Below are 227,405 nucleotides of genomic sequence, written 5' to 3' on the forward strand. Positions count from 1 at the left end.
GCCGAGAAGAATCAGGACATTGAAGTCGAGAACGACGAGACACATTGGGTTGGGCATAACCGCACGAAGAGGGTTGATTTCACTGAGCGCGTCACTATCGGCGAGGATCGTACTCGCGCGGTCAGGCGCAACGACACGCTGCTGGTTGGCGGAGCCAAGCACGACAGTGTGAGTTCGATCTATCTGGTCGAAGCAGGTAAACAGTTGCGCTTCGTCTGTGGCGCCAGCGTGCTTGAACTCAATGCCAGTGGGCAAATCAACCTGACCGGTGAGAACTTCAACTTCTTTGCGAGCCAGCATGCCCAGTTCAATACCGGCGGCAACCTCAATCTCAACGTTGGCGGCAGCGCGGGTACCGATCCAAAAGGCGAAGGGGTCAAGACGGCCATCGATGCCGCTGTAACTTCCACATTCTCCGAGCCCCAAGGCAACGCCTCATGACTTACCGTACCCAGGAACTGCAGTTCCAGCTGCCGCACGTTGGCGTTCAGGACGCCACGATCAATATCCTCAAGTTCGCTGAGCTGGGCACCTCGTTGGTCATCAGTCGCAGCCCGTTGGCGGAGGGCGAAACTCTGCAGAGCAGCTTCGAGGCACAGCTTGAGCGGATGCAGCAACAGCTCACCAACATGCGCTTTCAGCCGCCGTTAGCAGTGCAGGTCGGGCCGGGTGGTGATGTGCCAGCATTCGAATTGCGCAGCCAGTTCAGCAAGGGCGCTGAAAACGTTTTCCAGTACCAGTTGATCCTGATGGTGCCGGGGGTTCGGCAGATGCTCGCGCTGAGCTACGTCAAACCGCAGCCGTTGGGTGATGCCGAGGCCGCGCATTGGGCGGCGATCAAGCAGACCCTCGTTCTCAACTCTCCCGCTTGAGTTTGCCTGAGCATGTCTGACGCCCTGTGGGCAGCCCGTCAGGGCGATGCGCTGATGCACTCTTCGCTGATGGCCGACATTGTCGGTGGCGTGCTGGAAGTGGCGGCGTATGCAGTCATTGGCATCGCCGTGACGGCAGCGGTCACCAGTGGTATCGGCTTGGTCGCGGGGGCTGCGGTCGCCACCGCTGTGGGCGGCAGTTGCGTGTTTTCGGCGGTCGTGGGTGTGGTCGTCGGGGCCACCATGAACGGCACGGGGCTCGGGGAAAAACTGAGCGGCTTATGTGACTCTATCGCCAACGCATTATGCCCGCCGGTGGTGCAGGCGACGATTCTCACCGGCTCGGGCAACACCTTCATCAACGGCAAGCCTGCTGCCCGTGCTGCGGGAGCCTTGGGCAGTGCCGACGCGTCTGCTACGGGCACGCCCGAGGCAGAGCCCGCGGAGGGCAGTTTTCTGGATATGGCCAAGGGGTTCTTCTCCCAGCTGTGGCAGCCGACGGTCGCGCCGGCTTCGCCGCTGGCGGTGCCTTGCCTGGAGGATCTGGTCACCTGCATGAAACACCCACCGGGGGCGCCGCAGTTTCTGGCCGAGGGTTCCAGCAAGGTCAGTATCAACGGCCAGCCGGCTGTGCGCAGTGGTGATCGCAGCACCTGCGAGGCCACAGTCGTTTCGTCGGGGCTGATCTCGTCCAACGTGCGCATCGGCGGTGGTTCGGTGGTGGTGCGCGATATTCGTAGCGGCAAGACGCCGGGTATCGGGCTGGCCGTCAGCGCGTTGATGGCGCTGCGGGGTGGCAAGGGCAAGTTCTTCAGCCGCCTGCCGTGCATGGCCTTGGGCATGGTGCGCGGATTTGTGGTTGACCAAGTGATCGGTGCGGCCGCCAACGCGGTGATGGGCTCGCCGCACCCGGTGCATGCGGCCACGGGCGCCAAGGTGCTCAATGGCGATGACGATACCGATTTTGTGCTGCCGGGGATCATGCCGCTGACGTGGCGGCGCTTCTATAACAGCGCCGATTTGCGTGTTGGTGGTTTGTTCGGGGCCGGTTGGAGTGTCGAGTTCGAAGTGAGCATCGAGGTGCTCGCACATCCTGATGGCGGCGATGAGCTGGTGTTTACCGACGAGCAGGGGCGGCGCATCGAGATGGGCGTCATTGCGCCCGGTAGCGCGGTGTTCAGCGCGGGTGAGGGGCTAAGTGTCCGTCGGCATGTAAATGGCCAGGTGCTGCTCGAGAGCGTCGATGGGCTTTATCGCTTGTTCGAGCCGTCGCCGCTTGTGCCTTCTTTGTTGCGGTTGAGCCAATTAGGCGACCGCAACGACAACCGTATTTATCTGGTGTATGACGACCTTGGTCGTCTGGTGCGCCTGCACGACGAGTTGCTGGTGCAGCAAGTCGAGTTGCGCTATGACGCGCAGTGGTCGCGACGGGTCGCGCAGATCGAGCGTCTTTACGCTGATCAGTCTGGCGAGGTGCTTAGCCATTATCGTTACGATGCGGCAGGTGATCTAAATGCCGTAACCGGCGCCGATGGGCGCGTATTGCGCCAGTTCGCCTACGACGCTGGCCGGCGCCTGTCAGAACACCAGCTGCCCAGCGGCCTGCGCTGCTTCTACGAGTGGGCGCACTTTGCTGATGATGCTTGGCGGGTGGTGCGGCATTGGACCGATGATGGCGAGCAATACCAGTTCGGCTACGATCTTGATCAAGGCTTGACGCGTATCACCGACGGACTAGGACGGGTCAGCACCCGGCAATGGAATCCCCAGTTTCAGGTTATCCGCTCCACCGACAACCTCGGGCAGACCTGGCACTTCGACTGGAACGACGAGCGCCAGTTGCTCGGCGGCGTCGACCCCAAGGGGGGGCAATGGACGCTGGCCTACGATGAGTCCGGCAATGTCGTAGCGTCCACCGATCCACTTGGCCAAACGCAAAGCACGGTGTGGCTGGAGCACTGGTCGTTGCCCGTGGCCGAGACCGATGCTGCGGGTAATAGCTGGCGCTATCGCTACGATGCTCGCGGCAATCTGGTCGCGCAGACCGATCCGTTGGGTCAAGTCACCCGATACCGTTATGACCGCAGCGGCCAGGTGACCGAGATCATCGACGCCGCAGGCAAGAGCAAGACCTTGCGCTGGAATGACGCGGGGCAGGTCACTCAGTACGTGGATTGCTCCAGCTACCCCACAGAGTTTTCCTACAACAAGCGTGGCGATTTGCAGGCCGTCACGGATGCCCTGGGTGAGCGCTCGCTGTATCACTACGACGCTCAAGGGCGATTGACCCGCAGCGAATTGCCTGACGGGCGCAGTGAACAATTCCTGCGTGATATCAGCGGTCAATTACTGGCCTATACCGACCCGGCCGGCAACACCACCCGCTATCAGCGTGACCATCGTGGCCACGTGCGTCAGCGTCTCGATCCGTTGGGCCGGCAGGTGCAGTTTGCTTACGACGTGTACGGTCGATTGCAAACGCTGACCAATGAAAACGGCGAGAGCTACCGTTTTACCTGGGACGCAGGTGATCGTCTGATTGAACAGCAGGACCTGGACGGCAGCGCGCGGCGCTATGGGTATGACGCGCTCAACAGCGTGATCGCCGTGCAGTACCGCCCCGCCCCCCACGTCACCGGGCTGGCGCTGGTGCGCTCGGGCGAGATCGCGCCGATCATGCATCGCCTGGAGCGTGATGCCATCGGCCAGCTGCGCGCTAAGCTCACCGACGATGGCCGCACGGCCTATAGCTACGACCCGGTGGGGCAATTGACCGAGATCGGCTTCACCGGCTGGGATGGCAGCGAACAGGTGTTGAGCTTTGCCTATGACGCGCTCGGCCAACTGGTGGCAGATACCAGCAGCGCCGGCACTCTGCAGCATCACTACGATGAACTGGGCAACCTGATTCAGACGCAACTGCCGGATGGCCGTTGGCTCAACCGCATGTACTACGGCAGCGGGCACCTGCACCAACTCAATCTCGATGGCCGGGTGATCAGCGACTTCGAGCGTGATCGCCTGCACCGTGAGGTGATGCGCACGCAGGGGCAGCTCAATACCCGCAGCGAATATGATCGGGCAGGGCGGTTGCTCGGTCGCTTGCGCCGGCATACCCGCGAGCCGCTGCAATTGCCGGCTCCGGCGCAGAAACGTTACGACTACGACCCGAGTGACAACCTCGTCGGGCGCTTCGATCAGGCGCCTGGCGAGCGGCGGCAGGATCATCTGCATTACGACGCCACTGGCCGGATCATCGCCCTGCAGGAAGGCCCTCGGCTGGAGACCTACGCCTACGATGCGGCAGCCAACCTGCTCGACGGTCCCGCATCCGGTGCGGGGCTGGTGGTGCATAACAAGCTGCTGACCTATCAGGACAAGCGTTATCGCTATGACGGCTTCGGGCGTTTGATCGAGAAGCGCAAAGGCAGTCAGGTGGTGCAGCGGTTTGCCTATGATGCCGAGCATCGGATCAAGGAGATTCGAACCCGGGATGGGCATCGCGAAACGGTTTTGAGCATGACTTATGATCCGCTGGGGCGGCGGATCGCCAAGGCCGAGCGTGATGGCAATGGTGTTCTGCTGGGCGAAACGCGGTTTGATTGGGATGGCCTGAAGCTGCTGCAAGAGCATCGCCATGGACGCAGTAGTTTGTATGTCTACTCGAGTGAAGGTAGCTATGATCCCTTGGCACGGGTCGATGGGGTTGGCCCTGAGGCGCGGATTCGTTATTACCACAACGACCTGAACGGCTTGCCCGAGCAGTTGACTGAAGACGATGGCCATACCGTTTGGCGGGCTATATACCAAGTCTGGGGCAATACCCTCAAGGAGATCCGCGAGCCGTACTATGTTGAAGAGCAGAATCTACGGTTTCAGGGGCAGTACCTGGATCGTGAAACGGGGCTGCACTACAACACGTTTCGGTTTTATGATCCGGATGTGGGGCGGTTTGTTTCGCCGGATCCGATTGGGTTGGCGGGTGGGATTAATCTGTATCAATATGGACCTAACCCCGTAAGCTGGGTAGATCCTCTTGGTTGGAAGCCTTGTTTTGAAAATGATGCGGCAAAATCACGTGCTGAGAAAATAATTCACAAGTTTGGTGGTAAGCAGGAGGGAGAGAATCGTTACAAGATGCCTAATAGACGCGCTGCGAGAAGTGCTGCATCTGAGATAGCTGGCGACTTAGGCAGTGAGCCCGTGGTTATCCAGAAAAAAGACTTCAGAGGTGGGCCTCGTAGTTGGCAATATAATGAGGATCGCATAGGGGTTCGCAATCGGGACGAATCCGCAGGCTGGCGAGATGATTCCCCGGGGCATCCTCAATTTGGTGCGGGTCCGCATGTGAACGCGTGGAACCTCAAGAATGGAATTTCAGCAAACTTACACTTGGATTACTGATTATGGAAAAAATAATACTCATCTCTGACTGTGAAGATCCTGATCTTATAGCTCCGCCTGGTAAAAGGTCTTGGTATACCGTGGTGCACGACGACATAAAATCATATGAATTAGCAAAGAAAAATCCCTGGGTTGGCTTGGAGTCTATAATTGAGGGGAAAAGATATTTGATGGATGACTGTGTGGTGATTTTTCGCCCTGCTAGAAATGAGACTGTTGTGGGTAAAGGTGCGCGAGAAAAAGGATATTACTTTTTTGAGATCTCTAATCAAGATGCATCTGTAACGTTAAGCTCCAGGAAGGTGTATGTTTGGGGTGAGGTAATTAAAATGGCGGATTTATTCAAGGATTTGTCATTTCAAGCGGCTACTCGAGTATGGGGCGTGAAAAAATATTAACTTGTTAGCAATGGGCTAATGCGTCTCAATAGTTGTAAGTGTGTTGTATAAGCCACACCAAGGACAGCCCCACCCAAATGGACCTCCTAGACAACGTCCCCTCCTGGGACGACGTCGAGCGCAACCTCGACCTCAAGCTCCGCCAGCTCGACCACGGCGTGAAGTCCACCTGGCAGAGCGCTCAGGACGGTTGGATCGGGGTATCCCGCCAAGTCAGCGAGGGCGCCAGCCAGGCCTACGGCTACGTGGGCGGTTACCGCATCGATGCCATACGCCAGGCGATGTCGCGCTCCTATCCGCTGATCGAGTCGGACCTCAGGCGAAAGTGGGCATCGATCAACATCGACCAGATCCTCCCGGTGCTGTTGCAACTGGTGAAGGAAGTCGCTTTGATCCTCGGCGCCAGCGTGGCGGTCGGTACAGCGGCCGGTGGCGCTGCGGGTGCATTCGCCTTCGGCGTGGGCGCGGTACCGGGCGCTGCGGCGGGCGCCGGGATCGGTTTGCAGATCGGCAACCTGATTCTGATGGGCCTCGGGCTCAAGGCCATCGCCGAGTACTTCTACGATGGCCTGCCCGCTTGCCTGTCGACCTTATCGTCAGCCATGTCCACCTCGTGGCACGCTGGTGATGATTTCAAGCCGGCAGGCCTGGACCCTACCGGTGGTTTCGCCGCCCGCTCGCAAGCGCAGATCGACCGCGCGGCCCATCAGTTCGCTCAGGGGCAGGAGCAGTTGGTGATGCTGCTGCTGATGGCGATCGTCACCTACCTCACCCGCGGTCAGGTGAAGGCTGGCGTGGTCGGCAGTGTGGAAAGCATCGCCCAGCGCAGTGCCAAGTTGCATGCCGAGATCTCCAACAAAAAACTCGCCGCGTGGCTGGCGCAGAACGAAGAGCGGCTGCTGGCGCATCCCGAGTTGCAGGAGCACAAGGCCGCAGCCGCGTCCGCTTCGGAAGCCAAGGCCGCCCTTGAAAAGCTCGAACCTGCGAAGCCCAAAGAGCCGGTGGCGACTAAACCACCCGAGCCGAAAAGGGCTGTCGCGCCGCCACTGATGTCGCTTAAGGACGCCGTCGGCGAGCAGGCTGCCAATCGATGGATCGCAGCCGGCCGGAAAGCAGCCGAGTCGGACCCGGTGCGTTCCGCAATGCTCACCGATGATCAGATCGGCGCGCTGCACGGTTATACGCTGAACGAGGGCTACAGCTGGATCAACCCGGCCTTGCGCGGCCAGACCACCCTGACGCCGCAGATGGAGGCCTTCGCCACGCACATCACCGAAGGGCTGCGACAACTTCCGGCCTATACCGCCGGCAACACCTTCAGAGGCACGACTTTACCGGCCGATGTGCTTGATAAAATATACATAGGCGGGACCACTAAAGATGGCGCGTTCATGAGTACCTCAGCCGCAACCGGATTCATGGGCGATGTGCAGATGCAGGTTACCGGGACTTCGGGCCGCGATATCAGCTTCCTTTCGGCGTTTCCCGAAGCTGAAGTGCTGTATCCGCCAGGCGTACAATTCGAAGTATTGAACCGTATTGAGCAAGGTTCCACGACCCACATCGCTATCAAAGAGATCCCATGATTGATTTAAGAAGCTCCACCGAAGCCATCGATCAATACATCGCGCGATATGCCGATCTGCTCCCAGCGCCGTCGCCCCAGTTGCGTCAACGCATGGACTACACCTTGGCGCCCGACGCGCCCAAGCCCGCGAATGTAAAGCCGGCCTGGCTCGCTTCCAAGGTCTGCACTCTCACCAAAGAGCAAGCGCTCGACCGAGCCAAGGGCTGTCTACTGGGGCTGGCGATCGGCGATGCCGTGGGCACGACCCTGGAGTTTCTGCCGCGCGACCGCGAGCACGTCGACGACATGGTCGGTGGTGGGCCGTTCAAGCTTCAGCCGGGGGAGTGGACCGACGACACCAGCATGGCGCTGTGCCTCGCCGATATGTATTTGGCCAAGAACGACTTCGACTATCAGGACTTCGCCGAGCGCCTGTGCCGCTGGTACCAGAAAGGCGAGAACAGTCATAACCAGCGCTGCTTCGACATTGGCAACGCTACTCGCGAAGCGCTTGAGGGTTTTCTGGCAAAAGGCCTAGGCTGGTACGGCAACGATCACCCGTCCACGGCGGGTAACGGTTCGATTATCCGTTTGGCGCCCACTGCGCTCTTCTGGCGGCACTCGCTATCGGCGACCTGGCAGCAAAGCGCAGCCCAAAGCCGCCCAACGCATCGGGCGATGGAGGCCGTGAGCTGTTGCCAACTGTTCGGTGCGCAGTTGAATCTCGCCCTTAACGGAGCGGATAAAGAAGAGGCCTTGGCGCCGAAGGTACGCCCGTTATTCCCGCGTCCTTTGCTGATCAATGCGGGGGAGTACAAACAAAAGACCCGTGAACAGATCCGTTCTTCGGGGTATGTGGTCGACACGCTGGAAGCAGCATTATGGGCGGTATGGAACACTGACAATTTCAGAGACGCTATTTTGCTGGCTGCGAATCTGGGCGACGATGCCGACAGTGTGGCGGCAACGGCCGGGCAGATGGCCGGGGCGCTGTATGGCGTGTCGGGGATACCGCCTGAGTGGGTGCGGGATGTGGCGTGGTCAGAGCATATCCAAAGCCTGGCGCAGCAGTTGTTCGAGCGAGCGCCACAGCACTCGCCATTGGATGACATCGCCTATGGAGGTCGCTGAGTGCACGGTCCAGCTGCGAAGACGATATACTCCGGCCCAGTCACTTTTAAGTCGGAGTACCCCCATGAAGTTTCGCTTCCTCCTCTGGGCCCTTGGCCTGCTGATGGCGCGTGCCAGCCGCAAGAATCCTGCGTTCGAACAGCAGCTGGCTGGTAAGGATCTGACCTTCCAGCTACAAACGGCGGACTCCAGGGTCGCCCGGCATTTCACCGTCAAAAACCAGCGCGTCACCAGCCGCAGCGGCACGGTGGCTGAGCCGGCGTTTGCGATTGTGTTCAAGGATGCCGGGTATGGCTTCGCCACGCTGCAGGCGAAAAACAAGCAACTGGCGTTCATGCAGGGAATTCAGGACAAGCACATCCAGATCACTGGCAACACGGGGTTGGTGATGTGGTTTCAGGGGTTGATGAAGTATTTGATGCCGCGCAAGAAGAAGGTTTAACGCGGGGGATATGAAGGCCTCTTCGCGGGCAAGCCCTGCTCCCACAGTGTAGGGCTCACCCCTGTGGGAGCAAAGCTTGCTCGCGAAGGGGCCATTTGCTTCGCAGCACATGGCCCGCCAGGCAACTCTCAGCTATTGAACTGCGAAGCCAGTTCGCGCAGCAGCGCTTCGGCTTCGATCACCTTGTTGACCACATCCTCGGCTTTTTCGCGGCTCAGGCCAACTCGCTCGAGCAGTTCGTCCGGGATACCGTCGTCAGTATCGCTACCGATGCCGCGGCTACGCAGCAGGCGCACCGAAAGGCATACCAGGTTCGGATACAGCGCGTTCTCGCCATCATAGGACGGGTCCTGCTGGAAGCGCAGGGCCGCAGCCAATTCTTCGGGCAGGTCCCAGAAGCGCATCAGCCAGGCACCGATCTGCTCGCGGCTGATGCCCAGCAGATGTTGCTCGATATAGCTGTGGCTCAGGTGCGGGTTGACCTCCAGGTGCCGGCAGATCAGCGAGAAGTGCGGCGGAAACACATGGGCCAGCAGCAGGTAACCGAAGTTGTGCAGCAGGCCGGCCAGATAGGTGAGGCCGGCTTCCGGGCGCTGGGCGCGAGGAATGGCACGGGTCAGGCCTTCAATCACGGCGGCGGTGTAGATCGACTGCTGCCAGTATGGTGTGGCGTGTTGCGGATGGTCCTTGGGCAGGCTCAGGGTCTTGCCGAGGGCCAGGCCCAGCGCCAGGTTGATCACCAGGTCGAAGCCCAGCACGCGGACGATGGCATCTTCCACCGAGCGGATCTTGCCCGGCGAGGCGTAGTAGGGCGAAGCGGCCCAGCTGACGACCTGTGCGGCCAGCGACGGATCGGTCTCGACCACGCCGGTGATGTCATCGATGGTGGCGTTGGGGTCGACCCGCAGCTTGATGATCTTTTGCGCGGTTTCAGGCAGCGGCGGGATCTCGATGGTCGCTTCGAGGCGCTGCTGGATGCGCCGCGCGGTAAACTTCTGCACGGCCTTGGTGATTTCTGCCGGGTCGTCGTTAGGGCGATCCAGGTTGCGGGCGATGGTCACCACCGGCTCGCCGAAATTACCGGAGCTGGCCTTGACCAGGGTCTTCTTGAAGTCTTCGCTGGAGATTTCCAGCAGCAGGCCGGTCTCGCCCGAACTGATCAGCAGCGACTCGGGCTGCAGCAGACGCTCGTCGTAGAGGCAGGGCGAACTGGTCAGGGTTGGCAGGCCAGGCAGTACGCTCAGGCCATGTTCGTTGAGCATGCGCTTGAGTTTGCTCAGCGGCAGCGCGGTGAGCTTGCGGCCGGTGACTTCCTCGAGACGATTGAGGTCGATCAACTGGTTCTGCGGAACCAGCACCATCAGTGCACCGACGGCATCGGCGAGCAACACAGCCTGCACCTTGCGGGCGCGGTCGAGCCCCACATGGTCATGCACTTCGGTGAACGCGATACCCTGTTTGTCGAGCAAGTTCTGGATCACACGCGGGGCGATCGGTGCGGGAACGTCCAATGCAACTTCAGTCATGTGTGCTGTATCCGAATTCCTACAATGGCGACAGTATATCCAGCTTGCACAATAAGCGGGATTCGTTCTTAAAGCCTAATTTCATCGCGTTTTTTTCAGACGAACGGTCAGCTTTGAGCATCAAACCTGGCCGTATTGCTGGCCGTGGCGCAACCATCGCTCCAACAGCGGTGTGACATGTTCAGGCCAGCGTGCAATCAAGGCTTGCGCAGCATCGCGAACGGCGGGCAGCAGGTCGGCATCGCGCATCAGGTCAGCCACCTTGAACTGTAGCAGCCCGGTCTGGCGCGTACCTAGCATCTCGCCCGGTCCACGGATCTGCAGGTCTTTCTCGGCGATGACGAAACCATCGTTGGTCTCGCGCATGATACCCAGGCGTTCGCGGCCGATCTGCGACAGCGGTGGGTGATAGAGCAATACGCAGTGGCTGGCCGCGCTGCCGCGACCAACGCGGCCGCGCAATTGGTGCAACTGCGCCAGGCCCAGGCGTTCGGGGTTTTCGATGATCATCAGGCTGGCGTTGGGCACGTCGACGCCGACCTCGATCACCGTGGTCGCGACCAGCAATTGCAGGTGGCCTTGCTTGAATTCGGCCATGATCGCGGCCTTTTCGGCGGGCTTCATGCGCCCGTGAATCAGGCCCACGCGTAGCTCGCCGAGGGCGCTGCCGAGTTCTTCGAAGGTGGTTTCGGCGGCCTGGCAGGTGAGTTCTTCGGACTCTTCGATCAGGGTGCACACCCAATACGCCTGACGCCCCTCGGCACAGGCAGCGCGGACCCGTTCGATGACTTCGATGCGCCGCGTGTCGACCACCAGCACGGTGTTCACTGGCGTGCGGCCCGGCGGCAGTTCGTCGAGGATCGAGGTGTCGAGGTCGGCGTAGGCGCTCATGGCCAGCGTGCGCGGGATCGGCGTGGCGGTCATGATCAACTGGTGCGGGCAGAGCTTGGTGCCGATGCCGTCGATACTCACGCCTTTCTCGCGCAGTGCCAGGCGCTGCTGGACGCCGAAGCGGTGTTGCTCGTCGATGACCACCAGGGCCAGGCGATGGAACTGCACCTCGGGCTGGAACAGCGCGTGAGTGCCGACCACCATGGGCGCGCCTGCCGCGATACGCTCCAGCGCGTGCACGCGGTGCTTGCCCTTGAGCTTGCCCGCCAGCCAGGCGACTTCAATGCCGAGGGGCTCGAGCCAGCGCTGGAAGTTGACGAAGTGCTGCTCGGCGAGGATCTCGGTCGGGGCCATCAGGGCCACCTGATAGCCGGCTTCGAGTGCCTGCAGTGCTGCCAGGGCGGCGACTACCGTCTTGCCGGCGCCGACATCGCCCTGGATCAAGCGCAGCATGGGCTCGGGTTGGCTGAGGTCGTAGGCGATCTCTTTGCCGACGCGCTGCTGGGCGCCGGTGGGCGTGAAGCCGAGGTTGGCCAGGTACTGCGCCGGCAGGCGGCTTGCCACCGGCAAGGCTGGCGCGCGCTGAGACTTGAGGCTCTCGCGCAGGCGCTGCTGGGACAGTTGGTGGGTCAGCAGTTCTTCAAACGCCAGGCGGTGCTGGGCCCAGTGATGACCCAGGGCGAGCTCCTCAAGGTCGGCGTCGGGCGGCGGATGATGCAGGTAGCGGATGGCATCGTCCAGCGGCGCCAGTTGATAGTCTCGCGCCAGCTCCTGGGGCAGCCAATCCGGCAGGCTGCGCGGCCCGAGCATGCTTAGCGCCTGCTGCGAAAGCTGACGCAGGCGTGCCTGGGTCAGGCCCTCGGTGGTCGGGTAGATGGGCGTGAGGTTCTGCTCCACCGGGATCTGCTCGTCGCCGGTCAGGGCGCGGTATTCGGGATGGTAGATTTCCAGGCCCGAGGCGCCGGGGCGGGCTTCGCCGTAGCAGCGCAAATGGGTGCCGCGCTTGAGCGCTTCTTTCTGCGCGTTGCTGAAGTGGTAGAAGCGCAGGCTCAGCGAACCGGTACCGTCGCCCAGGCGCACCAGCAGGCTGCGGCGCTTGCCCATGGACACGTCGGCGCCGCTGACCACCCCTTCGATCACCGCATCCTGGCCCGGACGCAGGGCGCCAATGGGCACCACGCGGGTGCGGTCCTGATAGCGCAAGGGCAAGTGAAACAGCACGTCCTGTAGGTTTTCGAGGCCGACCTTGGCGAGCTTTTCAGCCATTGCCTCGCCAACGCCCTTGAGCGCCGTGACCGAGACCTTGGACAGCTCAGTCATGAGCGCTGCTCAAGGGGGCGCGGCTTTTCAAAGAATAGCTATTCAGGACCCGGCTTTTCATGACCCAGCTCTTCATGACGCGACTTTGGCCGTCGGCACCAGCGGCTTGGCCACCGAGCACAGGCGCACCGAGTCCGCGAGGATCTCGATCGCCTTGGGCCGCGGGAAACTGGCGCGCCAGGCAATGGCGACCGTGCGGAAGGCCGCAGGTGGGGTCAGCGGCCGCACTTCGATCACGCCGGGCTGGTAGTGATGGCTATCGACAGCCGACAGCGGCAGCACCGACACGCCCAGACCCGAGGCGACCATGTGGCGGATGGTTTCCAGCGAGCTGGATTCCACGGTGGTGTGGCGCGCGGCATCCGAGCCTTTGGCCAGCGTCGGGCACGCTTCGAGCACCTGGTCGCGGAAGCAATGACCTTCGCCGAGCAGCAGCAGGCTCTTGTCGTTGAGCAGGCCGGCGTCGATGGTTTCCTTGCGCGTCCACGGGTGGTCGCTCGGCATCAGCACGTAGAACGGCTCATCGTAGAGCGGCAGGGTCAGCACGTCGGCTTCGTTGAACGGCAGGGCGATGATGATCGCGTCAAGTTCACCGTTGCGCAGTTTGTCGCGCAGTACATGGGTGAAGTTCTCTTCGATATACAGCGGCATCTGCGGTGCGACACGATGCAGTTGCGGGATCAGGTGCGGGAACAGGTACGGGCCGACGGTATAGATGGCGCCGACCTTGAGCGGTGCGGTGAGCTGGTTCTTGCCGGCCTGGGCCAGTTCGCGGATGCCTTGGGCCTGTTCGAGGACCTTCTGCGCCTGGGCGACGATGCCCTCGCCGACCGGCGTCAGGCGCACCGCGCTCTTGCTGCGCTCGAAGATCAGCACACCGAGTTCATCCTCGAGTTTCTTCACTCCCACCGACAAGGTCGGCTGGCTGACGTGGCAACGCTCGGCCGCGTGACCGAAGTGTTGCTCTTGGGCGAGAGTGACGATGTAGCGCAATTCTGTAAGGGTCATAACGTGCGTCCTGTAATAGCCGCCCCAGCATAGCGGCTGCGATCGATAGACGCACGTTATCAAGATCGCTTCTGTAACACAGAAGCGATTATTTCAGCGTTTATCCAGGGAATAAACGAAAGGCGCGACCACTTCCAGGCTGCCGTTGTTGAGCAGCTCCTTCGGCGGAACCGGCAACGGCTGCGCGCGGCGGATCATGTCGAGCGTGGCGCGATCCAGCGAGGCACTGCCAGATTCACCCGCGATGGCATAGGACAGCACTTTGCCTTCGGCGTCCACAGTGAAGCGCAGCTTGACTACCCCCTGAGTACCACGACGACGAGCATCTTCAGGATATTTCTTGAACTTGGCCAGATGGCGCAGCAGGTCACCCTGCCAGCTTGGCAGCGCGTTGCTGTTGGACGGCATCGGTGGCTCTGACTTTTCCGCCTTGGGCGCAGACTCCTTGGCCGGTGCGGTGTCCACGGTTTTTTCCGCTGGCGGCTGCTCCTTCGGCGGCTCGGGCTTCTTCTCAGGCTTGGGCGGCAGCGGTTTGGGCTTGGGTTTCGGCTTGGGTGGCGGCTTGGGAATAGCGATTTCTGGCTTCGGCGCTTCGGCAACCTTGGGCAGCGGCACCTCTTCCACGGGTTCTGGTGGCGTCGGCGGCGTGATGACCTTGGGTGGCGGCGGCGGCGGCGGTGCCGGCTCGGGCAGCGGCGCGATCTCGACCATCATCGCCTGGGGAGGCAACTCGATGGGCTTGGGCGCGGGCCACTTGAGGGCGATGACGATCGCCAGGGCGTGGATCCCCAGCACGACCGCCAGGCTGCCACCGTAACGCGTCATTCGTTGGCGCGTGGTGATCATTTCTTCGGCGCCGTCTCAAGTCCGACCAGGCCGACCTTCAGATAACCGGCGGCGCGCAGGGAATTCATGACGTCCATCAGCTCACCGTAGTCCACGCCCTTGTCGGCCTGGAAGAAGATGGTGGTGTCTTTCTTGCCCTTGGTCTTGTTGTCCAGGTACTGCCCGAGTTGGGCTGCGTCGACCTTGTCATCGCCCACGTACAGGCTCTTGTCCATCTTCACGCTGAGGAACACGGGCTTCTCGGGTCGGGGCACTGGCTTGGCGGTGGAGGCGGGCAGGTCGACCTTGATGTCTACCGTCGCCAGCGGTGCAGCGATCATGAACACGATCAGCAGCACCAGCATGACGTCGATGAACGGCGTGACGTTGATTTCGTGATTCTCGGCGAGATCGTCGCCGCCTTCGTTCAGATGCAGGCCCACGGATTACCCCACCTTGACCATTTGTGGCTGAGCGGCACGCTCGCCTGGCTGACGGTCGAGGTCGCGGCTGACCAGCAGCAGGACCTGGGCGGAAGCGTCGGAGACCTGTGCCTTGTAGCCGGCGATGGAGCGGGCGAAAACGTTGTAGATGACTACCGCAGGGATGGCCGCGACCAGGCCCAAGGCCGTGGCCAGCAGCGCTTCGGCGATGCCGGGGGCGACCACGGCGAGGTTGGTGGTCTGGGTTCTGGCGATGCCGATGAAGCTGTTCATGATGCCCCACACGGTACCGAACAGGCCGACGAAGGGGGCGGTGGAGCCGATGGTGGCCAGTACGCCGGTGCCCATGCTCATGTTGCGACCGCAGGCCGCGACCAGGCGCTCGAGGCGGAACGACACGCGCTCCTTGATGCCTTCTTTTTCGCGGGTATTGGCCGACAGGTGCATCTCTTCGAGCGCGTCATGTACCAGCAGGTTGGCCAGGGTGCCTTTCTGGGCAGCAGTCTCGGCGGCATCCTTGAGAGTACCGGCGCGCTTGAGCGCGGCGATCTCGCCTTTGAGGCGACGCTTAGCGCCTACCAGCTCGAAGCCCTTGGCGATCCAGATGGTCCAGGTGATGATCGAGGCCATTGCAAGGCCGATCATGACCACCTTCACGACGATGTCGGCGTTCTTGAACATGCCCCACGGGGACAGGTCGTGGGCCATGCCCAGCGAAGTATCTTCAGGGGCTTGTGCGTCATCCGGGGCGACTTGCGAAGCGGCCGGGGCGCTGGCGGTTGGCGCGGCAGAAGTGTCTACCGGTGCCGTGGCGGGCGCGGCGGAAACGGCGGCCGGGGTGGTGACAGGGTGGGTCGGGTCTTCAGCAAAGGCATTGGGTATCAGCGCCAGGCCGAGCAACAAGGCCGCGATACCTCGCCATGCGCGTGGCAGGCTGCGAAGCTTGGTTGGCGATGCTAGAGGTTCGGTACGAGTCATGCTGGCAGGACCTGATGGAAAGAATGTGGGGATGCCCTGCGAGGCCGAAGTCAAGGCCGAGGACAAAACGGACGCGTATTATTGCAATTAATTCTTGTTAGCAAAAGCGAAACAGGTATTTTTTTAATCAGCGCTGGCTGCAAGACGCCCGCCGGCGCTAGTCTGGCGCTTTGAAACGGAGCCTTTGAGATGAGCACGCCCACACTTTTGATCGCCGGTTGCGGTGACGTCGGCAGTCGCCTGGCCCGGCAGATGATCGCTCAGGGCTGGGCCGTGCACGGGCTGCGCCGCTCGCCCGGCAAGCTGCCCGAGGGCGTGTTGCCGATAGCGGCCGATTTGTTCGATGAGCGCTGTCCGGCCGCCTGGCCCACGGGTCCGTTGGACTACCTGGTGTATTGCCTGGCAGCGTCGACCCATGACGAGGCCGGTTATCGGGCGGCCTATGTACAAGGCCTAAAGCACGTACTCGGGTGGTTGCAGCAGCACGGGCAGCGGCCACGACGAGTGTTTTTCGTGTCCAGCAGCAGTGTCTACGGCCAGTTGGCAGGGGAATGGGTCGATGAGGCCTCGGCGGTGGAGCCCAGTGGGTTTTCCGGCAGGATCATGGTCGAGGCCGAGAACACCCTGCTGCACAGCGGCTTGCCGGCGACAGTGGTGCGCTTGACCGGTATCTACGGCCCCGGCCGCGAGCGTTTGCTGACCCAGGTGCGCGAGGGTTACCGCGTGGCCGAGGATCCACCCTTGTATGGCAACCGCATTCACAGTGATGACGCTGCGGGCTTGCTGGCGTTTCTGCTAGGCAGTGACGCGGCGGGCAAGGCCTTGGCCAATGTCTACATAGGTGTGGACGACGCGCCGGCGCCGCTGGCCGAGGTGGTCGCCTGGTTGCGCGAGTATCTGGGCGTGACCGATTGGCAAGCCGAAGCCCAGGTCCGCCGCACTGGCAGCAAGCGCTGCAGCAACGCTCTGGCGCGGCAGTTGGGCTGGGTGCCGCGTTATCCCAGCTACCGCGAAGGCTATGCGGCGATCATCACAGAAGCTCTGTAGCCAAGGGGGCTCGCCCCCTCGCTACAGCGGCAGGACGGTTACTTCTTCTCCAGCAACCAGCGTCGTACACCCGGGTGCAGATCAGGCATTTCGCTGTTCTGGGCCTGGTTGAGCGCCTGCAGGATCTCCAGTTGATCGCCCTTGCGCACGAAAATGAAGGCATTGCCTTGGCCGGCCATTTCCAGCCACATGCTGTCATATTCGCCGCTCATGGCCGCACAATCACCGGCCAGGCACAGTGCGTAGCGATCGATACCGGCCAGCCCGGTGACTTGGCCGAGCGGTGAAAAGGTCGCAATGCCACCCTTGCCCGGACCATCGAGGATTTTCCAGTTACCGCCCATATAGGCCGTATACAGCGCGCGCTCGAAGGTGCTGCCCTGCGCTGCGCCTGCTTCTGCCGGAATCGGCGCCTTGATGAAGTGCTGCTCGCCGCCCGAGTCGCTGGCTGCCTGAGTCAGGTCGGCACCCTTGATAGACAGGGTTTCTTTGTAGTTACCATAAAAGTCGACGTCCCAACCGCCTTCCTTCCTGGGCTGCAACTTGCCTTCGCCCATCTCGAAACCATTGCTGAAGGTGGCCTGGCCGGCTTTGGTATTGAGGCTCCATTCCAGATTAGGGCCGTTGGCCAGCAACGATTGGCGCAGATTAGCGCCTTTGGCTGCCGTATCGATGGCGTTCTGATTGATCCAGATACCGTCCGGATCGACCGGTGGTTTGCTGGCACAGCCGCCCAGCAGGCCGGCGACAAGGATGAAGGCAAGCGCATTGCGCATGGTAGGGGTCCTTCCGAAAAGGGGGAAGAGAAGTGGCGAAGCAGCTGCGCTTCGCCCTGTAGCGCGGTTTATTCGATGACCAGAATAGCGTCCATCTCGACCTGGGCGCCACGCGGCAGTGCTGCAACGCCAATGGCGGCGCGCGCAGGGTAGGGCTGCTCGAAGTAGCGGCCCATGATTTCATTGACCTTGGCGAAGTGGCTCAGGTCGGTGAGGAAGATGTTCAGCTTGACGATGTCCTTGAACGAACCGCCAGCCGCTTCGGCCACGGCCTTGAGGTTTTCGAAGACCTGCACGGTCTGGGCTTCGAAGCCTTCGACCAGCTCCATGGTCTTTGGATCGAGCGGAATCTGCCCGGACATATAGACCGTATTGCCGGCCTTGATGGCCTGGGAATAAGTGCCAATGGCGGCTGGGGCCTTGTCGCTGGTGATCACGGTCTTGGTCATGGATGACTCCTTGAAGGGGCGATGGGGCGCAACTGGCGAGTGTCAGGCACGCATGCGAGTGATGCGAATGACGCCGGCCAGGGCGCGCAGTTTCTTGATGACGCGGGCGAGATGGATGCGATCGTGCACGCTGACCACTAGCTGTACCACGCTGATGCGGCCGTCACGTTCGTCCATGCTGATTTTTTCGATGTTGCCGTCGGCAGCGTTGACGCTGCTGGCCAGAAGGGCGATCAGGCCGCGTTGATGCTCCAGTTCGACGCGCAGCTCGACGTTGAATTCGCCGGTGACATCCTTGGCCCACGACAGCTGAATGCACTTTTCGGGATTGTGGCGAATTTCGCTGATATTGCGGCAGTTCTCCAGGTGCACCACCATGCCTTTGCCGGCCGACAGGTGCCCGACGATCGGGTCGCCCGGGATCGGCGTGCAGCACTTGGCATAGCTGAGTACCAGGCCTTCGGTACCGCGAATGGCCAGCGGTCCTTCCGGATTGGGCAGTTGCTCGCCTTCGGTGGCCAGCAGGCGCCGCGCGACCACGTAGGCCATGCGGTTGCCCAGGCCGATGTCTTCGAGCAGGTCGTCGATGTGCTCGAGGCGGTATTCGCCGAGCATCAATAGCACCCGCTCGTGAGGGATCTTGTCCAGCGAGCTTTCGAAGCCGTTGAGCACCTTGTTGAGCAGCCGCTCGCCCAGCGATACCGATTCGGAGCGGCGTTGCAACTTGAGGGCGTGGCGGATGTGCGTACGCGCCTTGCCGGTGACCACGAAGTTGAGCCAAGCCGGATTGGGGCGGGCCCCTGGGGCGCTGACGATCTCGACCGTGGAACCGCTTTGCAGAGGCTCGGACAGCGGCGCGAGGCGACGATTGATGCGGCAGGCTATGCAGCTGTTACCGACGTCGGTGTGCACTGCGTAGGCGAAGTCGACCGCCGTGGAGCCTTTGGGCAGCTCCATGATGCGGCCTTTGGGCGTGAACACGTAGACCTCGTCCGGGAACAGGTCGATCTTCACGCTTTCGATGAATTCCAGGGAGTTGCCCGCACGTTGCTGCATTTCCAGCACGCCTTTGACCCATTGGCGAGCGCGGGCATGGGTGCCCTTCGGCTGCTCGTCGTCACTGGACTTGTACAGCCAGTGGGCGGCGATGCCGTTGTTGGCCATCTCTTCCATCTCGCGGGTGCGAATCTGGATTTCGATGGGCACGCCGTGCATGCCGAACAGCGTGGTGTGCAGCGACTGGTACCCGTTCGCCTTGGGGATCGCGATGTAATCCTTGAAGCGCCCCGGCAGCGGCTTGTACAGATTGTGCACGGCGCCTAGCACGCGGTAGCAGGTGTCGACCTTGTCGACGACGATGCGGAAGGCGTACACGTCCATGATCTCGGTGAAGGCGCGACGTTTGCCGCGCATCTTCTTGTAGATCCCATAGAGGTGCTTTTGCCGGCCGCTGACGTCGCCTTCGATGCCGTCGACCGCCAGGCAGTGGGCCAGCGATTGCTCGATCTTGGTGACCAGCTCCTTGCGGTTGCCGCGGGCGCGCTTGACCGCCTGGAAGATGCGCTCGGAACGCATCGGGTACATGGCCTTGAAACCCAGGTCCTCGAACTCGATACGCACATTGTGCATACCCAGGCGATTGGCGATGGGGGCGTAGATTTCGAGGGTTTCCTTGGCGATGCGTCGGCGTTTTTCGCCTGACAGCACCTCAAGCGTGCGCATGTTGTGCAAGCGGTCGGCGAGCTTGACCAGGATCACGCGGATGTCCCGCGCCATGGCCATGGCCATTTTCTGGAAATTCTCGGCTTGCGCCTCGGCCTTGGTCTCGAAGTTCATCTGGGTCAGCTTGCTGACCCCGTCGACCAGTTCGGCCACGGTTTCACCGAACTGTGCGCACAGCGCCTCTTTGGCGATACCGGTGTCTTCGATGACGTCGTGAAGCATCGCAGCCATCAGGCTTTGATGATCCATGTGCATGTCGGCGAGGATGTTGGCCACCGCCAGCGGATGCGTGACGTAGGCTTCGCCACTGCGGCGGCGTTGGCCGTCGTGGGCTTGTTCGGCGTAGAAGTACGCTCGGCGGACCAGATTGACCTGGTCCTTGCCGAGGTAGGTCGACAAACGATCGGCGAGGTGGTCTATGCTCGGCAAGAGAAAGTCTCCTGTCGATGATCATCGACCTTCGCCTGGCTACGTCGACAGGGCATGGGCTTAGATAGCCTCGTTGGCCTCGTCTTCGAAAGCAGCGAAGAGCGGCTCTTCGTCGACGATTTCGGCTTCGGCGATAACGGCGTAGTCGATCAGGCCGGCAGCGATTTCACGCAGCGCCATTACGGTAGGCTTGTCGTTTTCCCAGGCCAGCTTTGGCTCTTTGCCGCCGGTAGCCAGCTGACGTGCACGCTTGGTAGACAGCATGACCAGCTCAAAGCGGTTATCCACGTGTTCTAGGCAATCTTCAACGGTTACGCGGGCCATGGTCTTCCTCGTAGCAAATGCGGTATGCGCGCCGAATGGGCGAGCGGACTAGATAGTTTAAAAAATCACCAGCAAATAGGGAAGCTTTTGTTTTTGCTGGGGGCGTGGTCGACTGCGCGGGCCTCTTCGCGAGCAAGCTTTGCTCCTGCAGGTGTACGACGTCACTCTGTGGGAGCGGACTCTGCCCGCGAAGCTTCTCAGGCCAGCAAACTCGCCAGCAACGGGCTGAACCGCTGCTGCTGCGGCGCTTGCTGCAGGCGGTTGGCGCGGAAGATGGCCTTCAGGTCTTCGAGGGCAGCGGCGAAATCGTCGTTGATGACGAGGAAATCATACTCCACGTAGTGGCTCATCTCGCTGACCGCTTCGCGCATGCGCCCTTCGATGATCTCGTCGCTGTCCTGGCCGCGATTGGTCAGGCGCTGGCGCAGCGCCTGCTGCGACGGCGGCAGGATGAAGATCGAGCGCGCCTTGGGCATCAGGCGGCGGACTTGCTCGGCGCCTTGCCAGTCGATCTCGAGGATAAGGTCGTGGCCTTCGTCGAGGGTCTGCTGCAGCGTGCTCTGGGAGGTCCCATAGAGATTGCCGAAGACTTCCGCGTGCTCCAGGAAATCGCCGTGCTCGATCAGAGCGAGGAATTCGGCGCGCTCGACGAAGTGGTAGTTGACCCCGTTCTGTTCGCCCGGACGCATGGCGCGGGTGGTATGCGACACCGACAGGCGAATGCTTGGCTCGGCCGTGTTCGCGTCGAGCAAGGCCTTGACCAGGCTGGTCTTGCCGGCGCCCGAGGGGGCCGAAATAATGTAGAGGGTGCCAGGGGTGTGGTTCATGTCAGGGATAACCTTACTCAATGTTCTGCACTTGTTCGCGCATCTGTTCGATCAGGACCTTCAGGTTCACCGCCGCTTGGGTGCTGCGCGGGTCGAAGGCCTTGGAGCCCAGGGTGTTGGCTTCGCGGTTGAGTTCCTGCATGAGGAAATCCAGGCGCCGACCTGCGGCGCCCCCGGCCTTGAGCACGCGACGCACTTCGGTGACGTGGGTGCTCAGGCGGTCGAGTTCTTCGGCGACGTCGCTCTTTTGCGCGAGCAGGACCATTTCCTGCTCGAGGCGCTGCGGGTCGAGCTCGGCGTGCATGTCGGCGACGCGGTCGAGAATTTTCTGCCGTTGCGTGGCGAGCATCTGCGGCACCAGCTGGCGCATGGTGGCGACTTCGGTGCTCATGGCGTCGAGACGATCGTTGATCAGCCGCGCCAGGTCGCTGCCTTCGCGATCGCGGCCTGCCTTGAGTTCGAGCAGTGCGGCGTCGAACAGTGCCAGCGCCTCGGCGTTCAGGGCCTGCGGATCGGCCGCATCGGCCACCAGCACGCCCGGCCAGGCCAGTACTTCCAGCGGGTTGATGGCGGCGGGCTGGTGAATCAGTGCTGCAACAGTCTGGGCGGCGTTGATCAGCTGCGCTGCACGCTCGCTGTCCACCTGCAGGGGCTTGCCGGTGGTCTCGTCGGCGAAGCGCAGGGTGCATTCGAGCTTGCCGCGGGAGATGGCCTGGCGCAACGCATCGCGCACGCCGCCTTCGAGGTCGCGAAAGGCTTCGGGCAGACGCAGGTGCGGTTCGAGGTAGCGGTGGTTGACCGAGCGTATTTCCCAGCTCAGCGTACCCTGGGCACCGGCCCGTTCGACACGGGCGAAGGCGGTCATGCTGTGCACCATGGGAAGTACCTCGCGCAAGAGTGAAAGCCGAACGGCTGCAAAGGCGCGAGATTGTAGCGCACCCCGAGCCTGCCTCCCAATGTGCTGATACAAATCAGTGCACGCCGCCGAGCGGAAACTGCGCTTCGTAGCGAGGGGACTTGGCCCCGATCAGGTGTACCGGATGCCCATGGGGCAGCGATGTGGCCATCGGGGGGCGAGCCCCCTCGCTGCAGTTGTGTTGAGGGGCAGGCATCTTTAGCGGGCAGGGAAGAGCGCGAGCCCCTATAATGTGCGGCAGTTTTAATCCCAGTACAGGTATCCCAGATGAAACGTCCAAGTGGTCGCGTTGCCGATCAGCTCCGCTCGATCCGCATCACCCGCAACTACACCAAACACGCCGAGGGGTCTGTGCTGGTCGAGTTCGGTGACACCAAGGTCATCTGCACGGTCAGCGTCGAAAACGGCGTGCCGCGCTTCCTCAAGGGCCAGGGTCAAGGTTGGCTGACGGCCGAATACGGCATGCTGCCCCGCGCCACCGGCGAGCGTAATCAGCGTGAGGCCAGTCGCGGCAAGCAAGGCGGCCGCACGCTCGAGATCCAGCGCTTGATCGGTCGCTCGTTGCGCGCGGCACTGGACATGAGCAAGCTGGGTGACGTCACCCTGTACGTCGACTGCGACGTCATCCAGGCCGACGGTGGCACCCGTACCGCGTCGATCACCGGTTCCATGGTGGCGTTGATCGATGCCCTCAAGGTCATCAAGAAGCGCGGCGGCCTCAAGGGCGGCGATCCGCTCAAGCAGATGATCGCTGCTGTGTCGGTCGGCATGTACCAGGGAGAGCCAGTGCTCGACCTCGACTACCTGGAAGACTCGGCCGCCGAGACCGACCTCAACGTGGTCATGACCAACACCGGTGGTTTCATCGAGGTGCAGGGTACCGCTGAAGGTGCGCCGTTCCAGCCAGAAGAGCTGAACGCCATGCTGGATCTGGCACGCAAGGGCATGAACGAAATTTTCGAGCTGCAGAAGGCCGCTTTGGCTGACTGACTGCGGGCGTTGAACGCTCATCTTTGACCTGTGGGCGCAAGACCGCTCCCACAGGGTGAGGTGCAGCATTGGCCCACAAAAAAACCGACGCTTTCAAGGGCGTCGGTTTTTTTATGCGTGCAGTCAATCAGATGGTCAGCGTCCAGTCGTAATCGACGATCAGCGGCGCATGTTGCGAAAAGCGCGGCTGACGCGGATGACGGGCGCTGCGCACGAAGCGGCGCAGGCCGGGGGTGAGGATCTGGTAATCGAAGCGCCAGCCGAGGTTGAGCATCTCGGCCTGCTCGCTGTCTGGCCACCAGCTGTACTGCTCACCTTCGCGGCTGACTTCGCGCAGCGCATCGACATAGCCCATGTTGCCGACCATTTCATCCATCCACGCGCGTTCAGGCGCGAGGAAGCCGGGCGACTGTTGGCTGTCGCGCCAGTTCTTGACGTCCAGCTTCTGCTGCGAAACATACAGCGAGCCGCAATAGATGTATTCGCGGCGTTTACGGCGCTGTTTGTCCAGATAGCGGCCGAAGTCGTCCATCAGCTTGAATTTCTGGTTCAAGTCTTCATCGCCGTTTTGTCCGGACGGGAAGAGCAAGGTCGCAATACTGACCTTATCGAAGTCAGCTTGCAGGTATCGGCCATAACGGTCGGCTGTTTCGAAACCCAGACCGTTGATGATCGCCTTCGGCTGCAGGCGCGAATAAAGTGCAACGCCCCCTTGAGCAGGCACTTCGGCATCGGCTGCGTACAGGAAATAGCCATCCAGCTGATAGGCTGAATCGTCCAGTTCGAAGGCCGAGGCGCGAGTATCCTGCACGCAGATGACATCGGCATTCTGGGCTTGTAGCCAGCTGAGCAAACCGCGCTCGACTGCCGCCTGAATGCCATTCACGTTCACACTGATTATCCGCATAAATGGCCCCATAAATCTCGTGCGTGTATGATACCCGAGCTCAACTTAATTAGCTAAATCCGTAGTGTCCGGGACTTTTAAATGCACGCCTATCAGCGCGACTTCATTCGATTTGCCATTGACCGCGGCGTGCTGCGCTTTGGCCAGTTCACCCTGAAATCAGGGCGTACCAGCCCTTATTTCTTTAACGCGGGGTTGTTCAATAGTGGTTCGGCGTTGGCGAAACTGGGGCGCTTTTATGCCGCAGCCATCGTCGAGAGCGGGATCTCTTTCGACGTGTTGTTCGGCCCGGCCTACAAAGGTATTCCACTGGCGGCGGCCACGGCGGTGGCCCTGGCGGAGCATCACGACATCGATACGCCGTGGTGTTTCAACCGCAAGGAAGCCAAGGATCACGGCGAGGGCGGCAGCCTGGTCGGCGCGCCATTGGCTGGCGATGTGTTGATCATCGACGACGTGATCACCGCCGGCACCGCCATCCGCGAGGTCATGCAGATCATCCAGGGCGCCAATGCCAAGGCTTGCGGCGTGCTGATCGCGCTCAATCGCCAGGAGCGCGGCAACGGCGAGTTGTCTGCTATCCAGGAAGTCGAGCGCGATTTCGCCATCCCGGTCGTAAGCATCGTCTCGCTGAATCAAGTGCTGGAGTTCCTCGCCGACGACCCGCAGCTCAAGCAGCACCTGCCGACCGTCGAGGCTTATCGCGCGCAATACGGTATCTGATCGGTGTTCGTGGCCCGCGCCCTCAGGACCTTGCTGCTGATTGCGCCACTGGCGACCGCCTGTGCCTGGGCCGCGGACAAGCCGACTATCCAGCTGTACCGGTACGTCGACAGCCGCGGCGTCACCGTGCTGGACACCCAAGGGGTGCCCCCGGAGTACGTTGCCAAGGGTTACCAGATTCTCAATCAGCAGGGGCGGGTCATCCAGACCATCCCACCGGCGCCCACTGCCGAAGAGATCAAGCGCCAGGACGCGCTCAAGGCCCAGGCCGACGCTGACGCTCAGCTGTTGCACCTGTTCCCGAGCCTGCAGGAGCTGGATCACGGGCATATGCGCGAACAGAGCGAGCTGGATACGCGCATTGCCGTCGCCAAGAACAGCCTGGACAGCCTGCAGTTGCAGCAGACCAGCCTGCTGACCCAGGCTGCCGCCCAGCAGCGCGCCTCGCAGCCCGTGCAAGCGTCAATTGTCGAGCAGTTGAAGAGTATCGATAGCGAGCGCGCGAGCCTGAACGCACAGATGGTCAAATACCAGCAGCAGAAGATCGACAGCGACAAGCAGTACGCCGTCTACCGCGCCCGACTGGTGCAGTTGCTGGGGGATGGGCAGTAGTTTCTTGCGCCGATCTTCAGGGCCTCTTCGCGAGCAATCTTTGCTCCCACACTGAAGCCGTTGGGAGCAACGCTTGCCCGCGAAGAGGCACTCAAGCCTTTCGCAGGATCAGAGGGTCTGGCGCTTGCGATTGCTGATCATGGTGCCGTTACCGATGTCGGTGAAAATCTCCAGCAACACCGCGTTCGGCACTCGGCCATCAATGATATGCGCGCTGTTGACGCCACCTTGCACCGCATCCAGAGCACATTTGATCTTCGGCAGCATACCGCCGTAGATGGTGCCATCGGCGATCAGGCCGTTGACCTGCTCTGTGGTCAGGCCGGTCAGCACGGTGCCTTCCTTGTCCATCAAGCCGGCGATGTTGGTCAGTAGCATGAGCTTTTCGGCTTTCAGCGCTTCGGCCACCTTGCCCGCTACCAGGTCGGCGTTGATGTTGTACGACTCGCCATCGGCACCGACCCCGATCGGGGCGATGACCGGGATGTAATCACCGCGTGCCAGCATGTTCAGCAGGTCGGTATTGACCCCGACCACTTCGCCGACGTGGCCAATGTCGATGATTTCCGGTTTGGTCATTTCAGGCGACTGGCGGCTGACGGTCAGTTTTTTCGCGCGGATCAGCTCGGCGTCCTTGCCAGTCAGGCCGATGGCTTTGCCGCCATGGCGATTGATCAGGTTGACGATGTCCTTGTTGACCTGGCCGCCCAGGACCATTTCGACCACGTCCATGGTCTGCGCATCGGTCACCCGCATGCCATCGATGAAGTGGCTCTCGATGGACAGGCGCTTGAGCAAGTCGCCGATCTGCGGGCCACCGCCGTGCACCACCACCGGGTTGATGCCGACCGCTTTCATCAGCACGATGTCGCGGGCGAAGCCGGTCTTGAGCTCCTCGCTTTCCATAGCGTTACCGCCGTACTTGATGACCAGCGTCTTGCCGACGAAGCGGCGGATGTAGGGCAGCGCTTCGGACAAAACCTTGGCAACATTGGTGGCGGCATCGCGTTCGAGGGTCATGCGGGGCTCCAGGGGTCAGAAGGGTAGGTTCAAGTCGGGTGCGACATGGTGCAGCTGCATGCGGAAGACGTTCTGGATGCGTTCGAGTTCAGCTTGATCTTCGGCTTCGAAACGCAGTACCAGCACGGGCGTGGTATTGGATGCACGCACCAGCCCCCAACCGCGAGGATAGTCGACCCGAACCCCATCGAGGGTGGTCAGATTGGCTTCGCCCCATTGCGCGTCGCGTTGCAGCGCTTCAATGATGCTGAATTTACCCTCATCGGTCACATCGATGTTGATTTCGGGGGTGGAAATATCGTCCGGGAAGGCGGCGAACAGTTGCTCGGCACTGGATTTTGACTGGCTGAGGATTTCCAGCAGGCGCGCGGCGCTGTACAGGCCGTCGTCGAAGCCGAACCAGCGCTCCTTGAAGAAAATATGCCCGCTCATCTCCCCGGCCAACAGGGCACCGCTGAGTTTCATCTGCTTCTTGATCAGCGAGTGGCCGGTTTTCCACATGACCGGGCGGCCGCCATTTTCCTTGATCAGCGGCGTCAGGCGGCGGGTGCATTTGACGTCGAAGATGATGTCGGCGCCGGGGTTGCGCGCCAGCACGTCCTTGGCGAACAGCATCAGCAGTCGATCAGGATAGATGATGGTGCCGGCATTGGTGACCACGCCGACGCGGTCGCCATCACCGTCGAAGGCCAGGCCGACGTCGGCGCCGGATTCACGCACCTTGGCGATCAGGTCGGCAAGGTTCTCCGGCTTGCCGGGGTCCGGGTGATGGTTGGGGAAGTTGCCATCGACTTCGCAGAACAACGGAATCACTTCGCAGCCCAGCGCCTCGATCAGTTGCGGGGCGATCACCCCAGCCGCGCCGTTGCCACAATCCACCACGACTTTGAGGCGCCGGGCGACGACGATATCCTTGGTGATGGTCTCGAAATAGCGCGGCAGGATGTCGACCTGGCTGACGCTGCCTTGGCCTTTGGGCAGGGCGTTGATGCGGATGCGCGTGTGCAGCGCGGTGATCTGATCGTTGGCCAGGGTGTCGCCGGCGATGACGATCTTGAAGCCGTTGTAGTTGGCCGGGTTGTGACTGCCGGTGAGCATCACCGCCGATTTGCCTTCGAGCACGTTGGCTGCGTAATACAGCGCCGGGGTCGGCACCAGGCCGACATCGGTGACGTGGCAGCCGCTGTCGTGCAGGCCTTGAATCAACTGTTGCACCAGCATCGGCCCGGACAGGCGCCCGTCGCGGCCGACGCAGACGTTGGCTTCGTCGAGCGCGAGGCTCTGGGCGCCGACCGCGCGGCCAATCCAGTAGGCGGTTTCTGCGGTCAGGGTGGTGCCCACCACGCCGCGAATGTCGTAAGCGCGGAAGATGCTCAAGGGCAGAGCCGGCGGCAAGTCGTCGGCGCTGGCGGTGCTTGCTGCACCCGGCTCGGGCTCGGGGTGATCCGGTTCAAGGATATCGATATCGAGAATGTCGCTGTCCTGGAAAGTCGGGTCAAGCCAGGCGGGCGCGGGGGTATCCGGCAATTCGGTCGGCTTCTTGCCCACGGGCGCGGGTTTGTCGCGTAACGAGAAGCGCGCCAGGCTCTGGGCCAGGCCGTTGAGCTCCGACAGGCTGAGGCTGAAGGATTTGACTGCCTTGCCGCCGGAGAGCTCCTGCAGCAATTGCGACAGCTGGTGGGCGTCGGCCTCTACCTGCTTGCGCAAGCGTCGGCAGGTCAGGGTGAGGCCGGCCCACAGGGCGGCGATGGCGATCAGCAGGGCGACCCCCAGCATGCCGACCGAGAGCCATGGCGTCTTGTAGTCGAATGCCGAGCCCGGGGTGAACTCCAGGGACCAGTTGCGCGAGCCGGTTTGCGTCAGATAATGGTTGTTGGAGCTGCTGGTGCCCAGTTCGAAGAGCACCTGCGGCGCCTCTTGGTTGAAGCGCTGCAGCAGGCGGAATGCGCCTATGGACGGCGCGCTGGTCACGGAGAGGGCTTGTTGCAGTGGCTCGATCAGCTTTTGCAGGTCGACCGCGATCAGCAGGGTGCCGAGGACTTGTTGTCCTGGCACGGCGCGAATGGGCGCAACGCTGTAGACGATCCAGCGCTGGCCGATCTTCTGCGCTTCGAGGGGCGGTGGCGGCCCTACTTCCGCCTGGTTGAGCATGTCCAGCCCCGCATAGTTCATCGGCGCGGCGCGGCTGTCGTCTATCTGGCCCTGTTTGCGCCAGTTGATCTGGGCATCGACCAGGTCGCCCCAGCTCATGATCTGCGCCTCGGCCGCGCGCAGGGCAGCTGGGTCCTTGCCCTGCACGGCCTCAATGACCGCGGCGCCCTGAGCATAGGTCGCGGTGCGGGTCGCCAGTTGCGCTGCCGCCTGCTCGAGTTTTTCGGCGCCGATCGTGGCGACGTTGTGGGCGGTCTTGTCGAGGTCGGCTTGCGAGGGCTGGTCGGGATCGCTCACCCACGCCAGTGCGGCGGCTATCAACAGACCAGCAATGGCCAGCACAAAGCCGGGGCGCACCAGGTCGAAGCTGGTCTTCATAGCCTTGGCCTGACTGTCGTCCGGCGCGGCTATCGGTGATTTGGCACTGCGCGTGAAGCCTTTCACATAACGTCTCCGCAAAAATCAACCAAGGTGTGCAGTGCCGCGGTTCGTGCCGTGGCTCAGTGGCTTCCCGAGTGTCCGAAACCGCCGGTACCGCGCTGGCTTTCGTCAAAGGTCTCGACCAGCTCGAAGTACGCTTGTACGACCGGTACCAGTACTAGCTGGGCGATACGCTCGCCGACGACGATGTTGAACGCAGTTTGCCCGCGATTCCAGCACGACACCATCAGCTCGCCTTGGTAGTCGGAGTCGATCAAACCGACCAGGTTGCCCAATACGATGCCATGTTTGTGGCCCAGGCCAGAGCGCGGCAGGATCAGCGCCGCCAGGCCTGGATCACCGATGTACACCGACAGCCCGGTGGGGATGAGCAGCGTCTGACCCGGGGCGAGTACGGTGTCTTGCTGGAGCATGGCGCGCAGATCGAGGCCGGCGGAACCTGGGGTCGCGTGCTGTGGCAGCGGGAATTCGCTGCCGATGCGTGGGTCGAGAATCTTGGCTTGCAGAGCGTGCATGGGGTTAAACCTGATGAATGCGGACGGCGATGAAGGCGACCAGTTGGCGGGCGATCTTGCCCTTGCTGGTCTGGGCGAACAGTGTTTCGTGGAGCTGGCGGTCGATCACGCAGCAGGCGTTTTCTTCGCTGTTGAAGCCGATGCTGGGGTTGGCGACGTCGTTGGCGACGATCAGATCAAGGTTCTTGTCCTTGAGCTTGCGCGCAGCATAGTCGAGCAGGTGTTCGGTTTCGGCGGCGAAGCCGACGCTGAACGGCCGATCGGAGCGAGTGGCGATGGTGGCGAGGATGTCCGGGTTGCGGACCATCTGCAGCAACAGGCCGTCGCCCTTGGTCGGGTCCTTTTTGAGCTTTTGCGGGGCGACCACTTCGGGGCGGTAGTCGGCCACGGCGGCGGAGGCGATGAAAATGTCACAAGGCATGGCCGCTTCGCAGGCGGCAAGCATGTCGCGGGCGCTGACCACATCGATGCGTGACACTCGGTCCGGCGTCGGCAGATGCACCGGACCAGTGATCAGTGTGACCTTGGCGCCGGCCTCAACCGCTGCCTCGGCGAGGGCGAAGCCCATCTTGCCGGAGCTGTGGTTGGTGATGTAACGCACCGGGTCGATGTTCTCTTGGGTCGGCCCGGCGGTGATCACCACGTGCTTGCCGGTCAGCGTCTGGCGCTGGAAGCATTCGGCGGCGCACAGGGCCAGCTCGGTGGGTTCGAGCATGCGCCCGAGACCGACATCGCCGCAGGCCTGGCTGCCCGCTGCGGGGCCGAACACCTTGAAGGTGCGGCTTTGCAGCAGTTGCAGATTGGCCTGGGTGGCCGGGTCGCGCCACATGGCCTGATTCATTGCCGGAGCCAGCGCCACGGTGGCGTCGGTGGCCAGCACCAGGGTGGTCAGCAGGTCGTCGCCCATGCCTTGGGTCAGGCGCGCGATCAGGTCGGCGGTAGCGGGTGCGATGAGGATCAGGTCGGCCCATTTGGCCAGTTCGATATGGCCCATGGCAGCCTCGGCTGCGGGGTCGAGCAGGTCAAGATGCACCGGGTGCCCGGACAGTGCCTGCATCGTCAGGGGGGTAATGAACTCGGCGCCGCCGCGGGTCATGACCACGCGCACTTCAGCGCCGTGCTCAAGGAGACGCCGTACCAGCTCGGCGCTCTTGTAGGCCGCGATACCGCCGCCAACTCCGAGAACGATGCGTTTGCGATACAGCCGCTGCATAGGCCTGCCTTTTTGATCCAAGAATGACGCGACGGCGACGACGCCTCCACAGGCCGGATCGCCGCGCAAAAAAGTTGCGCTAAGATATCACAGCGCCCGCCAGGGAACAGCGGCGCTCGATGACACAGGCACACTCACACAAGGAACGTGACATGAGTATCAAAGACTGGCCCGCGAACGAACGTCCGCGGGAAAAACTCTTGGCTATGGGCTCGGCGGCACTGTCGGATGCCGAATTGCTGGCGATCTTCCTGCGCACGGGCGTCACCGGCAAAAGCGCCGTCGACCTTGCGCGTCATTTGCTGAATCAATTTGGTGGTCTGCGCGCGCTGCTGTCGGCCGATCGCGAGCATTTCAGCGAAGCCTTGGGCCTGGGGCCGGCCAAATTCGCCCAATTGCAGGCGGTGCTGGAAATGGGCCGCCGCCATCTGGCGGAAGACATGGTGCGCGAGTCAGCCCTGGAAGGCCCGAGAGCGGTTCGCGCATACCTCAAGGCAATGTTGCGCCACGAGCCTCATGAGGTGTTCGGCTGTTTGTTCCTGGACAGCAAGCACAAGGTGCTGGTGTTCGAAAAACTCTTCGCCGGCTCCATCAGCAGCGCCAGCGTGTACCCGCGCCAGGTGGTCAAGCGCGCCTTGGCCAACAATGCGGCAGCGGTGATTCTGTGTCACAACCACCCGTCCGGCGTCACTCGCCCCAGCCAGGCCGATCGCGAGCTGACCTACCGCTTGAAGCAGGCGCTGGGGTTGATCGAGGTGGAGGTGCTGGATCACATCATCATCGGTGAAGGCGAGCCGTTGTCGATGGTCGAGTATGGCTGGCTCTGAAGCGGCAACTATCGGCGTTTCGTTCCTGATTGGTTAAGCATCGGGCGGTTAGATTCGCACGTTTGCCGGACCGCTTCTTTCGAGTGGTTCATTGCCCTGGTGCCGAGAAATCATGACGCGATTCGCTCCACTCTTGCTGCTCCTGCTGGGCGGCCTGTTGTTCTTTTCCGGGCTTGGCGGCCATGAACTGCAAGGCTCGACTGAAACCCGGGTAGCGGGGATCGCCATGGCGATGAATCTGGATAACGACTGGGTCGTGCCGCGTCTGTTCGGCGAGCCGTTTCTGGAAAAGCCACCGCTGAGTCTGTGGCTCGATACCGCCGCCATTCGCCTGCTGGGCGCCAGTCCGCTGGCCGTGCGCCTGGCGTCGGCGTTTGCCGGGCTGTTCAGCATCATGTTGTTGTACGGGATGTTGCGGCAATTCGGTCGATCGCGGGCGTTGGCGTTCAGCGCCGCCTTGATGCTCGCGACCATGGCCAGTTACTGGAGCAATGCCCGCGGTGTGGGCGAGGATTCGCTGCTGAGCCTGGGAGTGACCATGGCCCTGCTGGGGTTCTACCAGGGCGATCGAGGCGGACGCCGTGGTGCGTGGGCGCTGTTCACCTTCGGCATCACGGTGGCGACGCTCAGCAAGGGCGTGCTCGGGTTGGCGCTGACGGGGGTGGCGATCTTTGCCTACCTCGTCGTTACGGACCTGCTGGAAAAACGCCTGCAGGTCGGTCGCTGGCTGCGTCCCGGGCTGCTCACGCTGGTGGGCCTGGTGCCTCTACTGATCTGGCTTGCCATGCTGTACCAGCGCGCCGGGCCGCAGGCCGTAGCGGACGTGCTGTGGACCAACAGCGTCGGCCGTTTCGATGGTTCTTTCACCGAAGCGGGTCACTACGAGTCCTTTTGGTATTACATCCTCAAACTGCCCGAAGCATTCCTGCCGTGGAATATCCTGGTGTATCTCGGCTTGTGGCATTTTCGCAAGAGCCTGGCACAAGACCGCTATCGCTTGTTTTTCAGTCTATGGCTGTTGGCGGGGTTCACGATGCTGACGCTGGCCTCGAGCAAGCGCACGGTGTATTTGATGGCGTTGACGCCTGCGGCTGCGGTCATTGCTGCCGAGTATGTCGGGGCCTTGCTCGGCTGGCTCAAGGCCCGGGCTCAGGTGTCGAGCCTTGCGGCGCAAGTGCATGCCCTGCGGCACGGGCTGATCATCGGTGTGCTGGCGCTGGTGGTTGCCGGCTATCTGGCCAATGCGTTCTGGTATGCCCCGAAAGTCGATCAGGACCGCTCCTTCGTCGCGCTGGTCGACCAGACGCGGGCGCTGCAGGCCCAAGGGCGGCACGTCGCGCTGTTCCAGCCCAGCGAGCGTGTGGCGGGCGCCACGACGTTCTACCTGCAAGCGCACTTGCCGATCCTGCAGAGCGAGGCGCAATTGCACGATTACCTCGTTGCCGCACCCGGCAATATGGCCTTGCTGGAGGCCGCCGATTCCCCCGTGGCGCCACTCACCGTAACCGCTCAAGTGGCGGTGAATGGGCGCACGTACTACTTCGTTCGTCAGCGATGACTGCCAGGCCAGCCCGTACAGCGTGCGCGCGGCCTGGCGTGGCGACCGTCAGGGGCCGACGGTCACCTTGGTGAAGTCCTGACGCCCGAACGGGCTCGGGCTGTAGCCCTTGACGTCGGTACGCGTCAGTACGGTCGCGCTCGGGTGCGCCAGTGGCACCCACAAGGCCTGCTGCTGGATCAGCGCCTGTGCCTGGTGATACAGCTTGCTGCGCTTGGCCTGATCGCTGCTGGCCTTGCCATCGTTGATCAGTTTGTCCAGTTCCGGGTTGCAATAGCGCGCAAAGTTGGTCCCGGATTTCACCGCCGCGCAGGAAAACTGCGGGGTCAGGAAGTTGTCCGGATCGCCATTGTCGCCTGACCAGCCCATGAACAGCAGGTCGTGTTCGCCGGCCTTGGCGCGGCCGATCAGTTCACCCCATTCGATCACGCGTATCTCGGCCTTGACGCCGATCTTGGCCAGGTCGGCCTGAAGCATCTGCGCACCCAGGCTCGGGTTGGGGTTGAGCAGGCTGCCGGACGGACGCGTCCAGATGGTGGTGCTGAAGCCATCCTTGAACCCGGCCTTGGCCAGCAGGTCGCGGGCCTTGGCAGGATCGTAGGCGTAGCCCGGCAGGTCCTTGGCGTAACTCCATGTGTTAGGCGGATACGGGCCATTGGCCGGCTGCGCACTGCCTTCGAACACGGCCTTGAGGTAGCTGGCCTTGTCGAAGGCAAGGTTGATGGCCTGGCGCACTTCGGGCTTGTCCAGCGGTGGGTGCTGGCTGTTGATGGCGACGAAAGCGGTCATGAAGGCGTCGGTCTTGATCGCCTTGAGCTTGCTGTCATCGGCCGCCGCGACGACGTCCATCGGCTTGGGCGACAAGGCGATCTGGCATTCGCCGGCCTTGAGTTTCTGCAAGCGCACATTGGCGTCCGGGACAATAGCGAAAATCAACGGATCGACGCTGGGCTTGCCCTGGAAATAATCCGGGTTGGCCTTGTAGCGCACCACGGCGTCCTTCTGGAAGCGCACGAACTCGAACGGCCCGGTGCCGATGGGTTGGCTGTTGAGCTGGTCGGTCTTGCCGGCCTTGAGCAGCTGGTCGGCATACTCGGCCGAGTAGATCGACGCGAAGCCCATGGTCAGGGTGGCAAGGAAGGTCGAGTCCGGATGGTTGAGGGTGAAGCGCATGGTCAGCGGATCCGGCGCGTCGATCTGCTTGATCAGGCTCGGCAGCTGCATGGATTGCGCGTGCGGGAAGCCGCTCTTGTTGACCTTGTGCCACGGATTGGCGGGGTCGAGCATGCGCTGGAAGCTGAACAGCACGTCCTCGGCGCTGAGCGCACGGCTGGGCTTGAACCAGGCGGTGGTGTGAAATTTGACTCCAGGGTGCAGCTTGAAGGTGTAGGTCAGGCCATCGGCGGACACCTGCCAGCTATCCGCCAGGCTGGGGATCACCTTGCCGGCTGTCGCGTCGTAGCCCACCAGGCTGTTCATCAGCACATCGGCTGAAGCATTGGTGGTGGTCAGCGAGTTATACTGGACGACGTCGAAGCCCTCGGGGCTGGCCTCGGTACACACGCTCAACGGCGCGGCCTGGGCCAGAACGGGGGCGCACAGCGAAGCAAACAGCAGTGGCAGCAGCGCAAGACGCATGGATTCATTCCTTTGGCGGTTTGAGGAACCATCTGCTCGGGCAGTCTGGAAACGGCTACCCTAGTGCGCTGCGAGGCAATTGGCTATGCAAATTTGCAGATCGTCGCGACGAGCGGTCTTTGCCGTGCAGGCCCGCCAGCCTGCGCTGGCCGGGTTTTTTCCGGTCCGTGAATTCGGCGCTCGTGCAGATTGCTGTTGTTGCACCCAGGTCTTTCTGGTATAAAGCAGCGCTCTTTTCTAGGGCCCGGTTCGTCTGCCTTCAAGGCGGGGCTGATAAGACCCTGAAGAAACACGGCGCCTGGCGCCATGATTGAGAGATTAAGCGGCCAACCCATGCCGGGTTGGGCATGTGGTTTTAGAGGGCTGAGGCATGTCGAGAGTCTGTCAAGTTACCGGTAAGGGTCCGGTAACTGGGAATAACATTTCCCACGCAAACAACAAAACCCGTCGTCGTTTCCTGCCGAACCTGCAGCATCATCGCTTCTGGGTCGAGTCCGAGAAGCGTTTCGTGCGTCTGCGCGTATCCGCCAAAGGCATGCGTATCATCGACAAGCGCGGCATTGATGTCGTTCTGGTCGAAATCCGCGCTGCTGGCGCCAAGGTCTAAGGAGCAAAATCATGCGTGAATTGATTCGTTTGATCTCTTCTGCCGGTACTGGTCATTTCTACACTACCGACAAGAACAAGCGTACTACTCCGGACAAAATCGAGATCAAGAAATTTGATCCGGTCGTTCGCAAGCACGTGATCTACAAGGAAGGCAAAATCAAGTAATTGATTTTTCCTGACAAAAAAAGGCCCGTATCGCGAGATACGGGCCTTTTTTCGTTGTACGCGAAGCGTTAGCCGAAGCGGATGCTGAGGATTACGTCGTTTTCATCGAGTACCAGGTTGATGCGTTCCCGGCGCATGTCCATTGTGCCGGCGCTGTGGGGGCTGATTTGGCGCACAGGACGTAGGCTCGCGCGCGTGATGGCTTTGAGTACGACCTCGGTGTAGGTCGTCCCAATATACGGAGTGATCATCTCCATGACTTCTTCGTCGGTATACGTCTGTTGGATAGTGGTGCTCATGGTGTGCCTCCTGGCAACTAGTCGAGTGCTTTTGGCTGGACAGCTGGGAAAGGCCCGTCTCGCGAAAGACGGGCTTTGTCATGAAGTGCGGATCAATAGAATTTGATATCCACGATCACTTGCAGGTCGTCGACGATCAGGTTGATGCGCTCCGGACGCAAGTCCTTGGTGGTGATATGGCCTGGGCCGTCGGGGCGCACGATGCGCAAGGTCCGCGCCTCGACGTCCTCGCGCAGCGCGTCGGTATAGGGCAGGCCGATTACATCGCTGATCATCTCGACGATTTCGTTATCGGTGTAATGGGGTTGGATAGTGATGGTCATTAGACGCCTCCTGGCAAATAGTAGTGAGTGTCCGACTGGACACCTCTACAAGCCTGAGCCTCTCCCACCGCCTGCCTGCGTTAGATATTCATTACTTGTGCTCGAACACCACATAGATCTTGCGGCACGCCTCCAGCACCTCCCAGGTGCCACGAAAGCCTGCCGGAATCACGAAGCGGTCGCCGGCTCGCACCGTCTTGGCTTCGCCATCGAGGTCGCGCAGCACCGATACCCCCTGGACGATTTCGCAGTACTCATGCTCGGTGTAGTTGACTGACCACTGACCCACGGCTCCTTCCCAAACGCCCGCGCCGAATTGCCCGCAGGGGCTGTTGTAGTGCTCGAAGACCGTCTGCTCGGGCTGGCCCTTGAGGACTTTTTCCGGTGCTGGGCTATAGCGCTGGGCAGGTGGGGTGTTGACGCTGAAATCCACGATCTGCGCGATGTTCATGGCAAGGGCTCCGTGTCTGATGGGTTGAATTGTTTGATAAAACGCACATGGCCGAGGGTTTGACCGTGAACTGTCAAATATATTGAAAAGGCCGGTGCCGGTGGTTTAGGGTGGCTGACGCTGTGGGAGGGATCAAGGCCTGCAGCCCTTTTCAATCATCCGTACGCCGCACGGTGCTCGGGCTTGATATCCACCCTCGAAGGAGATTCGTAATGACCACCCTGACACGTGCTGATTGGGAGCAAAAGGCCCAGCAGCTGAAAATCGAAGGTCGCGCGTTCATCAACGGCCAATACACCGACGCGGTGTCCAAGGCGACCTTCGAGTGCATCAGCCCGATTGATGGCCGTTTGCTGACCAGCATCGCCAGCACCGATGCAGCGGATGCCGAGCTGGCCGTGGCCAATGCGCGCGCCACCTTCGCTGCCGGCAGCTGGTCGCGCCTGGCGCCGGTCAAGCGCAAGAACATAATGATTCGCTTCGCCGACCTGCTGAAGCAGAACGCCGAAGAGCTGGCCCTGCTCGAGACGTTGGACATGGGCAAGCCGATCAGCGATTCCTTCGGTATCGACATCCCCGGCGCCGCCAATGCGCTGCGCTGGAGTGGCGAGGCGATCGACAAGATTTATGACGAGGTCGCGGCCACCCCTCACGATCAGCTGGGCCTGGTGACCCGTGAGCCGGTGGGTGTAGTGGCGGCGATCGTGCCGTGGAATTTCCCGCTGATGATGGCGTGCTGGAAGCTTGGCCCGGCGCTGTCCACCGGTAACTCGGTGATCCTCAAACCGTCGGAAAAGTCCCCGCTCACGGCCATCCGTATCGCCGCGCTGGCCATCGAGGCGGGCATCCCGGCGGGCGTGCTGAACGTGCTGCCAGGCTACGGCCACACGGTCGGCAAGGCTCTCGCGCTGCACATGGACGTCGATACCGTGGTGTTCACCGGCTCGACCAAGATCGCTCGGCAACTGATGATCTACGCCGGCGAGTCGAACATGAAGCGTGTGTGGCTGGAGGCCGGTGGCAAGAGCCCTAACATCGTCTTTGCCGACGCGCCGGACCTGCAAGCCGCCGCCGAATCGGCTGCCAGTGCCATTGCCTTCAACCAGGGCGAGGTCTGTACCGCAGGTTCGCGCTTGCTGGTGGAGCGCTCGATCAAGGACAAATTCCTGCCATTGGTGATCGAGGCCCTCAAGGGCTGGGTGCCAGGCAATCCGCTGGACCCGGCTACCAATGTCGGCGCGCTGGTTGATACCCAGCAGATGAACACCGTGCTGTCCTATATCGAAGCCGGCCACAGCGATGGTGCCAAGCTGGTCGCGGGCGGCAAGCGCACCTTGCAGGAGTCGGGCGGGACCTACGTCGAGCCGACGATTTTCGACGGGGTGACCAACGCCATGCGCATCGCCCAGGAAGAGATCTTCGGGCCGGTGCTGTCGGTGATCACGTTCGACAGCGACGCTGAAGCCATCGCCATTGCCAACGACACCCAATATGGCCTGGCGGCAGCGGTATGGACGGCCAACATCTCCCGCGCCCACCTGACTGCCAAGGCACTGCGTGCCGGCAGCGTGTGGGTCAATCAGTACGATGGCGGCGATATGACCGCGCCTTTCGGTGGGTTCAAACAGTCGGGTAATGGCCGTGACAAGTCGCTGCACGCGTTCGACAAATACACCGAGCTGAAATCAACCTGGATCAAGTTGTAAGCGTCACGCCCCCCTTGTGGGGGCGGGCTTTTGCTGTGGTGGACACCCCCGCCCCGTCGCGGGCAGAGCCGGCTCTCACGAGTATCACGCTCTGCCTAGGATCAATGACCGCTACAGCATCCGCTCCAGCCCCACCGATTTCGCAAACCACGCATTGAGCCGCCGCCACCAGTCGCCCGGTTCGGTCTTCAGGGTATGCATCTGCTGGTGATCCTCGGTCACCCAGACCATCTGTTCGTTCTGCAACTGGACGTGATAGCTCAGCGCCGGTGACATCCCCTGCAACGCCAGGTTGCGCACGTGCTCGGCCAGTTCGGGGCTGTCGACCATTACGCCGACCTCGGTATTCCACAGGACCGAACGCGGATCGAAGTTGAACGAGCCGATAAACGTCATGCGCCGGTCAAGGATCATCGCCTTGCTGTGCAAGCTCGATTCCGAGCCGCTGCGGTAGCGCACACGGCCATCGTCACCCGGTTGGCGGCGCAGTTCGTACAGGTGCACGCCATGCTCGAGCAGCGCCTTGCGATACGGTGCATAGCCACCATGCACCGCAGGCACGTCGGTGGCCTCCAGGGCATTGGTCAGCAGGCTGACGTCGACCCCGGAGTCGGCCATGCCGGTGAGGAACACCAGCCCCGGCTGGGCAGGCACGAAATACGCGGATATCAGGATCAGCTCGTGCTTGACGCTTTCGAGCTTTGGCAGCAGTTGCGTGGTCAGCAGCAGATGCGGGTCCGGCTCCTGGGACAGCACCTTGCTCGGTGCATCCCACATCACCTGGCTAGGCGCCCAGATCATCTCCTGGCGCCACACGCTCAGCTGCGGCCTGGCCTGGTAGCTCATCAACTGGTCATACAGTATGCGGTTGGCCTCGCGAGATTTGATCAGCGCGGCATCCAGCTGCCTGCGTGCCTGGCTCAGGTCCTTGCGGGTCAGGCGGCCGTACAGCTCGCCGATCGGTCGGCTGAGCGCGCTGTTCCAGTACTGATCGAAGCTGTAGCCCAGTTGTCGGGCCACAGGGCCGGCACCGAGCAGGTCGATGTCGGTGAAATTCAGGTTGGGCTCGGCGTCGAAGTATTCGTCACCCAGATTGCGCCCACCGACGATGGCCATGGCGTCGTCGGCCAGCCACAGCTTGTTGTGCATGCGGCGGTGCTGCTGCGACAGGTTCAGCAGCCGCCCTAGGGCGCGCGTGGTACCGGTCATGCGCCCCAGATGCAGTGGGTTGAACAAGCGGATATGGATGTTCGGGTGGGCGGCGAGCGTGGCGATGAACTCGTCGATGCCGTCGCTGGTGGTGTCGTCCAGCAAGATGCGCACGCGTACGCCACGGTCTGCGGCCTTGAGCAGCTCTTCGATCAGCAGGCGGGTGCTGAGGCCGTCCTGAACGATGTAGTACTGCAGATCGAGGCTGGTCTGTGCATTGCGAATCAGTTCGGCACGGGCCCGAAACGCCTCGCCGCTGTTGGGCAGCAGGCGAAACCCGGACTGGCCTGGATGCGCCTTGGCGTCGGCCAGTACCGAACGCCCGAAGCTGGAGGTCTCAGGGCGCAGCATCTCGCTGTACGTATGCGGGCCCGGGATGCTGCTGCAACCGGCGAGACCGAGCGCCAGGCATGCCAGCAATAGCGCGAACCATGGGGTTTTCAAACGGCGTGATCCTTGACCTTGGGACTGGCGTGCATGTCTGACCGGGGCTCGCCACAAAAGTTGTGCAGCCCTAGCCATCTTTGCGCGCGGATTATGCGGTGCTCCCCTCCAGTTCGGCCAGCAGGCGGGCGGCTTCGGCGCCCACCGTCCTGACCGCTGTTTCGATACGGGCATCGGGGCGCGAGGCGAAATTCATGCGCAGGCAGTTGCGGTACTTGCCGGAGGCCGAAAAGATGCTGCCCACGGCGATCTGCACATTTTGCTCGAGCAGTTCGCGATTGAGCTTGAGCGTGTCGAAATGCTCGGGCAGCTCGATCCACAGCATGAAGCCACCCTGGGGGCGACTGACCCGCGTGCCAGCCGGGAAAGCCTGCATGACCCAATCGATCATGATGTCGCGATTGCGTTGGTACTGGCTGCGCATGCGCCGCAGGTGCGGCTCGTAATGCCCGCCAGCGATGAAGTCGGCGATGGCCAGTTGCGGCTGGGTGGCGGTGCTGCCGGTGCCGATGTATTTCATGTGCAGCACGCGCTCCAGGTAGCGCCCAGGCGCCACCCAGCCGATGCGCAGCCCTGGGGCCAGGGATTTCGAGAACGAGCTGCACAGCAGCACGCGGCCGTCTTCGTCAAAGGACTTGATGGTGCGCGGCCGTGGGTAGCTGAACGCCAGGTCGCCATACACATCGTCTTCGATGATCGCCACATCGAAGCGCTGCGCCAGGGTCAGCAGGGCGCGCTTGCGGGCTTCGGGCATCACGTAGCCGAAAGGGTTGTTGCAGTTGGGTGTCAGCTGTATGGCCTTGATCGGCCACTGCTCCAGGGCCAGCTCCAGCGCTTCGAGGCTGATGCCGGTGATCGGATCAGTGGGGATTTCCAGCGCCTTCATGCCCAGGCCCTTGAGCGTCTGCATGGCGCCGAAGAAGCTGGGCGAGTCGACGGCGACGATGTCACCCGGATCGCAGACCGCGCGGATGCTGCTCGACAGCGCTTCATGGCAACCGGTGGTGATCACCAGGTCGTTGGCGCTGATGCGGCAGCCTGAGTCTACCAGCAGGCGCGCGACCTGATCGCGCAACGCCTGGGTGCCGTAGATGGTGTCGTAATACAGTCCGGGCATGTCCTGGTCGCGGCTCAGCTGTGCGAAAGCGCGCATCAGCGGCTTGAGTGTAGGGCTGGTGATGTCGGGCATGCCCCGGCCTAGCTGCACTACGTCTTTGCGCGGCACGGCACGCATCAGTTCGACCACCTGATCCCACTGCGAGATATCCACCGGACGCTGCATCGGCCGGCCGGTGGCGGGGAGGGCGGGCAGGGCGCGGGTCTGACTGACGAAATAGCCGGATTTGGGCCGGGGCGCCGCCAGACCGCTGTCTTCCAGCACGCGATAAGCCTGCTGCACCGTGCTCAGGCTGACGCCATGCTCGACACTTAGTGCGCGCACGGAAGGCAGGCGATCGCCAGGGCGGTAGAAGCCTTGCTCGATGCGCGCGCCCAGCAATTCGGCGAGGTTGACGTAAAGTGTCATGTCGGCTCCGAGTATTTTGATACAAACCAGTACAGATTTCGCAAAGATCAGCCATTCAGTGAAAATAATCGCCTGTCTGTATGGTTGTAAATAGATATTTCTGAATCTGTAATGAAAACACGTTCGGCGCCATGCTTCTTCCTACGGCAGTATCACCCAGGAGGAATGAAAATGAGCGGCTACAGCGATGTGCGCCTAGTACTCAAGAGCCAGGAATTGCAGACGCAACGGCACGTTGTGCGCGTGAACAGCGGCGCTCGGCCGGAAGGGTTCACTCGCTGGCAGTGGTTCTGGCTCTGCCACCGTACTCGCCAACAGTTGAACGGGCTGACAGCCGAGCAGTTGCACGATATTGGCCTGACGGCCGAGCGGGCGCGGGCCGAGGCGCTGAAGGCGTTCTGGCAGCGTTGAGGGTGCACATCAACTGGCCTCACTGTGTGAGGCCGACTGTTTGTGAAGCAATCATGGAATGAAGCCGAGCCTCAACCCAGCTCTTTGAACCGATGCCACAGCATCCCCAGCGCCAGCAGCGGCGAACGCAGGTACCTGCCGCCTGGGAAGGTCATGTGCGGCACCTTGGCGAACAGGTCGAAACGCGCGCTGGCCTGGCCGCTGATAGCTTCGGCCAGCAAGCGCCCTGCCAGGTGCGTGGCGTTGAGGCCGTGGCCGGCATAGGCCTGGGCATAGAACACATTGGGATGACTGGCCAGCCGACCAATCTGCGGCAAGCGGTTGGCGCCGATGCCGATCATGCCGCCCCATTGATAGTCGATCTTCACATTCGCCAACTGTGGGAACACGTTGAGCATCTTCGGGCGCATGTAGGCGGCGATGTCCTTGGGGTCGCGTCCGGAATAATGGCAGGCGCCGCCGAATAGCAGCCGTCGATCGGCCGAGAGGCGGTAATAGTCCACGGTCACCCGCTGATCGCACACGGCAAAATTCTGCGGCAGCAGTTGCCGCGCCGTCGCGTCGTCCAGCGGCTCGGTGGCAATGATATAGCTGCCGGCGGGCAGCACCTTGCCGCTCAGTTCCGGGTTGAGTCCGTTGAGGTAGGCATTGCAGCCCAGCACCAGGGTCTTGGCAGTGACGCAACCCTGTGCGGTATGCACCTTTACCTGCGGCCCGTAGTCGATGCGCGTCACCATGGAGTTCTCGAACAGCTTCACCCCCAGGCGCTGCGCCACCTGTGCTTCGCCCAGCGCCAGGTTCAAGGGGTGCAGGTGCCCTGAGCCCATGTCGACCATACCGCCGACATACTGGCTGGAGCCCACTACCGTGTGCACCTGGTCAGCCTCCAGGATGCGTACTTCATGGCTATAGCCCAAGCTCTGCAGGGCCACTGCCTCTTCCTTGAGGTGCTCCAGGTCGCGGGATTTGTTGGCCAGGTCGCAGTAGCCCCAGGTCAGGTCGCACGCGATGTCGTATTTGCTGACGCGCTGGCGGACGATCTCCACGGCTTCGAGGCCCATCAGCGTCATGGCGCGCACGCCCTCGCTGCCGATTATCGACGTGAATTGTTCCAGCCCGTGGCCGACGCCGCGGATCAACTGTCCACCATTGCGGCCGCTGGCGCCCCAGCCGATCCGTCGGCCTTCGAGCAGCACCACCGAGAACCCGCGCTCCGCCAGTTCGATCGCCGTGTTGAGCCCGGAAAACCCGCCGCCGACCACGCACACGTCCGCGGCCAGTTGTCCTTGCAACGCGGGATGGTCCGGTTGCACCGCGCTGCTGGCGGCATAATAGGAGGCCGTATGCAGGGGGCGCGGGTCCGTGTGCGGGGCTGGGGCGTTCATGTGCAAGATCCTGGAAGCGTGGTTCAGATAACGATGGTCACCCAATGGGATGGCAGCATAGGCCCGGCGATGATCGGCAAGCAACTCGCGGCCTGAGCGTGCAAAATAGCGCACTCGACACAGCGGCAGGCGCACCATGAGTTGCAATCTCCACAAGATCCGCTTTTTGCGCGAACAGATCCCCAGCTTCGACTGCGTGCCCGGCTGCCATGATTGCTGCGGCCCGGTGACAACGTCCGCCGAGGAAATGGCGCGCCTGCCGCGCAAGACCGCTGCCGAGCAGGACGCCGCGCTGGAGCGCCTCGACTGCGTGCACCTGGGCCCGCAAGGCTGTACCGTGTATGGCGAGCGTCCGCTGATCTGCCGGCTGTTCGGCACCACGCCGAGCTTGCCGTGCCCGCGTGGCCGAGGCCCCGAGGAGCCAATCGATCCGCACGCCGAGGCTTTGATTCATCGGCTGATCGCGAGTACCCGCCAGGTATTGGTTTAAGGCGCCAGGCCCCTTCGCCGACTGATGCCCAAACCCCCACAGTCCAGATTCTGCGTCGGACACCTGTGGGGGACTCTATGGTTTTGGGCAAGATGTACCGGCCCCTTCGCCAGCAAGCTGTGCTCCCACAGAGTTGGCTGAACGATCGTCATGGATCTGTGGGATCCCCCACAGTCCAGATTCTGCGTCGGACACCTTTGGGGGATTCTATGGTTTTGGGCAAGATATACCGGCCCCTTCGCCAGCAAGCTGTGCTCCCACAGAGTTGGCTGAACGATCGTCATGGATCTGTGGGAGCAAGGCTTGCCCGCGAAGGGGCCAGTCGCCACGCCACATATCAATCCGGAATCGGCAGATTCAAGCTCTCTTTCACTTCCTCCATGACGATATAGCTCTTGGATTCACGCACATGAGGCAGCTTGAGCAGGATATCGCCGAGCAACTTGCGGTAGGACGCCATCTCGGAAATCCGCGCCTTGACCAGGTAATCGAAGTCGCCCGACACCAAGTGGCACTCCAGCACGTGGGGTAATTTGAGCACCGCTCGGCGAAATTCTTCAAAAGTGTCCCCGGATTTGTAGTCGAGGCTGATCTCGACGAACACCAATAGGCTACCCTTCAGGTGTTGCGGGTTGAGCCGGGCGTAATAGCCCATGATGATCCCCTCGCGCTCCAGGCGGCGGACCCGCTCGGTGCACGGGGTGGTCGACAGGCCGACCTTCTCCCCTAATTCGGTAAACGACAAGCGCCCATCGGCCTGAAGCAAGCGCAGAATATTACGGTCGATCTTGTCCAGTTCACGCTTGCTCTGATGCTGGGTGCGCATAGGTCGATACCCCTCCGTAAAAGCGGTTTTTGCCGAGAATCCTCGCCAAATATAGCCGCGTATATAGTGAAATGCACTGGCTGTACCTTTTTATACTGCCCACATCTTCGCCTAATACAACTTACGTCAGCGGTTTTCCGCGTTGAGGGATTGAACATGCGAGTTCTGGTGCTTGGCAGCGGTGTGATCGGTACCGTCACTGCCTACTATCTGGCCCGTGAAGGCTTCGACGTGGTGGTGGTGGATCGCCAGCCTGCGGTCGCCATGGAAACCAGTTTCGCCAATGCCGGGCAGGTATCGCCTGGCTACGCCTCACCTTGGGCCGCGCCCGGTGTGCCGCTCAAGGCCATCAAGTGGCTGCTCGAGCGCCACGCGCCGTTGGCCATCAAGGCCACCGCCAGCGTCGATCAATATCTGTGGATGGCGCAGATGCTGCGCAATTGCACCGCCAGCCGCTATGCAGTCAACAAAGAGCGCATGGTGCGGCTGTCCGAGTACAGCCGCGATTGTCTCGATGAGCTGCGCGCCGAAACCGGCATCGCCTATGAAGGTCGGACCCTGGGCACCACCCAACTGTTCCGTACCCAGGCGCAACTGGACAACGCGGCCAAGGACATCGCCGTGCTGGAGCAGTCCGGCGTGCCCTACGAGTTGCTCGATCGCGCCGGCATCGCCCGGGTCGAGCCGGCGCTGGCCGGTGTCACCAACATCCTTGCCGGTGCCCTGCGCTTGCCCAACGACCAGACTGGCGACTGCCAGATGTTCACCACCCGCCTGGCAGAAATGGCCAAGGCCATGGGCGTGGAATTCCGCTTCGGGCAGAACATCGAGCGTCTGGATTTCGCCGGTGACCGGGTCAACGGCGTGTGGATCGACGGCCAGCTGGAAACCGCCGACCGTTACGTGCTGGCGCTGGGCAGCTATTCGCCGCAGTTGCTCAAGCCGCTGGGCATTCGCGCGCCGGTCTACCCGCTCAAGGGCTATTCGCTGACGATACCGGTCACCAACAGCGCCATGGCGCCGACCTCGACCATCCTCGACGAAACCTACAAGGTGGCGATCACCCGTTTCGACAATCGCATCCGCGTCGGCGGCATGGCCGAAATCGCTGGATTCGATCTGTCGCTCAACCCGCGTCGCCGGGAAACGCTGGAGATGATCGTCAACGACCTTTATCCTCAGGGCGGCGATCTCGGCGCGGCCAGTTTCTGGACCGGGCTGCGGCCGACCACGCCGGACGGCACGCCGATCGTCGGCGCGACGCCCATGAAGAACCTGTTCCTCAACACCGGCCATGGCACCCTCGGCTGGACCATGGCCTGTGGTTCCGGACGCCTGCTGGCTGACCTGATCGCGCGTAAAACACCGCAGATCAGCGCCAAAGGCCTCGATATTTCTCGTTACAGCAAACACCAGGAGACTGCAGGACATGTCAATCCAGCGCCAGCTCACCAATGAGCGCATGAGCCAGATCGTCAGCCACAACGGCACGTTGTACCTCGCCGGTCAGGTCGGTGACGACATGAGCGCCGGGATTGAACAGCAGACCCGCGAGACCTTGGCCAACATCGAGCGTCTGCTTGATCTGGCAGGGACCGACAAGACGCGCCTGTTGTCCGTGACGATCTATCTGAAAGACATCGACGCGCACTTCGAAGGCATGAACAGCGTATGGGACAAGTGGCTGCCCAAAGGAGTGGCGCCTGCCCGCGCGACAGTGGAGTCGAAGCTGTGCGAGCCGGAGATTCTGGTGGAGTTGTCGGTGGTAGCGGCACTGCCTTAACGATTTGTATTGCATTTGAGGGCCCCTTCGCGGGCAAGCCTTGCTCCCACAGAGTCAACCGCACCTGTGGGAGCAAGCCTTGCCCGCCAAGGGGCCAGCAAGCACAACCCAACACTTCAAGACTTTCAAGAAGACCGTCCATGCGTCCCGCCCGAGCCCTTATCGATTTGCAGGCCTTGCGCCACAACTACCAACTGGCCCGCGAAATCAGCAATGGCGCCCGTGCGCTGGCGGTGCTCAAGGCCGATGCCTACGGCCATGGTGCCGTACGCTGTGCCCAGGCGCTGGAAGCCGAGGCCGACGGTTTTGCCGTCGCCTGCATCGAGGAAGCACTGGAGCTGCGGGCGGCTGGTATCACTGCACCGATCCTGCTGCTGGAGGGCTTCTTCGAATCCAGCGAGCTGGCGCTTATCGTCGAGCATGATTTCTGGTGCGTGGTGCATTCGCTCTGGCAACTCGAAGCCATCGAACAGACTGCCCTGGCCAAGTCTATCGTCGTTTGGCTCAAGCTCGACTCGGGCATGCATCGGGTCGGCCTGCACCCCAAGGACTACCAGGCCGCTTACCAGCGCCTGCTGGCCAGCGGCAAGGTCTTGCGTGTCGTGCTGATGAGCCACTTCGCCCGTGCCGACGAACTGCACAGCGACGCCAGCACCCAGCAGGTTGCGGTGTTCCAGGCCGCTCGCGAAGGCCTGAACGCCGAGATCAGCCTGCGCAATTCACCGGCCCTGCTCGGCTGGCCACAAGTGCCCAGCGATTGGGTGCGGCCAGGGATCATGCTGTACGGCGCCACGCCCTTCGAGGAGCCACAGAGTCAGGCCGCGCGTCTGCAGCCGGTCATGACCCTGGAGTCGAAAGTGATCTGCGTGCGTGAGTTGCCGGCGGGCGAACCGATCGGCTATGGCGGTGGCTTCGTCACCGATCGGCCCATGCGCATCGGCGTGGTCGCCATGGGCTATGCTGACGGTTATCCGCGCGTGGCGCCGACCGGTACACCGGTGCTGGTGGCCGGGCAGCGCAGCCGTCTGTTGGGCCGAGTGTCGATGGACATGCTGTGCATCGATCTGACTGACGTGGCCGCCGCCGGGCTGGGCAGCCCCGTAGAGTTATGGGGCAAAAACGTACTGGCCAGCGACGTAGCGATGCAGGCCGGGACCATCGCCTATCAGATATTCTGCAATCTGCGCCGGGTGCCATTGGTCTACACCGGCGCATAGCCCGCTAGGCGGGGGCATTCAGACGATTCACCCAAGTCGAACTGTTGTAAATATTGAACGCTGTTGCGATGATGGCGTTTCAATCGACTGTGTCGAATCCTCTGGAGGACTCCCGTATTGGACGTCGGTGAACGACTGCAAGCCATCCGCAAACTCAAGGGGCTGTCTCAGCGTGAGCTCGCCAAACGCGCGGGTGTCACCAACAGCACCATCTCGATGATCGAGAAGAACAGTGTCAGCCCCTCGATCAGTTCGTTGAGGAAGGTGCTCAGCGGTATTCCGATGTCCATGGTCGAGTTCTTTTCCGAAGAGCTGCAACCGGAAAACCCTACTCAGGTGGTCTACAAGGCCAACGAGCTGATCGATATTTCCGATGGCGCGGTGACCATGAAACTGGTCGGTCGCGCCCATCCCAGCCGTGCCATTGCCTTCCTCAACGAAATCTATCCACCGGGCGCCGATACCGGCGACGAGATGCTGACCCACGAAGGCGAGGAGACCGGCATTGTGGTCGAAGGCCGCCTGGAACTGGTGGTGGGCCTGGAGACCTTCGTGCTGGAAGTGGGCGACAGCTATTACTTCGAGAGCAGTCGGCCGCATCGGTTTCGCAATCCCTTCGATACCCCGGCGCGGTTGATCAGCGCGGCGACGCCTGCGAATTTCTGATGTGTTCATGCGAGGCTCTTCGCGGGCAAGCTTTCCTCTCACAGACTTCGGCGATCTGTGTGGGTACAAGGCTTGCCAGCGAAGAGGCCTGTCCTGCCGCCACAATGCATCAGCACCACTGAGTCGCATTCCCTCCAAAGCGGTCCTAAGCTGAGTCAGTCGCTCACGGATCCTTTGCATATGCCAACCATCTGCTCCATCGACCGCGCCGTCGAGGAAGTTCTCGAACGTCTGCCGGCCCACATCCATATGGGCATGCCGCTAGGGCTCGGCAAGGCCAATCGTTTCGCCAACGCCCTCTATGCGCGTATCCAGCAGTTGCCCGACCGCCAGCTGACCATTTATACCGCGCTGGCACTGGGCCGTCCGACCCTGGGCGATGGTCTGCAAAAACGTTTTCTCGAACCCTTCGTCGAGCGCGTCTACGGTGACTACCTGGAGCTCGATTTCCTCCACGCCCTGCGCACCGACACCTTGCCCGCCAACGTCAAGGTCGAACAGTTCTTCATGCAGCCGGGCAGCCTGCTGCACAGCAATGAGGCGCAACAGAACTACGTCAGCAGCAACTACAGCCATGCCGCGCGGGACATCAACGCCAAGGGCCTGAACCTGGTGGCGCAATTGGTAGCTCAGGATCAGGACAACCCCTCCAAATTGAGCCTGAGCTGCAACCCCGACATCACCCTCGACCTGCTGCCCATGATCGCCAAGCGCCGCGCCGCCGGCGAGACCGTGCTGATGCTCGGCCAGATCCACGACCAGTTGCCTTATATGGACGGCGGCGCCGAAGTGCCTAGCGACACCTTCGATCTGCTGATCGACGTGTCGGAGTACACCCGCTTGTTCTCCACGCCCAACATGCCGGTCAGCTGCCAGGATCACTTCATTGGCTTGCACAGCAGCACCCTGGTGCGTGATGGCGGCACCTTGCAGATCGGCATTGGCGCCATGGGCGACGCGTTGACTGCAGCGCTGCTGGCGCGTCAGGCCGATAACAATGGCTATCGGGCGGTGCTGGATGACCTGGACATGCGCCCCTGGCAAAGCCTCATCGACAGCGAAGGCGGCCTGCAGCCGTTCGCCACCGGGCTGTATGGCTGCAGCGAAATGTTTGTGCATGGCTTGCTGGTGCTGGCCGAGGCCGGGGTGATGCGGCGCAAGGTCTATCCCGATGTGCAGCAGCAGACGTTGGCCAATCTCGGCACGCTTGACGAGTCGACGCCAGGCGGCGTAGTGCTGCATGGCGGCTTTTTTCTCGGCCCCCAGAGCTTCTATGAGCGCCTGCGCGAGTTGCCGAAAGACACCTTGTCGACCTTCGACATGACCGCCATCAGCTACATCAACGAGCTGTATGGCGATGAAGCCCTCAAGCGCCTGCAGCGCCGGGATGCGCGCTTCATCAACACGGTGTTCACCGTCACGCTGCTGGGCGCGGCGGTGTCGGACCAACTCGAAAGTGGCCGGGTACTCAGCGGCGTCGGCGGCCAATACAACTTCGTGGTCCAGGGCCACGCGCTGGAAGATGCGCGCTCGGTGCTGGTCCTGCGCAGCTGGCGCGAGTCGGCCGGGGTGGTGAGCTCCAATGTGCAATGGGATTACGGCCATTGCACCATCCCCCGGCACCTGCGCGATATCGTGATCACCGAGTACGGCATCGCCGACCTGCGCGGCCAGACCGATGCGGTGGTGGTCGAGCGGTTGATCAATATTGCCGATTCGCGATTTCAGGCCAGCTTGATTGCCGAGGCGCAGATTGCCGGCAAGCTTCGCCAGGACTTTCAGCTCGATCCGCGTTTTGCCGATAACACCCCGGAGCGTTTGCAGGCCATTCGCGAGCGGCATCCGCGATTGTTCGCCGAGTACCCGTTGGGCTGTGATTTCACCGAGGAGGAACGCGACCTGCTCCGGGCACTGAACTGGCTCAAGAGCAAGTTCCACCTCAGCGAGATTTTCGAGTTGGGCAAGGCGGCGCTGGATGCGCCGGAGCCGTCACGCTTTGCGGCGCATTTGCAGCGCATGCAGCTGAGCGAGCCCCATGGGTTGCGGGAGGATCTGTATCAGCGGTTGTTGTTGGCGGCGTTGCAGGCCACGCAATCTTGAGTGCGCTTGCGGGCATCTTCGCGGGCAAGCCTTGCTCCCACAATGGTGCGGTGTACGCCTGTGGGAGCAAGGCTTGCCCGCGAAGAGGTCGGTCCGGTTAAAGAAAAGTAACCTGTCCACCGGCCAGTGATTTGACCCGCGCCAGCGACTCCACCCGATACCCCTGGGCATCCAGCTCGGCACGCCCTGGCTGGAACGATTTCTCGATCACGATCCCCAGCCCGGCGATATTGGCGCCGGCCTGCTTGATGATCGAGATCAACGCCTGGGACGCCTTACCGTTGGCCAGAAAATCATCAATGATCAGCACCCGATCGCTGCTGTTCAGGTGCCGCGGCGAAATCGCCACGGTGCTGTCGGTCTGCTTGGTGAACGAGTGCACGGTCGCCGTCAGCAAGTTTTCGGTCAGCGTCAGCGATTGATGCTTGCGGGCGAAAATCACCGGCACGCCGAGCTTGAGCCCGGTCATCACCGCCGGGGCGATGCCCGAGGCTTCGATGGTGACGATCTTGCTGATGCCCGAATCGGCGAACAGTCGCGCGAATTCATCGCCGATCTGCTGCATCAACAGCGGGTCGATCTGGTGGTTCAGGAAGGCATCTACCTTCAGTACCTGGTCAGAAAGCACGATGCCTTCTTCGCGAATCTTTTTGTGCAGGGCTTCCACGTTGGCTCCTCTGGGCTCAATCATCTTTTGAGCATGGCGCGGATATCCGCCAATGCCGTATTGCCACGCACGGCCTTGACCTCGGTCGGCGTGTCGTCGTTACCTTCCCAGGCGAGATCGTCCGGGGGCAGTTCATCGAGAAAACGACTCGGCGCGCAGTCGATGATCTCGCCGTATTGCTTGCGCTTGGCGGCGAAGGTGAAGGCCAGCGTCTGCCGCGCGCGGGTGATGCCCACGTAGGCCAGGCGGCGCTCTTCTTCGATGGTATCGGCCTCGATGCTCGAACGGTGAGGGAGGATTTCCTCCTCCATGCCCATGATGAACACGTAGGGGAATTCCAGGCCCTTGGAGGCGTGCAAGGTCATCATCTGCACGCCTTCGGCGCCGTCTTCTTCTTCCTGCTGGCGTTCGAGCATGTCGCGCAGCACCAGCTTGCCGATGGCTTCCTCGATGGTCATGCCGCCGTCTTCGTCTTTCTCGAGGGTGTTCTTCAGGGCCTCGATCAAGAACCACACGTTACCCATGCGGTAGTCCGCGGCCTTGTCGCTGGAGCTGTTGGTGCGGATCCAGTTTTCGTAGTCGATGTCCATGACCATGCTGCGCAGGGCGCCGATCGGATCTTCGCCAGCGCACTGCTCGCGGACCTTGTCCATGTAGCGCTTGAAGCGCGCCAGGCGATCGGTGAAGCGGGCGTCCAGGTGTTCGCCCAGGCCGAGTTCGTCGGTGGCGGCGTACATCGAGGTCTTGCGCTCGGTGGAATAGTTGCCGAGCTTTTCGAGGGTCGTCGAGCCGATTTCCCGGCGCGGTACGTTGATCACCCGCAGGAAGGCGTTGTCGTCGTCAGGGTTCACGATCAGGCGGAAGTACGCCATGAGGTCCTTGACCTCCTGGCGGCCGAAGAAGCTGTTGCCGCCCGACAGGCGATACGGCACCTGGTGGTGCTGCAACTTCAATTCGATGAGCTTGGCCTGGTAGTTGCCGCGATACAGAATGGCGAAATCGCTGTAGGGGCGATCGGTGCGCAGGTGCAGGCTGAGGATTTCGACGGCCACGCGTTCGGCCTCGGCGTCCTCGTTCTTGCAGCGGATCACGCGGATCTCGTCGCCGTGGCCCATCTCGCTCCATAGCTGTTTTTCGAACTCGTGGGGGTTGTTCGAGATCAGCACGTTGGCGCAGCGCAGGATGCGGCTGGTGGAGCGGTAGTTCTGCTCCAGCATTACCACTTTCAGGGACGGGTAGTCGTCCTTGAGCAGCATGAGGTTTTCAGGACGCGCGCCGCGCCAGGCGTAGATCGACTGGTCGTCGTCGCCTACCACGGTGAACTGGTTGCGCGTACCGATCAGCAGCTTCACCAGCAGGTATTGGCTGGCGTTGGTGTCCTGGTATTCGTCCACCAGCAGATAGCGCACCTTGTTCTGCCACTTTTCAAGGATGTCCGGGTGTTCCTGGAAGAGTTTCACCGGCTGCAGGATCAGGTCGTCGAAGTCCACCGCGTTGAACGCCTTGAGCGTGCGCTGGTAGTGGGTGTAGACGATGGCGGCGGTCTGCTCCTTGGGGTTGCGGGCGTTTTCCAGGGCCTCGGGCGGCAGTACCAGGTCGTTCTTCCACGAGCCGATCATGTTCTTGATCTCGTCGACGCCGTCGTCGCCCGAGTATTCCTTTTGCATGATGTCGGTCATCAGCGCCTTGACGTCGGTCTCGTCAAAGATCGAGAAGCCCGGCTTGTAGCCTAGCCGCGTGTGCTCCTTGCGGATGATGTTCAGGCCCAGATTGTGGAAGGTCGAGACGGTCAGGCCGCGGCCTTCGCCACCGCGCAGCAGGGTGCCGACGCGCTCCTTCATCTCGCGCGCGGCCTTGTTGGTAAAGGTCATGGCGACGATGTACTGGGCGCGGATGCCGCAGTTCTGGATCAGGTGCGCGATCTTGCGGGTGATCACGCTGGTCTTGCCGGAACCGGCACCGGCGAGCACCAAAAGAGGGCCGCCGACGTAGTTCACGGCTTCTTGTTGCCGGGGATTGAGTCGGGACATTTCGAATAGACGGATCAGAGAAATAGCCGCGCATTTTAGCAGGGTCTGCGCCGTCTGCCGCGACCGTCTGGAGCTGGCGAGCACTTTTCACCATCTAAATTTGCCGCTTTGGATACTTTCCCGCAGGATGCATCTACAAATGCGGCAAACCTTCAAATGAGTGGACGTAGCTGATACTGTGAATCGTTACGATTCATGTCGTCGGCAGTTACGTGTTGATACTTTCTGGTCTGTGAACGCGTGTTAAGGAGTCTGCTTGTCTACGCCCGTCGAAACCGTGCGCCTGTTGCTCCTGGCTGATCAAGCCGTATGGACGGTAGCTGTGCAGGAGTCCCTCGCACCGTTGGGCGATGGCTATGCGCTGGTTTCGGCAGCGAGCTGGGAGGCGGTCGGCGCCTTGTTCGATGGCGACCCTCACGCGATCCTGCTGACGACCGCACAGTTGCAGCCCGGCCCCGGCCAATGCGTGCTGCCCCAGGTGCTGCTGCTGGAGGCCGAGCCGGATACCGCGCCGTTGGGCGTCAGTGACTGGCTGGTCCGTGGCCAGATGGGCCCCGACACGCTGCGCCGTTGCCTGCGCCATGTGCGCGAGCGCGGCGCGTTGGAAAGCACCTTGCAGCGTCTGGCCGAACAGGACCCTTTGACGGGTATCGCCAACCGCCAGGGTTTCCAGACGCTGCTGGCGGCGCGCCTGGTAATCAACGAGGGCCGTGGCATCGCCCTTGGCCATTTCGACCTCGACAACTTTCGCTCGGCCAACGACGCCCTTGGCCATCAGGCCGGCGATCGGCTGATCCTCCAAGTGGTGGCGCGCCTCAAGGGTGAGCTCGAGCCCGGCGATCAACTGTCCCGCCTGGGCAGCGACGAGTTCGCCCTGCTGATCGATACTCGCCGCGATCCCCAGCGCGCCGAAGTCTTGGCCGAGCGGATTGTCGAGGCCATGTCCGAACCCTACTGGATCGATGGCGAGAGCCTGCTGATCGGCTGCAGCCTGGGCATCGCCCACGCCCGCGCCAAGGCGGGCGCCGACCCGTTGATGTGGCATGCGCATATCGCCATGCAGCAGGCGAAGAACATCCAGGGCTGCACCTTTCATGTCTTCAACGAACGCATCAATCGCCACGCCCGTAGCCTCGCCGACCTCGAAAGCGAACTGCGCCGCGCCCTGCGCCGTGACGAGCTGGAGCTGCACTACCAACCTCGGCTGAACCTGCACAGCGGCGAAATCGTCGGCGTCGAGGCCCTGGTGCGCTGGCGGCACACCGAGCGCGGGCTACTGCCGCCCAGTGAATTCGTGCCGCTGGCCGAGCAGAGCGGTTTGATCGTGCCTTTGGGCTACTGGGTCATCTCCCGCGCCCTGCGCGATATGCAGGACCTGCGCGAGCGCGGCATGGCGCCGCTGCACATGGCGGTCAACCTGTCGTTCCGCCAGTTTCAGGACAGCCAGTTGCTCGTCACCCTCGGGCGCTTGATCAGCGAGCGCGGCATCGATGCCAGCTGGCTGGAATTCGAACTGACCGAAACCGCTGTGATGCGCCGCAACGATCAGGTCAAGCAGACCATGGATGCCCTGGGCAAGCTGGGCGTGCGCTTTTCGCTGGACGATTTCGGCACCGGATTCTCTTCATTCGTGCATCTCAACAGCCTGCCGATCGCCTTGTTGAAGATCGACAAGAGCTTCGTCGCTGGCATGGAGACGCGCGAAGAGAACCGCCAACTGGTGCACGCCATGATCCATCTGGCCCACAACCTCAACCTGCAAGTGGTGGCCGAAGGTGTCGAAACCGCAGAGCAGCTCACGCTGCTGCGCGGTTTCGGCTGCGATCAGGTGCAGGGTTACCTGATCAGTAAGGCGCTGCCTCTGGACGCTTTTGCCGAGTTTCTGCAACGGGGCTCGGCGCAGCAGTGGGCGCTGGGGCAAGGTTGACCGTGGTCCGCTTGATCAGTCGGCGCATTTTCCATTCAAAAACGCTGGTGAGAATGATCGCCGAACAGCCCAGGCCCATCGCCAGCCCCCACCAGATGCCTTCAGGCCCCCACCCGGCATGGAACGCCAGCAGCCAGGCGGCGGGCGCACCGATTACCCAGTAGCAGAACAACCCCACCACGAAGGTCGTGCGTGCATCCTTGAGGCCCCGGATCGCGCCCATGGCGATGGTCTGCACGCCATCGAACAGTTCGAACCACGCGGCCACCGCCAGCAGGCTCAAGGCGACCTGGACCACCGGCTGGAAGGCCGGATCCTGCTCGTTGAGCATCAGCCCGATGACCGCATTCGGTGCCAGCCAGAACAATACCGAAAACCCCAGCATCGCCAGCCCGCCGACGCCGATGCCCAAGCGCCCGGCCAGGCGCGCGTTGGCCAGTTGGTCGGCACCATAATGGCGGCCGATCCGCAGCGTGACCGCGTAGGACATGCCGGCCGGCACCATGAACGCCACCGAGACGATCTGCAGGGCGATCTGATGTGCCGCCAGCGGCACGCTGCCGAGCAACCCCATGCACAGCGCGGCGAAGGCGAACACGCCGACTTCCACTGCATAGGTGCCGCCGATCGGCAGGCCCAGGCGCCACAGCTCGCGGATCGCGGCCACGGACGGGCGCAGTAGCCCCTGCCGGATCGGATAGCTGGCGTAGGCCCGGTGCCGGCCGATGTGCAGGGCCAGCAGAATGGCCATGCCGGTGCTGACGATGGCGGTCACCAGGCCGATACCAGTCAGGCCCAGCTTGGGCAAGCCGAACATCCCTTCGATCAGGGCGTGCTTGAGCCCGTAGTTGACCACCGTACCCCCTATGCTGATGATCATTACCGGTCCGGGCCGGCCGACGGCGCTGGTGAACCCGCGCAACGCCATAAAGCTCAGGTTGCCGGGCATGGCCAGCGGTAGCAGCAGTAGAAACTGACCGGCGAAGGCCACGTTGACGGGCGATTGGCCCAGCAGCAACAGGACCGGGCCGAGGTTCCACAGCAACACCGCGCCCAGCACCGCCAGCAGCCAGGCCAGCCACAAGCCGGCCTGAGTGAGTTTCGCCGCGCCCAGATGATCACCGGCGCCATGGCGCATGGACACCAGCGTCCCGACCGCCGCCATCACGCCGATACAGAAAATCGACACGAACGAATAGCTCGCCGCGCCCAGGCCGCCGCCGGCCAACGCCTCGGGGCTCAAGCGCGCCATCATCAGGGTGTCGGTCAGCAGCATCAGCATGTGCGCCAACTGCGAGGCGATCAGCGGCCCTGCCAGACGCAGCAAGGCTTTGAGTTCGACGCGAAGGGGCGAGGTCATGGCGGGTCACGATAGAGGCAGGGGCAAGGCTGCCTATTGTCGCGCTTGCTAGGCCGCGACACAAAAGGATAAAAAAGATATGTGGCATGAGTAATACTCATGTCTCGGTGTTCCGCGGTTTTGCGCGTCGCCTATTTCGGGAGGTCCTTCATGAACCGTCGTCTGCCGCCTCTCTATGCCTTGCGGGCTTTCGAAGCCGCCGCTCGCCACAGCTCCTTCACCCGTGCGGCGGATGAGTTATCGATCACCCAAAGCGCGGTCAGCCGGCATATTCGCACCCTTGAAAGCCACTTCGGCTGTCGTCTGTTCGTGCGCAGTGGCCGCGCCTTGCAGCTCAGCGAGTCGGCGCGGCTGCTGTTGCCCGGCGTGCGCGAGGGCTTTGCGGCGCTGGAGCGCGCCTGCCACACCCTGCAGGCCGAGGACGATGTGCTGCGCATGAAAGCCCCCTCGACCTTGACCATGCGCTGGCTGTTGGCGCGCCTGAGCCGCTTTCGTCACGTGCAGGCCGGCAACGAGGTGCAACTGACCAGCGCCTGGATGGAAATCGACCATGTCGACTTCAATCAGGAGCCCTTCGATTGCGCGGTGTTGCTGTCCAACGGCAACTTCCCGGCAGAGTGGGAGGCAGCCCACCTGTTTGCCGAGCTGTTGATTCCGGTGGGCTCGCCGGCGTTGATCAATGACGCGCCGTGGGATTCCGAGCGCCTGGCCAGTACCGAGTTGCTGCACCCCACGCCCGACCGCCGTGACTGGCGTAGCTGGCTGCAACGCATGGGCCTGACCGAGCAGGTGTCGATCCGTGGCGGGCAGGCGTTCGACACCCTGGAGTTGGGCATGATCGCCGCCGCGCGGGGCTATGGCGTGGCCATCGGTGATTTGTTGATGGTGGCCGAGGACGTGGCCCAGCAGCGCCTGAGCCTGCCGTGGCCCACGGCGGTGGCCAGTGGCGAAGACTATTATCTGGTCTGGCCGAAGACGCGTCCGGGTGGCGAGCGGCTGCGGCGCTTGAGCGAGTTCCTGCAGGCCGAGGTGGCGGCGATGCGTTTACCCGACGTGGAAATCCTCCGCTGATGGGGGCGCGTCAAATAACCGGGTGATGGACTCAAGTATCTTGCGGTCGCGCCGATGCTTAAAGCACAGAACCTCGCGACGAAAGGTTCGCTTGCGTGTTCAAAAAACAGCTATGCCGCGCGGTAGTCCGATCTGTGATCGAGCTGGCGGCCAGGAGTTTCTATGTCTCAACCTCGTGCCCGAATTGCCACGCAACTCGGGGTCACTCTTGCCGTCATTCTGGTGGTGGTCATCAGCGCCAGTACCCTGTTCGCGTTGCGTTCATTGGACACCGCCAACCTGCACACCCGCGAGGCGCACATGTCCAGCGAGGCGCGGTTGCTTGCCGACCAGTTGCTGACCTTCCATTCGACCTTGCGCGACAGCACCCAGCGCCTCAGCGGCTTGTTCGAGTCGCGCTTCAAGCGCGGCCTGACGCTCGACGCCACGCAGTCGGTAACCGTGGGCAGTGTGCAGACCCCGAGCCTGAGCCTGGGCGACGGCGAGGTGCTCAACAACGATTTCCGCGAGGTTGACGATTTCCGCACGATGACCGCCGGCGTGGCCACGGTGTTCGTGCGCAGCGGCAGCGATTTCATCCGCATCAGCACCTCGCTGACCAAGCAGGACGGCAGCCGCGCCATCGGCACGCTGCTCGACCATGCCCACCCGGCCTACGCGCTGTTGATGGCAGGCCAGAGCTATGTGGGCCGCGCGGTGCTGTTCGACCGCTCCTACATGACCCAGTACACCCCGGTGCGCGACGCCAGCGGCCAGGTGATCGCCGTCTTGTTCGTGGGCTTCGATTACACCGATGCGCAAAAGGCTCAATTCGACAACCTCAAGCAATTCCGCCTCGGCAAGACCGGCTCCCTGGCGCTGCTCGACGAAAAGGGCAAATGGCTGGTGCCACCGGCTGGCGTCAAGGACACCGACAAGGCCGCCACGGCCTTGGCCGAATTGGCCAAACGCCCTGGTGTCGCCGACGTGTGGAGCGACAGCGGTGATGACTTCTACTCCGTGGCCATGCCCTTCAGCGGCGGCCCCTGGAGCGTGATCGCCACCATGCCGGAAGAGGAGCTGCGCGCCGTGACCTGGGACGTGGGCGTGCAGTTGATCATCGGTAGTCTGCTGACCACTTTGATTGCTGTGGCGGCGACCATCTGGCTGCTGCGGCGCAAGCTCAAGCCCCTGAGCGACCTGGTGATCCAGGCCGAGGCCATGGGCGCGGGCGACCTGAGCGTACGCATGACCCTCGCCAGCCACGACGAGATCGGCCAGTTGGCGCGCAGCTTCAACCAGATGGGCGATGCGCTGGGCAATACTGTCACGCACATTCGCGATGCCGCGCAGCAGGTCAGTGGCCGCGCGCAGGTGTTGTCGGGCTTGTCCAGCGGTGCCTATGAAGGGATGGAGCAGCAGTCCGGCGAGATCACCAGCATGGCGGGGGCGGTGGAGGAGTTCAGCGCTACTTCCCTGAATATCGCCGACAACATGGGCAATACCGAGCGTATGGCCCGAGAGAATACCGAGCAGACGCGTATCGGCCGGGCTTCGATGACCGAGGCGTCGTCCTCCTTGGAGCAGATTGCCAAGGCCCTGAGCGGCACGGCGACGGTGATCAACACCTTGGGCCAGCGCTCACAGGAAATCGGCGGCATCGTCGGGGTGATCACGTCGATCGCCGAGCAGACCAACCTGTTGGCGCTCAACGCGGCCATCGAGGCGGCGCGGGCCGGCGAGCAAGGTCGCGGTTTTGCGGTGGTGGCCGACGAGGTGCGCAGCCTGGCTTCGCGCACGCGGCAGGCCACGGACGAGATTTCCAGCATGATCGGCAGCATCCAGCAGGAAACCAGCAACGCCATCCAGACCATGGAGCAGGGCAATCGCTTGATGGAAGAGGGCCTGACGCGCAACGCCAAGGTGGCCGACGCGTTGGCGCACATCGATGAGCAAAGCCGCTCGGCGGGGCATCAGTTCGCGGCGATTTCCACCGCGACCCAGGAGCAGAGCAGTACCGCGACTTTGTTGAGCAGCAATCTGCAGAGCATTGCCATGGCCAACAGCGAGCAGCGCGAGGTGGTGTCGCATCTGGCGGACACGGCGCGGGAGCTGGAAGGGTTGGCGGCAGAGTTGCGCCAAGAGGTGGATCGGTTTCGGGTTGATCGTTGATCTGCGTTCAATCAGTGATGTCCGAGGTTTAGCCGCGAGCCCCTTCGTTGCCGAAGGGGCTTGCGCGTTTGGCGGCGAAGAGGCCGTTTGCATCACCTCAAGGCTTGTAGCTCGACGCCCAGTTCACGTGCACACTGCTCAATCGACCGCTGCTCAGTCTCGGCATACAGCCCCAATTCATCGATCACCTTCGCCCCCAGCGCCCGTTCGAAATCGGCCTGGTTGGACTGCGTCCCATAATCGGCCTGTGCGTGATCTCCCAGATTCGACTGGAAGATCCCGGCCGCACTGACCGGCAGGAAATCCTCATACACCAGCGGTTCGAAGCGCACATGGCCCGCTTCGACCAGGCTCTGCAAATCCCCCTTGTGGGAGCGGGTTTTGCCCGCGAAAGCGCCGGCCTCGCGCCCTTCGTCGGTCACGAAATAACGAAAGAACGCCAACCCCTGCTCGCGCATCTGCATCAGGTCATCGGGAAACTCGCTGAACTGCTCGCCCAGCAGCGCCATGTACTCATGGGCATTGCCCTCGGCCGGGAACCCCGCCAGCGCCTGTCGTGAGGCATTCAGCAACCGGTCATACAGCGCGCGGCCCTTGGCGGTCAGCGCCGCGCCACGTTGCTCGATCTCGCCGAAGCGGGCGGTGTGGCTGCCCATCGCGCCCTCGTGCTGATCGGTGAACGCGACGTGCTCCTGCAACGCCTTGAAACTGGTCTGACGCAGCAGTATCGGGTGGCGGCGCGTCGGCGGGCCTTCGATCACCGCCTTGGGCGCGATACCTTTGCCCGGCATGCCGGCCTGGACTTGATCGATATCCAGAGTGCGTGGTGTCAGGTGATTGATATGCGGACCCTTGAACGCCACCACGTCGGCGATCAGACGGTGTTCGTCGTGCAGTGCCTGGTATTCGGTCGCACTGACCGTGGCTTCACGGTGCCAGCGAAACGTCTCCAGCGCCTGTTCGACGAAAGTTTCGCCATCTGCCGGCGAGAGACCGCCCTCCCGCTCGAACTGCTCGATCAGGCTCAAGGCCAAGGGTGTGAAGATCTGCCGCTGGTCGAGGATCGTCTGGGCACGTTGACGAAGCGCCGGGTTGTCGATCAGTTCCAGGCGCAGCAAAGAGGTAAAAACCCGGAATGGGCTGGTTTGCAGGGCGTGTTCGTGCACCGCCCGAAACGCCGTCGAATGCACCGGCACGCCGGCCGAGGTCAGGTCGTAATAGCCCACCGGCTGCATCCCCAGCACTGCAAACAGGCGGCGGATAGTCGCTAGCTCATAGGCGCTTCCGAGGCGGATGGCCCCGTGGCGCTCCATGTCCAGGCGCTCGATCTCGCCGGTGCGATGCAAGGATGCCGCGACAGCGGGTTGCTCGGCCAGGACCTTGCTATTGACCTCGCCAACCAGCGCCAGCAGATCGCCGTACAACGGCACTTCCTGTTTATACATGTCGGACATGGCGCGCGAGAATCGGCCGCGCAGGGTATCCGGGCTGACGAAGGCAGGGGTAGACATGAGGCGCTCCACTCGAGGCGTGTTCAGACGCTTATGTAACCGATTCGACGGGCTGTCGCGCAAGCGAAATAAACTCCGGCCGTCATTCCATAAAGTCGGGAACCTGCTGGACGCACCGTAGTGATAGATCATTTCGATGGGGTCATTCCGTGGCGGAATAATAAACGGAAGATTGCTCGCTTGTGAGTCGCCGTGCGCCGAGCCGATACTCCCGCTATCTTGGAACCTTCCCGTTAAGCCGATTTGCAGGAGACAGCACATGATTGATGGATTGCTCGAGAGCCTGGGCGTTGCCCACAGTGCCTTCAAGGGCGGCAACCACGCCGTGCATACGCCCATCGACGGTAGCCAGATCGGCGCAGTGACCCTCGAGACCAAAGCCCAGGTGCAGAGCAAGATCGACACCGCCGCCAATGCCTTCCAGCAATGGCGCAACGTGCCGGCCCCACGTCGTGGCGAGCTGGTGCGCCTGTTTGGCGAAGTGCTGCGGGCGCACAAGGCGCAACTGGGCGAACTGGTGTCCATCGAGGCCGGCAAGATCACCCAGGAAGGCCTGGGCGAAGTGCAGGAGATGATCGACATCTGCGACTTCGCTGTCGGTCTGTCGCGCCAGCTCTACGGCTTGACCATCGCCTCCGAGCGCCCTGGCCACCATATGCGTGAAACCTGGCACCCGCTGGGTGTGGTCGGTGTCATCAGTGCGTTCAACTTCCCGGTGGCCGTCTGGTCGTGGAACACCGCGCTGGCGCTGGTGGCCGGCAACACTGTGCTGTGGAAACCGTCGGAAAAAACCCCGCTGACCGCCCTGGCATGCCAGGCGCTGTTCGAAAAAGCCCTCAAGGCCTTTGGCAGTGATGCCCCGGCCGGTCTCTGCCAGCTGATCATCGGCGACCGTGACGCAGGTGAGGCGCTGGTGGACGATCCGCGCGTGCCATTGGTGAGCGCCACCGGCAGTACCCGCATGGGCCGTGAAGTCGGCCCGCGCGTGGCGGCACGTTTCGGGCGCAGCATCCTCGAACTGGGCGGCAACAACGCGATGATCCTCGCGCCGAGTGCCGATCTCGATCTGGCCGTGCGCGGCATTCTGTTCTCGGCCGTGGGCACGGCCGGCCAGCGCTGCACCTCCTTGCGCCGTGTCATCGTGCATGCCTCGATCAAGGATGAAGTACTGGCGCGGGTCAAGGCAGCCTACGGCAAAGTGCGCATCGGTGATCCGCGCGAGAACAATCTGGTCGGGCCGCTGATCGACAAGGCCGCGTACCAGGCCATGCAGGACGCGCTGGCTCAGGCCCGTAATGAGGGCGGCAGCGTGTTCGGAGGCGAGCGACAGTTGCAGGACCAATACCCGAACGGTTACTACGTGACGCCGGCGATTGTCGAGATGCCGGCTCAGAGCGCCGTGGTGCGCCACGAGACGTTTGCGCCGATCCTGTATGTGTTGAGCTATGACGATTTCGATGAGGCGCTGCGCCTGAACAACGAAGTGCCGCAGGGTCTGTCGTCGTGCATTTTCACCACCGACCTGCGCGAAGCCGAGCGTTTCCAGAGCGCTTCGGGCAGTGACTGCGGGATCGCCAACGTCAATATCGGCACCAGCGGCGCAGAAATCGGCGGTGCCTTCGGTGGCGAGAAGGAGACCGGCGGCGGTCGCGAGTCCGGCTCGGATGCCTGGAAGGCCTACATGCGCCGCCAGACCAATACCGTGAACTATTCACGTGAACTGCCGCTGGCGCAGGGTATTGTTTTTGACTGATAGAGCGACTTGAGACAGTAGCGATCTCTGGGCCGCCTTCGCGGGCAAGCCATGCTGCCACAGCCGCAGGACGTTGCATCTGTGTGGCAGCAAGGCTTGCCCGCGAAGGGGCCGGTACTGACAGTACACATCCCCTATTCGAGCCCAGCCATGACAAAACTGCGTCAAGAGTGTCTGTGGGAGCACATCACGCCAGCGGTCTCGGCCGCCGTGGTGCTCAGCGGCGAAACCCGCGCCGACGTGTGCATCATCGGCGCGGGTATCACCGGTTTGTGTGCCGCCCTGCATCTGCTGGAAAACGGCAAATCGGTGGTCCTGGTCGAAGCCCATGAAGTCGGCCATGGTGGTTCCGGGCGCAATGTCGGGCTGGTCAATGCCGGTACCTGGGTCGCGCCTGATGATGTCGATACCGTGCTGGGCCATCAGCATGGCGAGCGCCTGAACCAGGTGTTGGGCGGCGCGCCCGCAGAAGTCTTCGCCCAGATCAAACGCTACGGCATCGACTGCCAGGCGCATAACCAAGGCACCCTGCACATGGCCCACAACAGCAAGGGCGTGGCGGACCTGCAATCGCGGCATGCCCAGTGGTCCCGGCGCGGCGCCAATCTGGAGCTGCTGACCGGCGCCCGCTGCGAAGAGTATTGCGGCACCGACAAGGTCGAGGCGGCGCTGCTCGACCATCGTGCCGGCACCATCAACCCGATGGCCTACAGCCGCGGCCTGGCGGCGGCGGTCGAGCGCCTGGGCGGGCGAATTTTCAGCCGCAGCGCCGTGCAGCAGTTGCAACGCGAAGGCTTCGGCTGGCGAGTCGTCACGCCCGCTGGCCAGGTGGTGGCCGACAAGGTGATCATCTCCACGGGTGCCTATACCGAAGGCGAGTGGACCGACCTCCAACGCAGCTTCTTCCGTGGCTACTACTGCCAAGTCGCCTCGGTGCCGCTCAGTGGCGCCGCGGCCGATACCGTGTTGCCCCATGGCCAAGGCTCGTGGGACACGCGCACCGTGCTCAGCAGCATCCGCCGGGATGACCAGGGGCGCCTGTTGCTGGGCAGCCTGGGCCGGCTCGACAACAAACCGGCGGCCTTCATCCGCAGTTGGGCCGACCGCATCCAGCGCCATTACTTCCCGCAGCTGGGCAAGGTCGAGTGGGAGATGCACTGGACCGGCTGCATCGACTTCACCCCCGATCACCTCATGCGCCTGTTCGAACCCGCCGCCGGGCTGGTGTCGGTGAGTGGCTACAACGGCCGTGGCAACACCACGGGTACCGTGCTGGGCAGGGCATTGGCGCAGTTTCTGCTCAATGACGATCCAGCGGATTTGCCCATGCCGTTTTCGGCCAACAAGCCCGTCCGGGCTGCCAGCCTGCGGACCTTGATGTACGAGACAGGCTTCTCGCTCTATCACGCCGGGCAGTGTTTGCGGGTCGTGTTGTAAGTCGCCCCTTGCGGCGCCGGGTGACGCGCCGCCGTCACCCGCATTCCCTGAATCACGGGTCCATATCGGCGAAAAGTCCGTGGTATGGATATTGCTTCTGCCCCTTCATAACCGTGCCGAGCAGCAGCATTCGCCGACTTATTGGCGTGTTTCCGGCCCTTCTGTTTGACCGTCTTGCAAGCAAGACTCTTCATGGTTTCGAGGTTCGATTGATGGCCAAGGATCGCATTGCTCGGCAGTGTATCTGCTGCACCAGCGCTGAACTCGATCGCTCGCCGGCGGTGTTGATGCCCTTCGTGGCCAAGCGCGTCTTCGGCCACGAGCCGGTGCAAATCACCGAAGAGTGGGGCTTGCGAGACCTTCAGCCAGGTATGGCCTATACCTTGTGTGCCTCGTTGCAATGTCAGGAATGTGGCGTCTTGTTCCTTGATTATCGTTTTTCGGATGCCGAGATGATGAGCCTTTATCAAGGCTATAGGGATGAGCGTTACAACCGCGAGCGGCAACGATTCGAGCCGGGTTATGCCTCCACAGTCGAGCATTACGAAGGTCGCGCCAGCTATATTGCTGATGTCGAGCGTTGGCTCGAGCCGCGTCTGCCTGCCAATCCTGCCGTGCTGGACTGGGGCGGTGACAGCGGCATCAATACGCCGCTGCTGGGCCGCAGCCGCCTGACCCATGTCTATGACATTTCTACGGTGGCGCCGTTGCCTGGGGTCGAGGCTGTGGATCTGGAGACGATCAAGCGCCATCATTACGATCTGATTACCTGCAGTCAGGTGCTGGAGCATGTGCCCTATCCTCTGGACCTTCTCGCCCAGATCGCCGAATCGCTGCACGAAGACACCCTGGTGTACCTCGAGGTCCCCTATGAGGCCTTGATCCGTAACGACCCCGACAGCAAGCAGTTGGCCAGCCTCAAGCGGCACTGGCACGAACATATCAATTTCTATACCGAGCAGTCGCTGCGTGAGCTCGTCAGCCAGGCGGGGCTGCAGGTGCAGGAGTTCATGCACCTGGATGTCAACCTCGGCTGGCGCAACGGCACCTTGCTCGGGCTGCTGGCCAAGCGTGCATGACTGCGTCGCAGCGTTCGCCCGGTGCCTGCGCGCTGAATATGCCCGCCGTTGCCTGAGCCCGTTGCGGCTCCCATCTTGGTTTTCAGGAGTGTCTTTGTGACGCGTTCTTTGTATGGCCCCCGGCCCAATCCCTATTACGTCTATGCGATGGATTACCGACGTAACTCCGCCGGTATCCGAGTGCTTCACGCGCTGTGCGATGCACTGCTCAAGTCGGGATTCGAGGCGTATGTATTTGGCAACGTATTGAATCCAGCGTTGATGACGCCGCGCTTGACCGAAGAGGTCATCACTCGCCATCGCGAATACGGGCTCGAGCCCATCGTGGTGTATCCCGAGGTGGTCGGCAGCAATCCGCTGGCGGGTAATGTCGTGGTCAGGTACCTGCTTAATTGGCCGGGCTTTCTGACCGTTCATGGGGCGACGGGATACGGCCGCGACGACATTCTCTACTCCTACACCAAGGATTTGCTGATGCCGGGTGAACCGGAAGATCAGACCTTGTTCATGCCGCCGTTCGACCTGAGCGTGTTTCGACCGTCCGACGACCCCGGCAAACGTATTGCGGGCAAGATCTGTTACTACCAGGGGAGAGCCAGGCAGGTACCCATCGACCAGGCGCTGTTGGCGCCGGACTCGGTTGAAATCACCACCACGTATCCAGCGTCCTGGGAAGCGATGGCTGACCTGTTCCAGACCTGCGAATACTTCTATTGCACCGAGTCTTCGGCGTTGACCGGCGAAGCGGCGCTGTGCGGTTGCTTGAGTGTGATATTGCCGAACGAGTGGGTGCCCAGCCTCATCGGCCAGAGCGAAACCCAGGGGCTCGGCCTCGCCTGGGGGCTGGCGCCCGAGCAACTGCAGTGGGCTCGCGATACCTTGCCGTTGTTCCGCGAGCGGATGCTGCAGCAGGAGGCCGAGTTCTGGAAGTCGCTGGACGCCTTTATCGAGGTGACTCAGCAGGCCTCGCGGGACTATCAGGCGCGGCCCAGAATCGACGAGGTCAGCCGCTGGCTGGCGCCGCGGGTCCTGAGTGCGCAGCAGCAGGCACAGGTGAACGCCCGTATCGAGCAGTATCCCGTGCCTTCGCTGCAATGGCTGATCATCGACAGCGAAGGCGCGGCCCAGCCGCTGCAGCGCAGTGTCGACAGCATCAACGCTTTGCTCGGCGTGATTGATACCGATATCCGCATTCACCTGTTGAGCATCGAGCCCGGGAGCGTGCTGCCGCAAGCCAACCTGCTGGCGCAGCACCTCGCGGCGGATGCGGGGGTCGAGCAAGTGAATGAGGTGCTGATGGCCTCGTCGGCGCAGTGGTTCATGTTGCTACAGGCAGGCGACGAGCTCACCGTCGGCGGTTTCGTGGCGATGGCGCTGGAGCTGGCGGGCACCGGTGATCGCCGTGCGCTGTACACCGACGAGGTGATGCGCATGGAGGATGGCAGCAAGGGCCTGCTGCTTCGTCCTGACCTGAATCTCGACCTGTTGCTCAGCTGCCCGGCGAGCATGGCGCGCCACTGGCTGTTCCACCGCGAAACGTGGCAGGCAATGGGCGGCTTCGACCAACAGTTCGCCCAGGCTTTCGAGCTCGAATACATTTTGCGCCTGATCGAGACGCGCGGCTTCGAGGGCCTGGGGCATGTCAGCGAGCCGTTGCTGGTCGGCGATGTGCTCAGTCTGCACGATCAACCGCAAGTGCGCGCAGTCATCGAGCGTCACCTGCATACCCGTGGCTTCGAGCGGGCGACGGTGGCCTCCAGCAGGCCGGGTTGCTACGAACTCGATTTCGCGCATAGCGCCACTCCGATGGTCAGCATCGTGATCCTCGTGGACGGGCAGTTGGCCAAGGTGCAGCGCTGTACCGACAGCCTGCTCGAAAATACGCCCTACGCTCACTATGAATTGCTGCTGCTGGATCGCGCCAACCAAGACCCGCAAGTTGCAGGCTGGCTCAGTGGCATCGAGCAGCTCGGCATCGCCCATCTGCGCGTGCTCAGGTACGCAGCCGAGGCTCCCCAGGCGCTGCTCAATCACGCCGCCAGCCAAGCGCGCGGCGAGTTTTTGGTATTCCTCGATTGCACCACCGGTGTGCTGCATAAGGATTGGCTGCAGCAGTTGCTCAATCATGGCCAACGACCCGAGGTCGGCTGCGTGGGGCCGATGCTGATCGGCGGCGACGGCAAGATCAGTCGGGCCGGCCTAGTGCTGGGGCTGGGCGGAGCGGTTGGCGCGCCGGGCCAGGGCATGGCGGCGGATTCGGTCGGCTACATGCAGCGCCTGCAGGTCGACCAGAACTTCTCGGCGCTCAGTGGCCAGTGCCTGATGGTCCGTCAGGAGCACTTCATCGCTGTGGGCGGCTTCGATGAGCAGCTGCATCCCTGGTCCAACGTCGACCTGTGCTTGAAGATCCAGCAAGCCGGGTATCTGAATGTGTGGACGCCGCGGGTCAAGTTGCTGCTCAGCGGCCAAGAAGCCGAGAAGCCCAGCGCGGAGCAGACCGACAGGCTGTATGAACGCTGGCTACCGGTGCTGGCCCGTGATCCGGCCTATAACCGCCATTTTTCGCTGATCGCCGACGCTGCGTTCAAACCGGCTGAAAGTGTGCTGTCGTGGCGTCCTCTGGCGGCCTGGAAGCCCGTGCCAACGGTGCTGGTGCACCCCGTGGAAAAACTGGCGTGCGGCTGGCAACGCATCATCGCGCCGCTGGACGCCATGCGCGCCGCCGGTTCGGTTGAAGGGGTACATGCGCCGCGGGTGCTGTCGGCGGTCGAACTGGAACGCTTCGATCCAGACGTGATCGTGCTTCAGCACCAGCTGACCTTGCAGAGTCTGGTCGACATGCAACGGATGAAGCGGTTTTCCCGAGCATTCAAAGTATACGACCTGGATGCCTATTTGCCCGACCAGCCAGCGTTCGCGCGGCTGCGCCAGCCACCCGAGCAGGTGGTCGAGATGATGGGCCAGGCGTTTGCCTGCATGGATCGGGTGGTGGTATCGAACCCGGTGCTGGCGCAGGTATTCGAGGGCTTCAATCCGGACATCCGCATCCTGCCGACGCGCCTCGACCCGCTGCGCTGGGCCGGCCTGAGCAGTGCCCGGCGCTGTTCGGTCAAGCCACGCATCGGCTGGGTCGGCGGTATCCCCCAGGCGGGTGACCTGCGCGTCATCAGCGAGGCGATCAAGGCGCTGGCCGATGAAGTGGAGTGGGTGGTGCTCGGCTCTTGCCCGGACGACCTGCGGCCGTATATGCACGAAGTACGCAAGGGCGTGCCACTGGCGTCCTATCCCACAGCCTTGGCCTCGTTGAACCTGGATCTCGCGGTGGTACCGCTGGAGGCGAACTTGATCAACCGCTGCAGCAGCCACCAGCGCCTGCTGGAATACGCCATGTGCGGCGTGCCGGTGATCTGCAGCGACCTGGAGCCCTTCCAGGGTGACTTGCCGGTTACCCGCGTGAAGAATGTTCATGAGGACTGGATGCGCTACCTGCGGGCCTATTTGAGCGACCTGGACTCGGTGGCGCTGCTCGGCGATGCGTTCCGCGCCCAGGTGCAGCGCGACTGGATGCTGGACGAGGCGAGCGTCGCAGCCTGGCGGTCGGTGTGGTTGCCTGACTGACGGGCGGCGGCTCATTGCGTCGCCGGCCGATACTGCAGCGCCTCGGCGATATGGCTGCGCTGTATGTGTTCCACCTGTTGCAGATCCGCCAGAGTACGCGCGACTTTCAATAGCCGGTGGGCCGAGCGCAGCGACAAGGTCAAGCGTTCGCAGGCTGTTTCCAGCCATTGCTCGTCGGCCTTGCTCAGCGGGCAGTGTTCGCGCAAGCCGGGCAGGTCGAGAAAGGCGTTCGCGCAGCCTTGTCGCAGATTTTGCCGGTCTCGCGCCTCGGCTACCTGCTGCGCGGCATTGGCGCTGTCGTCTCCTGCGGTCGGTTGATGGGCGAGGGCGGTGGCCTCGCGCGCGACGGTGAGGTGCAGGTCGATACGATCAAGCAGTGGGCCGGAGAGTTTGTTGCGGTAGCGCTGGATCTGGTCGGCGCTGCACTGGCAACGGCCTGTCGATTCGCCCAGATAGCCGCAGGGGCACGGGTTCATCGCTGCCACCAGTTGGAAACGCGCCGGGAAGCGAATCCGGTCGCGAGCGCGGGCGATGACGATTTCGCCGCTTTCCAGCGGTTCGCGCAGCACTTCCAATACTTTTCGATCGAACTCCGGTAGCTCGTCCAGAAACAGCACGCCATGGTGCGCCAGGGTGATTTCGCCGGGCTGCGGACGACTGCCACCGCCCACCAGCGCCGCTCCCGAGGCGGAGTGGTGGGGGTGGCGAAACGGCCGCTGCGGCCAGTGCTTGAGCGGCACATGGCTGGCCACCGACTGAATCGCCGCCACCTCCAATGCCTCGCGCTCATCCAGCGGCGGCAGCAGGCCGGGCAAGCGGCTGGCGAGCAAGGTCTTGCCGGTGCCCGGAGGACCGCTGAACAACAGGTTGTGCGCGCCCGCTGCTGCGATCAGCAGGGCGCGCTTGGCAGCGAATTGCCCCTGCACCTCGCTCAAGTCCGGATAGGGCTTGTTGACCAGCAGCAAACCATTGGCCTGAAACGGCCCGATCGGCGCCTTGCCATTGAAGTGCGCCACGAGGCCCTGCAGGGTATCGGCGGCGAGCACTACCAGACCGCTGGCCAGCGCTGCCTCCTCGGCGTTCTCCCGTGGCACTACCAGCGCTCGCCCGGCATCGCGTGCTGCCAAGGCCGCCGGCAACACACCCTGTACCGGCCGCACGGCGCCCGACAACGCCAGCTCGCCCAGGCACTCGACGTCCCGCAAGGCGGCGATCGGCAATTGCCCGCTTCCAGCCAGAATGCCCAAGGCGATGGCCAGATCGAAGCGGCCGCCATCCTTGGGCAGATCCGCCGGGGCCAGATTCAAGGTGATGCGCCGCGCGGGGAATTCCAGCCCGGAGTTAAGGATGGCGCTGCGTACCCGGTCCTTGCTCTCTTTGACCGAGGCTTCCGGCAGGCCGACCAGCGTCAGTGCGGGCAGGCCGTTGGCAAGGTGCGCTTCAACCGTGACGACCGGCGCGCCGACGCCAACCTGGGCGCGGCTATGGACGATGGCGAGGGACATGGTGTTGCTCCGTGCAGTGCTGGGTGACCGCTTCCTGCGGTGATGGGCAACAGGTTAGTGGGGTTTTTGCGCGAAGGGATGTGAGCTTTGATGCGGGGTGTTTCCATTGCACAGGTGCATCGTTTTGGCGAAATGAGTAAACGCAGAGCCTATGGGTAACATTTCAACTATCTATCTTGTTACCCGCTTGTGCTTGGCCCATACTTTGTCGCCGATATTTAGTGTGTTGATTCCGTATTCGCCGGGCTTCTTAAACCCCGCACTTACGCAAGAACAACACCTGGCTCCCGGCGCAATTACTTCGCAGCGCGCACTATTTTTCGCGAACTACCTCTCGTTTTTAATGGATTCTCAATGCCAAGGATTTATGGTGTTTTATTATCAGTGCTCATACTCCTGTGGCTGCCAACCAGCATGGCAGAGCCTTCGGCGCAATTATCCGAGCCCGTTGGCGGCTGGCGCTACAACGGCCTGCTCGACCGCAGCGAGAATCCGCAAGTCGCCTATCCCACGCCGCCGATCGACCGCGGCATCCAGCGCAACCGCACAATGATCGAGGGCGCGATCAAGGCCGCAGGCACTCAACGCGGTCCGCATACCCTGGCCGTCAACGGCAATCCGCTCAATCTGTACACCGATGAACAAGGCCGTTTTGTCCGCCCCTATGCGTTCGGCGCGGGCTCCAACAGCGTTGAAGTGCGCAGTGCCGAGGGCAGGTCGCTCAAGCGTGTGCAATTCTATGAAGCCAACAACCTGCGCACGCCGGTACGTATCCGCGTGGTATTAGGATGGGATGATCCGAAAGCCGAACTGGATATGCACATCATCACGCCCGACGGCCAGCATGCATTTTTCGCCCACACGGCGTTGACCAACGGCGGCGGCCTGGACCCGGACGGTGTCGATGGCCCCGGGCCAGAGATGTTCACCATGACGGCGCCGCTGCATGGCACTTATCTGGTCTACGTCAACTATTGGGGTAATTACGGCGCCGAAGGTTACAACTTCGACGAAGGCAGTAACCAGAACGAAGTCATTACCGCGAACATCAATCTGGTGCTCAACGAAAATACCGTCGATGAAAAGCGCGAGACATTCATCGTGCCCATGCGGGCCATCGGTGACCTGATGCTGGTCAAGACTTTCAACTATTAAGCATTCCGCACCACGGATGAATTGGGTTTGTGAACATGAGCGATAACACTGTACCGCCGGTAGCCGATGCCCCCGCCAAGGATGCCCCCGCTAGCGCCGCACCCGTTACCCCGTCCTCTCGGCGCTGGCCGATGGTGCTGCTGGGGTTGTGTCTGGTCGCAGGCGTCGCGGGCGGATTGGGCTGGTTCATGCACAAACCCCCGGTGCTGCCGGCAGTTGCCCTGGCCAGTGACAAACTGGGCATGAGCCGCCCGGATGGCCTGCTCGAAACCAACTCCCTGAGCCAGCTGCCCAAGGACGTGCTGGCGGTGCCGTTCCTCAAGGCCACCCTGACCGAGGACTTCGTCTTTTATTACCAGGCCAACGCCGATCGCCTCGGCTTGATCGGCAGCCTGCGGCGGATCATCTATGAACATGATCTCAAGCTGCAGGACAGCCTGATCGAGCAGCTCTTCGATCAGCCCGCCGATGTAGCGCTGTGGCGCGGCGCCGATGGCCGCCTGAAAGACTTCCTGCTGGTCATGGACCGTGGCGGCCTGGCCAAGGTGCTGGAGCCGCTGGCCAAGGTAGCGCTGGACGATTCGCAGCTGACCAAGACGGCCGACGTCAAGGTCGGCAGCGACGACGTGGCGCTGTATCAGTTGACCTACGGCGCCAGCAAGTCGCTGCTGTTCGCCTCTCATGGCGACAAACTGGTGGTGCTGTCGAACCCGGCCAAGCTGTATGAAGCCAAAGATGACACCGCACCAGAGCCCGGCGATGTTTCGACCCAGGCCATCGCCGCACTGCTCAATGGCGACAAACTCTTCCCTGAAGCCTTCGGCCTGCAGCCGCGCGCGCCCGAGGTGAAGCAACGCCTGTCGGTGAACGCCAGTGTTCTTGCCATGGGCTACCAGCGTTTTATCCCCAACTTCGCCGGCGTGCGTTTCGACATGGACGACAAGGGCTGGCACAGCTATCTGGCGATGGACGAACTGGACAACCAGCCGGACTTCGATTTCAAACCGATCTGGCAAGCCATGCCCATGGGCGCCAGCGCCTGCGTGGCCTTGCCCCTGGCGGCCGAGCAGCAAAAACCGCTGTTGGTGAAACTGGGCGCCGATGAAGCCTCTGCGCAAACCCTCACCGAGCATATGGCCGGCGCTGCGGGCCTGTGCTGGTATGCCGATTCGCGGTTATACACGCCGTTGCTGGTGGCCAGCCTGAAAGATCAGGACAGCACCCAGCTCGATGGTGAACTGGGCAAGCTGTTCGGCTCGATGGTCGGTGCCTACGAGGCCAACGTCGATGAGCACGCCTTCCCGGTCGTTGAAACGCAGGAAGGTCAAAGCCACCTGTGGCAGCGTCAGGTCAGCTCGAACTTCGGCCCCTACGCCGCCAAGGATGCCGAGAAACCGGACGCCATCAGCGGCAAGGCCTTCATGAAAGTCAGCCTGGCGCGCCATGGTTCGACGTTGCTGTTTTCCCTCGATGACAAGCTGCTGGACAAGGCGCTCGGCACGCTGAACAAGACCTTCCCGCCGATGACTGACGTGTTGCCCAAAGACCTGTTGATGCCGTTCTACTTCGGCCCGGATGCCATGGCGCAACTGATGCAAAAGGAAACCCTCGACAGCCTGCCGCAGGACATGGAGCCGGTGTTCTACAACGCCGCGCAAACAATGCTGATCCCCAAGCTGCGCACCCTGGGCGGTTATGGCAAATACGCGCTGACCTTGCCCAAAGGCAGCGAGCCGAACGGCCACTGGCAATGGCTGCCGCTGGAATGGAAAGCGCTGTGATCGCGCGTGCACGGGCTGCTGCCCTGAGCCGAGCGACCCTGTTTGCCGCAGGCCTGCTGGCAATGCTGCTCGGCAATGGCGCCCGGGCCAGCGACGCGCCGTCCCTCGATGTGGCGCAGTCCCAGGTATTCCGCGCCTGGTTCGTGCGTATCGCCGAAGAGCAGCTCACCCAAGGCCCGAGCCCGCGCTGGTACCAGCAGGACTGCGCTGGCCTGGTGCGCTTTGCCGCTAACGAGGCGTTGAAGGTTCATGACGACAAGTGGCTGCGCAGCAATGGCTTGTCCAACCGCTATCTGCCGCCCGAGCTACAGCTCACGGACGCCCAGCGCAACCTGGCCCAGCAATGGCAACAGGGCGGTGGCAAGGTGGGCCCGTACGTCAACGCGATCAAGTTGATTCAGTTCAACAGCCATCTGATCGGTCGTGACGTAGCGCAGGCACGGCCCGGCGATTTGATGTTTTTCGATCAGGGCGACGACCAGCACCTGATGATCTGGATGGGCCGCTACATCGCCTATCACACCGGCACCACCACCCCCACTGACAACGGCATGCGATCCGCGAGCCTGCAGCAACTCATGACATGGAAGGACACCCGATGGATACCCGACGCAGCCAACCCCAACTTCATCGGCGTCTATCGACTCAACTTTCTCTCCCAATGATCGGTGCTCGCATGCTGCGTTTCCTCTCTCTGTTAGTGCTGTTGGTGCTGCCGTTTGCGACGGTCAACGCCGACGACAGCGTCGAGCCGAGCGGCTACGCGCCGGTGGCCGGCGAAAGCTTCTTCCTGCTGGCCGACAGCAGTTTCGCCAGCGACGAGCAGGCCATGGTCCGCCTCGAAGCGCCGGGTCGTGACTATCGGCGCTTTCGCATGGAGCCCTACGGTGGCGCCGATATCCGCGTGTATCGCATCGACAAGCCGCTGGACTTTCTCAAGCGCCAGAAGAACCTGCACCGGGTGGTCAGTGACGGCCAGTTCAAGGGCGAAGGCTTGTCCAACACCCTGGCGTACCTGTGGGACAACTGGTACCGCAAATCCCGCCGCGTGATGCAGCGGGCGTTTTCCTACGAGACCCGTAAGCAGGTCACCGAAGAGGTGCCGGAGCTGAAGATGGGCGAGGCGATGGCCGCACCGACGCCTTACGAAGCGCAGCCGCAATTCGCCTTGATCCCGGGTCTGCCGCTGGTGACGCAGTTCCGTTATCCGCTGTGGCAGGCCAAGCCGATCCAGCCGCCCAAGGGGGTCAATCTTGACGGTTCCTCCAGCGAGTTCGTCAGCCCCGCCGCAGGCAACGTGTACATCCCGTTGGGCCAGCTCAAGCCCGGCCTGTATCTGGTCGAAGCGCTGGTCGGCAAGTACCGCGCGACCACCATGGTGTTCGTCTCCAATACCGTGGCGGTGAGCAAGATCGCCGGCGACGAGCTGCTGGTGTGGGCCGCGCGCAAGCACGAAGGCAGCTCGGTGCCCAAGGTCAATGTGCTGTGGACCGATGGCCTGGGCGTGATGAGCAGCGGCGCCACCGATGCCGATGGCCTGGTGCGCTTGCAGCACGCCAGCCCTGAACGTTCGTTCGTGATCGGCGAAGACGAAGAGGGCGGGGTGTTCGTCTCCGAAAACTTCTACTACGACAGCGAAATCTACGACACCAAGCTCTATGCGTTCACCGACCGGCCGCTGTACCGGCCGGGCGACTGGGTGTCGCTGAAGATCGTTGGTCGCGAATTCAAGAACGCCCGCGATTCCGTGGCGCCCGGTGCGGCTGACGTCAACGTGACCGTGCTCGACGCTACTGGCACCGCTTTGCAGACCCTGGCGCTGAAACTCGACGCCAAGGCCGGCACCCAAGGGCGTTTCCAACTGCCGGAAAACGCCGTGGCCGGTGGCTACGAGCTGCGCTTCACCTACAAGGACCAGGCCTACAGCAGCGCCTTCCGAGTGGCGGAATACATCAAGCCGCAGTTCGAGATTTCGCTGAACCTGGCCAAGCAGGACTACCGCACTGGCGAAGCGGTCAAGGGCAGCCTGGTGCTGCTCTACCCGGACGGCAAGCCGGTGGCCAACGCCAAGTTGACTCTGAGCCTGCGCGCCCAGCAGCTGTCGATGGTGGATAACGAGCTGCAGTACCTCGGGCAATTTCCGGTGGAGCTGACCAGCACCGAATTGACCACCGACGCCAAAGGCGTCGCGACCCTCGACCTGCCCGCCGCCGACAAGCCGAGCCGCTACATGCTCACCGTGTTCGCCAGCGATGGCGCGGCGTATCGGGTCAAGACCACCAAGGAAATCCTCATCGACCGGGGTGCCGCGAGCTTCCGTCTAAGCGCGCCGCAGCGGTTCAGCGCCGCCGGAGAAAAGGTCGCGTTCAGCTATGTCAACGAAGGCGGGAGCGAGCAGAGCAAAGCGGTTACTCCGAGCAGCTACAGCTGGGTGCGCCTTGAAGACCAGACTACCGGCGACGGCAAGCTTGGCGCTAAAGACCTAGGCTTCAGCCTGATCTTCGCGCGCCCCGGCACTTACAACCTGACCTTGAAGGATGACCACGGTCGCGTCGTCGGCGCCGCTGGACATTCGGTCACGGGCGATGGCGTCAAGGCGGTGCCGGGCACCGTTGAAATCGTCCTCGACCAGCCCGAGTACAAGGCCGGCGACGAAGCCATGGCGTTGATCACCTTTCCCGAGCCGGTCAGCGATGCGCTGCTGTCGCTGGAGCGTGACAAGGTCGAGGCCACCGCGTTGCTGTCCAAGGGCGCCGACTGGCTGAAGCTGGAAAAACTCAGCGACACCCAGTACCGCGCGCGTATCCCGGTGAAGGACAACTTCGCCCCCAACCTGACCTTCTCGGTGCTCTACACCAAGGGCGGGCAGTACAGCTTTCAGAACGCCGGCATCAAGGTGGTGACGCCGCAGATCGACGTGGCCATTGCCACCGACAAGGACACCTACCTGCCGGGCGACACCGTGTCGGTCGACCTGACCACCCAGTTCGCTGGCAAGCCGATCCCGGCGCACCTGACGGTCAGCGTGGTCGACGAGATGATCTACGCGCTGCAACCGGAAGTCGCGCCGAGCATCGATCAGTTCTTCTATCACCCGCGCCGCAACAACGTGCGCACCAGCGCCAGCCTTTCGTTCATCAGCTACGACGTGGCACTGCCGGGCAGCCCTGGTGCGCCAGGCAAGGCCAACCGCAGCGAACGCGGGGTCAAGGTACTCGAGCGGCCGCGCCGCGAAGACATCGACACCGCCGCCTGGCAGCCAGAGCTGGTGACCGATGCCAACGGCAAGACGCACTTCACCTTTACCATGCCGGACTCGCTTACGCGCTGGCGCATCACCGCGCGGGCCATCGCCGATGACGGTCAGGTCGGGCAAAAGAAGCAGTTCGTGCGCTCCGAAAAACCGCTGTATCTGAAGTGGAGCGGGCCGAACAAATTCCGCAACGGCGACAAGCCGGACCTGGGCGTGTTCGCCTTCAGCCAGGCCGAGAAACCGGCGAGCGCCGAGCTGGTGACCCATTTCGCGGGTGTTGATCAGCGCGTACCCGTGACCCTCAACAACGGCATCAATTACATCCCGCTGCCGCCCTTCGCCCTGGCCAACGGTGACTGGACCGCCGAGCTGGTGCAGGATGGCAAGCCCGCCGACGCCCTGGCCGTGCACCTGACGGCCACCGGTGAAGGCTGGCAGGTCAGCCAGACGCAAAGCCTGGACGCGGTCAGCGGCGATACCCCGCTGACCTTGCCCGCCGACGCCACGGCGATCCGCCTGCGTCTGGACGACAGCCCGCAAGCGCTGTTCCGTTCGGCCCTGGATGATCTGCTGAGCTATCCATATGGCGGCGTCGAGCAGACCGCCAGCCAGTTGTTGCCGCTGAGCATCGCTTACCCGGTGCTGTCGGCTGACCCGCAAGTGCGGGACCGCCTGCGCCTGATCATGCAGAACAGCCGCCTGCGCCTGGTGCAAATGGCCGGGCCTGCGGCGTACTTCACCTGGTGGGGGCAGGAGGGCGAGCCGGATGCCTTCCTCACCGCCTACGCCTATTACGCCGACTGGTACGCCAGCAAGGTCATGGACCTGACCCTGCCGCCGGAGCACTGGCAGCGGGTGCTGGAGGTGTATGCCAAGCAAGCGAAGAACACCCCGCTGCTGCAGCGCGCGCTGATTCTGTCGTTCGCCAAACAGATGCAATTGCCGGTGAATACCCTGCTGAGCGGGCTGATGGGCGACCTGGCGAAAGCGGGTGACGGGGCCGCCGCAAGCCTCACGGACGACGGCGTGGAGAGCCTGGTGATGGGTGCTCCGGACTCGGCACTCGGGTTGGCGGCGGCTCGTACGCTCACGGCCTCGCTGGCCAGACAGGCCAAGGTCGCGCTGCCGGATGTCTTCAATCGCCAACTGCCCGATGCCCAGCAGCGTCTGGCGGTCAGTTCACAACCCTTTGCCGAAGCCCTCAACCTGTCGCTGCAAGCCTTCGATCAGGCTCGCGCCCAGGCCTTGTTGCGGCGCCTGTTGCCGCAGCAATCGACGCTCGAACGCGCGCTGGCGCTGAGCTGGCTGCAACGCAGCATCGAGCAGGCCTCGCCGACCATCGCCCTGGCGCCGGGTGAGGGCTGGAACAAACGCTACGGCGCTGCCGGTGAAATGTACTGGACCTGGCAGGGCGCGACGCCAGTGCCGTCGGTGTTGTCGCTGTCTGGCACTCAGGACCGTCCGTTGCGTGCCGCGCTGAGCTACCAGACCCAACAGGCGCCGGTCGAGCAGATGGGGGTGACCATCACGCGGCGCCTGTCGCGTCTGGTGCCGGGTGACGAAGCCTTCCAGTTCAAGCTCGAAGCCGTCGGCAACAAGCCGGTGTCCAGCGACAGCCTGTATCTGGACGAAGTAATCATCACCAGCAAGGCCGCCAAGCCGCTGCGCTACGGCATGCTCGAAGTGCCGCTGCCGCCGGGCGCCGATGTCGAGCGCACCACCTGGGGCATCAAGCTGATGGGCAAGTCGGGCAGCGAGGCGTCCGAGCTGGAAAAGGCGCGGTTCGAGCCGGGGCAGATGGCCTACGCGATTCCGGTGGATGCCTTGAGCGGCGAACTGCGCTTGCGCCACCTGGTGCGCTTCTCGCAGAAGGGTCAGTTCAACTTGCCGCCGGTGCGTTTCACCCAGGTCTATGCGCCGCAGCATCAGGCCCAGGAACAGAAACCGGCGCTGGGCCAGGTCACGGTCAACTGACATGACCCGGCCTCTGTTCTGGCTATTGCTGTGTCTGCTACCTGCGCTGGCGACGGCGCAGGAGGAGCCCCTGCGCCTGGGCTTCAGGGGCGAACTGCTGACACTCAGCCCAACGCAGCTGATTGCCCGTGAACCCCTGCCGCCCGACTTGCAGGCGCCGCTGGGCAGCCTGTGGAAGATGTTCGTCTACAGCTGGCTGGTGGATACCGATGCCCATGAGCCCCCGTACACCTGTCGCGGCCAAGCCAAGGACGAAGTCTATTGCTGCACTGCCGGCGCCAGCATCGAGCGCGATCAGGCGCTGGTGAAGTCCTGCGGGTTGTACTTCGAACCGGCGCGTCTGGGCATTACCGCGCAGGATTGGCGCGATTACTGGCAGGCGCGGCAGGCGCCCCAGTGGTTGCTCGACCTGGCCTTTTTGCAGCCTTCGACGCGAGTGCCGGTGGCCGAACTGTTGAACGTGCTGGCGGTATTGCCAGCGCAGGCGCAGATGCGTCGCGTGCTGCTGGACGTGGTGCTCAACGCGGCGGACGGCAATGTGGTGGGCGAGCTGGGCGGGCGCTTACGGGTGAAAACCTGGAGCTGGCTGGGTGATCAGGACCCGACCTCGCGCCAGGGCGGCTTTGGCGGGTGGACGGCCGATGGCACGCCCATCTGGGCCGGTGGGCGCGGGACCAGTCAGATGGTGCTGCGCCATTACGCGCAGGCACTGGCTAAAATAGTGCCGGTGGACTGGCCGGCAGACGCCGGGCGTTGCGTCGAGGTCAGGCTGTTTTCCCGTTATCCGATCGCGCAGGTGCTGAGCGGTGATCGCGTGGCACCGAGCGGACCGTTGCAGGGCGACTACCGGGTGGCATTCAGCAACGGCAACCAGTTGGCGATTCACAGCGACGGCGAGCTGTTCTTGCTCAACGACAAGCTGGTGGCGCGCCTTGACCGCGAAGAATACGTCGCCCGCGTGCTACAGCGCGAGGCCCGGCCCGAGCCTGCCGAGGCCGCCAAGGCCTTGGCGATCGCCATTCGCACCTACCTGCTGCAGAACGCAACGCGCAGCGGCGACTGCCTGAGCATCGATGACAGCAGCAACCGACAACGTGTGGCGCCGCGCCCGGCCGCTGCCGATTCGCGGGCGATTGCCGCCTGGACCAGCGACCTGGTGCTGGCCGGCAGCAGCGTCACCTACCACTCCGATCAGCCGGGGCCGGACAAACTCTCCTGGCAGCAGGCCGTCGAGCAGGCCAACGCCGGGCAGCGCTTCGATGCGATCCTGCTGCACGCCTACCCGCGCGCCAGCCTCAGCCGTTGGGACAACCCCATCGCTTCCTGCGAGACCCTGCCTGCGGCTCAGGACTGGCTGCAAAGCCAGCGGCGAGCCTGGCGCCAGCGCCTGGAAAACCAAGTCGGTTACAACGAAGTCAGCACCTTTGCGGTCTGCCGCCTGGCGTTTGGCCGGCCCTACGTCGACCGCGAGCGCCAACGCATCTACGTACGCGGCGTGCTGTCGCTGCAAGACCGTCTCGACCTGACCCATGAATACCTGCACCTGGCCTTTGACGCACATCCCAACGGTCAGGATGAAACCTACATCGAAGGGCTCGCCCGTCATCTTTTGCTGGAATAGGCCATGACACTCCGTTATCCGCAGGTCTTCCTGTTCATCTGCTGCTGTGGCGCCTGGCCGGCGACGTTTGCCGCCGACGCCGCAATCAAGCTCGATACTCCGGTGGGCGGCTGGCATTCCGGTGCGGTCGACGGCGACGGTGAGCACTACCAGCAGACCGTCAACTACCCGGCCTCGTCGGTCAACACCCCGGTGGGGCAGGCCAACACAGCGCGCATCGCCGGGCAGATCAAGGCCACGCCCAAATCAGCCGAGCCGGGGCGCTTGATCGTCAACGGCGTGAGCATGCCGTTGAAGATCGACGAGGCCGGCCGTTTCGATCGGCCATTCTCGTTCCCCAAGGGCAGCAACAGCGTCGAGGTGCGCAGTCCTGACGGCCAGCAACGCCATCGCACGCAGTTCATCAATGCCGGCAGTGGCGCTACCCCGGCGAAGTTGCGCGTGTTGCTGTCATGGGACAGCGACGGCACTGACCTGGACTTGCATGTGGTCACGCCCGACGGCGCGCATATCTGGTACGGCGACCGGGTCGCCGCCAACGGCGCCGCGCTGGATGTCGACGTGACCACCGGCTATGGCCCGGAGATCTTCTCCATGCCAGCGCCGATCAAGGGCCAGTATCTGGTGTACCTGAACTACTTCGGCGGCGGCTATCGCAGCGATGAGGACGGCCAGGAGGATGCCGTGCAGCCACTGACCACGGCCCAGGTGACGGTGATTACCGAGGAGGGCACGCCGAGCGAGAAGATCGAAACCTTCGTAGTGCCCATGCGCGCTGTGGGCGAGCTGACGTTGGTGAAGGCGTTCAGCTATCCCTGAGGACGCGTAATTGCAAGGATTTCGAACATCTCGGCGTGCAACTGATCAACCCCTTGCAGCTCGCCTGAGCGTTAAACATCAAAGCGCCAACCCGGCCCGATCGCCCATATACATCTCCAGCCGCGAGCGCAGCCAGCGTTCGGCCGGGTCGGTGTCCATGACGCTCAGCCAGACCATCGACAGGTCCAGCGGCGGGGTGTCGAAGGGCACCGGCTCGTCGAACAGGTTGCCCCATTTGGCCATGGCCCTGGCGGCGTAATCGGGAAGGCCGGCGAGCAGGTCGGTGCCCGCCAGCAGAGCCGGCAGCGAACTGAACTGCGGCACCGAGAGCACCACGCGGCGTTTGCGCCCGATCTCTTCGAGCCACTCATCGGCGATGCCCGAAGTGTTGGCGGTGTGCGATACCAGCACGTGGGGGCGGGCGCAATACTCATCCAGCGTCAGCGGTTTATCCGAGGCATCCGCGCGCAGCACCCGGGCATGCATGCGCCGCAGCAGCTTGCGCTTGGCGTTGGCGGGCAGGCCGCGGGTCTGGCTGATGCCGACGGTGATATCGCCGCTGGCCAGCAGGTCGGGGATGCGCCAATAGTCGACGTGCTGCACTACCACCACGATGTTTGGCGCTTCTTCGCGCATCGCCCGCAGGAAGGGCGGCAGCAAGCCGAATTCGACGTCGTCCGAGAGGCCGACGCGAAAGGTCATGGAGCTGGTAATGGGGTTGAAGTCATGGCTCAGGCTCAGCGCCACGGACATGGCATCGAGCGCGGGGCCCAGGTGACGGATGATTTCTTCGGCGCGCGAGGTGGGCTCCATGCGGTGGCCGACACGGACGAAGAGCGGGTCGTTGAATAAGGTGCGTAATCGGTTGAGCGCTGCACTGATTGTGGGCTGCCCCAGAAACAGTTTTTCTGCCGCGCGGGTGACGTTGCGCTCCTGCATGAGGGTTTCGAACACCACCATCAGGTTGATATCGGCCTTGCGCAACTCATTGCGGTTCATCGGCAGTGTTCCTGCTCATCCCTTGTCAGAGCGGAGTGTAGGAACAGCGCGGGGTTTGCTGCAATAGCTGTTTCGCCTGTGCGGGCCCCGTCGGGGGCAAGCCATGCTCCCGCAATGGAAAGTGCGCTCCTGTGGGAGCAAGGTTTGCCCGCGAAGAGACCCTCAGCGACGCTGCTGAATCAGGGCTGTTGAGCGAGGCGCGCTTCTAGCTCGGCGACCTTGGCTTCGAGGCTTTCCAGGCGAGCCCGGGTGCGGGCCAGCACGACCATCTGGCTGTCGAACTCTTCGCGGCTGACCAGATCGAGCTTGCTGAAACCACTTTGCAGCAAAACCTTGAATTGACTCTCAAGCTCGGCCTTGGGCTGGGCAGTGTCGCCACTGAACAGTGTCGAGGCGTGATCGCTCAGGGCATCGAGAAGGGCTTTGGGGGCGAGCATGGCGAATATCCTGAGAAGAAGGCCGCCCAGTGTATCACGCAGTGTCTATAGTCAATGAACGGTGCGCGGCGCACGGTTTTGGCGCATGAGGTGCAGGCGTCATGCACCATCAGTGTGCGACTCAAGGGTGGCAGCGCCGAGCACAGCGGGCAGCCGCCGAGCAATCAGCGGAAAACGCCGGGTTTGCAAGACATGGCAAGGTTTCTGCTTAGTCGCAAGTGACCCATGCACTGATGCAGTCGCTGTGACGATGCAGTGCGCAGGCAGAGCGGGAAGTGTTTCGCAAGGAGCAGTTTCTGGTGTCGGTCTGGGGATGCAAGACCGGCGACGCGTTACAAAGCCAGTTACTGCGCTTAGACTTGAGCTGGGTTTGTTTTCCTGGGGCAAGTCCACCAATTCGGGAGAGAGTTTCATGAAGCTAGTCACTGCCATCATCAAGCCATTCAAGCTGGACGACGTCCGCGAATCGCTGTCGGAAATCGGCGTGCAGGGTATCACTGTCACGGAAGTCAAAGGCTTCGGTCGTCAGAAGGGTCACACCGAGCTGTACCGCGGCGCGGAATACGTGGTTGATTTTCTGCCCAAGGTGAAGATCGACGTCGCTATCGACGACAAGGATCTGGACCGGGTAATCGAGGCGATCACCAAGGCGGCCAACACCGGCAAGATCGGGGACGGCAAGATCTTCGTGGTCAATCTGGAACAGGCTATTCGGATCCGTACCGGCGAAACCGATACAGACGCAATCTAAAGCCGCTTCATAATAAAGCCCCAGGAGTAAACAATATGACTCTGCGTCAATTCGCAGGGCTAGGAGCCCTGTTGTCCCTCGTAATGCCAGGCCTGGCCATGGCAGACGAGGTGGCAGCCCCCGTCGCCCCTGTCCTCAACTCCGGCGACACGGCGTGGATGCTCACGTCTACGGCGCTAGTGCTGTTCATGACCATTCCTGGCTTGGCGCTGTTCTACGGCGGCATGGTCCGTACCAAGAACATCCTGTCGGTAATGATGCAGTGCTTCGCCATCACCGGCCTGATCAGCATTCTGTGGATGATCTACGGCTACAGCATGGCCTTCGACACCACGGGCATGGAACAGGGCGTCGTCAATTTCAACTCCTTCGTCGGCAGCATGTCCAAGGCCTTCCTGAGCGGTATCACCCCCGCCAGCCTGACCGGTCCTGCGGCATTGTTCCCTGAGGCGGTGTTCGTCACCTTCCAGATGACCTTCGCGATCATTACTCCGGCGCTTATCGTCGGTGCGTTCGCCGAGCGTATGAAATTCTCCGCCATGCTGGTGTTCATGGGCATTTGGTTCACCCTGGTCTATGCGCCGATCGCGCACATGGTCTGGAGTGGCAACGGTGGTCTGCTGTGGGACTGGGGCGTCCTGGACTTCGCTGGCGGCACCGTAGTGCACATCAACGCTGGTGTGGCTGGCCTCGTGGCTTGCCTGGTACTGGGCAAGCGCAAAGGCTACCCGACTACCCCGATGGCCCCGCACAACCTGGGCTACACCTTGATCGGCGCGGCTATGCTGTGGGTCGGCTGGTTCGGCTTCAACGCCGGTTCCGCCGCTGCGGCCAACGGTACTGCCGGTATGGCGATGCTGGTCACCCAGATCGCTACCGCCGCCGCTGCGCTGGGCTGGATGTTCGCCGAGTGGCTGACCCACGGTAAGCCAAGCGCACTGGGCATTGCCTCGGGCGTGGTCGCTGGCCTGGTTGCCATCACCCCGGCTGCCGGTACCGTTGGCCCGATGGGCTCGCTGGTCATCGGTCTGTCCGCTGGCGTGGTGTGCTTCTTCTGCGCCACCAGCCTCAAGCGCAAACTGGGCTACGACGACTCCCTGGACGCCTTCGGCGTGCACGGCATCGGCGGTATCCTCGGCGCGATCCTCACCGGTGTATTCGCAGCGCCTTCGCTGGGCGGCTTCGGCACCGTGCAAGACATCGGCGCACAAGTCTGGATCCAGTGCAAAGGCGTTGGCTTCACCGTCATCTACACCGCCATCGTCACGTTCATCATCCTCAAGGTGCTGGACGTGGTCATGGGCCTGCGTGTAAGCGAAGAGGAAGAGTCCGTCGGCCTCGACCTGGCGCAACACAACGAGCGTGGTTACAACCTGTAACGTTGCGCTTGAAGAAAATGCCCGGTTCGCCGGGCATTTTTTTGCCTGGCATTTGTCATCTGTAAACGCGGCGCTTAGCGAGGGGGCCGGCTCCTGAAAAGCGTCGGCTGCGGTGCAGAGCAGACGGCTCATCTCGGGAGCTCGCCAGCCCTTGTCGATTGTCTGTTACCCACCCACACAATCAACCGCGCACGACCCCCTTTGTTTTTTCTCGCGGCGCGCTAGAATGCGCCCCGAACGTCTGGAGAAGCGTATGTGGCAGCAAACCACTATCACCTTGCGGGCTCGCCCTCGGGGCTTTCATCTGGTGACCGATGAATTGCTGGCCGCGCTGCCGCAACTGCGGGCCTGTCGGACCGGATTGGTGCATTTTTTGCTGCAACACACGTCGGCGTCCCTGACCGTCAACGAAAATGCCGACCCAGCGGTACGTCGAGATTTCGAACGTTTCTTCAATCGGCTGATCCCACAGGGAACAGCAGGCTTTGAACACAACGACGAAGGCGACGACGACCTGCCGGCGCACTTCAAGGCGAGCTTGTTAGGCTGTCAGCTGACGTTACCGGTAACCGATGGGCGTCTTGCGCTAGGAACCTGGCAAGGTGTCTATCTGGGCGAACACCGCGATCATGGTGGTGCCCGCAGGGTGCTTGCCACGTTGTATGGCGAGGACGTTTGACCGCTGGTAAGCAGCGGATATGAATTTTTCCCGGCAGGGCTCGACAGGCGACCCGGCTGGGCTATAAATAATCTGCTTTCGCAAGTCATGAGGTAGAACAATGAGCGACGATGATCTGGAAAACGACGAACTCGAAGCGGGTGACGAGGACGATACCGAAGAAGGCCTGGAGGCAGTTGCCGAGGACCCGGTTGACGACGGTGGTGACGATGCCCCGGCCCCTGCGGCCAAGGGTGGCAAATCCAAGGCGGCGGTGTCGGTTGATGAGTTGCCGAGTATCGAGGCCAAGAACAAGGAACGCGATGCACTGGCTCGCGCGATGGAAGAATTTCTGTCGCGGGGTGGCAAGGTGCAGGAAGTCGAGCCGAATGTGGTGGCAGATCCACCCAAGAAGCCTGACAACAAGTACGGTAGCCGCCCTATCTGAGTGCTTGCGTCCCCAAAAAAGCCCGCCTTCGCTGCGGGTTTTTTTGTGGGCGACTGTTTGGCGCTATCCCCTGTGAGAGCGGGTTGCGGCTAGAGGTTGCGCAGCGTCTCGGGCAGCTGCGCCAGGCTGTGGATCTCGGCATCCGGGGTGTGCTCGGCTTCCCAAGGCTTGCGCTGCGGGTTGTACCAGATGGCCCGCAGCCCGGCTCGTTGCGCGCCGGCGATGTCGTCGGTCGGGTGGTCGCCTACGTGTACCGCGCGCGAAGCCTCGGCGCCACCCAGGCGCAAGGCTTCCAGAAATGGCGCCGGATCGGGCTTGCCGATGCCCAGGTCCTCGGCGCACAGGGCGAACTTGAAATGCTCCATCAGCCCCAGCCGGCGTACATCGGCATTGCCGTTGGTGACTACGCCCAAGGTGTAATGCTCGCGTAGTTGCTCCAACGTCGGCAGCACGTCAGCGAACAGCTCCACTTGATGGCGCGCCTGCAGGAACACCTCGAAACTCTCGTCACCCAGGCGCTTGGCCTCGGTCTCTGCATATCCGGCATCGCGCAGCGCATGGAAGAGCACCAGGCGGCGCAATGCACTGATACGGTGCTGCAGGCCCGGCTCGGCCGTCACCAGTCGGGTACGAATGGCCAGCAAGGCTTCACGAGGAAACGGGCCCAGGTCTGGTGCATGGGCTGCCAGCCAATCGCGCAGCGTGGCTTCGGCGCTGACGATGATGGGCGCGGTGTCCCACAGGGTGTCATCAAGGTCGAAGGTAATCAGCTCTAGCGTCATGAGTCGGTGCCTTTACTGCGTTTGGCCCTGGGGTGGGCGTTGTCGTAGACCGAGGCCAGGTGCTGGAAGTCCAGGTGGGTGTAGATCTGCGTGGTGGCGATGTCGGCGTGGCCGAGCATCTCCTGTACCGCGCGCAGGTCCTGGGAGGACTCAAGCAGATGGCTGGCGAAGGAGTGTCGCAGCATGTGCGGATGCAGGTTCTGCCCCAGCTCGCGCTCACCGGCGGCCTTGACTCGCAGCTGGATGGCCCGAGGCCCCAGGCGTCGGCCCTGCTGGCTAACGAACACGGCGTCGTCGGCGGGGTTGCTCAGGGCGCGCAGCGGCAGCCATTGCTGCAGTGCTTCACGGGCTTTGCGGCCCACGGGCAGCACGCGGGTCTTGCTGCCCTTGCCGTGGACCTGCACCAGGCCGTCGGCGAGGTCTAGCTGCTCGAGATTGAGGCCGGTCAGCTCCGAGAGGCGCAAGCCCGACGAATAGAACAGTTCGAGGATGGCCTGGTCGCGCTGCGCCAGGAAGTCATCTTCCACTGCGCCTTCCAGCAACTGCAGGGTGCGGTCGGTGTCGAGGGTCTTGGGCAGCCGACGTTCACCTTTGGGGGGCGCCAGGCCGTTGGCTGGATCGTGGTCGCACAGGCCTTCGCGATTGAGATAGCGGTAAAAGCCGCGCACCGCGCTCAGCAACCGGCCGATACTGCGCGCCGATTGGCCGTGCTGGTGCAGCTTGGCCACCAATCGGCGCAAGCGCTGGATATCCAATGCCGCCCAGGTGCCGAGGCCTTCCTGGGTGCAGAACGCGAGGACCTTGTCGAGATCGCGACGGTAGGCATCGAGGGTATGCGGCGACACCTGACGCTCACTGCGTAGATGCGTGCAGTAGGCGTCCAGAGGTGTCTGCATGGTTAGCGGACCGAGCGCAGCGCGCTGGTGAAGCGGGGCAGTACGCGGCTGAGGACTTCGCCGATGTAGCCGAGGAACAAGGTGCCCACCGAGCTCTTGTAGTGCTGCGGATCGCGACTGGCGATGGCCAGCAGGCCCTGGCCGCTGCTCAGATTGACCAGCGCGGTGGAGCCGATCTGCTTGCGTTGCTCTTCGCCGAAGAGGAAATCCAGCTCGTGATCGCGCAAGGTCCCGGCCACACTTTTGCCGTCGGTGAGCAAGCCGCCGATGGCACCCTTTGCTTCGGCGCTGGTGATCGAGCGGCCCACGGGCGTTGGCGCATCGCTGAACAGGATCAGGCTGACGAAGGGCACCTGGAATTCCTGGCGCAGGCTATCTTCGACGGCCATGACCACTTCTTCGAGGCTGCCGGCGTCCAGCAGGGCGAGGATCAGTCGGCGCGTCTTGTCGAACAGCCGATCGTTGTCGCGTGCGACGTCCATCAGTTGTGACAACCGATGGCGCATCTCGATGTTGCGCTCGCGCAGCAGCTTCATCTGCCGCTCCACCAGCGACACGGTATCGCCGCGCTGATGAGGCAGGCGCAACGAGGTCAACAGCTCCTCGTGCTCGACGAAAAAGTCGCCATGCTCGCGCAGGTAGGCGGCAACGTCTTCGGCAGCCAGCACCGGGCCTTCGGGCAGATCACTCATAAGCGCACTTGTCCTTCATACACGCGAACCGCAGGGCCCGTCATGATCACTGGATGGCCTTCGCCGGCCCACTCGATGGACAAGCGTCCGCCGGTGAGGTCGAGGGTAACGGGCGAGTCCATCCAGCCCTGACTGATGGCCGCGACGGCGGCAGCGCAGGCACCGGTCCCGCACGCCTGGGTTTCCCCGGCGCCACGTTCCCACACCCGCAACTGCGCGCGATGACGGTCGATGACCTGAATAAAGCCGACGTTGACCCGCTGTGGGAAGCGCGGGTGATGCTCGATCTTCGGCCCCAATTCGCGAACCGGCGCGCTGTTGACGTCCTCGACGCGCAGCACGGCGTGGGGATTGCCCATCGATACGGCAAAGATCTGCTCGGTCCGGCCTTCGACGTCCAGCGCATAAGTGAGCGCACGGGCATCGGCCTGGAACGGGATGTCCGCCGGCACCAGGCGCGGTGCGCCCATGTCGACGCTGATCTGGCCGTCGTTGCGTACATCGAGTTGGATCACGCCGCCTTTGGTTTCGACGCGGATCAGCTTCTTGGCGGTCAGGCGTTTGTCCAGCACGAAGCGGGCGAAGCAGCGCGCACCGTTGCCGCACTGCTCGACTTCCGAACCATCGGAATTGAAAATCCGGTAGCGGAAGTCGACGTCCGGACTGCTCGGTGCTTCGACGATCAGCAGTTGATCGAAGCCGATGCCGGTATTGCGATCGCCCCATTGCTTGGCGTGCTTGGCTTGGATGTGCGCGTGCTGGCTGACCAGGTCGAGGACCATGAAGTCGTTGCCCAGGCCGTGCATCTTGGTAAAACGCAGCAGCATGGGGTTACTCCGGCAGCAGGCTTTCGCCGGCATACAGCTCGGCTACGGTCTCGCGGCGGCGCACTTCGAAAGCCTGGTCGCCATCGACCAGCACTTCGGCGCAGCGGCCACGGGTGTTGTAGTTGGAGCTCATGACGAAGCCGTAGGCGCCGGCCGAATGCAGGGCCAGCAAATCGCCCTCGGCGATGGCCAGCTGCCGATCCTTGGCCAGGAAGTCGCCGGTTTCGCAGATCGGCCCGACCACATCGTAGGCGCGCGGCGCGATGTCGGTACGGGGAGAGACGGCGGTGACGTTCATCCAGGCCTGGTATAGAGCCGGGCGAATCATGTCGTTCATGGCCGCATCGACGATGGCGAAGTCCTTGAATTCGGTGTGCTTGAGGTATTCGACCTGGGTCAGCAGCACGCCGGCGTTGGCGACGATATAACGGCCGGGTTCGAACACCAGCGCCAGATCGCGGCCGGCGATGCGCTCACGCACGGCCTTGATGTAGTCGCCAACCAGCGGTGGCTCTTCGTCGCGATAGCGCACGCCGACGCCGCCACCGAGGTCGATGTGGCGCAGGTGGATGCCGCAGTCACCCAGACGGTCGATCAAGCCGAGCAGGCGATCAAGGGCGTCGAGGAAGGGTGGCAGGCTGGTCAGTTGCGAACCGATATGGCAGTCGACACCGATGACGTCCAGGTTGGGCAGCTGCGACGCGCGGATGTAAACGTCTTCGGCGTCAGCGATGGCGATGCCGAACTTGTTTTCCTTGAGCCCGGTGGAAATGTACGGGTGGGTGCCGGCGTCGACATCGGGGTTGACGCGCAGGGAGATCGGCGCGCGCTTGCCCAGCTCGGCGGCGACCACTTGCAGGCGCTCCAGCTCGTCGGTGGACTCGATGTTGAAGCAGTGCACACCGACTTCCAGGGCGCGACGCATGTCTTCGCGGGTCTTGCCGACGCCCGAGAAGACGATCTTGTCGGCCTTGCCACCGGCGGCCAGGACGCGCTCGAGCTCGCCACCGGAGACGATGTCGAAGCCCGCGCCCAGGCGGGCCAGGACGTTGAGCACGGCGAGGTTGGAGTTGGCCTTGACCGCGTAGCAGACCAGATGCGGTACGCCGACCAGCGCATCGGCGTAGGCGCGATACTGGCCCTCGATGTGGGCACGGGAGTACACATAGGTGGGCGTGCCGAAGCGCTGCGCAAGGGCAGACAATGCGACGTTTTCCGCGAACAGCTCACCGCCGCGGTAGTTGAAAGCGTCCATGGTGGTCCCTGATCAGTAGTGCTTGTGGGTTTTACTCTGCGACGACTTGGCCTGGTCGGCGGGCGACGCGCTGCCATCGGGCATGTACAGCGGGCCTTTTTGTCCACAGGCACTTACAAGGCAGGCAACCGCGACAAGCGCAGCCAGGGAGGAAATCATGCGCTTCATGGCGACATCCTTTGTATAAGCATTAATTGCGCCCGAGTATACCCAGCCCCTGCCGCCTTGCCTATTCGAGCCGACTGGGTGGTGCAGGGGCAGGGCTGGGCAGATGATGGCGAGGCGGCTGACGCCTTCGCGGGCAAGCCTTGCTCCCACAGTGCACTGCCGCATCTGAGCCGTACACCCGTGGGAGCAAAGCTTGCTCGCGAAGGGGCCGGTCGTGCTTGCCCAGCACCACAGACACAGCCGCAGGTCTTTAATCTTTGCATTCGGTGCGCGCTGCTCGTATCGTGCCGCGCTATAGCGTCATCAGACACTTTTCGAGGTTCTTGCAATGAGTTTGACCGAAGCCCGTTTTCACGACCTGGTCGATGCCACCCAACAAGCGCTGGAAGACATTTTCGAAAGCAGCGACCTGGACCCTGATCTGGAAATCTCGGCCGGCGTGTTGACCGTCAAGTTCGAAGATGGCGGCGGCGCCTTGATCTTCAGCCGGCAGGAGCCCTTGCGTCAGCTGTGGCTGGCGGCGAAGAGCGGCGGCTTCCACTTCGACTACGACGAAGAGGAAAGCAACTGGAAATGCGACAAGAGCGAAGAGCTGCTGGGCGAAATGCTCACTCGCATCGTCCTTGAGCAGGCCGGCGGCAAGCTGGACTTCACCGCGGTCGATGACGAAAGTGAGCGCTGAAACCCCCGTCCGACCACCCAAGCCGCTGTACAGCAATGTCAGCCCGGCGGTGCCGTCGCCATGCATCAGCCTGTGCCGGCTGGACGAGCACCGTGTGTGCCGCGGGTGCCTGCGTCACGTCGAGGACATCCGCGAATGGCGCTCGGCCGACGATGCCCGGCGCCGCGTGATCTGCGAGCAGGCCAGCCAGCGCCGCCTCGCCTCAGAGGCTGGTCAGCGCGCTGTTGAGTGAGCGTTCGAGCTCAGTCTTGTAGCGCAGGTAGGCGTGGGTCGACGGCGCGCTATCGGTGAACACGCCGGAGAGGTCCAGGTCGGTGATGTAGCACCGGTAGCGCTCGCCGCCGGTACGCTGGGCGATGATCTGCTGTGCCACCTTGGTGTACAGCTGCGTGCCGTGTTCCAGCTCGCTGAATTCCATCTGATTGCAATACAGCGTGATCTGATGCTGATCGGCAGAAGTGCGTTCGATGATCGCCTGGATATCGTAGAACGGCCGCTCCACCGCGCCCTGGGGCGCCAACCGCGGTTCAGCGGCGCGCGCCGGCCCGGTCGCGGTGGCCGTGCCGGCAGGCATCAGCCGGTAGTAGCGCAGTTCCAGCGCCGGCGCCGGGAAGCCGTCTTCCATCGGCCGTAGCGCCTCGCGGCGAAACAGGATGGAATGAAAAAAGCGCTGCAGCGGCGCCAACAGGGTGTTTTCGTCGAGAAAGGGCAGGCGCTGGCACCACAGCACGTTGAACTCATCGAGTACGTATAGCTGCGCCTGGCGATCGTACTGGCGGTAGAACACCTGTACGCAGTTGGGCTTGCCCTGGGCGAGCACCAGGGCCAGATCCTGGCCCTCCAGTGCATGCTCATCGACCCGTAGCGGACTGTAACCGCCTTGGGCTTCGCCAAGTTGGGTGATCAGCGCCGGCAGGGTTTCGAGCACCACGTGGCTGACGTTGCCGCGTACCAGCTTGAGCAGGTGATAGTGCTTTTCGACCTTGAACAGGTAACGGTAGCCGCGATCGTACTCAAGCAGTTGCTGGGCGGTATTGAATAGCGCTTCGACCCGCTGGGCGATGGCCGACGCGCGGTTGTGGCAGAAGCAACGCACCCGCAGGCGCGGCGCCGGGCGCTCGGGCACCAGGCTGTTGAGGTAGTCGCGCAAGCAATCAAGCAGCGCGTGGGGGCTGTCGTAGCGGCTGACCTGGACTTCGTTCCAGCTATTGATCATGACTTGATCGAGGGTCAGCACCAGGTTTTCCCGCACCCCTGCGTAACTCAGCGAGTCGGTGCGCTCGGTGGTCATGAGGATGTTCAGGTCGCGATGGTGACCAAGCGGGTCGACCCCGACATTGACCATCAACAGCACTTCGGCCGGCACGCTGGGCAGCAGCAATTGTTCGTCGCTGACGTCGCTGTGCGCCAGATCGATGCTTTGTTGCAGGCTGCCGAGCAGGTTGAACAGCTCGAATTCGGTCAGGTCGCTGGTGCCGGGGTGCAAGGCCATGCGCGTGCTGCTGTCGATCACGCCGTTGCGGTGGCTCCAGGCGAGCAGCTCGATCAGCTCGCGGCTGCGTTTGAGTGGGGAGAAGTGCTCCCACTCCTGAGTGCCCAGATTGCCCGTAAAGATCGCCCATTGGGTCTGACCGGGTTCGCGCTTGTTGGGCGATTGCACCAGGGTGAGGGTGTCTTCGGCCAAGTCCGGGGCGATGCCGGGGTTGATGTGTTCGATCTTGCCGGCGCGGCGCTCGAAGGCGGCGTACAGGCGCCGGCCAAGGATATTCATGTCGCGCCGATCGGTGGGCGTGCCCATCGGCTGGTTGCGAGCGAACTGGGTGAGGAAGCGGTAGCTGTAGTTGAGTTCGTTGATCAGTGCGCGGCGCTCGCTGCCCACCTGGCGGACCTTCCACTGGGTGCGGCTGTCGAGCAGCATCAGCTGACGTTCGTCCCACTGCCATTCGGTGGTGAGTTTCTCCAGCACCTGGCGTTGCCACCCCTGGCTGCGCAAGCGCGCCGGGCCGCTGAGCTTCTTGTTGACCTTGAGGTAGAACGCACGGCGCACCAGTTCCAGGCGCTGGGGTTCGTTGCGGGCCAGCAGGTATTCCTCGATGCGGCGGTAGACCATCACGTAGGGGTCGAATTCGTCGAGGTCGAGCTGGCGGCTGAACACCGCTTGCTTGAAGCGCAGGCTCAGGCACTGCACGTGTGGATGCTCGCTGGCGTAGACCTCGGTCAGCAGCAGCTTGAGCACCGATTTGTAGGGCGAGTCGATGCCTTTGTACAGTTGCCACAGGCCTGCACCGATGAACTCGCCCGGTGGAATGTGCGCCATGTGGCCCAGATCGAGCACTTCGTTCTCGCGGATGAAGCGCTTGGACAGCAGCGTGTGGGTGTACTCGGCGTAGCGAGACTCTTCGTACACGGGCACCAGCCACCACAACGGCGTGCGTCCGGCCATCCAGATGGCGGTGCGGTAGAACTCGTCGAGCAGCAGGTAATGCTGAGTGCTGCCGCAGTTTTCCGAGCTCAGGGCGTCATCGCGTTCGCCTTGGGCAAAGCGTTCGCTGTCGATCAGAAAAAAATGCGCTTCGGCGCCCTGGCTCTCGGCCCAGACCTCCAGCAGCGTGCATTTGCGTGTCAGTTCGTCTTTGCCCTGAGCGCTGAGGCTGGCGTCATGGCAGACCCACATGTCCATGTCGCTGTTTTCGGTTTGCGCCAGAGTACCCAGGCTGCCCATCAGGAACAGCCCGAGAATCGGCCGTGGCAGATTGCCCTGGCGGGTCTTGTAGGAGAACGAGCGGGTCAGGCGCTGGGCTTCGGCCAGCACGTCGTCTTCGGGCTCATAGGTGGAGATGCCGGCGGGTGTGGAGCCGGAGACATAGCCAGGGAGCAACGGGTGATTGACGTGGAAGAACAGCGGCAGCAGCTTGAGCACGGCTTGCTGGCGACCCGAGAAACCTTCGAGCGCGCGTTCCATCCGTCCCTGGTTGATGTCCAGGAAACGTTTGCGCAGCTGGCTGAGGACCTTGCGGTCGATCCCCTGATCCAGATCGGGGCGAATTTCGTCGTTGCGCGTCATTTAACACTCAAAATCACCCCGGCCGGGTGTGATAGCGGGGGGCTCTGAGCGGGTTATCGGCGTGATCGGCAGGATGTTGAGGGTTAAATGGTGGTTTACGCTACGGACCTGTGGGAGCGGGCTCTGGCCGCGAAGGCGTCGGCAGGCGCACCACATCGAGCTATTCGCCGCCGGATGCGCAAGCCCACTTCCACAGGGATTTGTTCAGGGCTGGGGTATCAGGCCGCCTGGGGCAGCTTGAGGATATCGAGCAGCGACTGCGCGTGCTCGGCGGCGAGGATGCCGCGGCTCGTGAGGTAGCCACCGTCCTGGAGGGTGATGAGTTCTTTGTCGTGAAGGCGCTGCGCGGCGGCAATTGCCTGGGGTGCGGCGATGTGGTGGATTTTCAGCCCTTCCTGAGTATTGCCGAGATTGAACAGGGCAAGGATTTCCAGTTCGGCGATCAGTTCGGTGGAGTAGGACATAGACAGAGGCGCTCCAGGACTATTGTTATGGACGCGGCAATGCGGGCCGCGGCAACCCCGACTGGTAGCAGCGGGGTTTTTCAAGTGTAGTCAGGCTCTGGAAGTTCTGCCCGGTTTGCAGTGTCGGAATGTTTCAGTCGCGCTCGGGGGGCAGTTCCGGGAGGGCGCGCAGGGCGGTTTCGTACCACTGCGTATCGAACGGGCGGTCGGCGTCGAGCATGGCGTCGATCTCGTAGGCCAGCACGTGAGCCATCAATTCGACGATGTCGTCATGGGCATAGCCGACCAGCGTGAGCTTGTTGTAGGTGGCCTTGGCCGCTGCCGGCTCGCCGCTCTCCAGCTGGTTCTCGATGGCTTGAGTGAGGGTAGATTCAACGAATTGCTCTTCGTCGTCCTGGTTGATGTCGTTCGCTTCGCTCATGGGCGTAGCCTCCATAAAGGGGATTGGCGAGGGGCGATCCCCCTCGCCGCAAGGGTATCAACGGGCGGCGAGCAACGCCTGGCCACGCACGACGGCCGCCTTGACCTGCGCCGGGGCGGTGCCGCCGATGTGGTCACGGGCGTTGACCGAGCCTTCGAGCGTCAGCACGGCGAATACGTCCTGCTCGATCTGGTCGCTGAAGCGGCGCAGTTCCTCGAGGCTCATTTCCGCCAGGTCCTTGCCGCTCTCGACGCCATATTTCACGGCGTGGCCAACGATTTCGTGGCAATCGCGGAACGGCAGGCCACGGCGCACCAGGTAGTCGGCGAGGTCCGTGGCGGTGGAGAAGCCGCGCAGCGCCGCTTCACGCATGATCGCGTGCTTGGGTTTGATGGCCGGGATCATGTCTGCAAACGCGCGCAGCGAGTCGCGCAGGGTGTCGGCGGCGTCGAACAGTGGTTCCTTGTCTTCCTGGTTGTCCTTGTTGTAGGCCAGGGGCTGGCCTTTCATCAGAGTCAGCAGGCCCATCAACGCGCCGAACACGCGGCCGCTCTTGCCGCGGACCAGCTCGGGGACGTCGGGGTTTTTCTTTTGCGGCATGATCGAGCTGCCGGTGCAGAAGCGGTCCGGCAGGTCGATGAACTGGAACTGGGCGCTGGTCCACAGCACCAACTCCTCGGAAAAGCGCGACAGGTGCATCATCGCCAGGCTGGCGGCGGCGCAGAATTCGATGGCGAAGTCGCGATCCGAGACGCCGTCCAGCGAGTTGCCGCTGACGGCCTCGAAGCCCAGCAGCTTGCAGGTCAGCTCGCGGTCGATCGGGTAGGTGGTGCCGGCCAGCGCGGCGCTGCCCAGAGGCATGCGGTTGGCGCGCTTGCGGCAGTCGACCAGGCGCTCGTAGTCGCGGCTGAGCATCTCGAACCACGCCAGCAGGTGGTGCCCGAACGTTACCGGCTGTGCGGTCTGCAGGTGAGTGAAGCCCGGCATGATGGTCGCGGCCTCACGTTCGGCCTGCTCCAGCAGGCCCTGCTGCAGGCGGGTGATTTCGCTGAGGATCAGGTCGATTTCGTCGCGCAGCCACAGGCGGATGTCGGTGGCGACCTGGTCATTGCGGCTGCGCCCGGTGTGAAGTTTCTTGCCGGTGATGCCGGTGCGGTCGGTCAGGCGCGCTTCGATGTTCATGTGCACGTCTTCGAGGTCGACGCGCCATTCGAAGCGGCCGGCCTTGATTTCCGCCTCGATGGTGTTGAGGCCGTCGATGATGGTATCGCGCTCGGCGTCGGTCAGTACGCCAACGCTGGCAAGCATCGTTGCGTGGGCGATGGAGCCCATGATGTCGTGGTGATACAGACGCTGGTCGAAGTTGACGGAGGCGGTGAAGCGGGCGACGAAGGCGTCGACGGGTTCACTGAAGCGGCCGCCCCAGGACTGATTGGTCTTGTCTGTGCTCATGAAAACGCTCGTTGAAGGCGTGAACGGGAAATTGCCCGCAATAATAACAGGGTTGCCAGGCAGTTCGGCGTCGGCTTATCTGAACGCTTTGCGCATCAGGGGATGATCACGATCAGCCTGTGGGGGGCTGTTGTTGCGCTACTTTATATCTGCAGGGGAGACGGCATTGGCGAAACGATATTTATCGATTGAGCAATATCGTCTCGGCGAGCGTCTACAGTAGGACTGGGGGCGACACAATTCCCGATGACCTGCCGATCCCGCAGCTAACCTTACAACCGTTGTTGGAAATGCGCTGATTCCGGCGTAGCCCCGCGCTTCGAAGGCGGACTGGTCAGCGTCGAAGCCGATTACCAAGGGGGAGAGTTCATATTGAGCATCAGCAATCCCTATGACGAAGCCTCCGTGCGGCACGTTTGCGGCGGCACGCATCAGGCGCTGGAGAACATTGGTGCGCGACTTGCGGCACTTTTTGGGCTCCGGGCGAGTCTGAGCGTGGATCACCGTGACGGTCGATATAACACTTGTCTACGTTACCCATGTGCAAGACTCACGCAGGAATCCAGCGCTCTATGAATGTCCTGATCGTTGACGACGAACCCCTTGCCCGCGAGCGTTTGAGCCGATTGGTCGGCGACCTTGAGGGCTATAGTGTCATGGAGCCGGGCGCCGGAAACGGCGATGAAGCCTTGACCATGATCGACTCACTCAAGCCCGATGTGGTGTTGCTCGATATCCGCATGCCCGGGACCCTCGACGGTCTGCAGGTGGCGGCCCGCCTGTGCGAGCGCGATGCGCCGCCTGCGGTAGTGTTCTGCACCTCCGACGACGAGTTCGCGCTGGATGCGTTTCAAGTCAGCGCCGTGGGCTATCTGGTCAAACCAGTGCGCTCCGAGTTGCTGCTCGAGGCCTTGAAAAAGGCGGAGCGCCCCAACCGGGTACAGTTGGCCGCACTGACCCGTCCGGCGGCAGAGACCGGTAACGGACCGCGTACCCACATCAGTGCTCGCACCCGCAAGGGCATCGAGCTGATTCCATTGGATCAGGTGATCTATTTCATCGCCGATCACAAGTACGTGACCCTGCGCCATGAGGGCGGTGAGGTGTTGCTCGACGAGCCGTTGAAGGCGCTGGAAGACGAGTTCGGTGATCGTTTCGTGCGTATTCACCGCAATGCCTTGGTGGCTCGTGAGCGTATCGAGCGTTTGCAGCGCACGCCTCTGGGGCACTTCCAGTTGTATCTCAAGGGCCTCAATGGTGACGCCTTGATCGTCAGCCGCCGGCATGTGGCGGGTGTGCGCAAGATGATGCAGCACCTGTGAGTTGAAGATTGCCTTCGTGGGCAAGCCTTGCTCCCGCAGAGGTACGACTCAGGGAGTGCGGGCTATGTGGGAGCGAGGCTTGCCCGAAGAGGCCGGAGCTGCCGCACGTGTCCACGAGCCAGCTCACTGAAAATGCTATGATTGCGGTCTTTACCCTGTACGGACCGACTCATGTCTCTTCGCCCCATCCGCATCGCCACCCGCAAGAGCGCTCTCGCGTTGTGGCAGGCCGAATACGTCAAGGCACGCCTGCAAGAGGCTCATCCCGGCATCGAGGTGACTCTGGTGCCGATGGTCAGTCGCGGCGACAAGCTGCTCGACTCGCCGCTGTCGAAAATTGGCGGCAAGGGCCTGTTCGTCAAGGAGCTCGAAAACGCCCTGCTGGACAACGAAGCCGATATTGCCGTGCACTCGATGAAAGACGTGCCGATGGACTTTCCCGAAGGCCTCGGACTTTTTTGCATCTGCGAACGTGAAGATCCACGCGATGCCTTCGTTTCCAACACCTATGCCAGTCTCGAGGCGCTGCCTCTGGGCGCTATCGTCGGCACTTCGAGCCTGCGTCGCCAGGCGCAGCTGCTGGCCCGCCGCCCCGATCTGGTCATCCACTTCTTGCGTGGCAACGTCAATACCCGTCTGGCCAAGCTCGATGCTGGTGAGTACGACGCCATCATTCTTGCCGCCGCCGGCTTGATCCGCCTGGGCTTTGCCTCGCGAATCGCCCATAACCTCAGCGTCGAACACAGCTTGCCAGCGGGCGGGCAGGGCGCAGTGGGCATCGAATGCCGCAGCGCCGACACCGATGTGCATGCTCTGCTGACACCGTTGCATCACGATGATACCGCCGCGCGGGTCATTGCAGAGCGCGCCATGAACAAGCACCTCAATGGTGGCTGCCAGGTGCCGATCGCCTGCTACGCGGTGCTTGAGGGCTACAGCTTGTGGCTGCGCGGCCTGGTCGGCCAGCCCAGCGGCACCCTGACCTTGAGCGCCGATGCGCGTGCGCCGCGTAGCGATGCCGAAGCGTTGGGAATCCAGGTGGCCGAGCAGCTGCTGGCCCAGGGCGCGGCCGAGATTCTGCGCGACGTCTATGGCGAGGCAAGTCCCGAGTGACGGCCTGGCGTCTGCTGCTGACCCGGCCCGCGCAGGAGTCCGCCGCCCTGGCGCGGGCGCTCGAGCAGGATGGTGTTTTCAGTAGCAGTTTGCCGCTGTTGCACATCGAGCCGCTGCCGGTGACCGCTGCGTTGCGCGAGCCGATTGCCCACCTTGATCGCTATGCGCTGGTCATCGTGGTCAGCAAGCCGGCCGCGCGCCTTGGTCTCGAGCTGCTGAATCAGCGGGTACCTGGGGCGCGGCCTTTATGGTTCGCTGTCGGCGCTGGCACCGCGCATGTTCTCAACGAGCAGGGCCTGGAGGTACAGTTTCCTGCCGAGGGTGACGACAGCGAGGCATTGCTGCGCCTCCCTGCGCTGCTGTCGCAACTTGACCAGCCAGCGCCGCGCGTGCTGATCTTGCGCGGCGAAGGTGGCCGCGAGTGGCTCGCCGAGCAACTGCGAGCGCGTGGCGCGACGGTCGACTATCTGCAACTCTATCGTCGCCACCTGCCGACCTACGCCATCCACACCCTGCGCCAGCGTATCGAGGTGGAACGCTTGAACGGCGTGGTGGTCAGCAGTGGGCAGGGTTTTGCTAACCTGCTGCAGTTGGCCGCCGATGATGCGCCCCTATTGCTCGGCTTGCCGTTGTTCGTGCCCAGCGCGCGTGTTGCAGCCATCGCTGCTGCCGCGGGCGCAGCCAACGTGATCAACTGTGCTGGTGCTAGCGCCCTGGCCCTGCGCGAGGCGCTGCGACAGCGCCCGGCGCCGGGGTCGGCTACCACTGACAAGAACGCCTAATACAAAGGATGGATACGTGAGCGAAACAGTCTTGCCCAAAGAAGCACCCGCGCCTGAGGCGCCACTGACTCCACCTGTGGACAAACCCGCACGCAGCGGTACGGCGATTGCGGTGTTGGCGCTGTTGGTTGCCGCCGCAGGCGTCGCGGTGGGTGGCTGGGGCGTCTGGCAAGTGCGTCATCTTGAGGCTGGCCATCAATCGCAATCCGCGCAGATCGAAACTCTGACCGCGCAATCGCAGGTCCTCAAGCAGGGCGAGCAGGCGCTGGATACGCGCTTGTCCCAACTGCCGCCGGCGGCCGAGCTGGAAGAGCGTCGGCGGCTGGTCGCGCAGTTGCAGGGCGATCAGCAGCGCTTGAGTCAGCGTCTTGAAAGCGTGGTCGGGGCCAGTCGCAAAGATTGGCGCCTGGCCGAGGCCGAGCACCTGGTGCGCCTGGCCAGCCTGCGTCTGTCGGCCCTGCAGGATCTCAACAGCGCTCGCGCACTGGTGCTGGGTGCCGATGAGATTCTTCGTGAGCAGGACGACCCTGCCGCTTTCGCGGCCCGTGAGCAGTTGGCCAAGAGCATGGCCGCGCTGACCAGCGTGCAGCAGCCGGACCGCACCGGGTTGTTCCTGCAACTGGCAGCGCTGCGTGAACAGAGCGCGCAGCTGTCAGTGCTCGCGCCTGAATTCCAGGCTGCAGCCCAGGCCCCGGCGCTGGATGACGAGAGCGCTGGTTTCGCCCACTGGCGCCAATGGTGGCGGACGATTTCCGGATTCTTCCGGATTGATTTCAAGCCGGATGACAACATCCGTCCGCTGCTGGCCGGGCAGAGCCTGCAACAAGTGCGCCTGGCTTTGAGCCTGGCGCTGGAGCAGGCGCAATGGGCCGCGCTCAACGGCCAGGGCCCCGTTTATACCCAGGCTCTGGATCAGGCGCGCAGCCTGGTCGCTAGCAGCTTCAATCAGGACAACACCCAAGCCCGCTCGTTGCTGGCGCGGGTCGATGAGCTCAAGGCGCAGCCGGTGACCATTGATGTTCCTGACCTGAGTGCCAGCCTGGCTGCTCTGCAGGCCTATATGGCGCAGCGGCACACCCCTGTGGAAGGCGCCAAGGCGCCAGCTGAGCCGGGGGCTACGCCATGAAGCGACTGTATGTGATCCTGGTGGTGGCCATCGCCCTGGCGATGGTGCTGGGCCTGGGTATCTCCCAGAGCCCGGGTTACATCTTGATCGACTACCCCCATGTGTTCCGTTACGAATCGGGTATCTGGTCGACCTTGGCGGCGCTATTGGCGCTGTGTCTGGTGCTGTTCGTGCTGGGCCTGCTGCTGCGCGCGCTGGCCACTTCGACCGGGCTGGTCAATCCCTGGTCGCGGCGCAATCGTTCGCGGCGCGTGCAAAGCGCTATCGAACAAGGCCAGCTGGACCTTGCCGAGGGTCGCTGGAGCAGTGCCGAAAAGCATCTGCAACGGGCCGCCGAGGCTGAGCCGCAGCCATTGCTGTATTACCTAGGCGCCGCGCGAGCCGCCAATGAACAGGCCCGTCATGCCGAGAGCGATGCATTGCTTGAACGCGCCCTGTTGCGTCAACCGCAGGCCGAGCTGGCTATCGCCCTGAGCCATGCTCAGCTGCAGATCGACCGTGGCGACAGTGACGGTGCCTTGCAGACCCTGCAGGCCATGCACGAGCGCCATCCACGCAATGTGCAAGTGCTGCGTCAGTTGCAGCGCCTGCATCAGCAGCGCGGCGAGTGGCCGGCGTTGATTCGCTTGCTGCCCGAGTTGCGCAAGGACAAGGCTTTGCCCGTGGCCGAACTGGCCGAGCTGGAGCGTCGCGCCTGGGGCGAGAATCTATCCTTGGCAGCCGTGCAACCGGGTGCCAGAGAAGAGGGGCTGGCGGCTTTGCACAGCGCCTGGCAGGAGTTGAGTTCGGGCCAGCGTCAGGAGCCGGCGCTGGTTCTGGCCTATGCCGAGCAGTTGCGTCAGCTCGGTGCGCAGGTCGAGGCGGAGGAAGTCCTGCGTCAGGCCCTCAAGCGTCAGTACGACAGCCATCTGGCACGCCTCTACGGGCTGGTGCGTGGTGCCGATGCAAGCAAGCAGTTGCAGAGCGCCGAAGCATGGCTCAAGCAGCATCCGGATGATTCCAGTCTGTTGCTGACACTGGGCCGACTCTGCCTGCAAAACCGCCTGTGGGGCAAGGCTCGGGATTATCTGGAAGCCAGCCTGCGCCTGCAACGCAACCCCGAAGCCTGCGCCGAGCTTGCCCGGCTGTTGGCACAATTGGGTGATACCCAAGGCAGCAATCAGCTGTTCCAGGAGGGGCTTGGATTGCTGGATGAGCGTTTGCTGGCCGCGCCACTTCCCGAGTTGGCGAGGAGCTGAGCCGGATCTATGGGAGGGCTTTTGGGCCCTTTCGCGGGCAAGCCTTGCTCTCGCGGTGTCCACAGCGCCTGAGTCGTACACCGGTATGAGCAAAGGTTGCCCGCGAAGAGGGCCTGAGCGACAAAGCAAATCTTGCAGCCATGCGTTGTTGCACATTCGCTGAACTTTGAAGCGTTTTCAGAATTGTCTTAACTGCGTCGTCTTGAAAGCCGGACGACCTTTACTCTACCGTGGCAACTTGTCTTTTCCGATATCGGGTTTGCCATGATTCTGGCTCGTTCGCGTTCCATGTTCCTGTTGGCGTTTTTCGCCTCGATGTCGATCATGGGCGCCGCGCTGTATCTTGAATACGAAGTTGGCCTGCAACCCTGTTCGCTGTGCATCGCGCAGCGATTTTTCGTGGTGGTATTCGGTGTGTCCTGCCTGGCGGCTGCGGTACATTTTCCGCGCACCCGGGGCATCCGTGTCTATTCCGCCATCGCCCTGCTCAGCGCTGTACTCGGTGGCTTTGCCGCGACGCGGCAGTTGTGGCTGCAGGACCACGCCGATATATCGGCACTGACCTGCCACCCCGGTCTGTGGCAGATGCTGCAACACGCGCCGCTCCTGCAAACCCTGAAGGTGCTGGCACTGGGCACGCCCGATTGTGGCTCCGTCACCTGGACTCTGCTGGGCTTGAGCCTTCCCGAGTGGAGTCTGCTGGGTTTTAGCGGGCTGGGAGCGTTCGCGGTCATCCAGCTATTGCATCGCTGATGCGTCAGATGGCGGTGTCGGCGCCAGGGCAGTGGATAAAACACTTGTATGAACTTAGTCGCATGCGTACCTTGAAGCCACTGCCGTGCGGGCATAATCTCCCTGCACGCGCCCAAGAAATCAGGCTGTCGAGTGCTGCTTCTTGCGTCGGGCTTTCGGCCCAAGGTCGCATCGAACGGGCAGCACCTCCCAAGGGAAAATCATCATGTTGGAAAGTTGCAAGAATGCTCAGGAACGCTGGGGCGGGGTTCATTTGCTTATCGACCGTTGGTTGAACGAGCGTGAAGAACTGGTCAAGGCGTATCGCGAACTGGAAGCCAAGTCCGATACCCTCGGCGCGGATCATCAGGTACTGCTGACGTTCTGCGAGGCACTCGTCGATTACTGCTCCGCCGGGCATTTCGAGGTTTACGAACAGCTCAATAGCGAAGCCAAGGCCTTCGGTGACGAGCGTGGTCTGGAGTTGGCGGATCAGTATTACCCGCGTATCAACGCGATCACCGAGAAGGCCATGGCCTTCAACGATCACTGCGATAATGGCGACTGGTCCCATGCCGATGAAGTGGCTGCCGAGCTCAAGGCATTGGGTGGTTTGCTGCACGAGCGTTTCGAGCTTGAAGACTTGTTGATCGAGGTGCTGCACACCTCGCACAAGGAAGCCGTTGCAGTGCCGCAGTAAGCGGTCGGCAGGCCGGGAGTCAATCCCTTCCCGCCAGGGGTGTTTCACGTATCAGTCGGCGACGCCCAGCAGTTCTATCTCGAAAGTCAGTGGGGTGTAAGGCGCGATCACATCGCCCGCACCCTGCGCGCCATAGGCCAGCGCCGACGGTATCACCAGCCGCCACTTGGCCCCTACCGGCATCCCCTCCATCCCATCGCGCCACCCTTCGATCACACTGTCGAGTCGGAACCATTGCGGTTGCGAGTTCTCGTCGAACACGCTGCCATCCGGCAGCATCCCTTTATAGGTGACCTGCACGCGCCCGCTGGCTTTGGCGGCGTTGCCATTCCCTGCTTTCAGTTCGGTGATCAGGATGCCATTGGGCAGGGCTCGCACGCCTGGCTTGGCTTTTTCGGCAGTCAGAAAATCATGCTCGGCGCTCAGGGCTTTTTCACTTTGCGGTTGCGCGCTGCTGGCCGCGACCTGAGCGTCGTGCTCGGTGAGAATCTGCTCGATACGTTCCTCGCTCAACGCCAGTGGCTCACCCTTGTAGGCTTGGCGCAACCCCTCGATCAGGGCGTCGAGTTGCAGTCCAGGTACCTCGTCATGCAAGCGCGAGCCGAGGCTGGCGCCGAGGCTGTAACCAAGATCGTGGGGGCTGGTGGTCGGCACTGGCTCGGCGGCGTGGGCCATGGTGGTGAGCAGGCAAAGCGGTAACCAAATCCGGTGTTGCATGGGCACTCTCCACGTTCGAATAATCGTGATTATGCCAGTGCCCGATGTCCCTGCGCAGATGCTCTTTGAAACATTGGCGCAAGCAGCGCCTCTTGCTTATGCAACGTAGCGCCGGATGTGCTGTCAATATGCCCTAGCGGCTGTGGCTTGAGAGGGCTAGTATGGGCCGCATTCACGTCAGCCAGGAGGTAAACCATGTCGGCCAGTAAGAAGCCTGTAAATACTCCGTTGCATTTGCTCCAACAGCTTTCGAGCAGCTTGCTCGAGCATTTGGAAAGTGCCTGCTCCCAGGCATTGGCTGATGCCGAGAAGTTGCTTGCCAAGTTGGAAAAACAACGAGGAAAGGCTCAAGAAAAACTCCACAAATCGCGCACCAAACTGCAAGACGCTGCCACTGCCGGTAAAGCCAAGGCGCAGACCAAGGCCAAGGGCGCTGCTGCCGAGCTCGAGAAACTGCTGGACGCACTGCAGGCTCGTCAGGCAGAGACCCGTCACTACATCGTTCAGCTCAAGCGCGACGCTCAGGATAGCCTGAAGCTCGCTCAAGGCGTGGGCAAGGTCAAGGAGGCTGCCAGCAAAGCGTTAGCCAGCCGTCCTGCTTCCAAGCCGGCGACTACCAAGGCAAGAAAGGCTGCTAAGCCTGCGGCTAAAGCGGCGGCCAAATCGGCTGCAGCCAAGCCTGCTGCAAAACCTGCGGCTGCCAAGGCTGCGGTCAAGGCCCCTGCCAAGACTGCTGCTGCGAAATCGGCTGCCAAACCCGCTGCTGCCAAACCTGTCACCCGGGCTGCTGCGAGCAAGGTCGCTGCCAAGCCTGCCGTCAAAGCTGGCGCTTCGACCGCCAAGCCTGCTGCCAAACCGACCGCGGCCAAAGCTGCCAGTGCAGTCAAGCCGGCCGCTAAAGCCAGGCCTGCAACTGCAGCCAAATCGACTGCTGCAAAACCAGCTGCCGCCGCTAAATCGACCGCTGCTGCGAAACCAGCTTCCGCCGCCAAGTCGACCGCTGCTGCGAAACCAGCTGCCGCCGCCAAGTCGACCGCTGCTGCGAAACCAGCTGCCGCCGCCAAGTCGACCGCTGCTGCGAAACCAGCTGCCGCCGCCAAATCGACCGCTGCTGCGAAACCAGCTGCCGCCGCCAAGTCGACCGCTGCTGCGAAACCAGCTGCCGCCGCTAAATCGACCGCTGCAGCAAAACCAGCCACTGCCGCCAAGCCTGCCACCGCTGCCAAACCAGCACGCACGCCAGCAGTGAAAAAACCAGCCGCTGCGAAGCCAGCTGCCAAAACCGGTACGTCGGCACCCGCTGCAGTCAGCAAGCCGGAATCGGCACCTGCCAGCCCGGCACCGTCCGCTGCATCGACATCCGTCGCCGCACCGGCAACCAGCGCCGCCACACCTTCGAGCGCTTCCTAAGCGTCGGGCACTGCGGCGCGCAGTCGACCCAGCGCGCCGCGGTCGTCCATCTTCGCCGCCGGGCTTTTCGGTTCCGGCAGCAAGGCTTCCAGCCATGACTTCGGTTGAGCGGTTGCAGGCCAGTCTTCGCAGAGTCGTGCCAGCCGCTCAAGCAATATCTTCTCCGCTTGCAATTCCAGCCCCTTCACCGTCTCGCGCAACTGCGCCAGCTGGCTATCGTGCCGTGCGACTTCGCGCCACCGCCGACGCAAGCCCCGTAACGGCTCGACAACGGCAGCGGACCATTCCTGCGCCAGGGTTTCCAGCATCGCCAAGCGCTCAGGGGTGCAGGCCACCGAGCGCCGTTCTAGCCAGGCCCCACAGAGCAGCAGGCACACGTTGGCGCCCAGATCGTCCTGCAAGGCCAGGCAGTCCTCGGTCACGCCGGGGCATTGATAAAGCGAGACCGCAAAGGTCCATAGATCAGCTTGCATAGCAGTGCCCGCGCCAGTTGCCGACGAAGCTGGTAGACTCCGCCGCCATTATGATCCGAATTCAGAACCTCACTTTACAGCGTGGCCCGCAACGTCTGCTAGAAGACGCCGAGCTGACCCTGCACGCCGGCCATAAAGCCGGCCTGATCGGTGCCAACGGCGCCGGCAAATCCACCTTGTTCGCCCTGTTGCGCGGCGAGTTGACGCCCGATGGCGGTAGCTGCGACCTGCCGGCGGACTGGCGGATCGCACACATGCGCCAGGAAATCGAAACCCTGGACCGCATCGCCGTCGACTACGTACTCGACGGCGACCTGTACCTGCGTCAGGTACAGCGCGACCTGCTGGCGGCCGAAAGCGCCCAGGACGGCAGCGCCCTGGCGCGCCTGCACGCCGAGCTCGACAGCGCCGACGGCTACACGGCCGATGCCCGCGCACGCAAGCTGCTGGCCGGCCTTGGCTTTACCAACGAGCAGATGGACCGACGCGTCGGCGACTTCTCCGGTGGCTGGCGCATGCGCCTGAACCTGGCCCAGGCGCTGATGTGCCCGTCCGACCTGCTGCTGCTCGACGAACCCACCAACCACCTGGATCTCGATGCGATTCTGTGGCTCGAAGACTGGCTGAAGAATTATCCGGGCACCTTGCTGCTGATTTCCCACGACCGGGATTTCCTCGATGCCGTGGTCGATCACATCGCCCATATCGAACAGTGCAAGATGACCGTCTACCGTGGCGGCTATTCAGCTTTTGAACGCGCCCGTGCCGAGCGTCTGGCCCAGCAACAACAGGCCTACGACAAGCAGCAGGCGCAGCGCGCGCACATGGAAAAATACATCGCCCGCTTCAAGGCCCAGGCCACCAAGGCGCGGCAGGCCCAGAGCCGCATCAAGGCACTGGAACGGATGGAAGAACTGTCGGCTGCGCATGTCGATTCGCCGTTCGATTTTGTGTTTCGTGAATCGCAGAAAATCTCCAGCCCGCTGCTGGATCTGTCCGAAGGCCGCCTGGGTTATGGCGACAAGACCATCCTCGAGAAGGTCAAGTTGCAGCTCACTCCTGGTGCCCGCATAGGGCTGCTGGGGCCAAATGGCGCCGGCAAGTCGACCCTGATCAAGAACCTCGCCGGCGAACTCGAGCCCCTCAGCGGTCGCCTGGTGCGCGGCGAGAACCTGACGGTGGGTTACTTCGCCCAGCATCAACTGGACTCGCTGGACAGCAAGGCAAGCCCCTTGCTGCACCTGCAGCGCCTGGCTCCCAGCGAGCGCGAGCAGACGCTGCGCGATTTCCTCGGCGGTTTCGACTTCCGCGGCCCGCGCACCGATGAGCCGGTGCTGAATTTCTCCGGTGGCGAAAAGGCTCGTCTGGCCTTGGCGCTGATCGCCTGGGAGCGGCCCAACCTGCTGCTGCTCGACGAACCGACCAACCACCTGGATCTGGAAATGCGCCTGGCTTTGACCATGGCGCTGCAGGAATTCAGCGGCGCGGTGCTGGTGGTTTCTCACGATCGGCACTTGCTCAAGAGCACCACCGACGATTTCCTGTTGGTGGCCGATGGCAAGGTCGAGCCCTTCGATGGCGATCTCGACGATTACGCGCGCTGGCTGGTGGACTACCGCCAACGCAATGCGCCAGCCAGCAGTGCGCTGGTCAATGCCGACAAGACCGACAAGAAGGCTCAGCGCCAGGCTGCCGCCGCGTTGCGCCAGCAATTAGCCCCGCACAAGCGTCAGGCCGACAAGCTGGAGCAAGAGCTCGGTACCGTGCACGAGCAGTTGGCCAAGATCGATGCGCGCTTGGGCGACTCCGACGTCTATGAGCCCGGGCAGAAAGACGAACTGCGGGACCTGCTGGCGCGACAGGCCAAGTTCAAGGTGCGTGAGGGCGAATTGGAAGAAGCCTGGATGGAAGCCCTCGAATTGCTGGAAAGCATGCAGGCGCAGCTGGAAGCACTGTCCTGACAGTCGACACCAGCGCCAGGCTCGATTAACGTCCCCTTGTAGCAAGGGGGCTTGCCCCCGAAATAGTCCACCCCAAACCTGAGGCGCATCATGACACTACACGTCTGGCTGGCTTTCTTCGCGGCATGCTGGGTCATCAGCCTGTCGCCTGGCGCTGGGGCGATCGCCTCGATGTCGAGCGGGCTGCAGCACGGTTTCTGGCGCGGCTACTGGAACACCTTGGGCTTGCAGCTGGGCCTGATTGCCCAGATCGCAATCATCGCCGCGGGCGTCGGCGCTGTGCTGGCCGCCTCGGCCACCGCCTTTACCTTGATCAAATGGTTCGGCGTGCTCTATCTCCTTTACCTGGCCGTCAAGCAATGGCGGGCGTTGCCCCATGACCTGAGCGCCGATGCGTCGGTGAAGGCGGCGGGCAGGCCGCTGACGCTGGTTGGTCGCGGGTTTCTGGTCAACATCAGCAATCCCAAGGCGCTGGTGTTCATGCTGGCGATCCTGCCGCAGTTCATCGATCCCCAGGCGCCGTTATTGGCGCAGTACCTGACCATTGGCGTGACCATGGTGGCGGTGGATTCGGTGGTGATGGCGGGTTACACCGGGTTGGCGTCCAAGGTCCTGCGTTTGCTGCGCACGCCTCGCCAGCAGCAACGCATGAACCGCACCTTCGCAGGGCTGTTCATCGCCGCAGCGACCTTTCTCGCCACCCTGCGCCGAGTGCCCGTCTAGGGCTGCATCTGGGTGTAATGCTCGACCATGAAGTCGACGAACGCGCGGACCTTGCCCGGCAGGTGTCGGGCATGGGGATAAAGCACGTGATAGTGGCGATCGCCCAAGGTGTACTGGGGCAATACCCGGATCAACCGTCCCTCGCGCAGATCGGCCTTGACCGTGGTAAAGGTGAAGGCGGCAATGCCTGCGCCGGCCAGTGCGGCGGCGTATAGCGAGGTAATGGTGTCGGCGCGCAGGCCATTGCCGGGGCGAGTCGGTTGGGGCATGGCGTTATCGCTGTGCAGTTGCCAGTCGCTGCCACCTGAATGAGCGAGCAGGCGGTGTGCCGGCAGCGCAGCACTGTCGAGTGGTGTGCCATGGCTCTGCAGATAGTGCGGCGACGCCACCAATACCATTGGCGAGACGTCCAGCAAGCGTGACACCAGCGAGGTGTCTGCCAATGGACCGCTGATGCGCAAAGCCACATCGAAGCCCTCGGCCACTAGATCGACAAAGCGATCGGCGCACGACAGTTCCAGCTGGATCTGTGGATAACGTTGCTCGAAGGCCGGCAGCCATTGCCCCAGCTCCAGAGTGCCGACCACCAGCGGCAGGCTGACTTTGAGCCGCCCGCTGGGCTGCTGATGGTCGTTGCACAGGGCGGCAGCGGCATCGACTCGCTCGAGGATATCGACGCAAGCCGCGTAATAATCCTGGCCTGCTGCAGTCAGGCTCAGCTGCCGAGTCGTACGATTGACCAGCCGCACACCCAGTTCGGCCTCCAGCTGTTGCAGATGCCTTGAGACGGAAGAGTGGGTGGTATCCAGGCGTTCGGCGGCCGCGGAGAAGCCCTGTGCTTCGACGAGGCTGCAGAATACGCGCATGGCGTGCAGTTGGTTCATGGTGGGCTCAGCGTATCGGCAGGTTGAGGATCTGGGAAGTGGTCAAGATATCGCCAAAGGTGTCTTCCACGCTCGCCAAGGCTGCGCGATGCAGGCTGTCCTTGTCGATAGCCTCGCCGTTGAAGCGGGTGATGGCGCGGGTGGCGGAGGCGTCGGACGCTACTACCACCTTGTAGCCCAGCGGCTCGGCATCGCGCGCGGCGGCGGCGACGCACGCATGGGTCATCAGGCCGGCGACGATCACGGTGTCGATGTTGGCGGCTTTGAGGCGCTTGTCCAGATCGGTGCTGGCGAACACGCTCACTGTATTTTTCTGCAGGACTTGGTCATGGCTGCGCGGTTGCATCTGCGGATGGAATTTGACCGATTCGCCGTCGATGGCGAACACCGGTGCGCCGGCTGGAGCGACGTGCTGGATGTGGTAGACCGGGATTTCACTGCGATCGGCGTACTCGATCAGTTGGCGGGTATTGGCCAAGGCAGCATCGCCATCAGGGATGGGCATGCGCCCGGTGAAGTACTCGTTCTGGAAGTCGATGACCAGCAGGGCGGTCTTGCCGCGGTCCAGATGTTCGAGCGGGGTGGCACCAAACATGGCGCGGAGGGTCGGCTGTTCGTTGGCTAGCGCGCTGCTGGCGGCCACGGCGGACAGGACACAGGCACTGAGGAGTCGGCGGGTGAATCGGAACATGGTGGCAAGCCTCGTATAGATGGGAAGAGGCTTGAATCCTAGGGGGCGGTGGCGTGCTGGAACACAGCGCAAGCGTTACAGGATTTGTGCATGAAGTGCACAGGTAGTGGGCTACTCCGCTTTCTGCGTTTTTGCTTCTAGTTCTTTGCGTGCCACCCGCGCGGCCTTGAACCGGCGGCTTACCCACAGCAGCACACCCAGCAGAATCAGGCCACCGAGGACCCACAACTCGTATTTCTTGACGTTGCCCAATATGCCTTCGAGCAGCGCGCCGAAGTGATAGGCAGCCAGACCGAGGGCGGCCGACCAGATCAGAGCCCCCAGGCCGTTGAGCAGCAGATAGCGCCGCGGCGGATAGCCGGACAGGCCGATAGCGACCGGCATCACGGTTCGCAGCCCATAGACGAAGCGGAACCCCAACACCCACAGGTCGGGGTGGCGGCGGATGTGGTCCAGTGCGCGGTCGCCCATGGTCTGCCAGCGTGGCTTGCGCGCCAGCAACTTGCGGCCATGACGCCTGCCGAGGAAATACCACAGCTGATCACCCGCATAGCTGCCAAGAAAGGCAACCAGCATGACCATCTTGATGTCCATGTATCCACGGAAGGCCAGAAACCCGGCGAGCACCAATACGGTTTCGCCTTCGAAGAAGGTCCCCAGGAACAGTGCGAGGTAGCCGAACTCTTGCAGGAAATGTTGGAGCATTATCTGGATGCTGGCGAAATGAACGCGCAGCCTAACCCTTCAGGACGATTCGTGAAAGTGTCGAAATGTGTCTTGGCGTTAACAAGTCCTACAACCCCTATGGCAAACGTCCTACAAACAGGGGTGACTTGGGGCTGTAACCAGACCGTCATATTGACGGCCTATAACGTTAACGCCGGCCCGCCCGAGCGGGGTTCCCGCTGCCCGAGGCTCTGGCTGGGGGCGTTGCCGGGTATCGATGATCGGGATATCCGCAGCGGGCGCGATGATCAGTCGCGCCCTCACGGCGGCGCAGCAGCACTATCTGGCAGCCGACGGCTGGCACCGCTGCCGGTCGCTAAGGCGAGGGTGTTATCCTTGACCCTCACTGCATTCACACCGCGCAGGCGTAGACAGCCTCTTCATCTTTTCTTCTGTCCGCGCCGCTCAACTGACAAGAGGGCAATAATGATGCCCTTCGGGAATGCCCAATGAACAACGAGACACTCACCGAGACCGCCATGAAAGACGCCCAGCCGATCACCACGGCCGAGGTCCATGAGGTTCCTGTCGAGCACTTAGAGGCTGCAGCGCCCCCTATGGACGTTCCTGTTCCGATTCCTGCGCCGCCGCCGCCCCCGGTCATCGCTATCCCCAGCCTTGACGACAGCAGCCTGTACATCCATCGCGAGCTGTCCCAGCTGCAGTTCAATATTCGGGTTCTCGAGCAGGCACTGGACGAATCCTATCCACTGCTGGAGCGCCTGAAGTTTCTGCTGATCTTCTCCAGCAACCTCGACGAGTTCTTCGAGATCCGCGTGGCGGGGCTCAAGAAGCAGATCACCTTCGCCCGTGAACAGGCCGGTGCCGATGGCCTGCAACCGCATCAGGCGCTGGCGCGCATCAGCGAGCTGGTGCATGGGCATGTCGATCGCCAGTACGCGATCCTCAACGACATCCTGCTGCCTGAGCTCGAAAAGCATCAGGTGCGTTTCATTCGTCGTCGCCACTGGACGGCCAAGCTCAAGGCCTGGGTGCGCCGCTATTTCCGCGACGAGATCGCGCCGATCATCACGCCTATCGGCCTTGACCCGACGCACCCGTTCCCGTTGCTGGTAAACAAGAGCCTGAACTTCATCGTCGAGCTCGAAGGTGTCGACGCCTTCGGCCGCGATTCCGGGCTGGCGATCATTCCGGCACCGCGGCTGTTGCCACGGGTGATCAAGGTGCCGGAAGAGGTCGGCGGCCCGGGCGACAACTTCGTCTTCCTGTCTTCGATGATCCATGCCCACGCCGACGATCTGTTCCAGGGCATGAAGGTCAAGGGCTGCTATCAGTTCCGCCTGACCCGTAACGCCGACCTGGCGGTCGATACCGAGGACGTCGAAGACCTGGCCCGCGCTCTGCGTGGCGAGCTGTTCTCGCGCCGCTATGGCGATGCCGTGCGCCTCGAAGTGGCGGACACCTGCCCCAAGCAGCTCTCGGACTACCTGCTCAAGCAGTTCAGCCTGGCCGAAAGCGAGCTGTATCAGGTCAACGGCCCGGTCAACCTGACGCGGCTGTTCAGCATCACCGGCCTCGACAGCCATCCGGAGCTGCAATACAAACCCTTCACCCCGGCGATTCCGAAGCTGCTGCAAAACAGCGAGAACATCTTCAGCGTGATCAGCAAGCAGGACATCCTGCTGCTGCACCCATTCGAATCCTTCACGCCGGTGGTCGACCTGCTGCGCCAGGCCGCCAAGGACCCGCACGTGCTGGCTGTGCGCCAGACGCTGTACCGCAGCGGTGCCAACTCCGAGATCGTCGACGCCCTGGTCGATGCTGCGCGCAACGGCAAGGAAGTGACTGCGGTGATCGAGCTGCGGGCGCGCTTCGATGAAGAATCCAACCTGCAGATGGCCAGCCGCCTGCAGGCTGCCGGCGCGGTGGTGATCTACGGCGTGGTGGGCTACAAGACCCACGCCAAGATGATGCTCATCTTGCGCCGCGAGGGCAGCGAGATCGTTCGCTACGCGCATATGGGCACCGGCAACTATCACGCCGGCAACGCGCGGTTGTACACCGACTACAGTCTGCTGACTTCGGATGACGCGCTGTGCGAGGACGTCGGCAAGCTGTTCAGCCAGTTGATCGGCATGGGCAAGACCCTGCGCATGAAAAAACTCCTGCACGCGCCCTTCACCTTGAAGAAAGGCATGCTCGACATGATCGCCCGGGAGACGCAGTTCGCTCTGGATGGCAAGCCGGCGCACATCATCGCCAAGTTCAACTCGCTGACCGATCCGAAGATCATCCGCGCGCTGTACAAGGCCAGTCAGTCAGGGGTGAAGATCGATCTGGTCGTGCGCGGCATGTGCTGTCTGCGTCCGGGGATCGCCGGTGTGTCGCACAACATCCATGTGCGCTCGATCATCGGTCGCTTCCTGGAGCACACGCGGGTGTTCTACTTTCTCAATGGTGGCGAAGAGCAGATGTTCCTGTCCAGCGCCGACTGGATGGAGCGCAACCTCGATAAACGTGTCGAGACGTGCTTCCCGGTGGAAGGCCGCAAGTTGATCGTGCGGGTCAAGAAGGAGCTCGAAGCCTACCTGACCGACAACACCCATTCGTGGCTCCTGCAGGCCGACGGCAGCTATCTGCGCAGCACGCCGACCGGCAACCAGAATGCCCGTAGCGCCCAGGACACCTTGCTTGAGCGCTTGAGCAATCCGATCCTGCCGGTCCGCTGAGTCAACTGTGGGAGCAAGGCTTGCCCGCGAAGGCGTCCCCAGCAGCACCCAAGGTTGAGGGTGCTGCCAAGGGCCAAGCTTTGCTCCCGCAGGGGCCTGGCGCTTCAGTGGACGCTGAGGATGATGCCGACTCTGGCCAGCCACTGGGCTTCCTGCTCGAAGTCGGCCTGGGTCAGCTGGTTGTTTTCCAGCCAGCCGTCCGGGAACACCACATCCAGATGATTGCCCGCAGCCTGCAACATGACCTGGGGCATTTCCTGAGTGCCACGAATGTGGTGGAACAGGATAGCGAAGCGCAGCAGCACGCACAGACGGATCAGTTTGTCGCCGTTCTCGCCAAAGTCCGCGAACTTGTCCTTGGGGATGTTGCGCCGGTGCCCGCGTACCAGCAGGGCGAGCATTTGCTGGTCCTCACGAGAGAAGCCTGACAGGTCCGAGTGCTCGATCAGGTAGGCGCCGTGCTTGTGGTAGTGATAGTGGGCGATGTCCAGGCCGATTTCGTGGACCTTGGCGGCCCAGCTCAGCAAATCCCGCCACATCTCGTCGTCCAGGTCCCACGCCGCTGCGACTTGCTCCAGCGCGTGCAGGGCCTTGCGTTCGACGCGTTCGGCCTGATCGAGGTCGACATGGTAGCGGTCCATCAGCGAACTGAGGGTGCGCTCACGCACGTCTTCGTGATGATGACGGCCCAGCAGGTCGTAGAGCACGCCCTCGCGCAAGGCGCCTTCACAGTGGTCCATGCGCTGCAGGCTCAAGGCATCGAAAATCGCTTCGAGGATCGCCAGGCCGGCCGGGAAGATCGACCGGCGATCGGGCTTGATCCCGTCGAAGTCGATTTTCTCGATGTCTCCCAGTTTGAACAGCTTGCGTTTAAGCCACGCCAGCCCCTCGGCATTGACCTCGCCAGAGCCCTGGCCGTTAGCCTTGAGCGCCAGACCGATGGCGCGAACAGTGCCAGAGGAGCCGATGGCTTCGTCCCAGCCGATGCGATGCAGCGCGTTTTCGATGCCCATGATCTCGAGGCGCGCAGCGGTGTAAGCCTGGGCGTAACGGGCCGGGGTGATCTTGCCGTCCTTGAAGTAGCGCTGGGTGTAACTCACGCACCCCATCTGCAGGCTCTCGCGCAGCAGCGGCTCGAAACGCTGGCCAATGATGAATTCGGTACTGCCGCCCCCGATGTCGGCCACCAGGCGCTTGCCCGGAGTATCGGCGAGGGTGTGGGAAACGCCCAGATAGATCAGGCGCGCTTCTTCGCGCCCGGAGATGACTTCGACTGGGTGGCCCAGAATGCCTTCGGCGCGGCGGATGAATTCGCCACGGTTGCGCGCTTCACGCAGGGCGTTGGTGCCGACGATACGCACGGCGCCCAAGGGCAGCCCGTTGATCAGCTGGGCGAACCGCTTGAGGCAATCAAGGCCGCGTTGCATCGATTCTTCGCTGAGCTTGCGCTCGTCGTCGATGCCCGCAGCCAATTGCACCTTTTCGCCGAGGCGCTCGAGGATGCGGATTTCGCCGGAATCCGCCTTGGCCACCACCATGTGAAAGCTGTTGGAGCCCAGGTCGATAGCGGCGATCAAGGACAGGTGCTTGGCTTTACTGTGCGGCATGGTCGGAAGGTCTCGGTCGATAACCCCGTCATCGTGCCACGATCCTACCGTGGCGCCAACGACTGTCCGTACCAAGCCCTTATTGCTGGCCGATAAACGCTGCGAGTTCCGGGGTTTGGGGGTTGGCGAAAAGAATTTTCGGGTCGCCGACTTCGTGGACCTTGCCCTGGTGCATGAACACCAGCTTGTCGCCCACTTCACGTGCGAAGCGCATTTCGTGGGTGACCATGATGAGGGTCATGCCTTCGGTGGCGAGCTTGCGCACCACGGCGAGCACTTCATTGACCAGCTCCGGGTCGAGCGCCGAAGTGATTTCGTCGCACAGCAACACCTTGGGTGACATCGCCAAGGCACGGGCGATGGCGACACGTTGCTGCTGGCCGCCGGACAGGCGATCAGGGAAGGCGTCGAATTTTTCCTCCAGACCCACGCGCTGGAGCATCTCCTTGGCTAGCTCGCGAGCCTTGGCCTTGGGCACCTTCTGCACTACCTGCGGGGCGAGCATGACGTTTTCGCCCACACTCAGGTGCGGGAACAGATTGAACTGCTGGAAGATCATCCCGACCTTCTGGCGCAAGGTGCGTAAATCGGCGCGGGCGGCGTCGAGGTATTCGCCATCGACTTCGATGACCCCGTCGTTGATCGACTCCAGGCCGTTGAGGGTGCGCAGCAAGGTGCTCTTGCCCGAGCCGCTGCGGCCGATGATCGCCACCACCTGGCCCTCTTCGACGCTCAGGTCGATGCCCTTGAGCACGTGGTGGTCGCCGTAGTATTTGTGCAGGGCGGAAATTCTAAGCAGAGGCATGCAGTCTCCTTTCCAGATAGCGCGCGCTGAGGGACAGGGGGTAGCAGATAATGAAATAGCCAACGGCAACCAGCCCGTAGACCAGGAAGGGTTCGAACGTGGCGTTGGCGAGCATGCCGCCCGTCTTGGTCAGTTCGGTGAAGCCGATGATCGAGGTCACCGCAGTGCCTTTGACCACTTGCACCGAGAAACCCACGGTAGGCGCCACCGCGATGCGCAGGGCCTGGGGCAGCACCACGTAGCGCAGTTGTTCATAGCGGGTCATGGCCAGGCTCGCCGAGGCTTCCCATTGGCCGTTGTTGACCGACTCGACACAGCCGCGCCAGATCTCCGCCAGATAGGCGCTGGTGAACAGCGTCAGGGCCAGCGCGGCGGACGCCCAGGGCGATATGTCGATCCCCATCAGGCCGACGCCGAAGAACACCAGGAACAGCTGCATCAGCAGCGGAGTGCCCTGGAACAGATCGATGTAGGTGCGTGCCAGGTTGCGCCCCAGGCGGCTCTTGGAAATGCGTACCACCATCACCAGCAAACCGATGACGCTGCCGCCGATAAAAGCCACCAGCGACAGCGCGAAAGTCCATTGCAGGCCGGTGAGCAGGTTGCGCACGATGTCCCACAGGGTGAAATCCATCAGCTGCTCCTCGCGATGAAGCGCCGACCCACCCAGTTCAGCAGGATGCGGATCAGCAAGGCCATGACCAGATAGATGACGGTGGTCAGCAGATACGTCTCGAAGGCGCGGAAGTTGCGCGACTGGATGAAGTTGGCGGCGAAGCTGAGCTCCTGGGTGGCGATCTGCGAGCAGACGGCCGAGCCGAGCATGACGATGATGATCTGGCTGGTGAGGGCAGGCCAGACCTTGCCCAGCGCCGGCAGCAGGACCACATGGCGAAAGGCTTCGGCGCGGCTCATGGCCAGCGCTGCGGCGGCTTCCAGTTGGCCACGCGGGACGGCCTGGATGCCGGCGCGGATGATCTCGGTGCTGTAGGCGCCCAGGTTGATCACCATGGCCAGCACGGCGGCCTGCCATTCGGTGATGCGGATGCCCAGCGACGGCAGGCCGAAGAAGATGAAAAACAGCTGCACCAGGAACGGCGTATTGCGGATCAGCTCGACGTAAACGCCGAAAATCCCCGAGAACGGCTTGATCTTCCACGCCCGCACCACGCCGCCGAGGATCCCCAGGCCAACCCCGAACAGCGTCCCGATTGCGGTCAGTTCAAGGGTGAACAGCGCGCCACGCAGGAGCTGATCGCTGTGCTGCAAGACCGGGGTGAAGTCGAATTTGTACGCCATGGATGGCCCTCGTCAGGTCGCGGTCGATCAGAGATCTGCAGGAAATGGCTGTTTGAGCCAAGTCTGGGAAATCTTGTCGAGGCTGCCGTCGGCCTTGGCGGCATTGAGGATTTCGTTGACGCGAGCGAGCAGCTCCGGCTCGTTCTTGTTGAGGCCGACGAATGTTGGCGAATCCTTGAGTTTGATTTTCAAAGCAGGAATGCGCTTGGGATTGCGCTCGGTGATCGCCACCATCACCACGTTGCCACTGGCGATCAGATCGGTCTGGCCGGCCAGGTAGGCGGCGATGGTGGAATTGTTGTCTTCGAAGCGCTTGATGATCGGGCCGTCTGCACCTTCAGGTGCGGCCTTGCTCAGCTCGATATCTTCGACGGCGCCGCGGGTGACGCTGATGGTCTTGCCCTTGAGGTCGGCGAGGGTCTTGATCGGCTCGTCGGGCGGCCCGAATACCGCGAGGTAAAACGGCGCATAAGGGCGGGAGAAGTCGATGACCTGCTCGCGCTCGGCGTTCTTGCCCAGGCTGGAAATCACCAGATCGACCTTGCCGGTGGTCAGATACGGAATGCGGTTGGTGCTGTTGACCGGGGTCAGTTCGAGCTTGACGCCCAGCTTGTCGGCGAGCAGTTGTGCGGTGTCGATGTCCAGGCCGCGAGGTTTCATGTCCGGTCCGACCGAACCGAATGGCGGGAAATCCTGGGGCACGGCGACCTTGAGGGTACCGCGCTGGGTGATGTCCTGCAGGCCGTCGGCGTGGGCGGGCGCCTGGGCCAGCATCAGGCTGGCGAACAAGGCGCCGAGGAGGGTGGTGCAGCGCTTGTACAGGCGACTTTCCATGGGCGGAGCTCCGGGTGGCGAATTCAATGGCATCGATAAAACGATCTGGTCTGGCGGTTTGCACAGCTCATGCCAGATCGCTCGCCGGCAGCGTCGGGTCGTGGTTCAAACGGTGCTTGGTCTTACTGGTCTGACCAGTTGAGCTTTGTTGGTGAGCTTTATCGCACCGTTTTCGGGCAGTGAATCCGGGCGCTGAACCCTATCAGGGCATCGCTTGCAGTGTGGCGGTAATAGTTTTAAAAGGGTTTTTTCGCGCTCGCCCACCCCTGCAGAAATGTGATGAATTCGATCAGTCGCGCCGTCCCGGAAGTCGCCCTGCTGGGCATTCGCAGCCTTATTGCCGAGCATGGCTATGGGCCGGGCGACGTGTTGCCCTCGCAACGCGATCTTGCACTGCAATTGGGCGTCAGCCGCGCGTCCCTGCGTGAGGCACTGTCATCGTTGAGCGCCCTGGGCGTGATCAGCGTGCAGCCCGGCAAGGGCGTGTTCGTTCGCGCGCCGCTCGAAACTGCGCCAACGGGCGAGGGGCTGAACTGGCCTTTTGCGGCTCAGGCGGCGCCAGCGGAGATATTCCAGCTGCGTTATGCGCTGGAAGGATTTGCCGCGGGCTTGGCGGCGGTGCTGCTCACTGCCGATGAACTCGATGCCCTGGAAGACAACGTGCGTTCGATGCGTGAACAGTTGCGCAATGGCGATTTCGATGCCGCCGCGCAGCTGGATTTCGATTTTCACCGGCGCATTCTGGTCGCCAGCGGCAATCACGCCATGGCAGGAATCCTCACAGCCAGCGCCGATATCTTCCTGGAAAGCCAGAAACTGCCCTTCATCCGTACCGAGCGCGCCATGGAAACCTGGCATGAACACCGCAAGATTCTTCGCGCCCTGGCCCGCCATTCCTCGGCTTCGGCGCAGAAAACCATGCATGAACATGTACGCAGCGCTGCCCTGCGAACGGGCATCGCGTTCGTCACCCCCTAGGGGCGATTGCTTCACTAATGCAACCCCATAGCAATAAGCAATCGACTGTGGCTTCCTGTAATAGAATGGTCCAGCTATGATAGGCCACGTTTTTAGCTTACGAACTGGAGATTTTCCATGAGCAGCGACCTGATCAAGCATGTATCCGATGCCAGCTTCGAGGCTGATGTAATCAACGCCCAAGGCCCTGTATTGGTTGATTACTGGGCAGAATGGTGCGGCCCTTGCAAAATGATTGCACCCGTACTGGACGAAATCGCCGGCACGTATCAAGGCAAATTGACCGTTGCCAAGCTGAACATCGACGAAAACCCCGAAACCCCCATCAAGCATTCTGTGCGCGGTATCCCGACACTGATGCTGTTCAAGGATGGAGAAGTGGCTGCTACCAAGGTTGGCGCGCTGTCCAAGTCGCAACTGGCTGCATTCCTCGACGCCAACATCTGATCCGATGCTAGCGTTGTGAAGGCCCCGCTTGATGCGGGGTTTTTTGTGGGCGCCGACTAGACGTCCCCAAACTCAAGTGGTACATTCGGCCTCGCATTGGTTTCTCCTCTGCCCCCTGCAAGCCGTCGCCGACGCATTCCTACTCGAACAGTACGCGATCCTGTCGCCTTCTCTGCGGCGCGGCCTCATTAAGCCCAAAGCTTAATTTCTCCCTCCAAACATGATTACGTCATTCCCTTATGAACCTGACTGAACTCAAGCAAAAGCCGATTACCGATCTGCTCGAAATGGCCGAACAGATGGGCATAGAAAATATGGCCCGTTCGCGCAAGCAGGATGTGATTTTCTCCCTGTTGAAAAAACATGCCAAAAGCGGCGAGGAAATCTCCGGTGATGGCGTGCTGGAGATTCTCCAGGACGGCTTCGGCTTCCTCCGTTCGGCTGACGCTTCTTACCTCGCTGGCCCCGATGATATCTATGTCTCGCCCAGCCAGATTCGTCGCTTCAACCTGCGCACCGGTGACACCATCGTTGGCAAGATCCGCCCTCCGAAGGAAGGCGAGCGTTACTTCGCCCTGTTGAAAGTCGACACGATCAACTTTGACCGTCCAGAAAACGCGAAGAACAAGATCCTGTTCGAGAACCTTACGCCGCTGTTCCCGACCATCCGCATGAAGATGGAAGCCGGCAACGGTTCCACCGAAGACCTCACCGGTCGCGTGATCGACCTGTGCGCTCCGATCGGCAAGGGCCAGCGTGGCCTGATCGTCGCTCCGCCAAAAGCGGGCAAGACCATCATGCTGCAGAACATCGCCGCCAACATCACGCGTAACAATCCGGAAGTCCATCTGATCGTGCTGTTGATCGACGAGCGTCCAGAGGAAGTGACCGAGATGCAGCGCACCGTGCGCGGCGAAGTGGTTGCCTCGACCTTCGACGAACCACCGACCCGTCACGTGCAAGTGGCCGAGATGGTCATCGAAAAGGCCAAGCGCCTGGTCGAGCACAAGAAGGACGTGGTCATCCTGCTGGACTCCATCACGCGTCTGGCTCGCGCCTACAACACCGTGATCCCGAGTTCTGGCAAGGTGCTGACGGGTGGTGTCGACGCCCATGCGCTCGAGAAGCCAAAGCGCTTCTTTGGTGCCGCGCGTAACATCGAGGAAGGCGGTTCGCTGACCATCATCGCTACCGCGCTGGTCGAAACCGGTTCGAAGATGGACGAAGTGATCTACGAAGAGTTCAAGGGTACCGGCAACATGGAGCTGCCCCTGGACCGCAAGATCGCCGAGAAGCGCGTCTTCCCGGCCATCAACATCAACCGCTCCGGCACCCGCCGCGAAGAGTTGCTGACCGCCGACGACGAGCTGCAGCGCATGTGGATCCTGCGCAAGCTGCTGCACCCGATGGACGAAGTCGCCGCCATCGAGTTCCTGATCGACAAGCTCAAGCAGACCAAGACCAACGACGAGTTCTTCTTGTCGATGAAGCGCAAGTAACACGTTTGCCGCTTCATGAGAAAACGCCCCGAAAGGGGCGTTTTTTTTTGCGTTCGTACGGGATTGTATCTGGAACCATATTCTCGCTCATGTAAACTTCCGCGCTCGATTCAGGCCTCGCGCGGTGCTGTATGGCGCACACGCCAGTATTCAACGGGTGTGCGGTTGATGCGGAGTTAAGACAGTTGTGTCCCGACCTCTATCGCCGACGAGCCTTTGTAATGGTTTGTATCCGATAGGATAAGGAGCGTCATGCACACGTTTGGTAATCGTCGAGACATAGACGGGATGCGGGCCCTGGCCGTTATCCCAGTGGTGCTGTTCCATTTTGGCTTTAGCGCGTTCAGTGGTGGTTTCGTCGGTGTCGATGTTTTCTTCGTCATTTCAGGCTTCTTGATCACTGGCATCCTGTTTCGAGAAATAAACGCACAGCGCTTCAGTTTCCTGGATTTCTGGGGCCGCCGTGCTCGGCGGATCCTGCCAGCACTGAGCGTGGTACTACTGGTGACGCTAGCCCTGGGCTGGCTGCTGCTGACGCCTAAGGATTACTCCGAACTGGGCAGGGCGACGCGTTACCAGGCGCTGTTCATTTCAAATCTCCTGTACATGCGCCAGGACGGCTACTTCGAGCCAGCATCGGATCTCAAACCCTTGCTGCATACATGGTCGTTGGCCGTCGAAGAGCAGTACTACATCTTCTTTCCATTACTCATGATGGTGCTGATGCGCTATCTGCGGCATTGGCGCTGGGTGTTGTTTGCGGTGTTGCTGGTCTCGTTCGGATTGAATGTCGGGCATATCGATCGCAAGCCCGAGGTCGCGTTCTTCTCACTGCCGGCGCGCGCCTGGGAACTGTTGTGCGGCGCAATGCTGGCCGTCTTGCCGGCATCGAAAAGCGCTGTCAGGCCCTGGATTTACCAGGTGGCTGGGTTGGCTGGGTTGGCGGCTGTCCTGGTGGCGGTATTCACTTTCGATGCGTCGACAAAATTTCCCGGGTGGGCCGCGTTGCTGCCGGTACTCGGTGCGACTGCACTGATCTGGTCCGGGGCGCAGGGCTCGACATGGGTCGGGCAACTGCTGAGTACGCGCGTGATGGTCTGGATCGGCTTGCTCTCCTATTCCCTGTACCTGTGGCACTGGCCGGTCTATGTTTATGCCAACGCCGTCTCTGCCGATGGCATTCAGCCGCTTGAGGCCGCTGCCTGGATAGCATTGGCGTTAGGGCTGGCATGGGTAAGCCTGCGTTTCGTCGAACTGCCCTTTCGCGAAAAGCGCGTGTTGGCCGGCCGCAATGCCCTGCTGGTCGGTGCCTTGGTGGCAATTGTGGTACTGGCGGCGATGGGCGCAGTGGTTCGATCCCAAGAGGGATTTCCCCAGCGGCTCTCTGCCAAGGAAATGGAGTACGCCCAATCCAGGGATTGGAATGCGGGACAGGAAGGCTGCATGGTATTGAGCTTCAACGATACGCATCTGGACAAAGCCTGTCTGGCGGGCAAGGGCCAACAGGGCCCGGCGACGCTGCTGTTCTGGGGCGATAGCCATGCCGCGGCATTGTGGCCGGCGATTCAGGCCACGGCCAAAAGCCAGGGCCGGCAGATATGGCTCTACAGTATGAGCGCCTGTCCGCCGATCTTGAGCTCGGCCCCGCGTGAGCGGTGCACGTCTTTCAACGAGCGAACCATGAAGCGGGTGGTCGAGTTGGGGATCAAGCAAGTCGTATTAGCCTCCAACTGGGGGTATTACATGTACAGCTTCGAGGGCGCCGATAAGAGGATGATGCTTAACCCTCACGACACCAAGCAGCAGGCAGAGCAGCGCCTGGCGGCCGGAGTGACAGCACGTGTCGCGGCGTTGCGCCAGGCAGGCGTGGAGGTCTGGCTATTCAAGCAGGTGCCGCTGCAGCGCAAAGGCGCCGTCGAACGACTGACCAGTCTGGCCAGAATAGGGCGTTCACCCGAAGGGCTGGGCCGTCCGCTTGACGAGCATCTGGCGCGTGATCGCTTCATCAATACGTTGTTCGACTCCCTGAGTGCGGCTGACCCAGGCGTGCGTATCATCGATCCGACATCACTGATGTGCCCTGACAAGATATGTAATATCGAGGCCGACGGGCACCTGCTCTACAAGGACGTAGATCATCTCTCGGACTTCGGGGGGGCTCGAATGAGCCCGCTTTTCGCTCCGTTGGCGCACGGTGTTCAGTAGGATTGAGGACGGCCACGCGCTCACAGTGCTGCAGTTTGGCCCTCAGAACGGGTAGGATGTACACCTATTTTGGGGGTGGCGTCTTTAATGAAATTCAAGGATCTGCGGGATTTCGTGCAGCAACTCGAGCAGCGTGGCGAGTTGAAACGTATTCAGGTACCGATTTCTCCGATACTGGAAATGACCGAGATATGCGACCGGACGCTGCGCGCCAAAGGGCCCGCGTTGCTGTTCGAAAACCCTGTGGGGCATACCATTCCCGTGCTCGGCAACCTGTTCGGCACTCCGGGGCGGGTGGCGTTGGGCATGGGCGCCGAGGACGTCTCGGAGCTGCGTGAAATCGGCAAGCTGCTGGCCTTCCTCAAGGAACCGGAGCCGCCCAAGGGGCTCAAGGATGCCTGGTCGAAGTTGCCGATCTTCAAGAAGATCATCGCCATGGCGCCCAAGGTGGTCAAGGATGCGCCCTGTCAGGAAGTGGTCCTCGAAGGCGACGATGTCGACCTCGGCATGTTGCCCGTGCAGCATTGCTGGCCTGGCGACGTCGCGCCGCTGATCACCTGGGGGCTGACGGTGACGCGCGGGCCCAACAAGGAACGCCAGAACCTGGGCATCTATCGCCAGCAGGTCATTGGCCGTAACAAAGTGATCATGCGCTGGTTGAGCCACCGTGGCGGTGCGCTGGACTATCGCGAGTGGTGTGAAAAACATCCGGGCCGGCCATTCCCGGTGTCGGTCGCGCTGGGCGCCGACCCGGCGACTATCCTCGGTGCCGTAACGCCGGTGCCTGACAGCCTTTCCGAATATGCCTTTGCGGGCCTGTTGCGGGGCAATCGTACCGAGCTGATCAAGTGCCGTGGCAACGATTTGCAAGTGCCTGCCAGTGCCGAGATCGTCCTCGAGGGTGTGATCCATCCGGGTGAAATGGCACCTGAAGGCCCGTACGGCGACCACACCGGTTACTACAACGAAGTCGACAGCTTCCCGGTGTTCACCGTCGAGCGCATCACCCACCGGATCAAGCCGATCTACCACAGCACCTACACGGGCCGGCCGCCGGATGAGCCGGCGATCCTCGGCGTGGCGCTGAACGAAGTGTTCGTACCGATCCTGCAGAAGCAGTTTCCGGAGATCACCGACTTCTACCTGCCACCCGAAGGCTGCTCTTATCGCATGGCCATTGTCACGATGAAGAAGCAGTACCCTGGCCATGCCAAGCGGGTAATGCTGGGTGTCTGGTCGTTTTTGCGACAGTTCATGTACACCAAGTTCGTTATCGTCACCGATGACGACATCAACGCGCGGGACTGGAACGACGTGATCTGGGCTATCACCACGCGCATGGATCCAAAACGCGACACCGTGATGATCGATAACACCCCCATCGACTATCTGGATTTCGCCTCGCCGGTGTCCGGTCTTGGCTCGAAGATGGGCCTGGATGCCACCAATAAATGGCCGGGCGAGACCACGCGTGAATGGGGTCGGGTCATCGTCAAGGATGAAGCGGTCACTCGCCGCGTCGACGAACTCTGGAATCAACTGGGAATAGACTGATGCGCGTGACTTTGCAGCCTTGCGGCGCGGTGCTCGACACCTTGCCCGCCGAGCCAATTCTGGCAGCGGCCCAGCGCCTGGGTTACGAGTGCCCGAACAGCTGCCGCAACGGTAATTGCCACGTTTGTTCGGCGTTGCTGGTTGAGGGGCGGGTGCAGCAAGAGGGAGAAGTGCGTGTACAGGGTGAAATCTACACCTGCGTTGCCGAGCCCCTGGAAGACTGCGTCGTTCTGTGGGATGGCGTTCTTGCCTTGGGTGAGTTACCGGTTCGCAGTTTCGCTTGCCAGCTGAGCGAATGCGTGGCGGTGGGCGGGGATGTCTGGCGGGTGCGTTTGCTGGCGCCAGCCGGCAAGCCGCCGCGCTACCATGCTGGCCAATACCTGATGCTCGAGCGCGACAATGGCGAGCGTTCGGCGTTTTCCTTGGCGTCGGCGCCCCATACCGGGCGTCAGCTGGAACTGCACGTATTGGTGCGCGAAGACAGTGCGCGCAACCTGATCGCCCAGTTGCAACGCAACAACGGCGCGCGTCTGCAATTGCCGTTCGGTGATGCGCATCTGGCCGAATTGCCTGACGCACCGCTGGTATTGATTGCCGCAGGCACCGGGATGGCGCAAATGCACAGCCTGATCGAGCATTGCCGAGCCAAGGGTTTTGCTCATCCGGTGCACCTGTACTGGGGCGTGCGGCGGCCCGAAGACTTCTACGAAATCGAGCACTGGCAGGCATGGCAACAGTTGCCCAACTTGTTCTTGCACAAGGTGGTCAGCGATCTTTGCGGCTGGGAAGGGCGGTGCGGCCTGTTGCATGAAGCCGTGTGTGAGGACATTGCCGATCTTTCCCAGGCTCATGTGTATGCCAGCGGTTCACCGGCGATGATCTACGCCACGCTCGACGCACTGGTGGCGGCGGGGATGGACGCGCATCAGATGCGTGCGGATGCGTTTGCCTACGCGCCGCGGTCCTGAATCATGACAGGGCGCGCTGTGGTACCGGATGTATATGAATTTGTATATTTTTATTTACGAATGCCTGAGAGCACTCCCTGCAATAGTGCAACTTTTGATACCTCGCACTTATTTAGGGCTTTATAACAAATTTTAAAACGGATAGTTATAACCAAGACTAAGGGCTTGTTTTTCTGTGGGTATCTGCCGTACGGTAGTCATCAGTACCCTGTCATCGGTTAGAGTAAGTTGTCCTTTCAACTCACGGGGATATCAGGCGTCTGCTTATGTCCGCTATTGAAACTGCACATTTGAATGCGATCTATCCGCCCAGCCTCGATCTGGGGCCGCAACTGACTGATGAGCAGTTGGCGCACTCTCTCGACTCCACCATGGGGCTGCACAAAGGTGGGCCAGTCTGGCTGTTCGCGTACGGCTCGTTGATCTGGCGCCCCGAGTGCGCGGCCGTCGAGCGTCGGCGCGCGCGGATCCATGGCTATCATCGTGGCCTCTACCTGTGGTCTCACGAACACCGTGGCACCCCAGAGCAGCCCGGCCTGGTTTTTGGCTTGGACCGCGGCGGCTCCTGCAGCGGTTTCGCCTTTCGCCTGCCGGAGGAGCATCTGCGTGATTCGCTGGTTGCCCTGTGGAGGCGCGAGATGCCTTATCCCTCCTATCGCCCGCACTGGCTCAATTGCCGCCTCGACGATGGCAGCAAGGTGCAGGCGTTGGGCTTCGTACTCGAGCGTCATCTGCCCAGCTATGCCGGCAACCTGCCGGATAATCTGCTGACGCAGATACTTGCCAATGCCAGTGGGCGCTTCGGCACTACCCGCGAGTATGTCGAGCAGACCATCAGCGCCTTGCGCACGCACGCCATGCCGGACCGCAATCTGGAGGCGCGTATCAAGCGCTGCCATTGCTCGTCCGCCGCCGAACGGATTCAGGTCACTGGCCTGGACGTACCGCGCCTTTAAGGCATCAAACCTGCCCTATACCTTTCCTGCTGGCTGCCGATAACTCTGGCATCGAGGGGTATAGCGCTCCTTCTCATCGACACCACCGCCCGATTTTGATTTGGGTGTCGGGGTGTTTATGCTGTGTTCATTTTGCGAGGAGCGAAACATTGAAATCGTTGATCCTGATGTTGCTGGCGCTGTCCGCGCCAATGGCCGCCATGGCCAATGAAGAGGCCAAGGAAGGTGCCGGGCCGGTCGTTACCTATTACTCGCTGACCCCGCCACTGGTGGGCAATTATTCGCTGGACGGCGGGCCGAAACTGCACGTCTACAAGGCTGATATCGCCCTGAAAGTGACCGGTGCCGAGGCGCTGGCGGCGGTCAAGCACCACGAGCCGCTGATTCGCAACAAGCTGGTGCAGTTGTTCACTCAGCAGACCGTGGATTCGATGAGCAAGTCCGACTCCAAGGAAGCCCTGCGCCAGGAAGCGTTGAAAGAGACCCAGCAGGTGCTCAACGACGAAGAAGGCAAGCCGATAGTTGAAGACCTGCTGTTCAATAACTTGATCGTCCAGTAGTAACGGTCAACGCAACAAACCGAGGACGGCGGCCCACTGCTCGGGTGTAACCGCCATCACCGACAGGCGGCTGCCTTTTTGCACCAGGGCCAGCTCCGCCAGTGCGCTCTGCAATTTCAGGGTGCCGAGGGCGATGACCTTGGAGAAGGTCTGGACGTGGCCGACATCGATCGCGCTCCACGGGTTTTTCTCAGGGCTGGCTTTAGGGTCGTGATAGTGGCTTGCTGGGTCCAGCGCCGTCGGGTCGGGGTACGCCTCGCTGTCGATGCGGGCGACGCCGGCAATTCCGGGTTCGGGGCAGCTTGAGTGGTAGAAGAAGAACTGATCGCCGGCGGCCATGCTGCGGATGAAGTTGCGCGCCTGGTAGTTGCGTACGCCATCCCAGCGGGCATGGCCCAGGCGCTCAAGATCGGTGATGGAGAGCTCGTCGGGCTCGGATTTCATCAGCCAGTAGGCCATGACAGTTCCTCGAAATGTTCGTCTCAGATCATTATTACAGGATTACAATTTACCGACAGCCGGTATCGCGCCACCATTTGCGCGATGAGGCGGGTTGTCGCAGAATGCGCCAACTTTTGATTCAGACACTGCCGTCCGGCCATTGACTACTACATCCGGCGACAGGATTTTTCATATTCATTTTTTGGGGGTTGTAGATGCGTCGCAAGCCGGATTTGTTGTGGGTGTTGGTTGCGTTGTTGGGTCTGGGTATCGTGACTACCGGTTATGCGCAGAGTTTCTGGGATCGCAAGGCCGATGAGCCGGCGCCTGTGGTTGCACCCTTGCAGCATCGCTGAGTCTACCGGCCTCTTCGCGGGCAAGCCTCGCTCCCACAGTCGTACACCTGTAGGAGCAAGGCTTGCCCGCGAAGGGGCCCTTGAAATCTACCCCTTCTGCGCCAGATACCATCCCTTGTCTGTCAGCGTACCCTGCAACGGCACGTCCCAGCTGGCCTGGGATAGCTTCTCCACTTTCTGACATTCGTGAGCCAGCCCCAACAGCACCGGCTTTTGCCAGGCGCTGCGCCGGCCTCTGTACGCCAGGCTGCGGTCATAGAATCCACCGCCCATGCCCAGGCGTCCGCCGGCTTCATCGAAGCCCACCAGCGGCAGCAGGACCAAGTCCAGCGCCCACACTTTTCGCTGCTTTGCGCGATCGATGTGCGGCTCTGCGATGCCGAAGCGATTAGGGCGCAGTTTTTCCCCCGGCAGCACTCGTTGGAACACCATCCGGGTTCGTGGCCAGTCATTGAGCACCGGCAGATAGGTGTGCTTGCCGCGACGCTGTGCCGCACGCAATAACAGCCGTGGATCGATTTCGGCGTCGTTGGGCAGGTACAAAGATACGTGACGGCTGCGGCGAAACAGTGGGTGCTGGGCAAGTTGGCGGTACAGATCGAGTGCCGCCCGACGTTGCTGCACAGGCGTCAGGGCGCGGCGTGCATCACGCAATTGGCGACGCAGTTGCACACGCGTAAGGGGCGCAGAAGAAGTCATCGGGGTAAGTGTCCTGAGGCGCAAGGGCTGCGGCAGGCGGACCGGGCAACCCCCGCCGGAGCCAACAAGGGCAGGGGTTTGAAGAAAGGTGCTCCCCGACGAACCGCTGTCGGTGTAGCCCTTGAACCCGAAAGTTCAAGGTGGAGATTACAGGAGGCCTTAAGGCTTTCCGTCGAGCGGACATGCACACCGGCCCCACGTGCAACCCCCGTGGTTGTGCGTATCGGCTCAGGGACATGACCGACTGGCAAGCACTCCAGGGAGCGGTTGCCAGTATACCCCAAAGCGAGCGCGGAATCAGCCCTTGGGTGCGTCGGCATCGCTGGCCAACGCCAGATCGACACGGTCGAGCAAGTCGCGAACCTGCTCGCGAGTCGAGCCGTCGGCGGCTGCAGGCGCATCCTGGCGGTGCAGCAGATCATGGGTGATATTCAGCGCGGCCATCACCGCAATACGGTCGGCGCCGATGACTTTGCCGCTGCTGCGAATCTCGCGCATCTTGCCATCCAGGTAACGCGCCGCGCCCACCAGATTGCTGCGTTCTTCCTGTGGGCAAATGATCGAATACTCTTTGTCGAGGATCTGCACGGTGACGCTATTGCTTGAACTCATGAGTCTTGCTCCAGGGCCTTGAGGCGCGAAATCATCGATTCAACCTTGCGCCGGGCGATTTCATTTTTTTCGATCAGATGCGCGCGCTCCTCGCGCCAGGATTTTTCCTGAGCTAGTAGGAGTCCGTTTTGCTGTTTTAGTTGCTCGACTCGATCGATCAATCGTTCAAGTCTGTCCATCAGGAGGTTCAGGTCGGTTTGTTCCATGGGGCTGTTCGATTCGGTCCTGGAGGATGAAATATGGTCCGAATGCGGGTGGACCTGGAGGCTTGTAATAGTCGGCGGCGGCGTCGATGGTCTTGGCGTGCCTGCCGGTGCTAGGATACAAGGCCTTCATTCTAGACATTGCGCCGCTTGGCGCCTAGTTATCATGCCTATACAGAATTCCCCGTATCACGCTTTTGCCGCATTGCTCAACACTGGCGACCATCCGGTATCGCCCGCCGAACTGCATGGCCTGCTGCTCGGCCGCAGTTGCGGTGGCGCCGGTTTCGACAACGACACCTGGATCGCCGATGCTGCCGACCTGCTGGGTGGCGAGCCCCAGGACAACATCCGCCAGGCGCTGATCGGTCTGCAAGAGATGGTCAAGGGCGAGCTCACCAGCGACGACATGACCGTGGTCCTGCTGTTGCCGAGTGATGACACAGCCCTCAAGGAGCGCGCCGAGGCCTTGGGCCAGTGGTGCCAGGGCTTCCTCACCGGCTTCGGTATCGCTGCGGGCGACACTGCTTTGAGCACCGATGCCATGGAAGTGCTGCAGGATCTGACCGCCATCGCTCAAGTCCAGGATGCCCTCGACGAATCCGATGACGGCGAGAACGACTACATGGAAGTCATGGAGTACCTGCGCGTCGCGCCATTGCTGCTGTTCACTGAGCTGAACAAGTCGGCGGCGCCGGTCGCCAAGCCAACGCAGCACTGATCCAGACTTTTCAGCCATTGCCGACAGGGGAATCGCTTCGCCCATGATCCATATCCCGAAGTCCGAATACGCCCGGCGCCGCAAAGCGCTGATGGCGCAGATGGAGCCCAACAGTATCGCCATTCTGCCCGCTGCGGCGGTGGCGATCCGTAACCGTGATGTCGAGCATGTGTACCGCCAGGACAGCGATTTTCAGTACCTGAGCGGCTTTCCCGAGCCCGAGGCCGTGGTGGCCCTGATCCCCGGCCGCGAGCATGGCGAGTACGTGCTGTTCTGCCGCGAGCGTAACCCCGAGCGCGAGCTGTGGGACGGCCTGCGCGCTGGCCAGGAAGGGGCGATTCGCGATTTTGGCGCCGATGATGCGTTCCCTATCGCCGATATCGATGAAATCCTCCCGGGCCTGATCGAGGGCCGCAATCGCGTTTACAGCGCCATGGGCAGCAACGCCGAGTTCGATCGCCATCTCATGGAGTGGATCAACACCATCCGCGCCAAGGCCAAGATGGGTTCGTTGCCACCCAAGGAATTCGTCGCCCTCGACCATCTGCTGCACGACATGCGTCTGTACAAGTCGGCGGCCGAGCTCAAGGTCATGCGCGAGGCCGCGGCCATTTCCTGCCGCGCTCATATCCGTGCGATGCAGGCGTGCCGGGCGGGGCTGCATGAGTTCAGCCTCGAAGCCGAGCTGGAATACGAATTCCGCAAAGGCGGTGCGCGCATGCCGGCCTATGGCTCCATCGTCGCGGCCGGCCGTAACGCCTGCATCCTCCACTATCAGGAGAATGCAGCGGTGCTGAAGGATGGTGACCTGGTGCTGATAGACGCGGGCTGCGAGATCGATTGCTACGCCAGCGACATCACCCGCACCTTCCCGGTCAGCGGGCGGTTTTCTGTCGAGCAGCGGGCGATCTATGAACTGGTGCTCAAATCCCAGGAAGCCGCTTTTGCCGCTATCGGCCCGGACAAACACTGGAATCAGGCCCACGAGGCCACTGTGCAGGTGATCACCGCCGGCTTGGTAGAGCTGGGCCTGTTGCAGGGGACAGTGGAGGAATTGATCGCCAGCGAAGCCTATCGCGCTTTCTACATGCACCGAGCCGGTCACTGGTTGGGGCTGGATGTGCACGACGTCGGCGAATACAAGGTTGGCGGTGCCTGGCGGGTGCTGGAGGTCGGCATGACCCTGACGGTCGAGCCGGGCATTTATATTTCGCCGGACAACCTCAATGTTGCAAAAAAATGGCGAGGCATTGGCGTGCGTATTGAAGACGATGTGGTGGTCACCCGCCATGGCTGCGAGATCCTGACCAATGGCGTGCCCAAGACCGTCGACGAAATCGAGGCCCTGATGGCCGCTGCCAGAACCCAAGCCGCATGAGCCGCGTCAACATAGCGATCATCGGCGGTGGCCTGGTGGGAGCCAGCCTGGCCATGGCGTTGCAGGCTGGCGCCAAGGCGCGTGGCTGGAGCATCAGCCTGATCGAGCGTTTTGCCCCCGGTGACGCTTACCAGCCCAGCTATGACGCGCGCTCTTCGGCGTTGTCGTTCGGTACCCGGCAGATCTACGACCGCCTGGGTCTTTGGCAAGCAGTCAGTCGCCATGCGCAGCCGATCAAGCAGATTCACGTCTCCGACCGTGGCCGTTTTGGCGTGACGCGCTTGAGTGCGATCGAAGAGGGCGTGCCCGCGCTCGGCTATGTGGTGGAGAATGCCTGGCTAGGCACTTGCCTGTGGCAGGGACTCGATCCGGAGGTGGTCTCCTGGCATTGCCCGCGCGAAGTACGCACCCTGCAGACCCTGCCCGATGGCTACCAGTTGGTGTTGGATGACGGTACTCGCCTGGAATGCGATCTGGCGGTGGTGGCGGACGGTGGCCGTTCCGATCTGCGCGAACGACTGGGCATTGGTGTGCGCACTCGGCCCTATGACCAGAGCGCGCTGATCGCCAATATCACCCCAGGCGAATCTCACAATGGCGAGGCGTTCGAGCGCTTCACCGACGAAGGCCCGATGGCCCTGCTGCCGCTGCCGGAAAACCGCTGCGCATTGGTCTGGACCCGTCAGGGCATGGACGCGCAGCGGCTGGCCGAGTTGGACGACAGGCGCTTCTTGCAGGAGCTGCAAGGGGTCTTCGGCTATCGACTGGGCGCCTTGCTCAAGGTCGGCGCGCGGCAGCTGTATCCGCTGTCGCTGATCGAATCCGAAGAGCAGGTGCGCCCGCACTTGGCGGTGCTTGGCAATGCCGCGCACAGCCTGCATCCGATTGCCGGCCAAGGCTTCAATCTTTCGCTGCGTGACGTGCAGGCGCTGGCCGAGGCGCTGTTGGCCAGCCCCGAGCTCCCGGGCGACTTCGCGACTTTGCAGGGCTATCGTGAGCGTCAGCGTCAGGATCAACAATTGACGGTCGGTTTTTCCGATCAGGTCACGCGTTTGTTTGCCACGCCGCAGCCGCTGGTGGCGGCGGGGCGCAACCTCGGGCTGCTGGGGCTCGACCTGCTGCCGCCGGCCAAGCGCTGGTTCGCGCGGCAGGCCATGGGCCTGGGTACCCGTCCGGATCCTCGCCCCTGATGCCGGTTATTCTCTCTCCCATTCGGCGACCCGTGCGGTCGCCCGTCAAACAGGCTTGACCCCATGGAAACGCGCGCGGATGTGCTGATAGTCGGAGCCGGCATGGTGGGCAGCGCCCTCGCCTTGGCCCTGCAGAACAGCGGTCTGGAGATTCTTCTGCTCGATGGCGGGCCGCTGACGGTCAAGCCGTTTGCCGTCGATGGGCCCTTTGAACCGCGGGTCAGTGCGCTGTCGGTCGCCAGTCAACGCATCCTCGAGCGTGTTGGCGCGTGGGAGGGCGTCCGGCAACGGCGCGCCAGCCCCTACACCGACATGCATGTCTGGGACGGCAGCGGCACGGGGCTGGTGCACTTCTCGGCGTCCAGCGTCCACGCCGAGCATCTGGGGCATATCGTCGAAAACCGCGTGGTTCAGGATGCCCTGCTCGAATGCCTGCATGACAGCGACATCGGCTTGCTGGCCAATGCGCGTCTTGAACAGTTGCGCCACTCCGGGGATGACTGGCTGTTGACCCTGGCCGATGGTCGCCAGTTGCGCTCGCCGCTGGTGATCGCCGCCGATGGCGCGCACTCGGCTGTGCGGCGCCTTGCCGGTTGTGAAACTCGCGAGTGGGATTATCTGCACCACGCCATCGTCACCAGCGTGCGCTGCGACAAGCCCCACGCCGATACCGCCTGGCAGCGCTTCACCGATGACGGCCCGCTGGCCTTCCTGCCGTTGCAGCGCGGTGATGAACACTGGTGTTCGATCGTCTGGTCGATCACCCCGGTGGAAGCCGAGCGGATGATGGCGTTGAACGATGATGCCTTTTGCCGCGCGCTGGAGCGGGCCTTCGAGGGTTGCCTGGGCACCGTGCTGGCGGCAGATCCGCGCCTGTGCGTACCGTTGCGCCAACGCCATGCCAAGCGCTATGTCGACAATGGCCTGGCCTTGATCGGCGATGCCGCACACACCATTCACCCGCTGGCCGGGCAGGGCGTCAACCTGGGATTTCTCGACGCTGCGGTGCTGGCGGAAGAGCTGCTGGCCGCGGTGCAGCGGGGTGAGCGCTTGGCCGACATGCGCGTGCTGAGCCGTTATGAGCGTCGGCGCATGCCGCACAATCTGGCGCTGATGGCAGCGATGGAAGGCTTCGAACGGTTGTTCCAGGCTGATCGGCTGCCGTTGCGCTGGTTGCGCAACACGGGCCTCAAACTGGTCGACCAGAGCGCCCAGGCCAAGGCGCTGTTCGTGCGACAGGCGCTGGGGTTGAGCGGCGACCTGCCGGCGTTGGCGCGTCCCTGAAACATCTGGTAACTGCACGGCCGAGAGTTTGATTGTGATGCTAAATGGGATTCACTACCATTTCGCCTCATTTTCAAGCTGAGGCACTTCCCATGGCGTGCAAGCGATTCCTGGCCGCGCTGGCATTGACCCTGTTTGGCAGTCACGCTGTGGCGGCGGACGAAGTGGTGGTGTATTCGTCACGCATCGACGAACTGATCAAACCGGTGTTCGACGCCTATACCGCGCAGACCGGCGTCAAGGTCAAGTTCATCACCGACAAGGAAGCCCCGCTGATGCAGCGCATCAAGGCCGAGGGCAGCAATGCTACCGCCGATCTGCTGCTCACCGTCGATGCCGGCAATCTCTGGCAAGCCGAGCAGATGGGCATTTTGCAGCCCATCGAGTCGCCGATCATCGATGCCAATATCCCCGCACAATATCGCTCGTCCAGCCACGCCTGGACGGGCTTGAGCCTTCGCGCGCGGACCATTGCATACGCAACCGCTCGGGTAAAGCCGGCGGAGCTTTCCACCTATGAAGCCCTGGCGGACAAGCAGTGGGAAGGGCGTTTGTGCCTGCGCACCGCCAAGAAGGTCTACAACCAGTCGTTGACCGCCACCTTGATTGAAACTCACGGCAGCGAGCAGACCGAGCGGATCCTCAAGGGTTGGGTCAACAACCTGTCCACCGATGTTTTTTCCGACGACATTGCCGTGCTCCAGGCCATCGCTGCCGGGCAGTGCGACGTAGGTATCGTCAACACTTACTACTACGGGCGTCTGCACAAGCAGGACCCTGCATTGCCGGTCAAGCTGTTCTGGCCCAATCAGGATGATCGTGGCGTGCACGTCAACTTGTCAGGTATCGGCCTGACCCGACATGCACCGCATCCGGCAGCCGCCAAGGCGTTGGTGGAGTGGATGACTGGAGCCGATGCGCAGCGTATTTTCGCGGATACCAATCAGGAGTTTCCAGCCAACCCGAGCGTCGCGCCGTCCGCGGAGGTGGCCAGTTGGGGCGCGTTCAAGGCCGACACGCTACCGGTGGAAGTGGCAGGCAAACGCCAGGCCGAGGCGATTCGCCTGATGGATCGGGTGGGCTGGAATTGATCCTGCCGTTACCAGTAGCAAGGAGGTTTGCCCTCGATTCGGTGTGTCTGGCGCACCTCTGGGCCGGTAATTTTTTTCGGGGGCAAGCTTCCTTGCCAAAAGGATCTGCGTGTTGACGCGCTGGCATCTGCCGGTGTTCGCCGTCGCTGCGTTTGTGCTGCTGCCCCTGAGTGTATTGCTGCTGTCGTGGCAATCAATCGATATGCAAATCTGGGGGCATCTGTGGGATACCCAGATGCCACGGCTACTGGGTAATACGCTGGTTCTGATGTTGGGTGTTGGCATTGGCGTCACGGTGCTCGGGGTCAGTCTTGCGTGGCTGACCAGCCTCTGCGAGTTCCCAGGCCGGCGCTGGCTCGACTGGGCGCTGATGCTGCCGTTTGCAATCCCCGCTTACGTGCTGGCGTTCGTCTTCGTCGGCTTGCTGGACTTCGCCGGGCCGCTGCAAAGCCTGCTGCGCGAGTGGTTCGGTGTGGGTCTGCGGCTGCCGCGGGTGCGTTCCACGGGAGGAGTGATCAGCGTCCTGGTGCTGGTGTTCTATCCCTATGTCTACCTGCTTGCGCGTACGGCCTTCCTTGCCCAAGGCAAGGGCCTGATGGAAGCGGCGCGTGTGCTCGGGCAATCGCCCTGGCAGGCGTTCTGGCGGGTCGCGTTACCCATGGCGCGGCCGGCGATCGGTGCCGGGGTCGCGCTGGCGCTGATGGAAACCCTGGCCGATTTCGGCGCGGTGTCGGTATTCAATTTCGATACCTTCACCACGGCCATCTACAAGACCTGGTACGGATTCTTCAGCCTCTCAAGCGCCACCCAACTGGCGAGCCTGCTGTTACTGGCCGTGATGCTGGTGCTCTATGGCGAACGCCGTGCCCGAGGCGCCCATCACGCCGCCAGCGAGCGTCCGCGGTTGGGGGCGCTCTATCATCTGCGCGGCTTGAAGGCTGTGGCAGCCACCGCCTGGTGTTCACTGGTGTTCGCCTGTGCCTTTGCAATACCGGTACTGCAATTGCTGGTGTGGTGCTGGCAGCGTGGGCGCTTCGATCTGGACGAACGTTATGCCGCGTTGATCCTGCACACTTTGTATCTCGGTGCGATGGCAGCGTTGATCACCGTGGTGATTGCCTTGATGCTGGCTTTTGCTCGACGTTTTTCTCCAACGTCGGGAATACGTGCGGGGGTCAGTTTGGCCAACCTCGGCTACGCATTACCGGGGTCGGTGCTGGCGGTGTCAATCATGCTCGGGTTCAGCTACCTGGATCGGGTGCTGGTGGTGCCCGCATCCAGCGCGTTGGGGGGGGCCGGACGACCATTGCTGCTCGGCAGTCTCGCCGCGCTGCTGCTGGCGTATCTGGTGCGTTTCATGGCGGTCGCCTACGGGCCGCTGGAAAGCAGCTTGGCGCGGATTCGCCCTTCGTTGCCGGAAGCGGCGCAGAGCCTGGGGGCCGACAAGCGGACGGTGCTGCTGAGGGTGTATCTACCCCTGCTGGTGCCGGGCCTGATGAGCGCCGCCTTGCTGGTATTCGTCGATGTGCTCAAGGAAATGCCTGCTACCTTGCTGATGCGTCCCTTTGGCTGGGACACGCTGGCTGTGCGGATTTTCGAGATGACCAGCGAAGGCGAGTGGGCGCGCGCCTCGTTGCCGGCGTTGACCCTCGTGGCGGTAGGGTTGCTGCCGGTCATCGGCCTGATACGACGTTCGGCGCACGGCGCTGGTCGAAGCTGCTAGTGCCAGTGTCGTCCCTTGCAGCTACAATGCGCGGCATTCGGTGCGGACCGCTCACTCGCGACAGGGGTTGCGGGTGACGGTTATCTCTTTGTTTCATATGGTTTTTGGCTCGGACATTTCATTGAGCCTGAAGCGAGGGCCGCACCTTCGCCACGCCCGGAAGGAGACACCCATGGGACAGCGTACACCACTGTTTGATCTGCACCTCGCACTGGGTGCCAAGCTGGTGGATTTTGGCGGCTGGGATATGCCGCTGCACTACGGTTCCCAGGTTGAGGAACATCATCAGGTGCGTCGCGACTGCGGTGTATTCGACGTCTCGCACATGACTGTCATCGACGTGACCGGGCCTCAGGCCAAGACATGGCTGCGGCGCTTGCTGGCTAATGATGTCGAGCGTCTGCAGTCCATAGGGAGTGCGCTCTACAGTGCCATGCTGGAGCCTGAGGGTGGCATCATCGACGACATGATCGTCTACCTGACCGAGCAAGGTTATCGTCTGGTGGTCAATGCCGCCACCCGAGACAAGGACCTAGCCTGGATGCACGCGCAAGCCGTTGGCTATGACGTCCAAGTACGCGAGTGCGCCGACCTGGCCATGCTCGCCATTCAGGGTCCCAAGGCCCGGCAGCGTCTGGTCGAGGTGCTGGATCAAGCACGGGCGCAGCGGGTGCAGTCGCTCAAGCCATTTGAAGGTGCTGCCGAAGGCGACTGGTACATCGCCCGTACCGGCTATACCGGTGAAGACGGTGTCGAAATTATCCTGCCCGCCACGCAGGCGCCGGGGCTGTTCAACGATCTGGTCGGCGCTGGCATCCCTCCCATCGGTCTGGGTGCCCGTGATACCTTGCGCCTGGAAGCCGGTATGAATCTGTACGGCCAGGACATGGACGAGGTCAATTCGCCCTTGGCATCCAATATGGCCTGGTCGGTATGCTGGGACTCGGCCGAGCGTGACTTTATTGGTCGTGCAGCCCTCGAAGCTGAGCGCAGTACCGGTATCGAGCGCAAGCTGGTCGGCCTGGTGCTTGAAGAACGTGGTGTGTTGCGCGCTCATCAGGTGGTACGCATCAGCAAGATTGGCGAAGGGGAGATCACCAGTGGTAGTTTCTCTCCTACGCTTAGCAAGTCGATTGCTTTGGCGCGTGTGCCGATGGCTACCGCTGATCGTGCTGAAGTCGAAATCCGCGGCAAATGGTACCCGGTGCGCGTCGTAAGGCCGACGTTCGTACGTCACGGCAAAACCCTGATCTGATATTTTTTGGCGGCCTACCGCTGACCCTGTTGAGGACAACACTATGAGCGATATCCCAGCCGAACTGCGTTTCGCCGAGAGCCACGAGTGGGCGCGTCTGGAAGCTGATGGCACAGTGACCGTCGGTATTTCCGACCATGCCCAGGAAGCTTTGGGTGACGTGGTATTTGTTGAACTGACCGAGATCGGCAAAACCTTCGCTGCTGCCGATCAGGCGGGCGTGGTTGAGTCGGTGAAAGCGGCGTCGGACATCTATGCGCCTGTTGCAGGCGAAGTCATTGCCGTCAACGACGAGCTCCAGGGTTCGCCAGAGCTGCTGAACAGCGATCCTTACGGGGCTTGGATCTTCAAGCTCAAGCCGGCCAATGCAGGTGATTTGGACAAGCTGCTCGATGCGGCCGGGTACAAGGCTGCAATCGGCGAGTAAGCAGTGTCAGTACTGACAATTGTGGGAGCGGGCTCTGTCCGCGAAGGGTTCGGCAGCGCTGCGGAACTCTTCGCGGGCAAAGCCCGCTCCCACAATAGTTTTACTGCGAGCAATCAGTGATTCAGTTGTTATCTACAACCGCATTCTTGGCCAGGATAGCGTTGGCCAGATCCATGTCCGAAGCCTTCAAACTTGGATTCTCGGCGCGAACCTTGGCCATGGCAGCCTCCAGATAAGGGCCACGGATGTTGCCGTCGCTGGCAACGAAGCTGCCTGCGTCGTCCTGAGCGGCAATGATCATTTTGTGATCCTTGAACGTCAGGTAGGTCGAGCCCGTGGTGGCGCCGGACGACAGCACCTGACGCAGAAAGCCGTCAGCCATGGCTGAGCCGACAGGCAGGGAAAGCAGGGCGAGCGTGACAGCGGCGATCTTGAGACGCATGACGGAATACTCCAGTTTTATTATTCCTGATCGTTGGATAGGGGCACTAGGCATCAAGTTCCCCGTGGCGCTTTATTCAGGTACTACCAGCAATACGGTGCCGTCCAATCCGGTGACCTGGACCCGTGATCCGACCTCGGCGTCTGGCCCGCGTGCCAGCCATACGCCGTCACCGACTTTGACCTTGCCCCGGCCATCGACAATGGCGTCGGTGACGAGCAGGGTTCGCCCGACGAGCTCCTGACCGCGCATGTTCAGCCCTGGCTGATCGCTGGGGCGCGCCACACTGCGTTGCCTGCGCCACCAGTAGACCGCAGTCAACAAAGAGAGCACCGCGAACAGCGGTAGCTGCATGGCCCAGGTCAGTGCCGGCACGGCAAAGGTAATGACGCCAACCGCTGCGGCTGCAATGCCCAGCCATAACAGGTAGCCACCGGCACCGAACACTTCGAGGATCAGCAGCACCGTACCCAGTGCCAGCCAGTCCCAGAACGACAGATGTTGCACGAAGTCCAGCATCTTCAGGCCTCAGACTTTCTTGTTGTCGAACGTTGCCTTGATGATTTCTCCGATGCCGCCCACCGAGCCGATGATCGAGCTGGCTTCGAGAGGCATGAGGATGACCTTGCTGTTGTTCGCCGAAGCCAGTTTGCCCAGTGCATCGACATATTTCTGCGCCACGAAATAGTTGATGGCTTGCACGTTGCCGCTCGCGATCGCTTCCGACACTACCTGCGTCGCGCGAGCTTCCGCCTCTGCCTGTCGCTCCCGTGCTTCGGACTCCAGGAACGCCGCCTGGCGTTCACCCTCGGCTTCGAGAATCTGCGCCTGCTTCTTGCCCTCTGCGGTCAGTATGGCAGCGGCGCGCAGGCCCTCGGCCTCGAGAATCTGTGCGCGCTTGACCCGCTCGGCTTTCATCTGCCCGCTCATGGCCGCCATGAGGTCGGCGGGAGGGCTGATGTCCTTGATCTCGATACGGGTAATTTTGATGCCCCAGGGGGCGGTTGCTTCGTCCACGGTACGCAACAGTTTTTCGTTGATGCCATCACGCTGGCTGAGCATGGCGTCCAGCTCCATGGAGCCGAGTACGGTACGGATATTGGTCTGCAGCAAGTTGCGAATGGCATGCTCGAGGTTGTTGACCTCGTAGGCAGCCTGGGCGGTGTTGACCACCTGGAAGAAGCACACGGCGTCGATCTGTACCGTGGCGTTGTCGGCGGTGATGACTTCCTGTGGCGGAATGTCGAGCACGCTTTCCATGACGTTGATCTTGCGACCGATGCGGTCCATCACCGGCACGATGATGTTGAGGCCGGGCTTCAGGGTGTTGGTATAGCGGCCGAAGCGCTCCACCGTCCACTGGTAGCCCTGCGGCACGACCTTGAAACCCATGAAGATGATGGCCACGACCAGGCCGACGAAGAGCAGTAGCACGCTACCGATTTGCATGACGAATCCCTGTTCAAGATTGCTGAATCAATGATTGTGAGCGCTGTTGGGGCAGTGATCTAGCGGTAGTTTGTGTCAGCAAGTGATTACCCATGGTGCCGGCCATGCCTGACTACTTCACGCCGCTGTGGGGCGTCGTGCGCAGCACTTCCTCGACTGTGGTCTGGCCGTTGGCAACCTTCTGCGCGCCAGACACGCGCAGGCTGCGCATGCCTTCAAGGTAGGCCTGGCGCTTGAGGGCAGCGAGGTCGGTATCGATCTGGATGTGGCGCTTGAGGCTGTCGCTCAGGAGCATTATTTCGTACACCCCGGCACGGCCGCGATAGCCGGTCTCGCGGCATTCCGCGCAGCCTATCGCCCGTTGTGCACCGCTGGGCACCGGGGCTTGCCAGGGACGGGTCAGCTCGTGCCAATCGCTGGCCGCGAGCGTATACGGCGCTTTGCAGTGGTTGCACAGCGTGCGCACCAGGCGCTGCGCCATGACCCCCAGCACTGTGGCCTTGATCAGATAATGGGCGACACCCAGTTCGAGCAGCCGGCTGATCGCGCTCGGCGCATCGTTGGTATGCAGGGTCGAGAGCACCAGGTGTCCGGTGAGCGCCGCTTGTATGGCCATTTCAGCGGTTTCCAGGTCGCGGATCTCACCCACCATGATGATGTCCGGGTCCTGGCGCATGAGTGCTCGCACGCCGCTGGCGAAGGTGAGGTCGATATTGGCCTGGACCTGCATCTGGTTGAACGCCGGCTCGACCATTTCGATAGGGTCTTCGATGGTGCACAGGTTGACTTCGGGGGTGGCGAGCTTCTTCAGCGTGGTGTAAAGCGTGCTGGTCTTGCCCGAGCCTGTCGGTCCGGTCACCAGAATGATGCCGTTGGTCTGCCCGGTCATGCCTTGCCAGCGGCTCAAGTCGTCACCGCTCAGGCCCAGCGCGTCGTAGTCCCTGAGCAGCACCTCGGGATCGAATATTCGCAACACCATCTTTTCGCCAAAGGCTGTCGGCAGCGTCGCCAGGCGCAGTTCCACGTCACTGCCGCCGGGCGACTGCGTCTTGACCCTGCCGTCCTGAGGTTTGCGTTTTTCTGCGACGTTCATGCGCCCCAGGCTTTTCAGGCGGCTGACGATGGCCATGATCACCTGGGGTGGGAACTGGTAGACGTTGTGCAGCATGCCATCGATGCGAAAGCGTACGCTGCCGTGCTCGCGGCGCGGTTCGATGTGGATATCGCTGGCGCGCTGTTCGAAGGCGTAATGGAACAGCCAGTCGACGATGTCGATGATGTGCGAATCGTTGGCGTCGGGTTCACGATCACTGGCGCCGAGCTTGAGCAGTTGTTCGAAATTGCCCGGCGTCTTGTCGGTTTGATCGACGTGACTGGCACCACTGACCGATTTTGCCAGCCGGTAGAACTCCAGCGTGTAGCGCTGGATGTCGAGCGGATTGGCCAGTACCCGGCGGATCGGCTTTTGCAACGCATGACCGAGGTCCTGGAGCCAGGACGTTACATAGGGCTGCGCGCTGGCCACGGTAATGGTGCCGGCATCGGCTTCCACGGCGAGTATCCCATGGCGATGGGCAAAGGCATGGGACATCACCGGCGTGACGGCGGCGACATCGATTTTAAGCGGATCGATACGCAGATAGGGCAGCCCGGCCTGCTGAGCCAGCCATATGGTCAGCTGTTCAATTTCCAGGCTATGGCCCGGGTGGCTGAGATCGGCGATCTGTTGCCCGGCCATGAACTCCAGTGGGTGGCGATCACGGTGATGGGCCGACTGATACGCCTTGAGCAACGGCTCGCGAGTGTCGGCAAGGATGAAACCCTGGGCGATCAGCTCGTCCAGCAAGTCTCCAAGCCCCAGCGGGCGATCGGTGGTGGTCTGGCTCACTGCGCCCTCCCGGGCAGTGCCGTGGGGCGTCCTGCGCCACGTCTGGACAGCCAGAAGAGCAAAAACAGCGTGCCATGATCAATCGCGGCAATCTTTGCCGCAGATGTCAGGCCTGTGCCGCGTTATGACTTGCGCCGCCGACAGCTTTCAATGCTCCAGCCGGTTCGAGCTCGACTGAACACACTTCGACAAGATTGCGCATTTTTTGCGCTATCACTTCCGCGCGATGCCAAGTCACGTCGTGCAGTTCCAGTTCGATATGCAGGAGATCGTCATCGCGGACCATTTCGATGCGTTGGGCAATGAGGTATTGCATGGCAAACAGGTTGAGCAATCGACAGGGGACATCCGCCTGTGCCTCGGCCACCAGGCGAAAGCGCACTGCAGTGGTCGGGTTGCCCGCCGCCCAGACATCCGGGCGCGGGCAGGGATCGTTCATGGCGTGCAATGTGGTCATGGGCCGGCTCCTGATTCAGTCGGGCCATTGTTCCATGAGTATCGAGATATTTCTTAGCGATTATTTCGAGTTTTTCCGCTATTTTGAATTGATCATGCTCACTAAGTGCTTAACGAGATATTTCTATGCAAAGCGATCTAGATAACTACGACCGCAAGATTCTCGCGCTGCTGCAGGAAGATGCTTCGCTGTCCAGCGCCCAGATCGCAGAACAGGTCGGGCTTTCTCAGTCGCCCTGCTGGCGGCGGATTCAACGAATGAAGGAGGAGGGCGTGATTCGCGCCCAGGTGACCTTGCTTGATCGCAAGAAAATCGGCCTCAATACGCAGATTTTCGCGGAGGTGAAACTCAACGCTCACGGGCGCTCCAATTTTACCGAGTTCACCGAAGCGATTCGCGGCTTCCCGGAGGTGCTGGAGTGTTATGTACTGATGGGGGCGGTGGATTTTCTGTTACGGATCGTGACCCCGGACATTGAAGCCTACGAGCGGTTCTTTTTCGAGAAACTGTCGATGGTGCCGGGGATTCAGGAGGTCAACTCGACGGTGGCCTTGTCAGAGATCAAGTCCACCACGAGTCTGCCGGTGCTGCGCCCTGTGTAGCGAGGGGGCAAGCCCTCCTTCGCTACACCGGTGCTGACTTTATTTGCGGACCAGTTGCTTCCAGGCCCGAGTCTGGGACACGGCCAGGGCCTGGTGGACGCGGGCGTCGAGGACTTCGTCGCTGATTTGCTGGATTGCCAGCGCCTGCAACTTGTTCAGGTCGCCGTACAGGCGATCCAGCTCAGGCACGTCCAGCACGCCACGCGCATGGTGCATCCAGGCCTGAATGCGCTCGATACGCGGCAGCTGTTCGGCCAGGTCCTCGGGCTGTTGCTGGTAGCGCTGCAGTTGCAAGGCAGCGCCTTCTTCGGCAATGAAATGCGCCAGCCAGTTGGCCAGTTGCGCGGCGCCTTGGCGATTGCCGCGATTGTTGCGCTCCACGGTCCAGGCGCGTGCCAGCAGCCAGCGCGAGGTGTTCAGCGAGAACAGGCCCCAGCGTGGGTCTTGCAGCTCTTCGGCGAACTGCTCGGGCGCGGCGCGGCGCACGTCTTCGTCTTCCTGGCCGGCTTCCACCAATGGGCGCCAGTCTTCGAGCAGCAGGTCAAGGGCGCTGCGCAGTTCGCTGGAGGTGGCGCGCGGCGCCGCCTGGCCGAGGCTGCCCAGCAATGCACGCAGTTCGATCAATTGCGTGACCCAATCCTGCAGCAGGCGCCAATGGCCGTTGAAACGGTATTGCTCGGCCAGGCGCTGGCTGCTCGCCAATAGGTGCCAAGCGAGGCCGGTAAAGGCGTCGTCCAGCGAAGTTTCGGCGCTCAGCTCTGGCGCGGGCAGGCTCAAGGCATAGCTGTTGGCGTCGAACAGACGATATCCACGCTCAGCCTTGCTGATGTCGCAGGGCATCAGCGGCAGGGTCGCGGCCAGCTCGGCGGCCAATTCCAGCAGGGCAGCGGGCTCGCCCTCGCGCAGTTCCAGTTCCAGTTCGCAGATTTCTTCCGACTGCTTGCCGACGATGACCTTGCCCAGATCCAGGGCGGCCTCGATCACGACTTTGCTCTTGCCTCGGCCCCAGGCGATTTCAGCGCGCTCGCGGACGAAATCGGTGGTGAATACCGGCTTGATGGTTTTCTTGTCCAGCTCGGCAAGCTGCGCCGGCCAGCATTCGTCATCGAGTTTTTTCAGATCCAGCTTGGCCTTGGCCAGTTTCCAGTCGTATTCGTTACGCTCCGACAGCCCGGCAACGCTCTGGCCGCGGGTCTTGAGGGTCTGGATGAACTCGTCGCCGTCACGGCGCAGGCGCAGGGCAACCTTGGCCCCGGCAAGGTCACGCTCGGGTGTATCGAAGTACTGGTTGAACAGTTCGCGGCGTTCCCAGCCACTTTTGTTGCGCTTTTTCAGCAGCGGGTGCTCGCGCAAGGCGATGAGAGTTTCGCGGCTGACGCGCAGTTTGATTTCGGTTTCTTTTTGCATGGCGGGAAAATCCAGGCGCTGGCGTAATGCCGCGCAGACGCTAAATAAGGGAGCTGCTATGGCCGAGCAGTGTACAGGAGTGTTGCGCTGACGGTTTATTCTCGACGTCAGATGGCTCTATGATGGGCTTCGCCCTGGGAGAATGCGCATGCCTTTGCCGTCCATGAAAGACCAGTTTGCCGCCCTGATCGCGGTGCCATCGGTGAGCTGTACACAGCCGAACCTCGATCTGTCCAACCGCCCGGTGATCGATCTGCTGGCCGGCTGGTTGGGGGACCTGGGCTTCGCCTGCGATATCCAGCAGGTCTCTCCCGGCAAGTTCAATCTGCTGGCCACTTACGGCAGCGGCCCAGGCGGGCTGGTGCTGGCCGGCCACAGCGACACCGTGCCCTTCGACGAAAAACTGTGGCAGACCGATCCGCTCAAGCTCACTGAGGTGGACGGGCGCTGGGTCGGCCTGGGCAGCTGTGACATGAAAGGGTTTTTCGCGCTGGCGATCGAGGCAGTAAAGCCGCTGCTCGATCAACCCTTCAAGCAGCCGCTGCTGATTCTCGCCACGTGCGATGAAGAAAGCTCGATGTCCGGTGCGCGTGCCTTGGCCGAAGCCGGGCGTCCGCTAGGGCGTGCAGCAGTGATCGGCGAGCCGACCGGGCTCAAGCCGATTCGCCTGCACAAGGGCGTGATGATGGAGCGCATCGATATCCTTGGCCAGAGTGGCCATTCTTCTGATCCGAGCCTGGGCCACAGCGCGCTCGAGGCCATGCACGAGGCTATCTCCGAGCTCAAGGGCTTGCGCCAGCAATGGCAGCGTGAATATCGCAATCCGCAATTCAGTGTGCCGCAACCGACCCTCAACTTCGGTTGCATTCACGGCGGTGACAACCCCAATCGCATCTGCGGGCAGTGCTCGCTTGAATTCGATCTGCGGCCGCTGCCGGGTATGGACCCTGAGGTGTTGCGGGCGGCGATCCGCCAGAAGCTGGTACCGTTGGCCGAGCAGCATCAGGTCAAGATCGACTATAAACCGCTGTTTCCGGAAGTACCGCCGTTCGAACAACTGGCCGATGCCGAGCTGGTACGGGTTGCCGAGCGCCTCACCGGGCACACCGCAGCCGCAGTGGCCTTTGGGACCGAAGCCCCGTACTTTCAGCGTCTGGGTTGTGAAACGCTGGTATTGGGCCCTGGGGATATAGCCTGTGCGCATCAGCCGGGCGAGTATCTGGAAATGTCACGTTTGCAGCCGACCGTGCGTCTATTGCAACAATTGGTAGAACATTATTGTCTGGCCTCGGTCTCTGAGTAGTGATCGAGCGATCTGCCACTCCAGAGGCCGCCCCTAAAGTGATAACCCTGTTGACCGTATCTGAAAGGAGCATGCGCGTGTTGCCAAGCCTGTTTCGACGATAACCCACAACACCCAAGTTGCGTTTTCACGTTTCGTCCAATTTTTTACAGGCTCATTTCAGCATGCCCGAGTACGTTAACTGGCTTCGTCACGCCTCGCCCTATATCAATGCCCACCGGGACTGCACCTTTGTGGTGATGCTGCCGGGGGACGGGGTCGACCACCCCAACTTCGGCAATATCGTTCACGACCTGGTGTTGCTGCACAGCCTGGGGGTGCGCCTGGTGCTGGTGCACGGCTCGCGCCCGCAGATCGAAGAGCGCCTGGCCGCAAGGGGTATCACCCCGCACTACCACCACGGGCTGCGTATCACTGACGCGGCCACGCTGGATTGTGTTATCGATGCTGTCGGGTATTTGCGTATCGCCATCGAAGCGCGCCTGTCGATGGACATGGCCTCGTCGCCGATGCAGGGTTCACGCCTGCGCGTGGCGGGCGGCAATCTGGTCACCGCGCGGCCGATCGGTGTGGTCGAGGGGGTGGATTATCACCATACCGGGCTGGTACGCAGGGTCGATCGCAAGGGTATCAACAAGTTGCTCGATGAGCGCTCGATCGTATTGCTGTCGCCGCTGGGCTACTCGCCCACCGGAGAAATCTTCAACATCGCCTGTGAAGACGTCGCGACGCGGGCGGCTATCGACCTGGGTGCCGACAAGCTGTTGCTGTTCGGCGCCGAACCCGGCTTGCTCGACGAACACGGCAAGCTGGTGCGGGAGCTGGGCCCGGCACAGGTGCCGGCGCACCTGTTGCGTCTGGGCAGCGACTATCAAGGCGAGTTGCTGGATGCGGCCGCCGAGGCTTGCAAGGGCGGCGTGGCCCGCAGCCACATCGTCAGCTATGCCGAAAATGGCGCCTTGCTGACCGAGCTGTTCACGCGCGATGGTGGTGGTACGCTGGTGGCGCAGGAGCAGTTCGAGAAGGTCCGCGAGGCCAATATCGAGGACGTGGGCGGATTGATCGAACTGATCAGCCCACTGGAAGAACAGGGGATTCTGGTACGCCGCTCACGCGAGGTACTGGAGCGGGAAATCACCCAATTCAGCGTGGTCGAGCGCGAGGGGATGATCATCGCCTGTGCGGCGCTTTACCCGATTGCGGACTCTCAGGCTGCGGAGCTTGCTTGCCTGGCGGTCAATCCTGAGTACCGCCATGGTGGGCGTGGCGATGAACTGTTGGAGCGCATCGAGGTGCGCGCCAAAGCGCTGGGGATCAATACCCTGTTCGTCCTCACCACCCGCACGGCGCACTGGTTCCGCGAGCGTGGTTTTATCCCAAGTGGTGTCGAGCGTCTGCCTGCTGCCCGAGCGTCGCTGTACAACTATCAGCGTAATTCGAAGATCTTCGAGAAGGCGTTGTAAGGCTCTGCAGTGGCGTCGTTGCCACTGGCCTCTTCGCTGCCGAACGCGCGCCCTTGCTCCCACTGGTGTACGACTCCGGATCGGTTGGCACTGGGAGACTTCAAACCGCATCACGCGGCAGCATCAGGTTCAGTGGCAACACCACCCGCGCTTCGAGGCCGCCGCCTGACCGGTTACGCAGCTCCACGTTGCCGCCATGCATCAGCACGATGCGCTTGACGATGGCCAGGCCCAGGCCCGTGCCTTTGCCACTGCGGGCCAGATCGCCGCGCGTGAATGGATTGAAAATACCTTCGAGTTCCGCTGGGTCGATGCCGGTGCCACGGTCCAGAACGCTGAGCACGACATACGGCGCGCTTGAGTCCTCGGCCACGTAGGCGGCGACTTCGACGCCGCTGCCCGCATGATGAAGCGCATTGCCGATCAGATTGTTCAGCAGGCGCTTGATTGAAATTCTTCGCAGCGGGAAGGGCGGGATCGTTTCGAGGCACAGCCGCACCCGCTCTTCGGGCTGATTGAATTGGGCGACGGTATGGCGAATGAGGTCGCACAGGTCTACCTCCTCGATCGTCTCGTCGCGGCCATCCCGGATAAACGCCAGGAACTGGTCGAGGATGGCGTCCATGTCTTCGATGTCACGGACCATGTCTTCGCTCAGATCGCTGTCGCCGCTCATCAATTCAAGGGAAAGCCGCAGGCGAGTCAAGGGCGTTCGCAGGTCGTGGGACACGCCGGCCAGCATCAGTTCGCGCTCCCGGGCCGCCTGTTCGACATCCTCGGCCATCTGGTTGAACGAGCGGTATACCTCGGCCATTTCGCTCGGCGTATCGCTGATCGGCAAGCGGACGCTGCGGCCCTGGCCCAGTTGTCTGGCAGCGAACACCAGGCGCTTGAGCGGTTGATTGAGCTGGCGTACGAATATCCAGGCCGATGCCGTCGACAGCAGTCCGATCGCCAGGAACCAGCCCAGCACGCTCCAGATTTTCTGGCCGCGCAAGGGGTGAGGATACAAGGGTACCTTCAACCAGCCTGGGCCCAGGCTCGGGGCCTGCACCCAGAGCGCGGGCGGAGCATGCACGCGCAGTCGCACTTCGGTATCGTTGCCCAGTTCGGCCTGCATCTGCCGCTGGTAGATTTCGCTGTAGGGCCAGTGTTGTTCGCCTTCGGGCACTCCGCCGCCCACGACCCGGATCAGGCCCGCCGCTTCGGCGATCTGATCGCGATTGGACTCGTCGGCCGCCCAGTACGCGCGCAAGGTCAGGGCCACACCGTGACTGTACTGACGGTCGACCAGCACATCCTCGTTCATCAGCAGGTAGACGAGCGTCAGTGCCTTGGAGAACAGCACGACGATCAGCACCAGCCAGAGCGTGCGCGAGAAGAAACTCTGGGGGAACCACAACGGGGTTTTCATAGGCTTGAGCACATAACTTTGCAGGCGCGAGACGGGCTCGCAACAATGCGGACAGCGGGCCGCCCACAACGCAAAACCCCCGGCTGGGGGTTGGGGTTGCAGGGCGGCCCGCTTCTACAGGTCAGGCTTTACGCCTTGCTTTTGCCGCCGTCCGGTACGAAGACATACCCCACGCCCCAGACCGTCTGGATATATCGCGGCTTGGAAGGGTCCGGTTCGATCATTCGGCGCAGCCGCGAGATCTGCACGTCGATGGAGCGCTCCAGCGCATCCCATTCACGACCGCGTGCCAGATTCATCAGTTTGTCGCGGGTCAGGGGTTCGCGTGCATGCATTACCAGTGCCTTGAGTACAGCGAACTCGCCGGTGGTCAGCATGTGCAATTCATCGCCGCGACGCAGTTCACGAGTGGCCAGGGACAGTTCGTAATCACCGAAAGTGACGGACTCGTCCTCGCTGCCAGGCGCGCCCGGGACTGGGGCGGACTGGCGGCGGAGCACCGCTTTGACCCGTGCCATCAGTTCATCCGGGTTGAATGGCTTGGCCAGGTAATCGTCGGCACCCAGCTCCAGGCCCTTGATGCGGCTCAGCTCGTCGCCTTTGGCGGTCAGCATGATGATCGGGATCTGGTTCTTGGCGGCCCGCAGGCGTCGGCAGGCGGACAGGCCATCTTCGCCGGGCAGCATCAGATCGAGCACGACCAGGTTGAAGACTTCACGGGTCAGCAAACGGTCCATCTGCTCGGCATTGGGCACGGCGCGCGCGCGATAACCCTTGTTGGTGAAAAAACGCTCCAGAAGGCTGCTCAGGCCTGGATCGTCATCGACGATGAGGATTTTGTCGCCTTCAACAGGGAGGACAGTGCTGCTCATGAATAGCTCCTATGATCTCGGCGGCCATTATGGCTTAGCTGCAAGCCACTGTGCCGAGTGCATTGTTAGCAGATTTTTCCTGATCCACCATCCTGACATATCTTGCAGGTAAACCGGCAATCCCCCCAAGGCCTTATGGGTGGTTATAATGCCGGCCGCTAGCGTCAGGCTTCGAGGCCTGGCGAGGATGGTTCGCCCGCTAAAAGCGGGGCTCTGCATTAACAATAGGTCAGGTGGTCTAATGGACAGTATCAACAGCCGCATTGCCGAAGAACTCGGCGTCCGCCCTCAACAGGTCGAAGCGGCCGTGGCGCTACTCGATGAAGGTTCTACCGTGCCGTTCATCGCCCGCTATCGCAAAGAAGTCACCGGCAGCCTCGATGACACACAATTGCGTCATCTTGAAGAGCGCCTGCGCTACCTGCGCGAACTCGACGAACGGCGTATCAGCATCCTCGCCAGCATCGAGGAGCAAGGCAAGCTGACCCCGGAGCTCGCCCGCGACATCAAGCTGGCCGATACCAAGACCCGTCTTGAAGACCTTTACCTTCCCTATAAGCAGAAGCGTCGCACCAAGGGCCAGATTGCTCTTGAAGCGGGCCTCGGCGAGCTTGCCGACGGCCTGTTCAACGATCCGCAACGCGACCCTGAAGCCACGGCTGCGGGTTTCGTCAACGCCGAGAAGGGCGTAGCCGATACCAAGGCCGCGCTGGAGGGCGCCAAATACATCCTCATGGAACGTTTCGCCGAGGACGCCCGCCTGCTCGACAAGCTGCGTGTTTTCCTCAAGCAGGAGTCGGTTCTCAGCGCTCGCGTGGTGGCCGGCAAGGAAGAGGAAGGCGCCAAGTTTCGCGATTACTTCGAGCACGACGAACCGCTCAAGAGCATGCCGTCGCACCGCGCCCTGGCGATCTTCCGTGGCCGTAACGAAGGTATTCTCAGCTCCGCGCTCAAGGTCGGCGAAGAGTTGCCCGGGACCATGCATCCGTGCGAGGGGATGATCGGCGAGCACTTCAATATCAAGAATCAGAATCGCCCAGCCGATAAATGGCTGGGTGAAGTAGTGCGCTGGACCTGGAAGGTCAAGCTGTATACCCACCTGGAAACCGACTTGCTGGGCGAGTTGCGCGACGGCGCCGAGACCGAAGCGATCAATGTGTTCGCCCACAACCTGCACGACCTGCTGCTGGCTGCCCCTGCCGGGCCGCGCGCCACCCTGGGTCTCGACCCTGGGCTGCGCACCGGTTGCAAGGTGGCCGTGGTGGACGCCACCGGCAAGATGCTCGATTTCGCGACCGTCTACCCCCACGTGCCGCACAACAAGTGGGACCAGACCCTCTCGGTGCTGGCCGCGCTCTGCGCCAAGCACTCCGTGGACCTGATCGCCATCGGTAACGGTACCGCGAGCCGCGAGACCGACAAGCTCGCCGCCGAGCTGATCAAAAAGTATCCAGCCATGGGCATGACCAAGGTGATGGTCTCAGAGGCGGGTGCGTCGGTGTACTCGGCTTCGGAACTGGCCGCGAAGGAATTCCCTGATCTGGACGTCTCCATCCGTGGTGCGGTGTCCATCGCCCGTCGTCTGCAGGATCCGCTGGCGGAGCTGGTGAAGATCGATCCGAAATCCATCGGTGTGGGCCAATACCAGCACGACGTGTCGCAACTCAAGCTGGCCCGCGGCCTGGACGCCGTGGTCGAAGACTGCGTCAACGCCGTGGGTGTCGACGTCAACACCGCTTCCGTAGCCCTGTTGGCGCGGATTTCCGGCCTCAACACCACGCTGGCGCAGAATATCGTCAGCCATCGTGATGCCAACGGCGCGTTCAAGACCCGTGCAGCACTGAAGAAAGTCAGCCGCCTGGGCGAAAAGACCTTCGAACAGGCAGCCGGCTTCCTGCGGGTCATGAACGGCGACAACCCCCTCGACGCTTCCGCCGTGCACCCTGAAGCCTACCCGTTGGTGCAGCGTATCGCCGCTGAAACCGACCGCGACATCCGCTCGCTGATCGGCGACAGCAGCTTCCTCAAGCGCCTGGACCCGAAAAAATATACCGACGAGACCTTCGGCCTGCCGACGGTCACCGACATCCTTCAGGAACTGGACAAGCCCGGCCGCGACCCGCGTCCCGAGTTCAAGACCGCAGCCTTCCAGGATGGCGTCGAGGACCTCAAGGACCTGCAACTGGGGATGATCCTCGAAGGCGTGGTGACCAACGTCACCAACTTCGGTGCCTTTGTCGACATCGGCGTGCATCAGGACGGCCTGGTGCACATCTCTGCGTTGTCGGAGAAGTTCGTCAAGGACCCGCGCGAAGCGGTCAAGGCTGGGGATGTGGTCAAGGTCAAGGTCATGGAAGTGGACATTCCGCGCAAACGCGTGGGCTTGTCGATGCGCATGAGCGACACGCCGGGCGAGAAGATCGATGGCGCCCGTGGCAGCCGTCCGGGTTCGTCGCCGCGCCAGCAGAGCACGCCGGCACGGGCCAAGGAGCCGGCAGCGGCCCCCGCCAATAACGCCATGGCTTCCCTGTTCGCCAACGCCAAACAACTGAAGAAGCGCTGATGGATCTGCCTGAAGAGTTCACCCAGAGCGCCTACAGCCAGCTCCTTGGCTGCAGGGTGCTGCACTTGGGCGAGGGGGTCGCGCAAGTGGCGATGACCCTGGAGCCCGAGTTGCGCAACCGCTTGGGCAAGCTCCATGGCGGGGCGATGTTCAGCCTGGTTGATGTTGCCATGGGCCTGGCGTGTTCGACCTCCCATGGTTTTGACAAGCAGAGCGTGACCCTGGAATGCAAGATCAACTACATTCGCGCTGTAGCGGATGGCGAGGTGGTGTGTACGGCCAAGGTCATCCATGGTGGGCGCCGCACTCTTGTGGTCGACGCCGAAGTGCTTCAGGGCGACAAATTGATGGCGAAGGCGCAAGCAACCTTCGCCGCTCTCTAGCTCGTTTCGCGCATCTGGGGTAATTTCGACGCTGCGCTGACATTGTCGGAATTACACCTAGGAGCCGCTAGTCATAACTGGCGACGAGATCGAAACCAGGCGACAACGCCGGTAACTTTCTTCACCCTTGTAGACCGTTATGTCCACCCCCATATTGGGGCGACTGACCGTGAAGGAATTCAACTTGAGCGACTTTCTCAAACGCCGCCTGGAACTGCTTGGGGCGCCTGCCAATCTTCCTCTGCTGCAGCAGTGCCTGCACGGTATCGAGCGTGAATGCCTGCGCGTGACGGCCGATGGCCGCCTGGCTCAGACGCCTCACCCTGAAGGAATGGGCGCGGCGCTGACCCACGAGCAAATCACCACGGATTATTCGGAGTCGCTGCTGGAGTTCATCACTCCGGCGTTGGCCGACCCGGCTCAGACCCTGCAAAGTCTGGAAAAAATTCACCGCTTCGCTTACAGCAAGCTGGGCAACGAGCTGCTGTGGAGCCCGTCGATGCCCTGTGCGTTGCCGGCCGAGCAGGATATTCCGATCGCGTACTACGGCACGTCCAACATTGGTCAGCTCAAGTATGTCTACCGTCAGGGCCTGGCTCTGCGCTATGGCCGTACCATGCAGTGCATCGCCGGTATTCATTACAACTTCTCGGTGCCCGATGCGCTATGGCCTCTGCTCAAGAACGCAGAGGGCGTGCCGGGCAGTGATCGCGACTTCCAGTCGGCGGCCTATATTGCCCTGATCCGCAACTTCCGCCGCTACAGCTGGCTGCTGATGTATCTGTTCGGCGCCTCGCCGGTACTCGATGCAGGCTTTTTGCGCGGCCGTGCGCATCAGCTGGAGCAGCTGGATGCCGAGACGCTTTACCTGCCCTATGCGACCAGCCTGCGCATGAGCGATCTGGGTTATCAAAGCAACGCCCAGGCGGGGCTGACGCCTTGCTACAACGATTTGGCCAGCTATACCGACAGCCTGCGCCTGGCCGTGGCTACGCCTTATGCGCCGTACGTCGAAGTGGGCACGCACAAGGATGGCGAGTGGGTACAGCTCAATACCAACATCCTGCAGATCGAAAACGAGTACTACTCCAATATCCGCCCCAAGCGCGTGACCTATACCGGCGAACGGCCGATCCAGGCCTTGCAGGCCCGCGGTGTGCAGTACGTGGAAGTGCGCTGCCTGGACATCAACCCGTTCCTGCCGACCGGTGTGGATCTGACTGAGGCTCGATTCCTCGACGCATTCCTGCTGTTCTGTGCACTGGAAGAAAGCCCCCAGTTCGCCACGCTGGAGTGTGGTAATTGCACCAACAACTTTCTCACGGTGGTCAAGGATGGCCGCCGGCCGGGCCTGCAACTGCAGCGCGACGGTGCGCCGATCGGGCTCAAGGAGTGGGCGGACGAGTTGCTGGAGCGCATCCAGCCACTGGCCGAATTGCTCGATCGCAGCCATGGTGGCGATGCCCACGTCCAGGCGTTGGCCGCTCAGACAGCCAAGGTAGCCGATCCGTCACTGACGCCGTCGGCCAAAGTGCTGGCGAGCATGGCTGAGCACAATGAAAGCTTCGCGCAGTTCTCGCTACGCCAGAGCAATGCCCACGCCGATACGCTGCGGGGCAATCCTTTGAGCATCGAAGAACAGGCCGCGTTCGAGACTACTGCGCGCGAATCCATCGCGCGCCAGGCGGAGCTGGAACAGACCGAAGTGGGGGATTTCGACCTATTCGTCGCTTCTTATCAAGCGAGTATTCTGGCGATCAGTCAGTAAGCCTGCGGTTATTGCTCACGCCTTCGCGGGCTCTGTCCGCGAAGGCGTCAGTATCAACCACGCGTCGTTCAACCCTTGCCCTTGGTCCGCGTCAGCCCAGGCTCGGCATTCTTCTCGATGTGCTCGATGATCATGCAGGCGACGTTCTTGCCGGTGGTCGTTTCGATGCCTTCGAGCCCTGGCGACGAATTGACCTCCATCACCAGCGGGCCATGATTGGAACGCAGGATATCGACCCCGGCGACGCCCAAGCCCATGACCTTGGCCGCACGAATGGCGGTCATGCGCTCTTCGGGGGTGATCTTGATCAGGCTGGCTGTGCCGCCGCGATGCAGGTTGGAGCGGAACTCCCCCGGCTTGGCCTGGCGCTTCATCGAGGCCAGGACCTTGTCGCCGACCACAAAGCAGCGGATGTCGGCGCCACCGGCCTCCTTGATGTATTCCTGCACCATGATGTTCTGCTTGAGGCCCATGAAGGCCTCGATCACCGACTCGGCGGCCTTGGTGGTCTCGCACAGCACCACGCCGATGCCTTGGGTGCCCTCCAGAACCTTGATCACCAGCGGCGCGCCGTTGACCATCTGGATCAGGTCGGGGATGTCATCGGGCGAGTGGGCGAACCCTGTAACCGGCAGGCCGATACCCCGGCGCGACAGCAATTGCAGCGAACGCAGCTTGTCCCGCGAGCGGGCGATGGCCACCGATTCGTTGAGGGGATAGACGCCCATCATCTCGAACTGGCGCAGCACGGCGCAGCCATAGAAGGTCACCGAGGCGCCAATGCGCGGAATCACTGCGTCGAAATCTTCCAGCGGTTTGCCGCGGTAGTGGATCTGCGGCTTGTGGCTGGCGATGTTCATATAGGCGCGCAGGGTGTCGACCACCACCATCTCATGGCCGCGTTCGATTCCCGCTTCAACCAGACGACGAGTGGAATACAGACGCGGATTTCGCGAAAGCACAGCGATCTTCATGCAACACCATTGGCAGGGGTAGTAGTAGAAGCCGGAAAGGTCGGCTTGTCTTGAACGTAAGTCACGCCCGGGTTGACCACCAATTGGCCTTGTACCAGGGCTTTGGAGCCGAGCAGCAAGCGATAACGCATGGCCTTGCGACAGGCCAGAGTGAATTCGACGTCCCACACCCGGTCGCCCAGGGCGAGGGTGGTCTTGATGACGTAGCGCGTCTGCGCGTGGCCATTGGAGCTCTTGATGGTCTTCATCGCCACCAGAGGCGCCTCGCAGCGGCGGTGGCGCAATTGCACCACGGTGCCCAGGTGCGCATTGAAACGCACCCATGTTTCACCCTGACGCTCGAAGGTTTCGATCTCCGTCGCGTGCAGGCTCGAGGTGCTGGCGCCGGTGTCGATCTTGGCGCGCAGGCCGGCCACGCCCAGTTCGGGCAAGGCCACCCACTCGCGCAGGCCGATCACAGTCAGATGGTCAAATGTCTTCAAGGGGATCAACCGCAGAAAGTGTCAGGAACAGGTTGCTGCATAAATCAGAGCCCGAGGTAGTTGAGACCGGCCTTGGGCAGATCAATTCAACCGAGCGTAGTCTGCTCGGCGCACTCTAAACGGAACGCCTGCCACTTGCATCCGCCGTGTAGGGTAGTAGAGTTCCAGCATGTTTCAGATCGAGGTGAAGTCGTGGCGCAGAAACAGGCCGAGGAAGAAAGGATCCGTCTGGACAAGTGGCTATGGGCCGCACGTTTCTACAAGACCCGCTCGCTGGCCAAGGCCGCGATTGAAAGTGGCAAGGTGCATTGCCGTGGCGAGCGTTGCAAGCCGGGCAAGGAGCCGCATGTAGGCGACGAGATCGCTGTGCGTACCGGATTTGATGAGCGCACGGTGGTGGTCAAGGCATTGTCCGATGTGCGGCGGGGTGCTCCCGAGGCGCAGTTGCTTTATGCTGAGACCGAGCAGAGTATTGCGAAGCGCGAACAAGCGGCGGCGATGCGCAAGGCGGGCGGCCTGGGCGTCGAAACCGATGGGCGGCCGAGCAAGAAGCAGCGTCGGCAACTCCATCAGTTGTTCGGCAGCCGCGACTAGCCGCTGACCACGCTGAGGCGGCGCAGTATCGGAATGTGATTGAGCAGCTTGAATACCGGATTGCTGAGAGTACTCAGCAAGGCGGTAGCTTTGGCGAGATACGGCGTATAGAAGGCCCAGCCCAGCGCCAGCAATGCCATCAGCACGCCACCGATGTAATCGTCCTGGCCCCAATGCGCGCCAGCCACCAGGCGTGGCAGGCTGAATAGCACCACCAGGCCCCAGATCACCACCACCTGGGTGCCACGGCGAGCGAACAGGGTCATGAACATGGCCCAGATCAACAGTACCGAGGCATGATCACCCGGGAAGCTCTGGTTGGATTGATCCTTGAGCTCGAGATGTTTGTCGATGTTCGGATACAGATCCCCCAAACGTACCGCTTCAGGGAGGACCAGCGACGGACTGCTGTGCTGCCACCCCAGATGGTCGCATACCTCTGAAAACAGCGCGCGAATGACCAGCAGCGCCACCATCATGGCGATAATGCCCAAGGCCGCCTGACGCACCTGGCTCCGTTCGAAGACATAGTCACCACGGATCAACAGGGTCAGAAGGATCAGCCCGACCACGATGTCGAACGGCCGCATGCTGCCCACGGCCCAGATCGAACGCCAGACGCTATTAGTGGCCAAAGGCTGATTGAGCATATGAAACAGGCCGACATCGAACGCCGTGAACAACTGATTGCCGACGGGCAACAGCCACAGGCCCAGCAGGATCAACGCGGCGACGTTGCACGTCACCAGAGCTCTGATGTTCCATCTTGCTTGGAACAGAGCGGGTTTGTTCATAAAATACCTCGAATGGCAGAGCTCGCAGGCGCGGAGCGCATGTAACAGAAATTGTTTTGCTGACTATACATTTTGTCATAAATATCAGATACCCAGACCTATGTCCGAATTGCTCGATACCGATTTCACACAGCGTTTCATCTTCGACGACAGCGATGTCCGCGGTGAGCTGGTTTCTCTGGAACGCAGTTATGCCGAGGTTCTGGCCAAACATCCGTACCCGGAACCCGTTGCCCAGTTGCTCGGCGAATTCATGGCGGCGGCAGCTTTGCTGGTCGGCACCCTGAAATTCGATGGCTTGCTGATCCTCCAGGCCCGCTCCAGCGGGCCGATTCCCCTGCTGATGATCGAATGTTCCAGCGAGCGAGAGATCCGTGGCCTGGCGCGTTATGAAGCGGAGCAGGTTAGACCCGGCGCCGGCTTGCCGGAACTGATGCCGGAAGGCACACTGGCGATGACCATTGACCCTACCAATGGCCAGCGTTATCAGGGCATCGTCGAGTTGGGCGGTGCGGACTTGTCGGAATCCTTCACTAATTACTTCGCGTTGTCGGAGCAATTGGGTACGAAGTTCATCCTCAAGGCCGACACCCATCGTGCCCGGGGCCTGCTGTTGCAGCAGTTGCCCATCGACAAGATCAAGGACGATGAAGACCGCGCAGACAACTGGCATAACGTCACCGCCAAGGCCCACACCTTGACGGCCGAGGAGATGCTCGGTCTCGACAACGAGACCGTTCTGCATCGCCTCTACCATGAGGAAGAACTGCGTCTGTTCGATATCCAGCCGCTGCAATTTCGCTGCAGCTGCTCCCGGGAACGTTCGGCGCGCGCGTTGATCAGTCTGGGAGAAGAGGATGCGCAGCTCGTGTTGGTCGAACATGGTGGCACCATCGAGATCGATTGCCAGTTCTGCAACGAGCGTTATCTGTTCGATTCTGCAGATGTCACGCAGTTGTTTCTGGACGGAAGCGTCGATTCGCCGTCAGAGACCCGTCACTGAAAGGTTTTAGCACCGCTAACTGAAGGTCAGGAACGTCGGAATAGTGCCATCCAGACAGGAGGGGTCTACTTTTTCCTAATGTTTCTGGCATAATCCGGCCACTTTTTTCGCTGTAGTAGGTTTGTATTATTACTACAAAACGTTTGGAGCACTCGGCCGCTGGCCGACGGGGACATTCATGACGCAAGCCAATAACGCCGTGTACACCGATCTGAGCACTGACGATCTGGTCAAAGAAGCCCTGACTCGCGGTGAAGGCGAGCTGTCCGATACGGGCGCGCTGGTCGTCAAGACCGGGCATCGCACGGGCCGTTCACCGGTAGACCGTTTCATCGTCGAAGAGCCCTCTTCCCAGAACGACATCGCCTGGGGCCCGATCAACCGCAAATTCCCGGCCGACAAGTTCGATGCCCTGTGGGATCGTGTTCAAGCCTATCTGGGTGAGCGCGAGCGGTTCGTTTCCCACGTTCATGTAGGCTCCGACGAAGGCCACTACCTCGCGGTCAAAATGACCACCGAGACAGCCTGGCACAACCTGTTCGGGCGTTGCCTGTTCATCAATCCGGAAACCTACAATCCGGGCGCCAAGCAGGAATGGCAAGTCGTGAACGCGCCGTGGTTCGTCTGCGAACCCGAGCGTGATGGCACCAACTCCGATGGCACCGTGATCATCAACTTTGCGGCCAAGAAAGTCCTGATCGCAGGCATGCGTTACGCCGGCGAAATGAAAAAAGCCATGTTCTCGGTGCAGAACTTCCTGCTGCCGGCGGCCGATGTGCTGCCGATGCACTGCGCTGCCAACATGGGCGAAGAGGGCGATGTGACGCTGTTCTTCGGTCTGTCGGGCACCGGCAAGACCACCCTGTCGGCCGACGAAAGCCGCTACCTGATCGGCGACGACGAGCACGGCTGGGGCGAAGGCGTGGTGTTCAACATCGAAGGCGGTTGCTATGCCAAGTGCATCGATCTGTCCGAGAAGAACGAACCGGTCATCTGGAAAGCCATCCAGCATGGCGCCGTGCTCGAGAACGTGGTCCTGGACCCGGTCACCAAGCAAGCCGATTACGCTGACGACAGCCTGACCCAGAACAGCCGCGCCGCTTACCCGCGCGAGCTGATCGAAAAACGCGCCCCGAAAAACCTCGGTGGCGAGCCGAACGCTGTAATCTTCCTGACCTGCGACCTGACAGGCGTATTGCCGCCGGTGTCGATCCTCAGCGAAGAACAGGCTGCCTACCACTTCCTGTCGGGTTACACCGCACTGGTCGGCTCCACTGAAATGGGTTCGGGCAGCGGCATCAAGTCGACCTTTTCGACCTGCTTTGGCGCGCCGTTCTTCCCGCGTCCGGCGGGCGTGTATGCCGAACTGCTGATCAAGCGCATCCGCGCCTTCGGCTCCAAGGTCTATCTGGTCAACACCGGCTGGACCGGCGGTGGCTACGGCGTCGGCAAACGTTTCAACATCCCGACCACCCGTGGCGTGATCGCGGCCATCCAGAGCGGCGCGCTGATCGGTGCAGAAACCGAGCACCTGGCGACCGTCAATCTGGATGTGCCGAAATCGGTACCTGGCGTCGATACCGGCCTGCTCAACCCACGCAACACCTGGGCTGACAAGGCTGCGTACGACGAGTCGGCCAAGGCGCTGGCCGGCTTGTTCATCGAGAACTTCAAGAAGTTCGAAGTGAGCGACTCGATTCGTGCAGCCGGTCCGCAGCTGTAATATTCAAGCTGTGAACTGACAAGCCGCCCCTCGGGGCGGCTTTTTCATTTGCGCTCTTTTTCCTTGCCCAGATACACCGGCGCGACGTTCACGTTGGCTGGCAACGCGACGCTGGTCGATGGTGCCACGGGCTGGGCGTGGGCGGCCTTGTCGGTGTGGGATGAACCACGGCTCGGCGCGGCCTGTTCGGCGGTTGGCGCAGGCGCGTCAGCGGGTTTGTCGGTTTGCGCCTGGGCCAGACTGGCTGAAGGATTGTTCAGATCGATGACCAGCAACTTGGCCAGGTCATAGCGCTGGCTCAGTGCATACAGGCCGCCGGCGACGATCACCAGGCCAATGAACACATTGCGAAACAGAGTGGAGTCGGTGGTGGCTTTTTTCCGCGTGCGCCGCACCACGGTGTCATCCACGTCGACGCTCAGGGAATCGGATTTAAGGCGGGGTTGCTGGCGCTCGGCTTTCATGGCACTCGTTCGACGGTTGGGCACAGGCGTCGAGTTTAACATTTCTGTTCTGGCGCCAGCGCTTTCCTGTGCCGGGCGGCAGTCCTAATCTGCGGCGGCGAAGGTCTTGGTCGCCAAGCAGTAGCGCTGCCGGGCAGCGAGGGTCTGGTCGTCGTTCTCATGGTCGGCGCGCTTGGTCCATTCCTGACATGCCTCCTTGAAGTACACCACGGCGGCGCGTCGGCACTCACGGTGTTCGACCGTGTCACTCGGGAAGTTGGTGCATACCGAAGCGTTGTCGATCTCGTTATCGACGATCTTCCACTGCGCTCGATAGCGATTGCGGCCTTTCCATTCGCGGATCTCCACGGTCGCCACTTGGTAAGGCTTGCCTTGGCGAGTAACGGGACGCACCTGATCGGCTTTGTACTGGGCCATATAGCGTGCCGAAACCATGCCCTGCGCCGATGTGGGCGCCGGATCGGGCTTGGGGACGGCGCCAAAGCGGCACTTGGCGACCTCGTCGTTGATGGCCGTGCCGTTCTTCAGGCAGTCATCCAGAGGCTGTGGCTTGGCGGGTGTGGCGTCGGCCTGTGCGCGCGGCGCCGTGACCACTGGAGCCAAGACGGCGGCCGTTACAGGCTGCACGGGTAGCGCATCGGCTGGCTCGTCGGTCACCGTTGCCATTGGCTCTTGCACGGCATTCGCAGGCTGAGGCGAGGGCGCATGGCCCTGCAGGCGCGCAGCGAGGATCCAGGCGCAGGCGCAAAGCATCGCCAGCGCGGCTATCCAGCCCAGCTTGACGCCGGAAGGCCTGGCGGCTGGGCGTCTGCCAGGATGAGAGCCGAGCACCACGTCGAACTGCTGAGGGTTGAGGCGCTGGAAGTGCGTGACGCCGTCATCATCTGAAGGTGGTTGCATCGAATCCATTCCTGGCGTTTGGTGTAAGGCATAAAGCGGCATCCGGGCCATGCCGTGGCAGACTTGTTACAATTTGCCGCAGATTATACCGGGGCTCGAAACTTGGCCAGCGAACATTGATGGCGTTGCTCGTTGACCCTGGAAGCCCCGCCCCCTGAAATGTTCAGGCTCAATCTTGCGCTGCAAATCTGCCAGCGGCCGCGCTAGGGTGTTCCCTCGATGCCGTCCAAGGAGTGACACGACATGCAGGCTACCCTCGAAGCAGTGTTCGGCCACAGCCGTTTTCGTCCAGGCCAGGAGGCCGCCATCGGCGCAGTGCTGGCTGGCCGTTCGGCCGCGGCGATTTTTCCGACCGGGTCGGGCAAGTCGTTGTGCTATCAATTGCCAGCGCTCATGCTGCCGCACTTGACGCTGGTGGTTTCCCCATTGCTGGCGTTGATGCAGGATCAGCTCGCCTTCCTCCATCGTCACGGCGTGGCGGCGGCGAATATAGACTCCGCACAAACGCGTGAGCAGGCCGCAGAGGTGATGACGCGGGCGCGCTCAGGTGAATTGAAGATCCTGATGATTTCGGTCGAGCGCCTGAAAAACGAGCGGTTTCGCCATTTTCTGCAGCAGGTGCCCATCTCGTTGCTGGTGATCGACGAAGCGCACTGCATCTCCGAGTGGGGGCATAACTTTCGGCCCGACTACCTGAAGCTCCCCGACTATCAGCGTCAGTTCAATATTCCCCAGGCCTTGCTGCTGACGGCCACGGCGACGCCCAAGGTCATCGCCGACATGCAGGCGAAGTTCGCCATCGCCGATTCGGATGTGGTCACCACGGGGTTCTACCGGGCCAATCTTGATTTGCAAGTGGAGGGGGTGGCCGGCGCCGACAAGCAAGCGCGCTTGGTGCAATGGCTGCAGGCGCGCCAAGGCCAGGCAGGGATCGTCTATGTGACCCAGCAAAAAACCGCAGAAGCCGTGGCTCAGCAGCTGTCGCGCCAGGGTGTCGCGGCGCAGGCCTATCATGCCGGGCTGCCGAACGAGCGCCGCGATGATATTCAGCGCCGCTTCATGGCTGGGGATATCCAATGCATCGTCGCCACCATTGCCTTTGGCATGGGCATCGATAAAAGCGACATTCGCTTTGTGGCACATTTCGATCTGCCTAAATCGATCGAAAACTACAGTCAGGAAATCGGTCGGGCAGGTCGCGACGGTGAGCCGTCCGAATGCCTGGTGCTGGCCAACCGCGACAGCTTGGCGGTGCTCGAGAACTTCGTTTACGGCGACACGCCAGAGCGCGTAGGTATCGCTGCAGTGCTCGAGGACCTGCAGCAGGCCGCCGGCGACGGCCAATGGGAGTTTCTGCTGGGCCCCTTGGCCGACCAGAGCAATATTCGCCAACTGCCGCTCAAGACCCTGTTGGTGCAGCTCGAGCTTCGAGGGATCATCGCGCCACGCTACAGTTACTTCTCCGAATACCGCTTCAAGTATCTGGTCGAACCCCAGGCCCTGCTCGAGCGCTTCAAGGGCGAGCGGCAGGCGTTCGTGGCGTCGATCATCGCGCACTGCAAGCGCGCCCGGACCTGGGCGACGGTGGACTTCGACACGCTCTACCAGCACGGAGCGGAACGCGCACGTGTGATCAAGGCACTGGATTACTTCCAGGAGCAGGGCCTGATCGAGCTGGAGAGCAAGCACATGACCGAGGTGTATAGCGTGCTGGAGCCTGCGTTCGATGCCCAGTTGCAGGGCGACAACCTCTATGACTATTTCCGCACCCATGAGGGCGCCGAGATCGGCCGCATCCACGCCATGCTGGCGCTATTCGCCAACGATCAATGCTTGAGCGCCAGTTTGGCACGGTACTTTGGTGATACCGAGGCGCCTGATCGGTGTGGCCACTGTTCGGTGTGCCGTGGGCAAATCGCACAGTTACCCGAGCCGCCTACCAGGCCGCGGCTGGGGGATATGGTCTTCGTGCAAGAGTGCAGCGAGTTTCTCAATCGCTACCACGAGCAAACGGGCAGGCTGCCGTCTGCAACGCTGGCGACGCGCTTTCTCTGTGGCGTCAGCGTGCCGATCTTCACCCGCATGAAAGCGCGGGCTGTGCCGGGGTATGGGGTTTTGGAAGATTACCCTTATGCAGAGGTTCTGCAGTGGGCCGAATCAGGATTGGCGAGCTTCGTTGACCCCGCTGGGCCCTGAGAGTCGGCAGCCCTGATGCCGCAGCAGCAGGTCAGGGCTGCGTTGTGGTCAGATGGGCTTGGGCTCCGTTCGGGAGGCAGCTTCAAGATCCAGCAGTCCGCGCCCGTAGGCTTCACTGTTGGCGTATATGCCTGATCGATTAGCGCTATCGAGCAGCAGCTCGCGAATTTCTTGCGGGCTCTTCTCTGGATAGCGGCTTTGCAGGGCTGCCAGCGCGCCCGCTACCAGGGCTGTGGCGGGTGAGGTCCCGGCGGTCTCGACAAACTTGCCGTCCTTGCCTGTGGTCATCAGCCCTTTGCCCTGGCCGGAGTCGCCTCCGGGCACCGCAATGCACCAGCGGTGGGCCACGCCACAGTAATTGGATTTACCGTTGATGGCAGTGCCGTCGTTGCTCAATGCAACCACAGCCAACCAGCCTTTTTCCAGTTCGGGCAACGCCACGGGCAGGCCCGGCTCGGCCAAGGGTTCGCGCTTGAGCTCGTTACCGGTCGGGAATACCAGAACCGCACCTTGCTCGACCATCACGCGCGCCTGCGCCAAGGAGGCCTCCATGACCTGGTTGTAGCGTGCCTCGGTCAGTTCGGTGGCGGGGATCGAATTGGCCCAGGAGTTACTGAAGATACGCACGCCCTTGTCGAAGGCGAATCGCCAGGATTGGGCAATCTCCTCATCGAAAAAGAAAGGTTCGTTGTCATCACCGAAGCGCATCGGAATCAGCTGGGCCTCGTAGGCGACACCATGAATGCCCTGATCGTCCTTGTTGGCCGCCAGTACTCCGGCCATCTGGGTGCCATGCCCCAAGCGGTCCTCGGTACCTGGCGCCTTGCGCACGTGGTCGTAACCGGGGTCGGCGATACGGCCGCGAAATGACGGGTGATCCAGCTCCAGACCGGAGTCGATCAAGGCGACGGTCACGCCGTTGCCGGTGCCGCCACGGGCATAGAGTGCCGACGCGTTGATAATCGACAAGGCTTTGAGGGCATGGTATTCGGGGGTTTCAAAACTGGCCCGATCGAGAGCGATCGGTGGTGACTCGGCGTACGCCCCGCAGCCGATCAAAGTGAATGGCAAGCCCAGCAGCCCTGAGCGAAAGACAGTAGGCAGCAATGGGAACGGGTTATGGAATAGCTGAGGTGGGTGACGCATGGCAGGTCCTTGGACAGTTGATTCAATGCCCTGGCGCTTGGCTCAGGGCATTAGTGAAAGAACTATCCACGATCTTCGATAGCGTCGCTGAACGGTAATGTGAGTACTTGTATCAGCGCAGGAAAGGACTTTTCCTGTTAACGATGACGCCAGTGGTGGCGCGGTGGGCGACCGTGGCCACGATAGTCGCGACGGTCGTCGTGGCCACGGTAGTTGCGGTTGTCCCGGTCGCTCTCGTTGCCCATGTAGTTGCCCAGCGCGCCGCCCGCACCGCCGCCTGCCGCCGCGCCGATCAGCGCGCCATTGGTGCCGCCCACGCTGCGGCCAACCACGTTACCGCCGGCGGCGCCCAGCGCGCCTCCGATCGCGGCTTCGCCACGGCTGCGTTTGTTGGCGCCGACCGCGCTGCCCGCTGCACCACCCACGCCTGCGCCGATGGCCGAACCGGTAGTGCCGCCCAGTTGCTGGCCGACAACCGAACCTAGAACCCCACCCAGTGCGCCGCCAATACCGGCTTCAGCCGTGCCGCCCGCAGAGGCAGCCCCGCTGACCAGGGCAAAGGACAACAACAGAATCGAGGGAAGCTTCATGTAGAGGAGTCTCAGTGGAATGACGACGCGATCCTGAGGCTCGGTAACAAGGCTGACAACATCGAAAAAGCCGAAACCGCGACTTGCGCACAGTCTGGTAAACGATTGTTTTAATGATGAAACTTTGTTCGGATTGTGAAGTCTTTTACTCTTCACGAAGGCCTTTTGCATTGCGCAAAAGGCCTTTTTCGTGTGCGCAGATTACAGGATTCTGGCGCTTTGGGCCGTTGCTTCCAGGCGAATCGCGACAAATTTGGACGTCGGCGTGCTGCTGCCGTCGCCCACGCTTTCCAACGGAATAAGCGGGTTGACTTCAGGATAGTAGGCGGCTGCCTGGCCGGCTGGGATGTCGAACGCCAGCAAGGTGAAGCCGTTGACCCGGCGCTCACGGCCATCGTCCCAGATCGAGATCAGGTCGGCCTTCTGCCCTGGCCGGAAGCCCAGACGGATGATGTCCGCTTCGTTGGCGAACAGCACGTCACGCTGGCCACGCACGCCACGATAGCGATCGTCCAGGCCGTAGATCGTGGTGTTGTACTGATCGTGGGAGCGCATCGATTGCATGATCAGATCCGGGATCTGCCCGGTGGCACGAACCCGTTCATGAATCAGGTCGTTGGGCAGGGCGTTGGGTTTGAAATTGGCGCGGCCGCTCGCGGTGCTCCACTTGCGCGCGCCAGCGCTGTTGCCCAGATAGAAACCGCCAGGATTTTTCAGGCGCTCGTTGAAATCCTTGAAGCCCGGGATGGTGTCGGCGATCAGATCACGAATGCGGTCGTAGTCGGCTACCAGCCATTTCCAGTCTACCGGGTGCGTGCCCAGAGTCGCAGCGGCGATGCCCGCGATGATGGCCGGCTCCGAGTGCATCTGCCGCGACAGGGGCTGCAGTTGACCGTTGGAAGCGTGGACCATGCTGAACGAGTCCTCCACGGTCACGGCTTGTGGACCTTCGCTCTGCAGGTCGATATCGGTACGCCCCAGGCACGGCAGGATCAGCGCCTGTTTACCGTGGATCAGGTGGCTGCGGTTGAGCTTGGTGCTGATCTGCACCGTCAGGTCGCAGTTGCGCAGCGCCTCGGCGGTGCGGTGACTGTCAGGCGTGGCCTGTACGAAGTTGCCGCCCAGGCCGATGAATACCTTGGCGCGCCCATCGATCATCGCGTGGATGGCTTCGATCACGTTGTGGCCATGGCTGCGCGGTACGGTGAACTTGAAGCGTTGCTCCAGGGCATCGAGGAAAAAGGCCGGCGGGCGCTCGTTGATGCCCATGGTGCGGTCGCCCTGCACGTTGCTGTGGCCGCGTACTGGACACAGGCCGGCGCCCGGCGCGCCGACGTTACCGCGCAGCAGCATCAGGTTGGCGATTTCCTGGATGGTCGCGACCGAGTGGCGATGCTGAGTGATGCCCATGGCCCAGCACATGATGACCTTCTCGGCCTTGACGTACATGCGCGCAGCAAGCTCGATGTCGTCCAGCGGCAGGCCGGACTGCTCGGTGATCTGTTCCCACGAAGTGGCGTCAACGGCAGCGAGGTAGTCCAGCACCGAGACGGTGTGGGCATTGAGGAAGTCATGGTCGAACACCGACGGGGCGTTCTGGGCTTGCGCATCGCGCTCCCACTGCAGCAGGAACTTGGCCATGCCGCGCATCATCGCCATATCGCCACCCAAGCCTGGGCGGAAGAACGCGGTGTTGGTCGGCTTGTCGCCGTTGGTGAGCATCTCCAACGGGTGCTGCGGGTGCTGGAAGCGCTCGAGGCCGCGCTCCTTGAGCGGGTTGATACACACTACCTGGGCACCACGCTCCACGGCTTCGCGCAGGGGCTCGAGCATCCGTGGATGGTTGGTGCCGGGGTTCTGGCCCCAGACGAAAATCGCCTCGGCGTGTTCGAAGTCGTCGAAGGTCACGGTGCCTTTGCCGACCCCGACACTTTGCGACAGCGCCACACCGCTGGCCTCGTGGCACATGTTCGAGCAATCGGGGAAGTTGTTGGTGCCGTACGCGCGCACGAACAGCTGGTACAGGTAAGCCGCCTCGTTACTGGCCCGGCCCGAGGTGTAGAACTCGGCCTGGTCCGGGCTGGTGAGGTTGAGCAGGTGCCTGGCCACCAGGCCGTAGGCGTTTTCCCAGGTAATGGGCTTGTAGCGATCGGTCTCGGCATCGTAGACCATCGGCTCGGTCAGTCGGCCCTGGTATTCGAGCCAATAGTCGCTCTGCTCCAGCAGCGAGGTCACGCTGTGCTTGGCGAAAAAACTGCCATCGACGCGGCGCTTGGTGGCCTCCCAGTTGACCGCCTTGGCGCCGTTCTCGCAGAACTTGACCATGCCGCTTTCCGGCGAATCGCCCCAGGCGCAACCGGGGCAGTCGAAGCCGCCGTTCTGGTTGGTCTTGAGCATGGTGCGAATATTCTTCAGCGCGTTATCGCTGGTCAGCCAGGCTTGGGTCACGCTGATCAGCGCGCCCCAGCCACCGGCTGCACCTTTGTACGGCTTGTAGCGCGGCGTCGGGGTCTTGTCGGCTTGGTTGTGAGTGGTCACGCTGATTTCTCCATCGCGGGGCTATAGACCCGCGGCGCACTGTGGTGCGGCAGGTGGATAAGATTGAGGTTGTGGCGGCGCGCCCATTGCAGGGCCAGGCCGGTGGGGGACGACAGGCTGACCAGGGTCTGGATGCCGGCCCGCAGGACTTTCTGAATCAATTCCAGGCTGCAGCGACTGGTCACCACGGCTACGCCGCCGGTGGTGTCGATGCGTTGGCGCAGCAGGGCACCGATGAGTTTGTCGAGGGCATTGTGGCGGCCGATGTCTTCACGGCCGAGCAGCAGCTCGCCACGACCATCCATGAAGATGGCGGCGTGTACCGCGCCGCAATGCTGGCCCAGCGGCTGGAAGTCGCTGATGCGCTGGCGCAGGCCGTCGAGCCAGTGCGCGGGCGGCAGGGGCGCGCCGGGCAGTACCTTGAGGTCGGGCAACGCCTGTTCGACGGCTTCTACGCCGCACAGGCCGCAGCCACTGGTGCCGGCCATTTGGCGGCGTTGATCCTTGAGGTTCCAGAAGGCACGGCTCGCGATCTCGACCTCGGCTTGTTGCGCCGAGCCACAGCCGCTGAGCTTGATGTCGTAGATTTCATCGGGGCTGGCAATCAGGCCGCTGCCAATGCTGAAGCCGACGATGAAGTCTTCGAGATCGGTGGGGCTGACCAGCATGACCGCCTGGCTGATGCCGTTGTAGGCGATCGCCAGGGCGACCTCTTCGGCCAGCGCGGTGGCGGTCTCACCTTCGTGCTCGAGGGTGCAGAAACTGTATTCATGACTGGCCGCTGCAGCGGCCGTCGAAAAGCTGGACGCCGCGGGGGCCGGGCGTTTGGCATTCATCGCAGATTACCGGCTGGAAGGTAGGCTAAAGCCTAGGCCTGCCAGCGGTGGACGTCTAATCGCTAGTACTGATATGCCGATAGATGGCGTCGATGAAGATGGGTTTGGGTTGTGAATGGTGGCCCTTTCGCGGGCGATCCCTGCTCCCACAATGGAGAGTGGGAGCGGGCTCTGCCCACGAAAAGGGCGGTATGGTCAGCGCACAATTCAGGACGTTTTACGACACAGCGCAAAGCACGCCTCAGCCAGCGCCGAGCGGGGCGCGCTGCGGCGCATGATCAGCCCCAGCCCCGCAAGGGTATGGGCGTCGGCGATGGGCGCCAGGCGCAGATGTTCGGTCAGCGCATCAAGGCCGCCATTCAACGGCATCACGGCACAGCAAAGCCCGCCATGGACGGCCTGCAGCAACTGATGAACGGCATCGGTCTGCAGCAGGAACGATGGATTCAAGCCGCGACTGTGGAAGTTGTGATCCATGGACTGGCGAAAGTGCATGCCGCTGGTCAGGGCGGCCAATGGTAGCTCGGCCAATGTTTCCCAGCTCAAGGGCTGATCACCAAAATCAAAATGGCGCTGATCGTAGAGCAAGCCCATGCGCGTTTCGTCCAGCGCCAGGGATTCGAAGCGCTCGGTGTCCAGCCGCTCCAGGTAAGACACGCCGATATCGAGTCGATTGCTGGCCAACTGCTCAAGAATCTGCTCGGAGCTCAGCGCACTGAGTTCGAAGCGCAGATTGGGATGCTGGCCGTGCAAGCGATGCAGCAGCGGCAGCGGGTCGAAACTCGACAAGGGCACCACGCCAAGTCGCAAGGTGCCAACCAGGTTACCGCGGCAGGCTGCCGCCTCGGCTTGCAGGCCGTCATAGGCCGCCAGCACGGTGCGCGCCCAGGCCAGCACGCGCTCGCCGGGCGCAGTGAAACCTTCGAAGCGCTGACCACGGTTGACCAGGGGCAGGTCGAGTTCCTGCTCGAGGTTGCGCAGGCGCATCGACAGCGTCGGCTGGGTGATGTGGCAGCGCGCCGCGGCCTGGCCGAAATGCCGGGTTTCGTCGAGGGCGATGAGGAATTTGAGTTGTTTTATGTCCATCTGCATTCCTGGCGCACGTTTGGGGGATCTGAGAGGCCGCTGCAGCTTGCACACAGCTCACACCCCACACCGAGAATAAGCCGTCAATGCGCAACAAAGGTCGCTCAAAGACCTTTGATCAACTCGCGATAATCCTCCACCGCGTCGAATTCCTCGGTGTCCTTGGGGCCCTTCTTGCTATCAGGCTCGCGCACCGCCAGCAGATGCCCGACGCCGAACGCGCGCGCGCTGCGCAGTATCGGCAAGGTATCGTCGATAAACAGACTGCGCGCCGGATCGAAGCCGATGTCGGCCTGCAGGGCGTCCCAGAACTGCTGGGTTTCCTTGGGGTAGCCGTAATCATGGGAACTGATCAGGCGCTCGAAATAGGGCGCCAGTTCAATCCGCTCCATCTTCAGCGACAGCGAGTCACGATGGGCGTTGGTGATCAGGATCACTCGCTTGCCGGCATCGCGTATCGCGGCCAGAAAGGTGTCGGCATCGGGCCGCAGGGCAATCAAGTGCGCGGTTTCGACCTTGAGGTCGCGCACCGACAGATTCAGCTCGGCGCTCCAGTGGTCCAGGCAGTACCAGGTCAGCTTGCCGGCATTGCGCTCGAACAATGGATGGATTTCGAGCTCGGCCATGGTGCGGCTGACGCCATGCAGCTCGGCGTAGCGTTGCGGCAGGTGTTCCATCCAGAAATGGTTGTCGTAGTGCAGGTCCAGCAGGGTGCCGTCCATGTCGAGCAGCACGGTGTCGATGTCTTGCCAGGCGAGGGGAGCCATAAAGATTCTCGGGCAATGGGTTGGTTCGATGGCCTTTGCAGGCAAAAGCCACGGTATAGTAACCCGTTCACGCTCAGGAGCCGCCCCCATGCGCCAGAAACCTATCGCCCTTTCCCGCGAGATCGTCGCCAGCAGCCGTCTATTCCGTGTCGAACAGGTGGAATTACGGTTCAGCAATGGCGTCGAGCGCACCTATGAACGGCTGGTCGGGCGCGGCACCGGCCATGGTGCGGTAATGATCGTGGCGATGATCGACAGCGACCATGCGTTGTTGATCGAGGAGTATTGCGGCGGTACCGACGAATACGAACTGTCCTTGCCCAAGGGCCTGATCGAGCCGGGCGAGGACGTGCTGGCGGCGGCCAATCGCGAACTCAAGGAAGAGGCCGGCTACGGTGCGCGGCAGTTGGAGCATCTGACCGAGCTGTCGCTGTCGCCCGGCTACATGAGCCAGAAAATCCAGGTGGTGCTGGCCTCTGACCTATACGAAGAACGCCTGGAGGGCGACGAGCCTGAAGAGATGCGCGTTGATCGCGTCAACCTGCGCGAACTGGCAAGCCTGGCCCAGCACCCGCAATTCTCCGAAGGGCGGGCGCTGGCGGCGCTGTATCTGGCTCGGGATCTGCTGACACAGCGGGGCAGCTTTCAACCATGATGGGTGGGTGTCGCGGCACCGCCCTGCAGCCACCAGATATCATTCTTGAAGCCGAGAATAATGTCCTCGTTGGGGAGTAGTTGCAGTTGTGCCAAGACCAGCAGGCCGCTATCTGCTGGATCGAAGGCCGCGATGCCTTGCTCGCCGAACGTCTCATCGAAATTTCCGTCATCAAGCAGGCGCACTACCCCGATCCTCGTCACATCTTTGGGCACGGACGTGGACAATACCATTCGCGCCTCTATGCCTTGACCATAAAAAGCCCCACCGTGCCAATTTCCATAACCCGGCACGATCTCTTTCAATAGTAACTCTCCCCGGTTGAACGAAGTATCAACTTGACCCTCAGCGGTATAGCCACTTATAGCACCTTTGAGGCCTATGCCGTCCTTCACCGAGGCCCCCAGCACTTTCAATGCGCCGTTCTCATCGGCCCACAAAGCGTTGACGACATAAAAATCATACTTATCGATGCGCACCAATCCTTGGTCGTTGCCATTGCCACCGAAGCTGTAGTCCTGTTTGCCCTCAGCGTCGTAACGCACCAGGAATTGCTGCCCTTCATCTGGGTTGGTAAACGGTAATGCCTCCTTGACGAGAATTACCAGCTTACTGCTCCCGGCGCCTCCCGTTTGCAGAGCGGCCGCGACGGCAAAGTTGAAGGGGATGAGGGTGCCCGCCAGTGTTAGCACTATATAACCGGAGCCGTTGAATGCTCTGTCCAACTTGCCCTGGTTGTCGAGGCGGACTACTACCGGCAGCAATTCGTCGTAACCACCCCAGCCGACTGTTAACACCAGATACAAGCTGTCACCGTCAGCAATGCTGATCAGGTTTCCGGTCTTCGGTGGCAGGCCCTTATCTTGAGCCGATTTATGTTCCGGGGTATGAATGCGAGCCCCGCTCTCACCATCAAAGATCAATTCGGACACGTGTACGACAGCGTGGCCGTCTTTGCCATACGTGCTATCCAGCCGACCATCAGCGTGAAAGCGTGAAGCTGACAGGAGCTCGCTATCTGAACCGCCGGTTACTAAAAACGATCCGTTCTTCAGCAAATGCAACCTGTCGCGGTCCTCGTAGATCGGATCTTCGACGTGAACGAAACCTGCGCCGTCGGCGAACGAGGGATCAAGTTCGCCTTGCGGGGTGAATTGGCTGAGAAAGTAGCCCCGAGCGCCGATACTGCGAGAGAGTACGAGGAGATTTGCGTCCGTAGTCTGTTCCAGGCTGAGTACGAATGCAGCGTTACCGGTGTGATCCAGCGTAACCTTGCCGCCGTTGAACGCCGGATTGAGATCCCCCGGCCGTCTTGATTGATTTTGATTAGCCATGATGATGCCCCTTTGGATGATTAAGATAAACCCGAAAGGTTCGGTCTCTAGGAGCTTACTGGGGGCCATATCTGCCCACACCTCTCAGAAGTGTCAGGTAGCGCGTCTGCGCTGATTCGTGTTACCAGCCTCGCGGGTAGCGTCAGGTTTGACTACATCCTCCGGCTGTCCCAAGCTCATCGGCTGGCGCGCACCGCGGCACGCCGATTCAACGTTGGAGTTTTCGACCATGCCTCAAGCTGTAACCCCCCTCAGTGCCCATCCGCTGTTGCCCGGTGTCATAGAACTGGCTCACCGCGCCGGCGAAGCGATCCTGCCGTTCTGGCGCGCGGATGTTGCGGTAGAGGTCAAATCCGACGATTCGCCCGTTACGGCGGCTGACCTGGCCGCTCACCACGTCATCGTCGCCGGGCTGACGGCGCTGGCGCCGGATATTCCGATCCTGTCTGAAGAAGACGCTGATATCCCTCTCAGCGTGCGCCAGGGCTGGCAGCGTTGGTGGCTGGTCGATCCGCTGGATGGCACCAAGGAGTTCATCAGCGGCAGCGAAGAATTCACGGTCAATATCGCCTTGGTGGAGCAGGGTCGGATCGTGTTCGGCGTGGTGTCGATGCCGACCAATGGCCGTTGTTACAGCGGTGGCGCTGGGCTGGGCGCGTGGCGCAGTGAGGGGGATGGCGAGAGCAAGGCGATTGCTGTGCGCGACCAGCCTCCAGCAGGCAGCCCTCTGGTGGTGGTCGCCAGCCGCCGTCATTCGAGCCCGGAACAGGAGCGTTTGCTGGAGGGGTTGAAGGCCGATATGGGGGCGCTGGAGCTGGCCAATATCGGCAGTTCGCTTAAATTCTGCCTGCTGGCCGAAGGTGCTGCCGATTGCTACCCGCGGCTGGCGCCGACCTCGCAGTGGGACACTGCTGCGGCGCAAGGGGTGCTGGAAGGGGCGGGCGGTGAAGTGCTGGAAGTGGACGGTTCGCCGTTCCGCTATCCGGCTCGGGAATCGCTGTTGAATCCGTTCTTCATGGCGTTGCCCGCAAAGGCGCCGTGGCGTGAGGCGTTGCTCAAACATCTTTGAATCTATCGGTGTGCCTGCGGGCCTGTTCGCGGGCTCCCCCGGGTGTATGGCTCAGCTGCGGCGCGCACTGTGGGAGCAAGGCTTGCCCGCGAAGAGGCCCGTCGCTTCACCGCACTCTTTCAGCGGTGCAACACATACTGCCCGCTGAAGCGCACGGCATCCTCGTCGCTGCCCTCATTGCTGATCCGCGTCTGTAGCGTGATCCGCGCCCGGCCACGGCGCTGGTAGGTCGTGATAAACCGCTGCCACACCGCCGCTTCGGGCATTTCACAGTGGGCGATGCCAGCGCCACGTACCGCCTGTGGATAACTGATCTGGCCTTCCTGAATGACGACATGGCCGTCTTCGATGCCGGCATCGCGCAAGCTCAGGTATAGCCATCCCCATCCCACCAGTACGGCACCGCAGTACAGGCTGCCGCCGAACATGGTGTTTTTATGGTTGACGTTAGGCTCCAGCGGCAGTCGCAATCGTAATGCGTGGGCCTCCCAGCTCAAGACCTGCATCTGCATGTCGGCGGTGAGCGGGATATCGTGGTGCAGCACCTGCTGCAAGTGTTCGACAGGGTTCATCAACGGGTTTCCTGGCTCATGAGTCCGAGTCCTCGCCACTGGCGAAGGTCAGGCCGTGTTTGCGCAATTTGTCGTGGAGGGTCTTGCGGGGCAGGCCCAAGGCTTCGGCCAGGCTGCGCATCGAACTGTGGGGGCGGGCCATCTCGGCGGCGATCAGTGAGCGCTCGAAGTGTTCGACTTGCTCGCCCAGCCCGCCCTCGATAACGCTCGGGACACTGCCGGGCGGTTCGTTGACCGGTACGTCGAGTTCAAGCTCCAGTCCCAACGCGAAACGCTCAGCAACGTTTTGCAGCTCCCGCACGTTGCCTGGCCAGCTGTGGCGCAACAACAACGCGCGCTGGCCGGGGCCCAGGGAATGCGGCAACAGGCCGTGGCGATCGCTGGCAGCATCGGCGTAATGCTGGAACAGCATCAATACATCTTCGCCGCGTTCACGCAGCGGCGGAATGCGCAGATTGGCGACGTTCAGGCGGTAGTAGAGGTCGGCGCGGAAGCGCCCTTGATCGGCAGCGTGGCGCAAGTCCTCCTTGGTAGCGGCGATCACGCGGATATCGAGGCGGATCTGCTGATTGCCACCCAGGCGCTCGACCACTCGCTCTTGCAGCAGCCGCAGCAGTTTGACCTGTACGTCGAGGCTCATGCTTTCAATTTCATCGAGGAACAAGGTGCCGCCATTGGCGAATTCGAACTTGCCGATACGGCGCTTCTGCGCGCCCGTGAACGCCCCAGGTTCGTGGCCGAACAGTTCGCTCTCGACTACCGACTCGGCCAGCGCCCCGGCGTTGATTGCTACGAAAGGCCCGCCACGGCGATTCGACAGGTCGTGCAGGGCTCGCGCCACGACTTCCTTGCCGGCACCGGTTTCGCCGAGGATCAGCACGTCGGCCTTGGTCGCGGCCAGGGCGCCGATCTGCTCGCGCAAGCGCGTCATCGACGCCGACTGCCCCACCAGGCGCGTGCTCAGTGCCTGGCGATCACTCAGGGCCAGGCGCAGGCTGCGATTGTCGAGCACCAGGCGGCGCAGGGCCAGGGCGCGCCGCACGCTGTCGAGCAGGGCATCGCTGGCGAAGGGCTTTTCCAGAAAGTCATAGGCGCCGGAACGCATGGCCTGCACGGCCAAGGGCACATCGCCATGGCCGGTGATCAGCAGCACGGGCTGCTCGGCATCCTGGGCGTGCAGTTGTTCGAGCAATTGCAAGCCATCGATACCCGGCATGCGGATATCGCTGACCACTACCCCCGGCCAGTCACGCTCGATACGTTCGGCGAGGCCGCGGGCGTCGGCCAGTGGCAGGATTTTCAGGCCGGCGAGGTCGAGGGTCTGGGTCAGGGCCTGACGCAGGTGTTTGTCGTCATCGATCAATACCACTTGGATCTGGCTGTCGATGATCGGCTCATGGCTCATACCGAGAGATCCTCTGGTGGTTGCAGATTGACGCCCGGTGCGCCCGCGCGCAGGCGCAGGGTCAGGAGGGCGCCGCCCTGGGGGTGATTGGCCAGGACCAGTTCGCCGCCCAGAGCGCCGATCAGGGTATCGCAGATCGCCAGCCCAAGGCCAAGGCCCTGGGTGCGGGTCTTGGTGGTGAAGAATGGCTCGCGCGCGCGCGCCAGGGCGACGCTGCTGAAGCCCGGCCCATTATCGCGAATGCTCAAGTTGATACCTTCGGCGGTCTGCTCGGCGCTGATCCACAGGCAGCGCGGGTTCGCTTTCTCGGTCAAGGCGTCGAGGGCGTTGGCCAGCAGGTTGCCGAGGATCTGCCGCAAGCGGGTTTCCCCGGCTTGTACCCAAAGTGTGGCGTCAGGCACATCGCGGATCAGTTCCACGGCCATGGCCCGGCGGCGCTTGCCGAGCAGTGCCAGGGCATCATCGAGTGCCGGTTGCAGGGCCACGCTTTCCGGCGCGTGGTGGTCGCGGCGGGCGAATGCGCGCAAGTGGGCGATGATCGAGGCCATGCGCCCGGTCAGTTCGTTGATCAGCTTGAGGTTGCCGCGGGCATCGTCGGTACGTTGATGATCGAGCAGCACTTCGGCGTTCTCGGCGTAGCTGCGAATGGCGGCCAGCGGCTGATTGAGCTCGTGGCTGATGCTGGCTGACATGGTCCCGAGCACCGACAGCTTGCCCGCCTGGACGAGTTCGTCCTGGGCCTGCACGAGGTTTTGCTGGGCCTCTTCGCGGATCAGTACTTCCTGTTTCAGTCGGCTATTGAGGCCTTCCAGGGCGCTGGTCCGTTCGATCACGCGCTTCTCCAGCTCGTGTCGGGCCTTGGTGTCGAAGTTGATGCGGTCCAGGTAGTGACGGCGGCGTTGCATCATCAGGCCCAACAATAGCATCAGCACCAGCAGGGTAGCGCCACCGACGGCGACCACCGTGCGGACAGGGCGATCGATCAGGGTGCGGGGCGCAAGGATACTCACGTCCCAACCGGTTTCGCCGATGCTTTGGGTCTGGGTGACCCAGGCGCCCGTGTCGAGGCGCAGCGGTTGCGGGTCGCGGGTCGGGTAGGGCTGCACTTCGGCGATGCTCTGGCGCTCGCTATCGCTGAGCGCCCTGGTGGCCTTGAACCGCCAGTCGGGCCGCGAAGTGAGGATGACCACGCCGTTGTTGTCGGTCAGCAGCAGTTGCTCGGGGGTGTTGCCCCAGAGCGTTTCGGTGTGGTCCAGGTCGACCTTGACCACGAACACGCCGATCACCTGGTTGCCTTCTCGCACTGGCGCGGCGAAGAAATAGCCGCGTTTGGCCGAGGTGGTGCCCAGCCCGAAAAACCGCCCCATCTGCCCGGCGAGGGCATCTCGGAAATACGGGCGGAAAGCGAAATTGCGCGCGATGAAGCTGTCCTTGTGATCCCAGTTGGACGCCGCCAGGGTGAGGCCTTTGGTGTCCATGAGGTACATCACTTCGGCACCGGTCTGGCGCGCGATGGCCTTGAGCAAATGGTTGGCGTTGTCGACGGTGGCTGCCGAGGCAGGGGTCGCCAGGGTCTGGCGCAGGGCGGGCAGGTCGCCGAGGATCTGCGGCAGCGTTTCGTAGCGATGCAGGGTGCCTAGCAGGTTGGCGACGTAGAGATCGAGGGTCTGGCGATTCTGGCTGGCGAGCTCGCTGCCATAGTACCGCTCGGCCAGGCGTTGCAACGGCCACAGCAAGGGCGCAAGGCAGATCGCCAGGATGGCGAGGCTGCGCCAGCGAGGCCGGCGCGGGAGAATAGGGGTCTTGTTCATGGAAAGCCGGAGAGGTAGCTGCGAGATGCAAGCTTCCAGCTTCAAGCTTCAAGCCGCAAGCTCTAATGCTTGCAGCTTGCAGCTTGCAGCTTGCAGCTTGCAGCTTGCAGCTTGCAGCTTGCAGCCTCAGGCCAGCTCGGCATCCTGCAACAGCTTGCCGAGTTTATCCTTGGCAGACAGTTGCGGCTCCTGACTCAGCTGCCAGTCGATGTTCAACGTCGGGTCATCCCAGCGGATGCAGCGCTCGGCACTCGGCGTGTAGTAGTCGGTGGTCTTGTAGAGGAACTCGGCGGTGTCGCTCAGCACCACGAAACCGTGGGCGAAACCCGCCGGAATCCACAGCTGACGGCAGTTCTCGGCCGACAGCTCGACCCCGATCCATTGGCCGAAGGTCTTCGAGGTACGGCGGATATCCACAGCGACGTCCAGTACAGTGCCCTGCGTCACGCGTACCAGCTTGCCCTGAGGGTTTTCAATCTGGTAATGCAGGCCGCGCAGCACGCCCTTTTGCGAGCGTGAGTGGTTGTCCTGCACGAACTCCACGGCTGCACCCGTCGCTTCACGAAAGGCCGCCGCATTGAAGCTTTCGTAGAAAAATCCGCGATCATCGCCAAATACTTTCGGCTCGATGATGAATACATCGGGGATTTCACATGCAATAGCTTTCATCGTTTCTCTCCGGCCAGGGCGAACAGGTATTGGCCATAGCCAGTCTTGCCGAACGCCTTGGCGCGGACCAGCAGTTGTTCGCGGTCGATCCAGTCTTGCTGATAGGCGATTTCTTCAAGGCAGGCGACTTTCAGGCCCTGACGATGCTCAATGGTCTGCACGTACTGGGAAGCTTCCAGCAGGCTGTCGTGGGTCCCGGTGTCGAGCCAGGCGAAGCCGCGGCCAAAGCGCTCGACGCGCAGATCGCCGCGCTGCAGGTAGGCGTTGTTGACGTCGGTGATTTCCAGCTCGCCACGCGGCGATGGCTTGACCGCCTTGGCGATCTCGACCACATCGTTGTCGTAGAAATACAGGCCGGTCACGGCATAGCTGGATTTCGGCTGGGTGGGCTTCTCTTCGATCGACAGGGCGCGACCGTGCTCATCGAAATCGATGACACCAAAGCGCTCTGGATCCTTGACCCAATAGCCGAACACCGTGGCGCCCGGCCCGGCATTGGCGGCACGCTGCAACTGATCGCTGAAATGCTGGCCATGAAAGATGTTGTCGCCGAGGATCAGGCACACCGGGTCGTTGCCGATGAACTCCTCGCCAATCAAGAATGCCTGCGCCAGGCCGTCCGGCGCGGGTTGTTCGGCGTATTGGATGTTTACCCCGAACTGGCTGCCATCGCCCAGCAACTGACGGTATTGCGGTAGGTCGACAGGCGTGGAGATCAGCAGGATCTCGCGGATACCGGCCAGCATCAACACCGAGATCGGGTAGTAGATCATCGGTTTGTCGTAGATCGGCAGCAGTTGCTTGGAAACACCCAGGGTGATGGGGTGCAGGCGAGTGCCGGAGCCGCCCGCCAGGACGATACCTTTGATCATGCGAGCAGATCCTTGTGTTCGGTCATGCCAAGGCGTTGGCCTTGATAGCTGCCATCCTGAACGCGGCGGCACCACTCGAGGTTGTCGAGGTACCACTGGACGGTCTTGCGCAGGCCGCTCTGGAAGGTTTCTTCCGGGACCCAACCCAGCTCGCGCTCGATCTTGCCGGCATCGATGGCATAGCGCAGGTCGTGGCCGGGGCGATCCTTGACGAAGGTGATCAGGTCGGCATAGTGGGCCACTCCGGCCGGGCGCTGAGGCGCCAGTTCTTCGAGCAGGGCACAGATACCGCGCACCACGTCGATGTTTTTCTGCTCGTTGTGGCCACCGATGTTGTAGGTCTCGCCGACCTTGCCTTCGGTGACGACCTTGAACAGCGCGCGGGCGTGATCTTCGACGTACAGCCAGTCGCGCACTTGCAGGCCATCGCCGTACACCGGCAGCGGCTTGCCGGCCAAGGCGTTGAGGATCACCAGCGGAATGAGTTTTTCCGGGAAGTGATACGGGCCGTAGTTGTTCGAGCAGTTGGTGACCAGCACCGGCAGCCCATAGGTACGCTGCCAGGCCCGGACCAGGTGATCGGACGCCGCCTTGCTGGCCGAATAGGGCGAGCTGGGCGCATACGGGGTGGTCTCGAGGAACAGGTCGTCGACGCCGTGCAGGTCGCCGTACACCTCATCGGTGGAGATATGGTGGAAACGAAACGCTTCGCGCTCGGCGGTCGGCAGTGTCTGCCAGTAGGCGCGGGTGGCCTCGAGCAGGCTGTAGGTGCCGACAATGTTGGTCTGGATGAAATCCGAAGGGCCATCGATGGAGCGATCGACGTGGGACTCCGCAGCCAGATGCATGATCGCCTGGGGCGCGAAGCGCTCAAGTACGGCGCTGACGGTCGCCTGGTCGGCAATATCGGCCTGCACGAACTCATAGCGGCTGTTGCTGGCAATCGCAGCCAGGGACTCGAGATTGCCGGCATACGTGAGTTTGTCGAGGTTGAGGACTTCGTGTTCGGTGTTGCCGATCAGGTGACGCACTACGGCCGACCCGATGAAGCCGGCACCGCCTGTAACCAGAATTCGCATGTAATCGCCTTCTTCCTTAGCTGACTGTGAAGCTATTCGCCGCATAGATTGTGGGCAATGATCAAGCGAAGCAAGCGGCAGTCGTCTCAAACTGTAAGTGCTGGGTTTCCTTGCTGACAAATTGGCACTGATAACTATAAAGCCGCTGTCGGACTTGCACCGTTCGCCCGCTCACGGCGATATTGGCGCCTGAAAATCGCCGAGGTCATGCCATGCCGCTCACTACGCTGATGCACCGTTCCAGTTTGCCGTCGCCGCAGGTCGACCCCGAGCAGGCACGGCGCTTGTTGCGCGAGCATTATGGTCTGGACGCCAGCCTCGAGCGGCTGGGCAGCCAGCAGGATGTCAACTTCAGGGTAGAGAGCAGGGGCAGCGACGGTGAAGTACAACGCCACGTACTGAAAATCTGTCATGGCAGCTACGCCGCCAGCGAACTGCTCGCCCAGCATGGCGCATTGGCGCGCCTGGCCGAGCGCGGGTTGCCGGTACCCGGTGTAGTCGCTGCCCTGAACGGCGAGTCGTTACTGTCACTCAGTATCGACGGCCAGCCGGTGCGGCTGCGCTTGCTGGACTATATAGAAGGCAGCTCGCTGACCAAGCAGGCCTGGGTCGGGCCGCCACAGTTTGCGCGGCTGGGGCGTGCCTGCGCCGAGATCGATATCGGCTTGGCGGATTTCCAGCATCCCGGCCTTGACCGCACCCTGCAATGGGACCCGCGCCATGCGCAACCGTTGATCAATCACCTGCTGCCCGTACTCGCCGACCCCGTGCGCCGTGCCCAGGTCGCGCGGGCCAGCGATCAAGCGGCGCGACATCTGCACGCCTTGTTGCCCAGCCTGCCGGTTCAGGCGGTGCATCTGGACATCACCGATGACAACACCGTGTGGCAGCGCGACGTGCAGCGCCAATGGCAACTGCAGGGCATCATCGACTTCGGCGACGTGCTGCGTACCTGGCGTATCGCCGACCTGTCGGTCACCTGCGCGGCGCTGCTGCATCACGTTGCGGGCGAGCCGTTCGCCTTGCTGCCGGCCATTGCCGCGTATCACGCCGCCAATCCGCTGCAGGTCGAAGAACTGCGCGCGCTGTGGCCGATGATCGTGGCCCGAGCGGCGGTACTGGTGGTGAGCAGCGAGCAGCAGTTGAGTGTCGACCCCGGTAACGCCTATATCCGCGCCAATCTGCAGCATGAATGGGAAATCTTCGAGGTCGCCACCTCGGTCCCCTTCGAGTTGATGGAGGTGGCGATTCAGCAGTGCGCGGGCCTGGCGCCGCGACTGCCTGCGCCGTTGCCGATGTCCACGTTGCTGCCGACGCTCCAGATCGAGGATGTGCGCCGGGTCGATCTGGGCGTGCTGAGCCCGTGGTTCGAAGCGGGCAACTGGGAGACGCCGTTGATCGACTCGCGGATTCTGGCCGAGCAGGCGGGGAGCGAGGGTGTCGCCAGTTCGCTGTATGGTGAATATCGATTGTCCCAGACCCGCATCGACTGCGCCGTGGCGCCGGCCACCTGTGCACTGCATGTCGAATTGCACTTGCCGCCGGGGAGCGCGGTGCACGCGCCTTTCTGCGGGGTACTGGAGGCCGTGGAGCCCGACGGACTGCGTTTGGTGGGCGACGGTGCCAGCTTGTACCTGACGGGTGTGCAGGTATCGACCGACGAGGCGGCGGTCAATCGCGGCGTCGCCGAGGGGCAGTACCTGGGCCGCAGCGAAGGCGTGGTGCGGGTGCAATTGTGCCGCATGGCATGGATCGCCCCGCCGTTGTTCACCACGGCGCTGCGGGCCCGCGCCTGGCAGGCCCTTTGCCCTTCGCCCCAGGCGCTGCTGGGTTTTGATTGCGATGCCCCGCCGGCGGTGGACGCCCAGCGCCTGTTGCAGCGCCGCGATGCCAGCTTCGCGCGCTCGCAAAAGCATTACTACCAGGCGCCACCGCACATCGAGCGCGGCTGGCGCAACCACTTGATCGACATGCAGGGCCGTTCTTATCTGGACATGCTCAACAACGTAGCGGTGCTCGGCCATGGGCACCCGCGCATGGCCAGCGAGGCGGCGCGGCAATGGTCGTTGTTGAATACCAACTCGCGCTTTCACTACGCCGCCATTGCCGAGTTTTCCGAGCAGTTGCTGGCACTGGCACCGACGGGGATGGACCGGGTGTTTCTGGTCAACAGCGGCACCGAGGCCAACGACCTGGCGATTCGCCTGGCCTGGGCCGCCAGCGGCGGGCGCGACATGCTCAGCGTGCTGGAGGCCTATCACGGCTGGTCGGTGGCCACCGATGCGATCTCGACCTCGATCGCCGACAACCCGCAGGCACTCAGCACCCGGCCGGACTGGGTGCATCCGGTCATGGCGCCTAACACCTATCGCGGCAAATGGCGCGGCGCCGAGAGCACCGGCAACTATGTCGCCGATGTGGAGGCCATCCTGGCAGGGCTGAGCGGGCAAGGCCGCCAGGTCGCCGGGTTCATCTGCGAGCCGGTGTACGGTAACGCGGGCGGCATCGCTCTGCCGCCCGGTTATCTGCAACAGGTCTATGCCCGCGTGCGAGCACTGGGGGGCGTGTGCATCGCCGACGAGGTGCAGGTCGGCTATGGCCGGCTGGGCGAGTACTTCTGGGGTTTCGAAGAGCAGGGCGTGGTGCCCGATATCATCACCCTGGCCAAGGGCATGGGCAATGGCCACCCCCTTGGCGCGGTGATCACTCGGCGGGAAATCGCCGAAGCGCTGGAGGCCGAGGGGTACTTTTTCTCCTCGGCGGGAGGCAGCCCGGTCAGTTGCCGCATCGGCCTGGCGGTGCTCGACGTCATGCAGCAAGAGCAGCTCTGGGACAACGCGCGTGACGTCGGCCGGCATTTCAAGGCGCGATTGCAGGCGTTGACCGATGATTATCCGCTGGTGGGCGCCGTGCATGGCTCGGGTTTCTACCTCGGGCTAGAGCTGGTACGGGATCGCCAGACGCTGGAACCCGCCACGCTGGAGACCGCCGCGCTGTGCGATCGCCTGCTCGATCTGGGGATTTTCATGCAGCCGACCGGGGATTATCTGAATATCCTCAAGATCAAACCGCCGATGTGCACCACCCGACAAAGCGTCGATTTCTTTGTGGACAGCGTGGCCCAGGTGTTGTCAGAAGGCCTGTAGCAGGAGGCTTGCGCCCGAAGTTCTCGGACTCACCTCGAAACTCGTGAAGGGCCATGGATCTTTCGGGGGCAAGCCCCCTCGCACACGGCTGTTTTAAAGCCGATATTTATCGGTTATAAGGTGGCTATTATTTGCTCAACCCTTCGCTGGAGATCTCGCCTGCCATGACCACGCTTACCAGCACGCCCCGCGCCGATGGCTTTCACATGCCCGCCGAATGGGCACCGCAGACCCAGATCTGGATGATCTGGCCCGAGCGCCCAGACAACTGGCGCCTGGGTGGCAAGCCGGTACAGGCCGCCCATGTGACGCTGGCCAAAGCGATCGCCCGTTTCGAGCCGGTGACCGTGGCCGTCAGCGCAGCGCAGTACGACAACGCCCGCGCTCGCCTCGACGTGCCGAATATCCGCGTAGTCGAAATCAGCAACGACGACGCCTGGATGCGCGATACCGGGCCGACCTTCGTCATCAATGACAGCGGCGAAGTGCGCGGTGTGGACTGGGGGTTCAACGCCTGGGGCGGGTTCGACGGTGGCTTGTACAGCCCGTGGAACCGCGATGAGCAACTGGCCAGCAAGGTCATGGAAATCGAGCGCTGCCCGCGGTATGTCACCGAAGGCTTCGTGCTCGAGGGCGGCTCGATCCATGTCGATGGCGAAGGCACGCTGGTGACTACGCAGGAGTGCCTGCTCAACCGCAATCGCAACCCGCATTTGACGCGCGAGCAGATCGAAGCGGTGTTGTCCGAGCACCTGGCGGTGGACAAGATCATCTGGCTGCCCGACGGCCTGTTCAACGACGAAACCGATGGCCATGTGGATAACTTCTGCTGTTACGTGCGCCCTGGCGAAGTGTTACTGGCCTGGACCGATGATCCCCAGGACCCCAACTACCCGCGCTGCCAGGCGGCGATGAAGGTGCTGCAAGCAAGCAAGGATGCCAAAGGCCGCTCTTTTATAGTGCACAAGATGCCGATCCCGGGCCCGCTGTATGCCACTGAAGAGGAGTGCGCGGGGGTCGATCTGGTCGCAGGTTCCCAGGAGCGCAACCCCAGTGTCAGGCTCGCCGGGTCCTATGTGAACTTCCTGATCATCAATGGCGCGATCATCGCCCCGAGCTTCGACGACCCGCTCGACGAGACCGCCAGGGCCCTGTTGCAGCAGCTGTTTCCAGAGCATGAAGTGGTCATGGTGCCTGGCCGCGAGCTCCTCCTGGGGGGCGGCAACATTCACTGCCTGACCCAGCAGCAGCCGGCCCCCGCCCGGGCCTGAAGCTGACGAGTCGATCAGCCCGCCACGGTTCGCCGTCGCGGGCTTTTTTGTCTGCGTGGTGTTACCCGGCGGCGCGCTGGCATAGCTCTTGTATTGTCTTTGATTCAAGGTTCATGTTCGAACGCGTCGCGGTTCTGTCATGAAGTCTCCGTATTTTGGCCACTCTATCTGGGAGAGTGACTTTATGAACCCAAGCAACATGAGCGTGGCACGGTCCTCGGTAATCAATGGCGTGTCGATGCAGCTTCTGGCGCATTGGCTAAGACGTAATAGTCATGAGCACCAAACGAGCGGCCATAACCTGCGCCAGCAAATGGCGGCGCGGTATCCGGTCGGTCTGCTCACTGACGATGAGCTGGACGCCTTGCTGGGCGCCGCTTGCCGCTGAAACCGCAGGATGCGCGCAGGCTTTGCCTGGCGACCTTCGGTCAATGTTGACTGTTACATCAGGTAATTCATCCCTTCCCCGCCAGCCCCGCAGCAAATTGACACCCCCCTGACCCGCCGCTAGGATTCCCGCCTCGCCTGCGGTCCTGGCAATCTGCGCTTCACTTTTCAGCTCGCCCATCGGCGAGCTTCGTCGTTTTCGATACGGCGGCGTGCCTGGGAGGGCAGCGGTAAAAGGTGGCGCGGCAGGGCAGACCCACGAGGTCGCCGCAGACGTATAAAAAAATATCAAAATAGGGACACACACATGTTCAACACAAGGATCTGCCTGGTTGCACTGGGCATCATGGCGGCCACTCAGGCCGTCGCCAGCGAGCAATCCGACTCGAAAGGATTCGTTGCCGACAGCAGCCTGAACGTACTGCTGCGTAACGCCTACATCAATCGTGATTACAAGAACCGGCCGAGCGACGAGAAGGACAAGGCTGAATGGGGTCAGGCCTTCATCGGTACCTTCAGCTCGGGCTTCACCCAGGGCACTGTGGGCGTTGGTGTCGATGCTTTCGGCTTGTACGCGCTGCGTCTGGACGGCGGCAAGGGCAAAAGCGGTGCCGGTGGCATCGACTTCTTCAAGCAGGACAGCAACGGCGATGCCGCTCGCGACCTGTCGCGCGCCGGTGCTGCGATCAAGTTCCGGGTATCCAACACCGTGCTGAAATACGGCGACATGATGCCGTCCCTGCCGCTGCTGCAATATGACGACTCGCGTCTGCTGCCAGAGAGCTACACCGGCACCATGATCACCTCCAAGGAGATCAAGGGTCTGGAAATCAACGCCGGTCACTTCACCGAAGAAGCGCGCAAGAGCGCGACCGGTCGTGACAGCGGTGGCCTGAAGCAGATCGACGTCTTGGGCGGCAGCTATACCTTCAACGACCAGCTCAAGGGTTCGCTGTATGGCATGAACGTCCAGGACATCTACAAGCAGCAGTACCTGGGCCTGACCTACGTACAGCCGCTGTCCAAGGATCAATCCCTGACACTGGACTTCAATGGCTATCGCACTGACCTGTATCGCGACTTCGCCGCGACTCAAGGTGGCGACACCAACCGTATCTGGAGCCTGGCGGCCACTTACACCACGGGCCCGCACTCGTTCACCCTGGCTCACCAGCGCAGCAGCGGCAACGCTGGCTACCCGTACGGTGGCTACCAGAACAACGGCGGCGTGGGTAACGGTGGCAACTCCATCTACCTGAGCAACTCCTACTGGTCGGACTTCAACGGTGAAGACGAGCGCTCCTGGCAGTTGGGTTACGGTCTGGACTTCAACACCTTCGGCGTGCCTGGCCTGACCTACAAAGTCGCCTACGTGCGCGGTGACAATATCCACACCGACAATGGCAATGGTTCCGAACGCGAAATCTTCAACCAGCTGCAATACGTCGTGCAGAGCGGTGTTGCCAAGAACCTGAAACTGCGTGCGCGTAGCTCGTTCCTGCGGGTCGACAACAGCGTTCAGGATTACAACCACGGCGGTAATGAATACCGTCTGTTCGTGGAATACCCGATCAGCATCTTCTAAGGCTGTCGCGGTATGCAAAGGCGCCACCCCCTTACCGGGCTGGCGCCTTTTTCATGCTCGAAGAGTTCATGCAGGACCGGTATGACTTTAAAGAATTTGTAAAAAATGCCCGCTTTGCTCAGGTACGTGAGGATTTGTTGTTTTGTCAGATTGCCGAGCCTGGGGTGAACTAGGGGCCAGGTTTGCGGCTGCCTCATCAGACCCGCAACCGTCCATGTCGGACTTTCTCGGCTACGGACACTCTCACCAGGAGATCCACCATGAAAACTTCACATGTCTTTTTTGCCCTTGCCCTGCTGGGCGCCTCTGCAGGCGCCATGGCTGAAGACGGTGCTTCGCGTGTCGACAAGCAGATGGACGATGCTCGCACGCTTGCCATGCAGCACTACGACGCCACCCACGACGCCTCCCAAGTCGCGCATCAGGACTCTCACGTTCAGCCGCCCCAGAGCGATAAATCCACCCAGGTGGAGAACCAGCAAGGCTGATCGAGCGTCGTTTGCACACAAAAGGGCCCGTCATCACTGACGGGCCCTTTTTTCATGGAGGGGGCAGGGTAAAACAAGCTTCACTTGGCGCCGACTCACTTCGGATCGCCAGCATCATCAGGTTTGGCGCGCAGGCGTTGACGCGTGGGGCAATTGCATGGAATCTTTGCGGATCGACGCCACGGAAGGCCGATGTCGCAACGGAGTTGTTTTTTAATTATTTTTATTTTGTCTGGAAGCCCATCGATGAAGCGTTTGATCGCCCTGCTGGCCCTTGCCGCCGGCTTGCACCTTGCCCCCGCTATTGCCGATGAACAAGGCTCGCCTAAACAGATCACTGAGGCCTTCTACAAGTGGTATGTGAAGAGCCTGGCCGATAATAAAGTGCCGCTGGACGATGATGTCGAGCATCTCAAAGGCTTCGTCGCCGAGAGCTTGATCAAGGACCTCGATAAACAGGCCAAGAGCGAAGACGGGCTCGAAGAAGACTACTTCATCAAGTCCCAGGACTACGATGACTCCTGGCTGACCAGCGTCAAGGCCGCGGACCTCGGCACCAAAGGCGCCACCGCCAAAGAAAGCGTGGTACTGGGCACCACCGAAGACAACGCCCAGCGCTTGACCGTAGCGCTGAGCAAAGGCAAGGACGGCTGGCGGATCACTTCTGTAGAGATCGTGCCGGAAGACTGATCAGCACTGAGCGCTTTTGGCCGACGCCGGGACATCGAAGAGTTTGTCGAAGCAGTACTGGAAGACAAACGAGTAGATCAGGAAAAACCCCAGCAATGCCACGTCGGTCAACACTGCCTGCTGCACTGAAATATCCAGCCACCAGGCAATAAATGGAATCAGCAACAGCGCCAGTCCGCCTTCGAATCCCGTTGCGTGCATAGCGCGGCGCATGAAGTTGCGAGTGCGCTGGCGCTGGCGGGCCTCCCAATACTCGAACATCGCGTTATAGGCCACGTTCCACACCAGCGCGAATGCCGACAGCAACAGTGAGAATACGCCCGAATACCGCAGATCGCTGTTATAGACATAGGCGATCGCGGGGGCGATGAACACCCAGGCAATGGCTTCGTAAGTGACGGCTTGAAAGACTTTTCTGACCGGGCCTTGCATTGGATCTCTCCGTGGCGTGTTGTCTGGCCGCCACTATTGCTGCGCTTCCCGGCCCCGAGCAATTCAGATAAATTCAGTCCGGTTGAATTGATTTCATCCGAGAGGTATTCCGTGTTTTCCAAGTTGCCACTCACTGCGCTCAAGGCGTTCGAAGCTGCGGCCAGGCTATCGAGTTTCAAGCTCGCGGCCGCCGAACTGGCAGTGAGCCCATCGGCGGTTTCTCATCAGATAAAGGCGCTGGAGCAATGGCTGGGGCAACGCTTGTTCGAGCGTGTCGCCAAAGGCACGCTGTTGACGCCGACGGGCTCGGCGCTATTTAGCCAGGTGCATGATTACTTCCTCGGGCTTGACCGAGCCCTCGAACAGTATCGGCCCGCAGTGGATAAAGTCGATATCGTCGTCACCACCACTCAGGCGTTCGCCGCACTTTGGCTGATTCCACGGTTGGGCAGTTTTTATTCCATTCATCCTGGTATCAACGTCAAGGTGGAAGCCACTAACGATGTGGTCGATCTGCTTCGTGACGGGAGTGTGGATGTAGCCGTGCGTAATACAGACAAACCATGGACGGGCCTATATCAGCGGCCATTCATTCAAGAGCGGTTTGGCGTGTTCATGGCTTCTCAGGCGGCGTGCGCGGTGGAGGAGTTGATCGACGTGGCCTGGAGTGCCCCGCAAATGGCCGTGGTGCACTGGCAGCAATGGTGCGAAAAAGCCGGCTGCATGCATTGGCTGACCGATTACAAGGTCCGTCACTACGAGGACGAACACTACGCCTTGCAGGCCGCCGTGGCAGGGCAGGGCTATCTGCTGGCCAGTGATGTACTGGCGCAGGACAGCGTGCAGCGCGGACTGTTGAAGCCCTATCGAGCGGATGTGATGCTGGACGGTTACGACTACGTCGCCCTCTGCCGGCCGGGGCGGGAGCGCCAACCCGCCATCCGCAGTTTTCTGGACTGGATTGCGGGCGAGGCGGGCGTCGTTTAGTCGCTGAACCTCACCTGCGCCAACGCCTTGAACGCCGGCTTGGCAAACCAGTAACCCTGCATCAGGTAGATCCCGCAATCGCTGAGAAAGGCCCGCTCTTCGGCCTGCTCGATCCCTTCGGCGATGATGCTCACGCCCAACTCGCTACACATCGACACCACCGCGCGCACGATCGACTGACGCACACGATCACGATGAATGTCACGCACCAACGCCATATCGAGCTTGATCAAGTCCGGCTGAAAATCCGCCAGCAACGTCAGCCCCGAATACCCCGCGCCGAAATCGTCGATGGCCGTCTTGAAACCGAACTGGCGGTATTCGCGCAGGATATTGGTCAAATGGCCATTGTCCCCCACATGCTCGCTCTCGACTGTCTCGAAAATCAGCCGATCAAGCGGGAAGTTGTGCGCGCGAGCCGCCTCCAGCGTACTGCGGATGCACAGCTCGGGGCGATACACCGCGTTGGGCAGAAAGTTGATCGACAGGTGCTCGGCCATGCCCAACTGCGCCGCCGTGGCGATCGCCCGCGTGCGGCACATCTGGTCGAATCGATAGCGGTTCTGATCGTTGACCTGCTCCAGCACCGATAGCGCGCCCTCGCCATTGGGGCCGCGCACCAGCGCTTCATGGGCAAAGACCGAGTGATCGCGCACATCGACGATCGGCTGGTAGGCGAAGTCGAAATCCAACTCCAGTTCCGGATTGCTTCTGCAGCCCTGGCAACCGCCGGGCGATGTCAATGAAGGGGGGAAATCTGTCACGTCACACTCCACAAAGTCGGGCGCCACTGTCGATGGCGGACACCTTTGACAGTGTATCGGCCAGGGCGCCCGAAGCTGCAACCCGGAGCGGATGGACGGTGTGTTGTGGTGGTAGCCCTCGCAGATGTGGCGTAACCGCTGCGGGCATTCGCTAGTGGTTTGGCCAGGGGGTTGAAGCGCTCAGGAATACCATCAGATCGCCAATGCCGGCCGGGTTGGCGATGGACGCGGGTTTACAGCACCCAGCGCATTTCATCTACCGCCTTGCCGAGCTTCTCGCGCAAGGGTTCAAGCAGGCAGCGCAGGCAGTCTGCATCCAGCTTGCGATCGTACGCGGCTTCCATCATTTGAATGACCAGGGTCAAGGCGCCGTTGACGTCGGCGGTGGTCTGGATGGCGTTGTCCAGCGTTTGCAGGTCGGTGTCCAAGGCGGCGAGTTGGTGCAGGATTGAGCCCAGGGCTTCGTGGGGCACGGGGTTGGCGGCGGTGGCGTAGGTGGAGAGTTGGGTGTGGATGTTTTTTGGGGTTGATAGGGCGGTCATGGTGCGTCTCCTCGCTGATGAGCGCTCTTCAGCGCATGAGATTCTGTTCGGGGGGAGGGCGGCCTTTGCGATAGCGAGAACAAAATCGAGTGGTTTTAGGCTAAGGATGTCTTAGTACTCCGTCAATCGAAATCTAAGATTCTCTTAGCCTTTTAGCGGCTAAAAAATGAGCACGTTCAGCAAACGATTGAAGGAAGCGAGGCTTGCAGCAAAGATTTCCCAGGAGCGATTGGGGATCGATGCGGGGATTGAGCCAGCGTCGGCCAGTGCGCGTATGAATCAGTATGAGACTGGGAAGCACGCGCCTAACTCGTCGACGGTGGCCCAGATCGCCGTAGCGCTGAATCTGCCGGCTGCGTATTTCTATAGCGAGGATGATGACGAGGCGCAGATGCTGGTTTTGTTTCACCGGATGCCGGTGGAGCGGAGGCGGGAAGTGCTAGCGGGTTTGGGGACGGTGGAAAGTGGCGGGTGATTTTGGGAAAAATCCTTGGTGTAGATAGCCGGGTCGGGGGTAGCCCTCCAAGTTGTGTAAAAAACAGCCGTCTGCAGGCTTGCCCAAATGTGATTTTTACGCCAATGTAAAGACAAATGTCTTTACAGCGAGGATCGTCCCATGGCGTCCATTAACATCCGTGTCGATGACGACCTCAAAGCGCGTGCTTACCACGAGCTGGAAAAACTCGGCGTTACCCCTTCCGAACTGATGCGCCAAGCCCTGCAGTACGTAGCCGAGCGCGGCCAGCTACCTTTCAAACCGGTCCTGATGACCGAGGACGATGAAGCCTTGATCGCGACAGTGCGCGAGCGCATGGCCAATCCCCAGCGGGTCAAGGTTTCACTAGATGACCTATAGCCTCGAATTCGATGCGCGAGCGTTAAAGGAGTGGCACAAATTGGGGGATACCGTGCGCCAGCAGCTCAAAAAGAAACTGGCCACGATTGTGGTCAGCCCGCGCATTGAAGCTAATCGTCTGCATGCCTTGCCGGACTGTTACAAGATCAAGCTGCGCAGCAGTGGATATCGGCTGGTTTATCAAGTGATCGACCAGGAGGTCGTAGTGTTTGTGGTGGCGGTTGATAAGCGCGAGCGGGAGCTGGTCTACCGCAAAGCGGCGGAGAGGTTGAGTTAGCAATTGTCTAACGTGTGGGTAAAAAGCATCTTGAGCAGAGGTGTGTGAAAATGGTCGAGTGGTTTCGACACCGGAGTTTCATGGCCGTCACTCGGAACTCGGTGGCGGCACCATGAATCGAAAAACATTTTAACTATCTGATATATATGTTTTTTATCAATAGTTTATTAGCATCCTATCTCTAAAAATATCCTTTTCTCCGGAGTCTCTTGATTAGTGATAGAGGGGTAAAGCCAGAATGGGACCGATTTGCCCTTCAGTGCATGGCTGCCTCTCATGCTTTCCTGAATCTAGGGGCTCTCTCTTCAACCACGGTAAGCGACCGCAACCGACGAGATAATACCGTTGCGGGACGGCCGCTATCCGCCGATTGTGTTAAAAAGGTCGGCGTCGGTTTCCACGTCAGAAAAGTGGGCGTCTGAGATTAAAATCCGTGTCTAGCGCAGAAGGTTTAGGGCCCAGATTTGATGGGCCGACGTGCAAAAAAGGCGCTTTCATCGCTGAATGCATGGGTAGCCAGGCCGGGTCGACCTTTTCAATACAATCGGCCAAAAGCAGGCAGATGAAAACAGAACTACTCATATCCCTTCTCCTTTTAGGCCTACTGACTAGCCGACAGTTTAGGCCAAGCCACTAAAGGAACCATTTATACTGCCTTGATGATCACCATCATTCAGATCAAATATCTCCCACCTCTTCAATAAATGCCACAAGCGCCCCCCGCTCCACTCCGTTGTAACGCCATTCGTCCAGAGTGCGAATCATCGCGATATCCTTGGATGGCTTGCACAAATCAACGAACTGAACCGGTAATTTTGCAGACTCTTCCATGTAATGCTCGACGTGTCGGCAAAACGCGTAGATCCACATAGCGACCTCTAGCGAACAGTCCCACTTGTTCCAATTCATCGTACTGGCCAAGGGTTGCTGTACAATAGTACGCGCTTTCTTAAAAGTCTTAAGTAAGCCGTCGAATGCATTTTCCTGAGTATCGAAAGAACTCCTCGCTAGAAGAAATGCTGCGATTTCCGTAGTGCGACCTTCGCGCGGACGGTTAAAGCTAACGGTTTTGCCTAGTAACTTTTCGTCCAAGTACGAGTGCAGCTCTTTCATCCATGTACTTGATAGTTCTTCCGGCGTTACTCGGCCCTCTTCCAAGAGTGGCACAATCACCTCTGCAAACAACCAAGGTTCAGACCATCCTAGCTCACGCATGTGACCGCGTAGGCTCTCAACAAGAAATTCCGCTTCTTTCTTGTCTAGCTTTGATGGCAATGTATCGTAGAGTGCATGCCGGACAATACCAACTGACTCCCCGCTACCTTTCTTCAATGCTAGACCACTTAGGAGCCAACACATCATCCGAATTCTTGTCTGCCGATCAAATGATGTAAGACTCACTATTGCCTGCTTCGCCCCGTCACCATTCTTGGACGCCTCTCTCAGACTGGCCAACCCCAACCATTTGAGAAGGCCGTTTGCGCTCCGCAGCAAACAATCCCTTTGTTCATCCTTAATCCCGAAAGCGATTGCGAGAGAAACCTCACCAACAATTTGACTCAATAGGGAAAGCTTAATGGCATCTCTGTGGTGCTGTTCTTTGTCGAGCGTGATCGCGCAGCGCTCTGACAGTTTCACCAGCTTCTCTGGTACGCTATGCCACAAAATCTTAATCGCGTAGACATCCGCCCATGTCAATGCCTGATACTTAATCCGGTAGCGGAAGTGCTCATGGGAATACGATCCGCGAAGAAAGCTTTCCAAATCCTGCTGAAACAAGTGTGGCTGAACCGACTCAAAAGAAGTGTCGGTTGCCACGTCGCTGATCCGCGAGAACGCACTTTTGAGCGAGCCTTCAAGGAAGTCGAAGAACGCATCTTTCTGCCCGCAAGCAGCGTCCCATGGTGAATCTCCATGAGGTGAATGCGCGAGTATCTCAGCCACGATCTCCCATCGCTGTTGAGAAGCGTCTTCACTCGTACTTAGGCCACTGACACATGCCTCAAAATCTAGAGTCTCAGGAACGCGTAAAGACTCGCCATCGAGTAGATTTAGTTCTGCCAGTCGAACACGCAGCTCCTCGCCATGCATGTCCCGAAGCGAAGTATTCCCTGTCCAAGTCGAGAGGACCGTTCCCGTCAAAGCCCAATCCAGAAAAACCAACCGCTCGCTCCGTTTTCGAACAGTCTGTTCCAGACGTTTAGAATCGAAAATGGGCTCTATGTACTCCCCATCCGCGCTCGTTCCATTTGCAGCTCTCGATATCAATCGAGTCGCATATTTGGAGACTTCATGTAACGCATCCGTGGGGATTGGAGTAATCAATAACGGATGATCTTCGTTCGCCTTCTGAATTGAGTTCGAAAGATTAAAACCCGCAACGGGAAGGCCCCTCCGGTCGACTATGAGCATATATCGATCATGTAAGGCGCCCGGCTTGACACCGAAGATCTTGAGGTCAATCCGCTGTGCCAATGCTTGGAGCTTCTTGCAGCTCGCGAGTAGGTTGTCGATACGACTTGGATCTGGATCATCGCCGTTATCGGCTTTTTTTGTTTGAGTTGATTGTATCGTCGGCGGAACTGTGGTGAAGATTATATACTCCCCTTTGTCGGACGCATTAGGGAAAAATAGGCCTATCCCAGCGTCTTCGAAGTAGGGGTCGAAGAAAATTATTTGATGGTTTCGGTACTCCGCGAACTGCTGCTTAATCCATTCTACAAATTGTAGGCGCTCGGTACCGTCGCCCTCGCTTAGGCGACCGAAGAATCGCGCTTCAGACCTCGGCGGATGTAAAATACTAACCAATTCACTTATATTTCGGTTGGCCACCACCCAAGGGTCTGCCTGTCTCCCGCCAACTGTTGAGAAAAATCCTTCGTGACCGTGATTAATTGTTTGCGCGGCCTTTACCCTAGGCGTCCCTCGCAGCTTTTTCTTTAGTGCGTTGTCTAGCCAGCCTAACTTGACTTCTGCGCTAGAGCCTCCTACGGCATGTCCTGATATCGCGATTTCTCGAATGTAATGATTCTTCCAGTTGCAGCACAACGTGGCGAAGACGTCTCCATTCTTCATTCCATATATTTCGACTTCTACCGAATCAGCGATATCCCAATAACTTTCCGGTAATTCGAACATGCACTCTATGACGTCCGGTGCTACTTTATCGACTGAAGTAATGCTGGAGAATATGCGCTGTCCATTATTCGTAATTTGGGCTTGGATAAGAAATTTCGAAAAGCCTGGCAGTTGCGTTAGATTTAGTTTGACCGCAAGAGTCTTGCGTCCATTTGCCCACGACACACCCAAGAGTTCTCTCTCGTGGTCGTCTAGGGTCGGGAAAACGAGCAACTCCAAATCGCCGAAGCGTGTCGCATCCTTGGCAGCGAAATCCAGACCGGTATCAGCGTTCATCCGTTTAACGAGGAAGCGCGCCATTTCCTGGTCAAGGCCTTGTCCAGTTGTGAACAGTTGCTCTTTGTTGACGATTGTAATCGCGGCACTAAACGCTGAAGCACTACCGTGAGGGCTTTGTGGGCCGATATGCTCATGCGCATCGCGATTTAATAGCAATGCCGCTGGCCTGCATACATACCTATCGCTAAAGCTGAAATTCCCTATGCGCCGTTCTAGCGAATCCGACAGCTTAAGGCTGAGCGAGTTACTGACTTTCTTAATGTCGTCTCCTTTTACAAGCCTACCCAGCAGTTCACCTACTTGATCGCTATCGAAGTAGAGTGTGGCGCGAATTACCTGAGCGCGACAGTCACCGACAACTTCAAGCTTCTCGTCACTGGACGCGCTCCATGCTCCTGAGGAAAAGCTATACGGAAGGAGACGGCCGTAAACAAACCGATTTTCCACGCTACCGTCGGTTTGAATTTGCGCGATCCAAATTTGCAAAGCGCACGCGCGCCCGGGCATGGAAAACAATCGACCGAGCCTAATGTCCTCCATCAAGTCTTTTAATTCGATTGTCATTTTCATTCCTCAGAAAGTTTTTTCTATGCCGCTCTCTAGTGGTGAGCACATGCGGGCGAGATGGTAACCGAGGACCCAGAACTAACTGGTTGAGTCGATAAGTGCTCGGACGGGTGACTCTGGATCGCTTTCAGCCCTCCGTGACAGGCAGCAATCGGCGAAAGTTGGAAGTTTGAGCCTTAGAATTACGGGCCTGCCGCTTCTACTAAATCCTTGCTGTCTGCGTCATACTCAAATTTCGTTAGCTCAGATTTTAAATAGTCATCATTGAGAAGTTTCATGAAGAAATTTTGGGACACCTTTGTATCCAAGATGATCTGAGTATCAGCAGCGTCAATCTTGATTTTTTTACTTAAATTCTGATGCTGTTTAATGAACTGAATGATTTGATCGTTAGCGACAGTGTCAAGCACCCGAGAGTGCGAAATCGCTCTGATGACTTTGCGAGCGAATGTTAAGTCTCCGTGTACAGTTATCCTTTCCTCTAGAGCTACAGCGTCCTTAACAATGTTGCGCGCGGTGAGCGTAGCTAGTTTTACAGTAGCATCAGCCTTCACTGCTTCCTTAAAGCCGAAGAATTTCTCAAGAACTTTGAAGTTTGTGACGAATACATTGACTCCGTCATAAACAAAATCGATGATATGTCCCATCCGGATGATATCTTGGTCGAGCTTCTCAAAGCGATCTTGAGCTATACCTGCACGCAGCAAGCTGAAACCATTTCTGCGATAAGTATTTGTAGGGTAGTGATGCTTATAGATTGACAAGCTTTCATTTCCATTCCCTAGCACGACTACTATGGCTTTTAAATCTGTGATTGAGTCATTCGCATGATTGAAGTTGTGAATGGTTGCGGGCGCATCAAGCGTCTCTTTTAGTACTTCCAGCTGAGGTGGCAAGACTGGAAGATTATAGCGAAAAATTGCATCCTGGCGTAGGTCAATCGCTGTGAGATCTCGCAAGACATAATCTGTCTCAAAGAACTCAAGAATCTCTAATTTTAACTCCGCAGTCAGAGCCAGCTGAGCATCGTGCGACAGTTCAACTTTTCGACAAACAAACGCATCATTTACTCTCAAAGTGAAGAACATGATACCTACTGTTTGCGGATCATTTGCCAGATTTTGCGCGGTCAGTTTTAATGCATCTATGCTCATGCCTTCCTTCCACATACGAATTTTTCGTCGATTGTCGTAAATACTATCTTGTCCAGCTCGCTGATACGCTGAGTTGTGATCATCACCTTGCTGACCCCATCAACCTCAAGTTTGTATAACCTGAACCCGAGTATCGCCAAAGTTGGATTGGCGTAAAATTTATCTGTTTTGACGTAGATCTGGCCAATTACAAACAATAGAATGAATAGGGCAATAATATATCTAACATTATCCAAATTAAAGCAAATCAGTGGGACGATATAGGTTGTAAGGAAGGTAAGGTGTTCATAGCTCAGATCCTCCACTTTTTTTGCAACAACCGGCAGCCCCACATTTGCCTTTGTTCTGTATATGAATCGGGAGTAACAAATAATTACAATTCCGATGAAGATCAAAGAAATTATAGGTAGCACATTGGTTTGAACAAGCTTAACCGTTCCCACGTAATGGCAATCCGTACCAAAACAAGTTGGAATGTCAACTTTCACTACGACCATCAGCACAAACAGAAGCCAGAGCGATATTATGTAAAGCTCAAACTTCATTATTTCTTGGCGAAACTGTAGCTGTCTTTCCTGACTTTTCATCCCACCCCCGTTCCTTGGTGAGTAACACCGAACGATTCGCTGCTGTTCGGAGAGAATAGCATAATGGTGGCACCAGTGGCGGATGGACGGCCATCCTGAGCTCCATACAAAAGACGTTGAAAGCACAGAGTGAAACCAGCAATTGAGCCATGGCGATATAATTTTTCGCAAGCTCGTCGAGGCGTGGGACGGCCGCCTGTAGCCGGTTGTGTTGAAAAGGTCGGCTTCGGTTTCCACCGCAGAAATTGGGCGTCTGAGATTGAAGTCGGTGTCTTGCGCAGAGTATTTCAGGGGGCAGACTTGACATAGCGGTGCGCAAAAAAGGTGCTTTCACCGCTCAATGCCTGGGTAGCTAGGCCGGGTCGAATGTTTTCACCATAATCCGCCGATAGCAGCCGATCCTCATTAGCAGGATCAGGTCCTAATCAGAGCTTGAAACTCCATGACTTTTCTAGACGCCGCGCTAGTAGCCGGACGGTCAGTATGTAGTAATACTGTGTTGCCTGACTCTGTTCGCTCAAGCGATTCTCCAGAAACCACACCACATGCTTCCTTTGCCAAGTCCAAGGGTTTTCCCGCTGCCAGCGCTCTGCGATTGCAATCTGAATGATTCTTGCCTGGCGCACATGACGTTGCCGCGTTGCGTGCGAACCAATCAGCACTCCAGACAGGAACAGCTCCATATCGAATGGCTTACTCATGTCCGCCCTCCGATGTAGGCAGCGACCACATCGATCCTACCGTGCCCCAGCTCATAGCCGATTTGCATCCGGGCCGCTCGATCAAGGCGTGGATTCAACTGGCAACATTTACCACCGTTTATAGGCGCTCGATGTTGGGTGAGTTGCTCGTAGCGCTCACATGCATACGCCGCCCGTAGCTCGTGGAAGCCGTTGAGGTTGTGTGCATGAATGGTTTCGCGCGCAGGGCGGACGATGTCCTGAAGAATGCTCAAATAGCTTTCGTTCGACGCGATGAGGTTGCAGCTACTAGGAGGCGACACCTGCTTCGCAAACTCAAGCGCGCCACGAATATGGTCGTCCACCGTAATCCAGCGATGTGCTGATGCACCGGCGCGGCCGCCTTTGGTGCCGTCCTGAATGTTGATCTTGCCTAGGCTTTCAGCCTCACGGCTCAACCGTGGCAGATCAGCCAAGATGGCCTCACGCAAACGCATACCGGTGGCGCGTGCCAACTGCACGATCGCTGCGGCCCTTAGATGTTGGCGGCTGCAAAGCGCCTCGACTATTCGCTGTATGTGTTCGCGATCTTGCCCCTGCGGTACCGACTGCCGAACCCCGCAGCGCTTCATCCCCAACGCCTTACTCGGACTCACCACCTTCACATACTGATCACCGCGAAGCGCAGCCATGGTCCGGTTCACGCTGGAAATCCGGTTCTGCCCCGTACTGACCGCAAGCTCACCCCGCTCAACCTGACCACGAACGTACACCGCGTAATCAGCCAGGACTTGCCGATCAATCCGCCGCGCATCATTCACCCCAGGTCCATTCTCCGACCTGCACCACTTCACGAACGCCTGCCACCGATCCGCATGCGCCTTGACCGTGCCGAAATGCCCACCGCCGAACATATCTCTGAGCGCCATCGGCCCGGCGTAACTCAGTTGCCTGCCGTAGCCAAAATTCCTGCCATCCCGTTTCCCGACCAGTCCCATACCCTGCGCCCTCTATATATAGGTCCCGTACCGCGCCCCACGTCATCCCGCCAAGAATGCTGAGTGTTATCAGGGATCAAGGCCCCTGCGGCCTGTGGGTTGTGTCCACTAACGCGGGACTGGCGGCTCCTTACGGCCAAGAGCTTGGGCATCTCATGATCTGGCCCCCTGAGCACCGTTACCGGTGGGCGGGTGGAGGCTGCGTTGGCTGACGAAACCAGCGCCGCGAGATCCTGAGTCGAGTGAAGGCAGCGATGTGATGACCGGGGCGTGCCTGGCTGTCAGCCAGGTGCAGGCCATTCCGTGGTCTGCGGCACCATCATCTACGTCGCTGTTGCAGGTGAAATCAGCGTTTGTCACGCCGATTGTCACAAGGAGGGTTGCGGCAAAGCCCCGTCATCCGTGGGCTGCAGTACTGATTGGCGCGCCCGTCTCTTTCCTGATGAAAGAGACGGGCAAAGGGTGGGTTGGCGCATCTGAAATGGCCAAGCGGTTGGATTGCTGCTGCGTAGTAACCAAAAGGCACTGCCGCTGCGGCTGATTTTACTAGTAGGCCTCCATCACCCGTAGGTGACCGCACGAACTGCCGGACGCGAATCGTGCTTGGGTCGAACCACCCTCACCGGGAGTGACCTTTCAGGTTCTGGCCACATTGGCTGCCGCAGCAGCACTGTGAGCCTTCAGGTCTACACCTGTGGGCAAAAGTCGTCAAGCATCGAAAATTCAGTGAATTAGCGCCTGTGGATAAAACTATACACCGGTGGACATCAGTGGTTGTCCACAGACGTTTCGCTGTGCCAGCGCTTTTTCATTAAGGTTCGGTCCTTGTAAACAGGGCGGCTTGCCGCCCTGTTTACAAGGACCCGCGCGGAGGAGCGTCATGCGGCGCGGAGGGTAACTTCAGGAGGGGGCGGGGTGGTGGTGCTACGGGCTACTCGGTCCGCTTGGCACTGCGAATGCGCGTGACGTTCTCGCCGGCCAGGTTGGCAAACTCAAGGGGTGTCACATGCTCCACGCGGTTGGCCTCTATAAACCGGCTCCACCAGGTCATGATCATGCGGCGCTCTTCGAGAAACTCGGCCTTGTGGATATACGCGGCGCGCACGTTGTTACGTTCCTTGTGGCTCATCTGCCGCTCGATGGCCGTTTCTGACCACAACCCGGACTCCACCAACGCGCTGCATGCCATCGAGCGAAAGCCGTGGCCGCAGATGTCCGCTTTGGTGTCGTAGCCCATCGTTCTGAGCGCGGCGTTCACCGTGTTCTCGGACATCGGCTTCCACGGCTTGGCGTCGCCGGCGAACACGAGGTCGAATTTGCCGGTGATGGTGTAGATCTGTTCAAGCAACGCCACCGCATGCGGCGATAAGGGTACAACGTGGATGTCGCCGGCCATTTTTGTACCCCGAGTGGAAAAGGGTACTCCGTCGAGCGCCGGGCGGGTGTCGGGGATTTCCCAGATGCCGCGCTTGAGGTCGAACTCGTTCCAGCGGGCGAAGCGCAGTTCGCTGGAGCGCACGAACACGTGCAGCGAGAGCATCACGGTGAGGCGAGTGAGGGCGCGACCTTTGTAGGCGTCGATACGTGCCTGTAGGTCAGGCAGGCGCGATAAGGGTAGAGCGGGGCGGTGGGTCACCCGTGGTGCCTTGATGGCGCCATTGAGGTCATGGGAAGGGTTCACGGTAATCAGCCGCAGGCGCTTGGCTTCGCTCATGATGCTTTGCAGGTAGTTCTTGATCCGCAATGCCACGTCGATGGTGCCGCGCTTGGTCACGGCCTCCAGCGGCTGCATGAGGTCGTGGGTGTCCAGGTCGACGATGGCGCGGGCGCCGATGGCTGGGAACACGTGCGTCTTCAAGCGGCTGAGCACGGTCTTGGCGTGGCCGGGCGCCCATTTGGGCACCATGCCGGCGTGCCAGTCGAGGGCAACGCTTTCGAACGTGCGGCCGTTGACCACGGCTTGCACCTTGGCTTGTTGCTTGGACTGGATGGGGTCGATGCCGTTGGCGAGTTGCTGTTTGAGTTCGAAGCGCTTGCGCCGAGCATCGGCCAGCCCGACCACGGGGTAGCTGCCGAGGGAGGTGAGGCCTTCGCGGCCATCGGGCTTCACGTACCTGAGCCGCCAGCCTTTGCGGCCGTTGGGCTGTACGAGCAGATAGAGGCCGTCGCCGTCGAAGAGCTTGTACTCGCGTTCGCGGGGTTTGGCTGTACGGCAGGCGGTGTCGCTGAGGGGGGCGGTGGTCCTGGCCATAAGGGTACTTTCCAATATCGAATTGGTAGGTACCCTTAAATCTATCCTTATTCTCGCTGGTTGCCAGTGGAATCCGACGGAACGCCAAAACGAAAAAACCCGCCAAAAGGCGGGTTTTTCAAGGGTTCCAGAGATTTTGAAAGCCTTCTCTGGAACCTCAAATGGTGCCGGCACCAGGAGTCGAACCCGGGACCTACTGATTACAAGTCAGTTGCTCTACCAACTGAGCTATACCGGCGTGTTAGGGCGCTGATTATAGCCATACGCTCTCGGGAGTAAACCCCCTTGGGCACAATTTTTTCAAAGACTTACGCGATTCAGGCGAAAACCTTATGCACAATCGCGGTGCGCGAGCCTGGCCACCTCCATCGGTTTACATTTGCCAAAACAATCACCGCAACCTGCTGTTTTCTCTCTCATTTATTTTTGAACAAAAAATGACCATGCCATCATTTGCCCTAAAACCCCGGTAACAAAAGGGCAGCACGGATTTCTGTCAACAGAGTTATCCACAGCTGCTGAGGGTTTCAGCGGCAATCATCAGGTTGCGTGGGGTCATCGCGTAGGGGCAAAAAGTGCCGACCCGTACCGAGTAGCCGCGCTCTTGCAGGTACAGCGCGCGATCGAGCACCAGCCACAGCTCAAGCGGCCGTCTGAACAGGTTGCGGACCAATTCGAGGTTGCGCACCACGGCCAGGCGCGCTTCGCCTGCGCGCGCAAGTGCATCCCAGTCGGCAGAGGCGCATGTCAGGCCCTTGAGTGAAGCGAGGTGCCGGCAGTAATCCTCGAAAGGCTCGTCGAGCCAGGCTACGGGCAGCGAGGGTGTGGATAAGTACTCGTCCACCCCCCGTACCTGCCGCTGCCATAGGTCGAAGCCCAGGCGCCGAGCCATGGAGCGGTCGCGCTGGCGGCGTACGCGGGCGCCGGCGGTGACGGTTTCGCTGAGGGGCAGGCCTAGGTCGTCGCGGTCCAGGCGCAGGCTGGAGGCCGCAGCAGGAAGCGACAGGCCGTTGTAGCTATCCGCTGTAGTGCGGTTGTAGCAGCAGGGCGCGATTGCCAGCGAGCGACAGCCCACAGCAGAAGCCCGCTGCAGCAAGCGCACATGCAGGTCGCCGCAGGCATGCAGCGCCACCGGGGTGTGGATAGGAGATAACAACGGCCCCCGAGTGAGGACATCCTGCTCGACATGGTCGACCGCAAGCCGATGATGGTCACTCAGTGCCTGACCCGCCCGCACCAGCAACGGATCGTGTTCGAAACAGGTCAGGTGCTGATCGGCCTGCAGCAACCGCCGCCCAAGGTGGCCTTTGCCGGCGCACCAGTCGAGCCAGTGCTGCACGGGCTGGCGAAAGCCCAGATGGCTGCCGAAGGCTTCGATCTGTTGCCATTTGCGCCCAGGCACGTCGACGTTCAGGCGAGGCGTTGCTGCGGGCAGCGGCGTTAAAGGCAATTCCCCTACGTGGCTGAGCGAAGCACTGCAAGACGCCAATGCAGAAAAGATCCCGGGCGCCTCTAGCTGTTCGGGATGATTGTGCGCGGCCTCAGCCTGCTCGAGGCTGCGGCCCCGCAGCCAGCGTGCCAATTCGGGATGCTCGGCTTCCCAGGGCAGTACCAGCGACGTAAACGGCCGCGGCCGCCATAGCCCCTGATGCTTGACTAGAAACGCATCCAGCGCTGCAAACCGCGCCAGCAGCTCGGCGCCGTGCAGGTAAAGATCGGTCATGACCGTTCGTTATTGAATGCTGAACGGAAAGTAGCGGTCGTTGATTTTCTGGTAGGTGCCGTCGCGGATGATTTCCTGCAGTGCCTGATTGAGGCGTTCGCGCAGGGGGTCGCCTTTGCGCACGGCTATGCCGATCTTGTCGGCGGCGTCGATGGGTTTGTCCTTGAATTCGTAGTTTTTGCCGGCGTCGGTCTTCAGCCATTCGAACGTGGAGTATTTGTCGGCCAGGATCGCGTCGAGGTTGCCGGCGGCGAGTTCGTCGTAGAGCTCTTGCTGGGTGTCGTACAACAGGATGTTGGCGCTGGCGCCGAGGTTGTCCTGCAGCCAGCCGCCGGCGAACGTGTCGCGCTGGGCGCCGAGGTTCTTGCCGGCCAGCGAGGGCAGGTCGGTCGGCAGGTCGGTGGTGATGGGCGCCAGGAACTGCAGCTTGTTGGTGTAGTAGGGCGTGGTGAAGTCGACGGCTTCGAGGCGATCGGGGGTGATCGACATCGACGAGATCAGGAAATCGAAAGCGTTGTTGTTGAGCGCGGGGATGATCAGGTCCCAGTCGGAGGTGACCACTGTGCATTCGACTTTCATCTTGGCGCACAGGGCGTTGCCGATGTCGACGTCGAAGCCTACCACCTGGCCGCCGGGGTCGCGGCCGTTGAACGGCGGGTGACCGGCTTCGACGCCCATGCGCAGCGTTGCAGTCGGTGGCGTGTCTGGTGTATCTGCGGTTTCGTCGGCCATCGCACTGAAGCTGAAAGCCAGGCTGGCGACGGCGGCCAGTAGCAGTTTGATGACGCTGTGCATGGGGATGACGCTCCGTGTGGCGATCCGGCGATGTTGCCAGCTTTGCGATATGAGCGGAAAGCGGAATTTGGATCGAACGGCAGTGTATCGGTTCCCTGATGGGTCGGGTGGCTGAATCAATTCTTCAGTAATGGCACGAGCGTTCTGAATTTGCTCCGGTATCACCGTGAGTGCACCAAAGTGTTACTGAGTTGCTCTTTTTGGTGCGCTTTCTTCGTGCGCCAGTGGGTAGTTCCGTAATGGGTTGCACCTCTTTCCATAAATGCTAGCAATATCATGTGCTTGTTTTGCGGGCTCTAGCGCTAGGGTGGTGCAACTTTCATCTCTTGCTGAAACATTTTGGCGCATTTCTTGCGTAAATAATCTGCAACGGCATGTTGCTTTCCTTTAACGGGGCACGGGGTCGCCGGACTATTCGCCTATTTTTGCAAAGGTAGTCTCAATGAGCGGTACAAAATCCAACAATTTGGGGCAGGGGCTCAAGCAGCGCCATGTCACCATGCTGTCCATTGCTGGCGTGATTGGCGCTGGTCTGTTCGTGGGCTCCGGGCATGCGATCGCGCAGGCTGGGCCGGCGGTGCTGCTGGCCTATGCGGCGGCAGGGACGCTGGTGGTGCTGGTCATGCGCATGCTGGCCGAGATGGCCGTGGCGTCGCCCGACACTGGTTCGTTCTCCATCTATGCCGACCGTGCTATCGGTCACTGGGCCGGTTTCACCATTGGCTGGCTGTACTGGTGGTTCTGGGTACTGGTGATCCCCCTGGAGGCCAATGCGGCCGCCGGCATTCTGCACGCCTGGTTCCCAGGTATCGCGGTGTGGGTGTTCACGCTGGTGATCACCATTCTGCTAACCCTGACCAACCTGTTCAGCGTCAAGAACTACGGCGAGTTCGAGTTCTGGTTCGCGCTGGTCAAGGTGCTGGCGATCATCGCCTTCATCGTGCTGGGTGCGGCGGCGTTGTTCGGTTTGATTCCGGGCAGCCAGGTCAGTGGTGCCAGCCACATCTACGACACTCAGGGCTTCCTGCCTAACGGCATGGGCGCGGTCGTGGCAGCGATGCTGACCACCATGTTCTCGTTCATGGGGACCGAAATCGTCACCATCGCGGCGGCGGAATCCAAGGACCCAGGCACGCAGATCACCAAGGCCACCAACTCGGTGATCTGGCGGATCTTCCTGTTCTACCTTGTGTCGATCTTCATGGTCGTGGCCTTGGTGCCGTGGAACGATCCGCGCCTGGCGGCCGTTGGCTCCTACCAGACCGTGCTCGACCTGATCGGTATCCCCAACGCCAAGTTGATCGTCGATCTGGTCGTGCTGGTCGCGGTGACCAGCTGCCTGAACTCGGCGCTGTACACCTCTTCGCGCATGCTCTACTCGCTGAGCAAGCGCGGTGATGCCCCGTCCGCCGCCCAGCGCACCAGCAGTGCCGGTACGCCGTATGTAGCGGTGTGGATGTCGACTGCAGCGGCGTTCGTCGCGGTGTTCGCCAACTACGTGGCGCCGGCAGCCGTGTTCGATTTCCTGCTGGCCAGCTCCGGTGCCATCGCCCTGTTGGTGTACCTGGTGATTGCCGTGTCGCAACTGCGCATGCGTCAGAAGCGTGTGGCCGCGGGTGAGAAGATTGCCTTCAAGATGTGGCTGTTCCCGGGCCTGACCTATGTGGTCATCCTGTTCATCATCGGCGTGTTGACCACCATGGCCATCCGCCCGGCCAACCAGGTAGAGATTTTCGCTACCGGTCTGCTGACCATTCTGGTGGTGGCCGCTGGGCTGCTGGTGTCGCGTCGCCGCAAGGCGCTGCAGCCATCCGTTCAGGCTACCGCGCAGAGCTGGACGCCTGAGCGTTAAGCAGCAGGCGAAAAAAAACCGCCGTCAGCGATGACGGCGGTTTTTTTATGGGCGCAGGGTTGTCTGGGCGGGCCTCTTCGCGGGCAAGCCTTGCTCCCACAGATGTAAGGCGCTGCATCTGCTTGCACTGTGGGGGTCAGCAAATTATTTATACAACTCCGGCATCACATAATTCTTCACGATATAGATCGAGCCCTTTTCGCTCAGGTGCCCGTCATCGATCTGCAGCAGCGAGTTGTCGTCCCCCAGCCGTACCAGGCACGAGTTAGCGATGCACAGCTTGTCGATCAGCGAGACGAAATCCACGCTGCGCGCGTCGATGAGCTTGGGCATGGCGCGGTTGGCGGCCATGATCGACTGGTCCAGCGCCGCATCGGTGATATAGGCATCGTTGCCGCCCCAGTGGCGGTTGGCGATCACGCTCGGCAGCGACGGTGCCCATTGCGGCAACGGCCCCATCAGCACGATATGTTTGACCCCGTAGCTCTTCAGGCGCGCGGCAATTTCGCCCCATTGGGTCTTGTCGTGGTCGCTCTTCTGCGCCATCACCACCACGTCCGGGCGCAACGCCTGGATGCTGCTCAGGGCCAGGCGGTTGGAGTAGTTGCAGGCGATGCGCTTGTCGGTGCTGCGCCCGGTGTCGTCCGTGAGGCTGGGTTTGCAGCTGGCCGACGCCACCTGATAGAACGGCGTGCCTTTCGCCAGCTCGGTGCGCAGCCCCAGCGACAAGGCCTGGGCGTGGGAATCGCCCCACAGGAATACGCCGCCGTCGCCCTGCTTGCGGGTGCAGTCCGGGTCGATCGCCTGTTGATGGCGCTCGGTGAAGGCCGAGAAGGCGTCGCACTTGAGCCAGTAGGATTCGTAGAGGTTCTTCTGCCGTGTGGCGTAGTCCTGCACGAAGCGCGCGCGGTCCGACACGCTGACGGTGCGTAATGGCGTGACAGCGCCCTCGGTGGCATTCACCGCGGCGGCGCCGACGAACACCGAGGCGATCAAGGCGCTGACCTGCGCGAAGGCCCAGCGCCGCTTCGGGCTGGCCTTGCGCGACGACGGGCTTTCGATGAACCGGTACGAGGCCGCCGCCAAGACAAAGGCGCAGGCGATGCCGCCGATGATGTGCGGCGTGCTGTGCAGCGAGCCCGCGTAGCTGAGCAGCACCACCACGGGCCAGTGCCAGAGATACAGCGAGTAGGAAATTTTACCGGTCCACTGCGAAAAGCGGTTGTTGGTGGCCACGCTGTCCTGTCGCGCCGCGACGATCATCGCCAGGGTCCCGAGCACCGGCAACAGGGCCAGGTAGCCGGGCCAGATGTCGTCTTCACTCAGCAGCCCGAAGCTGGCCACCAGCATCAGCAGCCCGGCGCCTTCGAGCAGGCGCTGGTGGCGCACGCCGAGCTTGAGCGGGTACAGGCAGGCCACACCCCCCGCCAGCAGCTCCCAGGCGCGCGAGGGCAGCAGATAGAACGCCGGTTGCGGCCACCACAGCGAACTGGCCACACAGAAGCCAAAACCGGCCACACAGGCCGCCAGCACCACGCGACGCAGATAGCGCAGAGGCATCAGTTTGCTGAGTGCCAGCAGCGCGATGGGGTAGACCATGTAGAACTGCCACTCCACCGACAGCGACCAGGTGTGCAGCAGCCATTTTTCGTGGGCCGAGGCGGTGAAATAGCCGGCCTCGTTCCAGTAGGTGAAGTTGGAGAAGAAACCCAGGCTGCTGGCGATGTGCTTGCCCAGCTGGCTGTACTCCAGCGGCAGCAGGTAGAACCAGCCAGCGCCCAGCAGTACCGCGCACAAGACTGCCAGCGCCGGGATGATCCGTTGCGCCCGCGATTTGTAGAAGGCCAGCAGACCGAAGCTGCCGCTGTCCAGTTTGCGGAAGATGATGCCGGTGATCAAAAAGCCCGAGATCACGAAAAAGATATCGACCCCGGCAAAGCCGCCCGGCAGCCAGCCGGGGTTGAAGTGGAACAGCACCACGGCCACCACAGCGATGGCGCGCAAGCCGTTGATGTCTTTTCTGAAGTCCATGGTGCAGCTCCGGATTCGCCCCGCTGGGGGCGTTCAGGTCAGGTCGGGCAGATGGTCGGTGGTGGTCGGGGCATCGCGATTGTCGCGCAGGTCCTGAGCGCGGGCGGGGGTCGCCAGCAGCTTGGCCGATAGCGCGCGGCCGACCGCCAGGCCGAGGAACAGGTTGGAGGTGGCCACTTCGAACATGTCCGTGGTCCAGCCGATCATGATGATGCAGAAGCTGATCGCCAGCAGTGCGCGGCTCATCGGGTCCGGGCTGCGGATCAGCTTGAACAGCATCGGGATCTGCATCACGTACAGCGCCAGGCCGCCCAGCCCGAACAGCGCCCACAGGTACACGGCGCTGCTGTCGGAGCCGATCAGGCGTTCGGCGCCCACCACCGGAAACAGCGCCACGCTGCTGCCGAACAGGCCGAAGCCGGCGCCAGTGACACTCCAGTGGGCATCGTTCACGGCGTTGAAGGCGTTGGGCCAGGTGTTGACCAGGCGATCGTAGAACGAAGCGAAGCCGCCGGGATGGCTCACAGCGTTGGGGTCGAAGTCGTACAGCAGGCTGACGATCGGCAGCGCCAGCCCGATCAGCACGGTGATGATCATCAGGATGCGGCTGGTCCAGTGCAGGTTGAGGACCATCAGCAGTACCAGGGTCAGCAGGAATGCCATGGCCGGCGCCTTGCTGGTCGTCAGCACGATGCCGTACAGCGAGATCATGCCGATGATGAACAGCAGAATTTTCGAGCGCACGAACATCACCAGGTACAGGGTGTGCACGGCGATGATGATCGACAGCACGTTGGACACCCGGGCGAAGCCAGCCAGCCGATCGACCTCGTCCGCCGCCCAGGTGGTGTTGGCCGAGAGCTCCTGGCCGTTGAGGAAGTAGCTGTAGCCCTTCCACGGCAGGGTGGTGAATTTATCCGCCAGCACGCCGATCAGCGAAAACAACAGGCACAAGCTTACCGCCCAGCAGAACAGCCGCCGCCGATGCAGCAGGTGATCGCTGCACACCAGGCCGAACAGCAGCGGGCCGAAGTTGAACAGGGTGAAGGCGACGTTGTTGGGCGCCGCGCCATGCAGCATCGCCAGCAACGCCGAAAGCACCAGCAGCAACAGGCCCAGCCACAAGCCGCGCGAACTCTTCATGGAGTGCAGCTCAAGGGCGAACATCGCCACGCAGGCGGCCTTGGGCATGTACATCAAGGCCGACAGCCCGGCCTGGTCGAAATAGAAGCGCAGGGCGCCGGAAAAGGTTTCGACCACGATCAGGCTGATGGCCACCCAGACCACAACGGTGGATTTGTTGAAGCTCAGCACCGAGGCCTTGGGGCGGCTGGGGTAAACGGGAGTCGACAGCATAGGCCAGCCCTCCTGGGCGTGAATTTGGCGAGAGTCGTGAATAGGCGGAGGAGGGTGCTACGTGCAGGCGAGACGCCATGCTACCGCCCATTGAGCGGGTGGCCGTCAATCGGTGGTTCGATGTTTGGAGAGGGGGTGGCGGCGGCGAGGCGTCGCGGCTGACAGCGGTTGGGGCCTGGGATGGCCATGGCAACCGAGCGGACAGTTCACCGCCAATCGGGCGGGGTGTCAAACATTTTGTAAAACTTCCCGCCGGACGACTTGCGCCAGCGAGGCTTGCCCGCGAAGAGGCCAGTGCAGCCACCGCCAAATCCCAGGCAATAAAAAACCCGCACTAGGCGGGCCTTTTAATGTTTTCAGATACTGCGAACACCACCTGAAAACTGAAGAGTGGTGCCCAGAGACGGAATCGAACCGCCGACACGGGGATTTTCAATCCCCTGCTCTACCGACTGAGCTATCTGGGCAACGGGGCGCATTAAACTGGTTTTTCGAGGAGTCGTCAAGCGCGAGATCAAAAAAAATTGCAATTAATACCGTCGCTTACGAAATTCCCCTTTATTCAGCGGGCGGAACGTAGCCGTCGGCCTGGGCGTATTCCTCGCCGGACAGGTACTTGTCCATCTCGCCCTGAAGGAATTTGCGGTCCTCGGCGTTCATCATGTTCAACCGGCGTTCGTTGATCAGCAGGGTCTGGTGCTTCTGCCAGTCGGCCCAGGCCTTGGCCGAGACGTGATTGAAGATGTCTTCGCCTTTGGCGCCTGGGTATGGAGGGCGCTCCAGGCCAGGCAGTTCTTCTTTGTATTTGCGGCAGTTAACGGTGCGGGTCATTGCGACTCTCCTGAATTCAAGACTTCGGCCGCGCGTTTGAGCAGTTTCTTCACGGGGGCGGCTAGGCCCAGGCGCGGCGGGGTGGCGAGGTTATACCAGAGCCAGTCGGCCTCGGCCACGTGGCTGGCGTCGGCTTGCACTTCCACCAGCCAGGGTTCGATGGCCAGCTGAAAGTGACTGAAGGTGTGGGTGAGCGCGGGCAGGGCCTTGGGGGTGGCCATGTGCAGTGCGTGCTGGGCGGCCAGGTGCTCGATGTCGGCAAAGTCGTCCAGCTCGGGCAGGCTCCATAAACCGCCCCATAGGCCGGTGGAAGGGCGCCGGTACAGGAGGATGGCGCCGTCGCGGGCCAGCAGCGGCATCAGCGTGCGTTTTTGCGGGATGCTCTTGCGCGGCTTGGGGATCGGGTAGCGGATCTCGAGGCCGAGCATGTGCGCCTCGCAGCTGCGCTCCAGCGGGCACAGTAGGCAGCTGGGCTTGCTGCGGGTGCAGAGCGTGGCGCCCAGGTCCATCATCGCCTGGGTGTAGTCGTTGACGCGGCTGTGGGGCGTGTAGAGCTCGGCATTGGCCCACAGCGCCTTGGCCACCTTCGGCTCGCCGGGGTAGCCCTCCTGCGCGGTGTAGCGGGCTAGCACGCGCTTGACGTTGCCATCGAGGATCGGCGCGCGCAGGCCCATGCTGATGCTGGCGATGGCGCCTGCGGTCGACAGCCCGATGCCGGGCAGTTCGACGAGTTTTTCCACGTCTCGGGGGAATTCGCCGCCGTACAGGGCCACGACCATCTGCGCGGTCCGTTGCAGGTTGCGCGCGCGGGTGTAGTAGCCCAGTCCGGTCCACAGGTGCAGTACTTCGTCTTCCGGCGCCGCTGCCAAGGCTTCGACGGTGGGCAATGCCTCCATGAAGCGGTCGAAGTATTGGAGCACGGTGCTGACTTGCGTCTGCTGCAACATGATCTCCGAGACCCACACCCGGTACGGGTTGATGCCCTGCTGCCAGGGCAGGTCGTGGCGGCCATGGCGGTCGAACCACTCCAGCACGGCGCTGGAGAACTGTTCGGGGCTCATGCGCTGCCCGGTGTGCGGATTTCCATCAAGGGGCAGTGAGTTCATCGTTTGAACAACCCGCGCAGGGCGTCTTTGAGTTGGGGCGTCACTTTGTCTCCGAGTTTCTCTTCGATCTTGTCGCCGATGCGGTCACCGGCAGCCTTGGCGGCGACCTTGGCCAGGCCTTCGCGGTCGACGCGGCAGGCCTTGGCGCCCAGCTCCAGCGGGCCGCGGCACAGCAGCGGGAATTCGAGGTTGGCGAAGTTCTGGTTCACTTCGCAGGCCGGGTCGGGCATGTCGCTCTTGTCGCCTTCGACCAGCACGCCGACGTGGTAGTCCATGCCCAGCACGCGCAGGTCGATGGTGCCGTTGCCGCTGACGCTCAGGCCCGGGATGGCGACCTTGAGGTCCTGGTTGCTGGCCACACCGTTGCGGATCGCCAGGCTGCCGCCCAGTTGCTGGAACGGCGTATCGCGCCCGCGCGGCGTGCCGTTCAGCGTCTTGCGATTGAGGGTGGCGATGCCCTGGCAGACTTGCTGCTCGAGGTTGGCGTTGACCAGCACACCGTTATTGATGGCGAACCGCGCATTGCCGTTGAGGCCTTCGATCAAGGCCTTCTGGCTGTTGCCGGTACTGGTGAGGTTGCTGTCCAGGGTCAACAGGCCGGTGATGGTCGCCTTGGGGCTCTGGGTCTTGATGAACTGCTCGACCGGCACGCGATTGACCTTGGTCTGCAAGGCCAGCGCGGGGGCTTCAGGGCGCACGTCGAGGCTGCCGTGGGTTTCGAAGCTGCCGTCGAACAGGCCGCCACCGAGGGTCTGCAGGGTCAGCAGGCCGTCTTGCGCCTGGGCCTTGAGCGTGGCGTTGGCGATGGGCAGCTTGTCGAGGGTCAACTGGCCGAAGCTCAGGTCAGCCTGCAGATCGAGGCCGCGCAGGCGTTCGATCGGTAGCAGGCGATCGTCGCTCCAGGCACCCTTGCTGGGGGCATCTGGCAGCGGCGAATCCCCGGAGGCGGTGATCGCCGCTTCGCTGTCATTGACCTCGGACTGGCGCGCAGCGCTGACACTGGCGCTGTTCTGGCCTTTGGCAGGCAGGTAGCGGTCGGCGTCGAGCTTGTCGCCCTTGAGCTGCACCCGCAGCGACTGCTTGGCGAAGTCGTCCACCGCCAGGCGGCCAGTGTAGGTGCCGCCATCGAGCTGCAAGTTGAGGTCTTCCAGCGCCAGCGAGGTTTTCGAGCCGCTCAGGCGGGTGACCAGTTCGACCTTGTTGAGGGTGCTGGGGTCGGCCATGGCGGGCAGGTCGACGCCGATGCTGTCGAGAAAGGTGCGCAGGTTGAACTGGGCGATGGACAGGCCGCCGCTCAGTTGCGGGTTGCCGGACAGGTCGCGCAGGTGCAGCTCGCCCAGGGCGCGCAGCTGGTTGGCGGACAGCTTGAGGCCGGTCCAGTCGGCGACATTGGCGGCCTTGTCCAGCAGCAACTGGCCCTGGGCGCCGAAGGTCAATGTTTTGCCTTGCATCGGATCGCCCGAGGCTTCGCCGCTGAGCTTGAAGTCGCCGAACTGGTAGCGCTTCAGGGCGCGGTCGAAGCGCAGTTGGCCGGTGACCTCGGTGCGTGCCCGGAACTGCGGCATGTTGGTGCCCAGGAAGGCGGTGAAGTTGATCGGGATGTCGGTGTTGTCATGCACGGCACCGGTGCTCAACTGGATGCTTTCGGCGCTGTATTGTCGGCCGGTCTGCTCGTCGACGTAGCGCACGGTGGCGTTGTTGACGGTCAGGCTGTCGATGTCGAGCCTGACCGGGCGCGAATTGTTGTCGCCGGACGAGGTCGCGGGAGCACTGGCAGGCGCGTTCGGGTCGGTGCTGGCCGGGGTGGGCGCGGGCTTGCCGATGTCTTCCCAGTTGCCGTGGCCATTGGCGTCGCGGTCGAGGCTCAGGTTGAGGCCTTCGACGCGGATGTCGCTCATCTGCACTTCACGGCGCAGCAGGGGCAGGACACGCACCGAGAGGCCGAGCATCTGCAAGGTGGCGAACGGGGTCTTGGGGTTGCTCAAGGTGGCGACGCTGGCGTCGTGCAGTTCGAGGCCCAGCCAGGGGAACAGGCTCCAGCCGATGTCGCCCTTGAGGTCGAGCTCCACGTGCGCCTTGTTGCGGGCCAGCTGGCGGATCTCGTCCTTGTAGTCGTTGGGATCGAAGAAATGCGTGAGGGCGAAGCCCGCCGCCACAATGATCAGCAACAGCCCGAGTACGATGAGCCCCAGGATTTTGCCGAACGCTTTCATAGGCGAGTCCTTGTAGTTCGAAGTTCAGAATTCAGCCCGGGAGTATAACGTCCCTGCCGGCTTTTCAGGGCAGTGTAGAGCGCCGCGTCACGAATAAGACAAAATGCACTGGCAATGTGCTTTCACTTGGCAGGCCAGGTGGTAATCTTCCGCCTGATTGTGCATTCGTGCGACTAACTGTCGCATAAAGTGTCAGTTTTTCCGCAGGCCTGCCGATAAGACGATCGATTGCTTGCGTGCAACGGAGATCGCTGGGCAGTGGATGCTTCATGCGTCGTATAAAAAACACTTGAAGGGGTAATACAAATGAGCACGACACTTGCGGGCGGCGCAGAGTCTGCGCCGGCTTTCCTGTCCAAGGAGCGGATCATCGCCAAGCCCGGTTTCAACCGCTGGCTGGTACCACCGGCCGCGTTGGCCATCCACCTGTGCATCGGCATGGCCTATGGCTTCTCGGTGTTCTGGATTCCACTGTCCAAGGCGCTGGGAGTTACCAAAGCGGTAGCCTGCCCGGCGGACATGTCGTTCATCAGCCAGGTGTTCTCGTCCACCTGCGACTGGCCGATCTCCATGCTCGGCTGGATCTACACGCTGTTCTTCATCTTTCTCGGTTGCTCGGCAGCCATCTGGGGTGGTTGGCTGGAACACGCCGGCCCGCGCAAGGCCGGTGTGGTCTCGGCACTGTGCTGGTGCGGTGGCCTGGGGCTCTCGGCACTGGGTGTGTACACGCACCAGATCGTGCTGATGTGGCTGGGCTCCGGGGTGATTGGCGGTATCGGCCTGGGGCTGGGCTATATCTCGCCGGTGTCGACCCTGATCAAGTGGTTCCCGGACAAGCGCGGCATGGCGACCGGCATGGCGATCATGGGTTTCGGCGGCGGCGCGATGGTGGGTGCACCCTTGGCGGCAGCGCTGATGGGCCACTTCGCGACCCCGACCAGTGTTGGCGTATGGCAGAGCTTCGCAGTCATGGCCGTTATCTACTTCGTGTTCATGATGGCGGGCGCACTGCTTTATCGCGTCCCACCGACCGGCTGGAAGCCTGAAGGCTGGACCGCGCCGGCCAAGAGCACCAAGGCGATGATCACCAACCGTCACGTGCATGTCAGCGTGGCCTGGAAAACCCCGCAGTTCAGGCTGGTCTGGCTGGTGCTGTGCCTGAACGTTTCCGCTGGCATCGGCATCCTCGGCATGGCTTCGCCGCTGCTGCAGGAAGTGTTCGCCGGCAAGCTGCTGGGCAACACCCTGACCTTCAGCGAGCTGGACGCCGGGCAACTGGCGCAGATCGCTGCCATCGCCGCCGGCTTCACGGGCTTGCTGAGCCTGTTCAACATTGGTGGGCGGTTCTTCTGGGCATCGTTCTCGGACTACATCGGTCGCAAGAACACCTATTTCGTGTTCTTCGCGCTGGGCGTAGCGCTGTATGCACTGGTGCCGACGCTGGGTCATCTGGGCAGCATCGCGCTGTTCGTGGCGGCATTCTGTGTGGTGCTGTCGATGTACGGCGGCGGTTTCGCCACAGTGCCGGCCTACCTGGCGGACCTGTTCGGTACGCAGATGGTCGGCGCCATCCACGGTCGCCTGCTGACCGCCTGGGCCGCCGCTGGCGTGCTGGGCCCGGTATTGGTCAACTACCTGCGTGAGTACCAGTTGAGCATCGGCGTGCCGCGCGCAGCGGTCTACGACATCACCTTGTACATCCTCTCGGGCCTGCTGGTGCTGGGCTTCATCTGCAACGCCCTGGTGCGTCCGGTGGCCGACAAGTACTTCATGACCGACGAGCAACTGAAGGCCGAGCAGGCCATTGGTCATGACAAAGGCGCGGGCGGTTCGACCGTGCTGGAGTGGAAGGCCGATCCGAGCACCAAGCCCCTGGCCGTGGTGGCCTGGCTGGTGGTGGGGATTCCGCTGGCGTGGGGTGTGTGGGTGACGTTGCAGAAGACTGCGGTGTTGTTCCACTAAACGCTCGCGTCCCCTGCGGGCTCTGCCCGCGAAGCCTTTACCGCTTCGCGGGCAGAGCCCGTTGCCACATTGGGACTGCGGTGGGTGTTTAGCCTTTTATCCGATTTTTCGTCCATTTCACCGTTCTGTTTCTGTTTGGCGCCCGGCGGCCTATAATGCTCGCCTTTTTTCGCTCAAATGAGTTGCGGAGCTGGTGATGGCCGAACGTAAGGCGTTCGTCGAGCGCGATACCCTGGAAACCCAGATCAAAGCCTCGATCAACCTGGATGGCACCGGAAAGGCCCGATTCGATATCGGCGTGCCTTTTCTTGAACACATGCTCGACCAGATCGCCCGCCACGGGCTGATCGACCTCGACATCGAGAGCAAGGGCGACCTGCACATCGACGACCACCACACGGTCGAAGACGTGGGTATCACCCTGGGCCAGGCTTTTTCCAAAGCCATCGGCGACAAGAAAGGCATCCGTCGCTACGGCCACGCCTATGTGCCGCTCGATGAAGCGCTTTCGCGTGTGGTCATCGACTTCTCCGGCCGCCCCGGCCTGCAGATGCATGTCCCCTATACCCGCGCCACCGTTGGTGGTTTCGACGTCGACCTGTTCCAGGAATTCTTCCAGGGCTTCGTCAACCACGCCAACGTCACCTTGCACATCGACAATCTGCGTGGGCACAACACCCATCACCAGATCGAGACCGTGTTCAAGGCGTTCGGGCGCGCGCTGCGCATGGCCGTCGAGCTCGACGACCGCATGGCCGGGCAAATGCCGTCGACCAAGGGCGTGCTGTAATGCAGACGGTAGCCGTGATCGACTATGGCATGGGCAACCTGCACTCGGTGGCCAAGGCCCTGGAGCACGTCGGTGCCGGCAAGGTACTGATCACCAGCGACGCGGCCGTCATCCGTGAAGCCGACCGCATTGTATTCCCCGGCGTTGGCGCGATCCGCGACTGCATGGCCGAAATCAAGCGCCTGGGCTTCGACGACTTGGTGCGCGAGGTCAGCCGCGATCGGCCGTTCCTCGGCATCTGCGTGGGCATGCAGGCCTTGATGGACCGTAGCGAAGAGAACGCCGGCGTCGATTGCATCGGCGTCTTCCCCGGCCAGGTACGCTTCTTCGGCAAGGACTTGCATGAAGACGGCGCGCACCTGAAGGTCCCGCACATGGGCTGGAACGAAGTCGCCCAGGCGGTGGATCACCCGCTGTGGCACAACATTCCGGACTTGGCGCGCTTCTACTTCGTGCACAGCTTCTACATCGAGGCGGCCAAGGCAGGCCAGGTGGTCGGCCGCGGCCATTACGGCCTCGATTTTGCCGCCGCATTGGCTGAAGGCTCACGCTTCGCCGTGCAGTTCCACCCGGAGAAAAGCCACACCCACGGCCTGCAGTTGCTGCAGAACTTCGCCGCCTGGGATGGTCGCTGGTAAATGGCCAAGCCGAAAAAGCCGCCGATTCTCACGCTCACACCCGAGCAGGAGAGCGAAGCCAACCACAAGATCAAGCGCTTGATGCAAGAGCGCTTCGATCTGGACCTGGGCACCTTCGAAGCGGCCGAGATCCTTGAGCTTTTTACCCGCGAAATTGCTCCGCACTATTACAACAGGGCGATTTTCGACGCTCAGGCGCTGGTCAAAGAGCGCTTCGAGAGCCTCGAAATCGACCTGTGGGCGCTCGAGAAGGACAGCTGAAGAAGAGCAGCTTCAAGCTTCAAGCAAAAGCCAGACGCTGTATCTCGACTCGACGCAAAACCTCTTGCAGCTTGCAGCTAATAGCTTGCAGCTCTTTTGACGAAGGAAAAAGCATGCTTATCATTCCCGCTATCGATCTCAAGGACGGTGCCTGCGTGCGCTTGCGCCAGGGCCGTATGGAAGATTCCACGGTGTTCTCCGATGATCCGGTGAGCATGGCGGCCAAGTGGGTCGATGGCGGCTGCCGTCGGCTGCACCTGGTGGACCTCAACGGCGCCTTCGAAGGCCAGCCGGTCAACGGCGAGGTTGTCACCGCCATCGCCAAGCGCTACCCGCAACTGCCGATCCAGATCGGCGGCGGCATCCGCTCGCTCGAGACCATCGAGCACTACGTCAAGGCCGGCGTCAGCTACGTGATCATCGGCACCAAGGCGGTCAAGCAGCCGGAGTTCGTCGCCGAGGCCTGCAAAGCCTTCCCGGGCAAGATTATCGTCGGCCTGGACGCCAAGGACGGTTTCGTCGCCACCGACGGCTGGGCTGAAATCAGCACCGTGCAGGTCATTGACCTGGCCAAGCGCTTCGAGGCCGATGGCGTCTCGGCGATCGTCTACACCGACATCGCCAAGGACGGCATGATGCAAGGCTGCAACGTGCCGTTCACCGCCGCGCTGGCCGCTGCCACGCGGATTCCGGTGATCGCTTCCGGCGGCATCCACAACCTGGGCGACATCCGGGCTTTGCTGGACGCCAAGGCACCGGGCATCATCGGCGCCATTACCGGTCGCGCGATCTATGAAGGCACGCTGGATGTGGCTGAGGCGCAAGCCTTCTGCGACAGCTATGAAGGCAGCGGCAAGCTTTAAGCGGCAAGCTGCAAGTAACGGCAGTCCGCAATTGCCTTTACTTGCAGTGCCACGTATCACCAGCCACCCGCGATCAGCTTGCAGCTGACAGCTTGCAGCTCTTAATCGGAGATTAAGCCCATGGCCTTGGCCAAACGCATCATTCCCTGCCTTGACGTCGACAACGGTCGGGTGGTCAAAGGCGTCAAGTTCGAGAACATCCGTGACGCGGGCGATCCGGTAGAAATCGCCCGCCGCTACGACGAGCAGGGCGCGGACGAGATTACCTTCCTGGACATCACCGCCAGTGTCGATGGCCGCGATACCACACTGCACACTGTCGAGCGCATGGCCAGTCAGGTGTTCATTCCGCTGACCGTGGGCGGCGGTGTACGCACCGTGGCGGATATCCGCAACCTGCTCAACGCCGGTGCCGACAAGGTTTCGATCAACACCGCCGCAGTGTTCAATCCCGAGTTCGTCGGCGAGGCAGCAGCGCGTTTCGGCTCGCAGTGCATCGTCGTCGCCATCGACGCCAAGAAGGTCTCCGGGCCTGGTGAAGAGCCGCGCTGGGAAATCTTCACCCATGGCGGTCGCAAGCCCACCGGGCTGGATGCAGTGCAGTGGGCGATGAAGATGGAAGGCCTGGGGGCCGGTGAGATTCTGCTGACCAGCATGGACCAGGACGGCATGAAGAACGGCTTCGACCTGGGCGTGACCCGGGCCATCAGCGATGCGCTGGGCATTCCGGTGATTGCTTCGGGAGGTGTGGGCAACCTTCAGCACTTGGCCGATGGCGTGCTGCAAGGGCATGCGAGTGCGGTGCTGGCGGCGAGTATTTTCCACTTTGGCGAGTACACGGTGCCTGAAGCCAAGGCGTTCATGGCGGCGCAGGGGATTGTTGTTCGCTGATTTTTTGCATGACGTGACGGCCCCTTCGCAAGCAAGCTTTGCTCCCACAGGTGCATGACTCCGGAGCGGTGTGCACGGTAGGAGCAAAGCTTGCTCGCGAAGAGGCCCGCAAGTACGACGCACATCATTCCCGGGTGATGGCAATTAGCCTCATTGCTGCTGGACAGATGCATCATCCCCCGGCACTCTGCTAGTTGCCGTGTCTGTGGGGGTAAGCGTTCATGTTCAATCGTCTGATGTTCGTTCTGTTGTGCTGCTGTGCATTCGCGGTTCGTGCGCAGGACACGAGCGACCAGCCCATCGTGCTGCTCACCGAAAACTTCCCTCCCTACAACATGGCTGACGACGGCAAAAACTTCGCCACCGACACGCATATCCGCGGTATCGCCGCCGACCTGGTGCGCGAGATGTTCAAGCGTGCCGACATTCCCTACAGCCTGACGCTGCGTTTCCCTTGGGAGCGCATCTACAAGCTCGGCCTGGAGAAGCCCGGTTACGGGGTCTTCGTGATGGCGCGTTTGCCCGAGCGTGAGAACTCGTTCAAGTGGGTCGGGCCATTGGGGCCGGATGACTGGATCTTGCTGGCGCGCGCGGACAGCCCGATCAAGCTGGACACGCTTGAGCAGGCCCGCGCATACAAGATCGGCGCGTACAAAGGCGATGCCATCGAGCTCAGCCTGACCGAGAAGGGTATGAACCCGGTGATCGCCCTGCGCGACCAGGACAACGCCAGCAAGCTCAAGGCCGGGGAAATCGACCTATGGGCCACGGGTGATCCGGCGGGGCGCTACCTGGCGCGGCAGCTGGGGATTACCGATCTGAAGACCGTACTGCGCTTCAACAGCGCGTCGTTGTTCCTCGCGCTGAACAAGAACACCCCGGACGAGGTGGTCGCCAAGCTGCAGATGGCCCTGGATGAAATGCGCAGCCAGGGGTTTGTGGATGAGGTGATGGGGCGGTATTTGTAAGGCGTGGTGGCCCATTCGCGGGCAAGCCTTGCTCCTACAGAGACCTGTAGGAGCCAGGGCGCGCGTTCGCCGGCGAAGGGGCCCTTGAGGCCCCTATCACTGCCCGTCGACCTGCTCGGGCCGTCCCGCCGCAGGATCCATCGGCGTTGGATCAGGCGAACCAAAGTCTGGATCCGGCCCAGGTTCCGGCACTTCGTTCGGATCACCCGACGGCACCGTGATCGGCGTGGGGGCAGGCACCGCTACCGGCACTGCGACCTTGGAAGTACCCGGCTTTTCCGGCTTCGGCTTCGGCGGCGCGACAGTGTTGGCCGCCGCATTGTGATAAACGCCATCTTTGCCATGGGCCGCAATCGCCCGATTGCCGCGCACGGTCACCATTTCCTTGATCGGAATCCAGGTCACCCCCTGGCTCGCCAGTTTCGGCAGTTCCCGGTCCAAAACGTCAAGCGTCTGCGGATAAGGATGGCCGATGATCACCACGCTGCCATGCTTGTGGGCGAACTTGATTGCCGTCTGCAATTGGCCATAGATCGCTTCGGGCGTGCGCACGTCGTCGAGGAATACATCCCGGGACAGACTCGACAGACCGATCTCCTGGGCCTTGGCGGCGGCCACGGTCTTGGCGGTGGTGCGGCTGTCGAGGAAGAACATCCCGCGCTGTTTCAACTGGCCCATGAGCATGGCCATCGCGTCGGGCTGCACGGTCATGCCGCTACCCTCGTGATTGTTCATGCCGGACGCGAAGGGGACTGCCTTGAACGCCGCATCGAGGCGCTTCTGCAGTTCGGCCATGGGCAGCCCGGGGTGCCAGGCGAAAGGCCCAGTGGCGGGGTCCATGGGCATATGGATGATCACGGTCTTGCCAGCTTTGTGAGCCTGGCCAGCAAAGTCGGCAGCGTGGGGTGTGTCGGGCATGATCGCCAAGGTCACCGGCCCGGGCAGCGCCAGCGCGCGACTATCGCGCGAGGGTGTTTGCCCCAGATCATCGATGACCAGCGTCAGGTAGGCCGGGCTGTCCGACGCGGCATGGGCCGCGCCGGTCAGGCAGCAGAGCAACAGCAGGCAGAGCGTGCGCATACTCAATTGTTGCGAGTCACGCTCAGGCCCTTGAGCAGGCTCAGGGCCTGGCTCAGCTGGAAGTCGTCATCCTGCGGCCGCGCCTTGTTGGTCTTGGCCGGTGCCTTGCCCGACGGGCTCGGACGCTCGGCGCCGCCGTTGCCATTGCCCAGGTGACCTTGCAGATCGGCTTCCTTGAAGCTCTCGGGGTCGGACTCGTTGGTAATCTTGGCAGGGCGCACCTCGACATCCGGCACGATGCCCTGGGCCTGGATCGAGCGGCCGTTGGGCGTGTAGTACAGCGCGGTGGTGATCTTCAGTGCGCGGTCATTGGCCAGCGGCAGCACGGTCTGTACCGAGCCCTTGCCGAAGCTGTCGGTGCCCATGAGGATGCCGCGCTTGTGATCCTGCAGGGCGCCGGCGACGATTTCCGAGGCCGAGGCGCTGCCGCCGTTGATCAGCACCACCAGCGGTACGGCTTCGCTCAGGTCGTGACCGGTGGCCGAGAAGCGCAGTTCGGAGTTGGCGATGCGGCCCTTGGTGTAGACGATCAGACCGCTGCTGATGAAGTGGTCGACCACCTCGACAGCCGCCTGCAGCACGCCGCCAGGGTTGTTGCGCAAGTCCAGCACCAGGCCGTTGAGCTTCTTGTTGTTGTCCTTGCGCAGTTTGGCCAGGGCGGCGGCGACTTCTTCGCCGGTCTTGACCTGGAACTGCGTAATGCGGATGTAGCCGTAGCCGTTTTCCAGCATCTGCGCCTTGACGCTCTTGACCTGAATGGTGGCGCGGGCAAGGGTTACGTCGAAGGGGTTGCCGCCGTCGCGCACCAGCGTGAGGGTGATCTTTTCGCCGATCTTGCCGCGCATCTTGTCGACGGCTTCGGTCATGGTCTGGCCGCGGGTGGGCTGGCCGTTGATCTTGACGATCAGGTCGCCGGCCTGGATGCCCGCCTTGGTGGCAGGGGTGTCGTCGATGGGCGAGACCACCTTGACGAAGCCGTCGTCCACGCCGACCTCGATGCCCAGGCCGCCGAACTCGCCGCTGGTGCTCTCCTGCAGCTCCTGGAAGTCTTCCGGGCCAAGGTAGGCGGAGTGCGGGTCGAGGTTGCTGAGCATGCCCTTGATGGCATTTTCCAGCAGGGTCTTGTCATCAACGGGTTCGACATACGCCGCCTTGATGCGGTCCATGACCTCGGCGAAGGTGCGCAGCTCTTCGAGCGGCAACGGCGGCTTGGCAGCAGCCGGAGCGGGCGAAGCGGTCGGCGCCTTGGCAGGGATGGTGGTGGCCGGGATCGACGCGGGAGGCGTCGGCGACGGCGCTACCGGATCGGCGGCATGGGCCAGGGGCGCGCCGATGGCGACGGCGATCGTCAGGGCCAGCGAGGTAAGGCGGGACAGATGCAGCATGTCGAACAACTCCTAATCCTGGTTTTGCGCCTTTCGGGGCATCGGCGTGACAGTCAATGACCGCCAGAACGCCCTTGTTGAGGTTTCGCGCTTAACCACGACACCATTGCTCAGGGTCGGCGGGCCGCCCCTGCTGGCGTATGGCGAAATACAAGGCGGGGGTATCCTGCCCACCACTGGTACCGACCGTCGAAATCACGTCGCCGGCTTTTACTACGTCACCAGCCCCCTTGAGCAGGGTCTGGTTGTGTCCGTACAGGCTCAGGTAGCCGTTGCCATGGTCGAGAATGACCAGAAGTCCGGCGCCGCGCAACCAATCCGCGAACACCACGCGGCCACCATGCACGGCGCGTACCGTACTGCCGGCGCTGGCGCTGATCATCACCCCGTCCCACTTGGTGCGAGCATCGTCGCCGCGGGTTTCGCCGAAACGTGCGAGCAGTCGACCATCAACCGGCCATGGAAGTTTGCCCTTGGCCGCAGAAAACTCGCCGCCGAAGGTCGCACCGCCGCTGGAAACCACTGCGCCGGGCGTCGCTTTGGGGCGTTGGGGTGCCGGGGCAGCGGCTTCTTCCTGCTCTGGCTTGGCCTTCGCGGCAGCTGCTGCCGCGGCGGCCTCACGGGCGCGCTTGTCGGCCTCCTGCTGGGCGAGCAGGGCTTTCTGGCGCGCCTCTTCAGCTTCGCGGGCCTGGCGGGCGAGGGTTTCCTCGATGGTCTTGAGGACGTTGGCGAGGTCGGCTTGATCCTGTTGACGGGCCTGCAGTTTCTGGTCGCTGGCCTTGTACTGGTCGTTGAGCTTGGCCAAGGCAGCCTGGCGCTCCTTGCGTACGCCGTCGAGCTCCTGGCGCTGGCTGTCGAGGTTGCCTTGCTGGGCGAGCAACTGGGCCTGTTGCAGGTCGATGTCCTTCTGCACCGCAGCCTGTTGCACCAGGGTTTCGTTGAAGGCGTGCAGCTGCGCCAGCCGCGCCTTGCTCATGTAGTCGTAGTAGCTAAGCGTGCGGGCGAATTTTTCTGGATTCTGCTGGTTGAGCAACAGTTTCAGGTATTCCTGGCGACCATTCTGGTAGGCCGCGCGCGCCTGGATGGCGATCAAGCGCTGCTGTTCCTTGCGGGCCGCTTCGAGCTTCTGCTTCTCTTCATCGAGACGCTGGAGCTCGGCTTGGGTCTTTTTTAGTTGCTGTTGCAGGGCCTCCACCTGCTTTTGAAGCTCGCCCATCTTGGTCTCGGTGGTACGCAGGTCTTTTTGCACGCCGGATTTCTCCTGCTGCACCTGGGCAAGGGCCTTCTTCAGCTCGGTGATGTCTTGGCGCGTGGCATCGAGCTGTTGCTGGGTTTGTGCGCGTTCGTCGGCATAGGCCGTGCCGAACAGGCAAGTCAAGGCAATGAGTATCAGGGCGCGAAGCATGGGGCGGGCGATACCAGGGAGAGGGACGGGCCTAGTATGCCCGCCGCGAGCGGCAAAAAAAACGCCTGAACATGAATGCTGCTCAGGCTTCGTGTACGGGGCGGGCGTTGTGCAGGGCACGAAGCCTTCTCGGCCGCCAAACGCGCAACCTTGCTCCCACAGATGTACATCTGCAGGAGCAAGGCTCGCCTGCGAAGGCGATCGGCAGATCACCACCGCTTTCAGGCTTTGACCAGAATCGAAGTCCCGGTCATTTCCTGCGGCTTGTCCATGCCCATCAGGTACAGCATGGTCGGTGCCACATCGGCGAGCACGCCGCCTTCGCGGACCTTGAGCGGTTGCTTGCCGACGTAGATGAACGGCACCGGCTCGGTGGTATGCGCGGTGTGCGCCTGGCCGGTGGATTCATCCGACATCTGCTCGCAGTTGCCGTGGTCGGCGGTGATCAGCGCTTCGCCGCCGACTTTTTCGAGGGCCTCGACAATGCGGCCGACGCAAGTGTCCAGGCATTCCACAGCTTTGACTGCCGCTTCGAGAATGCCGCTGTGGCCGACCATGTCGCCGTTGGCGTAGTTGACCACGATGACGTCGAAGCGCTGGTTTTCAATGGCGTCGACGATCTTGTCGGTCACCTCTGGGGCGCTCATTTCCGGCTGCAGGTCGTAGGTGGCGACTTTGGGCGACGGGATGAGGATGCGCTCTTCACCGGGGAAGGGCTCTTCGCGGCCGCCCGAAAAGAAGAAGGTCACGTGGGCGTACTTCTCGGTTTCGGCAATGCGCAGCTGGGTCTTGCCGTTATCGGCCAGGTACTCGCCGAGCACGTTGTGCAGGCTGCCAGGGGCGAAGGCCGCCGGTGCCGGAATTTTTGCCGAATACTGGGTCAGGCCCACATAGCCGGCCAGTCTTGGCTGGCGCTTGCGCTCGAACTCGCTGAAATCGGCTTCGACGAACGGGCGGGTGATCTCCCGGGCGCGGTCGGCGCGAAAGTTCATGAACACCACGGCATCGCCGTCTTCGACCTTGACGGCTTCGCCAATCACGGTGGCCTTGACGAACTCGTCGCTCTCGCCGCGCTCGTAGGCGGCTTGCAGACCCTCTACCGCGGTGCCTGAGTGGTACTCGGCGCTTGCGTCGACGATCAGGTTGAATGCGGCACTGACGCGATCCCAGCGGTTGTCACGGTCCATGGCGAAGTAACGGCCAATGATACTGGCCGTGCGGCCCTTGCCCAGGCGCTGATAGGTGGCATCCATCAGTTCGAGGGACGACTGCGCGCTTTTCGGCGGCGTGTCGCGGCCATCGAGGAAGGCGTGCAGGTAGATTTTTTCGGCGCCTCGCTTGGCGGCCAGTTCGACCATGGCCACGAGGTGATCCTGGTGGCTGTGTACGCCGCCTTCGGACAGCAGGCCCATGACATGCACGGCCTTGCTGGCGGCCACGGCCTTGTCGACCGCAGCGCAGATAGTCGGGTTCTCGAAGAACTCGCCGTCGCGGATGGCCTTGGTGACCCGGGTGAAGTCCTGGTACACCACGCGCCCGGCGCCGAGGTTCATATGGCCGACTTCCGAGTTGCCCATCTGGCCATCGGGGAGCCCGACGTCCATGCCTGAGCCCGAAATCAAGCCGTTGGCCTGGGTCGCGACCAGGCGATCGAGGACCGGCTTGCGCGCCGAATACACGGCGTTGTCGTCATGGCTTTCGCTGTGACCGAAACCATCGAGGATGATCAGGACCAGAGGTTTAGGCGTGGCAGTCATTAGATCCCACTCATTTTGTTAGAGGATAGAAGGGCATTTTAGGGCATCCGCGCAGTGTTTGCCGAGGTTCTGATTGCACACTGCAGTCCGCATTGGGAGCGGGCTCTGCCCGCAAAGGGGCCAGCAAGGCGCGTCAGGGTGTTGGTACTACTGGCGCTTTCGCGGGCAGAGTCCGTTCCCGCAAGGGTGCCCATTGTTGCCTCAGCAGACAGCCTACCGCCTATCACAGTTCCCGATTAAACCGGTGTCATGGGCATACTGCATGCTTTGGCCCACCCCGGTGCCCGTGTATACTGGCCGGCATTTTAACGCCCTGGAACCTCCTGATGGTCGCTCACCTGATCGAATTCGCCACAAATCACTATCTGCTGGTCGGCATCTTCGCCGTGCTGCTGGCTTTGCTGCTGTCGCTGGAGACCAGCCGTGGTGGTAAAAGCCTCAGCTGCCGCGAACTGACCGCACTGGTCAACAGTGACCAGGGCGTGGTCATCGACATCCGCGCCAAAAAGGATTTCAGCACCGGCCACATCGTTGATTCGCTGAACATTCCCCAGGACAAACTGGCCTCACGCATGGCTGAACTGGAAAAACACAAGGCCAAGACCCTGATCGTCGTCGATGCCATGGGCCAGCACGCCGGCGCCACCGCACGCGAACTGCTCAAGGCCGGCTTTACCGCCGCCAAACTGTCCGGCGGTGTTTCCAGCTGGAAGGCCGACAACCTGCCCTTGGTGAAGTGATATGAGCGTCGTCGTCTACTCCAGTGACTGGTGCCCCTACTGCATGCGCGCCAAGGCCTTGCTCGAAGGCAAGGGTGTCGATTTCACCGAGATCAAGGTCGACGGCAAGCCCCAGGTGCGTGCCGAGATGACCAGCAAGGCCGGGCGCAGCTCGGTGCCGCAGATCTGGATCGGCGAGACCCACGTGGGCGGCTGCGACGACCTCTACGCCCTGGAGCGCGCCGGCAAGCTCGACGTGTTGCTCGGCAAGGCCTGAACCCTATTCCCGTTAGACTTTGAAGTGACAAGGATCCCGCAATGACTGACCAACCGAACACCGCAGCGAGCACCGAAGACGAAACCGCTCCGCAATTCTCCCTGCAGCGTATCTATGTACGCGACCTGTCGTTCGAAGCGCCGAAAAGCCCGGCCATCTTCCGTCAGCAGTGGGAGCCGAGCGTTGCGCTGGACCTCAACACCCGTCAAAAATCGCTTGAAGCCGACTTCCACGAAGTCGTGCTGACCCTGTCGGTTACCGTCAAGAATGGTGACGAAGTGGCCTTCATCGCTGAAGTCCAGCAGGCTGGTATCTTCCTGATCAAGAACCTCGACGACGCAGCGCTGAGCCACACCCTGGGCGCGTTCTGCCCGAACATCCTGTTCCCGTACGCGCGCGAGACCCTGGACAGCCTGGTGACCCGCGGTTCGTTCCCGGCACTGATGCTGGCCCCGGTCAACTTCGACGCCCTGTACGCGCAAGAGCTGCAGCGCATGCAGGAAGCTGGCGAGACCCCATCGGTTCAGTAAGCGAGCCTGCGGTCATGAAAAAACGCCCCTCGGGGCGTTTTTTTGTAGTGATACAGCGCGCCTGCGATGGCGCTGCTGAATGCTTCTTCGCGGGCAAGCCTTGCTCCCACATGCGTACGTCGCTGGTTCGGCTTGCACCGTGGGAGCAAAGCTTGCTCGCGAAGAGGCCCGCTCAGGCGAAACCTTGCTGGCGCCAGGCCTCGTATACCGCCACCGCCACGGTGTTGGAGAGGTTCAGACTACGGCAGCCCTCGCGCATGGGCAGGCGCAGGCGATGGCCGTCGGGCTGGGCATCCAGCACCTCGTTGGGCAGCCCGCGGCTCTCGGGCCCGAACAGAAAAGCATCGCCCGGCTGGA

205 protein-coding genes, 2 tRNA genes, 1 other RNA gene and 2 pseudogenes (2 of these 210 running past the window's edge) are annotated in these 227,405 nt (G+C 61.6%); 104 read left to right on the plus strand and 106 right to left on the minus strand.

Translation table 11 applies throughout. The annotated features are described in order from the left end of the window. From LIX93_RS10365 to LIX93_RS10395, 7 genes are all read left to right on the plus strand, one after another. A protein-coding gene (locus LIX93_RS10365; RefSeq protein WP_226503950.1) for a type VI secretion system tip protein VgrG crosses the window boundary here: on the plus strand, nt 1–441 show its final stretch. 1,512 nt of this gene lie to the left of the window's left edge; only the last 441 of its 1,953 coding nucleotides appear in the window; its start codon lies off the left edge, out of view; it ends in the stop codon at nt 439–441. Next, the gene (locus tag LIX93_RS10370; RefSeq protein WP_226503951.1) at nt 438–872 is read left to right on the plus strand and encodes a DcrB-related protein; all 435 of its coding nucleotides are present in this window, start codon (nt 438–440) and stop codon (nt 870–872) included. Before LIX93_RS10365 ends, LIX93_RS10370 begins: the two co-directional genes overlap by 4 nt. Nucleotides 873–884: 12 nt before the next feature. Further along, nucleotides 885–5,276, plus strand: coding sequence for an RHS repeat-associated core domain-containing protein (locus tag LIX93_RS10375; RefSeq protein WP_226503952.1), 4,392 nt, complete (start codon nt 885–887; stop codon nt 5,274–5,276). Next, on the plus strand, nt 5,228–5,674 hold the full coding sequence (locus LIX93_RS10380; RefSeq protein ID WP_226503953.1) for a hypothetical protein: 447 nt from the start codon (nt 5,228–5,230) through the stop codon (nt 5,672–5,674). The genes LIX93_RS10375 and LIX93_RS10380 overlap by 49 nt, the downstream gene beginning before the upstream one ends. Before the next feature lie 77 nt (nt 5,675–5,751). Further along, the gene (locus LIX93_RS10385; protein WP_226503954.1) at nt 5,752–7,260 is read left to right on the plus strand and encodes a DUF6861 domain-containing protein; all 1,509 of its coding nucleotides are present in this window, start codon (nt 5,752–5,754) and stop codon (nt 7,258–7,260) included. Next, a complete protein-coding gene (gene tri1, locus LIX93_RS10390) occupies nt 7,257–8,372 on the plus strand; it encodes an ADP-ribosylarginine hydrolase Tri1 (protein WP_226503955.1) in 1,116 nt (371 codons plus the stop codon). Before LIX93_RS10385 ends, tri1 begins: the two co-directional genes overlap by 4 nt. Nucleotides 8,373–8,436: 64 nt before the next feature. Beyond that, on the plus strand, nt 8,437–8,814 hold the full coding sequence (locus LIX93_RS10395) for an SCP2 sterol-binding domain-containing protein (RefSeq protein ID WP_226503956.1): 378 nt from the start codon (nt 8,437–8,439) through the stop codon (nt 8,812–8,814). 128 nt (nt 8,815–8,942) lie between these two features. Here the strand turns inward: LIX93_RS10395 and LIX93_RS10400 are convergent, their stop codons facing one another. The 6 genes from LIX93_RS10400 to exbB all read right to left on the minus strand — a co-directional run bounded on the left by LIX93_RS10400 (nt 8,943) and on the right by exbB (nt 15,805). After that, entirely contained in the window at nt 8,943–10,340 is a 1,398-nt protein-coding gene (locus LIX93_RS10400; RefSeq protein ID WP_226503957.1) for an aminoacyl-tRNA deacylase and HDOD domain-containing protein, read from the minus strand. Between the two features lie 120 nt (nt 10,341–10,460). Continuing rightward, nucleotides 10,461–12,551, minus strand: coding sequence for an ATP-dependent DNA helicase RecG (recG, locus tag LIX93_RS10405; RefSeq protein ID WP_226503958.1), 2,091 nt, complete (start codon nt 12,549–12,551; stop codon nt 10,461–10,463). A 72-nt stretch (nt 12,552–12,623) separates the two neighbouring features. Further along, on the minus strand, nt 12,624–13,559 hold the full coding sequence (locus LIX93_RS10410; protein ID WP_226503959.1) for a hydrogen peroxide-inducible genes activator: 936 nt from the start codon (nt 13,557–13,559) through the stop codon (nt 12,624–12,626). Nucleotides 13,560–13,652: 93 nt separating this feature from the next. After that, nucleotides 13,653–14,405 (minus strand): energy transducer TonB, encoded by a 753-nt coding sequence (locus LIX93_RS10415; RefSeq protein ID WP_226503960.1) that lies wholly within the window; start codon nt 14,403–14,405, stop codon nt 13,653–13,655. Next, nucleotides 14,402–14,827 (minus strand): TonB system transport protein ExbD, encoded by a 426-nt coding sequence (gene exbD / locus LIX93_RS10420; protein ID WP_226503961.1) that lies wholly within the window; start codon nt 14,825–14,827, stop codon nt 14,402–14,404. Before exbD ends, LIX93_RS10415 begins: the two co-directional genes overlap by 4 nt. A gap of 3 nt (nt 14,828–14,830) precedes the next feature. Beyond that, on the minus strand, nt 14,831–15,805 hold the full coding sequence (gene exbB, locus LIX93_RS10425; RefSeq protein ID WP_226503962.1) for a tonB-system energizer ExbB: 975 nt from the start codon (nt 15,803–15,805) through the stop codon (nt 14,831–14,833). Between the two features lie 189 nt (nt 15,806–15,994). On the opposite strand from exbB, the gene LIX93_RS10430 reads away from it, so the two are divergent. Further along, nucleotides 15,995–16,852: an SDR family oxidoreductase gene (locus LIX93_RS10430; protein ID WP_226503963.1), complete on the plus strand. Its 858-nt coding sequence runs from the start codon at nt 15,995–15,997 to the stop codon at nt 16,850–16,852. Between the two features lie 38 nt (nt 16,853–16,890). Here LIX93_RS10430 and LIX93_RS10435 read toward each other — a convergent pair whose 3' ends face one another. The 6 genes from LIX93_RS10435 to LIX93_RS10460 all read right to left on the minus strand — a co-directional run bounded on the left by LIX93_RS10435 (nt 16,891) and on the right by LIX93_RS10460 (nt 22,256). Then, nucleotides 16,891–17,628 (minus strand): hypothetical protein, encoded by a 738-nt coding sequence (locus tag LIX93_RS10435; RefSeq protein ID WP_226503964.1) that lies wholly within the window; start codon nt 17,626–17,628, stop codon nt 16,891–16,893. A 68-nt stretch (nt 17,629–17,696) separates the two neighbouring features. After that, a complete protein-coding gene (locus LIX93_RS10440) occupies nt 17,697–18,077 on the minus strand; it encodes a RidA family protein (protein ID WP_226503965.1) in 381 nt (126 codons plus the stop codon). A gap of 42 nt (nt 18,078–18,119) precedes the next feature. Next, nucleotides 18,120–20,228, minus strand: coding sequence for a bifunctional GTP diphosphokinase/guanosine-3',5'-bis pyrophosphate 3'-pyrophosphohydrolase (gene spoT / locus LIX93_RS10445; protein WP_226503966.1), 2,109 nt, complete (start codon nt 20,226–20,228; stop codon nt 18,120–18,122). Nucleotides 20,229–20,288: 60 nt separating this feature from the next. Next, the gene (gene rpoZ, locus LIX93_RS10450; RefSeq protein WP_226503967.1) at nt 20,289–20,552 is read right to left on the minus strand and encodes a DNA-directed RNA polymerase subunit omega; all 264 of its coding nucleotides are present in this window, start codon (nt 20,550–20,552) and stop codon (nt 20,289–20,291) included. 197 nt (nt 20,553–20,749) lie between these two features. Next, nucleotides 20,750–21,379 carry a guanylate kinase gene (gene gmk / locus LIX93_RS10455; RefSeq protein ID WP_226503968.1) on the minus strand — a complete coding sequence of 210 codons (630 nt, stop codon included), beginning with the start codon at nt 21,377–21,379 and terminating at the stop codon, nt 20,750–20,752. Between the two features lie 13 nt (nt 21,380–21,392). Continuing rightward, a complete protein-coding gene (locus LIX93_RS10460) occupies nt 21,393–22,256 on the minus strand; it encodes a YicC/YloC family endoribonuclease (protein WP_226503969.1) in 864 nt (287 codons plus the stop codon). Between the two features lie 306 nt (nt 22,257–22,562). Between LIX93_RS10460 and rph the strand changes: the two genes are divergently transcribed. Then, on the plus strand, nt 22,563–23,285 hold the full coding sequence (rph, locus tag LIX93_RS10465) for a ribonuclease PH (RefSeq protein ID WP_226503970.1): 723 nt from the start codon (nt 22,563–22,565) through the stop codon (nt 23,283–23,285). Nucleotides 23,286–23,412: 127 nt separating this feature from the next. On the opposite strand, the gene LIX93_RS10470 is transcribed toward rph, so the two are convergent. Next, nucleotides 23,413–24,192: an exodeoxyribonuclease III gene (locus tag LIX93_RS10470; protein ID WP_226503971.1), complete on the minus strand. Its 780-nt coding sequence runs from the start codon at nt 24,190–24,192 to the stop codon at nt 23,413–23,415. Between the two features lie 81 nt (nt 24,193–24,273). On the opposite strand from LIX93_RS10470, the gene pyrE reads away from it, so the two are divergent. Further along, entirely contained in the window at nt 24,274–24,915 is a 642-nt protein-coding gene (gene pyrE, locus LIX93_RS10475; protein ID WP_226503972.1) for an orotate phosphoribosyltransferase, read from the plus strand. Between the two features lie 3 nt (nt 24,916–24,918). Continuing rightward, complete coding sequence (locus tag LIX93_RS10480) at nt 24,919–25,527, plus strand: DUF4124 domain-containing protein (protein WP_226503973.1); 609 nt, start codon at nt 24,919–24,921, stop codon at nt 25,525–25,527. Between the two features lie 108 nt (nt 25,528–25,635). Here the strand turns inward: LIX93_RS10480 and argB are convergent, their stop codons facing one another. The 4 genes from argB to coaBC all read right to left on the minus strand — a co-directional run bounded on the left by argB (nt 25,636) and on the right by coaBC (nt 30,867). Beyond that, the gene (gene argB / locus LIX93_RS10485; RefSeq protein WP_226503974.1) at nt 25,636–26,547 is read right to left on the minus strand and encodes an acetylglutamate kinase; all 912 of its coding nucleotides are present in this window, start codon (nt 26,545–26,547) and stop codon (nt 25,636–25,638) included. A gap of 15 nt (nt 26,548–26,562) precedes the next feature. Further along, the gene (locus tag LIX93_RS10490) at nt 26,563–27,942 is read right to left on the minus strand and encodes a phosphomannomutase/phosphoglucomutase (protein ID WP_226504445.1); all 1,380 of its coding nucleotides are present in this window, start codon (nt 27,940–27,942) and stop codon (nt 26,563–26,565) included. Nucleotides 27,943–29,198: 1,256 nt separating this feature from the next. Then, nucleotides 29,199–29,654 (minus strand): dUTP diphosphatase, encoded by a 456-nt coding sequence (gene dut / locus LIX93_RS10495; protein WP_226503975.1) that lies wholly within the window; start codon nt 29,652–29,654, stop codon nt 29,199–29,201. 4 nt (nt 29,655–29,658) lie between these two features. Next, nucleotides 29,659–30,867 (minus strand): bifunctional phosphopantothenoylcysteine decarboxylase/phosphopantothenate--cysteine ligase CoaBC, encoded by a 1,209-nt coding sequence (gene coaBC / locus LIX93_RS10500; protein ID WP_226503976.1) that lies wholly within the window; start codon nt 30,865–30,867, stop codon nt 29,659–29,661. A gap of 152 nt (nt 30,868–31,019) precedes the next feature. Here coaBC and radC point away from each other — a divergent pair, with 152 nt between their 5' ends. Further along, complete coding sequence (radC, locus tag LIX93_RS10505) at nt 31,020–31,694, plus strand: DNA repair protein RadC (protein ID WP_226503977.1); 675 nt, start codon at nt 31,020–31,022, stop codon at nt 31,692–31,694. 112 nt (nt 31,695–31,806) lie between these two features. After that, nucleotides 31,807–33,252, plus strand: a complete 1,446-nt coding sequence (locus LIX93_RS10510; protein ID WP_226503978.1) for a glycosyltransferase family 39 protein — start codon at nt 31,807–31,809, stop codon at nt 33,250–33,252. Between the two features lie 48 nt (nt 33,253–33,300). On the opposite strand, the gene LIX93_RS10515 is transcribed toward LIX93_RS10510, so the two are convergent. After that, nucleotides 33,301–34,890, minus strand: coding sequence for an ABC transporter substrate-binding protein (locus LIX93_RS10515; RefSeq protein ID WP_226503979.1), 1,590 nt, complete (start codon nt 34,888–34,890; stop codon nt 33,301–33,303). A gap of 370 nt (nt 34,891–35,260) precedes the next feature. Here LIX93_RS10515 and rpmB point away from each other — a divergent pair, with 370 nt between their 5' ends. Then, entirely contained in the window at nt 35,261–35,497 is a 237-nt protein-coding gene (gene rpmB / locus LIX93_RS10520; protein WP_226503980.1) for a 50S ribosomal protein L28, read from the plus strand. 11 nt (nt 35,498–35,508) lie between these two features. Then, a complete protein-coding gene (gene rpmG, locus LIX93_RS10525) occupies nt 35,509–35,664 on the plus strand; it encodes a 50S ribosomal protein L33 (protein ID WP_007894709.1) in 156 nt (51 codons plus the stop codon). A 68-nt stretch (nt 35,665–35,732) separates the two neighbouring features. Here rpmG and LIX93_RS10530 read toward each other — a convergent pair whose 3' ends face one another. From LIX93_RS10530 to LIX93_RS10540, 3 genes are all read right to left on the minus strand, one after another. Next, nucleotides 35,733–35,963 carry a hypothetical protein gene (locus LIX93_RS10530; protein ID WP_226503981.1) on the minus strand — a complete coding sequence of 77 codons (231 nt, stop codon included), beginning with the start codon at nt 35,961–35,963 and terminating at the stop codon, nt 35,733–35,735. Nucleotides 35,964–36,055: 92 nt separating this feature from the next. Then, nucleotides 36,056–36,286, minus strand: coding sequence for an I78 family peptidase inhibitor (locus LIX93_RS10535; protein WP_226503982.1), 231 nt, complete (start codon nt 36,284–36,286; stop codon nt 36,056–36,058). Nucleotides 36,287–36,377: 91 nt separating this feature from the next. Continuing rightward, nucleotides 36,378–36,737, minus strand: coding sequence for a cupin domain-containing protein (locus tag LIX93_RS10540; RefSeq protein WP_226503983.1), 360 nt, complete (start codon nt 36,735–36,737; stop codon nt 36,378–36,380). Nucleotides 36,738–36,949: 212 nt separating this feature from the next. Between LIX93_RS10540 and LIX93_RS10545 the strand changes: the two genes are divergently transcribed. After that, the gene (locus LIX93_RS10545; protein WP_226503984.1) at nt 36,950–38,443 is read left to right on the plus strand and encodes an aldehyde dehydrogenase; all 1,494 of its coding nucleotides are present in this window, start codon (nt 36,950–36,952) and stop codon (nt 38,441–38,443) included. Between the two features lie 111 nt (nt 38,444–38,554). On the opposite strand, the gene LIX93_RS10550 is transcribed toward LIX93_RS10545, so the two are convergent. Both LIX93_RS10550 and LIX93_RS10555 read right to left on the minus strand, forming a co-directional pair. Continuing rightward, nucleotides 38,555–40,096: a phospholipase D family protein gene (locus LIX93_RS10550; protein WP_226503985.1), complete on the minus strand. Its 1,542-nt coding sequence runs from the start codon at nt 40,094–40,096 to the stop codon at nt 38,555–38,557. A 91-nt stretch (nt 40,097–40,187) separates the two neighbouring features. After that, nucleotides 40,188–41,621 (minus strand): PLP-dependent aminotransferase family protein, encoded by a 1,434-nt coding sequence (locus tag LIX93_RS10555; protein WP_226503986.1) that lies wholly within the window; start codon nt 41,619–41,621, stop codon nt 40,188–40,190. 171 nt (nt 41,622–41,792) lie between these two features. On the opposite strand from LIX93_RS10555, the gene LIX93_RS10560 reads away from it, so the two are divergent. Further along, nucleotides 41,793–42,032 (plus strand): DUF1127 domain-containing protein, encoded by a 240-nt coding sequence (locus LIX93_RS10560; RefSeq protein WP_226503987.1) that lies wholly within the window; start codon nt 41,793–41,795, stop codon nt 42,030–42,032. A 71-nt stretch (nt 42,033–42,103) separates the two neighbouring features. Here LIX93_RS10560 and LIX93_RS10565 read toward each other — a convergent pair whose 3' ends face one another. Continuing rightward, a complete protein-coding gene (locus tag LIX93_RS10565) occupies nt 42,104–43,417 on the minus strand; it encodes an FAD-binding oxidoreductase (RefSeq protein ID WP_226503988.1) in 1,314 nt (437 codons plus the stop codon). A 136-nt stretch (nt 43,418–43,553) separates the two neighbouring features. On the opposite strand from LIX93_RS10565, the gene LIX93_RS10570 reads away from it, so the two are divergent. After that, entirely contained in the window at nt 43,554–43,907 is a 354-nt protein-coding gene (locus LIX93_RS10570; protein WP_226503989.1) for a YkgJ family cysteine cluster protein, read from the plus strand. Nucleotides 43,908–44,244: 337 nt separating this feature from the next. Here the strand turns inward: LIX93_RS10570 and LIX93_RS10575 are convergent, their stop codons facing one another. Beyond that, nucleotides 44,245–44,733, minus strand: a complete 489-nt coding sequence (locus tag LIX93_RS10575) for an Lrp/AsnC ligand binding domain-containing protein (RefSeq protein WP_226503990.1) — start codon at nt 44,731–44,733, stop codon at nt 44,245–44,247. 156 nt (nt 44,734–44,889) lie between these two features. Here LIX93_RS10575 and dadA point away from each other — a divergent pair, with 156 nt between their 5' ends. From dadA to LIX93_RS10600, 5 genes are all read left to right on the plus strand, one after another. Continuing rightward, a complete protein-coding gene (dadA, locus tag LIX93_RS10580) occupies nt 44,890–46,191 on the plus strand; it encodes a D-amino acid dehydrogenase (protein WP_226503991.1) in 1,302 nt (433 codons plus the stop codon). Beyond that, a complete protein-coding gene (locus LIX93_RS10585) occupies nt 46,163–46,516 on the plus strand; it encodes a RidA family protein (RefSeq protein ID WP_226503992.1) in 354 nt (117 codons plus the stop codon). Before dadA ends, LIX93_RS10585 begins: the two co-directional genes overlap by 29 nt. 140 nt (nt 46,517–46,656) lie before the next feature. Further along, the gene (alr, locus tag LIX93_RS10590) at nt 46,657–47,733 is read left to right on the plus strand and encodes an alanine racemase (RefSeq protein ID WP_226503993.1); all 1,077 of its coding nucleotides are present in this window, start codon (nt 46,657–46,659) and stop codon (nt 47,731–47,733) included. Nucleotides 47,734–47,850: 117 nt separating this feature from the next. Then, entirely contained in the window at nt 47,851–48,399 is a 549-nt protein-coding gene (locus tag LIX93_RS10595; RefSeq protein WP_226503994.1) for a cupin domain-containing protein, read from the plus strand. A 180-nt stretch (nt 48,400–48,579) separates the two neighbouring features. After that, a complete protein-coding gene (locus tag LIX93_RS10600) occupies nt 48,580–50,499 on the plus strand; it encodes an acetyl-CoA hydrolase/transferase C-terminal domain-containing protein (protein ID WP_226503995.1) in 1,920 nt (639 codons plus the stop codon). A 97-nt stretch (nt 50,500–50,596) separates the two neighbouring features. Here LIX93_RS10600 and xpt read toward each other — a convergent pair whose 3' ends face one another. Next, entirely contained in the window at nt 50,597–51,166 is a 570-nt protein-coding gene (gene xpt / locus LIX93_RS10605; RefSeq protein WP_226503996.1) for a xanthine phosphoribosyltransferase, read from the minus strand. Nucleotides 51,167–51,186: 20 nt separating this feature from the next. Continuing rightward, entirely contained in the window at nt 51,187–53,196 is a 2,010-nt protein-coding gene (rep, locus tag LIX93_RS10610; RefSeq protein ID WP_226503997.1) for a DNA helicase Rep, read from the minus strand. A gap of 256 nt (nt 53,197–53,452) precedes the next feature. Between rep and LIX93_RS10615 the strand changes: the two genes are divergently transcribed. After that, entirely contained in the window at nt 53,453–55,123 is a 1,671-nt protein-coding gene (locus LIX93_RS10615) for a bifunctional diguanylate cyclase/phosphodiesterase (RefSeq protein WP_226503998.1), read from the plus strand. Here the strand turns inward: LIX93_RS10615 and LIX93_RS10620 are convergent. After that, nucleotides 55,041–56,483 (minus strand): NorM family multidrug efflux MATE transporter, encoded by a 1,443-nt coding sequence (locus LIX93_RS10620; protein WP_226503999.1) that lies wholly within the window; start codon nt 56,481–56,483, stop codon nt 55,041–55,043. The two genes, LIX93_RS10615 and LIX93_RS10620, sit on opposite strands and share 83 nt — an antisense overlap. 150 nt (nt 56,484–56,633) lie before the next feature. Between LIX93_RS10620 and LIX93_RS10625 the strand changes: the two genes are divergently transcribed. Then, nucleotides 56,634–57,554, plus strand: coding sequence for a LysR substrate-binding domain-containing protein (locus tag LIX93_RS10625; RefSeq protein WP_226504000.1), 921 nt, complete (start codon nt 56,634–56,636; stop codon nt 57,552–57,554). A 162-nt stretch (nt 57,555–57,716) separates the two neighbouring features. Beyond that, complete coding sequence (locus tag LIX93_RS10630; RefSeq protein WP_226504001.1) at nt 57,717–59,705, plus strand: methyl-accepting chemotaxis protein; 1,989 nt, start codon at nt 57,717–57,719, stop codon at nt 59,703–59,705. 92 nt (nt 59,706–59,797) lie between these two features. On the opposite strand, the gene LIX93_RS10635 is transcribed toward LIX93_RS10630, so the two are convergent. Continuing rightward, complete coding sequence (locus LIX93_RS10635; protein WP_226504002.1) at nt 59,798–61,216, minus strand: VOC family protein; 1,419 nt, start codon at nt 61,214–61,216, stop codon at nt 59,798–59,800. 259 nt (nt 61,217–61,475) lie between these two features. Here LIX93_RS10635 and LIX93_RS10640 point away from each other — a divergent pair, with 259 nt between their 5' ends. From LIX93_RS10640 to LIX93_RS29710, 4 genes are all read left to right on the plus strand, one after another. Beyond that, a complete protein-coding gene (locus LIX93_RS10640; RefSeq protein ID WP_275948749.1) occupies nt 61,476–62,969 on the plus strand; it encodes an aldehyde dehydrogenase family protein in 1,494 nt (497 codons plus the stop codon). A 150-nt stretch (nt 62,970–63,119) separates the two neighbouring features. Next, nucleotides 63,120–64,406 (plus strand): FAD-binding oxidoreductase, encoded by a 1,287-nt coding sequence (locus LIX93_RS10645; protein ID WP_226504003.1) that lies wholly within the window; start codon nt 63,120–63,122, stop codon nt 64,404–64,406. A 212-nt stretch (nt 64,407–64,618) separates the two neighbouring features. Next, the gene (locus tag LIX93_RS10650) at nt 64,619–65,485 is read left to right on the plus strand and encodes a class I SAM-dependent methyltransferase (RefSeq protein WP_226504004.1); all 867 of its coding nucleotides are present in this window, start codon (nt 64,619–64,621) and stop codon (nt 65,483–65,485) included. A gap of 96 nt (nt 65,486–65,581) precedes the next feature. Next, nucleotides 65,582–69,103 (plus strand): glycosyltransferase, encoded by a 3,522-nt coding sequence (locus tag LIX93_RS29710; protein ID WP_226504005.1) that lies wholly within the window; start codon nt 65,582–65,584, stop codon nt 69,101–69,103. A gap of 11 nt (nt 69,104–69,114) precedes the next feature. Here LIX93_RS29710 and LIX93_RS10660 read toward each other — a convergent pair whose 3' ends face one another. Beyond that, a complete protein-coding gene (locus tag LIX93_RS10660; RefSeq protein ID WP_226504006.1) occupies nt 69,115–70,608 on the minus strand; it encodes a YifB family Mg chelatase-like AAA ATPase in 1,494 nt (497 codons plus the stop codon). Between the two features lie 414 nt (nt 70,609–71,022). Between LIX93_RS10660 and LIX93_RS10665 the strand changes: the two genes are divergently transcribed. The 6 genes from LIX93_RS10665 to LIX93_RS10690 all read left to right on the plus strand — a co-directional run bounded on the left by LIX93_RS10665 (nt 71,023) and on the right by LIX93_RS10690 (nt 81,211). Further along, a complete protein-coding gene (locus tag LIX93_RS10665; protein WP_226504007.1) occupies nt 71,023–71,763 on the plus strand; it encodes a DUF2135 domain-containing protein in 741 nt (246 codons plus the stop codon). A 35-nt stretch (nt 71,764–71,798) separates the two neighbouring features. Further along, entirely contained in the window at nt 71,799–73,544 is a 1,746-nt protein-coding gene (locus tag LIX93_RS10670) for a DUF2138 domain-containing protein (RefSeq protein ID WP_226504008.1), read from the plus strand. Nucleotides 73,545–73,606: 62 nt separating this feature from the next. Next, on the plus strand, nt 73,607–74,209 hold the full coding sequence (locus LIX93_RS10675) for a DUF1175 family protein (RefSeq protein WP_226504446.1): 603 nt from the start codon (nt 73,607–73,609) through the stop codon (nt 74,207–74,209). After that, nucleotides 74,206–78,771, plus strand: a complete 4,566-nt coding sequence (locus LIX93_RS10680) for an alpha-2-macroglobulin (protein WP_226504447.1) — start codon at nt 74,206–74,208, stop codon at nt 78,769–78,771. Before LIX93_RS10675 ends, LIX93_RS10680 begins: the two co-directional genes overlap by 4 nt. A 1-nt stretch (nt 78,772) precedes the next feature. Next, the gene (locus LIX93_RS10685) at nt 78,773–80,392 is read left to right on the plus strand and encodes a DUF2300 domain-containing protein (protein WP_226504009.1); all 1,620 of its coding nucleotides are present in this window, start codon (nt 78,773–78,775) and stop codon (nt 80,390–80,392) included. 3 nt (nt 80,393–80,395) lie between these two features. Beyond that, nucleotides 80,396–81,211, plus strand: a complete 816-nt coding sequence (locus LIX93_RS10690) for a DUF2135 domain-containing protein (RefSeq protein ID WP_226504010.1) — start codon at nt 80,396–80,398, stop codon at nt 81,209–81,211. A 78-nt stretch (nt 81,212–81,289) separates the two neighbouring features. Here LIX93_RS10690 and LIX93_RS10695 read toward each other — a convergent pair whose 3' ends face one another. After that, nucleotides 81,290–82,210 (minus strand): LysR family transcriptional regulator, encoded by a 921-nt coding sequence (locus tag LIX93_RS10695; protein WP_226504011.1) that lies wholly within the window; start codon nt 82,208–82,210, stop codon nt 81,290–81,292. Between the two features lie 179 nt (nt 82,211–82,389). After that, nucleotides 82,390–82,647, minus strand: coding sequence for an accessory factor UbiK family protein (locus LIX93_RS10700; RefSeq protein WP_226504012.1), 258 nt, complete (start codon nt 82,645–82,647; stop codon nt 82,390–82,392). A gap of 412 nt (nt 82,648–83,059) precedes the next feature. Between LIX93_RS10700 and glnK the strand changes: the two genes are divergently transcribed. From glnK to sutA, 4 genes are all read left to right on the plus strand, one after another. After that, nucleotides 83,060–83,398 (plus strand): P-II family nitrogen regulator, encoded by a 339-nt coding sequence (glnK, locus tag LIX93_RS10705; protein WP_002555808.1) that lies wholly within the window; start codon nt 83,060–83,062, stop codon nt 83,396–83,398. A gap of 35 nt (nt 83,399–83,433) precedes the next feature. Further along, nucleotides 83,434–84,777 carry an ammonium transporter gene (locus LIX93_RS10710; RefSeq protein ID WP_226504013.1) on the plus strand — a complete coding sequence of 448 codons (1,344 nt, stop codon included), beginning with the start codon at nt 83,434–83,436 and terminating at the stop codon, nt 84,775–84,777. A gap of 253 nt (nt 84,778–85,030) precedes the next feature. After that, nucleotides 85,031–85,456: a secondary thiamine-phosphate synthase enzyme YjbQ gene (locus tag LIX93_RS10715; protein WP_226504014.1), complete on the plus strand. Its 426-nt coding sequence runs from the start codon at nt 85,031–85,033 to the stop codon at nt 85,454–85,456. A gap of 100 nt (nt 85,457–85,556) precedes the next feature. Continuing rightward, nucleotides 85,557–85,883, plus strand: a complete 327-nt coding sequence (gene sutA, locus LIX93_RS10720) for a transcriptional regulator SutA (RefSeq protein WP_226504015.1) — start codon at nt 85,557–85,559, stop codon at nt 85,881–85,883. An 89-nt stretch (nt 85,884–85,972) separates the two neighbouring features. On the opposite strand, the gene LIX93_RS10725 is transcribed toward sutA, so the two are convergent. From LIX93_RS10725 to LIX93_RS10750, 6 genes are read right to left on the minus strand one after another with little or no spacing between them, the layout of a single operon-like run. After that, nucleotides 85,973–86,665 carry an HAD family hydrolase gene (locus LIX93_RS10725; RefSeq protein WP_226504016.1) on the minus strand — a complete coding sequence of 231 codons (693 nt, stop codon included), beginning with the start codon at nt 86,663–86,665 and terminating at the stop codon, nt 85,973–85,975. Continuing rightward, nucleotides 86,662–87,561, minus strand: a complete 900-nt coding sequence (xerC, locus tag LIX93_RS10730; protein WP_226504017.1) for a tyrosine recombinase XerC — start codon at nt 87,559–87,561, stop codon at nt 86,662–86,664. Before xerC ends, LIX93_RS10725 begins: the two co-directional genes overlap by 4 nt. Before the next feature lie 2 nt (nt 87,562–87,563). Further along, a complete protein-coding gene (locus LIX93_RS10735) occupies nt 87,564–88,253 on the minus strand; it encodes a DUF484 family protein (protein WP_226504018.1) in 690 nt (229 codons plus the stop codon). Next, nucleotides 88,250–89,080, minus strand: a complete 831-nt coding sequence (gene dapF / locus LIX93_RS10740; RefSeq protein WP_226504019.1) for a diaminopimelate epimerase — start codon at nt 89,078–89,080, stop codon at nt 88,250–88,252. The genes LIX93_RS10735 and dapF overlap by 4 nt, the downstream gene beginning before the upstream one ends. 4 nt (nt 89,081–89,084) lie before the next feature. Further along, complete coding sequence (gene lysA, locus LIX93_RS10745; protein ID WP_226504020.1) at nt 89,085–90,335, minus strand: diaminopimelate decarboxylase; 1,251 nt, start codon at nt 90,333–90,335, stop codon at nt 89,085–89,087. A gap of 12 nt (nt 90,336–90,347) precedes the next feature. Further along, entirely contained in the window at nt 90,348–90,503 is a 156-nt protein-coding gene (locus LIX93_RS10750; RefSeq protein ID WP_226504021.1) for a lipoprotein, read from the minus strand. Between the two features lie 328 nt (nt 90,504–90,831). On the opposite strand from LIX93_RS10750, the gene cyaY reads away from it, so the two are divergent. Both cyaY and LIX93_RS10760 read left to right on the plus strand, forming a co-directional pair. After that, nucleotides 90,832–91,185 carry an iron donor protein CyaY gene (gene cyaY / locus LIX93_RS10755; protein ID WP_226504022.1) on the plus strand — a complete coding sequence of 118 codons (354 nt, stop codon included), beginning with the start codon at nt 90,832–90,834 and terminating at the stop codon, nt 91,183–91,185. Beyond that, a complete protein-coding gene (locus LIX93_RS10760) occupies nt 91,175–91,417 on the plus strand; it encodes a DUF1289 domain-containing protein (RefSeq protein ID WP_226504023.1) in 243 nt (80 codons plus the stop codon). The genes cyaY and LIX93_RS10760 overlap by 11 nt, the downstream gene beginning before the upstream one ends. On the opposite strand, the gene LIX93_RS10765 is transcribed toward LIX93_RS10760, so the two are convergent. The 4 genes from LIX93_RS10765 to argH all read right to left on the minus strand — a co-directional run bounded on the left by LIX93_RS10765 (nt 91,388) and on the right by argH (nt 96,586). After that, the gene (locus tag LIX93_RS10765; RefSeq protein ID WP_226504024.1) at nt 91,388–94,249 is read right to left on the minus strand and encodes a class I adenylate cyclase; all 2,862 of its coding nucleotides are present in this window, start codon (nt 94,247–94,249) and stop codon (nt 91,388–91,390) included. The genes LIX93_RS10760 and LIX93_RS10765 overlap by 30 nt on opposite strands. A 218-nt stretch (nt 94,250–94,467) precedes the next feature. Continuing rightward, a complete protein-coding gene (locus LIX93_RS10770; protein WP_226504025.1) occupies nt 94,468–94,713 on the minus strand; it encodes a TIGR02647 family protein in 246 nt (81 codons plus the stop codon). 133 nt (nt 94,714–94,846) lie between these two features. Beyond that, a complete protein-coding gene (locus LIX93_RS10775; protein ID WP_226504026.1) occupies nt 94,847–95,134 on the minus strand; it encodes a hypothetical protein in 288 nt (95 codons plus the stop codon). Nucleotides 95,135–95,191: 57 nt separating this feature from the next. Then, nucleotides 95,192–96,586, minus strand: a complete 1,395-nt coding sequence (gene argH / locus LIX93_RS10780) for an argininosuccinate lyase (RefSeq protein WP_226504027.1) — start codon at nt 96,584–96,586, stop codon at nt 95,192–95,194. Nucleotides 96,587–96,743: 157 nt separating this feature from the next. Here argH and LIX93_RS10785 point away from each other — a divergent pair. The 8 genes and pseudogenes from LIX93_RS10785 to rsd form a co-directional block, all read left to right on the plus strand. Beyond that, nucleotides 96,744–97,162, plus strand: a pseudogene (locus tag LIX93_RS10785) (sensor histidine kinase); the annotation flags it as partial. Further along, complete coding sequence (locus LIX93_RS10790; protein WP_226504028.1) at nt 97,159–97,908, plus strand: LytTR family DNA-binding domain-containing protein; 750 nt, start codon at nt 97,159–97,161, stop codon at nt 97,906–97,908. The pseudogene LIX93_RS10785 and the gene LIX93_RS10790, both read left to right, overlap by 4 nt. Before the next feature lie 171 nt (nt 97,909–98,079). Continuing rightward, nucleotides 98,080–99,021: a hydroxymethylbilane synthase gene (hemC, locus tag LIX93_RS10795; protein ID WP_226504029.1), complete on the plus strand. Its 942-nt coding sequence runs from the start codon at nt 98,080–98,082 to the stop codon at nt 99,019–99,021. Continuing rightward, a complete protein-coding gene (locus tag LIX93_RS10800; protein WP_226504030.1) occupies nt 99,018–99,803 on the plus strand; it encodes a uroporphyrinogen-III synthase in 786 nt (261 codons plus the stop codon). The genes hemC and LIX93_RS10800 overlap by 4 nt, the downstream gene beginning before the upstream one ends. A 16-nt stretch (nt 99,804–99,819) precedes the next feature. After that, a complete protein-coding gene (locus LIX93_RS10805; protein ID WP_226504031.1) occupies nt 99,820–100,929 on the plus strand; it encodes a uroporphyrinogen-III C-methyltransferase in 1,110 nt (369 codons plus the stop codon). After that, nucleotides 100,926–102,167 (plus strand): heme biosynthesis HemY N-terminal domain-containing protein, encoded by a 1,242-nt coding sequence (locus LIX93_RS10810; RefSeq protein WP_226504032.1) that lies wholly within the window; start codon nt 100,926–100,928, stop codon nt 102,165–102,167. The genes LIX93_RS10805 and LIX93_RS10810 overlap by 4 nt, the downstream gene beginning before the upstream one ends. Before the next feature lie 264 nt (nt 102,168–102,431). Next, nucleotides 102,432–102,920 (plus strand): disulfide bond formation protein B, encoded by a 489-nt coding sequence (locus tag LIX93_RS10815; RefSeq protein ID WP_226504033.1) that lies wholly within the window; start codon nt 102,432–102,434, stop codon nt 102,918–102,920. Nucleotides 102,921–103,125: 205 nt separating this feature from the next. After that, the gene (gene rsd / locus LIX93_RS10820) at nt 103,126–103,599 is read left to right on the plus strand and encodes a sigma D regulator (RefSeq protein ID WP_226504034.1); all 474 of its coding nucleotides are present in this window, start codon (nt 103,126–103,128) and stop codon (nt 103,597–103,599) included. A gap of 51 nt (nt 103,600–103,650) precedes the next feature. On the opposite strand, the gene LIX93_RS10825 is transcribed toward rsd, so the two are convergent. Then, nucleotides 103,651–104,316: an FKBP-type peptidyl-prolyl cis-trans isomerase gene (locus LIX93_RS10825; RefSeq protein WP_226504035.1), complete on the minus strand. Its 666-nt coding sequence runs from the start codon at nt 104,314–104,316 to the stop codon at nt 103,651–103,653. Between the two features lie 195 nt (nt 104,317–104,511). On the opposite strand from LIX93_RS10825, the gene LIX93_RS10830 reads away from it, so the two are divergent. Further along, the gene (locus LIX93_RS10830; RefSeq protein WP_226504036.1) at nt 104,512–105,726 is read left to right on the plus strand and encodes an AlgP family protein; all 1,215 of its coding nucleotides are present in this window, start codon (nt 104,512–104,514) and stop codon (nt 105,724–105,726) included. On the opposite strand, the gene LIX93_RS10835 is transcribed toward LIX93_RS10830, so the two are convergent. Next, the gene (locus tag LIX93_RS10835; protein WP_226504037.1) at nt 105,723–106,199 is read right to left on the minus strand and encodes a TIGR02444 family protein; all 477 of its coding nucleotides are present in this window, start codon (nt 106,197–106,199) and stop codon (nt 105,723–105,725) included. The two genes, LIX93_RS10830 and LIX93_RS10835, sit on opposite strands and share 4 nt — an antisense overlap. A 50-nt stretch (nt 106,200–106,249) precedes the next feature. Between LIX93_RS10835 and LIX93_RS10840 the strand changes: the two genes are divergently transcribed. Both LIX93_RS10840 and LIX93_RS10845 read left to right on the plus strand, forming a co-directional pair. Next, nucleotides 106,250–108,160, plus strand: a complete 1,911-nt coding sequence (locus tag LIX93_RS10840; RefSeq protein WP_226504038.1) for an ATP-binding cassette domain-containing protein — start codon at nt 106,250–106,252, stop codon at nt 108,158–108,160. Between the two features lie 90 nt (nt 108,161–108,250). Continuing rightward, a complete protein-coding gene (locus LIX93_RS10845; protein ID WP_226504039.1) occupies nt 108,251–108,883 on the plus strand; it encodes a LysE family transporter in 633 nt (210 codons plus the stop codon). Here the strand turns inward: LIX93_RS10845 and LIX93_RS10850 are convergent. From LIX93_RS10850 to LIX93_RS10860, 3 genes are all read right to left on the minus strand, one after another. Further along, complete coding sequence (locus LIX93_RS10850; protein ID WP_226504040.1) at nt 108,880–109,767, minus strand: LysR family transcriptional regulator; 888 nt, start codon at nt 109,765–109,767, stop codon at nt 108,880–108,882. The genes LIX93_RS10845 and LIX93_RS10850 overlap by 4 nt on opposite strands. Before the next feature lie 7 nt (nt 109,768–109,774). Further along, nucleotides 109,775–110,458: an isochorismatase family protein gene (locus LIX93_RS10855; protein WP_226504041.1), complete on the minus strand. Its 684-nt coding sequence runs from the start codon at nt 110,456–110,458 to the stop codon at nt 109,775–109,777. A gap of 111 nt (nt 110,459–110,569) precedes the next feature. Beyond that, nucleotides 110,570–111,166, minus strand: coding sequence for a DedA family protein (locus LIX93_RS10860; RefSeq protein WP_226504448.1), 597 nt, complete (start codon nt 111,164–111,166; stop codon nt 110,570–110,572). A 467-nt stretch (nt 111,167–111,633) separates the two neighbouring features. Here LIX93_RS10860 and ppk1 point away from each other — a divergent pair, with 467 nt between their 5' ends. Next, nucleotides 111,634–113,874 carry a polyphosphate kinase 1 gene (gene ppk1 / locus LIX93_RS10865; protein WP_226504042.1) on the plus strand — a complete coding sequence of 747 codons (2,241 nt, stop codon included), beginning with the start codon at nt 111,634–111,636 and terminating at the stop codon, nt 113,872–113,874. Nucleotides 113,875–113,978: 104 nt separating this feature from the next. On the opposite strand, the gene ppx is transcribed toward ppk1, so the two are convergent. The 5 genes from ppx to LIX93_RS10890 form a co-directional block, all read right to left on the minus strand. Further along, nucleotides 113,979–115,481 carry an exopolyphosphatase gene (gene ppx, locus LIX93_RS10870; protein WP_226504043.1) on the minus strand — a complete coding sequence of 501 codons (1,503 nt, stop codon included), beginning with the start codon at nt 115,479–115,481 and terminating at the stop codon, nt 113,979–113,981. 79 nt (nt 115,482–115,560) lie between these two features. Further along, nucleotides 115,561–116,286, minus strand: coding sequence for an amino acid ABC transporter ATP-binding protein (locus tag LIX93_RS10875; protein WP_226504044.1), 726 nt, complete (start codon nt 116,284–116,286; stop codon nt 115,561–115,563). Continuing rightward, nucleotides 116,273–116,923 carry an amino acid ABC transporter permease gene (locus tag LIX93_RS10880; protein WP_226504449.1) on the minus strand — a complete coding sequence of 217 codons (651 nt, stop codon included), beginning with the start codon at nt 116,921–116,923 and terminating at the stop codon, nt 116,273–116,275. Before LIX93_RS10880 ends, LIX93_RS10875 begins: the two co-directional genes overlap by 14 nt. Beyond that, entirely contained in the window at nt 116,920–117,585 is a 666-nt protein-coding gene (locus LIX93_RS10885) for an amino acid ABC transporter permease (RefSeq protein WP_226504045.1), read from the minus strand. Before LIX93_RS10885 ends, LIX93_RS10880 begins: the two co-directional genes overlap by 4 nt. Nucleotides 117,586–117,612: 27 nt before the next feature. Then, the gene (locus LIX93_RS10890) at nt 117,613–118,407 is read right to left on the minus strand and encodes a transporter substrate-binding domain-containing protein (protein WP_226504450.1); all 795 of its coding nucleotides are present in this window, start codon (nt 118,405–118,407) and stop codon (nt 117,613–117,615) included. Nucleotides 118,408–118,698: 291 nt separating this feature from the next. On the opposite strand from LIX93_RS10890, the gene LIX93_RS10895 reads away from it, so the two are divergent. The 8 genes from LIX93_RS10895 (at nt 118,699) to LIX93_RS10930 (ending at nt 127,586) form a co-directional block, all read left to right on the plus strand. Then, nucleotides 118,699–119,397, plus strand: a complete 699-nt coding sequence (locus LIX93_RS10895) for a FadR/GntR family transcriptional regulator (protein ID WP_226504046.1) — start codon at nt 118,699–118,701, stop codon at nt 119,395–119,397. 117 nt (nt 119,398–119,514) lie between these two features. Then, on the plus strand, nt 119,515–119,844 hold the full coding sequence (trxA, locus tag LIX93_RS10900; protein ID WP_226504047.1) for a thioredoxin TrxA: 330 nt from the start codon (nt 119,515–119,517) through the stop codon (nt 119,842–119,844). Nucleotides 119,845–120,083: 239 nt separating this feature from the next. Next, nucleotides 120,084–121,343, plus strand: coding sequence for a transcription termination factor Rho (rho, locus tag LIX93_RS10905; RefSeq protein ID WP_226504048.1), 1,260 nt, complete (start codon nt 120,084–120,086; stop codon nt 121,341–121,343). A 252-nt stretch (nt 121,344–121,595) separates the two neighbouring features. After that, entirely contained in the window at nt 121,596–123,548 is a 1,953-nt protein-coding gene (locus LIX93_RS10910; RefSeq protein WP_226504049.1) for an acyltransferase family protein, read from the plus strand. Between the two features lie 87 nt (nt 123,549–123,635). Beyond that, nucleotides 123,636–125,102 carry a 4-hydroxy-3-polyprenylbenzoate decarboxylase gene (gene ubiD, locus LIX93_RS10915; RefSeq protein ID WP_226504050.1) on the plus strand — a complete coding sequence of 489 codons (1,467 nt, stop codon included), beginning with the start codon at nt 123,636–123,638 and terminating at the stop codon, nt 125,100–125,102. Beyond that, entirely contained in the window at nt 125,102–126,070 is a 969-nt protein-coding gene (locus tag LIX93_RS10920; protein WP_226504051.1) for a CDP-6-deoxy-delta-3,4-glucoseen reductase, read from the plus strand. Before ubiD ends, LIX93_RS10920 begins: the two co-directional genes overlap by 1 nt. 266 nt (nt 126,071–126,336) lie before the next feature. Next, the gene (locus LIX93_RS10925) at nt 126,337–127,026 is read left to right on the plus strand and encodes a gamma-glutamylcyclotransferase (RefSeq protein WP_226504052.1); all 690 of its coding nucleotides are present in this window, start codon (nt 126,337–126,339) and stop codon (nt 127,024–127,026) included. 149 nt (nt 127,027–127,175) lie between these two features. Further along, nucleotides 127,176–127,586, plus strand: a complete 411-nt coding sequence (locus tag LIX93_RS10930) for a flagellar basal body-associated protein FliL (protein ID WP_226504053.1) — start codon at nt 127,176–127,178, stop codon at nt 127,584–127,586. Between the two features lie 6 nt (nt 127,587–127,592). Here LIX93_RS10930 and LIX93_RS10935 read toward each other — a convergent pair whose 3' ends face one another. Beyond that, a complete protein-coding gene (locus tag LIX93_RS10935; RefSeq protein WP_226504054.1) occupies nt 127,593–128,045 on the minus strand; it encodes an EVE domain-containing protein in 453 nt (150 codons plus the stop codon). A 197-nt stretch (nt 128,046–128,242) separates the two neighbouring features. On the opposite strand from LIX93_RS10935, the gene LIX93_RS10940 reads away from it, so the two are divergent. After that, complete coding sequence (locus LIX93_RS10940; RefSeq protein WP_226504055.1) at nt 128,243–128,383, plus strand: hypothetical protein; 141 nt, start codon at nt 128,243–128,245, stop codon at nt 128,381–128,383. 87 nt (nt 128,384–128,470) lie between these two features. On the opposite strand, the gene LIX93_RS10945 is transcribed toward LIX93_RS10940, so the two are convergent. The 4 genes from LIX93_RS10945 to LIX93_RS10960 form a co-directional block, all read right to left on the minus strand. After that, nucleotides 128,471–129,082, minus strand: coding sequence for a 5-formyltetrahydrofolate cyclo-ligase (locus tag LIX93_RS10945; RefSeq protein WP_226504056.1), 612 nt, complete (start codon nt 129,080–129,082; stop codon nt 128,471–128,473). A gap of 88 nt (nt 129,083–129,170) precedes the next feature. Beyond that, a non-coding RNA gene (gene ssrS / locus LIX93_RS10950) (6S RNA) lies at nt 129,171–129,348 on the minus strand. A 31-nt stretch (nt 129,349–129,379) separates the two neighbouring features. Next, nucleotides 129,380–129,694 carry a cell division protein ZapA gene (locus tag LIX93_RS10955; protein ID WP_226504057.1) on the minus strand — a complete coding sequence of 105 codons (315 nt, stop codon included), beginning with the start codon at nt 129,692–129,694 and terminating at the stop codon, nt 129,380–129,382. Further along, the gene (locus LIX93_RS10960) at nt 129,691–129,900 is read right to left on the minus strand and encodes a TIGR02449 family protein (protein ID WP_226504058.1); all 210 of its coding nucleotides are present in this window, start codon (nt 129,898–129,900) and stop codon (nt 129,691–129,693) included. Before LIX93_RS10960 ends, LIX93_RS10955 begins: the two co-directional genes overlap by 4 nt. Before the next feature lie 163 nt (nt 129,901–130,063). Here LIX93_RS10960 and LIX93_RS10965 point away from each other — a divergent pair, with 163 nt between their 5' ends. From LIX93_RS10965 to gcvH, 8 genes are all read left to right on the plus strand, one after another. Then, a complete protein-coding gene (locus LIX93_RS10965; protein ID WP_226504059.1) occupies nt 130,064–130,618 on the plus strand; it encodes a YecA family protein in 555 nt (184 codons plus the stop codon). A 43-nt stretch (nt 130,619–130,661) separates the two neighbouring features. Then, a complete protein-coding gene (gene pepP / locus LIX93_RS10970; protein ID WP_226504060.1) occupies nt 130,662–131,996 on the plus strand; it encodes a Xaa-Pro aminopeptidase in 1,335 nt (444 codons plus the stop codon). Then, nucleotides 131,993–133,186 carry a 2-octaprenyl-6-methoxyphenyl hydroxylase gene (gene ubiH / locus LIX93_RS10975; RefSeq protein ID WP_226504061.1) on the plus strand — a complete coding sequence of 398 codons (1,194 nt, stop codon included), beginning with the start codon at nt 131,993–131,995 and terminating at the stop codon, nt 133,184–133,186. Before pepP ends, ubiH begins: the two co-directional genes overlap by 4 nt. A gap of 63 nt (nt 133,187–133,249) precedes the next feature. After that, the gene (locus tag LIX93_RS10980; RefSeq protein ID WP_226504062.1) at nt 133,250–134,470 is read left to right on the plus strand and encodes a 2-octaprenyl-3-methyl-6-methoxy-1,4-benzoquinol hydroxylase; all 1,221 of its coding nucleotides are present in this window, start codon (nt 133,250–133,252) and stop codon (nt 134,468–134,470) included. 92 nt (nt 134,471–134,562) lie between these two features. Continuing rightward, nucleotides 134,563–135,561 carry an extracellular solute-binding protein gene (locus LIX93_RS10985; protein ID WP_226504063.1) on the plus strand — a complete coding sequence of 333 codons (999 nt, stop codon included), beginning with the start codon at nt 134,563–134,565 and terminating at the stop codon, nt 135,559–135,561. A gap of 112 nt (nt 135,562–135,673) precedes the next feature. Further along, a complete protein-coding gene (locus LIX93_RS10990; protein WP_226504064.1) occupies nt 135,674–137,284 on the plus strand; it encodes an iron ABC transporter permease in 1,611 nt (536 codons plus the stop codon). A gap of 172 nt (nt 137,285–137,456) precedes the next feature. Beyond that, complete coding sequence (gene gcvT / locus LIX93_RS10995) at nt 137,457–138,539, plus strand: glycine cleavage system aminomethyltransferase GcvT (RefSeq protein WP_226504065.1); 1,083 nt, start codon at nt 137,457–137,459, stop codon at nt 138,537–138,539. 43 nt (nt 138,540–138,582) lie between these two features. Next, the gene (gene gcvH, locus LIX93_RS11000; RefSeq protein ID WP_226504066.1) at nt 138,583–138,966 is read left to right on the plus strand and encodes a glycine cleavage system protein GcvH; all 384 of its coding nucleotides are present in this window, start codon (nt 138,583–138,585) and stop codon (nt 138,964–138,966) included. Between the two features lie 121 nt (nt 138,967–139,087). Here gcvH and LIX93_RS11005 read toward each other — a convergent pair whose 3' ends face one another. The 5 genes from LIX93_RS11005 to LIX93_RS11025 all read right to left on the minus strand — a co-directional run bounded on the left by LIX93_RS11005 (nt 139,088) and on the right by LIX93_RS11025 (nt 143,202). After that, nucleotides 139,088–139,408 (minus strand): DUF2388 domain-containing protein, encoded by a 321-nt coding sequence (locus LIX93_RS11005; RefSeq protein ID WP_226504067.1) that lies wholly within the window; start codon nt 139,406–139,408, stop codon nt 139,088–139,090. A gap of 72 nt (nt 139,409–139,480) precedes the next feature. Continuing rightward, entirely contained in the window at nt 139,481–139,927 is a 447-nt protein-coding gene (locus LIX93_RS11010) for an NfeD family protein (RefSeq protein WP_226504068.1), read from the minus strand. Between the two features lie 9 nt (nt 139,928–139,936). Next, nucleotides 139,937–140,857, minus strand: a complete 921-nt coding sequence (locus LIX93_RS11015; protein ID WP_226504069.1) for an SPFH domain-containing protein — start codon at nt 140,855–140,857, stop codon at nt 139,937–139,939. A gap of 112 nt (nt 140,858–140,969) precedes the next feature. Further along, nucleotides 140,970–142,745, minus strand: coding sequence for a GspE/PulE family protein (locus LIX93_RS11020; protein WP_226504070.1), 1,776 nt, complete (start codon nt 142,743–142,745; stop codon nt 140,970–140,972). A gap of 106 nt (nt 142,746–142,851) precedes the next feature. Then, entirely contained in the window at nt 142,852–143,202 is a 351-nt protein-coding gene (locus tag LIX93_RS11025; RefSeq protein ID WP_226504071.1) for a hypothetical protein, read from the minus strand. A 125-nt stretch (nt 143,203–143,327) separates the two neighbouring features. Between LIX93_RS11025 and LIX93_RS11030 the strand changes: the two genes are divergently transcribed. Then, a complete protein-coding gene (locus tag LIX93_RS11030) occupies nt 143,328–143,804 on the plus strand; it encodes an Lrp/AsnC family transcriptional regulator (RefSeq protein ID WP_226504072.1) in 477 nt (158 codons plus the stop codon). A gap of 39 nt (nt 143,805–143,843) precedes the next feature. On the opposite strand, the gene LIX93_RS11035 is transcribed toward LIX93_RS11030, so the two are convergent. Beyond that, the gene (locus LIX93_RS11035; protein ID WP_226504073.1) at nt 143,844–145,211 is read right to left on the minus strand and encodes a CYTH domain-containing protein; all 1,368 of its coding nucleotides are present in this window, start codon (nt 145,209–145,211) and stop codon (nt 143,844–143,846) included. Between the two features lie 148 nt (nt 145,212–145,359). Between LIX93_RS11035 and argE the strand changes: the two genes are divergently transcribed. Together argE and argA are read left to right on the plus strand one after the other, a co-directional pair. After that, nucleotides 145,360–146,514 carry an acetylornithine deacetylase gene (gene argE, locus LIX93_RS11040; protein WP_226504074.1) on the plus strand — a complete coding sequence of 385 codons (1,155 nt, stop codon included), beginning with the start codon at nt 145,360–145,362 and terminating at the stop codon, nt 146,512–146,514. 164 nt (nt 146,515–146,678) lie between these two features. Next, nucleotides 146,679–147,977, plus strand: a complete 1,299-nt coding sequence (argA, locus tag LIX93_RS11045; RefSeq protein WP_226504075.1) for an amino-acid N-acetyltransferase — start codon at nt 146,679–146,681, stop codon at nt 147,975–147,977. Between the two features lie 100 nt (nt 147,978–148,077). Here argA and LIX93_RS11050 read toward each other — a convergent pair whose 3' ends face one another. Both LIX93_RS11050 and ompR read right to left on the minus strand, forming a co-directional pair. Next, the gene (locus LIX93_RS11050; protein ID WP_226504076.1) at nt 148,078–149,391 is read right to left on the minus strand and encodes an ATP-binding protein; all 1,314 of its coding nucleotides are present in this window, start codon (nt 149,389–149,391) and stop codon (nt 148,078–148,080) included. 128 nt (nt 149,392–149,519) lie between these two features. Next, nucleotides 149,520–150,263 carry a two-component system response regulator OmpR gene (gene ompR, locus LIX93_RS11055; protein WP_226504077.1) on the minus strand — a complete coding sequence of 248 codons (744 nt, stop codon included), beginning with the start codon at nt 150,261–150,263 and terminating at the stop codon, nt 149,520–149,522. A gap of 241 nt (nt 150,264–150,504) precedes the next feature. On the opposite strand from ompR, the gene LIX93_RS11060 reads away from it, so the two are divergent. From LIX93_RS11060 to gshA, 3 genes are all read left to right on the plus strand, one after another. Then, nucleotides 150,505–152,826 carry a Tex family protein gene (locus LIX93_RS11060; protein ID WP_226504078.1) on the plus strand — a complete coding sequence of 774 codons (2,322 nt, stop codon included), beginning with the start codon at nt 150,505–150,507 and terminating at the stop codon, nt 152,824–152,826. Beyond that, entirely contained in the window at nt 152,826–153,209 is a 384-nt protein-coding gene (locus tag LIX93_RS11065) for a PaaI family thioesterase (RefSeq protein ID WP_226504079.1), read from the plus strand. The genes LIX93_RS11060 and LIX93_RS11065 overlap by 1 nt, the downstream gene beginning before the upstream one ends. 184 nt (nt 153,210–153,393) lie before the next feature. Beyond that, on the plus strand, nt 153,394–154,977 hold the full coding sequence (gshA, locus tag LIX93_RS11070; RefSeq protein ID WP_226504080.1) for a glutamate--cysteine ligase: 1,584 nt from the start codon (nt 153,394–153,396) through the stop codon (nt 154,975–154,977). A gap of 68 nt (nt 154,978–155,045) precedes the next feature. On the opposite strand, the gene rimK is transcribed toward gshA, so the two are convergent. Together rimK and LIX93_RS11080 are read right to left on the minus strand one after the other, a co-directional pair. Beyond that, a complete protein-coding gene (gene rimK / locus LIX93_RS11075) occupies nt 155,046–155,951 on the minus strand; it encodes a 30S ribosomal protein S6--L-glutamate ligase (RefSeq protein WP_226504081.1) in 906 nt (301 codons plus the stop codon). Then, on the minus strand, nt 155,948–156,400 hold the full coding sequence (locus tag LIX93_RS11080; protein WP_226504451.1) for an ATP-dependent zinc protease: 453 nt from the start codon (nt 156,398–156,400) through the stop codon (nt 155,948–155,950). The genes rimK and LIX93_RS11080 overlap by 4 nt, the downstream gene beginning before the upstream one ends. Nucleotides 156,401–156,625: 225 nt before the next feature. Between LIX93_RS11080 and LIX93_RS11085 the strand changes: the two genes are divergently transcribed. Further along, nucleotides 156,626–157,027, plus strand: coding sequence for a S4 domain-containing protein (locus LIX93_RS11085; RefSeq protein WP_226504082.1), 402 nt, complete (start codon nt 156,626–156,628; stop codon nt 157,025–157,027). Here LIX93_RS11085 and LIX93_RS11090 read toward each other — a convergent pair. Then, entirely contained in the window at nt 157,024–157,821 is a 798-nt protein-coding gene (locus tag LIX93_RS11090; RefSeq protein WP_226504083.1) for a phosphatase PAP2 family protein, read from the minus strand. The two genes, LIX93_RS11085 and LIX93_RS11090, sit on opposite strands and share 4 nt — an antisense overlap. Before the next feature lie 100 nt (nt 157,822–157,921). Here LIX93_RS11090 and hslO point away from each other — a divergent pair, with 100 nt between their 5' ends. Together hslO and LIX93_RS11100 are read left to right on the plus strand one after the other, a co-directional pair. Next, nucleotides 157,922–158,824: an Hsp33 family molecular chaperone HslO gene (gene hslO / locus LIX93_RS11095; RefSeq protein ID WP_226504084.1), complete on the plus strand. Its 903-nt coding sequence runs from the start codon at nt 157,922–157,924 to the stop codon at nt 158,822–158,824. A gap of 178 nt (nt 158,825–159,002) precedes the next feature. After that, nucleotides 159,003–160,547, plus strand: coding sequence for a phosphoenolpyruvate carboxykinase (locus tag LIX93_RS11100; RefSeq protein WP_226504085.1), 1,545 nt, complete (start codon nt 159,003–159,005; stop codon nt 160,545–160,547). Nucleotides 160,548–160,591: 44 nt separating this feature from the next. Here the strand turns inward: LIX93_RS11100 and LIX93_RS11105 are convergent, their stop codons facing one another. Next, nucleotides 160,592–161,011 carry a hypothetical protein gene (locus tag LIX93_RS11105; protein WP_226504086.1) on the minus strand — a complete coding sequence of 140 codons (420 nt, stop codon included), beginning with the start codon at nt 161,009–161,011 and terminating at the stop codon, nt 160,592–160,594. 84 nt (nt 161,012–161,095) lie between these two features. Then, nucleotides 161,096–161,911 carry a hypothetical protein gene (locus tag LIX93_RS11110; protein ID WP_226504087.1) on the minus strand — a complete coding sequence of 272 codons (816 nt, stop codon included), beginning with the start codon at nt 161,909–161,911 and terminating at the stop codon, nt 161,096–161,098. A 243-nt stretch (nt 161,912–162,154) separates the two neighbouring features. On the opposite strand from LIX93_RS11110, the gene LIX93_RS11115 reads away from it, so the two are divergent. Further along, nucleotides 162,155–164,107 carry an ATP-dependent DNA helicase RecQ gene (locus LIX93_RS11115; RefSeq protein WP_226504088.1) on the plus strand — a complete coding sequence of 651 codons (1,953 nt, stop codon included), beginning with the start codon at nt 162,155–162,157 and terminating at the stop codon, nt 164,105–164,107. Nucleotides 164,108–164,155: 48 nt separating this feature from the next. Here the strand turns inward: LIX93_RS11115 and LIX93_RS11120 are convergent, their stop codons facing one another. From LIX93_RS11120 to yrfG, 6 genes are all read right to left on the minus strand, one after another. Next, a complete protein-coding gene (locus tag LIX93_RS11120) occupies nt 164,156–165,253 on the minus strand; it encodes a S8 family peptidase (RefSeq protein WP_226504089.1) in 1,098 nt (365 codons plus the stop codon). Between the two features lie 137 nt (nt 165,254–165,390). After that, a complete protein-coding gene (locus LIX93_RS11125; protein WP_226504090.1) occupies nt 165,391–165,843 on the minus strand; it encodes a YMGG-like glycine zipper-containing protein in 453 nt (150 codons plus the stop codon). A gap of 201 nt (nt 165,844–166,044) precedes the next feature. Continuing rightward, nucleotides 166,045–168,381 carry an FdhF/YdeP family oxidoreductase gene (locus tag LIX93_RS11130; protein WP_226504091.1) on the minus strand — a complete coding sequence of 779 codons (2,337 nt, stop codon included), beginning with the start codon at nt 168,379–168,381 and terminating at the stop codon, nt 166,045–166,047. Then, nucleotides 168,378–169,217 carry a formate dehydrogenase accessory sulfurtransferase FdhD gene (gene fdhD / locus LIX93_RS11135; protein WP_226504092.1) on the minus strand — a complete coding sequence of 280 codons (840 nt, stop codon included), beginning with the start codon at nt 169,215–169,217 and terminating at the stop codon, nt 168,378–168,380. Before fdhD ends, LIX93_RS11130 begins: the two co-directional genes overlap by 4 nt. A gap of 207 nt (nt 169,218–169,424) precedes the next feature. After that, nucleotides 169,425–170,303: a LysR family transcriptional regulator gene (locus LIX93_RS11140; RefSeq protein WP_226504093.1), complete on the minus strand. Its 879-nt coding sequence runs from the start codon at nt 170,301–170,303 to the stop codon at nt 169,425–169,427. Nucleotides 170,304–170,407: 104 nt separating this feature from the next. Then, entirely contained in the window at nt 170,408–171,070 is a 663-nt protein-coding gene (gene yrfG / locus LIX93_RS11145) for a GMP/IMP nucleotidase (protein ID WP_226504094.1), read from the minus strand. An 88-nt stretch (nt 171,071–171,158) separates the two neighbouring features. Between yrfG and nudE the strand changes: the two genes are divergently transcribed. Then, the gene (gene nudE / locus LIX93_RS11150; RefSeq protein ID WP_226504095.1) at nt 171,159–171,725 is read left to right on the plus strand and encodes an ADP compounds hydrolase NudE; all 567 of its coding nucleotides are present in this window, start codon (nt 171,159–171,161) and stop codon (nt 171,723–171,725) included. Here the strand turns inward: nudE and LIX93_RS11155 are convergent. Beyond that, on the minus strand, nt 171,716–173,059 hold the full coding sequence (locus LIX93_RS11155; protein ID WP_226504096.1) for a hypothetical protein: 1,344 nt from the start codon (nt 173,057–173,059) through the stop codon (nt 171,716–171,718). The genes nudE and LIX93_RS11155 overlap by 10 nt on opposite strands. Nucleotides 173,060–173,288: 229 nt before the next feature. Here LIX93_RS11155 and cysQ point away from each other — a divergent pair, with 229 nt between their 5' ends. Then, a complete protein-coding gene (cysQ, locus tag LIX93_RS11160) occupies nt 173,289–174,128 on the plus strand; it encodes a 3'(2'),5'-bisphosphate nucleotidase CysQ (protein ID WP_226504097.1) in 840 nt (279 codons plus the stop codon). Between the two features lie 119 nt (nt 174,129–174,247). Here the strand turns inward: cysQ and LIX93_RS11165 are convergent, their stop codons facing one another. The 6 genes from LIX93_RS11165 to rfbB form a co-directional block, all read right to left on the minus strand. Beyond that, the gene (locus LIX93_RS11165) at nt 174,248–174,700 is read right to left on the minus strand and encodes a YiiD C-terminal domain-containing protein (RefSeq protein ID WP_226504098.1); all 453 of its coding nucleotides are present in this window, start codon (nt 174,698–174,700) and stop codon (nt 174,248–174,250) included. A gap of 16 nt (nt 174,701–174,716) precedes the next feature. Further along, nucleotides 174,717–176,105 carry a sigma-54 dependent transcriptional regulator gene (locus tag LIX93_RS11170; protein WP_226504099.1) on the minus strand — a complete coding sequence of 463 codons (1,389 nt, stop codon included), beginning with the start codon at nt 176,103–176,105 and terminating at the stop codon, nt 174,717–174,719. Then, nucleotides 176,102–177,916 (minus strand): ATP-binding protein, encoded by a 1,815-nt coding sequence (locus LIX93_RS11175; protein WP_226504100.1) that lies wholly within the window; start codon nt 177,914–177,916, stop codon nt 176,102–176,104. Before LIX93_RS11175 ends, LIX93_RS11170 begins: the two co-directional genes overlap by 4 nt. Before the next feature lie 126 nt (nt 177,917–178,042). Next, a complete protein-coding gene (gene rfbC, locus LIX93_RS11180; protein WP_226504101.1) occupies nt 178,043–178,585 on the minus strand; it encodes a dTDP-4-dehydrorhamnose 3,5-epimerase in 543 nt (180 codons plus the stop codon). Then, nucleotides 178,582–179,457 carry a glucose-1-phosphate thymidylyltransferase RfbA gene (rfbA, locus tag LIX93_RS11185; protein ID WP_226504102.1) on the minus strand — a complete coding sequence of 292 codons (876 nt, stop codon included), beginning with the start codon at nt 179,455–179,457 and terminating at the stop codon, nt 178,582–178,584. Before rfbA ends, rfbC begins: the two co-directional genes overlap by 4 nt. Continuing rightward, nucleotides 179,454–180,536, minus strand: a complete 1,083-nt coding sequence (gene rfbB, locus LIX93_RS11190; RefSeq protein WP_226504103.1) for a dTDP-glucose 4,6-dehydratase — start codon at nt 180,534–180,536, stop codon at nt 179,454–179,456. The genes rfbA and rfbB overlap by 4 nt, the downstream gene beginning before the upstream one ends. A gap of 212 nt (nt 180,537–180,748) precedes the next feature. On the opposite strand from rfbB, the gene LIX93_RS11195 reads away from it, so the two are divergent. From LIX93_RS11195 to LIX93_RS11220, 6 genes are all read left to right on the plus strand, one after another. Next, nucleotides 180,749–183,682, plus strand: coding sequence for an aminotransferase (locus LIX93_RS11195; protein ID WP_226504104.1), 2,934 nt, complete (start codon nt 180,749–180,751; stop codon nt 183,680–183,682). Nucleotides 183,683–183,846: 164 nt separating this feature from the next. Next, nucleotides 183,847–184,953 (plus strand): agmatine deiminase, encoded by a 1,107-nt coding sequence (gene aguA / locus LIX93_RS11200; RefSeq protein ID WP_226504105.1) that lies wholly within the window; start codon nt 183,847–183,849, stop codon nt 184,951–184,953. A 184-nt stretch (nt 184,954–185,137) separates the two neighbouring features. Then, the gene (locus LIX93_RS11205) at nt 185,138–185,341 is read left to right on the plus strand and encodes a hypothetical protein (RefSeq protein WP_226504106.1); all 204 of its coding nucleotides are present in this window, start codon (nt 185,138–185,140) and stop codon (nt 185,339–185,341) included. A 306-nt stretch (nt 185,342–185,647) separates the two neighbouring features. Further along, nucleotides 185,648–186,925 (plus strand): OprD family porin, encoded by a 1,278-nt coding sequence (locus tag LIX93_RS11210; RefSeq protein WP_226504107.1) that lies wholly within the window; start codon nt 185,648–185,650, stop codon nt 186,923–186,925. A gap of 260 nt (nt 186,926–187,185) precedes the next feature. After that, complete coding sequence (locus LIX93_RS11215; RefSeq protein WP_226504108.1) at nt 187,186–187,413, plus strand: co-regulatory protein PtrA N-terminal domain-containing protein; 228 nt, start codon at nt 187,186–187,188, stop codon at nt 187,411–187,413. Nucleotides 187,414–187,659: 246 nt separating this feature from the next. Further along, nucleotides 187,660–188,103: a DUF3828 domain-containing protein gene (locus LIX93_RS11220; protein WP_226504109.1), complete on the plus strand. Its 444-nt coding sequence runs from the start codon at nt 187,660–187,662 to the stop codon at nt 188,101–188,103. On the opposite strand, the gene LIX93_RS11225 is transcribed toward LIX93_RS11220, so the two are convergent. Beyond that, nucleotides 188,104–188,535 carry a PACE efflux transporter gene (locus LIX93_RS11225; protein ID WP_226504110.1) on the minus strand — a complete coding sequence of 144 codons (432 nt, stop codon included), beginning with the start codon at nt 188,533–188,535 and terminating at the stop codon, nt 188,104–188,106. Between the two features lie 111 nt (nt 188,536–188,646). On the opposite strand from LIX93_RS11225, the gene LIX93_RS11230 reads away from it, so the two are divergent. Continuing rightward, nucleotides 188,647–189,522 carry a LysR substrate-binding domain-containing protein gene (locus tag LIX93_RS11230; RefSeq protein WP_226504111.1) on the plus strand — a complete coding sequence of 292 codons (876 nt, stop codon included), beginning with the start codon at nt 188,647–188,649 and terminating at the stop codon, nt 189,520–189,522. Here the strand turns inward: LIX93_RS11230 and LIX93_RS11235 are convergent. Beyond that, entirely contained in the window at nt 189,519–190,286 is a 768-nt protein-coding gene (locus LIX93_RS11235) for an EAL domain-containing protein (protein ID WP_226504112.1), read from the minus strand. The genes LIX93_RS11230 and LIX93_RS11235 overlap by 4 nt on opposite strands. A gap of 233 nt (nt 190,287–190,519) precedes the next feature. Then, complete coding sequence (locus LIX93_RS11240) at nt 190,520–190,828, minus strand: DUF1484 family protein (RefSeq protein WP_226504113.1); 309 nt, start codon at nt 190,826–190,828, stop codon at nt 190,520–190,522. A gap of 166 nt (nt 190,829–190,994) precedes the next feature. Between LIX93_RS11240 and LIX93_RS11245 the strand changes: the two genes are divergently transcribed. The 3 genes from LIX93_RS11245 to LIX93_RS11255 all read left to right on the plus strand — a co-directional run bounded on the left by LIX93_RS11245 (nt 190,995) and on the right by LIX93_RS11255 (nt 191,961). Beyond that, nucleotides 190,995–191,303 carry a helix-turn-helix transcriptional regulator gene (locus tag LIX93_RS11245; protein WP_226504114.1) on the plus strand — a complete coding sequence of 103 codons (309 nt, stop codon included), beginning with the start codon at nt 190,995–190,997 and terminating at the stop codon, nt 191,301–191,303. Between the two features lie 141 nt (nt 191,304–191,444). Further along, complete coding sequence (locus tag LIX93_RS11250) at nt 191,445–191,684, plus strand: type II toxin-antitoxin system RelB/DinJ family antitoxin (RefSeq protein WP_226504115.1); 240 nt, start codon at nt 191,445–191,447, stop codon at nt 191,682–191,684. Continuing rightward, complete coding sequence (locus LIX93_RS11255; protein ID WP_226504116.1) at nt 191,674–191,961, plus strand: type II toxin-antitoxin system RelE/ParE family toxin; 288 nt, start codon at nt 191,674–191,676, stop codon at nt 191,959–191,961. Before LIX93_RS11250 ends, LIX93_RS11255 begins: the two co-directional genes overlap by 11 nt. Nucleotides 191,962–192,639: 678 nt before the next feature. Here the strand turns inward: LIX93_RS11255 and LIX93_RS11260 are convergent. The 9 genes from LIX93_RS11260 to LIX93_RS11300 all read right to left on the minus strand — a co-directional run bounded on the left by LIX93_RS11260 (nt 192,640) and on the right by LIX93_RS11300 (nt 204,133). Beyond that, nucleotides 192,640–195,942, minus strand: a complete 3,303-nt coding sequence (locus tag LIX93_RS11260) for a VPA1262 family protein (protein ID WP_226504117.1) — start codon at nt 195,940–195,942, stop codon at nt 192,640–192,642. Nucleotides 195,943–196,127: 185 nt separating this feature from the next. Beyond that, nucleotides 196,128–197,099 carry an anti-phage protein KwaB gene (kwaB, locus tag LIX93_RS11265; protein WP_226504118.1) on the minus strand — a complete coding sequence of 324 codons (972 nt, stop codon included), beginning with the start codon at nt 197,097–197,099 and terminating at the stop codon, nt 196,128–196,130. Next, nucleotides 197,096–197,686, minus strand: coding sequence for an anti-phage protein KwaA (gene kwaA, locus LIX93_RS11270; protein WP_226504119.1), 591 nt, complete (start codon nt 197,684–197,686; stop codon nt 197,096–197,098). The genes kwaB and kwaA overlap by 4 nt, the downstream gene beginning before the upstream one ends. Before the next feature lie 425 nt (nt 197,687–198,111). Continuing rightward, the gene (locus tag LIX93_RS11275; RefSeq protein WP_226504120.1) at nt 198,112–198,387 is read right to left on the minus strand and encodes a hypothetical protein; all 276 of its coding nucleotides are present in this window, start codon (nt 198,385–198,387) and stop codon (nt 198,112–198,114) included. After that, nucleotides 198,384–199,364 carry an integrase domain-containing protein gene (locus LIX93_RS11280; RefSeq protein WP_226504121.1) on the minus strand — a complete coding sequence of 327 codons (981 nt, stop codon included), beginning with the start codon at nt 199,362–199,364 and terminating at the stop codon, nt 198,384–198,386. The genes LIX93_RS11275 and LIX93_RS11280 overlap by 4 nt, the downstream gene beginning before the upstream one ends. A 931-nt stretch (nt 199,365–200,295) precedes the next feature. Beyond that, complete coding sequence (locus tag LIX93_RS11285) at nt 200,296–201,615, minus strand: integrase arm-type DNA-binding domain-containing protein (RefSeq protein WP_226504122.1); 1,320 nt, start codon at nt 201,613–201,615, stop codon at nt 200,296–200,298. Nucleotides 201,616–201,777: 162 nt separating this feature from the next. After that, nucleotides 201,778–201,853: transfer RNA gene (locus LIX93_RS11290), tRNA-Thr, on the minus strand. Between the two features lie 267 nt (nt 201,854–202,120). Further along, a complete protein-coding gene (locus tag LIX93_RS11295; protein WP_226504123.1) occupies nt 202,121–203,338 on the minus strand; it encodes a methyltransferase in 1,218 nt (405 codons plus the stop codon). 9 nt (nt 203,339–203,347) lie between these two features. Next, the gene (locus LIX93_RS11300; protein WP_226504124.1) at nt 203,348–204,133 is read right to left on the minus strand and encodes a transporter substrate-binding domain-containing protein; all 786 of its coding nucleotides are present in this window, start codon (nt 204,131–204,133) and stop codon (nt 203,348–203,350) included. 442 nt (nt 204,134–204,575) lie between these two features. On the opposite strand from LIX93_RS11300, the gene gabP reads away from it, so the two are divergent. Then, nucleotides 204,576–205,985 carry a GABA permease gene (gabP, locus tag LIX93_RS11305; protein ID WP_226504125.1) on the plus strand — a complete coding sequence of 470 codons (1,410 nt, stop codon included), beginning with the start codon at nt 204,576–204,578 and terminating at the stop codon, nt 205,983–205,985. Between the two features lie 144 nt (nt 205,986–206,129). Here the strand turns inward: gabP and LIX93_RS11310 are convergent, their stop codons facing one another. The 6 genes from LIX93_RS11310 to LIX93_RS11335 form a co-directional block, all read right to left on the minus strand. Then, nucleotides 206,130–208,016, minus strand: a complete 1,887-nt coding sequence (locus LIX93_RS11310; RefSeq protein ID WP_226504126.1) for an acyltransferase family protein — start codon at nt 208,014–208,016, stop codon at nt 206,130–206,132. A 33-nt stretch (nt 208,017–208,049) separates the two neighbouring features. Next, nucleotides 208,050–209,372 (minus strand): hypothetical protein, encoded by a 1,323-nt coding sequence (locus tag LIX93_RS11315; protein WP_226504127.1) that lies wholly within the window; start codon nt 209,370–209,372, stop codon nt 208,050–208,052. Nucleotides 209,373–209,763: 391 nt separating this feature from the next. Next, nucleotides 209,764–209,839 (minus strand) — tRNA-Phe (locus LIX93_RS11320). A gap of 91 nt (nt 209,840–209,930) precedes the next feature. Beyond that, a complete protein-coding gene (locus tag LIX93_RS11325; RefSeq protein WP_226504128.1) occupies nt 209,931–210,203 on the minus strand; it encodes an oxidative damage protection protein in 273 nt (90 codons plus the stop codon). After that, nucleotides 210,200–211,264: an A/G-specific adenine glycosylase gene (gene mutY / locus LIX93_RS11330; protein ID WP_226504452.1), complete on the minus strand. Its 1,065-nt coding sequence runs from the start codon at nt 211,262–211,264 to the stop codon at nt 210,200–210,202. The genes LIX93_RS11325 and mutY overlap by 4 nt, the downstream gene beginning before the upstream one ends. Before the next feature lie 41 nt (nt 211,265–211,305). Next, a complete protein-coding gene (locus LIX93_RS11335) occupies nt 211,306–213,522 on the minus strand; it encodes an AsmA family protein (protein WP_226504129.1) in 2,217 nt (738 codons plus the stop codon). Nucleotides 213,523–213,828: 306 nt separating this feature from the next. On the opposite strand from LIX93_RS11335, the gene LIX93_RS11340 reads away from it, so the two are divergent. The 7 genes from LIX93_RS11340 to LIX93_RS11370 all read left to right on the plus strand — a co-directional run bounded on the left by LIX93_RS11340 (nt 213,829) and on the right by LIX93_RS11370 (nt 219,895). Next, nucleotides 213,829–215,484, plus strand: coding sequence for an OFA family MFS transporter (locus LIX93_RS11340; protein WP_226504130.1), 1,656 nt, complete (start codon nt 213,829–213,831; stop codon nt 215,482–215,484). A gap of 196 nt (nt 215,485–215,680) precedes the next feature. Further along, nucleotides 215,681–216,274 carry an imidazoleglycerol-phosphate dehydratase HisB gene (hisB, locus tag LIX93_RS11345; protein ID WP_062379429.1) on the plus strand — a complete coding sequence of 198 codons (594 nt, stop codon included), beginning with the start codon at nt 215,681–215,683 and terminating at the stop codon, nt 216,272–216,274. Beyond that, the gene (hisH, locus tag LIX93_RS11350; protein ID WP_226504131.1) at nt 216,274–216,912 is read left to right on the plus strand and encodes an imidazole glycerol phosphate synthase subunit HisH; all 639 of its coding nucleotides are present in this window, start codon (nt 216,274–216,276) and stop codon (nt 216,910–216,912) included. The genes hisB and hisH overlap by 1 nt, the downstream gene beginning before the upstream one ends. Next, nucleotides 216,913–217,173: a DUF2164 domain-containing protein gene (locus tag LIX93_RS11355; RefSeq protein ID WP_226504132.1), complete on the plus strand. Its 261-nt coding sequence runs from the start codon at nt 216,913–216,915 to the stop codon at nt 217,171–217,173. Nucleotides 217,174–217,286: 113 nt separating this feature from the next. Then, nucleotides 217,287–218,036 carry a 1-(5-phosphoribosyl)-5-[(5-phosphoribosylamino)methylideneamino]imidazole-4-carboxamide isomerase gene (hisA, locus tag LIX93_RS11360; protein ID WP_226504133.1) on the plus strand — a complete coding sequence of 250 codons (750 nt, stop codon included), beginning with the start codon at nt 217,287–217,289 and terminating at the stop codon, nt 218,034–218,036. Nucleotides 218,037–218,156: 120 nt separating this feature from the next. Next, on the plus strand, nt 218,157–218,927 hold the full coding sequence (hisF, locus tag LIX93_RS11365) for an imidazole glycerol phosphate synthase subunit HisF (RefSeq protein ID WP_226504134.1): 771 nt from the start codon (nt 218,157–218,159) through the stop codon (nt 218,925–218,927). A 221-nt stretch (nt 218,928–219,148) separates the two neighbouring features. Then, a complete protein-coding gene (locus LIX93_RS11370; protein WP_226504135.1) occupies nt 219,149–219,895 on the plus strand; it encodes an ABC transporter substrate-binding protein in 747 nt (248 codons plus the stop codon). Nucleotides 219,896–220,219: 324 nt separating this feature from the next. Here LIX93_RS11370 and LIX93_RS11375 read toward each other — a convergent pair. The 4 genes and pseudogenes from LIX93_RS11375 to gpmI form a co-directional block, all read right to left on the minus strand. Continuing rightward, a pseudogene (locus tag LIX93_RS11375) lies at nt 220,220–220,975 on the minus strand (divergent polysaccharide deacetylase family protein); the annotation flags it as partial. A 2-nt stretch (nt 220,976–220,977) separates the two neighbouring features. Beyond that, nucleotides 220,978–222,360 (minus strand): S41 family peptidase, encoded by a 1,383-nt coding sequence (locus tag LIX93_RS11380; protein ID WP_226504136.1) that lies wholly within the window; start codon nt 222,358–222,360, stop codon nt 220,978–220,980. Between the two features lie 91 nt (nt 222,361–222,451). Beyond that, complete coding sequence (locus LIX93_RS11385) at nt 222,452–223,765, minus strand: murein hydrolase activator EnvC (protein ID WP_226504137.1); 1,314 nt, start codon at nt 223,763–223,765, stop codon at nt 222,452–222,454. A 221-nt stretch (nt 223,766–223,986) separates the two neighbouring features. Beyond that, nucleotides 223,987–225,522 (minus strand): 2,3-bisphosphoglycerate-independent phosphoglycerate mutase, encoded by a 1,536-nt coding sequence (gpmI, locus tag LIX93_RS11390; protein WP_226504138.1) that lies wholly within the window; start codon nt 225,520–225,522, stop codon nt 223,987–223,989. Between the two features lie 326 nt (nt 225,523–225,848). On the opposite strand from gpmI, the gene LIX93_RS11395 reads away from it, so the two are divergent. Genes LIX93_RS11395 through secB form a run of 3 tightly spaced genes read left to right on the plus strand, consistent with a single transcriptional unit; the run spans nt 225,849 to nt 227,048 of the window. Then, nucleotides 225,849–226,262, plus strand: a complete 414-nt coding sequence (locus tag LIX93_RS11395) for a rhodanese-like domain-containing protein (RefSeq protein ID WP_226504139.1) — start codon at nt 225,849–225,851, stop codon at nt 226,260–226,262. Between the two features lies 1 nt (nt 226,263). Next, a complete protein-coding gene (grxC, locus tag LIX93_RS11400) occupies nt 226,264–226,518 on the plus strand; it encodes a glutaredoxin 3 (protein ID WP_226504140.1) in 255 nt (84 codons plus the stop codon). 41 nt (nt 226,519–226,559) lie between these two features. Then, nucleotides 226,560–227,048, plus strand: coding sequence for a protein-export chaperone SecB (gene secB, locus LIX93_RS11405; protein ID WP_226504141.1), 489 nt, complete (start codon nt 226,560–226,562; stop codon nt 227,046–227,048). 172 nt (nt 227,049–227,220) lie between these two features. Here secB and trmL read toward each other — a convergent pair whose 3' ends face one another. Next, nucleotides 227,221–227,405 carry the 3' end of a tRNA (uridine(34)/cytosine(34)/5-carboxymethylaminomethyluridine(34)-2'-O)-methyltransferase TrmL gene (gene trmL / locus LIX93_RS11410; protein WP_226504142.1) on the minus strand. The gene runs 271 nt beyond the window's last position, so the window shows 185 of its 456 coding nt (coding positions 272–456); the start codon falls outside the window, past its right edge — the gene reads right to left on this strand; it ends in the stop codon at nt 227,221–227,223.

This window comes from Pseudomonas sp. MWU16-30317, assembly GCF_020515695.1.
In the GTDB taxonomy this organism is placed as follows: Bacteria; Pseudomonadota; Gammaproteobacteria; order Pseudomonadales; family Pseudomonadaceae; genus Aquipseudomonas.

Excerpts from the sequence above, each read along its gene's own strand:
- LIX93_RS10370 (WP_226503951.1), top strand. The coding sequence starts at position 438 with ATGACTTACCGTACCCAGGAACTGCAGTTCCAGCTGCCGCACGTTGGC.
- LIX93_RS10375 (WP_226503952.1), top strand. The coding sequence starts at position 885 with ATGTCTGACGCCCTGTGGGCAGCCCGTCAGGGCGATGCGCTGATGCAC.
- LIX93_RS10385 (WP_226503954.1), top strand. The coding sequence starts at position 5,752 with ATGGACCTCCTAGACAACGTCCCCTCCTGGGACGACGTCGAGCGCAAC.
- tri1 (WP_226503955.1), top strand. The coding sequence starts at position 7,257 with ATGATTGATTTAAGAAGCTCCACCGAAGCCATCGATCAATACATCGCG.
- LIX93_RS10395 (WP_226503956.1), top strand. The coding sequence starts at position 8,437 with ATGAAGTTTCGCTTCCTCCTCTGGGCCCTTGGCCTGCTGATGGCGCGT.
- LIX93_RS10400 (WP_226503957.1), bottom strand. The coding sequence starts at position 10,340 with ATGACTGAAGTTGCATTGGACGTTCCCGCACCGATCGCCCCGCGTGTG.
- recG (WP_226503958.1), bottom strand. The coding sequence starts at position 12,551 with ATGACTGAGCTGTCCAAGGTCTCGGTCACGGCGCTCAAGGGCGTTGGC.
- LIX93_RS10410 (WP_226503959.1), bottom strand. The coding sequence starts at position 13,559 with ATGACCCTTACAGAATTGCGCTACATCGTCACTCTCGCCCAAGAGCAA.
- LIX93_RS10415 (WP_226503960.1), bottom strand. The coding sequence starts at position 14,405 with ATGATCACCACGCGCCAACGAATGACGCGTTACGGTGGCAGCCTGGCG.
- exbB (WP_226503962.1), bottom strand. The coding sequence starts at position 15,805 with ATGACTCGTACCGAACCTCTAGCATCGCCAACCAAGCTTCGCAGCCTG.
- LIX93_RS10430 (WP_226503963.1), top strand. The coding sequence starts at position 15,995 with ATGAGCACGCCCACACTTTTGATCGCCGGTTGCGGTGACGTCGGCAGT.
- LIX93_RS10435 (WP_226503964.1), bottom strand. The coding sequence starts at position 17,628 with ATGCGCAATGCGCTTGCCTTCATCCTTGTCGCCGGCCTGCTGGGCGGC.
- LIX93_RS10440 (WP_226503965.1), bottom strand. The coding sequence starts at position 18,077 with ATGACCAAGACCGTGATCACCAGCGACAAGGCCCCAGCCGCCATTGGC.
- rpoZ (WP_226503967.1), bottom strand. The coding sequence starts at position 20,552 with ATGGCCCGCGTAACCGTTGAAGATTGCCTAGAACACGTGGATAACCGC.
- gmk (WP_226503968.1), bottom strand. The coding sequence starts at position 21,379 with ATGAACCACACCCCTGGCACCCTCTACATTATTTCGGCCCCCTCGGGC.
- LIX93_RS10460 (WP_226503969.1), bottom strand. The coding sequence starts at position 22,256 with ATGGTGCACAGCATGACCGCCTTCGCCCGTGTCGAACGGGCCGGTGCC.
- rph (WP_226503970.1), top strand. The coding sequence starts at position 22,563 with ATGAAACGTCCAAGTGGTCGCGTTGCCGATCAGCTCCGCTCGATCCGC.
- LIX93_RS10470 (WP_226503971.1), bottom strand. The coding sequence starts at position 24,192 with ATGCGGATAATCAGTGTGAACGTGAATGGCATTCAGGCGGCAGTCGAG.
- pyrE (WP_226503972.1), top strand. The coding sequence starts at position 24,274 with ATGCACGCCTATCAGCGCGACTTCATTCGATTTGCCATTGACCGCGGC.
- argB (WP_226503974.1), bottom strand. The coding sequence starts at position 26,547 with ATGACCCTCGAACGCGATGCCGCCACCAATGTTGCCAAGGTTTTGTCC.
- dut (WP_226503975.1), bottom strand. The coding sequence starts at position 29,654 with ATGCACGCTCTGCAAGCCAAGATTCTCGACCCACGCATCGGCAGCGAA.
- coaBC (WP_226503976.1), bottom strand. The coding sequence starts at position 30,867 with ATGCAGCGGCTGTATCGCAAACGCATCGTTCTCGGAGTTGGCGGCGGT.
- radC (WP_226503977.1), top strand. The coding sequence starts at position 31,020 with ATGAGTATCAAAGACTGGCCCGCGAACGAACGTCCGCGGGAAAAACTC.
- LIX93_RS10510 (WP_226503978.1), top strand. The coding sequence starts at position 31,807 with ATGACGCGATTCGCTCCACTCTTGCTGCTCCTGCTGGGCGGCCTGTTG.
- LIX93_RS10515 (WP_226503979.1), bottom strand. The coding sequence starts at position 34,890 with ATGCGTCTTGCGCTGCTGCCACTGCTGTTTGCTTCGCTGTGCGCCCCC.
- rpmB (WP_226503980.1), top strand. The coding sequence starts at position 35,261 with ATGTCGAGAGTCTGTCAAGTTACCGGTAAGGGTCCGGTAACTGGGAAT.
- rpmG (WP_007894709.1), top strand. The coding sequence starts at position 35,509 with ATGCGTGAATTGATTCGTTTGATCTCTTCTGCCGGTACTGGTCATTTC.
- LIX93_RS10530 (WP_226503981.1), bottom strand. The coding sequence starts at position 35,963 with ATGAGCACCACTATCCAACAGACGTATACCGACGAAGAAGTCATGGAG.
- LIX93_RS10535 (WP_226503982.1), bottom strand. The coding sequence starts at position 36,286 with ATGACCATCACTATCCAACCCCATTACACCGATAACGAAATCGTCGAG.
- LIX93_RS10540 (WP_226503983.1), bottom strand. The coding sequence starts at position 36,737 with ATGAACATCGCGCAGATCGTGGATTTCAGCGTCAACACCCCACCTGCC.
- LIX93_RS10545 (WP_226503984.1), top strand. The coding sequence starts at position 36,950 with ATGACCACCCTGACACGTGCTGATTGGGAGCAAAAGGCCCAGCAGCTG.
- LIX93_RS10555 (WP_226503986.1), bottom strand. The coding sequence starts at position 41,621 with ATGACACTTTACGTCAACCTCGCCGAATTGCTGGGCGCGCGCATCGAG.
- LIX93_RS10560 (WP_226503987.1), top strand. The coding sequence starts at position 41,793 with ATGAGCGGCTACAGCGATGTGCGCCTAGTACTCAAGAGCCAGGAATTG.
- LIX93_RS10565 (WP_226503988.1), bottom strand. The coding sequence starts at position 43,417 with ATGAACGCCCCAGCCCCGCACACGGACCCGCGCCCCCTGCATACGGCC.
- LIX93_RS10570 (WP_226503989.1), top strand. The coding sequence starts at position 43,554 with ATGAGTTGCAATCTCCACAAGATCCGCTTTTTGCGCGAACAGATCCCC.
- LIX93_RS10575 (WP_226503990.1), bottom strand. The coding sequence starts at position 44,733 with ATGCGCACCCAGCATCAGAGCAAGCGTGAACTGGACAAGATCGACCGT.
- dadA (WP_226503991.1), top strand. The coding sequence starts at position 44,890 with ATGCGAGTTCTGGTGCTTGGCAGCGGTGTGATCGGTACCGTCACTGCC.
- LIX93_RS10585 (WP_226503992.1), top strand. The coding sequence starts at position 46,163 with ATGTCAATCCAGCGCCAGCTCACCAATGAGCGCATGAGCCAGATCGTC.
- alr (WP_226503993.1), top strand. The coding sequence starts at position 46,657 with ATGCGTCCCGCCCGAGCCCTTATCGATTTGCAGGCCTTGCGCCACAAC.
- LIX93_RS10600 (WP_226503995.1), top strand. The coding sequence starts at position 48,580 with ATGCCAACCATCTGCTCCATCGACCGCGCCGTCGAGGAAGTTCTCGAA.
- rep (WP_226503997.1), bottom strand. The coding sequence starts at position 53,196 with ATGTCCCGACTCAATCCCCGGCAACAAGAAGCCGTGAACTACGTCGGC.
- LIX93_RS10620 (WP_226503999.1), bottom strand. The coding sequence starts at position 56,483 with ATGACCTCGCCCCTTCGCGTCGAACTCAAAGCCTTGCTGCGTCTGGCA.
- LIX93_RS10625 (WP_226504000.1), top strand. The coding sequence starts at position 56,634 with ATGAACCGTCGTCTGCCGCCTCTCTATGCCTTGCGGGCTTTCGAAGCC.
- LIX93_RS10630 (WP_226504001.1), top strand. The coding sequence starts at position 57,717 with ATGTCTCAACCTCGTGCCCGAATTGCCACGCAACTCGGGGTCACTCTT.
- LIX93_RS10635 (WP_226504002.1), bottom strand. The coding sequence starts at position 61,216 with ATGTCTACCCCTGCCTTCGTCAGCCCGGATACCCTGCGCGGCCGATTC.
- LIX93_RS10640 (WP_275948749.1), top strand. The coding sequence starts at position 61,476 with ATGATTGATGGATTGCTCGAGAGCCTGGGCGTTGCCCACAGTGCCTTC.
- LIX93_RS10645 (WP_226504003.1), top strand. The coding sequence starts at position 63,120 with ATGACAAAACTGCGTCAAGAGTGTCTGTGGGAGCACATCACGCCAGCG.
- LIX93_RS10650 (WP_226504004.1), top strand. The coding sequence starts at position 64,619 with ATGGCCAAGGATCGCATTGCTCGGCAGTGTATCTGCTGCACCAGCGCT.
- LIX93_RS10660 (WP_226504006.1), bottom strand. The coding sequence starts at position 70,608 with ATGTCCCTCGCCATCGTCCATAGCCGCGCCCAGGTTGGCGTCGGCGCG.
- LIX93_RS10665 (WP_226504007.1), top strand. The coding sequence starts at position 71,023 with ATGGCAGAGCCTTCGGCGCAATTATCCGAGCCCGTTGGCGGCTGGCGC.
- LIX93_RS10670 (WP_226504008.1), top strand. The coding sequence starts at position 71,799 with ATGAGCGATAACACTGTACCGCCGGTAGCCGATGCCCCCGCCAAGGAT.
- LIX93_RS10675 (WP_226504446.1), top strand. The coding sequence starts at position 73,607 with ATGCTGCTCGGCAATGGCGCCCGGGCCAGCGACGCGCCGTCCCTCGAT.
- LIX93_RS10680 (WP_226504447.1), top strand. The coding sequence starts at position 74,206 with ATGATCGGTGCTCGCATGCTGCGTTTCCTCTCTCTGTTAGTGCTGTTG.
- LIX93_RS10685 (WP_226504009.1), top strand. The coding sequence starts at position 78,773 with ATGACCCGGCCTCTGTTCTGGCTATTGCTGTGTCTGCTACCTGCGCTG.
- LIX93_RS10690 (WP_226504010.1), top strand. The coding sequence starts at position 80,396 with ATGACACTCCGTTATCCGCAGGTCTTCCTGTTCATCTGCTGCTGTGGC.
- LIX93_RS10695 (WP_226504011.1), bottom strand. The coding sequence starts at position 82,210 with ATGAACCGCAATGAGTTGCGCAAGGCCGATATCAACCTGATGGTGGTG.
- LIX93_RS10700 (WP_226504012.1), bottom strand. The coding sequence starts at position 82,647 with ATGCTCGCCCCCAAAGCCCTTCTCGATGCCCTGAGCGATCACGCCTCG.
- glnK (WP_002555808.1), top strand. The coding sequence starts at position 83,060 with ATGAAGCTAGTCACTGCCATCATCAAGCCATTCAAGCTGGACGACGTC.
- LIX93_RS10710 (WP_226504013.1), top strand. The coding sequence starts at position 83,434 with ATGACTCTGCGTCAATTCGCAGGGCTAGGAGCCCTGTTGTCCCTCGTA.
- LIX93_RS10715 (WP_226504014.1), top strand. The coding sequence starts at position 85,031 with ATGTGGCAGCAAACCACTATCACCTTGCGGGCTCGCCCTCGGGGCTTT.
- sutA (WP_226504015.1), top strand. The coding sequence starts at position 85,557 with ATGAGCGACGATGATCTGGAAAACGACGAACTCGAAGCGGGTGACGAG.
- LIX93_RS10725 (WP_226504016.1), bottom strand. The coding sequence starts at position 86,665 with ATGACGCTAGAGCTGATTACCTTCGACCTTGATGACACCCTGTGGGAC.
- xerC (WP_226504017.1), bottom strand. The coding sequence starts at position 87,561 with ATGCAGACACCTCTGGACGCCTACTGCACGCATCTACGCAGTGAGCGT.
- LIX93_RS10735 (WP_226504018.1), bottom strand. The coding sequence starts at position 88,253 with ATGAGTGATCTGCCCGAAGGCCCGGTGCTGGCTGCCGAAGACGTTGCC.
- dapF (WP_226504019.1), bottom strand. The coding sequence starts at position 89,080 with ATGCTGCTGCGTTTTACCAAGATGCACGGCCTGGGCAACGACTTCATG.
- lysA (WP_226504020.1), bottom strand. The coding sequence starts at position 90,335 with ATGGACGCTTTCAACTACCGCGGCGGTGAGCTGTTCGCGGAAAACGTC.
- LIX93_RS10750 (WP_226504021.1), bottom strand. The coding sequence starts at position 90,503 with ATGAAGCGCATGATTTCCTCCCTGGCTGCGCTTGTCGCGGTTGCCTGC.
- cyaY (WP_226504022.1), top strand. The coding sequence starts at position 90,832 with ATGAGTTTGACCGAAGCCCGTTTTCACGACCTGGTCGATGCCACCCAA.
- LIX93_RS10765 (WP_226504024.1), bottom strand. The coding sequence starts at position 94,249 with ATGACGCGCAACGACGAAATTCGCCCCGATCTGGATCAGGGGATCGAC.
- LIX93_RS10770 (WP_226504025.1), bottom strand. The coding sequence starts at position 94,713 with ATGTCCTACTCCACCGAACTGATCGCCGAACTGGAAATCCTTGCCCTG.
- LIX93_RS10775 (WP_226504026.1), bottom strand. The coding sequence starts at position 95,134 with ATGAGCGAAGCGAACGACATCAACCAGGACGACGAAGAGCAATTCGTT.
- argH (WP_226504027.1), bottom strand. The coding sequence starts at position 96,586 with ATGAGCACAGACAAGACCAATCAGTCCTGGGGCGGCCGCTTCAGTGAA.
- LIX93_RS10790 (WP_226504028.1), top strand. The coding sequence starts at position 97,159 with ATGAATGTCCTGATCGTTGACGACGAACCCCTTGCCCGCGAGCGTTTG.
- hemC (WP_226504029.1), top strand. The coding sequence starts at position 98,080 with ATGTCTCTTCGCCCCATCCGCATCGCCACCCGCAAGAGCGCTCTCGCG.
- LIX93_RS10810 (WP_226504032.1), top strand. The coding sequence starts at position 100,926 with ATGAAGCGACTGTATGTGATCCTGGTGGTGGCCATCGCCCTGGCGATG.
- LIX93_RS10815 (WP_226504033.1), top strand. The coding sequence starts at position 102,432 with ATGATTCTGGCTCGTTCGCGTTCCATGTTCCTGTTGGCGTTTTTCGCC.
- rsd (WP_226504034.1), top strand. The coding sequence starts at position 103,126 with ATGTTGGAAAGTTGCAAGAATGCTCAGGAACGCTGGGGCGGGGTTCAT.
- LIX93_RS10825 (WP_226504035.1), bottom strand. The coding sequence starts at position 104,316 with ATGCAACACCGGATTTGGTTACCGCTTTGCCTGCTCACCACCATGGCC.
- LIX93_RS10830 (WP_226504036.1), top strand. The coding sequence starts at position 104,512 with ATGTCGGCCAGTAAGAAGCCTGTAAATACTCCGTTGCATTTGCTCCAA.
- LIX93_RS10835 (WP_226504037.1), bottom strand. The coding sequence starts at position 106,199 with ATGCAAGCTGATCTATGGACCTTTGCGGTCTCGCTTTATCAATGCCCC.
- LIX93_RS10840 (WP_226504038.1), top strand. The coding sequence starts at position 106,250 with ATGATCCGAATTCAGAACCTCACTTTACAGCGTGGCCCGCAACGTCTG.
- LIX93_RS10845 (WP_226504039.1), top strand. The coding sequence starts at position 108,251 with ATGACACTACACGTCTGGCTGGCTTTCTTCGCGGCATGCTGGGTCATC.
- LIX93_RS10850 (WP_226504040.1), bottom strand. The coding sequence starts at position 109,767 with ATGAACCAACTGCACGCCATGCGCGTATTCTGCAGCCTCGTCGAAGCA.
- LIX93_RS10855 (WP_226504041.1), bottom strand. The coding sequence starts at position 110,458 with ATGTTCCGATTCACCCGCCGACTCCTCAGTGCCTGTGTCCTGTCCGCC.
- ppk1 (WP_226504042.1), top strand. The coding sequence starts at position 111,634 with ATGAACAACGAGACACTCACCGAGACCGCCATGAAAGACGCCCAGCCG.
- ppx (WP_226504043.1), bottom strand. The coding sequence starts at position 115,481 with ATGCCGCACAGTAAAGCCAAGCACCTGTCCTTGATCGCCGCTATCGAC.
- LIX93_RS10875 (WP_226504044.1), bottom strand. The coding sequence starts at position 116,286 with ATGCCTCTGCTTAGAATTTCCGCCCTGCACAAATACTACGGCGACCAC.
- LIX93_RS10885 (WP_226504045.1), bottom strand. The coding sequence starts at position 117,585 with ATGGCGTACAAATTCGACTTCACCCCGGTCTTGCAGCACAGCGATCAG.
- LIX93_RS10895 (WP_226504046.1), top strand. The coding sequence starts at position 118,699 with ATGAATTCGATCAGTCGCGCCGTCCCGGAAGTCGCCCTGCTGGGCATT.
- trxA (WP_226504047.1), top strand. The coding sequence starts at position 119,515 with ATGAGCAGCGACCTGATCAAGCATGTATCCGATGCCAGCTTCGAGGCT.
- rho (WP_226504048.1), top strand. The coding sequence starts at position 120,084 with ATGAACCTGACTGAACTCAAGCAAAAGCCGATTACCGATCTGCTCGAA.
- LIX93_RS10910 (WP_226504049.1), top strand. The coding sequence starts at position 121,596 with ATGCACACGTTTGGTAATCGTCGAGACATAGACGGGATGCGGGCCCTG.
- ubiD (WP_226504050.1), top strand. The coding sequence starts at position 123,636 with ATGAAATTCAAGGATCTGCGGGATTTCGTGCAGCAACTCGAGCAGCGT.
- LIX93_RS10920 (WP_226504051.1), top strand. The coding sequence starts at position 125,102 with ATGCGCGTGACTTTGCAGCCTTGCGGCGCGGTGCTCGACACCTTGCCC.
- LIX93_RS10925 (WP_226504052.1), top strand. The coding sequence starts at position 126,337 with ATGTCCGCTATTGAAACTGCACATTTGAATGCGATCTATCCGCCCAGC.
- LIX93_RS10935 (WP_226504054.1), bottom strand. The coding sequence starts at position 128,045 with ATGGCCTACTGGCTGATGAAATCCGAGCCCGACGAGCTCTCCATCACC.
- LIX93_RS10940 (WP_226504055.1), top strand. The coding sequence starts at position 128,243 with ATGCGTCGCAAGCCGGATTTGTTGTGGGTGTTGGTTGCGTTGTTGGGT.
- LIX93_RS10945 (WP_226504056.1), bottom strand. The coding sequence starts at position 129,082 with ATGACTTCTTCTGCGCCCCTTACGCGTGTGCAACTGCGTCGCCAATTG.
- LIX93_RS10955 (WP_226504057.1), bottom strand. The coding sequence starts at position 129,694 with ATGAGTTCAAGCAATAGCGTCACCGTGCAGATCCTCGACAAAGAGTAT.
- LIX93_RS10960 (WP_226504058.1), bottom strand. The coding sequence starts at position 129,900 with ATGGAACAAACCGACCTGAACCTCCTGATGGACAGACTTGAACGATTG.
- LIX93_RS10965 (WP_226504059.1), top strand. The coding sequence starts at position 130,064 with ATGCCTATACAGAATTCCCCGTATCACGCTTTTGCCGCATTGCTCAAC.
- pepP (WP_226504060.1), top strand. The coding sequence starts at position 130,662 with ATGATCCATATCCCGAAGTCCGAATACGCCCGGCGCCGCAAAGCGCTG.
- ubiH (WP_226504061.1), top strand. The coding sequence starts at position 131,993 with ATGAGCCGCGTCAACATAGCGATCATCGGCGGTGGCCTGGTGGGAGCC.
- LIX93_RS10980 (WP_226504062.1), top strand. The coding sequence starts at position 133,250 with ATGGAAACGCGCGCGGATGTGCTGATAGTCGGAGCCGGCATGGTGGGC.
- LIX93_RS10985 (WP_226504063.1), top strand. The coding sequence starts at position 134,563 with ATGGCGTGCAAGCGATTCCTGGCCGCGCTGGCATTGACCCTGTTTGGC.
- gcvT (WP_226504065.1), top strand. The coding sequence starts at position 137,457 with ATGGGACAGCGTACACCACTGTTTGATCTGCACCTCGCACTGGGTGCC.
- gcvH (WP_226504066.1), top strand. The coding sequence starts at position 138,583 with ATGAGCGATATCCCAGCCGAACTGCGTTTCGCCGAGAGCCACGAGTGG.
- LIX93_RS11005 (WP_226504067.1), bottom strand. The coding sequence starts at position 139,408 with ATGCGTCTCAAGATCGCCGCTGTCACGCTCGCCCTGCTTTCCCTGCCT.
- LIX93_RS11010 (WP_226504068.1), bottom strand. The coding sequence starts at position 139,927 with ATGCTGGACTTCGTGCAACATCTGTCGTTCTGGGACTGGCTGGCACTG.
- LIX93_RS11015 (WP_226504069.1), bottom strand. The coding sequence starts at position 140,857 with ATGCAAATCGGTAGCGTGCTACTGCTCTTCGTCGGCCTGGTCGTGGCC.
- LIX93_RS11025 (WP_226504071.1), bottom strand. The coding sequence starts at position 143,202 with ATGACCACATTGCACGCCATGAACGATCCCTGCCCGCGCCCGGATGTC.
- LIX93_RS11030 (WP_226504072.1), top strand. The coding sequence starts at position 143,328 with ATGCAAAGCGATCTAGATAACTACGACCGCAAGATTCTCGCGCTGCTG.
- LIX93_RS11035 (WP_226504073.1), bottom strand. The coding sequence starts at position 145,211 with ATGCAAAAAGAAACCGAAATCAAACTGCGCGTCAGCCGCGAAACTCTC.
- argE (WP_226504074.1), top strand. The coding sequence starts at position 145,360 with ATGCCTTTGCCGTCCATGAAAGACCAGTTTGCCGCCCTGATCGCGGTG.
- argA (WP_226504075.1), top strand. The coding sequence starts at position 146,679 with ATGCCCGAGTACGTTAACTGGCTTCGTCACGCCTCGCCCTATATCAAT.
- LIX93_RS11050 (WP_226504076.1), bottom strand. The coding sequence starts at position 149,391 with ATGAAAACCCCGTTGTGGTTCCCCCAGAGTTTCTTCTCGCGCACGCTC.
- ompR (WP_226504077.1), bottom strand. The coding sequence starts at position 150,263 with ATGAGCAGCACTGTCCTCCCTGTTGAAGGCGACAAAATCCTCATCGTC.
- LIX93_RS11060 (WP_226504078.1), top strand. The coding sequence starts at position 150,505 with ATGGACAGTATCAACAGCCGCATTGCCGAAGAACTCGGCGTCCGCCCT.
- LIX93_RS11065 (WP_226504079.1), top strand. The coding sequence starts at position 152,826 with ATGGATCTGCCTGAAGAGTTCACCCAGAGCGCCTACAGCCAGCTCCTT.
- rimK (WP_226504081.1), bottom strand. The coding sequence starts at position 155,951 with ATGAAGATCGCTGTGCTTTCGCGAAATCCGCGTCTGTATTCCACTCGT.
- LIX93_RS11090 (WP_226504083.1), bottom strand. The coding sequence starts at position 157,821 with ATGAACAAACCCGCTCTGTTCCAAGCAAGATGGAACATCAGAGCTCTG.
- hslO (WP_226504084.1), top strand. The coding sequence starts at position 157,922 with ATGTCCGAATTGCTCGATACCGATTTCACACAGCGTTTCATCTTCGAC.
- LIX93_RS11100 (WP_226504085.1), top strand. The coding sequence starts at position 159,003 with ATGACGCAAGCCAATAACGCCGTGTACACCGATCTGAGCACTGACGAT.
- LIX93_RS11105 (WP_226504086.1), bottom strand. The coding sequence starts at position 161,011 with ATGAAAGCCGAGCGCCAGCAACCCCGCCTTAAATCCGATTCCCTGAGC.
- LIX93_RS11110 (WP_226504087.1), bottom strand. The coding sequence starts at position 161,911 with ATGCAACCACCTTCAGATGATGACGGCGTCACGCACTTCCAGCGCCTC.
- LIX93_RS11115 (WP_226504088.1), top strand. The coding sequence starts at position 162,155 with ATGCAGGCTACCCTCGAAGCAGTGTTCGGCCACAGCCGTTTTCGTCCA.
- LIX93_RS11120 (WP_226504089.1), bottom strand. The coding sequence starts at position 165,253 with ATGCGTCACCCACCTCAGCTATTCCATAACCCGTTCCCATTGCTGCCT.
- LIX93_RS11125 (WP_226504090.1), bottom strand. The coding sequence starts at position 165,843 with ATGAAGCTTCCCTCGATTCTGTTGTTGTCCTTTGCCCTGGTCAGCGGG.
- fdhD (WP_226504092.1), bottom strand. The coding sequence starts at position 169,217 with ATGAATGCCAAACGCCCGGCCCCCGCGGCGTCCAGCTTTTCGACGGCC.
- LIX93_RS11140 (WP_226504093.1), bottom strand. The coding sequence starts at position 170,303 with ATGGACATAAAACAACTCAAATTCCTCATCGCCCTCGACGAAACCCGG.
- yrfG (WP_226504094.1), bottom strand. The coding sequence starts at position 171,070 with ATGGCTCCCCTCGCCTGGCAAGACATCGACACCGTGCTGCTCGACATG.
- nudE (WP_226504095.1), top strand. The coding sequence starts at position 171,159 with ATGCGCCAGAAACCTATCGCCCTTTCCCGCGAGATCGTCGCCAGCAGC.
- LIX93_RS11155 (WP_226504096.1), bottom strand. The coding sequence starts at position 173,059 with ATGGCTAATCAAAATCAATCAAGACGGCCGGGGGATCTCAATCCGGCG.
- cysQ (WP_226504097.1), top strand. The coding sequence starts at position 173,289 with ATGCCTCAAGCTGTAACCCCCCTCAGTGCCCATCCGCTGTTGCCCGGT.
- LIX93_RS11165 (WP_226504098.1), bottom strand. The coding sequence starts at position 174,700 with ATGAACCCTGTCGAACACTTGCAGCAGGTGCTGCACCACGATATCCCG.
- LIX93_RS11170 (WP_226504099.1), bottom strand. The coding sequence starts at position 176,105 with ATGAGCCATGAGCCGATCATCGACAGCCAGATCCAAGTGGTATTGATC.
- LIX93_RS11175 (WP_226504100.1), bottom strand. The coding sequence starts at position 177,916 with ATGAACAAGACCCCTATTCTCCCGCGCCGGCCTCGCTGGCGCAGCCTC.
- rfbC (WP_226504101.1), bottom strand. The coding sequence starts at position 178,585 with ATGAAAGCTATTGCATGTGAAATCCCCGATGTATTCATCATCGAGCCG.
- rfbA (WP_226504102.1), bottom strand. The coding sequence starts at position 179,457 with ATGATCAAAGGTATCGTCCTGGCGGGCGGCTCCGGCACTCGCCTGCAC.
- rfbB (WP_226504103.1), bottom strand. The coding sequence starts at position 180,536 with ATGCGAATTCTGGTTACAGGCGGTGCCGGCTTCATCGGGTCGGCCGTA.
- LIX93_RS11195 (WP_226504104.1), top strand. The coding sequence starts at position 180,749 with ATGCCGCTCACTACGCTGATGCACCGTTCCAGTTTGCCGTCGCCGCAG.
- aguA (WP_226504105.1), top strand. The coding sequence starts at position 183,847 with ATGACCACGCTTACCAGCACGCCCCGCGCCGATGGCTTTCACATGCCC.
- LIX93_RS11205 (WP_226504106.1), top strand. The coding sequence starts at position 185,138 with ATGAACCCAAGCAACATGAGCGTGGCACGGTCCTCGGTAATCAATGGC.
- LIX93_RS11210 (WP_226504107.1), top strand. The coding sequence starts at position 185,648 with ATGTTCAACACAAGGATCTGCCTGGTTGCACTGGGCATCATGGCGGCC.
- LIX93_RS11215 (WP_226504108.1), top strand. The coding sequence starts at position 187,186 with ATGAAAACTTCACATGTCTTTTTTGCCCTTGCCCTGCTGGGCGCCTCT.
- LIX93_RS11220 (WP_226504109.1), top strand. The coding sequence starts at position 187,660 with ATGAAGCGTTTGATCGCCCTGCTGGCCCTTGCCGCCGGCTTGCACCTT.
- LIX93_RS11225 (WP_226504110.1), bottom strand. The coding sequence starts at position 188,535 with ATGCAAGGCCCGGTCAGAAAAGTCTTTCAAGCCGTCACTTACGAAGCC.
- LIX93_RS11240 (WP_226504113.1), bottom strand. The coding sequence starts at position 190,828 with ATGACCGCCCTATCAACCCCAAAAAACATCCACACCCAACTCTCCACC.
- LIX93_RS11245 (WP_226504114.1), top strand. The coding sequence starts at position 190,995 with ATGAGCACGTTCAGCAAACGATTGAAGGAAGCGAGGCTTGCAGCAAAG.
- LIX93_RS11250 (WP_226504115.1), top strand. The coding sequence starts at position 191,445 with ATGGCGTCCATTAACATCCGTGTCGATGACGACCTCAAAGCGCGTGCT.
- LIX93_RS11255 (WP_226504116.1), top strand. The coding sequence starts at position 191,674 with ATGACCTATAGCCTCGAATTCGATGCGCGAGCGTTAAAGGAGTGGCAC.
- LIX93_RS11260 (WP_226504117.1), bottom strand. The coding sequence starts at position 195,942 with ATGACAATCGAATTAAAAGACTTGATGGAGGACATTAGGCTCGGTCGA.
- kwaB (WP_226504118.1), bottom strand. The coding sequence starts at position 197,099 with ATGAGCATAGATGCATTAAAACTGACCGCGCAAAATCTGGCAAATGAT.
- kwaA (WP_226504119.1), bottom strand. The coding sequence starts at position 197,686 with ATGAAAAGTCAGGAAAGACAGCTACAGTTTCGCCAAGAAATAATGAAG.
- LIX93_RS11275 (WP_226504120.1), bottom strand. The coding sequence starts at position 198,387 with ATGAGTAAGCCATTCGATATGGAGCTGTTCCTGTCTGGAGTGCTGATT.
- LIX93_RS11280 (WP_226504121.1), bottom strand. The coding sequence starts at position 199,364 with ATGGGACTGGTCGGGAAACGGGATGGCAGGAATTTTGGCTACGGCAGG.
- LIX93_RS11285 (WP_226504122.1), bottom strand. The coding sequence starts at position 201,615 with ATGGCCAGGACCACCGCCCCCCTCAGCGACACCGCCTGCCGTACAGCC.
- LIX93_RS11295 (WP_226504123.1), bottom strand. The coding sequence starts at position 203,338 with ATGACCGATCTTTACCTGCACGGCGCCGAGCTGCTGGCGCGGTTTGCA.
- LIX93_RS11300 (WP_226504124.1), bottom strand. The coding sequence starts at position 204,133 with ATGCACAGCGTCATCAAACTGCTACTGGCCGCCGTCGCCAGCCTGGCT.
- gabP (WP_226504125.1), top strand. The coding sequence starts at position 204,576 with ATGAGCGGTACAAAATCCAACAATTTGGGGCAGGGGCTCAAGCAGCGC.
- LIX93_RS11310 (WP_226504126.1), bottom strand. The coding sequence starts at position 208,016 with ATGGACTTCAGAAAAGACATCAACGGCTTGCGCGCCATCGCTGTGGTG.
- LIX93_RS11315 (WP_226504127.1), bottom strand. The coding sequence starts at position 209,372 with ATGCTGTCGACTCCCGTTTACCCCAGCCGCCCCAAGGCCTCGGTGCTG.
- LIX93_RS11325 (WP_226504128.1), bottom strand. The coding sequence starts at position 210,203 with ATGACCCGCACCGTTAACTGCCGCAAATACAAAGAAGAACTGCCTGGC.
- mutY (WP_226504452.1), bottom strand. The coding sequence starts at position 211,264 with ATGAGCCCCGAACAGTTCTCCAGCGCCGTGCTGGAGTGGTTCGACCGC.
- LIX93_RS11335 (WP_226504129.1), bottom strand. The coding sequence starts at position 213,522 with ATGAAAGCGTTCGGCAAAATCCTGGGGCTCATCGTACTCGGGCTGTTG.
- LIX93_RS11340 (WP_226504130.1), top strand. The coding sequence starts at position 213,829 with ATGAGCACGACACTTGCGGGCGGCGCAGAGTCTGCGCCGGCTTTCCTG.
- hisB (WP_062379429.1), top strand. The coding sequence starts at position 215,681 with ATGGCCGAACGTAAGGCGTTCGTCGAGCGCGATACCCTGGAAACCCAG.
- hisH (WP_226504131.1), top strand. The coding sequence starts at position 216,274 with ATGCAGACGGTAGCCGTGATCGACTATGGCATGGGCAACCTGCACTCG.
- LIX93_RS11355 (WP_226504132.1), top strand. The coding sequence starts at position 216,913 with ATGGCCAAGCCGAAAAAGCCGCCGATTCTCACGCTCACACCCGAGCAG.
- hisA (WP_226504133.1), top strand. The coding sequence starts at position 217,287 with ATGCTTATCATTCCCGCTATCGATCTCAAGGACGGTGCCTGCGTGCGC.
- hisF (WP_226504134.1), top strand. The coding sequence starts at position 218,157 with ATGGCCTTGGCCAAACGCATCATTCCCTGCCTTGACGTCGACAACGGT.
- LIX93_RS11370 (WP_226504135.1), top strand. The coding sequence starts at position 219,149 with ATGTTCAATCGTCTGATGTTCGTTCTGTTGTGCTGCTGTGCATTCGCG.
- LIX93_RS11380 (WP_226504136.1), bottom strand. The coding sequence starts at position 222,360 with ATGCTGCATCTGTCCCGCCTTACCTCGCTGGCCCTGACGATCGCCGTC.
- LIX93_RS11385 (WP_226504137.1), bottom strand. The coding sequence starts at position 223,765 with ATGCTTCGCGCCCTGATACTCATTGCCTTGACTTGCCTGTTCGGCACG.
- gpmI (WP_226504138.1), bottom strand. The coding sequence starts at position 225,522 with ATGACTGCCACGCCTAAACCTCTGGTCCTGATCATCCTCGATGGTTTC.
- LIX93_RS11395 (WP_226504139.1), top strand. The coding sequence starts at position 225,849 with ATGGTCGCTCACCTGATCGAATTCGCCACAAATCACTATCTGCTGGTC.
- grxC (WP_226504140.1), top strand. The coding sequence starts at position 226,264 with ATGAGCGTCGTCGTCTACTCCAGTGACTGGTGCCCCTACTGCATGCGC.
- secB (WP_226504141.1), top strand. The coding sequence starts at position 226,560 with ATGACTGACCAACCGAACACCGCAGCGAGCACCGAAGACGAAACCGCT.